This window comes from Sphingobium rhizovicinum, assembly GCF_042647625.1.
GTDB classification, from domain to species: Bacteria; Pseudomonadota; Alphaproteobacteria; order Sphingomonadales; family Sphingomonadaceae; genus Sphingobium; species Sphingobium rhizovicinum.
In genome coordinates this window covers 668,020-893,387 of sequence record NZ_JBHRVU010000004.1, presented here as the reverse complement: position 1 = coordinate 893,387, position 225,368 = coordinate 668,020, and the positions used below count along the sequence as shown (strand labels likewise).

The following is a 225,368-nucleotide window of genomic DNA, read 5'->3' as shown; positions in this document are numbered from 1 at the left end:
CACCTGCTTCTTTTCGGACAGGCGCTGGCGCACCCGGTCCAGCGCATCGGCCAGACGCCCCTCCTCCACCGGCTTCATCAGATAGTCGACCGCCTGCGCTTCGAACGCGCGGATCGCATAGTCGCTATAGGCGGTGCAGAAGATGACGAGCGGCGGCTCCACTTCCATCAGGCCCTGCACGACGGAAAAGCCGTCAAAGCCGGGCATCTGGATGTCAAGGAACACAAGGTCGGGTTTATGCGTCTTGATCGCACGGATGGCTTCGCGGCCATTGGTGCAGGTTTCGACGATTTCGACATCCTCATGCGCTTGGAGACGCAGCGCAAGGCCCTGAATAGCCAGGCTTTCGTCGTCGACGAGGATTGTTCTGATGGTCATGCGGCCACTTTCGATGTTTCATCCATGTTAAGCGGAATTTCGATGATGACCGAAAATCCGCCCGGCGTGGAACGCGTTTCGAAGCTCTGTCGTTCCCCGAAGGCCTGAATTAATCGGTCCCGGATGTTCGGCAGGCCCACGCCCGTTCCCTCGCTCATGGGAATGTGCGGCTTCATGGCGCCGTCGTTCAATCCCGGCCCGCTGTCCGATACGACGATCCGGACATTTTCACCGGCAGGCTGCGCGCTGACCGAAATCTCCGCCCCTTCCTCCTTGGGCGTGACCGCATATTTGATCGCATTTTCAACCAATGGCTGAAGCAGCAGCGACGGCAGGCGCGCTCTCGCCACCGCCGGATCGACGGTGAAGACCGGCCGCAGCCGATCCTCGAACCGCATCTTCTCAATCTCCAGATAGAGTTTCAGCGTCTCGATCTCCTGTTCGATCGTCACCTGCGCCGTGGGTTCGTTGACCAGCGTATAGCGCAGGAAGGAGGACAGGCGCGACAGCATCGCATTGGCCCGGTCCGTCTGCTTCAGCAGCACCAGAGTCGAGATGGAATTGAGCGTGTTGAACAGGAAATGGGGATTGAGCTGATAGCGCAGCATCGCCAGCTGGGCGTTGGCCGCCTGATTTTCCAGCCGCAGCAGTTGATCCGCCTGCTCCTCCACCGTCAGATAGAAATTGATGGCGTAATAGAGCGAACACCACGCCCCCAGCAGCGTCATCGACAGATAGAAAGCGCCCAGAAACAGTTGCAGCCCCGCCGTCTCGCTGGCCCGGTTCTGGGTGGAAAAGACCCAAGCGTCGATGAAGGCGACCAGCCCCGCGGCGGCGACCACCGTGACGATCGATACGCCCCATGTGACGATCGGCCGCTGTTTGAGAAGAAAGCGAAACATCACCGCGATCAGCAGCGTCACCGAATAGCCGGTGACGGTGGAGATCATCACCGGCACCAGGCTGGAAAGCGGCTGACCATTGGCGATGGTGGAAGAACCGCGCAGCAGGAAAGCGCCGGCCCATCCCAGCGATTGCAGGTTCCAGAAGGCGCGATTCTTGTCAGCGAAGAAAGGCTGAGGCTTGATGCGGGGCACGGATACGGACATTGGATGCAGGCTTAGGCGATTTACCCCGCCGTTCAAAGCAGGATCGGGCAAAGTCCGTTCGGGGCCGGCCAGCGCTGGTCCCGGCCGGATCAGGCCGCCGCAGCCGGCTCCTGCGCCATCGGCGTCACTTCATCGGTGCAGATCCACACCAGATCGGCCAGATCGAGCGTGCGCCCGTCATGCGCCTGTACGGCGATACGGCGGATCGGCTGGCGATCGCGGCTGTCGGCCAGAAGCTGGCAATTGGGCGGCGCGCAGCCCCATTTCTCGCCCCACTGGCGCAGCGCGATCATGGCCGGGGCCAGATCCTGCCCTTTTTCGGTCAGCCGATATTCGACCTTGCGCCGGTCGCACTGCATCGGCTGACGCAGCATGATGCCATTTTCCACCAGCCGGGCGAGCCGGTTCGCCAATATGTTGCGGGCGATGCCCAGCGACGACTGAAACTCCTCAAAATGGCGGATGCCCGACAGGGCGCCCCGCAGGATCAGGAAGGACCATCGTTCCCCCATGGCTTCCAGCGCGGTGGGAAGGGCGCATTGTTCCAGATCCTGGGCCAGATTATGTTTCATGGGTCTAACGCATAGCGTAAAGCAGCAGCCGTTGCAAAATCGCCGACTAATTGTCGTAACATGGGATTTTTTTGTTGCACGACAAGGGGGTTCCAACACAATCGGGCAACGATGCTACGCCAATATGAACTTGTCGAACGGGTAAAGCGCTACGATCCGGATGCGGACGAAGCGATGATCAACCGCGCCTATGTCTTTTCCGTCCAGAAACATGGCAGCCAGAAGCGCGCCAGCGGCGACCCCTATTTCAGTCATCCGATTGAAGTTGCCGGCATATTGACCGACTTCAATCTGGACGACCAGACGATCGTGACCGCGCTTCTGCACGACACGATCGAGGATACGCTCGTCACCTATGAGGAGATTGAGCAGGCGTTCGGCAAGGATGTCGCGCGCATGGTCGATGGCGTGACCAAGCTCAGTAAGATCGAAGCCATGTCCGAAAATGAGCGGGCGGCGGAAAATCTGCGCAAGTTCCTGCTCGCCATGTCGGACGATATTCGCGTGCTGCTGGTGAAGCTGGCCGACCGGCTGCACAATATGCGCACGCTGCATTTCATCAAGAATCCCGACAAGCGCCGGCGCATCGCGCGCGAGACGATGGACATCTATGCCCCGCTGGCCGAGCGGATCGGCATGTACGACTTCATGCGCGAGATGCAGCTGCTATCCTTCCGCGAGATCGAGCCGGAAGCCTATGACGGCATCATCAAGCGGCTGGAGCAGCTGAAGGAAGGCGGCCATGACAAGGTCGACCGGATCGGCGCGGAACTGCAATTGCTGCTGGCGGGCAAGGGCATGTCGGTCAGCGTGTCGGGCCGCGAAAAACACCCCTATTCCATCTTCAAGAAGATGCAGGAACGCCATATCAGCTTTGAACAGCTGACCGACGTCATGGCTTTCCGCGTCATCACCGACACGGTGGAGGATTGTTACCGCGCGCTGGGCGTCATCCACCAGACCTTCAAGATGGTGCCGGGCCGGTTCAAGGATTATATCTCCACGCCCAAGCGCAACGGTTATCAGTCGCTGCACACCACCGTCATCCATCAGGACAATGCCCGCATCGAGGTGCAGATTCGCAGCCGCGACATGCATAATGACGCGGAAATGGGGCTGGCGGCGCATTGGGCCTACAAACAGAAGGGCGACGCCACCGATCATCATGCCGCCTGGCTGCGCGATCTGGTCGAAATCCTGGAGCAGAGCCAGGATGCGGACGAACTGCTCGAACATACGCGCATGGCGATGTATCAGGACCGCATCTTCGCCTTCACCCCCAAGGGCGAACTGCACCAGCTCCCCAAGGGATCAACGCCGGTCGACTTCGCCTATGCGGTCCACACATCGCTGGGCAACCAGACCGTCGGCGCAAAGGTCAACGGCCGGGTCGTGCCGCTGCGCACGGGGCTGGAAAATGGCGATCAGGTCGAAATCCTCAAATCCGAGGGGCAGGAGCCGCAACCCGGCTGGCTGACTTTCGCCATCACCGGCAAGGCGCGCGCCGCCATCCGCCGCTTCATCCGCCAGAAGCAGCGCGGCGAGGAAATCAAGCTGGGCGAAAAACTCTATGAAGAGATTATCGGCCGCTTTTCCCCCGATCTGGCCAAGGAACTGGGCGACAAGGCGCTGACCGCCGCCTTGAAGCGGCTGAAGCTGGACGATCGCGCGTCGCTGATGGTCGCCATCGCCACCCATCGCGTGCTCGATTCCGAAGTGATGGAGGCGCTGATGCCCGGCTCCACCAGCCATGAAGGCATGGAGGAAGCCCATCCGCGCCAGCATGAGCCGGTGTCGATCCGCGGCCTGACGCCGGGCATCGCCTATAATCTGTCCGATTGTTGCCACCCCGTCCCCGGCGACCGGATCGTGGGGGTGCGGCGCACCGGCGAGCCGATCGAGGTGCACACGATCGATTGCCGGTCGCTGGAGGTGGATCAGGACGACGACTGGGTCGATCTGGCCTGGGACAGCAAGTCAAAGGGCGGCACAGCGCGCCTGTCCGTCATCGTCAAGAACCAGCCGGGTGCGCTGGCGGCCGTCGCCAACGTGTTCGGCGCGACCAAGGCGAACATCCTCAACCTGCAACTGGTGAACCGCGAAGGCCCGTTCCATACCGACATCATCGATCTGGAAGTGGCCGACGCCCAGCATTTGAACCGCATATTGTCCGCACTGCGCGCGATCGACGTGGTGGTGCAGGCGGACCGGGTTTGAAAATGAGGGATGACGAGACTTTACCCCGTCTCGCCTGACATTCTCACTGCTCCCCGCAACCTTGCAACCGCCAGTTGATGAAACGACTGGCGGTTGCAAGTATTCTGGATGATCAGGTGCTTAAGCACACCCCACGCAGACAACCACTCGAGCGGTTTTACGACGAAAATTTCAAGTAAAACCAATACAATCACAAATTATTATTCATGATGAAAAACATTCGATAATAATATTATCGATTCGCCTGAGCATATCAGGCAACTATCAACATATCGCGCGGGGGTATGCGAAATGTTTGAGGCTTGGTTGAACGAACGAGCAGATCCAGGCAATTTTCAGAAAAATGACAGCTGGAACTGGCCACCAATGCTCTGGCATCTGATAGCGATGGTAGTAACCATCTTTATCGCTATCATGCTCTCGCGGTATAGGGGAATGGCAGGACTAAGCGGTATCTGCCTAATGATTCTCACATCAGCCATGGCAATTGGCGGAAGCATTGGTTTTCTTTTCGCTATTCCGCGACTGGCATCGCAGGTCGAAGCAGCGACCATCGACGCATTGTCACCTACCTCCAGCGACACCGAGAAGGATCGGGACAAAGCTGAAAAACGTCGTCTGCTCAACAGCAACAATAATCTGGAAAAGGTTTCCGACTGGCTGACGACAATGCTGGTCGGAGTTGGACTGACCCAACTCGGCAACATCGACACCGCGCTCACATCGTTCCGGCTATTCCTGGCGACGAATGCAAATCTCTACCCCGACCAGTCGGGCTACCAGGCGGGCTTGTTGCCGGTGATCGGCCCCATGCTGCTGGTCGTCGGCCTCGCCATGGGTTTTGTCTATTTCTATGTCTTTACCCGGGTTATGATATCCCCGCAGTTTCTTGTGATCGAACAGAATTTTAACAGCCTTGATGATTCGCCCGTCGTCAAGCTGGCGCATGATATCGAGACTGTGAAACAGGTCGCCGAACAGCTTCCGATCGACAACCGGGCAACCCGAGCCGTTGCCGCGGCGGCCGCTCCTTCGGTCGAAGACGCCTTGGCAGTCATGAACGATGCCCTTTATCAGCCCATGGGTTATCTATCGGCGATAAAAATGGCTGATGGACTACGATCTACCGACGCGATCAATCGCGCGGAATACTGGTTTTACCTCGCAGCAGCACACGGACAGGCACTGAAGGTGGCGACCGGGGATGAGCGCGCAGCCGAGCGTGCCGCAGTTCTCTATGCCGCCCGTAAGGCCGTCGAGATATCGCCAAGTTTCCGCTCGAAACTCTGGCAGATCAGCGACCCGCAAGGATTTGACGATGATCTGGGTGCTCTACGCGAAGACGCGGAGTTCCAGAGTATCGTGCGACCCAACATGACATAAATTCGGCGCGCCTCCAGCCCCGGTCGAGGCACATGGGAAAACACGCCTCAACAGATGACAGGTTGAACCGGATCGAATGATCAAAAAGGAAAGGACGAAAAATGCCATTCCCAGGCCACATCATCAAGGTTGGAGAAACCAATAAGTTGCTGGTCACGGAGATCGTCGCCGCACTGGCCGGCAGAGGTTATGCTACTCAAACACCTCTCAAGCCGGGAATATTCGATAACAATCTCAAGTCGCTCGTAAAGCTCTACCAGACCCAGAATGTAGACATCTTCGGCAGACCGCTGGAGATCGATGGCGAAATCGGGCGCATGACATGGGGCTCGCTGTTCGGCGCAGAGGCCGTGAATGCGCCTCCCACAGGCATTGCCGGCCTGGCCCTTGGCATCGCCATTTCCCAACTAGGCGTTATGGAGCAACCATTGGGCTTCAATCGCGGCGATATGGTGGACAAATATCAGCGGGCAGCCGGCCTCCAATTGATTGACGGAAAACCCGGCTTCTTCTGGTGCATGGCGTTCGTCTACTGGTGCTTCCTTCAGGCGGGCAATGGCACCACTCCCTTTCCCAAAACGGCTGGCTGCCTGGATGCTTGGAACCGTACCAAAAAGAAGGAGCCGACGCGCCTCATTACGCGGGCAGCTGCAATCGCCGATCCTTCGCTGATCGCTCCGGGCATGGTATTCATCCTCGATCATGGCGGAGGTGCGGGCCATACGGGCTTTGTGCGGCAGTCATCCGGCGGAGCGCTCAAGACCGTTGAAGGCAATACTAATGTCAATGGTTCCAATAATGGCTTAGGAGTGTTCGAACTCAATTCCCGCAATGTCATGAACAAGGCCCTTAAAGGCTTCATCAATTTCACCTAATTGCGGCATACCCGGCGAAGCGAACTGCGCCCCATCGCATCCAAAACCAGAAGCGCCGCGCTCGCGTCGACGTGACCCATGGGACTTGCTACCATGGCCCAAGTGTCGCCCAATCAACGCCCCCTCTTCTATTTTCAACATTTTGCGCCCCCAATCCGCCGTCAACGGTGTGGACTTCACCACTGGCGCGCAATCGTGATCCTGCGAGCAACCCCACTTTCCGCGTGACATTTCCCTTCCTTTCCCCTAAAGGCGCGCCCAGCGGGTTCCTCGGAACCCTCCGTCCGAGACAGTTGGTGAAGGGAATTTGCCCTTCTTAATCTCCAGCCTAGACGGGGAAAAGTTCTTTACCGGACGGGTCATGCGCCCGATTCGGGTCTGCCTGTTTCCTTATGGACGGGCCAGTCGACCTCTCCCCTTCGGACTTAGTGCCCCATGCCGCAAGGCGTGGGTTTTAGCCGTTCGCTTGGCTCCTAAACCCGGCGAAGCGAACATGAAGTGGAGTAATGGCATGGATCGTAATCAGAAAGCTGAGGTCGTTTCCGCGCTGAACGCAGAGCTGGCAGAAGTTGGCGTGGTCGTCGTGACCCGCAACCTCGGCATGACCGTCGCCCAGTCGACCGTCCTGCGCCAGAAGATGCGCGAAGCAGGGGCTTCCTACAAGGTTACGAAGAACCGCCTCGCCAAGATCGCCCTCGAAGGCACCAGCTACACCGGCCTGAGCGACCTGCTCACCGGCCCGGTTGGCCTCGCCTCCTCGGTCGATCCGGTCGCCGCCGCCAAGGTTGCGATCGATTTCGCCAAGACCAACGACAAGATTGAGATCGTTGGCGGCGCGATGGGCGAAGTGCTGCTCGATGCGGAGGGCGTCAAGGCCCTGGCGTCGATGCCGTCGCTGGATGAACTGCGTGCGAAGCTGGTCGGCCTTCTGGTCGCCCCGGCTACCAAGCTCGCAACCGTCACCCAGGCGCCGGCTGCGCAGCTTGCGCGCGTCTTCAACGCCTATGCGGAGAAGGAAGCGGCCTGAGCCGTCGCTCCTTCGTTTTTTTGACCCAAATCTGACGGGGCATTTCGCCCCAAAAAAGGAAATATATCATGGCAGACATCAACGCTCTGGTCGACCAGCTCTCGGCCCTCACCGTCCTCGAAGCCGCTGAGCTGTCGAAGGCTCTGGAAGAAAAGTGGGGCGTTTCGGCCGCCGCTGCCGTCGCCGTCGCTGGCCCGGCTGCTGGCGCCCCCGCCGCCGCCGCTGCTGAAGAGCAGACCGAATTCGACGTGATCCTGACCGGCGACGGTGGCAAGAAGATCAACGTCATCAAGGAAGTCCGCGCCATCACCGGCCTGGGCCTGACCGAAGCCAAGGCTCTGGTCGAAGGCGCGCCCAAGGCGATCAAGGAAGGCGTGAGCAAGGACGAGGCCGAGAAGGTCAAGAAGCAGCTGGAAGAAGCCGGCGCGACCGTCGAGCTGAAGTAATCGGAAAAGCCCCGCGGCCACGCGCTGCGGGGCGAACCGATCCGGTCCAGCCGGACAAAGAGGCGGCGCCCGCGAGGGTTGCCGTCTTTTTTGTGTCTGGTGGATGTGGGGACTGACCGTGAGCGGCCACTGCCGTCACCCCAGCGAAGGGCTGGGGTCACAGGAGGTGCCGCGCTACGTGGCCTAAGATCCCAGCCTTCGCTGGGACGACGGTGAAAACAAGACAGTCCGCTACCCACCCATCCCGGCCACCCATCTGTCCTATGTCGCGCGACCTTGCTAGTCTTGCGGCATGTCCGCGCCGCGCCCCTCCTCCACCCGAAGCCCCTCGCAACAAAATTTCACCATCTTGGTCCAAAATGTCGAATCTTGCGGGAAATATGCGAAGTTAAGCGCGGACTGTCCCCTATGACCACCTCTCTCCCCGAACGCTGGCGTCAGCATCTCAGCCTCGACCGGCGGCGCTCGGTCCATACGGTGCGCGCCTATGTCGCCACCGCCGAACGGCTGATCGCCTTTCTCGAAGAACATCGCGGCGAACGGATCAGCGCGCCGACGCTCGCCAGTCTGGATCAGGCGGACCTGCGCGCCTTCCTCACCAGCCGGCGGATGGACGGCATCGGCAACCTGTCGGCGGCGCGGGAACTCTCCGCCGTGCGCGGCTTCCTGAAATTCATCGGGGGCGATGATGCCCATATTCCCCAGCTCAAAGGCCCGCGGGTCAAGCGCGGCCTGCCCCGCCCCGTCTCGCCAGACGAAGCGGTCGCGCTGGCGCAGGACATTGCCGAAACCGCGCGGGAGGACTGGATCGGCGCGCGCGACTGGGCGGTGCTGCTGCTGCTTTACGGCGCGGGGCTGCGCATTGGCGAGGCGATGGGCCTTAACGGCGACATCGTCCCGCTGGGCGACACGCTGCGCGTCACCGGCAAGCGCAACAAGACGCGGATCGTGCCGCTGCTGCCCCAGGTGCGGCAGGCGATCGACGCCTATATCGACCAATGCCCCTATCCCCCGGCGCGCGATGAGCCGCTGTTTCGCGGCGCACGGGGCGGCCCGCTGTCCGCCGCGCTGATCCGCCGGGCGGTGCAGGGCGCGCGCGGCCGGCTGGGCCTGTCGGACCGGACGACGCCGCATGCGCTGCGTCACAGTTTCGCGACCCATTTGCTCGGCCGGGGCGCGGACCTGCGCAGCCTTCAGGAATTGCTGGGCCATGCCAGCCTGTCCTCGACCCAAATCTACACCCAGGTCGACGCCGCCCATCTGCTCGACATTTATCGCAACGCCCATCCCAGAGCGTGAAAGGGCCTCATATCCGCCGCATTTGACGGCAAGCCTGCGGCCTACCCCATCGAAGGGAAAGGCATGATGCTGCGTCTGATACTGGCGTTACAGAGTGTGGGCGCGGCCGAGATTCCGCCCGACTTCGATCTGGCAAAGGTGAAGCCCTCGCCCGACGCCAACGCCATCGTCGTCACCGCGCGCAAGCAGAGCCAGCGCATCGAGCGCCTGCCCGAAGATGACGGCCCGCCGCTGGGCCGCGCCGAATTCGGTCTGTTCGGCAAGGCGAAGGGCGATGTGCATGTCGACAGTCAAAGTTTCGGCAACGGCACCACGTCGCAGCGGGTGATGGTGCGGATGAAGCTGCCCTTTTGACCCGTCAGCCGCGCGGCCGCCAGGTCGCCAGCCGCCATAGATAGATGACGACCGCCCCCACCACGCAGACGGTCGCGGCCGGCCCGACATAATGGTCGATATGGCGGAAATTCTGCCCCAGCACATAGCCGGCATAGGCTAGGATGACATTCCACACCAACGCGCCCGCCGTTGTCCACAACAGGAAGCGGACATGCCCCATGCGGAACAGCCCTGCGGGCAGCGAGATCATGGTCCGAAACGCGGGCATGAAGCGGAAGATGAAGACGACGATCTGGCCATATTTGCCGAACAGATGGTCCAGCGCCTCGACATCGCGCCATTCCAGCGTCGCCCAGCGGCCATAGCGGTCGATCAGCGGCTTGAGGCGATGAAAGCCCAATATATGGCCGACCAGATACCAGAAATAATTGCCGATGGTGGTGCCGATGGTGCCCGCCAGCAGCAGCCATTCCATATCCATCCGCCCCTGCCCGACGCGGATGCCGCCAATGCCCATGATCAGTTCGGACGGGATCGGCGGAAAGATATTTTCCAGGATCATCAGAAAGAAGATGCCCCAATATCCCCCCGCGTCGATCAGGCGGAGAACCCAGTCGGTCATCGCCTCTTCCCACACCCCGTCATCCCGGCGACCCGAAGGGCGGCGTCAGCCAACGCCGGGATCTCACTTTTCTGCTCCACCTCGAAACAAGAAGAGAGATGCCAGCCTTCACTGGCATGACGGACGGTGTGCATCAGGATCAGGCCGCTGCCCGCGCCGCGAGCCGCGCGTCGATCGCGTCCCAGATCATGCCGCCGGTGTCGGTGCCGTCGAATGCATCGATCGACACGATCCCGGTCGGCGAGGTCACATTGATTTCCGTCAGCCATTCGCCGCCGATCACATCGATCCCCACGAACAGCAGGCCGCGCGCCTTCAACTCCGGCCCCATGGCGGCGCAGATTTCCCGCTCCTTGTCGGTCAGTTGCGTCTTGGCCGCCGATCCGCCCACCGCCAGATTCGACCGGATTTCGCCCGCACCGGGGATACGGTTGACCGCACCGGCGACTTCGCCGTCGACCAGCACGATACGCTTGTCGCCCTCTGCGACGCCGGGGATGAAGGCCTGCACCATGAAAGGCTCGACCCATGACGCCTTGAACAGTTCCACGAGCGACGACAGGTTCGCGCCATTCTTGCCGACATGGAACACCGCCACGCCGCCATTGCCATAGAGCGGCTTCACCACGATCTCGCCATGCTGGGCCAAGAAGCTCTTCACCTCGGCCAGATCGCGGGTGATCATGGTCGGCGGCATGAAGCGGGCATAATCGAGCACGAACAGCTTTTCGGGCGCGTTGCGGACGCTGGCGGGATCATTCACCACCAGCGTTTCCGCCTGCACCCGCTCCAGCAAATGGGTGGCGGTGATGTAGCTGAGGTCAAAAGGCGGATCCTGCCGCATCCACACGACATCGACGTCGCGGCCCAGGTCCAGCATCTCTTCGGGACCAAAGGCGAAATGATCGCCCTGTACCTTCTGGACATTCACCGGACGGGCCTTGGCCAGCACGCGGCCATCGCGGAACGTCAGGTCGGGCGCCAGATAATGATAGAGCCGATGTCCCCGCGCCTGCGCCGCCAGCATGATGTGAAAGGTCGAATCGCCCCCGATCTTGATCCCTTCCATCGGGTCCATCTGCATGGCAACGGTCAGGGGGTTGAGTTGGGTCATGCGTATCTTTCCCTTAAACCGTTCGGTTCGAGCAGCTTCGAGCCTGTCGAGAAGCGTCTGTCGAGAACGCTTTCTCGACTTCGGTTCTCGGCTTCGCTCGAACCTCCGCTCGAAATGAACGGGATTGATAGATGGCAGGGATAGTCACCCCCCATGCCAGACATTGGCCAGATGGCGTGGCGGGCGGCCCGGCGCAAGGAGGATGACGTCGATTCGCATGTCATCCCCCGCTTTTGCCAGATCATGCCACAGGATTTCGGCCGCAGCCGCCACCCGCGCCAGCCGCCTTTCATCGATGGCGACGTCCAGTTCCGCCGCGCTCCCCCGCGCCTTCACCTCGACAAAGGCGATCATCGATCCGCGCCGCGCGACCAGATCGACTTCCCCCGCCGGGGTCCGCATTCGCCGGCCGACAATCTGCCAGCCTTTCAGGCGCAGCCACCAGGCGGCGATGCGTTCGGCCTGCCGCCCGCGCTTCTCCGCCTGCTGTTTCCTCACCCTTTCAATTCCATCGCCCGATCATAGAGCGTCCGCCGGTCGAGGCCGAGTTTCTTGGCCACTTCCCCCGCCGCCTTGGACACCGGCAGGCGCGTCATCGCCTCCAGCAGGGCAGCGTCTGCCTCCTCGGCGCTGGCGGGCGGCGCCTCGCCCGGCGGCCCAACGATGACGACGATCTCGCCCTTGGGCGGCGCATCGGCATAGCGGGCGGACAATTCGGACAGCGTGCCGGTCGCCGTCTCCTCATAGGCCTTGCTGATTTCCCGGCTGACCGCCGCGTCCCGATCGCCCAGATGCGCCGCCATGGCCGACAGGCTTTCCGACAGGCGCGGTCCGCTTTCATAGAAGACCAGAGTCGCCCGCAGCGCCGCCACCTCGTCCAGCGCATCGCCCCGCGCCTTCGCCTTGTTGGGCAAAAAGCCCATGAACAGGAAGCGATCAGTCGGCAGGCCCGACAAAGTCAGCGCCGCGATCGCCGCGCTGGGTCCGGGCAGGGTCGTGATCTTCCGCCCCGCCGCCCGCGCATCACGCACCAGCTTATACCCCGGATCGGAAATCAGCGGCGTCCCCGCATCCGACAGCAAAGCCACCGATTCGCTCGCCATCCGCTCGATCAGGCGGATGCGGACATGATCGGCGCTATGATCATGATAGGGCAGCATCGGCCGGTCGGACCCGGCATGGCGCAGCAGCCGCGCGCTCACCCGTGTATCTTCCACGGCGACCACATCGGCCAGTCGCAGGACTTCCGCCCCGCGCGGCGTAAGGTCTGCAAGGTTGCCGATCGGCCCAGCCACGATATAAAGCCCGGGTTCAAGCCCAGAAGGTTCAGTTTCCATAAGGACGCCAGATGACAGAGACGGATGCCCCCCGGCAAGCAAACATGTTCGCCGCCGCAAAAAGGGGGGCGCGGATCGCCTTCATGGGCGCGGCCTTGTTCCTGGCCGCCTGTCAGTCGATCGTGCCCAAGGGGCCAGCACCGACCACGCCGACCGGCCCCGCCCAGCCGACAGGCCCCGAAGTCGTCCAGGGCCTGCCGTCCGACGCCACGCGCCATCGGGTCGCGTTGCTGGTGCCGATGACCGGCACCAATGCCGGGGTTGGCCAGTCGATCGCCAACGCCACCACATTGGCGCTGCTGGATACTAAGACGGACCGGGTGCGCATCACCACCTATGACACCGCGCTGGGTGCGGCGGCTGCGGTGAACAAGGCGCTGGCCGACGGCAACCGCCTGATCCTTGGCCCCCTGCTGGCCGAAGACGCCCGCGTCATCGGCCCGATCGCCGCAAAGGCCAATGTGCCGGTCATCAGCTTCTCCAACGATGCCAGCATTGCGGGCAGCGGTGTCTATGTGCTGGGTTACAACACCGCCCAGTCGATCGACCGGGTCGTCGGCTTCGCTAAGGACAAGGGGCTGACCCGCTTCGGTGCGCTGGTGCCGCGCGGCGTCTATGGCGAACGGGCGGGCAATGCGCTGCTGCGCGCGGTGGAGCAGGCCGGCGCAACCGTAGTGTCGATGCAGAGCTTCGACCGCTCGCCCGCATCGATCACGGCGGCGGTCAGGAAATTGCAGGCGTCGTCCAGCTATGACGCGCTGCTGATCGCGGACAGCGGCCGTGTCGCGCTCCAGGTCGCGCCGATCGTACGCAAGAATGGCGGCGCCACCGCCCGCTTGCTGGGCACCGAATTGTGGAACACCGACACGTCGCTGGCCGCCAGCCCCGTGCTGCGCGGGGCGTGGTTCGCCAGCGTGTCCGACACCCTCTATCGCCAGCTCGCAACCAAATATCGCGCCCGTTATGGCGCAGCGCCCTTCCGCCTGTCCTCGCTCGGCTATGATTCGGTGCTGCTGACGGTGCGGATCGCGCAGGACTGGAAACCGGGCACGCCCTTCCCCGCCGCTCGGCTGCGCGATGCGGGCGGTTTTTCCGGCATTGACGGCGCGTTTCGCTTCAACCGGCAGGGCGTCGCCGAACGCGCGCTGGAAGTAAACGAAGTGGGCGCCGGCGCATCCACGGTTGTCGATCCCGCGCCGCGCGGCTTCGGGGATTGATATTTCCGCCATGGGGCGGGTTTATCGAACCCGTCCCGTTGGCAGGATCATCGGACCATCGCCCGCCTGCTCGATCCGCGCGGTCACGCCATAGACCTGCGCCAGCGCCTCCGGCGTCAGCACCTCCATCGGCGCGCCATCGGCGACCAGTGCACCGCCCTCCATCAGCAGCAGCCGGTCGCAATAGCGCGCCGCCATGCTGAGATCATGCAGCACCGTCACCACCAGCGCCTTGGCCCGCGCCTCCTCCCGCAACAGGTCCATCACATCGATCTGATGCCCCGGATCGAGCGCGGCGAGCGGTTCGTCGGCGATCAGCGCCCGCGCGCCCACCGCCAGCGCCCGCGCCAGCAACACCCGCGCCCGCTCGCCACCCGACAATTCGGTCGCGACCCGGCCCTTCAGATGCAGCACATCGGCCCGCGCCATCGCCGCCTCGATCGCCGCCTCATCCGCAGCCGTCAGGCGGGACAACGGCCCCAGATGCGGCAACCGACCCAGCGCCACCAGCCGCTCGACACTCAGCGGCCAGTGCAAAGTCTGGCCCTGCGGCAGATAAGCAACCGACCGCGCGATCGCCTGCCGATCGAGCTGCGCCACATCCTGCCCGTCGATCGTCACTTGCCCCGCCTGCGGCTTGGCAAGGCCCAGCAGCGCCCGGATCAGCGTCGACTTGCCCGCGCCATTGGGACCGATGATGCCGACCAGCGCGCCCGGCGTCAGCGTCACATCCACATCGCGCACCGCCGCATGGCGACCGAGGCGGACGGAGAGACTGTCTGCGCGCAACGTCACCACAGGCGCTTCTCCCGCATCAGGTGGATCAGGAAGACCGGCACGCCCAGCAGCGCCGTCACCACGCCCAGCTTGAGTTCGCTGCTGGTCGGGATCAGCCGCACGCCAATATCCGCCAGCGTCAACAGCGCCGCGCCGCCCAGCAGGGAGGGCAGCAACACGGCATAAGGCGACCGATCGGTCAGCGGCCGCACCAGATGCGGCACGATCAGCCCGACGAAGCCGATCGCCCCCGACACCGCCACCGCGCCGCCCACACCCACGCCCACGCCCAGCATCATCCGCAATCGCGCCGCCGACAGGTTGACGCCCAGCGCCTGCGCGCCTTCCTCGCCCAGCGTAAGCGCGTCCAGCGTCCGTCCATCCGCGATCAGCAGCGCCGCGCCGATCGCGACGCAGGGCAGCGCGATCCAGACATGGTCATAGCTGCGATTTTCCAGGCTCCCCATCAGCCAGCTCATGATTTCCATCGCCGCGAAGGGATTGGGGGACAGGTTCAGCGACAGGCTGATCCCCGCCCCCGCCAGCGTCGCCACCGCAATGCCGGCCAGGATCAGGGTCAGCGGGCTTTCCGCCGATCCCGACAACAGGAACAGCGCGCCGATCGCGATCAGCGCGGAGCCGATGGCCAGCACCGGCAACGCCAGCGGATGCAGTTGCGCCAGCCCGAAATAGAGCGCGCACACCGCCCCCAGCGCCGCCGCATTGGACGCGCCCAGCACCGATGGTTCGGCAAGCGGATTGCGCAAATAGCCCTGCAAGGCCGCACCCGAAACGCCCAGCATCGCGCCCACGATCAACCCCAGCAGCATGCGCGGCAAGCGCAGGTCGATGATGATGGCACGGGCAATCTCATCGCCCCCCCCGGTCAGCACGGCCGCGATCCGCCCCGGACTGAGCGCCACCGCGCCGAGCATAACCGATCCGAACGCCGCAAGGATGACCAGCAGCAACAGGCCCGGAATCAACAAGGGGTGATAGCGGCGCGCGGTCATTTGCCGCTTCGCTGGTTGAAGGTGCACCGTGTTCCTGCGAAAGCAGGAGCCCAGTTCTGACATCTCAACTGGGTTCCTGCTTTCGCAGGAACGCGCTGTGCCATTGGATTGGTAGCATTTCCGTGATCCGCCCATTGACCTTTACTGCGATCGCCCTTTGCCTGCTGACCGGCGCAACCGCGCCCCAGCCCCCGCGCAGGATCGTCTCGCTCAATGTCTGCGCCGATCAATATCTGCTGGCGCTGGCCGATCCGGGGCAGATTGCGGCGCTCAGCAGCAATGCCCGCGATCCCGAACTGTCGGCGGCGGCGGACAAGGCGCGCGGCCATCGCACGCTGCGCCGTCCGTCGGAGGAAGTGCTGGCGATCCGGCCCGACCTGCTGGTCGGTTTCCCGCTGGGTCCGGGTGCCGTCGCCGGTGCGCCGCCGGGCCAGTGGCGCACGCTGGGCGTCGCCAGCGCCGACAGCTATGCCGCGATCCTCGACCAGATCCGCCAAGTCGCCCACGCCGTCGGCCATGTCGACCGGGGCGAAGCGCTGATCGCGCGGATGAACCGCGACCTTGCCGCCCTGCCAAAGGCCCGGCGCGGCGGCGTGGCGGCTTATTATCAGCGGCGCGGCTATATGACCGGCACCGGCACCTTGATCGACGATCTGATGCATCGGGTCGGCCTCACCAACCTTGCCGCAAAACTCGGCAAGCCCGCGCTGGCGCAGGTTTCGCTGGAGGAGATGGTCGCTGCCCGGCCCGACTGGCTGATCGTGGAAAGCGCCACCGACCATGTGGTCGATCAGGGAACCGAAATGCTGCACCATCCCGCTCTCGCCCGCATCCCGCGCATCAGCCTGCCGCAAAGCTGGACCGTCTGCGGCGGCCCCGCCTATGTGCAGGCCGCACGCGCAATCACGACGCGCCTGAACGCGCCGCGCTGAAAGGGCGGGCATCACGCCCGCCCTTCCCTGCAATCGTCAGAAACGGACACGCACCCCGCCATAAGCGGCGCGGCCGAATGTGTTATAGCCATAGGCCGTGGCGTATCCTTCATCGAACAGATTGTCGATGCGGCCATAGACTTCCAGATGATCGCCAACCGGCAGGGACGCGCGCAGCCCGACCAGCGCATAGCCGTCCAGCCGCCGCGTATTGGCCGCATCGTCGAAACTGTCGCCGACCATGGTGACGGTCGCGCCGGTCGACAGGCCGAAGAACCAGTCATAATCGGCCGACAGGCTGACCGCATTGGCCGCGCGGCGGGCAAGGCGATTGCCATAGGTCGCCGCGCCAGCCGAACGATCGCGCGCGTCGACATAGCTGTAGCTGCCCGTCACCGTCAGCGCATCGACCGGCTTCAGCGCAACCGATGCTTCCACGCCCTTGGCCCGGGTGCGATCCAGATTGCCATAGGTATAGGTGACGTAATCATAATTGATCTGGTTGCGGGTATCGCGGCGGAAGGCCGTGACCGACAACTGCGCACGGCCGCCGGCCAGACTCTGATCCAGCCCAACGTCATAGCTTTTCGACCGTTCGGGCGTCAGCGCACGATTGCCGCTCCATGGATCATACAGCTGATAGAGCGACGGCGCCTTGAACCCTTCGCCATAGCTGACGCGGATATTGGTCGCGCCGCCATTGGGCGTGTAGTTGGCGTTCGCGCCAAAGGTGGTCGCGCCGCCGAACTGGCTATGATCGTCATGGCGCAGGCCGCCGGTGACGGCGAGGCCGGTGAAGGGCTTCACGATCGCCAGACCATAGACGCTGTCGATGTTGATCTTCGCGCTCGCGGTGTCGCCAAATCCGAAATAATCATAATCGGGCCGTTCATGCTCGTAACCGAAGACCAGCTTCGCCTGATCGACCGGGGCATAGACGCCCTCATATTCGAAGCGCAAATTGGTGCCCGAATAGCCATAATCCGGGTCGGTGCCGCGCACGAAATAATAGTCGCGGTCGTTGCGCATCCAGGTGACGGCCGCGCGGTTGGTCAGCTTGCCGTCCAGCAGCGCCAGATTGACGCCGGCATAGCCGACATATTGGTCGACCTTCGAAACGTCGCTGCTGTCGGCGGGCGCGCCGAAGAAGCTGTCATAATCGAGGTCGGCATAGATATAATAGCCGCGCAGGTCGAGGCTCAGAGTATCGGTGAAGGCCAGCTTCAGCCGGGCGTTGGTGGCGATATTCTCATAGCCATCCCGCTCGGTGCCGCCAGCGGCCGAGGAAATGCCGTCGGTGCGATAATAAGCCGCACCGATCCCGCCGGACGCAATACCGGCGGTGCCGGACACATCCGCCTTGGCATTGAGCGTATCGGCATAGCCATAATCGATCGAGGCATTGCCCGCGAAACCTTCGGCCGGCGTCCCGGTCATCAGGTTGACGACGCCGCCGATCGCCTGACTGCCATAGACGACCGAATTGGAGCCGCGCAGCACTTCGACCCGGCGGATATTGGCGGTCAGCAAATGGCCGAAATCATAGCCGTCGCCGATACCGCTGGGATCATTCACCTTCACCCCGTCGATCAGCACCAGAGTCTGCGTCGTTTCCGCTCCGCGCAGCGACACGCTGGTCACGCCGCCGGTCGATCCGTTGCGGTTGAAGCGCACGCCCGGCGTCGTCGCCAGCAGATCGACGATGTCGGTCGCCTGCCGCTGCTCGATCGTCTTCGCGTCGATGACGGTGATCGCCTGCCCTACTTCGTCGCGCGGCTGTTCGATGCCGGTGGCGGTGACGATGATCTCGTCCTCCTGCGCCAGTGCCGGTGTCGCAGCCAGCAAGGCCGCGAGCGATATTCCCATTTTCAACATATAAGCCCCTATGGCGTCGCATGGCGACTATCAGGGTCGGGGCGTCCGCGCAGGCGGTCGGATGTTGGAGGGATGACGCCATGTCCCGCCGCAACCCGATGCGGCCCCGGCCGCACGGCGTCGCTCGACGGAAAACCCACCGTGCCCCGGCCATCCCCTGGACCAAAGCAGAGCGACCAAGCGCCGGCAGGTCTCCTGGCTCGCGGGTCGTTGCACGATGCATCAGCCTTCCCGGATGGGCTCCAGTGGCCGGTCTTTCGACCCCATGCATCGCGCTATCCGCTTACAGTTGCAGGGACAGCCACGGAATTGGGCGCTCGCGCACCCGCACCGCATTCCCGTTTCAGCCCTCACGGGCACCGGCGCGATCTGTTTGCAGGAAAAGAACAACCCCTCCCCACGCGCGGCGCTGTACGGGAAAGCCGGGGCGAATCCAAGCAGGGCGCGATTAAAGCGCCACAGCGTTGCCCCGCAGCAACAGCGCGTCGGATCGGGCCAGCGCGACCAGCGGCAATCCCGCCGCCGCCGCGCGTTCCGTCGCCAGGCGGGTCGGCGCGGAAATGGTGACGAGCAGCGGGCAATCGGCCAGCGCCGCCTTCTCCACCAGTTCATAGGAGCAGCGTGAGGACAGCAGCGCAAAACCGCCATCCCAATCCATGCCCTGCCGCGCCATCGCGCCGATCAGCTTGTCGAACCCATTGTGCCGCCCGACATCCTCCCGCACCAGCCGGATCGCGCCATCCGCACCGACCAGCGCGGCGGCATGGGCGGCACCAGTGGCGGCGTTCAGGGGCTGATGATCGCGCAAAGCCTCCAGCGCATGGAAGATCGCGGCCCGGTCCGCCCGCGAAGTCGTCGTCACGCGCGGCAACGGCCGGATCGCCTGCTCCAGATTCTCGATCCCGCACAGGCCGCAACTACTATCCGACGCACGATGTCGCACCCGATCGAGCAACCCCTCGGTCCGGTGCGGCGGCAATGTCGCGCGGGCGATCACACCGCTGTCGGTACGATGCACATCGACGTCCAGCAGCGCATCCTCCCGCGTCATCAGTCGCTCGGCCAGACTGAACCCCTGCACCAGATCGCCAATATCGGTCGGCGTCGCCATCAGCACAGCATAGCCCGCGCCATTATATTCGATCACGACCGGCACTTCTTCCGCCAGTTGCCGATCGATCGGCGTGGCCGCGCCGTCCGGGGTGAGCCGGATGAAGGTCAGGTGGGTATTCGGCGGCAGAACATCATTCTCATCATGCATCCCCACAATCTATGGCCCGGCCCGACATGTAGCAATGCGCGTCCTGCACCACGGCTGATGCAGAATATCGGGCTGAAATATGCTATGCTCAGACCGCGCTGATGATGGAGGCGGATATGCGCAGTGGACCGATATTGGGCGCCGTGCTGGCTGGTGGAAGATCCAGCCGATTCGGCAGCGACAAGGCGCTGGCATTGCTCGACGGAAAAACCCTGCTCGATCATGCGATGGCCGGCCTTGCCCCCCATGTCGCTGACGTCGTGCTATGCGGACGCGAGGGCGGACTGGCGGATCGCCCGCATCCCGACATGGGGCCACTGGGCGGATTGAATGCAGCGCTGCATCATGCGCTGAGTCACGGATTTATCGGCGTGCTGACCACCGGCTGCGACATGCCATTCTACCCGGCGGAATTGCCCGCCGCGCTGATCGGCGACAAGCCTGCCGTGCTACAGGGCCAGCAACTGCTCGGCTGGTGGCCGGCAACATTGGCGTTCGAACTGGACGCGCATCTGGACGAAGAGAATAACCGATCCATCTATGGCTGGCTGGAGCGCATCGGCGCCCGGATCGTGGAGGTGCCGGGGCTGACGCTGCCCAACATCAACCGGCCGGAGGATCTGGCTGCGCTGACCTGATGGCATTCATCGCGTTGGTCAGACGGAAAGCGCCACCTCCGCCGTAATGTCCGCAGCACAATGCGTCGCCGCCACCGCTTCGCCGATCAGCAGCAAAGTCGGATCTTCGTCGCTGATCGTCTGCACCAGAAAGGCGAGCGCACTGAGCTTGCCCCGGATCAGCCTTTCATCGGGCAACGAGACATTGACCGCCACCATCACCGGCGTTTCTGGGTCGCGCCCGGCAGCGATCAGCGATCGGCTGATCTCGCCCGCCGCTGCACGGCCCATATAGATGCCCAGCGTGCCGCCTGGCCGCGCCAGCGCTTCCCAGTCCAGCTTGAGCGACTCGCCCGCCTTCAGATGCGCCGTCACCAGCGTCAGCCCCCGCGCCACGCCGCGCAGGGTGAGCGACGCTCCGCCGCTCGCCGCCGCTGCGCTGGCCGTTGTTATGCCGGGACAGATATGGAAGCGGACGCCATCAGCGGCCAGATGCGCCATCTCCTCCGCCGACCGGCCGAAGACCGACGGATCGCCGCCCTTCAGCCGCACGACCCGCTTGCCTGCCTTGGCCGCCGCCAGCAGCAGATCGTTGATGCTCTCCTGCGCCTTGCTGTGGCGGCCGGAACGCTTGCCGACGCTCACCCGCTCAACGCCGGGCGGGATCAGGTCCAGCACGCCCGGCCCGACCAGCGCGTCGTAGAAGACGATCTCGGCCGCTGCGATCAGCTTTTCGGCCTTGCGGGTCAGCAGGTCCGGGTCGCCCGGCCCTGCGCCCACCAGCCAGACCTCGCCCGGCGCGATCATGCCGCCGCCTGCAGCGCGGTCGGGCGCGCGATCAGGATACGGCCATCCTCCTGCTTGACCGCGATGGTCGGCGTGCAGCCTTCGTCCGCGCCCTGCGCTTCGCCGGTTTTCAGGGCGATATTCCAGTTGTGCAGCGGGCAGGCGACGCTGTGGCCGTGGACGATGCCCTGGCTGAGCGGCCCCTTCTTGTGCGGGCATTCATTGATCAGCGCGAACACATGATCGTCGCCGGTGCGGAACACCGCGATTTCCTTCTCCCCCGCCAGTTGCACCGTGCGGGCGCCGCGCTGGGGAATGTCGGCCAGCGTGCCAATGTCGATCCAGTCGGTCATGATCTTACTCCGCAGCGATGGCAATGGGTTCAAGATGCTGGTGCAGTTCGGCATGCTGGCCGGCCGCACGTTCGGCCCAGGGATCATCCTGGCTGAAGCTTTGCGAATAGAGGAAGCGGGCGCGCAGCGCTTCGCGGCCGGCTTCATCCTCCACGATCCGCTGCTTGATATAGTCGACGCCGACCCGCTCGATCCACGGCGCGGTCCGCTCCAGATAGCGGGCTTCCTCGCGATAGAGCTGGGTGAAGGCGGCGCAATAATCCATCGCCTCCTGTTCGGTTGCGACCTTGCACAGCAGGTCGGTGGCGCGAACATGAATGCCGCCATTGCCGCCGACATGGAGTTCATAACCGGAGTCCACGCACACCACGCCGAAATCCTTGATCGTCGCTTCGGCGCAATTGCGGGGGCAACCCGACACCGCGATCTTGAACTTATGGGGCATCCATGAGCCCCAGGTCATCCGTTCGATCTTGACGCCAAGGCCGGTCGAATCCTGCGTGCCGAAGCGGCACCATTCGGACCCGACGCAGGTCTTCACCGTGCGCAGCGACTTGCCATAAGCATGGCCCGACACCATTCCCGCAGCGTTCAGATCGGCCCAGACGGCGGGCAAATCCTCCTTCTTGATCCCGAAAATGTCGAGCCGCTGGCCGCCCGTCACCTTGACCATCGGCGCGTTGAATTTCTCGACCACATCAGCGATCGCGCGCAGTTCGCGCGGGTTGGTCAGGCCGCCCCACATCCGCGGCACGACCGAATAGGTGCCATCCTTCTGGATATTGGCGTGCATGCGTTCATTGACGAAGCGACTCTGCTGATCGTCCTGATATTCGCCGGGCAGCGCGCAGAGCAGATAGTAATTGAGCGCAGGGCGGCAGGAGGAGCAGCCATCGGGCGTCGACCAGTGCAGCAACTGCATCACTTCGGGGATGGAGCGCATATTCTGCGCCACGATCTCGCGACGAACATCGTCATGGGTAAAGCTGGTGCATTTGCACATCGTTTTGGGACCGGATTTTACCTCATCGCCCAGCACGACAGTCAGCAGATTTTCGACCAAACCCGTGCAGCTACCGCAACTGGCCGACGCCTTGCACCCGGCGCGCACCGTGTCGAGGCTGCAATTGCCCGCTTCGATGCAGGACACCACCTGCCCCTTGCTGACGCCATTGCAGCCGCAAATTTCGGCATCGTCGGACAGCGCGGCGACCGCCGCCAGCGGATCGAGCGCGCCGCCGCCCGAAGCAAAAGCCTGCCCCAGGATCAGCCGTTCCCGGATTTCGCTGACATCTTCCTCGCGCTTCAGCAGATCGAAATACCAGCCGCCATCGACCGTATCGCCATAAAGCACTGCGCCGACGATCCGGCCGTCCTTCACCACGACCCGCTTGTAGACCCCGCGTGAGGCGTCGCGCAGGACGATGTCCTCGCACCCCGCCCCGCCAGAAAAATCGCCGGCGGAAAAGACGTCCAGCCCGGCAACCTTCAGCTTGGTTGACGTGACCGATCCCTTGTAACCGCTATGCTGGTCGGTCAGGCCATCGGCCAGGCTGCGGCACATGTCCCACAGTGGCGCGACAAGGCCATAGACATTGCCGTCATGCTCCACGCATTCGCCGACCGCCAATATGTCAGGGTCGCTCGTCACCATATGGTCATCGACCTGAATGCCGCGATTGACCGCGATGCCGGCTTCGCGGGCCAGCGCGGTCGACGGACGGATGCCCACCGCCATGACGACCAGGCTGGCCGGGATTTCGCGGCCGTCCTTCAGCCGGACGCCCTCGACCTTGCCGTCGCCATAAATGGCTTCCGTATTGGCGCCAGTCAGAATGGTCTGGCCGCGCCCTTCCAGCGCGGACTTGAGCAGCCAGCCGGCCGCTTCATCGAGTTGCCGCTCCATCAGCGTGTCCATCAGGTGGATGACCGTCACCTTCATGCCGCGCAGGGTCAGCCCATGCGCCGCCTCCAGCCCCAGCAGACCGCCACCGATCACCACCGCATCGCCACCAGCTTCGGCAGCCGCCAGCATCGTGTCGACATCCTTCATGTCGCGGAAGCTGATGACACCGGGCAGGTCCTTCCCCGGAACCGGGATGATGAAGGGGTCCGACCCGGTGGCGATCAGCAGCTTGTCATAGCCCATGGCGCGACCCGACTGGCTCTTGACGATCTTTGCGCCGCGATCGATCGCCGTCACGGGATCCCCCGCGATCAGCTCTATGCCATTATCGGCATACCATTCGCGCGTGTTGATGACGATGTCGTCGAAGCTCTTTTCCCCCGCCAATACCGGCGAGAGCATGATGCGGTTGTAGTTCACATAGGGTTCTGCGCCGAAGATGGTGACGCGATAGCGCCCCGCGTCCCGCGCCAGCAATTCCTCGACCGCGCGGCAGCCGGCCATGCCATTACCCACGACGACCAGATGTTCGCGAACATCCTCGAACGGCACCAGACCATCGTCCTGCGCATCCGCCTGACCGTCACCCCTGAGTTGCAATTCCATCCCCGGTCCTTTCGGAAAAGAAAAAGGCCGCCATCCAGACCCCCGGGCTTCAAATCCCGAAAGTCTGGATGGCGGCCTTGCCATCATCTGCGTCTTGATGGCCCGTCCCTGAACCATCGCGACTATGTAGAGAAGGACAACCTTGTCCCTTGCACTGCACCATAAACGGAATCGCCGATCGGCTCAAGCGATTCCGTCACGGCTTTCGATCAATAGGCCCAGTCCGCCTGCACCCAGAATTTCTTCGTATCGGTCGCCATGCTCTTTGCATCATAATCGGCATAGCGGATCGACAGCATCGTCTTCTTCACCTTCGCGGACGCGATAAGGTTGAGTTCATTGCCATAATGCTGGTCCAGCCGGTCGCTGTCGAACCGATGCCAGACTGCCTGCAATGAAACGCCAGACAATGGTCCCAGCTGCTTCCAGCCATAGCCCCCGCCGACATAGAGATCGCGGATGCCATTGGCAGGCGTGGTCAGGAATTTGTCGGCCCAGCCCTGAAATTTGAAATTGGTGCCAAGCGGCGTCTGGAAACTGGTGAAGGGCGCGCCGCTGCTGGCGCCCAGCACTTCATAGCCGGCATTCAGCTTCCATCCCTTCACGTCCAGCGTGGCGTCCGCCAGCCAGTAATCGGCGCTATAGTCGTTGGGATTGCGGTGATAATCCGACTGGCGGGCATAGCTCAGCTGATAGCTGATCTTCGCCGCCTTCGACAGCGACTGCGCGCCGGCCAGCCGCAATCCATAGGTCTGGCTGGACAGGCGGAACGCCTGAACGGCCGCTTCGTCCTGATCGACCAGATAGGCAAAGCCGGTCAGCGTGCCGACAGGCGTGACATAGGACAGGTTGGCGAAGATATTATCGCCGCCAACCGCCTGTTGCCGCGCGCCACTGCCCTGAAAACCCCAGATGGTGCGCACCGACCAGACATAGGCGACATCCAGCTTCACCCCCTTGGCCGGAGTCAGTTCGGCACGCACCGCATCGAAGGTCTGGCCATTGTCGCGAAAGGCGACGTTGCCGACGAAACGCTCGTCATCCAGCACGATCCTCTGCCGCCCGCCGGTCAGGGTCAGCGCCTTCGTCTTATATTGCAACTGGGCGATATAGAGGGCGATATTTTCAGGATCGGCAATGATCGGCCGGGTCGCAGCGCCATTCACCCCGTCATAATAATCGTCGACCACAGCGAGCGTCCCCTGCCCGACGATCGTCGCCGACAATGCGCCGCTGCTGGCCGTCAGCCCGGCGCGGGCGCGCAAGGTGAGAGCGTCGGATTTTTCTTCGGCCAGCCCGTCCTGATCGGCATGTTCGTAGCGCAGCCGCGCTTCGGCGACGGGTTTCAGGCGGATTTGCTGGGCGTAAGCCGGCCCTGCGACGGCCAGCATGGCCGCCGGTGCGAGAAGATATTTCATGGAAAGCACGTCCCCCCTCGGACGAGAAAGAGCATCGTGCGCAAAAGTGGGAACCGATTTTGCGCCTGAAACGATGCGATAACAAAAAACTGGAGCGCGCGGATCGCGTCCGACTGAACGCAGCGCGCTCCAGATGCAACCCGAATGGGGCGGCGGTCATTGCCGCCGCCCTCCTCTCCAGATCAGATGCGGGCGCCCGTCTTCCAGGTCGCGCGCCATTTGCCCTTCACCAGCGTCACGCCCAGCAGGGCAACGATCGCCAGTCCGGCGAAGATCAGGAAGCCCGGTGCGAAGCTGCCCGTCAGCTGCTTGGCAAGGCCCAGCGAACTGGCGAGGTAGAAGCCGCCAATGCCGCCCGCCATGCCGACAAGGCCGGTCATGATGCCGATTTCCGCCTGAAAACGCTGCGGCACCAGCTGGAACACCGATCCGTTGCCGGTGCCCAGCGCGAGCATCGCCAGCACGAAGCAGCCAAGGGCCGCAGGAAGGGTCGTCGCCTGACTGACGCCCGCCAGAGCGATGGCGGCCACGACATAGACGATCATCAGCGCCTTAGACCCGCCGATCTTGTCGGCCAGCGCGCCACCCATCGGGCGCACCAGCGACCCGGCGAAGACGCAGGCGGCGGTGCAATAACCCGCCACGATCGGCGTCAGGCCGAACTGGTCGGTGAAGTAGATGGGAAGGCTGGCCGCCAGACCCACGAACCCGCCGAAAGTAACGGCGTAAAAGGCCATCAACCACCAGGCATCAGCCTGCTTGAGCGGCTGGAAATACTCGACGATCTTCTTGGGCGCGGGCGCATTGGGCGCATCCTTGGCCATGATCATGTAGAGGACGAAGACGATCGCCAGCGGGATGCAGGCCAGACCCAGCACCGCATTCCAGCCGAAAATCTTGGCCAGCACCGGCGCAAAGAGCGAGGCGAGCACCGTGCCCGAATTGCCCATGCCGGCAAGGCCCATCGCCTTGCCCTGATGCTCTGGCGGATACCAGCGGCTGGCAAGCGGCAGTGCGATCGCGAAGCTAGCGCCGGCAAAGCCCAGGATCACACCCAGCGCCAGCGTGCCGCCAAAACTGTCGATCCCCGCAACCCAGGCGGTGAACAGGCCGGCGATGACGATGATCTGGCTGATCGCGCCCGACAATTTCGGGCCGATCCGGTCGACCAGCAGGCCGTTGACGACGCGCAACAGCGCGCCGGCCAGCGTCGGCGTAGCGACCATCAGGCCCTTTTCGGCCGGGGTCAGCGCCAGCGTCTTGGAAATCATCGGCGCCAACGGGCCGAGCAGCACCCACACCATGAAGGCGAGGTCGAAATAGAGAAAGGCAGCGATCAGGGTCGGCGCGTGGCCGGCCTTCCAGAAGCTGGTCGCGGGCGCAGGCGCGGCGTCCTGTCCTTCGCGATCCCAATAAGCAGTTGCCATGATACGTCCCCCAATAAACGGAAATGGACACGAAAAAAGCCGCAGCCCGGACAGCATCCCTCGGGATGATCCGGTCAGCGGCTTTGCTGCAATATATGGTGAGGATGGCGGCCCCACCCTTGGGACGGCGCATCCAGATAAGCGCGCTTCGTCGCGCGACCCCTATGTTATCTCGCGAATCGCATCATGTTGCAAGGCACAAAATTCTGCGTCGATTCAACGCGGCACCGCAAAACCGGCAAGGAAATCATCGATCCGTTCAGGATCAAACACCCGACCGTCGAAGAAGCGATCCGGCCCCAGCGTCAACTCACCCCGGCGCGATCCCACCGCCAGCGGCAGGTCAACCGCGCCTTCCACCTTCATGCTCGCGCCGGGCATCGGCATGTCGCTGTCTGCCAACGCGCGGCGGAATATATCGGGACGAAACACCCCCGCCGCCTTTGCAGCCGTCACAGCATCATGCTCCACCATGTTCCAGCGCACCAGTTGCGAATAGATCCACAGCGCCTGGCTGCGCCATGGAAAAGGCGTGGCCTCCCGGCTGAACAGCATGAAATCTGGATTGGCGATCGCCGCCTCCCCCGCCCGCGCCACGATCTGGCCAGACAGGGCGCGCAGGATGAGGTCGGCGGGCTGGTCGACATAGCGCGGATCGGACAGCAGATCGGCCAATACGGGATGATTGGCCGGATCGTCGCACCATAGGGCCGCCTTCGCCAGCGCCCGCAGCAGCCGATCAACGGTATCGGGATTTTCCTCCATCCATGCTTCGCGGAAGGCCAGCACCTTCTCCACCCCGCGCTGCCATATGCGTTCGCCGATCGCCACGGTTTCGGCCAAGCCCGCCTCGACCGCCGCCGTGCCCCAAGGCTCGCCCGCAATGAAGCCGTCAATCTCGCCCGCGCGCATCGCTTCCACCGTCAGCGATGGCGGCAATACGCGCAGCACCACGTCCCGATCGGGATCTATCCCTGCGCTCGCCAGCCAGTAACGCAGCATCAGCGCATGGCTGGAGAAGCGATGAACCACGCCGATAACCGGCTTGCGCCGCCACAGGCCGATCGCGGCCGCAAAGTCATGCGCGGTGCCCAGCGGATCGGCCAGCCGCGCAGCGACGTTCTGCTCCAGCGCCTTGGCGAAATCCGTCGCCATCACCAGCATATTGCCGTTGACGTTCAGCTTGTAGGGGGCGGCCAGCGCGGCGGGCTGCTGGCTGAGGCCCAGCGTCACCGCAACGGCCAGTGGCGCCAGCATCTGCGCGGCATGCACCTGCCCATAGACCAGCCGGTCGCGCAACGTCGCCCAGCTGGTCGTCGGGACGAGATCGATCGCCAGGCCCTCTTCTTCCGCAAAGCCCCGTTCGCGCGCCGCGACCAGCACGGCGGCGTCGTTCAGCGGCAGGAAGGCGATTTTCAAGTTGGTTGTCATAGCCCTCCTCCCAACAGGTCGCTGGCGGTGATCAGTGCCTGCGCCACATCGACAATGCGCTTGCCCTGATTCATCGCGCTCGACCGCAACAGCGCATAGGCGTCCTGCTCGGTCAGGCTGCGCTGGTTCATCAAAATGGATTTTGCGCGGTCGATGATCTTGCGATCGGACAGCGCCGTGCGCGCCTCATCCAGTTCCGCCTGTATCCTGGCAAAAGCGTTGAAGCGCCGCACCGCCAGTTCCAGCACCGGCTTCACCCGTTCCTTGCGCAGCCCGTCCACCACATAGGCGGATACGCCGGCGTCGATCGCCGCACCGATCATCGTTTCATCCGACTGGTCGACGAACATGGCGATCGGTCGGGCCAGCGCGCGGCTGACAGTCAGCATTTCTTCCAGCGTATCGCGGCTGGGGCTGCCCAGATCCATCAGCACCACGTCGGGCGCCATCCGCTCCAGCCGCGCGACGAAGGCGCCGCGCGGGGGCACGATATGAATATCGTCATAGCCCGCCTCGCGTAGCCCTTCCTCCAGGACCGTCGCGCGCAAGCCGCTGTCGTCGATGATGACGATTCGCATCTACCCCGCCTTCTTTTGCTCCGTAACTGACGACGATGCTGCGTCGCGTCAATCGGCGCTGAAGGCGGGGTCAGTGCTGCATGATCAGAAATCGACCGTGGCCGACAGCCAGAGGCGGCGACCTTCCTGATTGATCGAATAGGCCGGGGTATAGACCGTCACGGTCGGGCTAGTCTGATAGGGAAGATAGACCGCATAGTCGGTGTCGAGAATATTGTAGAGCGTCGCCGACAGGCGGAAGGCCGGCGTGACCTGATAATTGCCGCCCAGATGGAAAACTTCATAGCTGCGGAAATCGCCGACCGCCGTCTGCTGCGCATTGGCGCCGCGATAGCGGCTGGAACGGATTTCGGCGCGCGCCCAGACGCTGGCCTTGTCATCCAGCTTCCAGCGCAGATTGCCGTTCAGCATATGTTTGGGCATGCCGATCAGCGGCAAACCCTTTTCCGAACCGCTCAACTGTTCGGTTTCAGTATAGGTGTAGTTGGCCGACAGAGACAGGCTGGGCGTGAAGGCGAAGCGGGTCGCGACCTCGACGCCGCGGGTGCGCGCCTTGTCGATGTTGATCGACTGGCTCAGCAGGTCGACGGTCGGGAAAGGACCGACATCCAGACAGCCGGGGCGATTGGGATTGCCGGCAAACTGGCAGTTGGGAATGCCGGGGCCTGACGCGATCTTGTCATTGAAATCATTGTTGAACAGGGTGACGTTGCCGCTGAAGAAGCCCTGACCGTCATAATAGAGGCCCGCTTCGTAGCTCGTGCTGGTTTCCGGCGTCAGATTGGGAGAACCGATCAGCGGAATACGCCCCTGTCCGCCAAAGCCGATGATGCCATCGGCAATCTGTTCGACACGCGGCGTCTTGAAGCCACGGCTGACGCCGCCCTTCAGCGTGATCGCATCGGTAATGTTCCACACCGCATAGGCGCGCGGCGACCATTTGTTGCCGAAGGTCGAATGATCGTCATAACGCGCGCCACCGGTGATGTTGAACCCGTCAGTCACGGTCAGCGTGGCTTCGGCAAAGCCCGCCCATTGGGTGAATTTGAACGGTTCCGGGGCCACGCCCTCGACCATGCGCGCCTTCCAATATTGACCGCCCACGGTGAAGGCCAGAGCGCCGAACTTGCCGGCAAAACGGGAATCGAGAATGTCGTTGCGCGCCTCCAGCGTGCGCGGACTGCCCGGCACCGCGCCCGGCGTGCCATTGGGGATCAGGCGGCCGATGGTTTCCGTCTCGTTGCGGGTCAGCGTGGTGTCGAGCTGGCCAAAGCCCATGCGCCAGCTGTGCGCGACAACATAATTGCTGCGATTGAAACGCTGCTCGGGCGCATAACCGCCCGACCCCAGCGTGCCGAGCTGGCCCCGGCTATTGTCGTAACGCTGTTCGTTGCGGTCATATTCGAACCACAGATCATGATCGGCATGGGGCGTGATGCTGATCCGTCCGCCATAGGTATAGATGTCCGACTCGACAGGATTGCGGCCCAGCGTCAGCGCCGGATCGCCGGGGATTTCGATGTTCGATCCCGCACGGTGGAATACGCTGCCCCGCAGGGTCAGCCCGACCAGATTTTTGATCAGCGGTCCCTGCGCAAAACCGTTGACCGACTGGATATTGCCGAAACGGTCATCGCCCTGAATGGTGCTTTCCGCCGTCGCGGTGCCGACCCAACGATTGCCGACCTTGCGCGTGATGATGTTGACGACGCCGCCCATCGCATCTGAACCATAAAGGGTGGACATGGGGCCGCGCACCACTTCAATCCGATCGATGGCGGAGAAAGGCGGCAGGAAGCTGGTCGATGTTTCGCCAAAGCCATTGGGCGTGACGCCCCCCGGCGCATTCTGGCGTCGCCCGTCGATCAGGACCAGCGTATAGTCGCTGGGCATGCCACGGATGGAGATGTTGAGGCCGCCAGTCTTGCCCGCTTCGCCGCCGACGTCGACACCCTGCACATCCTGCAACGCTTCGGCGAGGCTGCCGAACCGCTTTTCCTGCAATTCCTCGCGGCCCAGCACGGTGATGCTGGCGGGCGCTTCGGTGATATTCTGTTCGTAACCAGCGGCGGTGACGACGATGGCGCTGCTGGATGGATCATCTGTTTCGGGTGCGGGCGCCTCTGCGGCAAGGGCTGGCGCGACCGTGGCGGCGGCAAGGACGAACAGGCTGGCGCGCAGCAGGGACGCGCGCGTAACGGATGCAGCAGACATGACAGACCCCCATGCAGATAAGAACGCGACTAAGTCGCATTAGATGCGCTCGCCTGTGATGATGCTGTCAGGGGTGGTCAATCGAACGACGGCGCCCGGCATTGCGGGGCAATGATTTCTTACAGTTAAGGCATGACCAGGCAGGCCGATCAGCTAATCCGGTCATATTTGCGCTACTTCTGCAACATTCCGCTACAATGAAGCAGTCCTCTCTACGCCTTTACTTCGGCATAGAGAGTGAATTGCGCATGGAGGCCGCCCACGCTGGACTGACCAATCCACAAATCAAAGACGCCCGGTTCCGCGACGCGCTGATTGCGCGCGCCCACAAACTCCAGGTCGGTGCGGGACAATGAGAAGCGCACAGTCCTGCTCTCGCCCGGTGACAAGGTGATGCGCTCCATGCGTTTCAATTCGCGGATCGGTCGGGTCCGGCTGGCCACGCGATCGCGCGTATAGAGCTGGACAACTTCGCTGCCCTTGCGCTGGCCCTTGTTGGTGATGCGCGCCGTCACCTCGATCGCCGCATCCCACCGCAGCGCCGCGTCGGACAGCTTCAACTGGTCGATGGCAAATTCGGTGTAACTGAGGCCATGGCCAAAGGGAAAACGGGCGCTGTTGTCGGTGGTGGCGTATCGCGCCTTATATTCGCTGCTGCCATTGTCCACGACCGGGCGGCCGGTCGACTTGCGATCATAATAGAAGGGCTCCTGCCCACTTTCCCATGGGAAGCTGACGGGCAATTTCGCCGATGGATCGACCTTCCCCAATATGATGTCGGCGATGGCGTTCCCCGCCTCGCTCCCCAAAAACCAGGTGGCCAGGATGGCATTGGCGTTGGCGACGCCATCATGCAAAGCCAGCGCGCGGCCATGACGCAGCAGCACTGCGACCGGCTTGCCCGTAGCGACCACCGCATCGGCCAGCGCCTGCTGCGCGGCCGGAATTTCGATCATGGTGCGCGACTGCGCCTCTCCCGACATGGCCTGCGATTCGCCGATCGCAAGCAGGACAAAATCGGCCGCCTTCGCCGCATCGACTGCGGCGGCGATGCCGCCATCGATGGCGCCGCTGATGTCGCTGCCGCGCGTCACGCTCAGCTTTGATGGGTCAGGCAGTGCCGCGCGCAAACCGGCGGCAATATCGACGCCCTTGTCGGGGTCGCCATAAAAAGCCCAGGGACCATAGATATTGGCGCGATCTTCCGCGAACGGCCCGATCAGGGCAATGCGCTGACCCTTCGCCGGATCGATCGGCAGCACGCCGTCATTCTTGAGCAGCACGACCGATCGCGCCGCCGACTCCCGCGCCAGGGCGCGATGGGACGATGTATAGATGCGGGTCTTTTCCGCTTCCTCATTCAGAGACCGATAGGGATTGTCGAACAGGCCGATCGCCGATTTCACATAGAGAATGCGGCGCACGGCAACGTCGATCGTGCCCATGGGCACCGCGCCGCTTTTCACCAGGTCTGGCAGGTATCGGATATAAAGGCCGCTTTGCATCGACATGTCGACCCCCGCCAGCACGGCAAGGCGGGCGGCATCGCGATCATCCTCGGCAAAGCCGTGGGCGACCAGTTCCTCGTCGGCGGTATAATCGGAAAAGACGAAACCACGGAACCGCATCTCGCCGCGCAATATGTCGGTGAGCAATTCGCCGTCCGCCGTGGCGGGGACGCCGTTAATCTCATTGAACGCCGCCATGGTGGTCAAAGCGCCGGCCGCAAACGCCTTGCCAAACGGGGGCAGATGCGTTTCGCGCAGCGTCTCCTCGCTAATGTCGACATTGCCATATTCCAGACCGGCGGCGACGGCCCCATAGGCAGCGAAATGCTTCGGACAAGCCAGCAAGCTGTCGTCGCGACGCAAATCCCGCCCCTGAAAGCCGCGAATGCGGGCGGCCGACAACAGGCCGGTCAGGGTAACATCTTCCCCCGCCCCCTCGACCACCCGGCCCCAGCGCTGATCGCGGGCGACGTCGACCATGGGCGCAAAGGTCAGGTGCAGGCCGGCCGCCGTCGCCTCGATCGCCATGGCGCGCGCGGTACGCTCGACCATGGACGGATCGAAGCAGGAGGATTCGCCCAGCGGCACCGGGAATATGGTCTTGAGGCCATGGATTACATCACCAGCGAACAACAACGGAATGCCAAGCCGGCTATCCTTGACCGCAATATCCTGCGCACGGCGCGCGCCAGCAACGCCGATGCCGTTGAACAGGCAACCGACCCGCCCCCTTCGCACTTCGTCGGACAGGCGCTTTTCATCCTGAATGCCGACCTGCGGGTTGGGCGGATTGAAAGGCCTGAAACTATCCGCCAGGCAGGTCATCTGCCCCGCCTTTTCCTCGATCGTCATCTTCGCGATCAGGGCGTCGACACGCTGCACATCGCTCTGCGCCAGCGCGCGAGGGGAAACGCCAAGCGCAAAAGCACCGCCCAGCGTGCGGATCATGAGGTCGCGACGGTCTAATATCATGCGGGGAGGGAAATAGCCTGACAAGGATGAACGGAACTTGTCCAACCAACCTCCGCGCTCGTATTTCGTTGCACTGCAACAAGCACGCTGCGACATATCGCCCCACGCCTGCGATGGCCGGGTAAGCGCTTCGCATGGCGCCCTACCCCACGCGAAGACGGCTGTATCCATTCGTTCTTCTTGACACCGGCCAGTCGGCTTGGTCTGTCGGCGACTATGTTTAAAGAGATTCTTGAAGCAGAGCTTGCGAAACTCTCTAGCAGCTACGAGGTTTGTGGCATCGTTGACCGCTCAGGGTGCGTCTATCCTCTTGGTGCCGACACCAAAGTGCTAAGCACCATTTTCGAATTGGTTAGCAGACCGGCTGTATATGCTGCGGCAGAGAAGCTCGGACTCGAGGTTTTTGAAGCGGAAAAACAAAACCACTATCCTGATTTTACTCTTGGCTCCGGAGAAGGTTGCAAACAGAAAATCGCGGTTGACGTAAAAACGACGTATCGCAAAGCCAATGGAACATTTCGTTTCACACTTGGCAGCTATACCAGCTTCATCAGAGGGACGGGAAAGAAGAACATCCTTTTCCCGTTTTCGGATTACGCAGAGCATTGGGTAATTGGGTTTGCCTATGACCGCGTCGGCAAGAAAAAGGCTCAGGCTGAGCACATGTTTGACGTAGGCTCGATCCGGGATATTCCTATCCCGTTCGATAACGTCGAGCATTTCTTGCAGGAAAAGTGGAAGGTCGCCAGCAAGAGCCCTGGCAGTGGGAACACGGCGAACATCGGCAGCATCACGGGCACGATTGATGAATTTCGTGCGGGCGGCACCGTGTTCGGCTCGGAAGAGGATTTCCTCGCCTATTGGCGCTCCTACGGCTCCTAGCCGTTTGCTGCTAACGCAAATAGCGGCAAGTCCGCCGTTGCCGCTATTGGGGCATCATCGGCGAAGGCGTTTGGTGAAACGACCAACGCCTCGATCATCTCGTTGCGTAGATCCTCGCTCGACCCGACATGGTAGAAATGCGACGTGGTTTCCATGGGGTATTCCGCGAACCAGCGGTCGAGATAGTCGTTCCTACGATACTTGTTCTCTAGCCACATCGAGACGGCAAAACCCGCTTCGCTGCCTATCAAGGCTTGCGCCATCTGGTCGGCTTCCTCGTCGGTGAAGCCGTTATAGTAGTCCGTGTGACGGCCAACGTAGGGTGGATCGCAGTAAATCATGTCGTTCGCTTGCGCTGATGCAACGGTCTCGTGCCACGGCTGGACTGCAAACTCCCAATCCTTCCCGGACATAACCTCTGCTGCCCAATCGATTTGATTGGCGATCTTCGTGACGAGCGCTTGCCGGAAGCGGTTCGGCTTCCGGCAGAAGGGCACGTTGAAGCGTCCCTTTGAATTGAAGCGCATAACGCCGTTGAAGCAGGAGCGGCTGAGGAACAGAAAATCGAGGGGGGCACCTTCATCGTTGAAGCGGTCGCGAATGAAGTAGAAATGTTTCTCGCCCGTCTCCAAGAGGTGTTGTCCTTCAATCTCCAAAAACCGTCGCGCGGCCGCGCCCGTGATTTGCCCGGATTGGACATCTTTGTAGAAATTGATGATGTGCTTGTTGGTGTCGGCCAACAGCGCTTTCTGCGGGGCGAGGTTAAGAGCCACAGCACCCGAGCCGACAAAGGGTTCTATCCAGCGCCCTTGACCCGACCAGCGGACGCTGGCGGCGATCATGGGTGTAAGCTTCGTCTTGATGCCCTGCGTTTTGATGGGGGGCGCTTTTGGGCGCACCTTTTTTGGGAACATCATCTTCTCCAGTCACTGGGCACGATCGGGTAGAAAGGCACCCTTGCGGACGTAGAACAGAAAAGCAACGAGATTGCCTCGGCGGATGGATGTTTGTCGCCGACAAACTTTTGGCAATTTGTGCGGGCTGATAAATTTGCTGGGTATTCGGGGCCGACGCTCGCAAGATCCCTACATACCCCCATCGGCGCGATCTGAATCAGCGCATGCGAGAGCGGTTGAGCACACGGCGCACTCTTGCACGGCTCTCACCCGGTAATCGCGGCTGCAAATAACATTATCCCAGAAGAGGGTAAGCTACTGATTGCACTAGGAGAAATGGTGGACGCACTAGGGCTCGAACCTAGGACCCGCTGATTAAGAGTCAGCTGCTCTACCAACTGAGCTATGCGTCCACACTGGCCTTCATCACGATCCCAAGGGATCGCCTGCATCATGGCCTGATGCAGTGGTGGACAGGGCTGGATTCGAACCAGCGTACGGGAAACCCGGGCAGATTTACAGTCTGCTGCCTTTAACCACTCGGCCACCTGTCCAGTGCCCTACCCGGTGAGGAATTTGTGTTCCCCGCCGCGCTGGAGGCGGCCTAATGGCGAATGGAGACTTGCCTGTCAATGCCTTGATGTGAAAAGAGCGAAATCATGAAAAAGCCCAATCGCTCCACCAAGCCCAAGAGCGCCTTTCCGCGCTTCTACGGGCGTCACGCCGTCATCGCGGCGCTCGCCAATCCCGACCGCATCGTGCGCAAGATCTGGGGCACGCGCGAAGCGCTGGGCCAGCTCGACCTGCCGCCGGTGCTGCCGATCGTCTATTCCGATGTCGCCGACATGGGCCGCATGGTGCCGTCCGACGCGCCGCATCAGGGCATCGTCGCCGAGGTCGAGCCGCTGGACGATGTCTGGTTGGGCGAGATTCTGGAACAAGGACAGGATGACAAGCGGCCGATCCTGGTGCTGGATCAGGTGACGGACCCGCATAATGTGGGCGCAATTCTGCGTTCGGCCGCGGCGTTCGACGCGCTGTGCATCGTGACGCAGGATCGGCATGCGCCGCCCGAATCGGGTGTGCTGGCCCGTGCGGCATCGGGCGCGCTGGAAAGCGTGCCATGGGTGCGCGTGGTCAATCTGGCGCGCGCGTTGGAAGAAATTGCCGAGGCTGGCTACTGGCGCATCGGGCTGGACGGCGACGCGGACACCACATTGGGCGAAGCGATCGGCGAATCGCGCGTGGCTCTGGTGCTGGGCGCCGAAGGCGAAGGGCTGCGCCACAATACGATTGCCCATTGCGACATTATCGCCAAGTTGCCGATCAGCCCGCGCATGGAGAGCCTGAACGTCTCCAACGCCGCAGCCATCGCGCTCTACGCCGCCACAGTCGGCTGACAGACGCAAAAAGGGGGGAGAGACGCCATGGACCGCCTGTATCGCACTTTAGGGGCGCTGGCGGGCTTGCTGGCGCTCTCCGCCTGCCTGGTGACGCCGGGGCAATTTGAATCGACCCTCGACATTCGCGCCGACCGCAGCTTCGCCTTCACCTACAAGGGCGAGATACTGGCGTCGGACATGGGCAAGAATGCGCTGACAGGCGGCGCGAATGATGGCGATGCGGACGCGCAGGACGGCGAAGCGGAAAATAGCCCGACACTGATGCAGATTGCAGCGCAGGAGGAGGATTTCAGCGATCCGTCCGACAAGAGCGACGAAACCCAGATGCAGGCGATTGCCACCGCCCTGTCGAAGGAGAAGGGATTCCGTTCCGCCCGTTATCTTGGTAATCACAAGTTCGAGATCGACTATGCGATCAACGGCACACTAACGCACGCTTTCCTCTTTCCCTTCAACATCGACGCGCAGATCGTGCTGCCTTTCGTTGCAGTGGAGATGCGCGGCGTGGATCGGGTCCGGGTGAAGGCGCCCGGCTTCGCCAACAGCTTCGACAAGAGCCAGGGGCCAGGCGGCATGGGCGGCGCAGGGGACGACACGGCGAAGGCGCTGGACGGCACCTTCACCCTGACCACCGACGCGGAGATCATTAGCCAGAATCAGGAAGAAGGGGCGGACACGATCCCCGAAGGCAAGCGAATCGTCTGGACGATCACGCCGCTGACCAGCGACGCGCCCGCGGCCACGCTGCGCCTAAAGCCATAACCGGCGCGCCTGTTCTGATCAGTCTTCCGGCGCGATGGTGACACGCAGGCCGTCCAGCGCATCGTTCAGCACCACCTGACAGGACAGACGACTGCTGTCGTTGCGATGGTCGGAACTGTCGAGCAGATCATTTTCATCTTCGCTCATCACGGGCAGAATGTCGGCGAAGGCGGGATCGACATAGATATGGCAGGTCGCGCAGGAGCAGCAACCGCCGCACAGCGCCAGCAATTCGTCAAACCCGTTGTCGCGAATGACTTCCATCACCGACAGGCCATTGTCGCCATCGACAGCCTGCTCCTCACCCGCACGGTTGACCACAATCAGTTTCGGCATCTATCCAGTCCCCTCGAATTTCTCCGCCGCTGTGACGGACAGGCGGCGGGAAATCAAGGACCGGACCGACAGACTGATGGTGACGACAGCAGAGCAGTTGCAGACCGGCCTGGACGCTATAGCCGCGTTGGAGCCGGGTTTCGCGGCGGCAATCGGGCGAGTGGGTTATCCCGCGCCCCGCGTGCGCCCGCCCGGTTATGAAACCTTGCTGCGCACCATCGTGGGGCAACAGGTCAGCGTTGCCGCAGCCGCAGCCGTATGGAGCAAGCTGGAGGCGGAACTTGGCGAAGGCTGCACGCCAACCGCGCTGCTGGCGCGCGATTTTGACACATTGCGCGCCTGCGGCCTGTCCCGCCAGAAACAGGGCTATGCCCGCAGCCTCGCCGAACTGGTGATGTCGGGCGCGCTGGACCTGCGCGCCCTGCCCGCCGATGATGAAGAGGCGATTGCGCAACTGGTGCAAATCAAGGGAATTGGCCGCTGGTCGGCGGAAATCTATCTGCTCTTTGCTGAAGGGCGACCCGACATCTGGCCAGCGGGCGATCTGGCGGTGCAGATCGAGATCGGCCGCATATTGGGCATGCCCGAACGGCCAAGCGAAAAGCTGACTCGCGCAGTTGCCGACGCCTGGCGCCCGTATCGCGGCGCCGCCGCGATCATGGCCTGGCACCATTATAACACCGAGGTATTATAATCATGTCCGCCAAATTACCCCACGCCCGTTATATCGTCCTGGAACATGAAGGCGTGTGGAAGATCAATCTCGACAATAAATATTATGGTCCGTTTCCCACCCAGGATCAGGCCGTCCAAAGCGCGATGGCGACGGCGCAGAAAGCGGCCGATGCGGGCTACCCCGCATCGCTGCTGCTGATGCGGGGAACCCAGTTCGACATTTTATGGACCAATGTCCCGGCCTGAAACGGGAACGATGACATTATCTGTCATTTTTTTCGCACATGCGGGAACCCAAGGCCGCAAAAGGAATTTACCTTCTCCAGGTTCCGCAGGCTGAAGGCATGGGCAAGAAAGTTCTGATCGTCGAAGACGAGATTTTCGTCGCGCTGGAAATTGAGCAGATCGTCGAGGACGCCGGATTCACGGTGGGCGCGATCGCGGCGGATCGGGCCGCGGCGCTCGAATCGGCGGACAATTGCGACATCGCTCTTGTCGACCTCAACCTGCGCGATGGCCCCACCGGCCCGCAGATCGGCATGGAACTGGCCAGCCGCCACGGCATCCGCGTCATTTATGTCACCGCCAACCCGGCGCAGATCGGCGACGCGTCCGTCGCCGCGCTGGGCGTCATCACCAAGCCGTTTCGCGCGCAGAGCATTTCCGCTGCGCTCAAGCTGGCGGCCACCGAAAAGCCCGACCTGCTGGCTGCGGAAATTGCCGGCTTTACGCCTTTTCCGCCGCCCGGCTCATGGAACGCAATGGAATCCAGAGGTTGAGGCGAAGCCCACCCGCTTCCCAATAACGCTCGATACGCCCGCCCAGCTGCCGTTCGACGCTCAGCGTCATCAAGCGGCTGCCGAACCCTTCGACCCCCGCGGGCGCAACCGCAGGTCCGCCCTCTTCCCGCCAGTCGATGCGCACATCCGATCCTTCTGCCGTGACATGCAGATGAACGCAGCCGTTCGCAACGGACAGCGCGCCATATTTGGCGGCGTTGGTCGCCAGTTCGTGGAACAACAACGCCAGCGGCGTTGCGGATCGATCGTCGATCTGCGGATCTTCTCCCGACAGCAGGATGCGGCTGCCCCTACTGCTGCGATAGGGCGCGAAAATCTGGTCGAGTATGCCCCACAGTCGCCCGGCGCCCTGCCCGATCTGCGGCGCGGATTCGGCGCTGTGCGGACGAACGAAATCATGGGCGCGACCCAGCGCCAATATGCGATCGCGCAAATCTTCCGCCACATCGCCAATCTCCGGATGCTGGCGAGCCGACAGGCCGATCAATCCGGCGATGACCGAAAAGATATTCTTGATCCGGTGTGACAGTTCATGCGCGATCATCTCGCGCTCTTCCATCATCAGCCTTTGCTCATGAATATCGGTGCAGGTGCCGATCCAGCGCACGATATGGCCAGCGGCGTCCTTGATCGGCAGCGCGCGACCCAGCGTCCAGCGATAGTCGCCGCTATGATGCCGCAGCCGATATTCGATTTCATAAGGATCGCCGGTCTTCAGGCTATGGCGCCATTTATCCCAGGCGCGCGCCTGATCATCAGGGTGGAACATCCCGTTCCACCCCTCGCCATCGGTCGATCCGGCCGGAACGCCGGTATATTCATACCAGCGCGCATTATAATAATCATGATAGCCGTCCGGCAGCGTCGACCAGACCATCTGCGGCATGGTGTCGGCCAGCGTGCGGAACATGCGATCGCTGTCGGCGACAGCGGCGGCGTCCAGCCGTTGCTGAAGGATCGTGTCGCGATCGCGCCGCCGCCCCTCCAGTTCCATCATCACTTGCCGCGCCAGCAGGGTCAGCCCCTGCCGCTGCAACGGCGTGAGGTCGTCCCGGGCCTGCGTATCGATGACACACAGAGCGCCAAGCGGCTCGCCATCCGCGCCCGTCAGCGGCGCGCCGGCGTAGAAGCGGATATGCGGCGCTCCGGTGACCAGCGCATTGTCGATGAAGCGGGGATCGCGCGTCGCATCGGGCACGATGAAAATCTCTTCGCCCAGCATGGCGAGAGCGCAGAAGGATACGTCGCGCGGCGTTTCTTCCGCATCCAGCCCGGTGCGCGCCAGAAAGCGCTGGCGCACATCCTCCACGATGCTGACCAGCGCGATCGGCGCGTCGCACAATTGGGCCGCGAAGGCGGTAACTTCATCAAGCGTGCGAAAGCCGCCAGTATCAAGATCGTACAACGCCAGCAGCGCCGCCCGATCCGTGGCCAGCCCCCGCCCCTCAGCCATCGCTGACCCGCTCAATATCGGCGCCCACGGCGGACAGCTTTTCCTCCAGCCGCTCATAGCCGCGGTCGAGATGATAGACGCGGTTGACCTGCGTTTCGCCCTGCGCGGCAAGACCGGCCAGGATCAGGCTCATCGACGCGCGCAGGTCCGTCGCCATCACCGGCGCGCCGACAAGACCGCTGACGCCGCGCACGATCGCCGTGCGGCCGTTGACGGCAATATCCGCCCCCATACGCGCCAGTTCCGGCACATGCATGTAGCGGTTTTCGAAAATCGTCTCGGTCAGCACCGATGCGCCTTCGGCCAGCGTCAGCATCGCCATGAACTGCGCCTGCATGTCGGTCGGAAAGGCCGGGAAAGGCGCGGTCGACAGCGTCAGCGGCTTCAGCTTGCCGTCGGAAGCGACACGAATGCCGTCCTTATGCTCATCCACCTGAACGCCCGCATCGCGCAGGGCGGACAGGATCGCCCGCATATCCTCTGCATTGGCGCCGATCAGGTCGAGCGAACCGCCGGTGATCGCGGCGGCGCAGGCATAGCTGCCCGCCTCGATCCGATCGGGCATCACGCGATAGGTTGCGCCGTGCAGGCGATCCTTGCCATGGATCACCAGACGTGAACTGCCAATGCCTTCAATCTCCGCGCCCATGGCGACGAGAAGATTGCACAAATCCACGATTTCGGGCTCACGCGCGGCGTTTTCCAGTACGCACACGCCCTTCGCCAGCGAAGCCGCCATCAGCCCATTTTCCGTCGCGCCGACCGACACAACCGGGAAAGTATAGGTGCCGCCGGGCAAGCCGCCATCGGGCGCGCTCGCACGGACATAGCCCGCCGTAATTTCGATCACCGCGCCAAAGGCTTCCAGCGCCTTGAGGTGCAGGTCGATCGGGCGATTGCCGATCGCGCAGCCGCCAGGCAACGACACCCGCGCCTCGCCCGCGCGCGCCAGCAACGGGCCAAGCACCAGGATGGACGCGCGCATCTTGCGCACAATGTCATAGGGCGCCTCGGTCGAGGTGACGCGGCCCGCGCGCATCGTCATCACGCGGCCAAAATCCTCCGGCCGCGCGCCTTCGATCATCGTCGACACGCCCAACTGGTTCAGCAGATGGCCAAAGCTGTCGACGTCCGCCAGACGCGGCAGATTGCGCAGCGTCACCGGCTCGTCAGTCAGCAACGCGCAGGGCAGCAGCGTCAGGGCGGCGTTCTTGGCGCCGGAGATGGGAAGGCGGCCGGAAAGGGCTTTACCGCCGCGAATATGAATACGGTCCATTGGACAGCGTTCATAACGCCTCCCGCGCGCCGTGCAAGGCGGCTCGATGGCCATCTGGCATAGTTAACCGCAGCTGGCGCACGCCATGCAACATATTTGCAAAGCAACGGCATCCCTTGATCGAGTTTAGTGCAGATTCTGAAAATGCAGCCAAAAGGCAGGTCAGGCGTTTTGCCATCGTAACGACAATTTTGGAAAAAGGTGTTTTTGGTGGCAACAAGCTGTTTCGCAGCAAGGCTGGCCAAGCAAGTGCCGCTGTCGGAAGCGGAAAAGGAAGCGCTGGCCCGACTGGAGGAAAATCCCCGCAAGGTGAAGCGCGGCGCCATGATCCAGCGCGTCAACGAGACCGTGATGGAATTGTTCGTGCTGCGCGAAGGCCGGGTGATGAGTTTTGTCATCCTGCCCGATGGCAGTCGTCAGATATTGCGCGTCTACTTTCCCGGCGACTTCATCGGATCGGCCAGCACCATCTACAGCAAGGCGCCGGAATCGCTGGTCGCCCTGTCGGATGCGATCATCTGTCCGTTCGACAAACATGCGCTGCGTCGGCTGCTGGATGAATATCCGCGCGTCGCCGCCTTGCTGTTCCTACTGTCCAATGCAGAACGCGTGTCGATGACCGATCGGCTCGCCGCGCTGGGCCGCACCTCTGCCAAGGCGCGGGTCGCCTCTTTCCTGCTCGACATGTTCGACCGGCTGCGCGTCACCGACGACAGCATAACCGACAGTTTCGACTTGAAACTGACGCAGGAGGAAATCGGCGATTCCATCGGCCTGACATCCGTTCATGTGAACCGCATGATCCGGCAGATGGAGCAGGAAGGGCTGATCAGCCGTTCCAACGGGCGCATCACGCTGCTGGAAATGGCGCGCCTGGAAGAGATCGGCCATTACACCAACCGGCACAAAGATATGGATCTGGACTGGCTGCCGGTCGGCTAAGCCCCACCTTGGGCCGCGTGGACAAGTTCACCCATTATCTCTGCCCGACAATGGCTGCGCGGGAGCCTGTTAGTCTGTCCTACAGGACGGATTTTCCCTATCCTGCGATCGGCTCCTTCCATTGTCGGCAATCAGACCTGTTGCAAAACGGCTTCGCTCCGGCCAGTCAAAAGCGACATAAAGCGACAAATTCGCACGCATTTTGCGATTCTTTTGTCGCTTTATCGTCGATCCCGCGATCATAACCTGTCCACGCTGGCCAGGAACCGGCTGCCGGTCGGCTGGCCCTATTTCGCCGGTTTGCGATCAGGCGGGAAGCAGGTGGTGCAGCGCCGCCAGCAGCTGACACCCGGCATGGCCAGCGCCGGCGTCAGGCCGCGTTCGGGATACAGGCCCGTCAAAATGGCGGGCGACACGCCTTCGGGCGCAGCGCGATTATGGCACATCAGGCAGTTGCGCACATATTTGGCGCGGGTCAGGCCGCTATGATCCTCCTGCCCCCATGCGCCAGCGGGCGCCAGCAGCAACAGAAGCGCAAGGAGGCGCCTCACGCCAGCAGCTCGACATCCCAATAAAGCCAGTCGTGCCAGCTTTCGTGCAGATAGCCCGGCGGGAAGGCGCGGCCATGTTCCTGCAATTGCCAGCTCGTTGGCCGGATCGGCTGAACATAGAGCTGCATGCCTGCTTCGCGCGGCGTCCGCCCGCCCTTGCGCAGATTGCACGGCGAACAGGCGGTCGCGACATTTTCCCAGGTCGTCCGTCCGCCCGCACGGCGCGGCACGACATGATCGAACGTCAGGTCGTGGGGCGAACCACAATATTGGCAGGCGAACTTGTCGCGCAGGAACAGGTTGAAACGCGTGAAGGCGGGATGTTCGGATGGCTTCACATATTGTTTCAGCGCAATCACCGAGGGGATTTTCATCTCCAGACTGGGGCTGTGCACATGCCGTTCATAGCTGGAGACGATGTCCACCCGATCCAAAAATACCGCCTTGATGGCGGTTTGCCAGGGCCAGAGGCTCAAGGGATAATAGCTCAGCGGCGTATAGTCGGCGTTCAACACCAGCGCCGGACAATTTTCCGGGTGTCGTATGAGGTCGGGATGGTACATAAAAACCTTCTTCCCCCTGGTCGACGCTGCTGATCCACCAGCAACGTGACATCCGCATGACAGCATTAACGAATATCATCCGTCAAGAGCCTGTATGATTCAGTCTGCCGCACCACAGCATATGGTGACACGTTTTGCCCCCAGCCCCACCGGCAGGCTGCATGTTGGCCATGGCTGGTCGGCGTTGCTGGCGATGGACATGGCCCGCGCCGCCGGCGGCGCGTTCCGGCTGCGAATCGAGGATATAGATGGCACGCGCAGCCGGCCCGAACATGTGGCCGGGATTGTCGAGGATCTGCGCTGGCTGGGAATAGAATGGGATGGTGAGATCGTCTTCCAGTCGCAGCGTCTGGCCAGCTATGACGTCGCGCTCGATCGGTTGCGGGGGCAAGGCCTGCTCTATCCCTGTTTCTGCACCCGCGCCGATATTCAGGCGAGCCTGACCGCGCCCCATGGTCCCGAAGGGCCGGTCTATCCCGGCACTTGCCGCACATTGGCCCCGGCGGAAAGCGCGAAGCGAATCGCGGCCGGAGCGGCGCATGCCTGGCGGATCGACATGGGCAAGGCGGCGGCGCAGGCGGGGCCGCTGCACTGGAGCGCCCTGCCCTTTCCCGTTCGGGATGTGCGAACGCAGGTCGTCGCCCATCCCGTTCTCCACGGCGATGTCGTGCTGGCGCGCAAGGATGCGCCGGCCAGCTATCATCTGTCCTGCACGCTGGACGATGCTTCCATGGGCGTGACCCATGTGCTGCGCGGCGACGACCTGCGCGGCGCCACCGACATTCACCGGCTGTTGCAGGCGCTGCTCAACCTTCCCCTGCCCGCCTATGTCCATCATCCGCTGCTGGTCGGGCCGGTCGGCAAACGCCTCGCCAAGCGGGACGGGTCGATCGCCCTGGCCGATCTGCGCGCGCAGGGCATGGACCCGGCCTTGCTGGCGGCCGATCTGCGCGCTGGGCGCTTTCCCATTGGCATCGCTCTCGCAAGCGCCTAGCATCGGCCCATGACAAGCTTCCTCGTCATCCTGCTGATCCTTGCCATGATCGCCACACTAGTGGCGCTGATCCGGGGCATCATCGCCTTCCTCCAGACGACCAAGGAGGATCTGAACGCGCCCGAAGGCAGCGGCCCCAGCCCCGCGCGCCTCAAGCAGAACAGGATGATGATGAACCGCATCCTGTTTCAGGCCGGCGCGATCATCATCGTCGCCATATTGCTGATGGCCAAGGGGCACGGCTGAACGCAGGAATCCGTCCTTATGGTCAAGCTGAACAAAATCTACACCCGCACCGGCGACGCGGGCACGACCGGATTGGTCGACGGATCGCGCCTGTCCAAACACGCACCGCGCATGCAGGCGGTGGGCGATGTGGACGAAGCGAACAGCGCGATCGGTCTGGCCATCATCGCCATGGGCGCACGGCCCGAAACGCGCTGGCTCACCACCATCCAGAATGACCTGTTCGATCTGGGCGCCGATCTTGCCACGCCGATCCCCGACGGTGCAGACGAACCATGGGCGCTGCGCATCGTCGCCAAACAGGTGGAGCGGCTGGAGGGCGAGATCGACCTGATGAACGCCGACCTCGCCCCGCTGGACAGCTTCATCCTGCCCGGCGGATCGCCTGCCGCCGCCGCCGTCCATCTGGCCCGCGCCATCACCCGCCGCGCCGAACGCAGCGCCACGGCCGCCGCAGCCGACGTGGCGCTTAATCCGCACGCGCTCGCCTATCTCAATCGCCTGTCCGACCTGTTGTTCGTGCTGGCACGCCGGGTGAATGACAATGGCGCAGGTGACGTCAAATGGGTGCCGGGCGCATCACGTTGAAAAAATGACATAAATGGGAAACACGGTTCACCCATCCTCTGGCACGCTCCATCTGCCAGCACGGCGTTAACGCTATTCCTTCATCTTGCGTTTAGGCGCTCCCACGGAAATGCGGTTCGCAGTCGCATCACAGCAGGGGAAGGCCGTGCAATTCTATCTCGCTACATCCTTTATCTTTCCGCGCTCGCTGCGCTTACGCCTCTTCACCCTCTGTTTCATCGCCACCCATTTGCCGCTGCTGGGCTATCTGGCCTGGGGCCTTGCCACCGGGCGCATCGCCCTGCCCGAATTCGTGCTGTTGACGCTCGCGACGGTGGTCGGCACCGGCATCGCCCTGTTCGGCATCGGCGCGCTGCTCAATCCGATTCATGCGCTGGCCGAAGCGCTGCACGACGGCAAAGACGCAGGCCCGGCGCTGCCCGTCGTGGGCGACGTTATCCAGACGCTCTATGCTGGCGTGCAGCGCGCGCGCGATCGAATCGACGACCTGCATCAGGCCGCACATGAAGATCCGTTGACCGGCATCGCCAACCGACGCGGCTTTCTGGCGGAGCTGGATGCATTGCCCGCCGATCGCCGCAGGGGCTGCGTCGCCATCATCGACATCGACTATTTCAAGCGGGTCAATGATCTGATGGGCCATGAGGAAGGCGACCGCGTGCTGGCCGCCTTCGCCACGCGTCTGTCCGCATTGGTGCGCCGCGTCGATCTGGTCGCGCGCTGGGGCGGCGAGGAATTTGCCATCTTCTTCCAGGACTGCATCGAGGATGAGGCAAGCTGGTCGCTGGCGCGGATCGCCAGCCGGATGCGCACCCATCCGATCGGCGACATTCATGGCCGGCCGATCAGCTTTTCCGCCGGCATCTGTCGCTGGAACGGCGGCGAACTGGAAGACGCCTTCGCCCGCGCGGACGAGGCGCTGTACGACGCCAAGCAATCGGGTCGCGACCGGATTTGTCGCGCCCCGTCCCTGCTTCAGGAGGTATGACCGGAACCCCGTGCGCATTCATGCGCTTGTCCTCTTGAGAACGGCGCAACCGTATCGGAAAGGGCAGGCATGGCCAGAAGCTGGATGGACGCCCGGCAGGATGATCTGGAAGAGCGCTTCCGCGCGGTCCGGGCGCTGAGCGAAGCGCTGGCAGCCCCTCTTTCCGACGCGGACGCCACGGTTCAGTCGATGCCGGACGCCTCCCCCGCAAAATGGCATCTGGCCCATAGCAGCTGGTTTTTCGAAACCTTCGTCTTGCGCGACCATGTGCCGGGGTATCGGCCGTTCGACCCGCGATACGCCTATCTGTTCAACAGCTATTATGAGGCGGAGGGCGCACGCCATGCCCGGCCCTTGCGCGGCATGCTCACGCGGCCGACACTGGCCGATGTGCGCGCCTATCGCGCCCATGTCGACGCGGCGCTGATCGATGCGCTGGGCATGCTGCCGCAGGCGGGCCGCGCGCTGGTGACGCTGGGGCTGCACCATGAACAGCAGCATCAGGAATTGCTGCTGACCGATTTGCTCCACCTTTTTTCGCTCAACCCGCTGGAACCCGCGCTGTTCAACGCCCCCAGCGCCGCGCCGGTCGACCTGCCCGGTGCGCTCCACTGGATCGAGGGGCGCGAGGGGCTGGTGGAAATTGGCGAGGATGGCCGCACCGGCTTCGCCTTCGATTGCGAAGGGCCACGGCATAAGGCTGTCCTGCGCCCGCACGCGCTGGCGCACCGCGCCATAACCAATGACGAATGGATCGCCTTCATCGAAGATGGCGGCTATAGCCACGCCGCGCACTGGCTGTCGGACGGCTGGGCCTGGGTGCAAACCGAAGGGGTTGAAGCGCCACTCTATTGGAAGCAGGGCGAACAAGGCTGGACCCGCTTCGGGCTGGATGGCCGCCAACCGCTCAATCCCGCCGCGCCCGTCACCCATGTCAGCCTGTTTGAAGCGGACGCCTATGCCAGCTGGGCGGGCGCGCGGTTGCCAACAGAGGCGGAATGGGAAAGCGCAGCCCAGAATGTCGCGGCGATCAGCGGCAACCAGTTGGATGGCCCGGCCTGCCCCCGCCCGATCGCGGCAGCGGACGGCACGAACCTGACACAAATGTTCGGCGATGTATGGGAATGGACCGGCAGCGCCTATCGCCCCCACCCCGGTTTCCATGCGGCGGCGGGCGCGGTCGGCGAATATAATGGCAAGTTCATGTCCGGCCAATTCGTGTTGAAAGGCGGCAGTTGCGCCACGCCGCGCGGCCATGTGCGGGCGAGCTATCGCAACTTCTTCTACCCCCATCAACGCTGGCAGTTCACGGGGCTGCGGCTGGCCAAGGATCTTTGACATCATGTTGCTGACTGACGAAGCGCCGGCCGCCCGGCGCGCGATCGATCCCGCGTTTCGCCGCGACATCATCGACGGCTTGTCGCGCGCTCCCAAAGCCACCCCGCCCATCTGGTTTTACGACCGACGCGGATCGGAATTGTTCGAACGGATTACCGACCTGCCCGAATATTACCCCACCCGCACCGAAACCGCGCTGCTGCAAGCCCATGGACAGGATTTCGCCAAGGCGGTCGGCGAAGGGCGCGCGGTAGTGGAGTTTGGCGCAGGCAGCGCCCGTAAGACGCCCCATCTGTTGCGCGCAATCCAGCCGGCGGCCTATGTGCCGATCGACATCAGCGGCGATTTTCTGCACGCCAGCAGCGCGCAACTGGCCAGCGCCTTCCCCGACCTGCCGGTGCTGCCGCTGGTCGGCGACTTTAACGGGCCGCTGCACCTGCCGACGACGATCGACACATTGCCACGGCTCGGCTTCTTCCCCGGTTCGACCATCGGCAATATGGAGCCGGACGCCGCCGTCGACCTGCTCCGCGCGATGCGCCAATTGCTGGGCGACGCATCCATGCTGTTGATCGGCATGGACCGGATCAAGGATCGGCAGAGGCTGGTCGCCGCCTATGACGACGATGCTGGCGTGACCGCCGCGTTCAACCTGAACCTGATCGCGCGCATCAACCGCGAACTGGAAGGCGACCTGCCAATCGACGGCTTTGTCCATCGCGCCTTATGGAACGACGACAAGGCGCGGATCGAAATGCATCTGGAGGCGGTGCGGCCGCTCCATTTTCATGTCGCGGGCCAATGCTTCCGCATGGCGGCGGGCGAAACCATCCACACCGAAAGCAGCCACAAATATGGCGCGCGGGACGAACGGCTGCTGCTGCGCGCTGGCGGATGGGAGCCTGTGCGCGAATGGACCGACCCGGATGGGCTGTTCGCGCTGGTGTTGGCGAAAGCGGGTTAATCCGTCGCCAGCAACAGGTCGCGCAAATCGGTCAGGCTGGGCAACACCTGCGCGCAGGCCATTACCAGTTCCTCGGTCGGCGGCAGCAGGTCTGGAACCATCACCGTCGCAATTCCGGCGGCCGTGGCTGACCGCACTCCGGCATAGCTGTCCTCGACCGCAACGGCATGCGCCGCGTCAACCCCAAGTCGCTGCGCCGCAAGCAGATAGGGTTCGGGATGCGGCTTGGGACGCTCCACATCGCTGCGGGTGACAATCACGTCGAAATAGCGGAGCAGGCCCGTCTTCTCCAGCCGCTGCTGCGCATAGGGCGCGGCGGTGGAGGTAGCGAGCGCCATTGGAATGCCGGCCTGCGCCAGATGATCGAGCAGCAGCAACGCGCCCGGGCGCAGCGGAATGCCGGCGTCTACCGCCGCCTCGAACAATGCGTCGCTATCGGCATAGAAGCGCGCCAGCGGAAAGTCCGGCCCCATATGCTCGGCCAGCATCCGCTCATTTTCGTCGCGATGAATGCCCACCATCGACAGCAGCAGCGCCTCCGACATTGGCCAGCCCAGCGCCTGCGCGGTCTGTGCAAAGGCGTTGCGATGCACCGCTTCGGTCTCAAGCAGCGTGCCGTCCATGTCGAAAATCACGGCGCGGATCGGGTCCGGCAGGGTGGACGCGGACGGAGCGGACGGACGATATGCAGTTGCCATGCCGTCAATATGCGGACGAATGATGCAAATTCCATTGCAAAGCGTGGCAGGGCGATTGCGTGGACCAAATCAGCCCGCTCCTCGGCCGACGCGGATGGCTCTATTCCGTCACCTGCGCCGACCAGGTTCTGATCCAGCGCCATGCGCCGCGACATTCCCCCATCGCCGTCGCTTCGATCAGGCGAAAGCGGGTTCCATCCCACACATAGGTTTCGCTGCCGCCGCAGTCGCCGATCCCCCGCCCCTTGGCGAAACTCGACAGTTCGGACTTTTCGGCAACCCAGCCGGCATTGACCAGCATCGGCCGCGCCTCCTCCTCGCTCCAGCCGGGCTTACGATCGAAGCCTGCAAGATGGAACGTCCGGCGGCCCGGCGTGCCAGTGGCGATCACCGGAACGGCGGTGAAGTTGTAGGCTCCATTGCCGCACGGGACGAGGATGAGCGTTTCCGTTTTTGACAGGCGATGCAGGTCCGGCGTCTGCGAACTGTCGCGCATCTCGCCGTCGCAGCCGGTGAATTTGCCCAACGCCGTCAACTCTTCGCGCCACAGACCCGCGGGCGCAACGCCGGCCGGAACGAGGGCGCGGCGCACTTGCGGTGCAACGGGCGCGGCCCGCACCGCAATCGGCCCCATGGCCCCGGTCGCGACCAGCGCCGTGCTGGTGCCAGCCCGACCCTGCCGCGCGTCCATATAGCGCAGGGCAGCGCCCGATCCCGCGATCGAGGGCCGCCCCAGCAGGCGATTGCCAGATCGCACTTCCAGCACGCCGCCGCGCGCCATGGCGATCGCCAGCGCAGACGCCTGCGGTCCGCGCAGCGTCGCGTCGCCGTCACGGCTTTGCGCGCTGGCGACCTTGCGGCCATCGACATGGAAGCTGACATCGCCGCCGCCCTTGGCGTCGCGGCTGACCCACACTTCTGCGGCGGCATCCGGCCCGGCTTCGCGCACGACGCCGACCATTACAGGATTGTCCGGCCATGTGCCGCCATCGGGCAACAACGACACCGCCTCACATCGGTTGCGATTGTCGCAACCGATGGTCCAGTCCTTATAGGTTTCCAGCGCGCCGGGCTTGGGTGCCTGCGCGCTTATATGCGCTCCCGGCGCAGGCGCCTGCGCGGCGCCCGTAACCGGCCACACCAATGCCGTCCATGCGACGATGAAAAAAGCTTTTGTCCCCATGGGTTAACCATAACGTATCCACATCGACAGCGGTAGAGTCCTTGTCAAACCCACGTCCTGATTTGGATCAAAGGCTTAGCATTAGTCCCGCCAGCGCCGCGCTCATCAGGTTAGCCAGGCTGCCGGCAACCAGCGCCTTCAGCCCCAGCTTGGCGATCATCGGCCGCTGATTGGGGGCCAGATTGCCCGTCACCGCCATCTGGATCGCGATCGAGCTGAAATTGGCGAAGCCGCACAACGCAAAGGTGATGATGGCGATGGTCGCAGGCGACAGCGCGCCCTGCACCTGCCCCAGATTGATGTAAGCGACAAATTCGTTGAGTACGACCTTGGTGCCGAACAGGCCCCCGGCTATCTGCGCTTCGTTCCAGGGGATGTTGAGCAGATACATGACCGGCGAGAAGACATAGCCGAGCAGCATCTGGAAGCTGAGGTCGGGATAGCCGAAGAAGGCACCGATGCCGCCCAATATGCCGTTCGCCAGCGCGACCAGCGCGACGAAGGCCAGCACCATGGCGCCGACTGCGACAGCGAGTTTGACACCTGTTTGCGCGCCTTGGGCCGCGGCCATGATAATGTTGGCCGGCTTTTCTTCATCATGGGTGGCGACCGGCATCGGTTCGCCTGGCGTGGTTTCCGCGTTCAGCGCCTGCGACACCGCCGCGCTGCGCCGCGTTTCGGGCAGGTGGATGTCGTCTTCCAACGGCAATTCGGGTTCACGCACTGGTTCGTCCGGCATCATGATCTTGGCCATCAGCAGGCCGCCGGGCGCGGACATGAAGCTGGCGGCGAGCAGATAATCGATCTTGATGCCCATGGAGGCATAGGCAGCCAGGATGGTGCCGGCGACGCCCGCCATGCCGCTGGTCATCACCGCGAACAGCTGCGGCCCGTTCAGCCCCGCCAGATAGGGACGGATGACGAGTGGGCTTTCGCTCTGCCCCACGAAGATGTTCGCCGCGGCACACAGGCTTTCCACCTTGGACACGCCCGTCACCTTCTCGATCGCGCCACCGACCCAGCGGACGATGAACTGCATGATGCCCAGATAATAGAGAATGGACACCAGGCTGGCGAAGAAGATGATCACCGGCAGCGCGGCGATGGCGAAGCTCGCCCCGCCAATTTCCGGCTTGGCCAGCGGGCCGAAGATGAAATTGGTGCCCGCCTGCGCATAGCCCAGCAGATTGGCGACACCATGGGACATGCCGCCGATGATGGCGCGCCCCGCCGGCACGTAGAGGACCAGCATCGCAATCCCCGCCTGCAACAGGAAGGCCGCGCCCACCACGCGGGGCCGGATGGCGCGACGATCGGACGACAGGGCGAAGGCGATGGCAAGGATCAGGAGAATGCCGGCAAGGCCGATGAGAAGATGCATGAAGCGCTTTCGCGGGAAATGACAAACCGCGCAACTATATGAGCCTGTCACGCCCATGGCCAGCCGCTTCGCGCACCCGTGCGCCCAACAGCCTGAACCCGTGCTACAAAGCTGCTACATTGGGCAATCGCCGGGACATGTCCGCCGCCTAATCCGCATGATCGAGGGTCCGACGATATGCAGGAAGAGGCCAAACGGGATGACACAGGGTAGCGATACTGGCGATCATGCGCACGACCACGGGTTGATGCACGATCTGGAACGGATGCGCGCACTGGCGCGCGAGAATATCGGCCGCCGGCGGACGTTGCGGCTGCTGTTTTCAGCAAGCGGCGCAGCGTTGCTGGGTGCATGCGGCGGCGGCTCCGGCTCGTCCGACACCTCGACAGCGACACCCACGCCGACGCCGACCCCGACGCCTACCCCCACTCCAACCCCTACGCCAACTCCGACCGGCACATGCGTCGCCGATCCGGAGGAAACCAACGGCCCCTATCCGGCGGACGGGTCCAACAGCCGCAGCGGCAGCGTGGTCAATGTGCTGGATGACAGCGGCGTCGTGCGCAGCGACATCCGATCGAGCTTCGGATCGTCGACCACGACCGCCAGCGGCCTCTACACCACGTTGACGATCACATTGGTCAACACCAATGGCAGCTGCGCCGCGCTGGAAGGCTATGCCATCTATATCTGGCATTGCGACATCAACGGCAAGTATTCGCTCTATGACTATCCGGCGGAAAATTTCCTGCGCGGCGTGGGTGTTACCGACGCCAATGGGCAGGTGACGTTCACGACCATCTTCCCCGGCTGCTATGACGGACGCTATCCGCATATTCATTTCGAGGTTTATCCAAGCCTGGCGCGGGCCACGACTTACGCCAACCGGGTGCTCTGTTCGCAATTCGCCATGCCGGCGGCGGCCTGCAACACCGTCTACGCCACCAGCGCCTACAGCAGCAGCAAGACCAATTTCTCGGGCGAGAGCATCAGCAGCGACAATGTGTTCGGCGACAATACGACTGCGCAGCAGACAGCCATGACCATCAGTATGACGGGCGACACCACCAACGGCTATACCGGCACGGTGACGGTCGGCGTCGCGATCTGAAGCAGGGCGATCGGAATAGAGGGACGCGCGCGGATGACTTTGCAGGAAGCGTTTTCAGCCGATATGCTGCCGCCGATGGACGGTTCACGCATATTGGTGGTCGATGATGACGCGGACATCCGCGCGCTCCTTTCCGACTTTCTGGAACAGCATGGCTTTGCCGTGACGACGGCGGCGGACGGCGCGGCGATGGACCGCACGCTGACAACGCAGGATTTCGACATTGCCGTGCTGGACGTGATGATGCCGGGCGAGGATGGCCTGTCGATCCTGCGCCGGCTGGCCGCGCGCGGCGGATTGCCGGTGATCATGCTGTCGGCCATCGGCAGCGACATTGACCGCATCGTCGGGCTGGAAATGGGCGCGGAGGATTATCTGCCCAAGCCCTGCAATCCACGCGAATTGCTGGCGCGCATCCGCACCGTGTTGCGCCGTCATCGCCGGCAGGAGCGGGAGGCGCTTGAACCCAATGGCCGCAAACTGCGCTTTGCCGGCTGGCAGATCGACATGGGCGCGCGGCTGCTGACCGATCCCGACAATGTCGTGGTGACGCTGACCGACGGCGAGTTTCGCCTGCTGCGCGCCTTTATCGAACATCCGCGCCGGGTGCTCAACCGCGACCAGTTGCTCGATTATTCGGCCGGCAATGACAGCGAAAGCTATGACCGGGCGATCGACGTGCAGGTGAGCCGCCTGCGCCGCAAGCTGGAGCGCGGCGCAAAAGGGGAAGGCGGCGACGAACTGGTCCGCACCATCCGCAACGAAGGCTATATGTTCACCGCCGAGGTCCGCCCGGCGTGAACGCCCGCCTTGATCGGTTCAATCCGTCGATCCTGACGCGCATCGTCGCGCTGCTGGCGGCCACCTTGCTGCTGGCGTTGGGGGCGATGATGCTGGTCGCCTTTCGCGGCCCTCCTCCCCATGCCCGGCCGATGATGCTGGGCGAAGCCGCGGCCGTAATGCAGGGCGGCGCAACCCCGACGGGCAGCTGGACGATCACCCGCTATCGATCCGATCCGCCCCCCCTGATCGAACAGGGGCAAAGAGACGATCGCCGCGCCGCCGCGCAGATTGCCCGCCTGCTGGGCGCGCCGTCCGCCGACATTCGCCTGTTTAAAGAAGCGCCGCCGGCACGAATGCCCGACGCAGAAATGAAGCTGTTCCCACAGCCCGGCCCAGACCGGATGATGCTGCACGGCGCCTTCCTGCTGGCGCGGCGCACCGATGCGGGGTGGCAGGTGGTGCAGGCGCGGCAGGGCGCCAACAGCAGCTGGTATGCGATCACCCTGTCGCTGATGGCCGGCATCTTCATCCTGCTGCTGCTGCCAGCCTATTGGGTGGCGCGGCGCATCACCCAGCCCATTCGCCTGCTGGCCGAAGGGGCCGCCACGGAGCGCCCCGAACGTGCCGATCCGCTTCCTTTGAAGGGACCGCCCGAAGTGCGCGCCGTGGGCGCCGCCTATAACCAGATGCGCATGCGGATCGCCGATTATCTGAGCGAACGCACGGCGATGCTGGTGGCGATCGCGCATGATCTGCGCACGCCGATGACCCGCCTATCCTTCCGCCTGGAGCAATTGCCCGACGGCCCCGGGCCAAGGCGCAGGCCGATGTGGCGGAAATGCGGGCGATGGTGACGACCCTGCTCGATTTCATGCGCGAAGGGACCGACAATGCGCCGCGCGTGCGGATCGACCTGTCCGCCATCGTCGAGACGCTGGCCGACGATCTGGCCGATATGGGGCAGGATGTGGCGGTGATGCAGAGCGAACGCGCCGTCGTGCTGGGCGATGCCGTGGCGCTGCGGCGTTGCGCCGGCAATCTGGTGGAAAATGCGGTGCGCTATGCCGGATCGGCGCGGATCGGCATTGCCGTCGATGGCCGGCATGTCATGGTGACGGTGGAGGATGACGGACCGGGCGTGCCGGATGCGACGATCGACCGGCTGTGCGAACCCTTTTATCGCGGGGAAGCCTCACGCAATCGGGAAACAGGCGGTGTGGGGCTGGGCCTGTCGATCGCGCGAACCATCGCCGACGGCCATGGCGGCAGCCTCTCCTTCGGCAACCGGCCCAAGGGCGGATTGCGCGCGACCCTTACTCTGCCGCTCGATCGCTGATCCTAGAGCGTAATCCGTTCATACTGAATCGGATCACGCTCTATTTTTCTTTTGTTTTCCGCATTTTCCGAGCCAGCAGATGGTGCCATCTGCTCCGAAAATGCTCTAGTCATCGCCCGAAAAGGCGATGGACGACCAGGACGCCATCGCGTCCACCGCCAGAGGCGACAGACGCAGGGCGCTTCGGCGGCGGCTGTTGGGGGATGTGCGATGCTCCTGGATCAGTCCCCGTCGCTCCATCACCCCCACCTGCCCGACGACGATATTGAGCGACAAGCGCAGCTTCTCGCTCAACTGCTCCAGCGTCAGCGCCTTGCCTTCCAGTTCACCCTGATAGAGGGCCAGCAATATGTCCCAGGCGGGATCGGAAAAAAGATTCTGCCCGAACAGCATCGCCCGGACCCGACGCGCTTCGGCATAGCGATTGATCGCGGCCATCTGTTCCGCGCCTTCGCCGTCCAATATCGCCGGCTCTTCCTTGCGGGCGTGGAAATTGATGAGGCAGCGTTGCAGGGCGACCACCAGATCGACCGCCTCCTGATTGGGGGCGCTCCGATCAGGCGGGATATGCGCGGTCATGCGTCGCCTTCCGGTCGAGTTCGATGCCAATGATCGCGAACAGCATCAGCGGGATGACCCAGACCGTGCTCAGCCCCGCATAGATCATGTCCGAAAAATGGGGCAACATCAGCGTGACGACATGGGTCAGCACCGTCATCAGTTGGCAGGCGGCCGTCCAGATCGGCCAGTAGCGCCGGCTGTTCAGCATCAGCCAGACCAGACCGCAAAAGGCGCCAAGGTCGACGATCAACAGCCAGAATTGCGTCGCGTGCCACGACCCGGCCAGTTGCGCCGGGATGGTGAGCAGCGCCGCCGCCACAGAGATAAGAACCAGTAACCGTCCTTCACGTCCGCCAAAGCAGACGGCGAAGGCGCAGGTCATGATCATCAACAGCCAGAAGAAAGCCGCCAGCATCTGCATTTCCGATTGAGAGGGGGGCCAAAGGTCATGCGGATGCCGACGGCTTCCACCCGGTCAGGCGACCAGGGTCAGGTGACGCGCGGTTTCGCGTTGTTCCAGTTCCAGCCCGATGGGGCAACCAAAGGCCGTCACTTCATGCTGGCTGCGTTCGATGCAGCGGGTGAGCAGCGCGGTGGCGCGCACCATGTCGCTGCGGCCTTCGATGATCTTGGTCGCGCTGTCGTGAATCTGCTTGAGGATACGCTGGCTTTCGCTGGCGGTCAGGCCCGACCCCTGCGACGCGGTGAGGAAGGCGGTGGTCAGCTGCGCGGCGTCGACCAGCGCATTGTCGAGCGCGGCAAAAGCCTGGCGGGTCTGGTCGGCGACGGCCTGGGTCTTTACGGGATCGAGATTGAGCACAAGTCTTCTCCTTCGCACGCGCCCCACCGGGACGGTGCGTCTTTCAGCATGGCGATTTGGGCAGGATCAACCCAGGACCCTGAAGGCCCCACTGATGAGCAGCAGCAATGTGACGACACCAGCGCCGGTCAGAACGGCGGCGCGGATCATCGCCAATATGCGGCCATCAATGCTCAGTTCGTTGGTCGATCCCCCTAGCGGCGGGCCGAAGGCCAGGATGCGGCGCAGGAGCGTCTTTGGCTCCTTCTGCTCATTCGGCCTGTCCGGCTGAACAAGGGATGACGCAGGTTCGGGATCGGAGGCAAGCGGCTCCGGTTGATATATCAAAGGCTGATATGTGTCGATTTGGGGCGGGCGTTGCTCGACCGAAACGAACAGGCGCGCCGCTTCCTTGCGATTGGGCACGCCGAACTTGCGCAGGCTGGTGCGGACGCGCTGGTCGACCGTATGCTCCGACACATGGAGCTGGCGCGCGATTTCCTTGGAATTGAAGCCCTGCGCCACCAGGCGCAGGCACTGCTTTTCCCCCTCGCTCAAGGCCGGAAGGGTATCCGCCACGTCCGTCATTCCTCCTGAACAGATTCCTGCCGGTCAACGCACGACCAGCGACCCGGAACCCAGCCCACCCACTCACATATGTCGACACAAGGTTGCGATTCGGTTCGCCTATAGCCCTTAAGTGACATGATGGGATGCGGATGCGCAATGAAGATGGCGTTAAGCAAAAAAGGCCGGCGCCTCACGGCACCGGCCTTCGTTGCGGACGGACGCGGCAATCAGGCGGCGTTCTTCGCCTCCCTCGCGGCGGTGTAGCGATTGTCGGGCGCCGGCAGCCCCAGATGCTCGCGGAAGGTGGCGCCTTCATAGTCCGTGCGGAACAGGCCCCGCGCCTGAAGGATGGGGATCACCTTGTCGACAAATTGGTCCAACTGCCCCGGCAAAGGCTCGAATATCACGAAGCCGTCGGCCGCGCCGCTTTCGAACCATGCCTGCAACCGATCCGCCACGGTTTGCGGCGACCCGACAAAGGCGCCGCGCGGGGTGGCCAGCCTTTCGGCGATCTGGCGCAGGGTCAGATTTTCCGCCCGCACCTCGGCCAATATGCGCAGCGTGCCGCTCTGCTGACTGTTGAGGCCGATATGTTCGACATCCGGGAAGGGCGCGTCGAGGTCATATTGGCGGAAATCATGGTCATTGAAGGTCCGCGACAGATAGCCAAGACCGGTGTCGATCGATTCCAGCGCAGCCAGTTCGCGATAGCGCGCCTCCGCCTCTTCATCCGTATCGCCGATGATCGGGGCGATGCCGGGCAAGATGAACAGCCTGTCCGCATCCCGGCCAAAGCCCTTCGCCCGCGCCTTCACATCGGCATAATAGGCCTGCCCCTCCTCCTGCGTGGGCGCGTGGGTGAAGATCACCTCGGCCCGGCGCGCGGCGAAGCTGCGGCCGTCGTCCGAAGCGCCCGCCTGGAAGATGACAGGCTGGCCCTGCGGCGTGCGCTTGATGTTGAGCGGCCCGCGCACCTGAAAATGCTCGCCCTTATGGTCCAGGCGATGGAGCTTGTCGGGGTCGACGAACTGCCCCGTCTCCTTGTCGGCGACATGGGCGCCCTCTTCCCAGCTGTCCCACAGCCCCTGCACCACATCCAGATATTCGGCCGCAATACGATAGCGCACGGCATGGGCGGGATGTTCGGTCTTGCTGAAATTGGCGGCGGTATCGCCCAGCCAGCTGGTGACGACATTCCAGCCGGCGCGCCCACCACTCAAATGATCGAGCGAGGCGAACTGACGCGCGACGTTGAAGGGTTCGGAATAGCTGACGGTCAGCGTCGCAACCAGACCGATGCGCGACGTGGTCGCCGCCAGCGCCGAAAGGATGGTGATCGGCTCGAACCGGTTGAGATAATGGGGGCTGGATTTCTCGTTTATCGACAGGCTGTCGGCCACGAACAGGAAATCGAACTTGCCGCGCTCCGCCGTCGCGGCCTGCCGCTGATATTGCGCCAGGCTGGTGCTGGCGCTGCCATCGCGATCGGGATGGCGCCAGTCGTTCCAGGTCCGCCCGACGCCATGCAGGATGAAGCCGAGTTTGATATGCCGCTGCTCTGTCATGATCCTTGCCTTTCGATCCGATTATGGATCGAAAGCTAGGCGCATCGCCCCGCCCGCCTCCAATGCGTTATGCTCGACCCGTTATGAGTTGAGCAAAAGCGCCGGCATCAGGATTTGGCTTTCGCGCCTTCCTGCTTCGCCTTGTGCGCGGCCAGCAGCGCATCGATTTCCACGATCCGCAGCCGCTGCGGCGTATCCTTGGGCAGCCCCTTCAACCGGCATTCGGCCCAGAGCGAGCGGCGTTCGGCGGTCAGCGCCTTGAGATAAAGATCGGCCATGATGATCTCACTTCTTTCTAACGGAAAAGGGCCGGTGCCTCGCGACACCGGCCCTTTCGAAACTGGTCTACCCTAAAATCAGGCGGCCTATAAGAGGCCACCCTGAAACATCAGGCGGCCTTCGAACGGCTCATGCGCTTGCGCTCGTTCGGGTCCAGATAGCGCTTGCGCAGACGGATGGTCTTGGGCGTCACTTCGACCATTTCATCATCATCAATGTAAGCGATCGCCTGTTCCAGCGTCATCTTCTTCGGCGGGGTCAGGCGGACGGCGTCGTCCTTGCCGCTGGCGCGGAAGTTGGTCAGCGCCTTCGACTTCATCGGGTTGACTTCAAGGTCTTCGGGCTTGGCGTTCTCGCCGATCACCATGCCTTCATAGAGGGCCTCGCCCACGCCGACGAACAGGATGCCGCGATCTTCCAGCGGACCCAGCGCATAGGCATTGGCTTCACCAGCGCCGTTCGAGATCAGAACGCCGTTCTTGCGGCCTTCGATCTTGCCCTTGTGGGGGCCGTATTTCTCGAACAGGCGGTTCATGATGCCGGTGCCGCGCGTGTCGGACAGGAATTCGCCATGATAGCCGATCAGGCCGCGCGAGGGCGCGGAGAAGGTGATGCGGGTCTTGCCGCCGCCCGAGGGACGCATGTCGGTCATTTCGGCCTTGCGGATGTTCATCTTGTCGACGACCGTGCCCGAAAATTCATCGTCCACGTCGATGACAACGGTTTCATAAGGCTCGGTCTTGCCATTTTCGTCTTCGCCGAACAGCACGCGCGGACGCGAGATGCCGAGTTCGAAGCCTTCGCGGCGCATGGTTTCGATGAGGACGCCGAGCTGCAATTCGCCACGGCCGGCGACTTCGAAGCTGTCCTTGTCGTCCGATTCCGTCACCTTGATGGCGACGTTGGATTCGGCTTCGCGGGCCAGACGATCGCGGATCATGCGGCTCGTCACCTTGCTGCCTTCACGGCCCGCCATCGGCGAATCGTTCACGGCGAAGCGCATCGACAGGGTCGGCGGATCGATCGGCTGCGCCTTGATCGGCGCGCTGACCTGCGGGTCGGCGATGGTGTTGGCCACGGTCGCGACGGTCAGACCGGCGAGCGAGATGATGTCGCCAGCCTTGGCTTCGTCCACGGGCACGCGGTCCAGACCCTGGAACGACATGATCTTCGACGCGCGGCCGGTTTCGATCACATTGCCTTCAGCGTCCAGCGCGTGGATCGGCTGGTTCACCTTGACCGTGCCGGACTGGACGCGGCCGGTCAGGATGCGGCCCAGGAAGTTGTCGCGGTCGAGCAGCGTGACGAGGAAGCTGAACGGCGCATCCTGGTCCAGCGACGGCGGCGGGACATGGTCGACGATCTTCTGGAACAGCGGCTCCAGCGTGCCCGAACGCAGCGAAGCGTCGTCATTGGCATAGCCGTTGCGGCCCGAAGCGTAGAGAACGGGGAAGTCGAGCTGTTCGTCGGTGGCGTCCAGCGTCACGAACAGGTCGAACACTTCGTCCAGCACTTCCTGGATGCGCTCGTCGGGACGGTCGACCTTGTTGACGACGACGATAGGCTTCAAACCGAGAGCAAGAGCCTTGCCGGTCACGAACTTGGTCTGCGGCATCGCGCCTTCCGACGAATCGACCAGCAGGATCACGCCATCGACCATCGAGAGGATGCGCTCCACTTCACCGCCAAAGTCGGCGTGGCCGGGCGTGTCGACGATGTTGATGCGCGTGCCGTTCCATTCGACCGAGGTGGGCTTCGCCAGAATGGTGATGCCGCGTTCCTTTTCCAGGTCGTTCGAGTCCATGGCGCGTTCTTCGACGCGCTGGTTTTCACGGAACGTGCCGGACTGGCGGAAAAGCTGGTCGACGAGGGTAGTCTTGCCATGGTCGACGTGCGCGATGATGGCGATATTACGCAGGGACATGAATCTGCCTTTGGGATCGGGTTCTCCCGGCCGGCACCACGCCTGTCCAGGACTATCGGGCGCGCCCCTACAGGAAATGACGCGATGCGGCAAGGGCGGCGGTTGGCGCGGCAGGCATATGGTGGATCGCCCGGCCCGATCCGTCCATCCTCTTGCCCGAAAAGGAGACATGCATGACCGACAGTCCGCTGATCAGCCGCCGCACCCTGATGCAGGCCGCCGCCATCGCTGCCCCCATGGCGTTGACGCCCGGCATGCTGAGCGCGGCGGGCAAGCCTGCGCTGCGCGACGCGATGCTGCTCGACCCGGCGATCCGCTATTTCAACGCCGCCAATATCGCGCCGACCTTCCGCAGCGTGGCGGCAGTACATGAAAGCGAAACCCGCGCCTTCCAGATGGACCCGTCGGTCGAACGGCGCGCGCTTTATCCCAAGGCGGCCGACGCCCTGCGCGCCCGAATCGCCAAAAGGCTGAACGTCACGGCGCAGGAAATCGCTCTGGTCCGCAATTCGAGCGAAGCCAACACCGTCGCCGTGCGCGGACTGGCGCTGAAGGCCGGCGACCGCATCATCCTGACCGACCATAATCATCCGTCCACCTGGGATAGCTGGAAATTGCGGGCGGAGCGCGAGGGGCTGGACCTGCATGTCGTACCCGTGCCCGTCGACGCCAAATCGTCGCAGGACCTGTTCGACAGCATCGCCGCCGCCGTGACGCCGAATACGAAGGCGATCTTCCTCTCTCACATGAGCAATATCACCGGCATCATCTATCCGGTGGCCGAAATCGCGAAGCTGGCGAAGGCGAAGAATATCTGGCTGCATGTCGACGGCGCGCAGACCTTCGGCTGGATGCAACTGGACCTCGCCGCGCTGGGCGTGGACAGCTATTCGGGCAGCACGCATAAATGGCTGATGGGACCGCTGGAAGGCGGCATGCTCTATGTGAAGCAGGAACGGCAGGCCGAACTCCAGCCGATCATGATGAGCCATGGCTATTGGCTGACCGACCCGGCAAACCTGAACACCGCCCAGAAATATGAGATTTCGGGCCAGCGCGACGATCCCAAGCTGATGGCGGTCGCCGCGACGCTGGACGTGCTGGACGGCGTGGGCGACGCGGCGATGGATCAGGCCGTGCGCCAGCGCGCCGCCTCCATGCGGCAGGCAATCGCGGACGTTTCCGGCACCCGCCTCTTCGGCAGCGGCGCGGCGGCGATCACCGGCCCGGTCATCACCGTCGCCTTCCCCGGCAAGGACGTGACCGCCCTGCGCGCGAACCTATGGCAGGCGAAGATCGCCACCGCCGCATCGAAACTGGAAGGCGGCGCCATCCGCTTCTCCCCGCATATCTATAATAGCGACGATGATGTGGCTGCGGTGATCGAGGGGTTGCGGCGGGGCTGAAGGCCTATTGCGGTTTTTGCCCGTGCTGTGCTCCTGCGAAAGCAGGAGCCTAGGGCGGCGGAGCACTTCATTGCCCTGGGTTCCTGCCTGCGCAGGAACACGGCTTCGCTGCATCCGGGCCGTAAACACCCACCAGAATTGCCCCTGCTTTACAAAAGCACAATTGCCCCTTGCCCCACGGCTCACCCCTTCTATGGTGCGCGCCGTCGCCAATAATATACCATATCCCTGCAAGGAGCCTTCCCAAATGCGGTTGCCCGCCACCCTCGCTTTCGCCTCCCTTCTCGCCCTCGCCGCCCCGGCCCTCGCGCAGAAGGAGGCGCCCGATACCGCCAAGCAACATGCAGACAAGATCGCCGGAGAGGTCGCGGCCAACTGGGCCAGCGCGCCGGTCGAGGAAGTGACGCAAAGCAGCAAGGGCACCGCCCATGTCGATGGCAAGGCGATCCCCTACACCCAGACCGCCGGCACGCTCACCATCCGCGACGCGCAGGGCAAGCCGGTCGCCAGCATGTTCTACACCGCCTATACGGCGCAAGGTAAAAGCCGCCCCGTCACCTTCTTCTATAATGGCGGCCCCGGCTCCTCGTCATTGTGGCTGCGCATGGGCAGTTTCGCGCCCGAACATGTCCGCACCACCAATCCCGAAGCGGTCAGGCCCGCCCCCTTCGATGTCGGCCCCAATAATGACAGCCTGATTGGCAGCACCGACATGGTGTTCCTCGACACGATCGGGTCGGGCTATTCGCGCATCCTGGGCGACGCCAAGCCGTCCGACTTCTACAGCGTCGATGGCGATGTGGACGCCTTTGCCAAAGCTATCATCCGCTACACGACGAAGAATGGCCGTTGGGCGTCGCCCAAATATATTTTCGGCGAAAGCTATGGCACGACCCGGTCGGGCGCGCTCGCCTATCAGCTGGAGGATCGCGGGCTGGCGCTGAACGGCGTGGTGCTGCTGTCGTCGATCATGAATTACGGCATCCGCCAGTCGGGTTTCGATGCGATCCATGTCGGCTATCTGCCCAGCTACGCCGCGACCGCCTGGTATCATAACCGCGTGCCCGGCGGCCGTCCTGCCAGCCTGGAAGCCTTTGTCGAGGAAGCCCGCGTCTTCGCCAATGGTCCCTATGCCACGGCGCTGCTGAAGGGATCGGACCTCAGCGCGGAAGAGACGGATCAGATCGCCCAGCAATTGAGCCGCTTCACCGGCCTGTCGGTCGATTATCTCAAGCGCGCCAATCTGCGCGTCAGCCTGTCCCGCTTCCGCAAGGAATTGCTGCGCGACGGGCATGAGACGATTGGCCGCTTCGACAGCCGCTACAAGGGCATTGATGCCGACGCAGCGGGCGAGGAACCGGAATTTGACCCGTCCAGCACCGGCATCACCGGCCTCTATGTCGGCAGCTTCCTCGACCAGTTGACCAACAAGATCGGTTATAAGACCGACCTCGACTATCGCCTGAGCGCGCGCGAGGGCGGCGACTTCAAATGGGACTGGAGCCATTCGCCCCCCGAAGGCGGCAAGCAGAATGTCGCGGATGTGACCGCCGACCTTAGCGCCGCGATGCGCACCAATCCGCATATGCGCGTGCTGTCCCTGAACGGCTGGTATGACATGGCCACACCCTTCTTCTCGACCGAGCGGGATTTGAAGCACATGATGCTGGAGCCGCAGCTGCGCCAGAACCTCCAGTTCAAATATTATCCGGCGGGCCACATGGTCTATCTGAACCCGGAAGCGCTGCATCAGATGCGGCTGGATATGGAGCGCTATTACGCGGAAGGCGCACGCTGATATAAAAAGGGCGGTGGTGACACCGCCCTTTTTGCCTTTTGCTTTCCGCATTTTACGAGCCGTCATCTGTTCCAGATGACTTCAAAATGCTTCAGTGATCGCTGGCCGCAAAGGCCCCGATGCCGGTTTCCGCCCGCACCCGCTGCGCCGGATAGCCCGCTTTATCCACAGCCGCGCGCGGGGAGCGATCCAGCCGCGAGATCAGCCAGATGGCGATGAAACCGGCGGGAACAGAGAAGATCGCCGCCGAACTATAGGGGAAGGGCGCCGCGCCAAGCCCGAAAGTGGTGGTCCACACCGCCGGCGACAGCAATGTCAGCACGAAGGCCGTCAGCAGCCCGATCGTCCCGCCCCAGGCCGCGCCGCGCGTGGTGCAGCCACTCCACAGCAGCGACAGGATCAGCACTGGGAAATTGCCCGACGCGGCCAGCGCGAAGGCCAGACTGACCATGAAGGCGACATTCTGCTTTTCGAACACCAGCCCCAGCAGCACCGCCAGCGCACCCAGCGCCAGCGTCGTCAGCCGCGACACGCGCAGTTCGTCGGCGGAACTAGCCTGCCCCCGTTTGAACACGGTCGCATAAAGATCATGGCTGACCGCCGACGCGGCCGACAGCGTCAGCCCCGCCACGACCGCCAGGATGGTTGCGAATGCCACGGCCGAAATGAAGCCGAGAAACGCATTGCCGCCGATCGCATGGGCGAGGTGGATCGCCGCCATATTGCCGCCGCCGCGCAAGGCACCCTGCCCGTCCAGATAGCCCGCATCCGTCCCCACCAGCACGATCGCGCCGAAGCCGATGATGAAGGTCAGGATGTAGAAATAGCCGATCCAGCCGGTTGCCCAGAGGACGGACTTGCGCGCCTCCTTCGCGTCCGGGACGGTGAAGAAGCGCATCAATATATGCGGCAGGCCCGCAGTGCCGAGCATCAGCGCCAGGCCGAAGGAGATGGCCGATACCGGGTCTTTGATGAAATTGCCCGGCGCCATGATGGAATGGCCCCGTTCCGCCGCCTCGATCGCGTTCGCGCCATCTGCCAGCGCGGCCTGCGTCTTCACTTCGACCGCGCGGGCAAAGAGCGTCTCCAGCGAAAAGCCGAATTGCGCCAGCACCATCAGCGCCATGAAGCTGGCTCCGCCGAGCAGCAGCACCGCCTTGATGATCTGCACCCATGTCGTCGCGCGCATGCCGCCGAACAGCACGTAAAGCATCATCAGCCCGCCGACGATCACCACCGCCAGCGCATAGGGCAGGCCGAAGAGCAATTTGATAAGCTGCCCCGCCCCCACCATCTGCGCGATCAGGTAGAAGCTGACGACCAGCAGCGTACTGACCGCCGCGAAGCTGCGCACCGGCGGCTGGGCGAAACGGTAGGAGGCGACGTCGGCGAAGGTGAAACGGCCGAGATTGCGCAGCCGCTCTGCCATCAGGAACAGCAGGATCGGCCAGCCCACCAGAAAGCCGGTGGAGTAGATCAGGCCGTCATAGCCATCGTTGAAAATCTGCGCCGATATGCCGAGGAAAGAGGCGGCGGACATATAGTCGCCCGCCATGGCGAGGCCATTCTGGAACCCGCTGATCCCGCCGCCCGCCGTGTAGAAATCCGACGCGGTGCGGGTGCGCGCGGCCGCCGCCTTGGTGATCCACAGCGTCAGCCCGACGAACGCCACGAACATGGCGATCGCCACCCAGTTGGTCGGCTGTCGCTGCGCCTCCCCCTCCAGCGCGGCGGCGAAGGCAGGCGCGGGCAACAGAGCGATCAGCCCGATCAGCGCCCTCATGCGCCATGATCCTTCAGGATTTGCGCCATCTGCGCATCATGATGGCGGTTGGCATGGGCGACATAGAGGCCGGTCAGCGCAATCGCGAGCAGGATCAGACCAAGCCCGATCGGGATGCCGATCGACGTCACCCCCGCCCCGATCGGCGCGCCCAGCAAAGCCTTGTCGAACGCGATCAGCAGCAGATAGGCGACGAACGCGCCAAAGATGATCGCCGACAGCCACCAGCCCAGCCGCGCGCGCCGCGCCACCAGCGCCTGATAGCGCGGATCGGCCGCCACCGCCGCGACCAGCGCATCCTCATCCGTCCGGGCCATCCGCTCTCCTTTGCCTGTTGCGCCATGCTAACCGGGCGCGGAGCGATTGCAATGGCGCGGGCGGAGGCTTTATAGCGGCAGGACAGACTTGCAGCCCGACTGTTCTATATACATATGACAGTGAAGGGCCGACATTTGGCTTCTGGGAGATGACATGGCTTCGACCGCGCCGACCGCTACCGCTGACACGCTGAACCTCACGCCGCCCGATCCGGTGCCCGTAGTCGCGCCCGAAAAGGCGGCCGGCCTCGTCCCCATCGACACGGAAAAGCGCTCCAAGCTGGATGAGAAGGTCGACGCCTTCGTCGCCGATCTGGTCGCGCAGGACGCCAATTCGCCCGAATTCGGGCAGCGGGTCGACCAGTTGACCAATATGGGCCGCAAGGAAATTGCCGAGGCCGCCGGTCACTCCAACCGCTTCCTCGATCGCCCCGTCCGCGCAATGGACAGCGACACGAAGGTCGGCGCCGACCTCGCTGAGTTGCGCCGCACGGTAGAGGATCTCGATCCCGGCAAGCGCGGCAACCTGTTGGCGCCCAAGAAGCTGTTCGGCATCATCCCCTTCGGCAACAGGATGCGCGACTATTTCGACGGCTATAAAAGCGCGCAGGGCCATATCAATTCGATCCTGGGATCGCTGGCCAGCGGCAAGGATGTGCTGATCAAGGATAATGCCGCGATCGACGTGGAACGCCAGAATATGTGGCAGACCATGGGTCGTCTGGAACAGATGATCCATATCAGCAAGACGATGGACGCGCGCCTTGAGGACAAGGCGCTGGAACTGGATTCGACCGATCCGGCCAAGGCCAAGGCGATCCGTGAAAGCGCGCTCTTCTACATTCGTCAGCGCACGCAGGATTTGCTGACGCAGATGGCGGTGACGGTGCAGGGCTATCTGGCGCTGGATCTGGTGAAGAAGAATAATGTCGAACTGGTAAAGGGCGTGGACCGCGCCAGCACCACCACCGTCGCGGCGCTGCGAACGGCGGTGACGGTGGCGCAGGCGCTGGCCGGGCAACGGCTGGTGCTGGAACAGATCAGCGCGCTCAACACGACGACCGCGAACATGATCGACCGCACCGGCGAATTGCTGAAAAGCCAGACCGCGCAGATCCACGAACAGGCCGCGTCCAGCACCATCCCGGTCGAAACGCTCCAGCGCGCTTTCCAGAATATCTACGACACGATGGACAGCATCGACACGTTCAAGATGAAGGCGCTGGAAAATATGAAGACGACGGTGAACACGCTGTCGGGCGAAGTCGAAAAGTCGAAGGGCTATATCGCCCGCGCCGAAGGACAGGCGCAGGCCGCCAAGGAAGTGCGCGCGGACAATCCCCTGCTGAGCGCGATCGAGGGGTGATTATGGCCTTCGCATTCCCCTTCCCGTTCCGTTCGGACCTGTCGAGAACTGTTGCGCGAGGGTTCTCGACAGGCTCGAACCGAACGGATGTGGGAGTGTCCGCGCGATGAGCCGCTCCGACCGCGTATTGGCCGATGCCGAAGCGGTGCTGCGCCGCCACAGCGATCGCGGACGCAGCCTGTCCACGCGCGCGCGGCAGCGGCGCAATGCGGGCCTCATGCGCAAGGTCAAATATGCCTTCTGGGCGGTGCTGGCGATCCTGCTGGGCAGCGCGGTGGCGGGTTTCATCCTGCCGCTGGGCGTGACCGGGGTCATGATCGTGCTGGGCGTCATCATCGCCGCCCTGCTGCTGATTGCATTCATCCCCGGCGAAAGCCCGGTGCGCACCGAGGCACTGGCCCAGACCGATATTGCCGCCCTGCCGCTCAAGACCGAAATCTGGCTGGAAAATCAGCGCAAGGCGCTGCCCGCCCCGGCCATCACGCTGGTCGACAGCATCGGCGTGCGACTCGAAACGCTGGCGCCACAGCTGGAGCGCCTTGGCGAGCAGGAACCCGCCGCGCAGGAAATTCGTCGTCTGCTGTCAGATCATCTGCCCGAACTGGTGACGGGCTATCAATCCATCCCCGAACCGCTGCGGCGCGAGGAACGCAATGGCCGCGTGCCGGAAAAGCAGCTGGTAGAGGGGCTGAACGTGATCGATGCCGAAATCGCCCGCATGACCGAGACTCTGGCGAGCGGCGATCTCGACAAGCTGGCGACGCAGAACCGCTTTCTGGAACTGAAATATCAGGAAGCCAAGGAACTTGGCCAGTAACGGCGTCTTGTTCCAGATATGATCCACCTGACCCTGATCATCGTCGATTTTCTGACCGGCCTGCTGGCGGCCGGTGCCTGGGCGCTGGCGTCAGCGGGGGGAGCAATCGCGGCGGTCGTGGGCGGCGGCTTTCTGGGCGTGTCGCTCGTCCGGCGCTTACGCCGGAAATAAAGCACCAACGCCCTACCCCCGCAAGCGCCCTATCCCCGCAAACGTCGGTGATTCTGGCGCACCACTTTGCGATAATGCGCTACGGATGCGCCCAGGACGCTGGGGGCCGTCGTCCCCAACGTCCCGGTCATCAATTTCCATTGCAGGCTGGCGGCCGCCTCCACCTTTTCGCTGACCATGCGCTGGGCTTCGCGCATGGCGGCCGGATCGCCGGTCATCAGCCTGGGCAGGCGCATGCCGATGACGGAACAGGACTCCAGTCCGAGGCTCCAGCAATCAAAGGCGAGGCTCATTGGGTCGGTTTTGCGCATCTGGGTACAAGTCTGGCGCATCCCGGACGTTCCCGCAACCATCTTGTCGGCCAAGATGCTGGCGTCGCGATCACCGCCTGCCTATGACGGAAAGACCATGCCCGATCCCGCTGACACCATCACCCCACCGCTGCTGGCCGGCGTCGAACTGGGCGGCACCAAGGTCGTCGTTCTGCGCGCACAGGGGCGGAAGATCGTCGATCGGGTCATGATTGCGACCACCGGCCCCGATGAAACGCTGGGTCATGTCGCCACGCAATTGCGCCGCTGGCAGACAGATACCCCTTTCGCAGCGCTCGGCATCGCTTCCTTCGGGCCTTTGCGACTGGACCGGGCCGCCGCCGATTTCGGCCATATGCTGCCCACGCCAAAACCCGGATGGACCGGCGCGGACATTTATGACACGATCGCCGGCGCATTGCCCTGCCCCGCGATGATCGACACCGACGTCAATGGCGCGGCGCTGGCGGAATGGCGCTGGGGCGCGGGGCAGGAAGGCGACAGGCCATCCGACTGCCTATGCTATCTGACGATCGGCACGGGCCTTGGCGGCGGCTTTGCCCTGAATGGCGCAGCCATCCATGGGGCGATGCACCCCGAACTAGGCCACATCCTGATCCGCCGAGCGACAGGCGACGATTTTGCCGGGGCCTGCCCCTTCCATGGCGACTGTATCGAAGGTTTAGTGAGTGGCCCCGCGCTGGCCCGGCGGTTCGGCGTGTCGGGCGACCGGATCGACCCGCGCGATCCTCGCTGGGACCATGTCGCCCATGATATTGCCCAGCTTGTCGGCATAGTCCTGCTGACCACGGCCGCGCGGCAGGTGCTGATCGGCGGTGGGGTCGGCATGGGCCGCGCCGACCTGCTGGATCTGGTGCGGGCAAAGCTGGTGGCGCAACTGAGCGGCTATCTGCCATTCGTCACGCCTCAAAGCGTCGGGCAGATCGTCCGCACGCCCGCATTGGGTGAACAGGCCGGTCCGCTGGGCGCGGTAGCACTGGCGCTCGATGCGTTGGCAAGGGGATGATGTAGGGAAAAAATGTCCCGGACGACCATGACGCGTGCAGTTCGCCAGTGGGCCGTCCGGGATCGCAGCGTCGCCTTACTTGGAGAGATATGACAACGCTGTCCTGGCCGAATAAGAGATTCACGCCATCAGTGCAACTGCTTTGTTGTCGACGGCAAAAAGAAAGGGCGCAGCCTTGCGGCCGCGCCCTTTTCAGGTCGAATATCCGATGGATCAACCAGCGTAGAGATGGGTCGGCAGGCCCCGCACGCCGCAATCGACCTCGAAGAAGCCGCCATCATAAGGCGTCGGATCATCCAGCCCCACGGTAGCCGAGCTGACGAACATGCGGTCCAGCTCCGCCCCGGCGAAGCTGATGTTCGTCACCTGCCGCGCGGGCATGGCGATGGCGCGGTCCAGCTTCCCCTCGGGCGTGAAGCGGCTGATCCGGCTGCCGCCCCAATGGGCAACCCAGATATACCCTTCCGCGTCGACAGTCATGCCGTCGGGATAGCCATCCTCCTCGCCAAACTGGATGAATGGCTCCCGTTCGGTCGCGCCCGTTTCGGTGCGGCGGAAGCGGTACATCTGCTTCTTGGCGGTATCGCTATGGTAAAGCCACTGGCCGCAGGGCGAGAAACAGGGGCCGTTGGGCACGCGATAGTCGCTGTCCACAACGGTCCAGCTGCGATCCGGCGCCAGACGATAGAGCGCGCCGCGATCATGCGCCTCGCTCATGTCCATCGTGCCGCACCAGATATGCCCCTGCGCGTCCACTTTGCCGTCATTCATCCGGCTGTCGGGGAAATGCGGTTCCGGGTCGCCAAAGGGCGTGATTGTCAGCGGATCGAGGCTGATCTCGGCAAAGCCGCTCTGGAAGCCGCCGATGAACCCGCCGGCCATGCGTTCCGCCAGCCAGCCCAGCGGCTCCGGCATGGCGAAGCGCTCGATCGCGCCGCTATCCAGCGACAGCCGGTTGAGCGCCGGAGCCAGAATATCGACCCAATAGACTGCGTCGCCGCGCGCCGACCAGAGCGTCCCTTCGCCCAGCGTATCCGCGACATCCCGCTCGATCAGACGCCACTCCGCCATCAGCGCGCCACCGACAGGCGATAGATCATCTCATGGTGATAGGGTTTGCCGGGATCGACACGGGCCGACAGGAAGCTTGGCTGATTGGGCGAATCCGGGAATTTCTGCGGCTCCAGCGCAATGCCGTCGCCCATGCGATACACATGGCTGCCCTTGCCGATGAAGGTGCCGTCCAGGAAATTGCCGGTATAAAATTGCACGCCCGGTTCGGTCGTCAGCACTTCCAGCACGCGGCCCGACACCGGATCTTCCAGCCGCGCGGCCAGTTCCGGCGCCTTCGTCAGCCCCTTGTCGAGCGCGAAATTATGGTCGTAGCCACGCCCCGCGATGATCTGCGGATCGCGCCCGTCGCGCAGCCCGTCGGCGATGCGGCGGGGCGACCGGAAATCGAACACGCCGCCTTCGACCGGCTTCAGTTCACCGGTGGGGATCAGGTTGGCGTCGACCGGCGTATAGGCCTTGGCCGGGATCGTCAGCAAATGGCCCATCGCGCCATCGGGCGATCCTTCACCGCCCAGATCGAAGATCGCATGGTTGGTCATGTTGACGATGGTCGGCTTGTCGGTCTTCGCGTCGAAAGCGATGCCCAGGTTGCCGCTTTCATCCAGCGTATAGGTGACGGTGACGTCCAGCTTGCCGGGATAGCCCGACTCGCCGTCCGGGCTGGTCAGGCCCAGCACGACGCTGGCCTTGGGACCGCTCTTCAGGGACACGACCTTCCACACCTGCTTGTCAAAGCCTTTGCCGCCGCCATGCAGCGAATTGACCTTGTCGTTGAGGGGCAGCTGATAGCTTTTGCCATCCAGGCTGAACTTGCCGCCCGCAATGCGGTTGGCGTAGCGGCCCACGGTCACGCCGAAGAAGTTGGGATGGTCTACATAGTCCTTCAGGTCGTCATAGCCCAGCAGCACGTCGGCGCTCTTGCCGTCCTTGCCGGGGCCGACCAGCGACTGGAGCGTCGCGCCATAGGTCAGGATCTTTGCCGACACGCCTGCGCCGTTGCTGAGCGTGATGGTTTCGATCGCCGCGCCATTGGCGGTGCCGGCGGGCGCGCGCGTGGCTTCCGCCGCCAGCGCCGTTCCGCTTGCGAGGGTGAAGGCCAATGCGTATGACAACGCTGTTTTCATATATGCAACCTTTCGCATGGACATCCTCCCATGCCGCCCCCATTGACGGGCGGTGTAGGCGGATATACTCCGACAAATTCTGCGGACGCAACCCTTGTTCGGGACGTCCGCTGCTGGAACTGCACTTGGAGAAGGATGAATGGCAGGACCGATCTCGTCTGGCGCTGCGACGCACGCAACGCATAACCCCGGCACGCGCTACGGCCCTGCGCTCGCGTTGCTCGCCAGCCTCTTCTTCATGTGGGGCTTCATCACCGTCATCAACAATACGCTGCTGCCCCACCTGCGCAGCGTGTTCGACCTCAGCTACACCCAGACGACCCTGATCGAATCGGTCTGGTTCATCGCCTATTTCTTCGCGTCGATCCCGTCGGCCAAGTTGATCGAACGGGTCGGCTATCAGAAATCGATGGTGATCGGCCTGCTCATCATGGCGGCGGGTGCGCTGGGCATGACGGTCGCGGCGTCGATCCCCTCCTATGGCGTGACGCTGGTCATGCTGTTCGTGATCGCCAGCGGCATCACCCTGCTTCAGGTTGCCGCCAACCCCTATGTCGCCGTCGTCGGCAAGCCGGAAACCGCCTCCTCGCGCCTAAATCTGGTGCAGGCGATGAACTCGGCGGGCACCATGCTGGCCCCGATGTTCGGCGCCTATCTGATCCTCGGCCGGTCAAAGGGCGGCACAGCGCAGGGTGAAGTCGTCCTGAGCCAGGCCGAACGTCTGGCCGACGCCCAGTCGGTCGTCTTGCCCTATGTCATCGTCGCGGTCGTTCTGGCGGTGCTGGCCATCGTCATCGCCCGCTTCCCGCTGCCCGCCATGGGCAACGCGACCCAGCGCCACAACAAGGAAGAGCGCAAGAAGCATTCGCTCTGGAAGCACCGCAATCTGGTGTTCGGCATCCCGGCGATCTTCATCTATCTGATCGCGGAAATCGGCGTCGCCAACCTGTTCATCAACTTCGTCAGCCAGCCTACCATCGCCAATCTGACGCATGAACAGGCCGGCAATTACCTGACCCTGCTCTGGGGCGGCATGATGGTCGGTCGCTTCGCCGGCTCGGCGATCATGCAGAAGTTCGATGCAGGCCATGTCCTCGCCGCCTTCTCGATCGGTGCCTTCATCGTGATGATGGTCACGGTCTTCACCACCGGCCCGGTCGCCATGTGGTCGCTGATCCTGGTCGGCCTGTTCCACTCGATCATGTTCCCGACCATCTTCACCCTGGGCATCAAGGGCCTCGGCCCGCTGACCGAAGAAGGTTCGGGCCTGCTGATCATGGCGATCGCCGGTGGCGCGCTGGTGGTGGTGCAAGGCTGGCTGGCGGACCATTATGGCCTTCAGACCAGCTTCCTGCTGACCGCCGCCTGTGAACTCTATGTCCTCTTCTACGCCCTGTGGGGATCGAAGACGACCCACGCCCTGCCCGATCAGCAGATCGCGGCATAAGACCCAGAGGGCGTAGCCCAAGACAGAAGAGGGCCGGAGCGGACATGCCGCTCCGGCCCTTTTTGCTTTGCTGCGCTCCGGCCTGACCGCCTTCACCTACGGCGACAGGGATGCGCCATCTCGCATAGCGGCCCGATGGCGGATGTGGGTGAAAACACGACATGCCGGTTCTAGCCCAACCGTGTTTTTGCGAAGGCAGGAACCCAGGGCGATGAAGCGTCAGGCTCCCCTAGCCTCCTGCTTCCGCAGGAGCACATCATCGCCGCATATGTTCACTTTTGGCCGTTTTGCACCGAAGGCGCATAACATATTTACACCGAGACGCGGAGCAGATGCGTGCCCCTCCACACCTCCACCTGAACAATATGCGCCACGCCAGCCAGAAACCGTTTCGGTCCGTCATCCCCCCATCGCGCTGGCTGTATCCTCCAGCGCCAGATCGACCAGCACGCCCATCGCCTCGGCCGCCGCCGCCGGATCGCCGGCCGCGATCGCATCATAGACGCGGACATGGTCGGGAATCGGATTGCGCGGCAGGGCGCGGGCGCGCTGCTTATATTGCGTCGTCCAGTTGACCGCCGCGCCGATGCTGGCGGTCAGGGTCAACAAGGCGTCATTGCGGGTCGCGTTCAATATCGCATTATGGAAATCGCGGTCCGCCGCCCGCCCCGCCTCGGTCGCCAGCGTGTGACGGCGCATTGCGGCGAGCGCGTCCTTCATCAGTTTCAGATCATCCTTGTCGCGCCGCTGCGCCGCCAGCCGCGCGGCCGCTGGCTCCACGATGGCGCGCAGTTCGAACAGGTCGCGCACGAACTGCACGTCCGGCTCCCCGGCGAAGGCCCAGGCCAGCACTTCGGGGTCCAGCAGGTTCCAGCGATTGCGCGGCAGCACGCGCGTCCCCGCCTTGGGCCGGCTTTCCACCAGCCCCTTGGCCGTCAGCACCTGTATCGCCTCGCGATAGGCGCTGCGCGACACTTCCAGTTCCTCGGCAAAGGCCACTTCGCCCGACAACGTATCGCCCGGCTGATATTGCCCCGACAAGATCGCCATGCCCAACTTGTGTGCAATCGCGCCGTGCAACCGCCGGCCCGGTCCCCGGACTGCCTTGGCGCTGCCTTCCTTGTCCGCCTCACCATCTTGCAAAGACGGATTTTCCTTCACCATCACCGCTCCTATCGCCTCACCCCTGAAAGGCATGCCCTTCGCTACAATAGAAGCATTGCCATTACCACCATCCTGTAATATGTCGGAGTAATTAGAAGATTCACCGTCGCCGCGCCGCTCCACCCGGAATGGCTCTCTTGGCGCGCGGAGAAGCGGCTTTTGATGTGTACGACGCCCGGCCGGGCGTGCGGGAGGAGAGATTTTCATGACATTGCGCCTGTTGCAGCATCGTTCGGACTCTGGCGAACGGGCCGTCATCGCCGCGCAGGGCGATGCCGCCCATTTCGTGCCGGGCTACACCACCATCCGCGCTCTGGCGCTGCACGCGATCGCGCAGAAGATCAGCCTGTCCGCTGCCGTAGACGCCGCGGGCAAGGGCGATGCCGTCGACATCGCCGCCGAATTTGAGGCGAACCGGCTGCTCGCGCCGATCGACCATGAAGATGGTGCCCATGTGCAGCTCACCGGCACCGGCCTGACCCACCTGGGTTCCGCCGAGGGCCGCGACAAGATGCATCGCGAAGCCGCCGCCGCTGAAAAGCAGACCGATTCGATGCGCATGTTCCTGGAAGGTCTGGAAGGCGGCAAGCCCGCCGCTGGCGAAACCGGCCAGCAGCCCGAATGGTTCTACAAGGGCGACGGGTCGCAGCTGGTCGGCCCGACCGATCCGCTCACCATGCCCGCCTTCGCCAAAGATGGCGGCGAGGAACCGGAACTGGCCGGCATCTATCTGATCGGCGAAGACGGCACCCCCTATCGCCTCGGCCTCGCGCTCGCCAACGAGTTCAGCGACCATGTGACCGAGCGCCACAATTATCTCTGGCTCGCCCATTCGAAGCTGCGTCAGGCGTCGCTTGGCCCGGAACTGCTGGTCGGCACCCCGCCCGAGCATATCGAAGGCGCCAGCCGCATCCTGCGCGACGGCGAAGTGATCTGGGAAAAGCCCTTCCTGTCGGGCGAAGGCAATATGTCGCACAGCTTCGCCAATCTGGAACATCATCATTTCAAATATGATCTGTTCCGCCGCTCCGGCGACGTGCATGTCCACTTCTTCGGCACCGCCACCTTGTCGTTCAGCGACGGCATTCAAACGCAGGAAGGCGACGTGTTCGAAATCATCGCTGCGCCCTTCACTCTGCCGGTGCGCAATCCCCTGAAGCGCGCTGACGCCGTTCAGGTTGCCGTCAAGCAGCTCTGATCCAGATGGACCCGATCCGTATCGCGATCGTCGGCATAGGCAAGATCGCGCGCGATCAGCATGTGCCGGCGATCCGGGGCAACAGCGCCTTCAGCCTGGCGGCGACCGTCAGCCCGCATGATGCAGGTCTGGACGGCGTGCCGCACCATGCCAGTCTGGACGCGCTGCTCGCCGAAGGGCCGGCGGTGGATGCAATCGCGCTCTGCACCCCGCCGCAGGTCCGCTATGATCTGGCGACGCAGGCGCTGAAGAAGGGCGTTCACCTCTTCCTCGAAAAACCGCCCGGCGCCACGCTGGCGGAGGTGGAAGCGCTTAAAAGCCAGGCCGACAAGGTCGGCGTCAGCCTGTTCGCCGCCTGGCACAGCCGCTTCGCCGCCGGGGTCGCCCCGGCGCGCGCATGGCTGGCCGAACGCAAGATCGAGAAAGTCTCGATCATCTGGCGGGAAGATGTCCGCGTCTGGCATCCGGGTCAGGCATGGATCTGGCAGCCCGGCGGCCTTGGCGTGTTCGATCCGGGCATCAACGCCCTGTCGATCGTCACCCATATATTGCCGCGCCCCTTCTTCCTGAAGGACGCGACGTTGGTGCTGCCGGAAAATCGCGCCGCGCCGATCGCCGCCGACATCGCCTTCCGCGATACGGCGGGCGCGCCGATCCACATGGACCTCGACTGGCGCCAGACCGGCCCGCAAAGCTGGGACATCGTCGTTGAAACCGACGCGGGGACGCTCAAACTGTCGCATGGCGGCGCGGTGCTGACCCTGCCCAGCGGCACCGAACATGGCGAGGATGTCGAATATGCCGGCCTTTATGCCCGTTTCGCCACGCTGATCCGGGGCGGCCGGTCGGATGTCGACACCAGCCCGCTGCGGCTGGTCGCCGACGCCTTCCTGCGCGGCACGCGAGAGACGACGGACGCCTTTCACGACTGACTTATCCACAAATTCATTCACAATTTTATCCACAGGGAGAGGACGGACATGACAAAAACCTTGCGCCGCACCGCCGCTGCATTGCTGCTCTGCGCCAGTGCGCTGGCCGGACTGCCGGCCCATGCCGACACCAGCGGCAAGCCGACCAGCGCCACCATCCATGCCGACAAGCCCGGCGCGGTCTATGACAAGCGCGTCTTCACCCAGTTTGCCGAGCATCTGGGCAATGGCATCTATGGCGGCCTTTATGTGGGCAACGACAAGTCGATCCCCAACACCAACGGCTTCCGCAACGATGTGATCGCGGCGCTGAAGAATCTGTCCGTGCCGGTCATCCGCTGGCCCGGCGGCTGCTTCGCCGACGAATATCATTGGCGTGAAGGCATCGGCCCGCAAAAGAACCGCCCGGTCAAGGTCAACACCCACTGGGGCGGCGTGACCGAACCCAACAGCGTTGGCACCCACGAATTTTTCGAACTGCTGCGGCAGGTCGGCGCGGAAGCCTATATCGCCGGCAACGTGGGCAACGGCACGCCACAGGAAATGGCGGAGTGGGTCGAATATATGACCGCCCCCGCCGGCAGCCTGGCGGAGTTGCGCGCGAAGAACGGCCATAAGGAGCCTTGGGCCGTCCCCTATTTCGGCATCGGTAACGAATTGTGGGGCTGCGGCGGCAATATGCGCCCGGAATTCGCAGCGGACGAAACCCGTCGCTACGCCACCTTCGTCAAGGCGCCGCGCGGCACCAAGATCATGAAGGTCGCGGCGGGCGCTAATGTCGACGACTATAACTGGACCGAAACCATGATGCGCGTTGCGGGTCCGCAACTCGATGGCGTTTCGCTCCATTATTATACGCTGCTCAACAGCCAGTTCCCGCCGATCGGCGATCCGTCCAATTTCGACGAATCCGGCTGGGCCAACATCCTGTCCGGCGCCGTCCATATGGACGAGTTGATCACCAAGCATAGCGCGATCATGGACAAATATGATCCGGCCAAGCGCGTGTTCCTGGCGGTCGACGAATGGGGCACCTGGTATGCGCAGGATCCGGGCACCCATCCGGGCTTCCTGCGTCAGCAGAACACGCTGCGCGACGCGCTGGTCGCCTCGATCCATCTCGACATCTTCGCCAAGCATGCCGACCGCGTCCGCATGACCGCGATCGCGCAGATGGTGAATGTGCTTCAGGCGATGATCCTGACCGACGGCAAGAAGATGGTGCTCACGCCCACCTATCATGTCTTCGAAATGTACAAGCCCTGGCAGGATGCGACGGTGCTGCCGATCGACATCCAGTCGCCCTGGTATGCCAAGGATCAGTTCACCATGCCGGCCGTCAGCGGCTCGGCGGTGAAGGGCAAGGATGGCAAGGTCCATGTCGGCCTGTCGAACCTGGACCCGAACCAGTCCAACACGGTGACGGTGAAGCTGGACGGCCTGAACGCCGCGACCGTCAGCGGCCGCATCCTGACCGCGCCGGCGATCAATTCGCTCAACAGTTTCGACGCGCCTGAAACCGTCAAGCCTGTCGCCTTCACCGGCGCGCAGGTCAGCGGCGGCACGCTGACCGTCACGCTGCCGGCCAAGTCGGTGGTGGTGCTGGAACTGCAATAACCTGTTTGGAGCGGGCAGTGGGTGGAATTACCGCCCGCTCCATCCCTTAGGAAAAACGTGCTCCTGCGAAGGCAGGAGTCCAGTTCCGCACTATCAACTGGGCTCCTGCTTTCGCGGGAGCACGGCGTTTATATATGGAGAGGTCATAATGGCCCGACAGATCATCTCTGCCTTGACCGGCATGGCCCTGTTCGCAGCCGCCCTGCCCGCCATCGCGCAGCCAGCTTCTGCCCCTGCCACGCTCAACAGCCAGTTGACCGGCGATCTCGTCCCCACCCATGATCCGGTCATCGCCCGCGAAGGCGACATCTATCACGTCTTCAGCACCGGCCATGGCAAGCGGCTGATCGAGACGCGCAGCTCGCCCGACCTCATCCACTGGACGGCGGGCGATCCGATCTTCACCGCGCTACCCGACTGGGCCAAGGAAGCCATCCCCGGCAGCGATGGCATGTGGGCGCCCGACATCAGCTATGTGAACGGCCGCTATCGGCTTTACTATTCCGTCTCGACCTTCGGATCGAACCGCTCCGCCATCGGCCTCGCCACCAGCCCGACGCTGGACCCCAAGGCGAAAAATTATGGCTGGCGCGACGAAGGGCTGGTCGTCCTGTCCACGAAGGACGACGACTATAACGCCATCGACCCCAATTTCATCATCGACCGCGATGGCCGCCACTGGCTGACGCTGGGCAGTTTCTGGACCGGCATCAAGCTGTTCGAACTGGACCCCAGGACCGGCAAGCCCAGGGACCCGCAGGCCAAGCCCTTCTCCATCGCCCGCCGCCCCGCCCCCGCCGGCGGCCCGGCGCCGGTGGAGGCGCCCTTCATCATCGACCATGGCGGCTATTACTGGCTGATGGTCAGCTATGACTATTGCTGCAAGGGCGTGAACAGCACCTACTACACCGTCATGGGCCGGTCGAAGGCCATCACCGGCCCCTATCTGGGCAAGGATGGCAGCCCCCTGATGGAGGGCGGCGGCACCATCTTCCTGCGCGCCGATCTTCAGGAACAGCAGCGCTTTCGCGGCCCCGGCCATGCCGGCTGGCTGCATGATAAGGACGGCAAGGACTATGTCGTCTACCATGCCTATGACAAACAGGCGAACGGCGCCCCCACCTTGCGCATCGCGCCGGTGCGCTGGGGGGCTGACGGCTGGCCCCAAGCCGAATATTGATCCATTTGTCTGACTAGATTTTTTTCACGCCGCATTTCGGAGAGACTCTGATGCCCTTCACCCTGTCCCGCCGTGGCTTTATCGGCAGCGCCGCCGCGCTTTCGGCCGCGCCGGCGATCGCCCGCACCGCTTCGGCCGAGGCGGCCGCGCCGGTGCCCGTCAACCCGCTGGTCAAGCAGCGCGCCGATGCGCAGGTCTTCCGTCATGATGACGGCTATTATTACATGACCGGCTCCGTCCCCGAATATGATCGCCTCGTCCTGCGCCGGTCGAAGACGATCGCGGGCCTCGCCACCGCCAAGGAAGCCGTGCTCTGGCGTCATGAAGCGAGCGGCCCGCGCTCCGGCTTCATCTGGGCGCCCGAACTCCACCAGATCGACGGCAAATGGTATATGTATTTCGCCGCCGGCCCCAGCGGCGGCGGGGACGATGTGTTCCGCATCCGCACCTATGCCGTGGTCTGCGACGGCTCCGATCCGATGACCGGCAAATGGAGCGTGCTGGGCGAATTTCAGGCGCCCTGGGATAGCTTCAACCTCGATTCCACCAGCTTCGTGCACAAGGGCGTCCGCTATTTCGCCTGGGCGCAGCGCGAACCGGGCATCGACACCAACAGCAACCTCTATATCGCCAAGCTGGAATCGCCGCTGAAGCTGGCCGGCAAGGCGACCCGTTTGACCGTCCCCACCCTCGACTGGGAAATTCGCGGCTACAAGGTCGCCGAAGCCCCCGCGGTCCTGCATCGCAACGGCCGCCTGTTCATGACCTATTCGGCCAGCGCCACCGATGCGCGCTATTGCCTGGGCCTGCTGACGGCGGATGAGAATGCCGACCTGCTGGACGCCAAAAGCTGGACCAAGTCGCCCCAGCCAGTCTTCGTCACTAATACAGCCACCAGCGTCTATGGCCCCGGCCACAACAGCTTCACCGTGGACGAACAGGGCCGCGACATCCTCGTCTATCATGGCCGCGACTATGAAGCGATTGAGGGCGATCCGCTGTTCAATCCCGATCGCCACACCCGCGTCCAGCGCCTCTATTATACGGCCGATGGCACCCCCGATTTCGGCGTGCCGGTCGGCAATGGCCCGACGCCCGAACGCTTCATCTCCGCCGCCAGCCCCCTGTCGCTGCTGGCGCACGACGGCACCCGCCTGATCGGCGGCAATCCGACGCTGGCCCAGACCCAGTTCCGCCAGACGCCCGGCCGCGCCGGCAAGCAAAGCGTGATGCTGTCCCCCATTCTGCTGCCCGACCATTATCTGGTCGCCAGGAAGGACGGATCGGTAACGCTGGAAAAGGACAGCAAGAATGCGGACTTCGCGTTGCGCAGCCAGTTTGTGCGGTTTCAGGACAAGGGCAGCGACCTGCTACGCTTCGTCGCCATTGCCGCCCCTGGCAAGGCTTTGGGGCTGACCGACGGTCAGGTTCAACTGGTCGGTAGCCGGGATATGACGGCCTATTGGCGCGCGGACTGACCGCCCAAGTCTGACAATATAAAAGCAGAAAAGGGTCGACCGCCATCGTGCGGCCGGCCTTTTTTCAGAAAAACCCCGGATTTCAATCATGAAATCCCCGACATTTCCTAACATGCAGCATAAATATCACAAGCATCCCATTTCATGGGACCACACCCCAATTTTCCGCTTGCGATTCATTTGTCGGAGCAATAATTAGTCAGAGTAATTCACGCATGGCGTAACCGCGCCAGCCCAGGGGAGGATATTCAAATGGCTTTCAAGCCGGTCGCACTTGCTTCCGCTTCCATCGTCGCGCTCATGCTGTCGGGCGCCGCACACGCCCAGGATGCAGCCGTCACCGCGCCGCAGGGCGAAGACGAAGCCGCCGACATCGTCGTCACCGGCGTCCGCGCCTCGATCGTCGGCGCGCTCAACGTCCGCAAGCAATCCACCCAGATCGTCGATTCGATCGTGTCGGAAGACGTCGGCAAGCTGCCCGACAATAATGTCGTTGAAGCGCTCCAGCGCGTCACCGGCATTCAAGTCACCGACCGCGCCGGTGGCGAAACCGCCGCCATCACCATTCGCGGCCTGACCGATCCGCTGACCACCCTCAACGGCCGCAACATCTTCACCGCCGCCGGCACATCCTTCGCCTTGCAGGACATTTCGGCGAACCTCGTCAAGCAGATCGACGTCTACAAAACCCGTTCGGCCGATCAGCTGGAAACCGGCCTTGCCGGTCAGATCGACGTGCAGACCCGCCGTCCGCTCGACTTTGACGGCTTCACCATTTCGGGCCTGGCGCGCGGCGTCTATTCGGAACTGGCCGACAAGTTCAATCCGAACGTCGCCCTGCTCGTCAGCAATCGCTGGGAAACCGGCATCGGCGACATCGGATTCCTGATCAACGGCAGCTACACCAAGGCCCGTTATCGCAACCAGAATCTTCAGGCCGGCGCCATGGTGCCCTTCGCCACCGAAACCCCGCCGGAAGGATCGGGCCTGACCCCGTTGCAGCGCATCTTCCCCGGCGCCACCAACGAAAACTGGACCCCGGGCCTCGACGCCGGCCTGCCCACCGCGCCCGGCTCCACGCTGAATATCAATGGCGTTGAAACGCCCTATTATCTCTCGCGTGACGCCGTCATCGCGTCCGACCTCTATGGCAAGCGCGAACGTCCTTCGATCAATGCCGCGCTCCAGTGGGCCCCCAATGACAGTTCGGTCTACACCGCCGAAGTGTTCTACACTGGCTTCCGGGGCGAAACCTTCAACAGCCTGCACTTCAGCTTCGCCGACTGGTGGGGCAATCTGCCCACCGACGTCGCAAACAGCTTCGAACTTTATGACGGCACGAACATCATCAAGTCGCGCCAGATGGGCGCAGTCGCCGGCTTCAACAGCGGCGACATGGCGACCAACAAGACCGACAGCTATGTCTATGCCCTGAACGCCAAGTGGGACGTGGGCGAGCGCGGCAAGATCACCGCCGACATCGCCTATCAGGACAGCAAGAACGAAACCTCCTTCTTCGCCATCCGCACCGATCGCGGTCCGCTCGACCTGAATATCGATTTTAATGGCGGCGGCGGCCTGCCCTCCTACAGCTTCGGCAATCAGGGGGTGCTGACCGACGCGTCGGCCTGGACCGTTGGCAATCTGTTCGACAGCGGCACGAAGAACACCGGCAGCGCGCTGACGATGATGCTGGATGGCGAATATAAGTGGGACGAAGGCTTCCTGCGTCGCATCAAGGCGGGCTGGCGCTATGACGCCCGCAAGGCCGACAGCTATGTCCGCGATCAGGGCGCAGGCGGTCTGGGCATCACGCTCGACGCCCTGAGCGAAGGCACGCCCTTCACCAACAGCGGCTTCTTCGACGGTCGCGCCGACATTCCGACCAGCTGGGTGCTGGCCGATCCGCGCAGCATGGACAAGGACGCCGTGCGCGCCCTCTACCGCGCCGCCTATCCGACCGCCGGCCTGCTGCTGTCCGACCAGATGAGCTTTGGCCATGTGTTCGGCATCAACGAAACCAATCTGGCCGCCTACATCGTGGCCGATGGCGAACTGGAACTCTTCGGCCGCCCGCTCCAGCTTCAGGGCGGCGTGCGTTTCGTGGCGATCGACACCGACTATGATTATTTCGATCGCGGCGCCAATTTCGCCCGGACCAGCGTGGCCACCAACTCGCAGAAATTCCTGCCGTCCTTCACCGCACGCTATAATCTGACGGACAATCTGCGCATCCGCTTCAACTATGGCGAAACGCTGCGCCGTCCGGCCTTCGGCGACCTCAACCCCAATCTGGCGCTGGGCGGCGATCTGTCGCGCGTCGGCTTCGGCACGGGCTCTTCGGGCAACCCCAATTTGCGGGCGACCCATTCGAAAAATATGGACCTTGCGATCGAATGGTATTTCGAACGCAACAGCGCCATCTATGCGACGGCTTTCCAGCGCAAGATCGACGGCCTGGTCGTTCCTCTGACCGTGCGCGAGTTCATCCCGAACAACTATCTGCCGCGCAACGAAACCTATACCGAATATTTCAACATCACCCGGCCGGAAAACGCCTCCAACGGCACGCTCAAGGGTCTGGAACTGGGTCTGACTTACTTCCCGTCCTATCTGCCCACTTTCCTTGATGGTCTGGGCTTCACCGGCAGCGCGACGATCCTGGATTCCGAACAGACGATCCCGGTCGTCAACAATGAAGGCGAAATCACCGGCACGGCCAAGTCCGCCTTCTTCGGTGTGTCGAAGCTGTCCTACAACGCCACCCTGGCCTATGATAAAGGCCCGGTCGGCGCCCGCCTGTCCTATATCTGGCGCAAGGGCTTCCTGAACAACAATGAAGCCCGCGCCTTTGCCAACCCGATCGGCATGTGGCGCGCGCCGGAAAAGAGCCTGGACTTCCAGCTGACCCTGAACGTGAACGAAGACATCGGCATCACCTTCGACGCGGTGAACATCACCAAGGCGAAGCAGCAGAATTATTACAAGTTTGGCGATGTTGGCAATCCGACGCAGTTCAACTCCAGCACGCTGCTGATCGACCGGACCTTTGCTCTGGGCGTCCGCTTCAAGTTTGACTGAGTGCCCGATGGGCGTGGCGTCTCCTCGCCGCGCCCATCATCATGGCGGCCGTATCGGGATGCTCTCCAGTCCCGCTGCGGCCGCCATATTTATTTGTGGATTACAGGGAGAAGATGATGCGCGCGATCACCATGCTGCTGCTGGCTGGGGCAGCCTTTGCCGGGATCGGCGCCGCCTCTCCTGCCCCTGCTGCGGACCAGCCTTTGATGGACACGGCCGCCATCGCCACCCAGCGCTTCGGCAATGACGCGCCCTGGTATCGCGATCGCATCCCCTTCTTCGAATCCGCCGATCCGACCATCGACGCCGTCTATTATTATCGCTGGCAGGTCTATCGCGGGCATCAGCGCGATCTGGGCGCGGAAGGCTATATCACCACCGAATTTTTCGACGATGTCGACTGGCAACGCCATCCCTATGCCAGCCTGAACGACGCCAGCGGCTTCCATATCGGCGAAGGGCGCTGGCTCAACGATCGGCGCTTCGCCGACGATTATATCAACTTCATGTATGGCAGCGGCGGCAATGATCGGCACTTCACCGATCATATGGCCGACAGCGTCTGGGGCCGTTATCTGGTCGATGGCGATCGCGCGGACGCGGTGAAGCATCTGCCGGTCATGAACCACATCTACCGGCTGTGGGACGACAAGTACGACTTCGACAAGGGCCTCTATTTCGTGGAGCCGTTGCTCGACGCGACCGAATATACCGTCTCCTCGATCGACGCTTCGGGCGGCAAGGACGGGTTTCGGGGCGGCGACGCCTTCCGCCCCTCGGTCAACAGCTATATGTTCGCCAATGCCCGCGCCCTCTCCAAAATGGCGGAGATGGCCGGCAACAAGGCCATGGCGGCCGACTATGCCGCCCGCGCCGACGCCCTCAAGCAGCGCGTCCTGACCGACCTGTGGAGCGACAAGCTCACCCATTTCATCGACCGCCACCAGTCGCGGAAGAATGAGTTCGTCAATTACTGGGATCCGATCCGCAATCGCGAACTGGTCGGCTATCTGCCGTGGATGTTCAACCTCGTCCCCGACGATGCGAAATATACGGCGGCATGGGCGCATCTGCTCGACCCCGCCTCGCTCGCCGGGAAAGCGGGGATGCGCACGGTCGAGGCGAATTACGAATATTATATGCGCCAATATCGCTATCTGGGCGAAGCGCCCGAATGCCAGTGGAACGGCCCGATCTGGCCCTATCAGACGACGCAGGTGCTGCACGCCATGGCCAATCTGCTGGACCATTATAAAGCCGACGGCCCCGTCACCCGCAGCGCCTATATGCGCCTGCTGCGCCAATATGCCGCGCTTCATTATCAGGGCAGCGGCAAGGATCGGCGACTGGATATCGAAGAGGATTATCACCCTGAAACCGGCAGGCCGATCGTCGGCCTCGACCGCAGCCATCATTATTTCCATTCCGGCTTCAACGATCTGATCCTGACCGGCCTGGTCGGCATCCGCCCCCGCGCCGATGATGTGCTGGAAGTGAACCCGCTGCTGCCCAACACTGGCGACAGCCAGACCCTGCCCTGGTTCCGCGCGCAGGACATTCCCTATCATGGCCATAAGGTCGCGGTGACATGGGATGCGGACGGCCGCCACTACCGGCGCGGCAAGGGGCTTTCGATCGAGGTTGACGGCGGCGAAGTCGCCCGGCGCGACACGCTCGGCCGCATCGAAGTTCCCGTCGCGCGCGCAGCCACGCCCGCCATCGCCCGTCCGATCAATCTGGCGGTGCAGCTGGTGCGCGGCCAGTTCCCGATCGGCTCCGCCTCCAGCAACGACGCGCCGGAAAATGTGCATGATGCGATCGACGGCCGCGTCTGGTTCTTCCCCGAACTGCCCAATGGCTGGTCTTCGGCGCCCACCCCGGCGGCATCGCAGCAATATTATGCGATCGATCTGGGCAAGCCCACCGCGCTTGCCCGCGCCGAACTCGCCTTCTTCGCCGACAACAAGGGTTTCGCCGTGCCGCAAAGCTATCGCCTGCAAGCATGGATCGACGGCGACTGGCGCGACATCGCCGCGCCAATGGACAGTCCGGTCGCCAATGGCGTGACCGATGTGCGCTGGCCGCAGATTCAGGCCAGCAAGGTCCGGCTGCTCTTCACCCAGCCGGCGGGCAAGGCCACGCGCCTGGCCGAATTCAAACTCTTTGGGGACTGAACAACGAAGGACTGAGGGAAACCCGCCATCCCCGCCGCCATCTTTGCTGGCCACCGCCAGAAAGGAGTGATACACCGCCCAATAAGTCAAATGACGCAGATACTCGCCCCTTCCCGTCCCGGCATCTATGCCAGAGGCACCGAAACGGTTTCCGCCATTTTGAAGGCGGCGCTGGACGTGCTGATTGACGAGGGGGCGGATGCCTTTACTATCCGCCGCATCGCCGCGCGCTGCGACATGAAGGTGGGCAATGTCAGCTATCATTTTCCCCGCAAGGAAATGCTGATCCAGGTGCTTCTGGACGAGCTGGTCGACAGCTATGGCAAGATGCTCGACGATGTCGTGCGCAAGCCGGGCCTGACCGCCGAAGAACGGCTGAAGCTGGTCATCATCCTGTGCCTGGACGATATTGGTTCCAAACGCACCACCCACCTCTTCACCGAACTGTGGGCGCTGGCCAATCATAATGAGTTCGTCGCCGACCGCGTCCGCGCCTTTTACGAGCGGGTGCATGGCGTGATCGGCGATTATGTCGCCGCCATCAATCCGGCCCTGTCGGAAGAAGATGTGCGCACCGTCGCCCTGTTCATCAGCGCGACGATGGAGGGGGCCACCCCCTTCCTGGGCCATGGCAAGCCCTGGGCGGACAAGATGCCCGCCTTCACCGCGCTCGCCGTTCAGTCGCTGGTGACGCTGGCCCGCACCGCCACATCAAGCGACATCGCCGCGCTCGCCCCGGCAAAAGAGCCGGAACTGGCTTAAGAGCCTGTTTGGAAGTGCGCCTCCGGCGCATCCGCACCGGCCCACACCCCCACCCGACCTCCCATCAGGATACCATGTCTGGGTAGTCGGGTGGGGGTGTGGGCCGGTGCCGCAATGAAAACGCGCTCTTTCGCGCATTTTCAAAAAACCCTAAACCTATCGCGCCGCAACATTTATTTGTTGCCAGACCGTTTCACCCCCTTGACCGAATCTGGACAGGTGTCAAACCTTGTCATCGACGCAGCAGGCACCAAGGGGGATCAGCCAGCATGTCGAACGCCACACGCAGGATTTTCGCCGCCGCTTTCTCCGCCCTGTTGCTGGGCAGCGCCGCCATCGCGCACGCCGACTTGGCCGACACCAAAGCCGCGCTGGAGCCGGAGGAATCGGATGTTCTGACCATCGATCCGCCCAAGCCGACATGGTTCTATGTCGACGGCGGGTGGGATATGCCGGGCACCAGCATCTTCGACGGCGAAAGCGGCAAGATGAAGGGCATGGTCGAAACCCGCCGCCTCGCCGATATGGCGATCGATCCGGCCGGCCAATATTATTATGTCGCCGAAACCATCTGGTCGAAGGTTGATCGCGGCACCCGGCAGGACATGGTGACGGTGTATGACAGCAAGACACTGAACCTCGTCACCGAAATTCCCTTGCCCGGCCGCATCCTCATCGGATCGCGCAAGAATAATTTCATCGTGAGTGACGATGGCAAGACCGCCTATGTCTATGATTTCAGCCCGACGTCGGGCGTAAACATCGTCGATCTGGCGAAGAAGAAGTTCACCGCCGCAATCGAACTGCCCGGCTGCGCCAGCCTGATGCCCAATCCGGGCGTCGGCTTTTCGGCGCTCTGTTCGGACGGGTCGATCGCCACCGTCGCGGTAAAGGGTGCGAAGGGCGACATCACCCACACCGCCCCCTTCTTCGACGCGACCAATGATCCGATCTTCGATAATTTCGCCTATGACCGGAAGAAGAAGACCACCACCTTCCTCACCTATACCGGCCAGATTTACGTCGCCCAGATCAGCGCCAGCCCGACCGTCGCCGCGCCCTTCTCGATCCAGACGGCGGCCGGCATCCGCGTCGGCGAAACCAAGCCGCTGGAGGTCAACTGGTATCCCGGCGGCCGCCAGCCCATGGCGCTGCACCGCGCGACCGGCATGTTGTTCGTGCTGATGCACAAGGGCGAATATTGGTCCCACAAGGAATCGGGCAATGAAGTGTGGCAGGTCGACGTCGCCGCGCAAAAAGTGGTGAAGCGCTTCACGCTTAAAGACCCGATGAACAATATCGAAGTGTCGCAGACCGCCAAGCCGCTGCTCTATATGAACGGCGAAAAGGGTGAGGCGCTGGTGCTGGACGTCGCCACCGGCGAAGAAAAGCACAAGATCGAGAAGGCCGGCGGCGGCGTCATCACCGTACCGGAGGTCTATTGACCGTGGGAACACTGGTAGAGCAGGCGCTGGCCCTGTTCGGCCTGACCGTCTCGATCGCCGTCGGCCTGCTCTTTCTGGCCGCCGGCATCGCCCAATGGCGGCACCGCGCCCTGCTGTCCGGCGTGATCGCCAATTACCGGCTGCTGCCCGCCGCGCTGGTCGCCCCGGCCGCCACGGCGCTGCCACTGGCGGAGGTCGCGACCGGCGCAGCGCTGCTGATCGGCCTGCATCCGCTGGCGGTCGTCGCGGCGATGGCGCTGCTGCTGCTCTTTGCAGGCGCGATGGCGATCAACATCGTGCGCGGCCGCAGCCATATCGATTGCGGTTGCGGCCATGGCGCGCTGCGTCATCCGATCGGCTGGCCGCTGGTCGCCCGCAACATCGCGCTCGCCGCGCTGCTGGGCCTGCGCCTGCCGCCCGCCCCGACTTTCGGCGTGATGGACCTTGCCACCGCGATCGCCGGCGGCGCTGCCATCGCGCTTCTCTGCCTGCTGTTCCAGTCGCTGACGGCGCTCGCCGCGTCGCCCGCTCATCGGAGATAATATGCTGACTTCGCTCATCATTTCGCAGATCGTCTCCTGGATCGTCATCCTCGGCCTCGTCGTCGCGCTGCTGGCGCTGGCGCGGCAGGTGGGCGTGCTGCACATTCGCGTCGCCCCGGCCGGCGCGCTGGCCACCAGCGGCGGCCCGTCCGTGGGCAGCAGCACCGGCGCGATCGTGACGCAGGATCTCAATGGCAGGGCGGTGACGATCGGCGGCCACGCCCATGGCGTGTCGCTGCGCCTGCTGCTGTTCGTGTCGGCGCAATGCCCGCTCTGCAAGGCGGTGATCCCGATGGCGACCAGCTTCGCCCATGCGGAGCGCGTCGCCCTGACCTTCGTTGGCGATGATGATGTCGCCGCCCAGCGCGCCATGATCGCCCAGCATGGGCTGGAAAGCTACGCCTTCGTCAATGGTCCCGAGGTTGGGCAAGCCTATGAAGTCGCCAAGCTGCCCTTCGCCGTGCTGCTCGACGCCGAAGGCGCGATCTTGTCCAAGGGGCTGGTCAACAGCCGCGAGCATCTCGAAAGCCTGATCGTCGCCCACGAAATGGGCATCCGCACGGTGCAGGATTATATCGGCGGCCTGAAGGCGCAGGCGGCGTAAAATTCGATTTTGGGGGAACGACAGATGAAGAAGTTCAACGCTGACGCCCTGGGGGAAAAGCTGCTGCGCACCTTCGCCGGCGGCTCCTCGCGCCGGTCGATGCTGACGCGGCTGGGGGCCGCCCTGGTCGCCGCGCCCGCTTTCCCGCTGCTGCCCGTCAGCCGCGCCGAAGCCGCCAAGCCCGACCGATCGCCCGAAGCCAAGACTTTCTTCGCCCGCACCGCGCAGACGAAGGACGACACCAAATGCGACTATTGGCGCTATTGCGCGATCGACGGGGCCCTATGCACCTGTTGCGGCGGCGGCATTCATAGCTGCCCGCCGGGCGCGGAGCCTTCGCCGGTCAGCTGGGTCGGCACCTGCATCAACCCGGATGACGGCAAAGCCTATCTGATCGCCTATCGCGACTGTTGCGGCAAACCCGCCTGCGGCCAGTGCGGTTGCGACAATACCGACCGCGAAACCCAGCTCTACATGCCCCAGCTCAACAATGACGTGATCTGGTGTTTCGGCACCAGCAGCATGGATTATCACTGCTCCACCGCCGTCATGGTGGGCGCGGCAAGCTGACATTTCGTCATTGCACGCGTAGCGAAGCAATCATGCGCGCGACTATGGATTGGTTGGGCTTCGCCCGCCTTCGGCACGCTACGCTTGCAATGACGGATGGATAGGGAAACGGCGCAGATAAAGAATATGTCGACCGACATGCTGTCACGCTCAGTCCGTCCCATCCTTGGCTCCGCCCTGCTCCTGCTCGGCGCCACCGCCGGGTTGCGCGCCGCGCTACCGCCCATGGGCCTGCTGCCCGCTGCCATCACCGATCCCGAGATGGCCCGCGCCGACTATGTCGAACAATGCGCCGGCTGCCATGGCGTCAATGGCAGCACCGCGCCCGCCCAACTGCCCGAACTGCGCGGCCGGGTCGGCTGGTTTCTCTGCACGCCTGCGGCCCGCGCCTATCTGATCCGCCTGCCCAATGTCGCGCACAGCCGGATCAAGGATAATCAGCAACTGGCCGACATGATGAACTATGTCGTGTTCGGACTGGGCGGCGCCAGCGCGCCATCGGGATCAAAGCCCTTCACCGCCGATGAGATCGCCCGCGAACGTGCGCAGGCGCTGTCCACCACCATGCTCAAGGCCGAACGCGCCCGCCAGGTCGACAGCGCCATCCGCCAATGCGGTGCCCCCGCCTCCCTGCGCCTCCTCTATCCGGGGCAAAAGGGATAGGCTGCAGCATAGGTTTGGATGGTCAGGAAGCGACCAGAAGTGGACATCTGAACTCCTTGCGTTAACCACCGTGAGCAGACAAAAATGCGGTTCGCAGTCTAAGGGGGCGCCGATGGTTCACGTTTTTTGCAATTTGGAAGAGTTGGGCGGCGGCCTTCCGGCGATGTGTGACATGACCTTCGAGATTGTCGAAACAGCCTATGATGAGAAAGCGAATTTCTGGCAGCTAAAATTCCGTGCTGATGCGACTCCATATGAACCAGTTGGCTTTATTGCGATCATTCCGGTTTCGGGATGGCAAGAGCAGATCGATGGCGAAGAAAATGATGCTTTTCGTAGTTTTTGGGGACCGATAACACTTTGTTCCTGCGGAATTGAAAGTGATCGCCTCCTAACCCTGCTCGCAGCTTATTATGGCATTTCCACACCGCGACCAAAAAATGAAGGGTTCGTAAGAAAGTTGTTTGGGAACAAAGGCCATGGCGTTATCAATGAATTAAAATTCGCCAGCAGAGTCGAATGTTTTGCGGTCGGTATAAATTCAGATCCATCTTTAGTTGCCAAAAAACCAGTTCACATGAAACTATTCCTAGAAGATGGCGTTGAGAATGGCCGATATGCAGAGGTTTTTCTTGATATTGATATGCTTCAAGGGTTTGCTGCACTGAACGAAAAAGATGAAGGCTATCGGACGGATTTGGTTCATTGGCTGTCACTTCCGGGGAATGTGATGGCTAATCCATACGCAAGCCAAGCCTGAACCGACGACTGATATTGGCTAAACTCATCCCAGAGTCGACCGTCCCCTTCCCACCCTTCCAGGCCCAATAATGCGCCGCCACGTCGCAGACTTATTCCGGCGCAGCGGTCGCCATGTCGGTCGCCCTATCCTTCACCCGCTCTGCCGCCGCGTTCAGGAAAGGCTGAACCCGCAACCGGGGGAAAACCTCTTCGATCGGCTTGATGTCGGGCAGGATGTAGACGACCCCGCCCTTGCGCTTGAACAACGGGCTGACCCCCTGATTGTAAAAAACCTTCGGCACGTTGATGCAGCCAAAGGTGATGCGATTATCATCGATCGCAGGCGACAACATGCGTTCGCGCCGCTTCTCCTTGGGGTTGCCCGGCGGAATCATGTGCAGCGCGACCGACGTCGCATAATCGACCCACAAGACCCGCGTCTTGCCCGCCGCCACGCCGAATTTCGCGATGAAGCGTCCGGCCGGCGTGGTCTTTTCGGCAGGACCGATCTCAGCCAGCGACTTGCTGCCCACGCCCGGCGTCGCATCATCCCCCGGCGCAATGCCGATCAGCACCGGCGCATCAGCCAGCGGCTTGCCTTTGGCGTCGAACAGAAAGGCGTGCGCGCCCTTCTTGTCGATGATGACATAGGGAAGGCCGCGATTATCATGCGAAGTCTCAACCCACTGGGCGACCTGCTCGGCCTGCGCCGACCGAACCACTGGCGGCGCAGGCGGGGCTTTGGCCGCCGCAGCCGGCTTTTTCTTCGCCCCTGCTTTTTTCGCCGAAGCCTTCTTTGCCGGCGCCTTCTTCGTCTGCGCCTTGGCTGCGACCGGCGCGGCCTGCCCGGCATCGGCCACTCCAACCGTCAGCAGCGCGAACCCGGCCAGCGCCGGGAAAATTCTGATCATGCGTGGGGATACTCGGGGAAAGGCGTCGGCGCCTGAAAAGGGAAAAGGGCGCCGACGCAGGATGTCATGATCTTCTGGTTATGAAAGCAATCGTCAGTTGCGCGCGCGCTTGCGCTGCGCTTCGGCCATGCGCTGCTCGACGCTGTCGACGCGGCCGTTCAGCTGGTCGAGACGCTGGCTGTTCTGCTGCGCCTGGCCCGATGCCGACTGCGCTTCGGCCAGCGCCTGGCGCGCGGTGCCGTCAGTGGTCTGCAACTTCGAATCCAGCGCATCGACGCGCTGGTTCACGGTCGCGACCTGTTCGCGGACAAACCCTTTAGTGGCGCAGCCACCCAGTGCCATGGAACCCACCAGCACGACGGCCAGGGGGCCAATTTGGTCAGAGACGGCGACATCTTATTCTCCTTATCGGTAACATTGCCGCAACAGACGAAGCCGAGCGCGGAAATTCCGACAATGAGATTCTGACCGGCTGTGCATCTCGCCAGTTGAGTTGAAGCCGAAGGGAAAAGCACGCAAATCCGCCAAAAACCGACCTGAATTGCCGATTAACCCGACCAGAAAATACCCGCTCGACCGGCCGCCCGAAGGCCACGGCCCGTCGCTTTGGCAATTTCCGTCAAAAGGACGACCGCCGCCGAATCTCCCCGATCCGACGGCGGTTCTCCCTTTTCCACTATCGACCGATCAGAATTTCTGACCGAAGCGGATGCCGAAAAATTGCGGCTTGATCGTGAAGGTGCGCGAAGAATTGGCGCAGAAGTCGATCGAGCAGAAGGTATTCTTGGTCAGCTGCCCGCGCTTGTCGAAGGCGTTTTGCAGGAAGAAGCTGAGGTTCCAGCTGCCCTTCTTGATGCCGCCGGAAAAGTCGAAGCTGACAAAGCCCTTGGTGCTGCCCAGCAGTTCGTTGGCGTTGACGTTCAGATCCTGCGTCGCCCCGGTCTGGTACAACGCCGCCCCCTGAAGGAAGGCGTCATAACCGCCCAGCATCGTGTCATAGCGGATCGACGTCGTACCCTTGAAGCGGGGCTGGCGCGGCAGGCGCGTGCCATCGTCCGCCGCGACGGTCGGGATCGGGGGGTTGCCTTCGGTGAAAGTGCCCTGCGAGCAGGTCGACAGTTGGGAGATGGACTCCGTTTCGGCGTTGACCGCGAAGTTGCAGAAATCGCCCTTCAACTTCGCGTCGTTGAAGGCCCCGGACGAACTGATGGTGATCTTGCCCAGTTTCAGGCTGGCATCATATTCGATGCCCTTCACCTCGGCCTTGCCCGCATTGCCGGTCATGCCCGCGCCCTGCGCCCCGGCGACGACGACGCCATATTGGATGTTGTTCCATTTTTCGAAATAGACCGCCGCATTCAGGCGGAAGATATTGTTCCAGGTCGTCTTCACGCCCAACTCATAGTTGGTGAGCGTTTCGGACTCGAACGAAGGCACTTCGGCCAGGAAGGACGGCTTCGTCGCCGTCGCGCGAATGCGCAGCGGCCGGTTGAAGCCGCCGGGGCGGAAGCCTGTCGAATAATTGGCATAGACCATCTTGTCCGGCGTGATCTGCCAGTCGAGCGCGATCTTGTGCGTTTCGCCATCCTCCTTATACCGCCCGGTCCGGTCCGTGGCGAGCGGATTGGTGTTGAGGCAGGTCAGGCGCTGATCGGCCGGCAGGGGCGTTTCGCATCCCACCCCCTGCGCGGATGCCGCCACGCCGGCGAACCCGACGACCGAATAATCGGTCCAGAAGTAACGGATGCCGCCCGTGATCTTGACCGTCGGCGTGATGTTGTAATGACCTTCGGCGAAGATCGCCTTGTCATGATAAAGCTGGTTCTGCTCGACAATATAATAGCCGTCGCCCTTGGCCGCCGGATTGCCGACCACCATCGTACCGCCGGCCGATTCCGGAATGCCAAAGCCATCCAGCGTGGTTTCATTGCCGTCGCACACATCTTCGACCACCGAATAGGCGCAGGCCGCCGTGTAACCCACGACATTTTCCAGACCGCGGATCGCATAATAGGTGTTCAGCTTGTTCGACTGCCGCTGATAGAAGCCGCCAACCGTCACGTCGAACGGCCAACTCTTGGGCGTGCTGATCCGCAATTCCTGCGTGAACTTGTTCCGCTTGGTGTCGGCATGATAATATTGCGTCGGATCAAGCAAAGTCGTGCACTTCAGGCTATCGCCCGATCCGCTGCACCCGGCCGCATCGAAAAATTGCAAATAGCTTTCATAGCCACCGCCGAACCCGTCATAGGTGACGGTATAATAAGTATAGTCGTTCAGCGTCCGGGTGCGCCGCTTGAAATAGCCGGTCGCTGAAACCACCTCGAAATCGCCGATATGGCCGTGGATCGACATGGCCGCCTGATACCAGCGGTCGTCATTCTTGGTCTGGTCATAGTCATGGACTTCCAGATCGCCGACGCGTGGATCATAACCGAAATAGCCGCGCGCCACCTGCTTCTGCGCGGTGATGGACGGGTTGAACGACCAGCCATCGACCGGCTCCCACAGCAATTGCAGGCGCCCGCCAAATTCCTTGATCGTGTTGTAATCATCCTTGGCGATGTCGCTATTGTCGAGATTGTAGAAAGTCAGCGGATTGGTATCGCCCAGATTATAGACCGCCGGCGATCCATCGTTCAGTTTCCCATTGTTGGGCGTGTTGTCGATATAGCCGCCATCGCGCCTATAATAGCCCATGGCCCGCACCGCCAGCGTATCGCTGACCGGCACGTTGATGTAGGATTCCAGCTGCCCGCCAAAATCGCCCTTGCCATATTTATTGGCTTCGACGTTGTAACCGAACTCGAACTTGTCCAGACTGGGCTTGTTGGTGATCAGGCGGATCGTGCCGGACAGCGAGCCCGCGCCATAGAGCGTGCCCTGCGGCCCGGACAATGCCTCCACGCGCTCCAGATCATAGGCGTGAATGTCGGGCACTTCGGTCCCGGTGATCGGAATATCGTCCAGATAATAGCCGACCGAGGCATAGGCGCCGCCCGCGGGCACGATGCCGCGGAAGAAGGCGGTGTTGCGGCCCGGCCCGATGCCTTCGAACGACACCGACGGCAGCAAAGCGGCAAAGTCGGTCAGGCCCTTCACCTGCCGTTCGACCAGCATTTCCGCGCCCAGCGCCTGCATGGAAATCGGCACCTTCTGGATGCTCTGCGCGCTGCGCGTCGCCGTCACCACGATTTCGCTCAAGCCCTGTTCTTCGGGCGCTGCGGCGGCATCGGCCGGCGCTGTCTGCGCGAATGCGGGGGAGGCAAGCCCCGCCAGGATGGTTGTCACCCCCAGTATCTTCATCAATTGCGACCGGCGATGAGACTGGACTTTCATTCCGTTGGACTCCCCCTGAAGAAACCACGCCTCTCGCCTCGCTCTCCTGACTATCGCCCACGGTTTGCCCGCATGACATTGACGCACCGCACCATGCCCCGACGGACACAGGCGGACCGCAGCCAACACCAGCGCGCAAACGACCACGGCCGGAAGCACCAATGCCACCGGACATGCTGCGCGCCGGCGCAGCCCGATATTTCCAACTATAAACCCCTTGGACGCAATCCATTCAGGACGCTTGTCCAACTTTGATAATGCGGCAACACAATCAGGAGTCAACAGCTTAGTTGCGGCGGCGCACAACTAAGATTGCGCAACTGCAAAATCCCCGGCATGCTGCATCCGACACAGGAATTTAGGACAGCCCATGGCCGCCGCCGGCACGATGACCAGTCCCCTTCCCCGCGCCGCCGGCTCCGGCCAGGCCGCGCATCAGGCGCTCGCCGATGCCGCGCAACGGCTCGACAGCGACCCCGCCGCCGCGCTGGCGCAGGCCGAAGCGATCCTGCGCCAATCTCCCGGCCTGCCGCCCGCCCAGCTTATCGCCGCGCAGGCGCTGCGACGGCTCGGCCAACCGCTGGCGGCGCTTGACCGGCTGACCGCGCTCGCCCGCACCCAATCGCACATTCCCGCCGTCCTCTGGGAACTGGCGCAGACGGCCAGCGAAACGGGCGCAACCGATCAGGCGATCGCCGCGCTGGAGCGACTGACCGCGCAGCAACCAGCGGTGGCGGGCGGCTGGTTCCTGCTGGGCGCGCAATTGCGCCGGGCGGGGCGCGATCAGGATGGCTGGCGCGCCGACCTGTCGGGCGTCCACGCCGCCACGCGCGACCGCGCCCTGCTCGAAGCGGCCATCGCCATGCGGGAGGAGCGGTTCGACGCGGCGCAGGCGCTGCTCGCCGACCGCGACGATCCGCCCGCGCTGCGCCTGTCGGGCGAAATCCACTGGCGTCAGGGCGACATGACAGCGGCGCTGGCGCTGGTGCAGCGCGCGGTCGACACCGCCCCCGGTTTCGATCTCGCCCGCGATTTCCTCGTCCGCCTGCTGCTCCAGACCAATGATCTGGCGCAGGCGCTCATCCATGCCGAACATCTCCAGGGGTCGCCGCTGCGCAATCCCGGCTATGCCTTGCTCAAGGCGTCGGTGCTGGTGCGGCTGGGCGATCAGCAGGGCGCGCGCACGATCTACGAAGCGCTGCTCGCCGCCAAAGCGGAGCAGCCGCAAGTCTGGCAAAATCTGGGCCATGCGCTCAAGACGTTGGGGGAACAGGCGGAGGCGGTCGACGCCTATCGGCAGGCGGTTACGCATCAACCGACAATGGGCGAAGCCTGGTGGAGCCTCGCCAATCTCAAGACGGTGACGCTTGACCCCGCCGACATAGTGGCGATGGAGCGGGCGCTCGCTTCTCTGGAACCCGACGCCGAAGCCCGTCAGGAGGATATTTTTCACCTCCATTTCTCGCTGGGCAAGGCGCTGGAGGATGCGGGCGACTATCCCGCGGCCTTCGACCATTATGATGAAGGCAACCGCCTGCGCCGCGCCATGGTGCTGCACGATGCCGACGCCTTCGCCGCCGAAGTCGCCGCCGCCACCCGCAGCTTCACCGCGCCCTTCTTCGCCGCCCGCAAGGATGGCGGCTGCCCCGCGTCCGATCCGATCTTCATCGTCGGCCTGCCGCGCGCGGGATCGACGCTGGTCGAACAGATATTGTCCAGCCACAGCCAGGTCGAAGGCACCATGGAGCTGCCCGACATGATGGCGATCGCCGGCCGGCTGCAATCGCGCGTGGATGAAGGCGAATTTGCCGATTTCGACGCGATGCTCCGCGCGCTCGCCCCGGCGGACCGCACGCGGCTGGGCGAGGAATATCTCGACCGCACCCGCATCCACCGGCAAAGCGACAAACCCCACTTCATCGACAAGCTGCCCAATAACTGGCAGCATGCCGGCCTGATCCATCTGATCCTGCCCAATGCCCGGATCATCGACGCGCGCCGCCATCCGATGGGCTGCTGCTTTTCCGGCTGGAAACAGCATTTCGCGCGCGGCCAGTCCTTCACCTACGACCTTACCGACATTGGCCGCTATTATCGGACCTATGTGGAGCATATGGCGGCGATCGACACCGCCCTCCCCGGCCGGGTTCACCGCGTCCTTTATGAACGCATGGTCGCCGACACGCCGGGCGAAGTGGCGCGGCTGCTCGACCATATGGGCCTCCCGTTCGAGGAGGAATGCCTGTCCTTCTGGCGCAACAAGCGCGCCGTGCGCACCGCCAGTTCCGAACAGGTGCGCCGTCCCATCTTCACCGATGGCCTCGATCAATGGCGCCATTTCGCCGCCTGGCTCGGGCCGCTGGAAACCGCGCTGGGACCGACGCTGACGAGTTGGGATCGCTAGGACGCGTCGCCGCCACCCGGCCTGCATCATCATTTTCCCCTTGCCCCCGCGGCCATCCCATGCACAAAGCTTGCCAATTGCCGTGAGCGCTCCAATTTTAAGATGTGCTTAGTCTTACGGCTGCAAGGATAGATGCATGGATGATGTGATGACCCCGGACAGGACGGCCAACGCCCGTCCCCAAATCCCGCAGGAGGTGGGCGACGGCCTGTCGGTCATTTCGATCGCCAAAAGCTATGACAAGCGCGTCGTGCTGTCGGATGTGTCGCTGACCGTGGGCAAGGGGGAGGTTGTCGGCCTGCTCGGTCCCAATGGCGCGGGCAAGACGACCTGCTTCTATTCGGTGATGGGTCTCGTCCGTCCGGATCATGGCCGCATCGTGCTGGACGGGCAGGACATCACCAACCTGCCCATGTATCGCCGCGCGATCCTGGGCCTTGGTTATCTGCCGCAGGAAACCTCGATCTTCCGGGGCATGACCGTCGCGCAGAATATCGGCGCGGTGCTGGAACTGGCGGAGCCGGATCGTGATGCCCGCGAAGCACGCCTCGAACAGCTTCTGTCCGAATTTGGCCTGGCGCGACTGCGCGATTCCGCCGCGATGGCGCTGTCGGGCGGTGAACGCCGCCGCTGCGAAATCGCCCGCGCGCTGGCCGCCAACCCCTCCATCGTGCTGCTGGACGAACCCTTCGCCGGCATCGACCCGCTCTCCATCGCCGACATTCGCGATCTGGTGAAGGATTTGAAGACGCGCGGCATTGGCGTGCTCATCACCGACCATAATGTCCGCGAAACGCTGGAAATCGTCGACCGCGCCTGCATCATCTATGGTGGTCAGGTGCTTTTTGCCGGCAGCCCGACCGAACTGGTCGCCAATGCCGACGTCCGCCGCCTCTATCTGGGCGAGAATTTCCAGCTCTAGGATGGCAGTCGCGCGCGCCTTTCTTTCTGACGGGAGCGGGCGATAATGGCGCTCGGGCCGCGCCTCGACATACGCCAGAGCCAGTCTCTGGTCATGACGCCGCAGCTCCAGCAGGCGATCAAGCTGCTGGCGCTCTCCAATCTGGAGATTGAAGCGTTCGTCGCGGGCGAGCTGGAAAAGAACCCCCTGCTCGAATCGGGTGGCGCGCCCGATGCGCAGCCCGCCCCCGACGGCGTCGACCGCACGGAGGATCGCCCGGCGCTCTCCGCCGAAACCGGCGCCAGCGACGATCTGATCGCGCAAGGGCTGGGCGGCACGGACAGCCCGCTCGATGTCGATCACGGCGCCAGCACCTTCATTGATGACGGTCCGGGCGACCGCATGGCCACCGATGGGGTCAGCACCGGCGGCAGCGGTGGCGGCATGGACATGCTGTCGGGCGGCTATAGCGAAGACGCACCCGATTTCGACAGTTTCGCCGCGCCCGACATCGGCCTTCAGGAACATCTGATGGATCAGGCCCGCGCCACCCTGTCGGGCATGGACATCGTCATTGCGACGCAACTGATCGGCCAGATCGACGAAGCGGGCTATCTGGAGGCGAACCTGCTCCAGACCGCCCATGGCCTGGGCGTGCCGCTCTATGATGTGGAGCGGGTGCTGGGCGTCATCCACACATTCGATCCCACTGGCGTCGGCGCGCGCTCCCTCTCGGAATGCCTCGCGCTTCAGGCCAAGGAAGCCGATCGCCACGATCCCTGCATGGCCCGCCTGCTCGCCAATCTTGATCTTCTGGCCAAGGGCGCCCTGCCCCAGCTGCGCCGCATCTGCGGCGTGGATGAGGAGGATATGGCCGACATGATCGCCGAACTGCGCGGCTATGATCCCAAACCCGGCCTCAAATTCGCGCATGACCGCGCCGCGCCGGTGACGCCCGACCTGTTCGTGCGCGCCACCCGCGAAGGCTGGGCGATCGAAATCAACAGCGCCACTCTGCCCCGCGTCCTCATCAACCGCAGCTATTATGTCGAACTGTCCACCGGCCCGCAGGACAGGAACAGCAAGGCATGGCTGGCCGACTGCCTCGCCAGCGCCAACTGGCTGGTGAAGGCGCTCGACCAGCGGCAAAAGACGATCATCAAGGTGGCGAGCGAAATCCTGCGTCAGCAGGAAGAATTCTTCCGGCAGGGAGTCGCGCATTTGAAGCCCCTGACGCTCCGGGCCGTAGCCGACGCGATCGGCATGCATGAATCCACCGTCAGCCGCGTAACCTCCAACAAATATCTCTCCTGCCCGCGCGGCCTCTACGAACTCAAATATTTCTTCTCCAGCGGCGTCGCGGCGTCGGGCGGAGAAGGCGGCGCGGTGTCGGCCGAAGCGGTCAAAAGCCATATCAAGGCGCTGATCGGGGCCGAAGATCCGCAGGCAATCCTGTCCGACGACACTCTGGTCGACATGCTGCGCGCCAAGGGTATGGACATAGCCCGCCGCACCGTGGCGAAATATCGCGAAGCGATGGGCATCGGCTCATCCGTCCAGCGCCGCCGGCAAAAGGCGCTCAAGGGCAAGGCGGCCTGAACGACGGGACATGAACGGCTGATGCAAAGACGACACATGCAGCACCGCCCTGCCTTGTTTGTCTCACCGACATATTGAAGTGTAACGTCAATATGATAACTGTTAGCAGTAAGCAAATGAATGGCTGGGGACCAAATCTTGATCGATAAAATATTGTCCTGGGGCGGCGCAAAGGATCGGCCGAAGGAATCCGAGGCCGCGTCGGCGACAGCGCAAGCATCTGCCCAGGCCACCCAACCCACGATGCGTTACCATGTCGATGTCTGGAGCGACACGGAAGTGTCTGGCTGGGCGCATGATTCCGCCTATCCCGATGCCCATGTCCCTATCGAGGTTCGGTTCAGGGACCGCGTCCTCGGCCATGTCATTGCTGAAACGCCGCGCGGCGACCTGGCGGCATTGCGGCCCGATGGTGCCTGCGCCTTCCGCATCCCGCTGAACAGTTTTGCGATCGGCGTTCGCCAGCAACTGAACCTGCGCCTGCCCAACGGTCAGATTCTGACCCGGCCGGCCACCTCCCCGGACGTCAACAACCTGCAAAGCGGCCACAGCGCCTTTGGCAGCCTGTGGATCGACCGGCCGGACTGGATCGAAACGCTGCGGCAAAAACAGACGGAAGGCCTGTCGGAAGAAGTCGCGATCCGCATCTTCCAGTTCGTACGCGACGGCTTCGTCGTCATTCCGCAGGCGGTTGCCCCCGAAGTGGTGGCGAAGGTCAATGCGGCGGTGGAAGCAGCCTGGGCCAGCACCGACAGCGGGCTTTTCATGGAAACCTTCACCAAGGATGTGAAGGGCGTTCAGATCATTCCGGTGGACCAGAAGCATCGCTATGGCCCCACCAAGCTGCTCGACACCTATGCCCGGCTGGAAGCCGCGCGGGCGGCCTCCAGCGCGCCGGCCGTCGTGGAATTCCTGACCGCCATTTTCGAAGAACCGCCCCGCGCCTTCCAGCAGCTTCACTTCACGCGCGGGTCGCAACAGCCCGTCCACAAGGATACGGCCTATGTGAAGATCGACAGCAATCCGATGGCGATCGCCGCGACCTGGCTGGCGCTGGAGGATATTTCGGAAGGCACGGGCGAGCTGGAATATTATGTCGGCAGCCATCATGCCCCCGATTTCAAATTTGGCGGCATCAACAAATGGATCAGTCAGAAGCCCGATGACCATGATGAATTTCTGCAAAGCCTGCATCGCGACGCGGAAACCTATCGCCAGCGCAAGCACAGCTTCCTGGGCAAGGCGGGCGACGTGCTGATCTGGCATGCCGATCTGGCGCATGGCGGATCCAGGGTCGCCCATCCTGAAAAGACCCGCAAGAGCCTCGTCACCCATTATACCGGGGTCAATGAAGATCCCCATTATCTGCGCACGGTGAATTTCCAGAGCCTGTCGCATGATGGCGTGATGTTCAGCTCCAACTATTCCGACGTCATCTGACGCATGTCGCAGGGACGGGCTGCACGGCTCGCCCCTGCCCCCCCGGCGCGCGCCGCTCTTGACGCCGCCCGTGCCCTATTCCAAAATTTGCGTCCCCCATCACCCCGCGCCCGGCTTGACCCCGCCCGCGCGAGCGGCAAAGGCAGCGGGCAACGCCCACGCTCAAGGATTGCCCCTCGCCCATGTCCGTCGCCTATCTGAACGGCAGCTATCTGCCGCTGGACGAAGTCCGCATCTCCCCGCTCGATCGCGGCTTCCTGTTCGCCGACGGCATTTATGAAGTCGCCGCCGTGCTCGACGGCAAGCTGGTCGACAGCGCCAGCCACCTCGCCCGGCTCGAACGCTCCACCGCCGCCATCGGCATCGCCCTGCCGCTGACGCTGGACGAGATCGAGGCCGCGCAGAAGGAACTGGTCGCCCGCAACACTCTGACGGAAGGGCTGGTCTATCTCCAGATCACCCGCGGCGCCGACACCACCCGCGACTTCATCGCCCCGGCCGGCCTGCAACCCACGCTGTTCATGTTCGTGCAGGTGAAGAATTTCGTCGACATGCCCGCCGCAAAAACGGGCATCGCCGTCGCCACTATGCCCGACCTGCGCTGGGCGCGCCGCGACATCAAGAGCGTGGGCCTGCTCGCCCAGGCCATGGCCAAGCAGGCCGCCAAGGACGCCGGCGCACAGGAAGCCTGGATGACCGAGGAAGGGGGCATCGTGACCGAAGGCGCATCGTCCACGGCCTTCATCGTCACCGAAGAGGGCATCATCACCCGCCCCTACAGCCAGTCGGTGCTCGCCGGCTGCACCGGATCGGCGCTGACCGCGCTGGCGCAGGAAAGCGGCCTTGCGGTCATCCGCCGCGCATTCACCGTGCAGGAAGCGCTCGCCGCCAGCGAAGCCTTCATCACCAGCGCATCGACCTTCTGCCTGCCGGTGGTGAAGATTGACGGCCAGCCCGTCGGCGACGGCACGCCCGGCCCGGTCGCTACCCGCCTGCGCGATCTGTACATCGCCTTTGCCCGCGCAACCGGGGTGTAAAATGACTCCATAATGGATGGACCGGGCATTTCCTCCGGCATGGGCCGGTTTTGCCGCCATGACGGAGGAAGAAAGCGTCCGATCCGACCATAATCGACCTATCCTGCGCCTACCTGCTCCATCTTGTCTCCGATATGGCTGGAGATCGGGCTGATCCAATCCGTTCTTGCTTTATTCTCCGGAACGAAGATAGAACAGGATTCGGACCATGATGGAAGATTTTTCCTATTTCCTGCCCGCTTCGCTGGGAGCCGATCCGATTGCGCCGCAGGACGAGCGCGCCAGTCTGCTGATCATCGCGGACTGGATCGGCGGGGATGACATGGCGCCGGTCGCCGCTGCGGCGGGTTTCCGCCTGCTGGGCAAGGTCGGCCTGGAAGACGCGCCGGCCCGGCTCGACCAGCAGAGCCAGTGCGATGCGCTGCTGCTCTTCTGTCCGTCCTCCACGCCGCTGCTGGAACGGCTGCTGGTGCAGGTGGAGACGCAGGCGATCCAGACCGGCATGGCCGTCATTCTGGTGGCGGGATGGGAAACGGTCGAACTGGCCTTCGCCTGCCTGCGCAGCCCGCACAGCCAGTTGCTGTGCGATCCGGACCGGACCGAACTGGCCGCCGCACTGGTGGCCGCCGGGGAACATCGCCCGCTGCCCGGACAACTGCATGATCGTGACCGGGACAGCGCCCGGCTCCAGCAATTGAGCGAGGAGGTAGGCCGCCTTGCCCGCACGATCGACATGCTGACCCAGCAAGCACGGACCGGCGCCGCGCCCGGCTTCGATTCCGCACCGCGCATGGCGGATCGACCGGGCAACTATTTCGCCATGCCCGCCCTGTCGCCGCTGGGCGCGGCGGCCGCCCTCCCCCCTTCCGCCCCGGCCGTAACCGCAACGCAGGTGCGCGACCTGCTGCGCGCGCGCCGTATCCGGGCGGACTTCCTGCCCGGCGACCTGTTTGCCGATCCGGCCTGGGACATGCTGCTTGATCTGCTGGCCGCCCGGCTGGAGCAGGAGCGCGTCTCCGTCTCCAGCCTGTGCATCGCCGCCGCCGTGCCGCCGACGACCGCGCTGCGCTGGATCCGCACCCTCTGCGACAAGGGACTGCTGGAACGCCACGCCGATCCTCAGGATGGCCGCCGCATCTTCATCCATCTGGCGCAGGAGGCGACGGATGCGCTGCTCCGCTGGTTCGACGCCAGCCGCCGCTTCCTCACGATCTGACTTTGCCCGCTTGACCAGCGCGCCTTTTGCCCCCAATAGGCGGCCTCCTCAACGAGAGGGCGATTAGCTCAGTTGGTAGAGCGTCTCGTTTACACCGAGAATGTCGGCGGTTCGAGCCCGTCATCGCCCACCAGTTTTTTGGCTTTTAAAGCCCGTCCGGGGGACGGGCGGCCAAAAAACTCCGAGCAGCTATGCTGCGAGGGTGCCGAAAAGAAGCCATCCCGGGGGACATTTGCCCGCAAAACTCTCGAGCGACAGCGAGGGGCGCCATCGCGCCAAACCCATAGCTGCTCACACATCTCCATCCCGGACATCCACGCTTCATCGCGCCATCTAACGCGCCCGGTCAGGTAGCCCTCTCAACACAGGCCCGCCTCGACCAGCGCGCAGGACGATCATCGCCACGGCCAGAGAGCCGACAATATGGCCCATGATGAGCAACCATTTTGAAGCTCAACATTGATACGGGTTCTTGGCGCTTCATTGCGCGCTGGAAACCCTCATTGGTCAATGCCGACGAAAAAGACAGAAAATCTATAAACTTGTCATTCCCATATACTGTCTTTCAGCCTACCAACAGCCTGTGTGGCGTGGGGACGCCAAGGGGGATGATGATGGCATTTTCGATCAACAGGCGTGACGCAGGTCGCCGGAACACATCTCTTCTGCTGTCGTCGGCCATCGCCGCGATCCTGATCGCGCCGGGCGCGGCGCAGGCGAATTGCACGCCTAGCCCGGCTCAGGCCAATGCAACCACGACATGCACGGGTGCTGAAAACAGGCAACTCGTCATCGCCCAGTTCGGATCGGACATCGTCGTGGAGCAGGGGGCGACCCTCGCCGCGCCCGACGCCAGCAGCATCCTGATCACATCGCCTGTGTCGGCGAACAATGTCACCCGAAACTATTCGACATTGCTGATCGACGGAACCGTGAATGGCGGCACATCCAGCGCCATCGCGATGGCAGCCGCGCCCGACAGCTATTATGTCACGACATCCCACATCACCGTCTCGCAAACAGGCCGCATCGCCGGCCCCACCGGGATCGACATTTCCGGGATACGCTATAATTATTATACGCGCCCCACCGTCATTCTCGACAATAGCGGCGCGATCGCCAGCACCACCGGCCAATATGCGCTGCGCACGGACGACAGCGGCAGCGGCCGGTTCGAATCGATCACCAACCATGCCAGCGGGACGATCGGCGCGATTTACGGCTATGTCGGCACGCTGACCAATGAAGGCCTGATTGATGGCGGCACTCTGGCCGCCTATAGCGATTCTTCGGAGCGATACCCGACCTATTCCAACAATGTCGGCATCATCAACAGCGGCACGATGCGATCCGCCGCCTCCACCGGCACCATTGTCCTGCAAGGGCCCTACGGCAATGGAAATCATATAAAGAATAGTGGCGTCATCACCAATGACGGCAACGGGCCAGCGATCGCCCACAGCCTGTATTTCGCTATAGTGAATGGCCTGAACGGTTCCATCACCAGCAACGGCACGGCGATCACCGGCGACGGCTATCTCGTGCTCAACAATGACGGCACGATCACCGGCGGCGGCGACGCCATCGTCAACCGCAACCAGATGATCCTGACCAATCGCGGCACCATCAACGGCGATGTTCGCGGCGGCGACCGGGGATCCACGGTCGACAATATCGGCGGCACCATCAATGGCAGCCTGCTGCTGGGCGCGGGCGATGACCTGCTGATCGGCGACGCCGCCAATCTCGACAATCCCCTGGGCACCATCACCGGCATCGTCGATGCAGGCGGCGGCATCGACACGCTCCAGTTCCGCTTCCTCGAAGATCGCACGCTGGACACGGCGATCGCCCTGCCCGCCACGATCGAGCGCCTGTCGCTGCTCGCCGGCAATGGATCGACCCTGACTTTCTCGGAAAGCTTCGCCTCGACGACCGGCCTGACCCTTGGCGGGGGTGACATCGGTTTCATCGACTCGAACAATCGCTTCATCCTGAACGGCCGGATTGACGCAACAGGCCCCGCCCTGACCAGCGACAGAAACACCCCTGGCAGCTTTCAGTTCATCAACAACGGCACGATCACTGCGATCCTGGCGTCTCTGAACGATTTCGCGGTCACGCTGCCTTCCAGTGTCACGATGGAGAATAATGGCGTCATCACCGCCAGAGGCGGCGGCGCGGTGGGCGCCATCACCTTCGGCACCATCACCAACAATGGCCTGATCCAAGCGGACGGCACAGCCGTCGCCAGCAGCTGGCTTTTGACCAACGCCGGCACGATCCGCTCCATGCAGGGGATCGGCGTCGACATCAGCGGACGCGCTTTCGACATCCCGTCTACCAATAGCGGCACGATTGAAGGCGCTTTGGCCGGCGCGCGGCTGCTCAATGGCGCACTGGTCAACAGCGGCACCATAAGCGGCGGCAATTCCGGCATTCAAATCGGCGCGAACAGCCTTTTCGAAAATGCAGCCGGCGGCATCGTCAACGGCGGCACGAACGCCATCTCGTCATATGAAGGCTCCTATTCCTACACCGGCGGCACGCGCATCACCAATGCCGGCGTGATCAACGGCAATGTGGACCTGAGCGGCAATATAGCCGATGTCTTCATCGCGGCGGCGGGCGGCATCGTGAACGGAAACATTCATCTGGGCGGCAATGGCGATATTTTCGCGACCGCCCTGACGAATGACGGACCGGGCGAATTTGCCGGACTGACCGGCCGGGTGACGGGTTCGGGCCGCGTGGGACTGCGCTATCTCATCGATGAAGACAGCAGCGCCACGCCGCTGCGTTCGGGCATCTTCTCGACCATTGGCTATGATCTGGCCAATGATGCGTCCCTGACGCTGACATCGGCTTCCCCGCTGGACTTCCAGATCGGCTTTGCAGGTCAGGGCAAGGTCGATCTGACCGCCGACATGACCGGCGCCATCACCGAACCTGATTACCCCTTTCAGTTCCAGGACAGTTTCCTGATCAACCTGTATCAGGCTTCGATACGGCAGGATGACGATGGGCAGGTGTTGAGCAATGCGGTCGACCTGACCAGCAACGGCCATATCAGCGCAACCAATGCCGCCAGCATGTATAACAGCACCATTTCGGGGGCCGTGCTGGTCGGTTCGGGCAACAGCTTCACCAATGCCGGGCGCATCACCGCGACATCGGCTGTCCATAATGTCTATGACGGTTTTGCCGCCATTCAGGCCTTGGGCGGCACTGTCATCAACAACGGCATCATCGAACTCGACAATGCCGTGGGCATAGGCAGCGGCGGCGGCTACGACACGGCAGTCATCAATAATGGCAATATCGTGCAATTGGCCGGAAGCGACACGATCGGCATTTTGAACGCGAGAACGATCGACAATAGCGGCACCATCTGGACGGGCGGCGAAGCGATTCTCGTCCGCGCCGCCCCCGCATTCATCCGCAACAGCGGCACGATCCGCAGCAACGGCTCACCGGCAATCTCGTCCGACCAATATTATGAAGCGGCATATATCGCCAATGAACAGGGTGGCCTGATCGCCGGCGGAACGGGCCAGCGCGCCATCAGCCTGACCGGTGGCAGCATCATCGCGAATGCGGGCACCATCGATGGTGACGTCGCTCTGAGCACATTCATGTACAGCGGCGGCGCCAGCACTTACGTCAACCGCGGCGGAACATTGAACGGAAACCTGATTCTGGGGTCTGGCGACGATATTGTCGTGGCGCTGAACGACCAGTCGGGCATTTCAGGCCAGATCGACGCTGGCGGCGGAAACAACATCTTCGTTCGGGCCTATGATGAAGACATGAGCGTCGACCTCAGCGCCGCGACCTTCCTTCCCACCGGGTTCACCAAATCTGGCGTTGGCGCCTATGGCGTCAATGCGACCGTCACCCTGTCTCATCCCGCCACCTATGCAGACACGCTGCTGCTGCTGGGCGAAGGCACCATCGTGAACAGCGTGCCGCTCATCCAGCCCGACCGGCTGGACAGCGCCGATTTCGCCATCCAACTGGGCGATGCTTCGGATCCTGCAAATCGCTATGGCCTCGGCTCCACCCTGTCCTTCATAAACAAGGGGGCGATCAAAGGCGGCGTCAGGGGCACTGCGCGCAGCTTCGACAATCAGGGGGAGATCAGCGCCGCCCATGACGATTATTATGCCCATCCCACGGTCGCCCTGACCAGCGCAGGCACGCCGTCCTTCAGCTTCAGCAACAGCGGCGCGATTTCAGGTGTGCGGACGCCGTACCCGTCCGTGGTGGTTATCATCAATCAGACGAGCGGTGACAGCTTCTCCTTCGACAATTCCGGCCAGATCTTGGGCCAGGCCGAGGTCAGAAGCATGGCACGGCAGTTCGACTTCACGAACAGCGGCGCAATCTCAAGCAAGCATAGCAGCCTCAACCTGACCGTAGGCCAGTCCTGGTTCTATCCGGGCTATCCCGTCGTCAACGCGGAGGATGTGAACATCGACAATAGCGGGATGCTGAACAGCGGACTTAACGCCTTTCTCACGGCGCGCCGGGTTGCCTTCGTCAACAGCGGCACCATCGGCGGCCAGCAGGACGGCTCCGCTTTCAATCTTGCGCAATATGGCTTCCTTGCGGACGACCCGTTGCAGGATGACGGCATCGCCGCCGATCAGGAAAGCTTCAGCCTGACGAACAGCGGCACGATCAACGGCGAAACCATCCTCAGCAGCCGTGCACAGTCCATCGCTATCCGCAATAGCGGGACGGTGACCAGCACCAGAAGCGACGCCTATGCCGCCTTGCGCATGGAAACAGGCAGTATAGGCGCGCAATCGGTATCGATCGTCAATGACGGAACCCTGTCAGCCGACGCATCCGGCCTGTCCGCCCTGCTCCTCTCCAGGGACATTCTGACGCCAGAAGGCGCTACCGCAGACACCATGGTCAGCCTGAACAATCAGGGCACGATCCGCGCGGATCGCGGCGCAACCTTCACACCCCTAATGCCATCGCCCATGCCCGACTATGGCTATCCCGATCTGCCTGACACCGTGCATGGCGTCGTTGCGGTTGGCGTCAACGCCATCAGCAGCGGCACCGGGCGCGTCGCCATCACCAACGCGGCGGGAGCGACCATCTCGGCAACGGGCGCGACCGACAAGATGACCGATGGAGCCAGTCTCTATCCCTATTCCCTGCCTGTCGGCTTCAAAGTCCCCGATGCCTACAAGAACGTGGGTTCCCTCGCCATCGGCGTGATCGCCGACCATGTGTCCATCGACAATGCCGGCACCATTCGCGGCCTTGCAGGCGGCATGATAGCGCCAGACACCCTGATGGAACTGGATGGGATCGGCCTCGCCTTCACCAACGGCTACATGGCGGGCGCGATCCAGACTTTTGGTTCGGCCGACACGGTCGTCAACCGGGCCGGCGGCCTGATCGTCGGGTCGATCGACCTGGGCGACAAGGATGACAGCATCGTCAATTTCGGCACGATCGACGGCGACATCTTCCTTGGCGCGGGCAATGACAGCTTCACCCACGCGCTTGGCGCAACCCTGACCGGAACGGTGGACGGCGGCGAAGGCGATGACAGTCTGATCATCGACATCGGCGGCGGCGGCACGCTGAACAACGCCCTGTTCCAGCGCTTCGTCAATTTCGAGAGCCAGACGGTCAGCGGTTCGGGAACCGTCACCGTTGACGGGCCTCTCGCCATCGACACCCTGCACCTGCGCGACGCGGCGCTGACGATCGCGCCCGGACAGGTGCTGCAAACCGCAGGCCCCATCGCGGTGACGTCCACCGGCGGGACCAACAGCCTGGTCAACCGGGGGGCGATCGCGGGCGGACTGGATCTGCGCCAGGGAAGCAATCTGCTGATCAACGCCGGATCGATCGCAGGCCCGGTCACATTCGGCGATGGCGACGACTGGTTGCGGATCGAAAGCGGCGCAACCTTCGCCGCCGGGGTCGATGGCGGCGGCGGCTTCGACACGGTGCAGCTTGACCTTGCCGGCGCCGATACCGCACCAACCGAACTGGATCTGTCGGGCTTCGCCGCGTTCGAACAATTGCGGGTTCAGGCCGGCACGGGCGCGCTCAGCGGCGCGACATCCTTTGCGGCGATCGCGGTCGATGGCGGCCGGTTGATCGGCCGCGTCGGATCGACCATCAACGGCAATGTCATGGTGGCGTCCGGCGCAACCTTTGGCAGCGCGGGGACCGTCAATGGCGATATTGCGGTCAATGGCACATTGGCGCCGGGCGCTTCGCCGGGCACGATGACGGTCAATGGCAATGTCGCGCTGGGCGCAACGTCGAACACATTGTTCGAATTCACGCCGACCATCAGCGATGCGCTGGTCGTCAACGGCACGCTGGCCATCGCCGATGGCGCGCGCCTGACCATGACCGGCGAGCGTCCGTTGACGCCGGGCCACTACACGCTGATCAACGCCAGCGGCGGGATCAGCGGCAGCTTCGGCGCCAACATCACCCGCGACAACCGCATCATGGGCGTCCTGTCCTATAGCGGAAACAGCATCGACCTGATCGGCATGTTCCAGCTTCGCAATGGCGCGAGCCAGCAGGTGACGGCCACCAACGACTATCTCAACGCGCTGTTGCTGAATGGTCAGGCGACGTCCGGCATCCTGGCCGCCTTCCCCATATTGGTCGGGACAGACGGCTATGCCAGCCCGGCCATGCTATCGACCCTCAGCCCCGAACCCTATGCCTCAGCGATGCAGATGGGGATCGAAAATGGCCTCGCCATTGCCGCCACGCTGCGCACGACGCGCATGGCCGGCCTGACTGACGAAGCCGGACTCTACGCCTTTGGCCAATCCTATGGCAACTGGCGGACGTTCGGCGCAAATGGGCGCGGCCTTTCCAGCGCGAATGTCGATGGCCGCGGTTTCCTGGGCGGCATCGGCTATGGCAACAGCACGATCGGCGCGGCGCTGTTCGTCGGCCGCAGCGACAGCAACCAGCATATGCGCAGCATCGGCACCAGCAACAGCGCGGACGGAATGGTCTTTGGCGGCCGCCTCCATTATGCGGCCGGCGGCCTGAAGGCCGGCGCCAGCCTGATCTTCGACCGGGCAAGGGCGGACACGCAACGCGCCCCGTTGAACAGCGGGGCCGTCCGCAGCCGTTATGACCTGCACGGCACGACGATCGACGGCTGGCTGGGCTATGGCCTGGCGGTTGGCGACGACTGGCAGATCGGCCCGCAAATCGGCATCACCCATGTCTCGGTACAGCGCGGCGCGATCCGGGAAAGCGGCAGCAGCGCCTTTGCCCTCGACATCACGAAGCAGGATTATGACGCCACCTTCCTGACCGGGGACATCCGACTGGAAGCGCCGGGCAAGACCGGCCTGCGCCCCTGGGCGGCGGCTGGCGTGCGGTGGCGCGTCAGCGGCGACGCGCTGCGGGCAACCGGCGCTTTTACCGGCACCAACACCAGCTACAGCGTCGACGGCGTCAATCGAAAGAAGGCGATGCCGCATGTGGGCGCAGGGCTGAACATCGCCCTTTCCCACAGCCTGTCGCTGTTCGTGAACGGCGATGCCGAATTTGACGACGGCAACAGTGCGCGCAACGTCAATGGCGGCATCAGCTTCGCATTCTGATTGCCCCTGCATCCGGCAACGGCGGCGCATCGCCTTCACCCGATACGCCGCCGTAATGTTCATGCTCCAGCAAGCATGGATGCGGCACATGATGTTGCATGCCATTTGCAAGCCTCCTTGGCGGCACGCTGGTGCCGGTTCTGCTGATGCTCTCACCCTTTGCGGTGATGGCGGCGAAGGATTGCACACAGGCCCGACCCGCTGAACAACAGGCGTCGCAACCCTGCACGCGCCAGCGCCTGCCGCTGATGTGACGGCGCATATTGCAGCGCAACCGCGCCGCTGCTAACCGCTGGGGCATGATCCAGCCGCCCGAAACCATCCGAGTCTCCAAATCCCGCGTGTCCTGCGACGGGTCGGGGGATATTCCCGCCGCTCTTGGCCATCCGCGCGTCTTTCTGGAGATTGACGAACATGGCTATGTCGATTGCGGCTATTGCGATCGCCGCTTCGTGCTGATCGGCGGCGCGGCGGACAATGCGGACGTCGCGGCCAAGCCCGACATCGCATCGGGCGCCAGCCTCTAACCCTCCTTCCGAAAATTTCGATTGGGCTTGTGTCGCGCCGTCCCTATATCGGGCGGCATGACCGATCTCGCTTCGCAACTCACTGACGCCCGCGGCCTGCTCTATCGTCCTGGCCTGCTCGATCCCGATGGCGCGCGCCGCCTGACCGCGCAGGCGCTCTCCGCCTGCGACGATGGCGAACTTTATCTGCAATATCGCGCGAGCGAGAGCTTCGGCTTCGATGACGGCCGGCTCAAGACCGCCGATTATTCCACCGATGCAGGCTTCGGCCTGCGCGGCGTATCGGGCGAAATGACCGGCTTCGCCCATGCCAACGACATCAGCGAAGCGGCCATCGCTAAGGCGGCGCAGACGCTGACCCTGCTCGATCCGGCCAAGGGCCAGCCCGCCCCGCCGCCCCAGCGCACCAACCGCCATCTCTATACCGACGCCAACCCGCTGGAGATCGTCCCCTTCGCCGAGAAGGTGGCGCTCTGCGCGGAGATTGACGCCGCCGCCCGCGCCCGCGATCCGCGCGTCGCGCAGGTGTCGGTCAATATCGCCGGCAGTTGGTCGGTGGTGGAGATCGTCCGCGCCGACGGCTTTACCGCCACCGACATCCGCCCGCTCGTCCGCCTCAACGTCTCCGTCATCCTGGAGGAAAATGGCCGCCGCGAAACCGGCGTGTTCGGCATAGGCGGCCGCTATCTCTATGATCAGGTGATGGACAAGGCGGTCTGGAACCGCGCCATCGACGAAGCGCTGGCGCAGGCGCGCGTCAACATGCGCTCGGTCGCCGCCCCCGCCGGCGAGATGACCGTGCTGCTCGGCTCCGGCTGGCCCGGCGTGCTGGTGCATGAAGCGATCGGCCATGGGCTGGAAGGCGATTTCAACCGCAAGGGCACCAGCGCCTTTTCCGGCCGCATCGGCCAGCGCGTCGCCGCGCCCGGCGTCACCGTGGTCGATGACGGCAGCATGATGGACCGCCGCGGCTCCCTCTCGATCGATGATGAAGGTACGCCGACGCAGGAAAATATCCTGATCGAGGACGGCATTCTCAAAGGCTATATGCAGGATCGCCTGAACGCCCGGCTGATGGGCGTCGCCCCCACCGGCAACGGCCGCCGCGAATCCTACGCCCACGCCCCCATGCCGCGCATGACCAACACCTTCATCAAGGGCGGCAATGACGATCCGGAAGAACTGCTCAGCCGCATGAAGTCCGGCATCTTCGCCAAGAGCTTTGGCGGCGGTCAGGTCGACATCGTATCGGGCAAATTCGTCTTCTCCTGCACCGAAGCCTATAAGGTCGAAAACGGCAAGCTGACCGATCCGATCAAGGGCGCGACCCTGATCGGCGACGGCCCGACCGCGCTGACCAAGGTGGTCGGCATCGGCAATGACTGGGCGCTGGACGAAGGCATCGGCATGTGCGGCAAGGGCGGTCAGAGCGTGCCCGCCGGCGTGGGTCAGCCCACGCTGTTGCTGGAGGGGCTGACCGTCGGCGGCACCGCGACCTAATAGTCAGCGCCGATGTGCGACGATCCGGGCAAGAGACGGCATGGATGGCGGAACTGCCCGGCCTGTCCGTTCATTGGGCGTACATGAACATGCTGACCGACAGCCATGATGCCGTGACAGACGACTGGGCCGCCGCCCTGCTCGATTTCTGGTTCAACCAGGTCGGCGAAGCGGGGTGGTGGAGCCATGATCCTGCGCTGGACCGGCAATGCATCAGCCGGTTTGAAAGACTATGGGCGGAAAAACAGGCGTTCCCGCCGGAAACCTTCCTCGATCGCGCCGATGATGCGCTCGCCGCCATCCTGCTGTTCGATCAGATACCGCGCAACATGCATCGCGGGACGGCACTGGCCTTCGCCACCGATCCCCTTGCGCGGCAGATCGCGCGCGGCGCGATCGCGCAGGGCTATGACATTCAGATTGGCGGGGCCGGCCGCCTCTTCTTCTACATGCCCTTCCAGCATAGCGAGGCGCTGGAGGATCAGCATCTGTCCCTCACCCTGTTCGAAGGGGCCGGGGATGAACGATCGCTCGCCTTCGCCCGCGAACATCATGCAACCATATCGCGGTTCGGCCGTTTCCCGCACCGCAACGCCGCGCTTGGCCGCGCCACCCTGCCCGAAGAAGCGGCCGCCGCCGCAGAGGGCGCGCGCTGGTAGGCCTTTTCTGCCCATTTTTTGGCAATGTTATATTTCGCGTACCCACTTCCCGAAAGGGAGGGCCTGAGCTATGTCTGAAATGAGCTATAGCTTCGGGGAGGTTAGTAACATGGCCGCTAACGGCGTGAATCTGGACGCGCTAATTCCACGTGAGGACTTTGCCGCCCCGACGACCCCGTACAAGGGCACCCCAATTGGCACTATCGGTATGGGAATGCTCAGAGAGGAATTCTTCGCGCAGAGCTTGAGGAAGCCTGATTTTCAGCGCGAGACTAGTAATTGGACACCGCAGAAGATCGTAGATTTGATCGCTGCGTTTCTTGATGGCGACCTCATCCCAGCCATCATTCTTTGGCGCTCCGGTCAGTACGTATTTGTAATCGACGGCGCTCATCGCCTGAGCGCGTTGCTGGCGTGGATTTATGACGACTACGGCGACAAATCTCGGTCGATGAATTACTTTCAAAATCAGGTGCCAGAGGAACAGCAGAAGTTGGCCGAGCAAACTCGGAAGCTCGTTGAAGCCAACATCGGCACATATGCCTCATACGTAGATTCCAGCAAAACTCAGTATGCCAATGAGAAGATCAAAGAGCGGGTAGGGATGATGAACTCCAACTCGTTCGTCGCTCAATGGGTTCCTGCGGGCGATGCGCTTGGCGCGGAAAATTCCTTCTTCAAGATCAACCAAGCACCAACACCGGTTGATCCGATTGAGAAGCGGATTCTCAGGGGACGACGTTCAGCTACAGCGATTGCGACCCGTGCCATCAATCGCGCGGGTGCTGGTCACAAATACTGGGCCGAATTTTCTAGTGAAAATCAGGGAGAGATTGAGAAGGCTGGCAAGGCCATTTACGAAGCCCTTTATCTGCCTCCCATGGGCGGACTACCTATCAAAAGTTCCGATGTGCCAGTTGGTGGACGAGGGTATAGCTCCCTTCCGTTTATCTTCGATCTGGTGAACCTGGTAAACGGTATTGGCCCCAAAGACCCATTGCTGGTAGACCCCGACGGTGACAAAACCCTGCAATTCCTACAGGCGGCGCAGAGGCGATTGGAGCGGGTGACGACCACTTCCCCTGCGTCTCTCGGTTTACATCCTCTGGTGTACTTCTACACCCGTGGAGGAGCTTTCCAGCCGGTGGCGTTTCTTGCAGTTCTCCAGGTCGTAAAAAAGCTCGCTGATAAGGGGAAACTGGACGAGTTCACCCGTGTCCGCCGATCTTTCGAGGACTTTCTAGTGGCGCGCAAAGAGGCGTTCACCCTGATCGTCAAAAATCTAGGCGCGGGCCACCGCAGTCGGCCTGCGCTAGAAGATTTTATGACCCTCGCATTGGAAGGATTATGGGCAGGAAAGGTTGAGACTGAGATCATCGAGGGAATGACGGCCGATAACCGTTTCCGCTTTTTTGCGACTCCAGCGCCGATACGTGAAGGTAGTGGCGGAAAGCGGAATTTCAGTACCAGTACAAAGTCGGCGGCCTTTGTGAGTGAGCTTGTTCAGAATGGTGCGCGCTGTGGGATATGCGACGGTCTGCTCCATCGCAATTCAATGACTACCGACCATATCGAGCGGAAGGTGGACGGTGGTGGCGCGCATTCCGGCAACGCGCAGATTGCCCACCCTTACTGCAACACAACCTATAAGGAGAACGACGCTAAGCGCCTTCCTTCGCAGCCGGCGCTTTTGTAAGAATGCGCTCAATCTTTTCGTCTGCCTCGGTGGGGTCTAGTTCGCCAGCGTCGATGAGCTTTTGAGCCTCGCGCACGAACCGCTCGCTCTGCTCCGCTTGGTTCTCGGCATTTTGCTTCTTCGGCATCAGGCCCTCGCACTAGTCGTTTGATAGGTGAGGCGCTTGCCAACCACACCCAGCAGCGCGAGTTCGGCGCGGGTGGCATCATCCACGCCGTTCGCGATACGGTTGCTATAGCGGAAATCGAACTCTGCGAGATAGCGGTGCAAATGCTTCTCCCGGCAATGCTGGTAGATGCCACGCATCCCGCGCTTGAAGATCGAGAAATAGCCTTCGATGGTGTTGGTGTGGCGATCGACGCGGACATATTCGCCCCGTCCATGGTTCACCACGTCATGGGTGATGAACCGCTTGCCGATACCATGATAGTGCGAAGCCTCGTCGGTCATCAGGCGGCTTTCGGTCGAAACATTGCGTTCAATGATCGGCACAATCTCATTAACGGTCACATTCTTGACGACGAACGCCCGCGAAATGCCAGTGCGGCGCTCGACCAGCGCAAACACTTTCATCTTGTGACCGAAGCCACGGCGCGGCTCCGCGCCCTCCTTGTTGCCGATGTAGGTTTCATCAGCCTCAATGGTGCCCGCAAAGCCACCCATCAGGCGGTCATTGTCCGACTTCATGGCTTCGCGGATACGGTGCGACATGAACCAAGCGGTTTTCAGGGTAACGCCAAGGATGCGATGAAGCTGGTTGCTGCTAATGCCCTTCTTGCTGCCCGCAATCAGGTAGATCGCCTGGAGCCAGACATTCATTGGAACGTGACTACTTTCAAAGATGGTGCCGATCTTCACGGTAAAGGGCTTGCGGCAGTCATAGCATTTGTAAGTGCCAATCCGGGTGCTCTTGCCCTGCATCTTGCTGATGCGGTCGGTGCCGCCGCAATGCGGGCAGGCCTTGCCGTAACGCCAGATACGCGCCTCAACATAATCGTAGGCGGCCTGCTCGTCGTGGAAATGCTTGGCGGAAAGGGCGGATGCCATCGGTTTAACTCCTATGGTCAAACCCTAGCATTTCCGTTGGGTACGTCAAGTATAATATCGCCCATTTTTTAGGCAGCTTCGCCCGCCTGCCCATTTTTTTGGCGCTGCACCATAAGCCGGCAGGCTCAAACCCCGCATTAACCCGCGATTAGCAATTTGGCACGCCTCTTGCTGGTAGTCGTCCGCACACCAATCAAGGGGGCGACATGAAACTTGTCATGGCTATCATCAAGCCGTTCAAGCTTGACGATGTCCGCGAGGCACTCTCCTCGCTCGGCATCGCAGGTATGACGGTCAGCGAAGTGAAGGGCTTCGGCCGCCAGAAGGGGCAGACCGAAATCTACCGCGGCGCCGAATATTCGACGAACATGGTCCCGAAGATCAAGATCGAGGTGGTCTGCGACGACGACCTCGCGCCGCGCGTCGTGGAAGCGACCCAGGCGGCCGCGAACTCGGGTGCCATCGGCGATGGCAAGATCTTCGTCCTCGATGTCGGTCAGGCCGTGCGCATCCGCACCGGCGAGACCGGCGAAACCGCGCTGTAAGAAGGGGGGAATGATGACCTTTTCCAAGAAACTTGGCGGCGTGGCGGGGGCAACGGCCCTTTCGCTCTTCGCCGCCCTGCCCGCCTGGGCGCAGGACGCTGCGGCGCCCGCGGCCACGGTCGACAAGGGCGACGTCGCCTGGATGATGACCTCGACCGTGCTGGTCCTGGCGATGATCCTGCCGGGCCTGGCCCTCTTCTACGGCGGCCTCGTCCGCACCAAGAACATGCTGTCGGTCATGACGCAGATCGGCGCGGTGGCCTGCCTCGCGATGCTGATCTGGGTGATCTACGGCTATTCCATGGCCTTCGGCCCCGATTACACCAGCGGCCTCAGCAACTTCGTGTCGACCTTCGACAAGGCGTTCCTGAAGGGCGTCACCCCGGCATCGCAGGCTGCGACCTTCACTGCCGGCGTCGAAATCCCCGAATATGTGTTCATCAGCTTCCAGATGACCTTCGCCGCGATCACCGTCGCGCTGGTTCTGGGCTCGGTCGTGGAACGCATCAAATTCTCGGCCGTCATGGTGTTCGCCGCCATCTGGCTGACGATCGTCTACTTCCCGATCGCGCACATGGTCTGGGCTGCCAGCGGCCTGTTCTTCAAGGCGGGCGCGCTCGACTTTGCGGGCGGCACCGTGGTCCACATCAACGCCGGCGTTTCCGCGCTGGTCGCCGCGATCATTCTGGGCAAGCGCATCGGCTATCCCAAGGAACCCATGCCGCCGCACAGCCTGACGCTGACCGGCGTTGGCACCGGCCTGCTTTGGGTTGGCTGGTTCGGCTTCAACGCCGGCTCGGCGCTGGAAGCCAATGGTTCGGCTGCCCTTGCGATGATCAACACCTTCGTCGCCACCGCTTCGGCCGCCCTGTTCTGGATGCTGGCTGAGCGTATCAATGGCCACAAGGGTTCGGCTCTGGGCTTCTGCTCAGGCATCATCGCCGGCCTCGTCGCCGTCACGCCTGCCGCCGGCAACTCCGGCCCGTTCGGCGCGATCATCCTGGGCGCCGTCGCTTCGATCGTCTGCTTCTACGCCGTCACCGTCCTCAAGCCCAAGCTTGGCTATGACGACAGCCTCGACGCCTTCGGCATCCACGGCATCGGCGGCATGATCGGCGCCATCGGCACCGCCATCGTCTACTCGCCCGCCTTCGGTGGCCCCGGCGCGGAAGACTATGACATGGGCGCCAAGCTGATCGTTCAGATCGAAGCGGTTCTGACCACCATCGTCTGGGCCTCGATCGGCACCGCCATCGCCATCTTCATCGCCAAGGCCGTCACTGGTCTGCGGGTGAGCCAGGAAGTCGAATATGAGGGCCTGGACCTCGGCGAACATGGCGAGCGTGCTTACAATCTCTAACTTTTAACCGAATTGGCCGGGCGGCCCATCCGCCGCCCCGCCTTCCGATGTTCCTCCTGCGAACATGCCTTGGGGCCGGTACGAAAGTATCGGCCCTATTTTTGTGGGTGGGTAAACTTGCACGGTGAAAACGCACAAACTTCCGTCACCCCGGATCAAGCCCGGCAAAGCGGAAGGAGAAATGGCCGCTATCGGCTATTATCTGTCACCCCAGCGAAGGCTGGGGTCGTAGGAGAGGATGCGCTACACGGCCTGAGATCCCAGCCTTCGCTGGGATGACGGAGCAGGAATGATGAGTCCGCCAGCCCACCCAAAAACCTCACCCCGGCCGCGTCCATAGCCCCTCGGCCCGCGCCGCATCCGCCCGCCAGCGCCGCGCCCGACCCGGCACCTGCAACCCCGCGCGCGCCACCCAACCCAGCTTCTCTCGGCTGGGCGTCACCACGCGATGGTCCCACGCCTGCTCGCCCCGGCGCGCCACTTCGCGCGCAATGTCCCCATAAATGCCCGCCGCCGCCAGCACCGCCCAGGCAGCCCGCGGCGGCAGCGCGCCCGTGCCATGGCGCGCGCTCGCCTCATAGGCCGCCGCCATGTCGGCCAGCCGCCGCGCCAGCATCGCCAGGCGCGGCCGCACCCACGGCTTCATATGCTCGCCGGGTGGAATATCCATTTCCACCAGCCATTCGACCGGCAGGTAACAGCGGTCCGCCACCTCATCCTCGCTAATGTCGCGCGCAATATTGGCCAGCTGGAACGCCAGCCCCAGATCGCACGCCCGATCCAGCGTCGCCCGGTCATCCGGGTCGACCCCCATCAGCACCGCCATCATGCACCCCACCGCGCCCGCGACATGATAGCAGTAACGCAGCATGTCCGCCTCGCTGCGCGGCCGCCAGTCGCGCGCGTCCAGCGCAAAGCCCTCGATCAGATCATGAGCATAGCGCGCCGGAATCGTGCACTCGCGCATCACCACGCCGAACCCGTCAAACGCCGGATCGCCGGTCGGCTCACCACGCAGCGCCTTGTCGCTCAGCACCCGCATCATCGACAGCCGCGCCTGCGCGTCGGATACGCTGGTCATCGCGCCGCCATGGTCCTGCCCATCGGCAATGTCATCGCATTTGCGGCACCAGGCATAAAGCAGCCAGGCCCGCTCGCGCGTCACCCGATCGAACAGCTTGGACGCCATGGCAAAGCTTTTGGAGCCGCGCGCGATGCTGTCGCGGGCATGGGTGACGAGGGCGGCGCGGTCTGGGATAATCAAGGACATGGGTCAGACATGCCCTGCCCTGCCCGGAAAGTCACCCAGGCTCCGTTCGTTTCGAGCGTGTCGAGAAACGAGAAGCACAGCGCCAGCTGCTTCTCGACTTCGCTCGAAGCGAACGGATGCTATACCGTTACAGCCGCGCCGCCTTCATCGCGAAGATCGTCTCATGCGGCTGATAGGCCGCCATCGCATCGACCAGCCCTTCAATGCTGTCTTCATGAATCAATATGCCGGCATGCTGGGCGCGAATGAAGCCCGCCTCCACCATCTGCCGGTTGAAGCCGATCAGCTGGTCATAAAAGCCCGCCACGTTCAGCAACCCCACCGGCTTGCTATGATAGCCCAGCTGCGCCCAGCTGATCGCTTCCCACAACTCATCCATCGTGCCCACGCCGCCCGGCAGGGTCACGAACCCGTCCGACAGGTCGGTGAACAGTTGCTTGCGCTGGTGCATGGTCTGCACGACATGCAGCTCCGTACAGCCGCGATGCGCCACTTCCGCGCCGACCAGCGCTTCGGGGATCACCCCGATCACCTCGCCGCCCGCCTCCAGCGCCGCATCCGCCACCGCGCCCATCAGGCCCAGCCGCCCGCCGCCATAGACGACGCCGATGCCCCGCTCCGCCAATGTCCGCCCGACATGGCGCGCCGCGTCGATATAGGTCAGGTCCGCCGGCGTCGCCGAACCACAATACACAGCCAGTCTCTTCATATCTTCAACCCAAATCCTGCAACATCAGCGCCGCGGTCGCCTTGGCGCTGCCCACCACGCCGGGGATGCCCGCGCCGGGATGGGTGCCGGCCCCTACCAGATAGAGGTTGGGAATGACATCGTCGCGATTATGCGCGCGGAACCAGGCGCTCTGCGTCAGCAACGGCTCCAGGCTGAAGGCGCTGCCCAGATGCGCGTTCAGGTCGCGCCCGAAATCGCTCGGCGCATAATGGAACCGCGTCACGATGCGCGATCGTATGTCGGGGATCAGCCGATGCTGGATTTCGTCCAGGATGCGCTCGGCATAGGCTGGCGCAAACTGGTCCCAGTCGATCGGCAGCTTGCCCATATGCGGCACCGGCGCGAGCGCATAGAATGTCGAATGCCCGTCCGGCGCCAGCGACGGATCGGTGACGGTGGGATGATGCAGATAGAGCGAGAAATCCTGCGGCAGCACGCCATGATCATAAATGTCGGTCAGCAAGCCTTCATAGCGCGGCCCGAACAGGATCATATGGTGCGGAATGCCCGGCCAGCTGCCCTTGATGCCGAAATGCATGACGAACAGGCTGGGCGACCAGCGTTTCTGGCTCAGGCTCTCGGCCTGCTTCGCCCCGCGCGGATGATGGCCCAGCAGGTCGCGATAGCTGTGCATCAGGTCCGCGTTGGTGGCGATCGCATCCGCCTCCCCGCGCCATCCCGATGCGGTGTGCACCGCCGTCGCCTTATCCCCGTACGTCTCGATCCGCGTCACCGCATCGCCCAGCCGCAACGTGCCGCCCAGCCGTTCGAAATGCGTCGCCATCGCCTGCACCAGCCGGTTGGTGCCGCCCTTGGCGAACCACACCCCGCCATCCTTCTCCAGCTTGTGGATCAGGGCATAGATGGCGCTGGTCTTCATCGGATTGCCGCCGACCAGCAAAGTGTGAAATGACAGCGCCTCGCGCAGTTTCTCATTTTTCACATGGGACGCCACGACCGAATAGACCGATCGCCACGCCTGATGCTTCATCAGCGCCGGGGCCGATTTGATCATCGACGCGAAGTCGAGGAAGGCGACCGACCCGAGCTTGCGATAGCCTTCTTCATAGACGCCCGCCGCATAATCGCAGAAGCGATCATAGCCCGCGACGTCATTGGGATCGAGCTTGGCGATCTCCGCCCTCAAGGCCGCTTCATTGTTCGAATAATCGAAATTGGTGCCGTCGCGCCAGTTGAGCCGATAGAAGGGCGACACCGGCATCAGCGTCACATCCTGCGCCATGTCATGCCCCGACAGGCGCCATAATTCGCTCAGGCAATCGGGATCGGTGATGACGGTCGGCCCCGCGTCAAAGGTGAAGCCGTCCTTCTCCCACATATAGGCGCGCCCGCCCGGCCGGTCGCGCGCTTCGACCAGCGTGGTGTCGATCCCGGCCGATTGCAGGCGGATGGCGAGCGCCAGCCCGCCAAAGCCCGCACCAATGACGATCGCGCGTTGGGGATTTGGCCTGTTCATCAGGCGGGCGGGTTCCACAATGTTCGCATGGCGTCCCTTATGGGCACCGGGGGCCTTCCGCACAAGATGCGGATGCGATCGGCGATGGTCGACCGCCCGGCATAGAAGCGCTGGATCAGCCCCGGATTAAGGCCATAGAAGCGCGCAAATATGCGCCAGCGCTGCTCCGGCTTCGCCGCGCCGAACAGCATCTTGCCCAGCAGCCGATAATAGCCGCCCCTTTGCCAATGCGCCTTTGCATGGACGCGCGTGGCCCCGACCAGCCCGTCCAGCGGCCGCCCCGCCAGCCACAATGCGAATCGCACCGCATCGGGCAGGGAATAGCCGGTCATCGGCTGGAACAGCCCGGCCCGCACGCCCGCACGGGCGACCGGATCATCCTTGGGCCAATAGAGATCGAAATCCCCGCCATGCACCACCGGCAACACGCCCTGTTCGCGGTGGATCACTTCCGCGCGCCACCCCTTTGCCTGCGCATAGGCCGCGATCCGCGGTTCGATCGCCGGCGCGTCCAGATCGGGCGTATCGCTATAATAAGTGTCCTCGACAAAGACCGTCCGCGCGTCCCAGGGCAGCAGATAGACGAAGCGATAGCCGTCCAGCTGCTCGACCGTCGCGTCCATGATCACCGGCCGGTCGATCCCATGCGGCGCATCGCAGCGCAGCGCATGGCCGACAAATTTCTGCCACCCACATCGCAGCACCGACAGGTCGCCCGCTCCCCGCGCATCGATCACGGCACCGGCACGGATCATCCGGCCATCGGACAATGTCACCCGATCAGGAGCCAGCGCCTGCACCTGCGCGCCTGACAGCAGCCGATCGCCCAGTTGCCGCTCCAGCGTGACAGCAAGCTGGACACTTGTTGCGCTATTATAGGGCGTCTCCAGACGGCGCTCATAACCGGGAAAGCGCACGTCATGCCCCTGCGCCCAGCGATGCGCGATCAGCGGTTCGACCAGCCAGCGGTCGGCCGCCGCGACATCGCCATCGAAAAAGGACCAGATATGGTTGCCGCCGGGCCGATCCCCCTGCTCGATCAGCAGCAACCGCACCTCGGGCCGCAGCGCCGCAAAGGCCAGCGCGATCAGCCCCCCGGAAAGGCCGCCGCCGATAATCGCCAGATCGCAGTCCAAATCGCTCGTCATCCCTCCCTGTTAGGCCAGATCGCCCCAATCGATCCACCCCTTGGCTCCCCATCAAATATAGTATAGGGGGGTATCCTATGCACATTATCGCGGATCGGGACAAATTGCTGGCGCGGGTGCGCCGGATCGCCGGGCAGGTCGCCGCCGTCGAACGCCAGTTGGCGGGCGATGCCGGCTGTTCGGAAACGCTGCAACTGGTCGCGTCGGTGCGCGGCGCGGTCGGCAGCCTGATGGAGGAACTGATCGAGCAGCATATGCGCGAACATGTCGCCCGCCCCGGCCTGACCGATGAAGCGCGCGCCGCCGCGACCGAAGAAATGCTGACCCTGATCCGCCGTTACGGGAAATGACGATGCACGACGACCATAAGCATGATCATCAGGGCCACGGCCATCAGGGCCATGACCATCATCATGGCTGCGATCATGACCATGGCGACCACAGCCATGCCCCCACCCCCGCCTTTTCCGACGATGGCGAGGAAAGCCATTATTTCGATCATATCTACCTCAGCGCCGGGCATGATCAGAATGCGAAGCGCACGCTCTGGGTCGTATGGCTCACCGCCGCGACCATGGTGGTGGAAATCTTCTTCGGCTGGCTGACCGGATCAATGGCGCTGCTGGCCGATGGCTTTCACATGGCCACCCATGCCGGCGCGCTGGCGGTGGCGGCGGCCGCCTATAGCTACGCCCGGCGTCATGCCCGCAACCCGCGCTACACCTTCGGCACCGGCAAAGTCGGCGACCTGTCGGGCTTCGCCTCCGCCCTGCTGCTGGGCGTCACGGCGCTGTTCATCGCGGTCGAATCGACCATGCGCTTCTTCGAGCCGATCCATGTCGCCTTTGGCGAGGCGACGCTGGTCGCGGTGGCGGGCCTGATCATCAACATCATCAGCGCCCTGTTGCTGGGCCATGACCATAGCCATGATCATGGGCACGGACATGGACATGATCACGACCACCAGCATGGCCACAGCGACAACAACCTGCGCGCCGCCTATATCCATGTGCTGACCGACGCACTGACATCGGTGCTGGCGATCGGCGCGCTGCTGGCGGGCCGCTATCTGGGCTGGTGGTGGCTGGACCCGGCGGTCGGCCTGCTGGGCGCGGTGGTGATTGCGCGCTGGGCCTGGGGCCTGATGAAGGACACCGCCGCCATCCTGTTGGACACCGCCGAACCCGCGCTGATGGCCCGCGTCCGCACGCTGGTGGAGGCGGAAGGCGCCACCATTCGCGACCTGCATGTCTGGCGCATCGGCCCGCACGCCCATGCCGCCATCATCAGCCTGGCGCCGGGCGCAGACGGCCCCGCCGTCCGCCAGCGCGTCCGCGCCCTGCCCCGCATGGAGCATGTCACGGTGGAATGCGGCTAGGGCAACACGCCCTCAATCTTATCCGTTCGCTTCGAGCAGGTTCGAGCGAAGTCGAGAACCGTCCGTCGAGAAGTCAGCGCGCAAGGGTTCTCGACAGGCCTGTCCTGAGCGCCTGCCTTGGCAGGCAGTCGAAGGGCTCGAACCGAAAGGAGGGAGCGTAGGTTCGCTCCGTGCCGCCCGCACCTGTCCTATCCGGGCCAATCCCGCCATGGTGGAAACCGGCTCTTTCCCATCGCCCGCAGCCAGACCGGCCCGCAACAAGATTTCCAACTCTTGTTCGATCCTGTCAAAATCTGCGGGACATATGCGAAGTTAAGCCCGACCTGTCCTACTGACCCGCCTTACTGGCCAGCCAGCGCGTCCATGATCTGGCGCACCGGGCTGATGTCATAACCGGCCGCCGCCGCCTGCGCCGCCAGCACATCACCATTGTCACCGGCCCGCGCCCGGGTCAGCGCCCACAGCAATGTGCTGCGCGTGCCCGACCGGCAATAGGCCAGAACCTTGCCATCCCCAGCCTGCTCCAGCGCGCCGGCCATGCCGTCCAGCTGCCACGGGGCAAAGCCGCCATGGGCGACCGGCACCGCGACATAGGCGATGCCCGCTTCCTTCGCCGCCGCCTCGATCTCTGCGCCATTGACCTGCCCCGGCTCTTCATCGTCGGGCCGGTTGTTGATGATGACGGTCACGCCCTGCGCCTTGGCCTCAGCGACCTGATCGACGCTGATCTGCGGGGCAACAAGGATGCGGTCGGTAAGCTTGCGGAACATGGGCGTCTCCTTTGCCGCGAGCCATGCGCCACAGCGGATCAGGATTCAAGTCACAGCACCGTGCTCCTGCGAAAGCAGGAGCCCAGAGCGAAACGTCACGCCCTCGATCCTGGGCTCCTGCTTTCGCAGGAGCACGGACGAAAATCACAAAAACGGCCGGATCGCGCTCAGGAAAGCGTCGCCATAGGCGTCCAGCTTCTTCTGCCCGATCCCGCTGATATGGCTGAGTTCGCGAATACTGGACGGGCGCTGCTCGGCCATTTCCCGCAGCGTCGAATCATGGAAGATGACATAGGGCGGCACCCCCTGATCCTGCGCCAGTTCGCGGCGACAGGCCCTCAGCGCGTCGAACAGCGGATCGCCGACCGGATTGGCATCCGCGCCATTGCGGGCACTGCGCTTGCGCCGTTCCCGCTTGGGCGGCATCAGGATGCGTACCTCTTCCTCACCGCGCAGGATCGGCCGGGCGTTCGGCCCCAGCATCAGCCCGCCATGCTCCGTCGTCTCCAGCGCATCGCGCACCAGCAGCGCGCGGGATACCGGCCGCAGCAGCGCCGTCTCCTCCCCGTCGACAATGCCATAGACGGAGATTTTGTCATGCCCGCGCTCGCGGATCTTGTCGGTCGTCGCCCCGCTCAGCACCTGCTCGATATGGCCCGCGCCGAAACTCTGCCCGGTGCGATAGACCGCCGACAGATATTTGCGCGCCGTCTCGGTCGCGTCGACACTGGCCGGCGGGCTCAGGCAATTGTCGCAATTGCCGCAGGTCGGCGCAGGATCTTCGCCAAAATGCCGCAGCAATATCGCCCGCCTGCAGGTCGCCGTCTCCACCAGCGCGCCCAGCGCCGATATCCGCGCCCGCTCGCCCTGCTGGCGCGCCGGCTCCAGTTCGGCGATGCGCATCCGGGCGCGGGCGAAATCCTCCGCCCCCCAGAAGAGATGCGCCACCGCCGGTTCGCCATCGCGCCCCGCACGCCCCGATTCCTGATAATAGCCCTCGATCGACTTGGGCAGGCCGGCATGGGCCACAAAGCGCACGTCCGGCTTGTCGATCCCCATGCCGAAGGCGACGGTGGCCACCATCACCATATCTTCGCTGGCGATGAAGGCGGCCTGATTGCGCGCGCGCACTGCCGGGTCCATCCCGGCATGATAGGCCAGCACCGGGCGGCCACCCCGCCCCAGCGTCTCCGCCAGCTTCTCGGTCGCCGCGCGGGTCTGGGCATAGACGACGCCCGGCCCCTTTTCGCTCAGCATCAGATCGGCCAGCTGCCGCGACAGCCCGTCGCGCGGATGCACCGCATAGCGGATATTGGGCCGGTCGAAGCCCGAAATGATCAGCCCATCGTCGGGAATGCCAAGCTGGACGAGAATGTCCTTGCGCGTATGCGCATCCGCCGTCGCGGTCAGCGCCAGCCGCGGCACATCGGGAAATTCGTCCAGCAACGGCCGCAGCAGCCGATAGTCCGGGCGGAAATCATGCCCCCATTCGGACACGCAATGCGCTTCGTCGATCGCGAACAGCGCGACCTTCGTAGAGCGCAGCAGGTTGCGGAAATTCTCCTGGCTCGCCCGTTCCGGCGCGACATAGAGCAGGTCCAGTTCGCCGCTCCGCAACCGGTCCTGCGTCTCGCGCCAGTCCGCATCCACGCTGGTCAGGCTGGCGGCGCGCAGCCCCACCGCATTGGCCGCCCGCAACTGGTCATGCATCAGCGCGATCAGCGGCGACACGACCACGCAGCAGCCATCCAGCGCCGCGGCGGGCAATTGATAGCAGAGCGACTTGCCCGCGCCGGTCGGCATGATCGCCAGCGTCGGCTGCCCCGCCATGACGCGCCCCACCACCTGCTGCTGCACCCCGCGAAAGGCCGTGAAACCGAATATATCGTGCAGAAGCGTGGGAATGTCGCGCGCCATGGGGGTGGCCTTAGCGGCTAGTCGCCCAAGGGGCCAGCCTGTTGAGAAATGGATTGACGCTTCCTACTCCTCCCCGCCTGCGGGGAGGTGGCAGCCGCAGGCTGACGGAGGGGGCGGGCCATTATCCACAAGTTGCGTGGATGGCACACCCCCTCCACCACGCTACGCGCGGTCCCCCTCCCCGCAAGCGGGGAGGATTGAACCTTCTCAAACTCACCCCACCGGATCGAGCAGACACCCCCAGCCCGGCTTGAACCGCGCGGTGCGGCTGGCCAGCAGCGGCACGCTGGCGCGGACGGCGCGTTCCTCGGGCACATCGTTCAGGCGCACCATCGCCATGCCCGGCTCCTTGTCGTCGGCGCAGCTGCCCATGGCGCGCCCTTCGACATAGCGGCAGGAACAGCCCATCCGCGCGCCATAGGCCGCGCCCAGTTCCACGCGCGCACTCAGGCTCGCCCAGCGCCATGCCAGCACGCCCAGCAACGCCACGGCGACCAGCGCCACCAATATCCACCATTTCCGCCGAACCGCCATGGCTCTTTCCCACGCCTCCATGTAAGGGCGCCGGCTTATGCAGATTGACAGCCGAATCGTAAAGCGCCTTGGCCTTGGCGCAGGCATCGCCGCGCTTGTCGTGGCGGGCACGCTGGTCGGCCGCGCGCAGCAGCCCCCGATCCGGTCTACAGCGTCGCGTCGGACGCCGTCGTCGGCGCCAGCGCGCTGCGCGGTGCGATCGACCCGCTGTTCGATGACAAGGCGATGGGCCAGACCCGCGCGCTGCTGGTGATGCGCGATGGCAAGGTGATTGCCGAACGCTATGCTCCCGGCTTCGGCCCCGACACGAAATTGCTGTCCTGGTCCATGGCCAAGACGGTAACGTCGGTGCTGGTGGGCCTCATGGTGTCGGACGGGCGGCTGGCGCTCGACGCGCCGGTGCCGGTTGCAGCCTGGAGCCAGCCGGGCGACCCGCGCGGCCGGATCACCCTGCGCCAGTTGCTGACGATGAGTTCAGGCCTCGACCATGTCGAAGACGGCGAACCGATCATGAATGGCGATACGGTGCGCATGCTCTTTGCCGATGGCGCGCAGGACATGGCCGCCTATGCCGAATCCAAGCCGCTGGCCCATGCGCCGGGCGAGGAATTCGCCTATTCCACCGGCAGCAGCATGATCCTGTCCGACCTGATGACGCGGATGCTGACCAACAGCCCGCACCCCGATGTGCGCCGGCGGGCGATGCAGATGTTCATCGACGGGCGGCTGAAGGCGCCGGGCAACCTGCCCAGCCTGACGGCGGAATATGACGCCAACGGCACGATGATCGGCGGCAGCATCCTGCATATGACCGCGCGGGATTATGGCCGGTTCGGCGACCTGCTACGCCGCCGGGGCCGATCGCCCAGCGGGCATCAGATATTGCCGGAAAAATGGATCGACCTGATGACCACCCCGTCGGCGCGCAACGCCGCCTATGGGCTGCACATCTGGCTCAACCGCGACAGCAGCGAAAGCGCGCTAATGCCGGGGCAGGCCCCCGCCAGCCTGTTCGGCTGCGTCGGCCATAATGGCCAATATATCCTGATTTCCCCGTCCCAGCGGCTGACGGTAGTGCGGATCGGCATGTCCCCCGACAAGGACCAGCGCCGCGCGGTGCGCGGGGCGCTGGCCAGGCTGATCGGGCTGTTTCCGGGGTAGAGCGCGCCCTCTCCCAATAGACCCCGTTCGCCCTGAGCCTGTCGAAGGGCTGCACTTCTTAAAGAGCAGGGCAGGTTAAAGAGCAGGGCAGGGCTTCGACAGGCTCAGCCCGAACGGGTCATAGGTAAAGCAAAATACCCTATAAGGAAAACCGCCCCTCGATCACCGTGCGGCAAGCCCCCGTCAGGATGACGCGATCGCCCTCCAGCGTGCAGCCCAGCCAGCCGCCCCGCGCCGAGGCCTGATAAGCGCGCAGGCGCGCCTTCCCCAGCCGTTCCGCCCAGACCGGCGTCAGTAGGCAATGGGCCGATCCGGTCACGGGGTCTTCGTCAATCCCGCCGCCCGGCACGAAGGCCCGGCTGACGATATCGCTGCCCTCACCCGGCGCACTGGCCATCAACAACAGGTCGCCATGCGCCTTGAGAGCCGCGAAATCGGGCGCAAGCGCCCGGATCGCCGCTTCGTCACGATAGAGAAACAGCGCGTATCCGCCATCGCGCCAATAGGATTCGACCGGCTCCCCGCCCAGCCCTGCGGCCAGTTCCGGCATCGCCTTCTCCACCATGCTCCACGCGGGCAGAGACAGCATATAGCCTTCGCCATCGCGCGCCACGGTCAGCACGCCAGCATGGCGGGTGCGAAACCGCACCGCATCCCGGTCGCCGATCAGCACATGGCCGCTCGCCAGCGTGGCATGGCCGCACAGCTTCACCTCCACCGCCGGGGTAAACCAGCGCAGCGCATAATCCGCCTCCGGATCGTCGGGCGTCGCCACGGTGAAAGCGGTTTCGGACAGGTTGTTCTCGGCCGCGATCGCCTGAAGCGTGGCGTCGCCCAGCCAGGCGTCGAGCGGCATGACGGCGGCGGGATTGCCGGTGAAGGGCGCGTCGGCAAAGGCGTCGACCTGGGTGAAGGGCAGACTGGTCATGGGTATATCCTCATCATTTGCGCCCTGATGCCGGGCCTGCACCGCCGCGAACAGGGCCGCCCCCGCCGGATTGGCTTTCACCCCAGCAGCACCAGCGCGCTGCACACCGCCAGCCCCACGACGATATTGATCGGCACCCCGATCCGCACGAAATCGGCAAAGCGATAATCCCCCGCCGCATAGACCAGCGCATTGGTCTGATAGCCGATCGGCGTCGCGAAACAGGCCGACGCGCCGATCATCAGCGCAATCACCAGCGGGCGGGCATCGACGCCCAACTGATGCGCCAGCGCGATCGTGATCGGCGTCAGCAGCGCCGCCACCGCATTGTTGCTGAGCAGTTCGGACAGGATCAACGCGGCGAAATAGACGATGAAGACCAAAGACCATGCCGGCGCGATTTCCATCAGCGGCGTGATCCACCCGACCATCAGCGCCACGCTGCCCGCCTGCTCCAGCGCCAGCCCCACCGCCAGCATGGCGAAGATCAGGATCAGCGTGTCGCCATCGATCGCGCCCCATGCCTCCTCCGGGTCGATGCAGCGCGTGACGAGGATCAGGCCCACGGCGATGACGGCGGCCAGACCGATGCCGACCACATCGAAGGCCGACAGCAGCACCGCGCCGGCCATAGCCGCGATGGCGATCCATGCCTTGCGCGGGCGAAAGGCGCGGTGCGGCTGACATCGACACCGATCAGATGGGGATTGTCTTTCAGCGCGCGCATCGCATCACCCCCGCCCGCCACCAGCAGCCGGTCCGCGCCGCGAATCCGCGTATCGGCCAAATCGGGACCGGGCAAATGACGCGCCCGATGAATGCCGATGATCCGCACCCGCAGCGCGTGGAGAAAGGGAATGTCGAGCAGCCGCTCCCCGATCGAGGGATGGCTGGGTGCGATCATCGCCTCGACCACGCGCCCCTCCTGCGAACTGGTGCGGGAATCGGCCGCGACGCCCAGATCGAACCGGCCCGATTCGCGCAGCGTCATGATCGTCGCGCCATCGGCCCGCACGATCAGCCGGTCGCCCGAATGCAGCTCCTCATCTTCCAGCCCGGTCCGCCGCACCTCCCCCGCGCGCTTCAGGCCCAATAACTGCACCGACCGGCCAAACAGGCCCAGCGATCCGATCGGCTCGCCAATATCGTCACTCTCCTGCGGCACCACCAGTTCGGTCAGATAATCCTGCACCGCGCCGCCATCCTCGCCCGCGATCGAGGGCGGATCGCTGGGCAACAGGAAAGACAGACACAGCAGCGCGACAATGCCCGCCGCAGCGCCCGCAGCGCCATAGGGCGCAATGTCGAATATGCCGAAGCGGGCCATGCCCTGTTCGGCCGCGATGCCCGCGACCACCAGATTGGTCGATGTCCCACCAGCGTCAGGCACCCGCCCAGCACCGCCACCGTGTTCATGGGAATGAGCAGCTTCTTGACCGGATAGCCGGCCTGCGCCAGCTGAACATGATCGGGATCAGCAGCACACGACCACCGGCGTATTGTTGAGAAAGGCCGACAGCAGCAACGCGCCCAGCGCGACCTCCGCCAGCGCGATCCGGGGATGGCGCTGCGCCCGCGTCATGATCAGGTCCGCGACGCGGCTGATGACGCCCGTTCGGATCAGCGCGCCCGACAGCACGAACATCGCCCCCACCGTCAGCGGCGCGCTGTTGGAAAAGACCGAGAACATCGCCTTTTCATCCAGCAGGCCCAGCACGCCATAGGCGCACGCCCCGACCACCGCGACGACCGTGGGCGAATAGCGTTCGCGCACAAAGGCCACGAACATGCAGGCCAATATGATCAGCCCGATTTCCGCGCGATAGATGCCCAGCAGCGCGGTAATGAAATGCATCACCCCCCCCTGAAAGGTCGCGCAGTCGCGTCCCTGACGCCGGTGAAACGAAATGGGCCAGCCATGGTTGCATGGCTGGCCCGTGTCGCGGCTTTGAGGGGACGTTTTGACCGTCAGTCCGTGCTTTTTCATCGCAGGCTTTTGCAAGAAAAGCACTGCGCCGCACGGTGACGCTCCCCAGGCTTACGCTCTGCCGCTCGCCCTCCCGCGGGCGATGACCGTCATCTTATCGTAACAGGGGCGAGTCGTCTCGCCTATTCGGCGCCCCCCGCTTCGGTTCGGCGCGTCATTCGCCGCATTGGGCGCGGTGGAGCAGCTTCTGGTCGGCCAGCACCAGCGCCATCATCGCTTCGACCACCGGCACGCCGCGAATACCGACGCAGGGGTCATGCCGCCCCTTGGTGATGATCTCCGACGCCGCGCCTTCGCGGGTGACGGTTTCGACCGGGATCAGGATCGAACTGGTCGGCTTGAAGGCGACACGGATCTTGACCGGCTGGCCGGTGGAAATGCCCCCGGCGATGCCACCGGCATGGTTGGCCAGGAAGATCGGGCCTTCATTGCCCCCTTCCAGAGCCGGCCGCATGGGATCGGCATTCTGTTCGCCACGCAAGCGGGCGGCGGCGAAACCGTCGCCAATCTCGACGCCCTTGACCGCGTTGATGCTCATCATCGCGCTCGCCAGTTCGCTGTCCAGCTTGGCATAGAGCGGCGCGCCCCAGCCGGGGCACGCCCGATGCGACGCATTCCACCACCGCGCCCAGCGACGATCCGTCGAGGCGCGCGTCATCGACCAGCTTTTCCCAGCGATTGGCGGCATCCGCGTCCGGCAGAAAAAGGGATTCTGGCCGATCTGCGACGGATCGAAATTGGCATAGTCGATCGCATCGCCGCCGATTTCGCTGACATAGGCGAAGATGTCGACTTCCGGGATCACCAGTCGGGCGACCGCGCCGGCCGCCACGCGGCTGGCGGTTTCGCGCGCGGAAGAACGGCCGCCGCCGCGATAGTCGCGGAAACCATATTTGGCGTCATAGGCATAATCGGCATGGCCGGGCGATAGGCCTTGGCGACGTCCGAATAATCCTTCGATCGCTGGTCGGTATTTTCGATCATCAGGCTGATCGGCGTGCCGGTGGTGCGCCCTTCGAACACGCCCGACAAGATGCGCACTTCATCCGGCTCGCGCCGCTGGGTGGTGAATTTGGATGTGCCGGGCTTGCGCAGGTCCAGCCAGGGCTGAATGTCCGCTTCGGCCAGGTCCAGCCCGGAGGACAGCCATCCACCACCGCACCGATCGCGGGACCATGGCTTTCGCCCCATGTGCTGAAACGAAAGACGCGACCGAAACTGTTGAAACTCATTCTGCTGCTTCACTATCCCAATCGGATCCGAAACGCTGCGCCATATAGCGCAGACTGCCGAAGCGGCCGGCCAGCAGCCCTTCCACGGTCAGGTCGGCATCCAGTTCTTCCCAATGCAGGCCGAAACCGGCGCCTGCAATCTCGACCTGCTCCAGTTGTTCGGCGCGCGCCTGCTCCAATCCCTGCGCCAATGCGGCAGGAAAGGAAAAGGTGGCGCCGCTCACCAGATCGATCACGACATGACCGCTCGCCCGTCATATCGCGCCGCGCGCGCGCGCGGCTTGATCGCCAGATCATGCTCGCCACGCCGCACTGCTTCTTCGAACTGGGACTGGGTCAGTTCACCCATGAATCTCGCGCCACCTTTCGACCAGATAGTCCCGCTTTTCTCGCACAATATCGAGAGCGCGTCGACTCTCGCGCCGGTCGCCCCGACGATGCGAACCACCTGCGCCGCACCGTCATGCCCCAATAGCGCGATCTTCGTTTCTCCACCCCCAAACACATGAACATGCGGCGGCGGATGATCGTCCGTATAGATCACCACGCGAAGACCGCCTTCGCGCAGGACCGTCGGCACCGCCTTATTTGTCCAGCGCGATGTCGGGCGCGTCTTCGGCCTTCATGCCGATGACATTATAGCCCGCGTCGACATGGTGGATTTCGCCGGTCACGCCCGCCGCCAGATCGGACAGCAGATACAGGCCCGCGCCGCCGACATCGTCGATCGTCACGTTGCGGCGCAACGGCGAATTCAGTTCGTTCCACTTCAGGATATAGCGGAAGTCACCGATGCCGCTGGCCGCCAGCGTCTTGATCGGGCCAGCGGAAATGGCGTTGACGCGGATATTTTCCGGCCAAGGTCCATCGCCAGATATTTGACGCTGGTTTCCAGCGCCGCCTTGGCCACGCCCATGACATTATAGTGCGGGATGACCTTTTCCGCGCCATAATAGCTCAGCGTCAGCAGGCTGCCGCCTTCCTTCATCAGCTTGCGCGCGCGCGCCGCGACCGCGACGAAGCTGTAGACCGAAATATTCATGGTCATCAGGAAATTGTCGAGGCTGGTGTCGGCATAGAGGCCGCGCAGCTCATTCTTGTCGGAAAAACCGATCGCGTGGACGACAAAGTCCAGCTTGCCCCACGCGCTTCGATGTCGGCGAAGGCCGCGTCCAGCTTGTCCATGTCGGACACATCGCATTCGATCAGGAAGTCGGACCCCAGTTGCTCGGCCAGCGGCTTCACCCGCTTGGCCAGCGCATCGCCCTGATAGGCGAAGGCCAGTTCCGCGCCCTGCGCATGCAGTTGCTTGGCGATGCCCCAGGCCAGCGACTTGTCGTTGGCCAGGCCCATGATCAGCCCGCGCTTTCCTGTCATCAAGCCTGTCATATCGTCGTTCCGTTCCCTTTGTCCTGCATGTCGGCTGCCGCTTCCTCTTCGGGAATTCCGCCAGCGCCGCGTTCAATTCCGCGCCAATTACCACGCCAAGCCCAACGAAAAGAAAAAAATGAGGGTGATCATAACACCTGCCAAACTGCCATAGGTTCGGCCATAGCCGCCCAGCAGCGATAATGTCGGCGGCAACAGCATCGTCGTGCCATACCACCAGAGTGATGTCGCCACCGCGCCGGGCCATTTGGGGAAGCGGCGCGACTTGTAGGCGGTGGGTCAGCGCCACGAACAGCGACCAGAGCGCAATGCAGGTAATCCCCATCGGCACCAGCTTCGCCGAAGCGACCAGCCCGATCGCCTCATCCGCCCAGGGCAATATCTGGTGCAGGAACTGGTCGACGCCGGTAATCGCCACCTGCAACGAAAAGGCGAACATCACCGCAAAGACGCTGCCAGCGTGATGCCGATCGCGCCCAGCCGATAGCGCCAGAAAGGCTTGGTGCTCTTCGTGCCATAAGCGCGACGGAGAATGTCCCGGATCGTCTCAATGAGGCTGCCCACGGTCCACAGGCCGACAAGACCGCCGAGCCAGAGCAACGGCCCGGTGCGCGCGGTCAGCACTTCATTGATCGGCTGGCGCACCACATCGGCCACGCCGCGCGGGACGGTATAGAGAAAGGCGTTGACCGCCTGCACCCCATCTTCCGTGCGGCCAAAGATGCTCGCCACCGCCGCCGCGACGATGAAGAAGGGAACAACGTCATCAACGACAGATAGGCAAGGTTGCCTGCATGGATGAAGCCGTCGCTATAGGTGCCGACAGCCACGCGCTTCGCCACTTCAAAGACATGCGACCCCGGCCGCACCCGATCCATCTGGCGATGGAACTGCTCGCGCGCCTCCTGCGCCATATGGCGGCGCTGTTCGGGCGACAGGGGCGAAGGCATCGGCATGGCAGCCTAAACGCCTGCCGCCTGGTATAGGAGCAATAGTGCTCCTGCGGAAGCAGGAGCCCAGATGCAGGGGCACGCCGTTCGACCCTGGGCTCCTGCTTCCGCAGGAGCACAAGTTGTGGCTGCCGACGCACTAAACCCCTAGCGCCGCGCGTACTGCACGCCCATCGGCCCAGCCTTCGATAAAGGCCGTCAGGGCCGGATCGTCGGCCGGCACGTCGATCTGGAGCGTGACGAGCTGGTCGCCGCGCTGCCCGTCCTTGCCGGTAAAGCCCTTGCCGCGCAGGCGCAGCGTCTTGCCCGACGTCGCGCCCGGCGTCACGCCCAGCATCACCGGGCCGTCAACGGTCGGCACCTTGACCTTGCCGCCCTTGACCGCTTCGTCCAGCGTGATCGGCAGGTCCAGCAGCACATTGTCGCCATCCCGCCTGAAGAAGGGATGCGCCCTCACTTCTATGGTGACGATCGCGTCGCCCGCGCCGCCCGGCCCCGCCTGCCCCTTGCCCGTCAGGCGCATCTGCGTGCCGCTCTCCACCCCGGCGGGCAGTTTCAGGTCGATCGTCTTGCCATCCTGAAGCGTGATGCGCTGGGGCGCCAGCACCGCCGCGTCGACAAATTGCACCGCCAGCCGATAGGTGACGTTCGCGCCTTTTGCGGCGGCGCCTGCCGGCCGAAGCCGCCAAAACCGCCCCCGCCGCCCGCACGCCGCCCGGCCCCGCCGAACAAGCCTTCGAAAATATCGCCAAAATCCGCGCCGCCACTTTCAAAGCCGCCGCCGGGCTGGCCGCGAAAGCCGCCGCCACCCCCGCCGCCAAAGCCGAAGGGGGACGTCGGATTGCCGTCGCCGTCGATTTCGCCCCGGTCGAACCGGGCGCGCTTGTCCTTGTCGGACAGCAGGTCATAGGCGTTGGTCGCGGCGGAAAATTTCTCCGCCGCCTTGGGATTATCCTTGTTCCGGTCGGGATGCAGCTCTTTGGCCAGCTTGCGATAGGCGGACTTGATCTCCGCTTCGCTGGCGTTGCGGGCTACGCCCAGGGTGGAATAAGGATCGGCCATTCGTCTACCTGTTGCACAAAAGCATCACTTGCGGACTATGTGGACGATGCGGGGCGGACATTCAAGACGCAGATGCCATCGGGCTTCCCCGTATCGACACGCCTGCCCCCCGCGCTTAAAGAATGGGCATGACCGATCCCTTCGCGCTTTTCGACGAATGGTACGCGCAGGCGCGCGAAACCGAACCGAATGACAGCAACGCCATGGCGCTGGCCACGGCCGATGCACGGGGCCGGCCATCGGTGCGGATGGTGCTGCTCAAGGGCCATGGGCCAGGCGGTTTCATCTTCTACACCAATTTCGAAGGGCGCAAGGCGGGCGATCTGCTGGCCAATCCGCATGCCGCCCTGCTGTTCCACTGGAAATCGCTGCGGCGACAGATCCGCATCGAAGGATCGGTCGGCCGGGTCGATGACGCCACGGCCGACGCCTATTTCGCCACCCGTAGCCGCGACAGCCAGCTGGGCGCCTGGGCGTCGGACCAGTCGCGGCCCTTGCCCGACCGGCAGACATTCATGGACCGTTTCGACGCGGTCAGCGCCCGTTTTGCAGGCGGCCCGGTGCCGCGCCCGCCCCACTGGTCGGGTTTCCGCCTGACCCCTGACCGGATCGAATTCTGGCAGGATCGGGAGCATCGGCTGCATGAACGCCGCCTGTTCGAACCCACGCCCGATGGCTGGGCCGAAGGCCTGCTCTATCCCTGACAATTGCCGTTAGCGTCGGCGCGCTTCCAAAAAATGGCAGGCGGAAAGACAGGTCTGCTTCGTCTTTCCAACAGAGGCTTGGGTCGCGCGCCGATTGCGGGTGGCCGGCCGCCTGTTAGGTGTCGGCCTGACAGATGTACAATAGGTGGGGCTTGCCATGCGCGGCCCATGAGGAATTTGATGCGAAACAGACTGACGGCCTTCATCCTCATCGGCATGGTGCTGGGGGTGCTCACGGGCTTCGTGGCCAATCAGATGATCGGTGGCGACGCCACGCTGGCGAAGGATGTGGCGGGTTATTTCCACCTGCTGGCGGATATTTTCCTTCACCTTATCAAGATGATCATCGCCCCGCTGGTGTTTTCGACGCTGGTTGCGGGCATCGCCCATATGGGCGACAGCGCGGCGCTGGGGCGGATCGGCGGGCGCGCGCTCGCCTGGTTCATCATCGCCAGCCTCATTTCGCTGACGCTGGGCCTGATCTTCGTCAATTTCTTTGAACCCGGCGCCGGCCTCAACCTGGTCCGGTCGGGCGCGGATTCGGGCGTCAGCACCGAAGGGCTCAATTTCCGCGACTTCATCCTGCATGTCTTCCCCACATCGATGATCGGGGCGATGGCGGATAACCAGATCCTCCAGATCGTCGTCTTCTCGCTGTTCGTGGGCGTCGCGCTGACCGCCATCGGCGACAAGGGCAAGCCGATCATCACCGTCATCGAATCGATGGTCGAACTGATGTTGCAGGTGACGGGCTATGTCATGCGCGTCGCCCCCTTCGCGGTGTTCGGCGCGCTGGCCTCGTCGGTTACGGTGCAGGGGCTGGGCGTGCTCAAGACATATGGCGCGCTGGTCGGCGAATTTTACATCGCCCTTTTCTGCCTGTGGCTGCTGCTGTTCGGCGCAGGCGCCATCTTCCTGGGCAAGCGGATGGTGAAGCTGATCCGCTACGTGCGCGAACCGCTGCTGATCGCCTTCTCGACCGCCTCGTCGGAAGCCGCCTATCCCAAGATGCTGGAACAGCTCGACCGGTTCGGCATTCCGCGCCGCATCTACAGCTTCGTGCTGCCGCTCGGCTACAGCTTCAACCTCGACGGGTCGATGATGTACTCGACCTTCGCCACCATCTTCATCGCCCAGGCCTATGGCATCGACCTGCCGATCGCGACGCAGATCACGATCCTGCTGGTGCTGATGGTGACGAGCAAGGGCATCGCCGCCGTGCCGCGGGCATCGCTGGTGGTGGTTGCCGCCACGCTGGGCCAATTCGACCTGCCGGTCGAGGGCGTGGCCTTCATTCTGGCGGTCGATCATTTCATGGACATGGGCCGCACCGCCACCAACGTGCTGGGCAACGCCATCGCCACATCGGTCATCACCAAATGGGAAGGCATGCTGGAGGTCGAGGAGGATATCGACGTTCCCCATCCCAAGGCGCCGTCCCATACCGCCGCGCACGGCCGCGCCGGGCTGGAGCTGGCGTCCGACATGGTGGACGAAAATCGGAAGGGCTGACGGCCGCCCTTCCCCTGACATGAAAAGAGCCTCCGTTCCCATCGAACGAAGGCTCTTTTTCTTTCACCACAGCACGCCGCGGACCGGCTTGACCGGATCGGGCGCGGGATCGCCAATCGATTGCAGCAGGTCGATCTCGATCGTGCGGCACATGGCGGTCAGCGGCACGTCATGCACGCTGTCGGCAAAAGGATCGGTCAGGTCGTCGCCGATCCGCAGCACCGCCATGAACATCAGGCCCGCGACCGTCGATCCCAACGGAGTCGCAAAACCCAGCGATTCCACCAGGCCGATGGGCAGCAATATGCAGAACAAATGGGTGAAGGCGGTCGGGATGAAGCGATATTGGAACGGCAGCGGCGTATTCTTCAGCCGCTCCATGCCACCCTGCGCATTGGCGATGTCGACCAGCACCCGCTCCATCTGCGCCTGCTGGATGGTGTCGATCCAGCCTTCCTGCCGCGCCATGTCGATCCGCCGGCCCGTGCTGTCGAGCAGACCGTTGGCCGGATTGGACCGGGCCAACGCATGGGTCTTGTCCCGTTCCAGCAGGAATTTCGTAACCTGATCGTCGATCGGCTGACGGCGCAACTGATACCGCAGCGCGTTCACATAGGCGATCTGGCGCTTCACGATTTCGCGTTTCATGTCTCTTGCCTGCGGATCTGGCAGGAAATTGCGCGTGGCGCGCGACAGGCTGCGCGACGCATTGATCATCGCCCCCCACAAGGTCCGCGCCTCCCACCAGCGCTGATAGGCGCTGTTGGATCGAAACCCCAGAAACAGCGCCAGCGCCGAACCAAAGATGGTCAGCGGCAGCGAGGGCGCCTTGAAGGGCAGAAGATAATAGGCAATCGTGACCGCGCAGTCCCACACGAACAGGGCAGTGAGCGGCTTCCATATTTCGGACGCTATCCGACGCATACTGGGGACGGCATCGACGATCATGCAAAACTCCTGATGATGAACCGCAGCAACGCCTAATGGCCCGCAAATGCTCCCTTGATGCCATAGCGAAACGAAACATTGCTGCGACTGCAACCTGCGCAGTTGTGGGTCGTTAAACAACAATCCAGCGGGAGGCGGGCATGACGAACGAAGCGACTGACGCAGGCGAGAAGAAGGCGGCGCTCTCGCTTCAATGGCAGATGCTGGCCGGGTTCCTGACCGGACTGATCGTGGGTCTCATCGTCTATATGACCGCGCCCGACGCACGCTGGGTCGATAGCGTCACCACCTATGTCACCGGCCCAATCGGGCAGATATTCCTGCGGCTGCTATTCATGCTGGTCATTCCGCTGCTGGTGTCGGCGCTGATCGTGGGCATCGCGGAAATGGGCGAATTGCGCTCGCTGCGGCGCGTGGGCGTGCGGACATTGGTCTACACGCTGATCGTGTCAGGCATCGCCGTGGCGGTCAGCCTGTTGCTGGTCAATCTGCTGCGGCCCGGCGGCGGCGTCGATCCCGCCCAGGCGCAGGCGCTGCTGGCCGACGCCGGTCAGGGCGCGAAGGCGATCCTCGACCGCGGCGGCGAAACGCCGTCGGGCATGGAGGCGCTGCTGAACATCATTCCGCAGAACATCGTCCGCGCCATGGCGGACAATGACATATTGGCGGTGATGGTCTTCGCCCTCTTCTTCGGCATTGGCCTCGTGCTGGTGCAGACGAAGGAAACCCAATTGCTGCTGAGCGCGATGGAGGGCCTGTTCGAAGTCACGATGCGGCTGATGGGCATTGTCATCCGCATCGCGCCGGTCGCCATCGCCTGCTTCATGTTCAATCTGGCCGCGCAATTCGGCTGGGATCTGCTGATCCGCCTGTCCGCCTATGTCGGCGTGGTGCTGCTGGCGCTCGGCCTCCAGATGTTCGGCGTCTATTCTCTACTGATCGCCTTTCTGGCGCGCCGGTCGCCGCTGCGCTTCTTCGCGGCCGTGCAGGAGGCGAGCGTCATGGCCTTCGCCACCGCCTCCTCCAACGCCACCCTGCCCACCGCCATTCGCGTGGCGGAGGATAATCTGCGCCTGCCGCGCCGCATCGCCCGCTTCGTCCTGACGATCGGGGCCACCGCCAACCAGAATGGCACCGCGATGTTCGAAGGCATCACGGTCATCTTCCTCGCCCAGTTCTTCGGCGTCGACCTCTCGCTCAGCCAGCAATTGATGGTGATGCTGGTGTGCATCCTGGGCGGCGTGGGCACGGCGGGCGTGCCGGCCGGGTCGCTGCCGGTGGTGGCCATGATCCTGGGCATGGTCGGCGTGCCGCCCGAAGGGATCGGACTGGTGCTGGGCGTCGACCGTTTCCTCGACATGTGCCGCACCGCGCTCAACGTCACCGGCGATCTGGTGGCCGCCACGGTCATATCGGCGGGTGAGGATGACGGGCGGCAGGCGGCGCAAGCATGATCGCGCGCATCGCCGCCGCAATCGTCGCGCTCACGGCGCTGGCGGGCCTTATCCTCCAGTTTCGCGTGACCCACGGACAGACCGGATCGGTCGGGGCGACGCTGTGGATCTTGCTCCGCTTCTTCACCATCCTCACCAATATGGCGGTGGCGCTGATTTTCTCGGCGCTGGCGGCCGGGCGGCCAGTGACGCCGCGCTGGACTGGCGGGATCATATTAGCGATCCTGCTGGTCGGCATCGTGGCCGCCACCCTGTTGCGCGGGCTGCTGCATCTTAACGGCGCGGCCCTGCTGGCCGACACATTGCTGCACAAGGCGGCGCCGATATTGGCGCTGCTTTGGTGGCTGGCCTTCGCGTGCAAGGGCGGCCTGCGCCGGTCCGATCCCTGGATATGGGCGCTATATCCGGCGCTTTACCTGCCCTATGCCCTGCTGCGCGGCATGGCAGAGGGCATCTATGCCTATCCCTTCATCAACGTCGCAAAGCTGGGCATCGCGCAGGTCGCGATCAACGCCCTGCTCATCGCGATCGGTTTCGTGCTGGCGGGCCATGCGCTGGTCTGGATCGACCGGCGGCTTAGCGGGCAGCCTTCGCGGCTTCGCCCCACCAGATAAGGCTCTTTGCAAAGCCGGCGAAACCGCGCTCCAGCGCCGCGCCGCCCTCCCCCTGCGGCTGCGCCTGTTCGTCCAGCGTCTGGCCGATCTGGCCCACGCTCAACCGCTCCGGCACGATGGCCATGCCCATGGCCGACAGCGTCACCGTCCAGTCGGCATGGCTGTTCACCCCGGCAAAGCGGCCCGCCGAATAGCTGGCGATGGCGGCCGGGCGGCGGTCAAACTCCTTAAGATAATGATCGACCAGATTTTTAAGGCCCGGCTGCATGCCCCGATTATATTCGCCCGCGACAAAGACGAAGGCATCGGCGGTGGACAAGCGATCGGCCAGTTGCGCCATGGCGGCAGGCGCCTGACCAGCGGGATAATCGCTATAGCGCAGGTCCAGCATGGGCAGGTCAACCGCCTTGGCGTCAACCAGCCGCGCCTTGTGGCCCAGCCCTTCGAAGCCCCGGACCAGATAATCGGCCAGACGAATGCCCAGCCGGCCGCGCCGATAGGAGCCGTAGAGGACGAGAATATCGAGCGCCATGCCAAGCTTTCCCCATGATGTCGGAAAGCTTGTCGCATCGGCGCCCGCAAACGTCCACTCTTACCGCAATTTGGCGATGTTCAGCCCGTCCTGCTTGGCGCGGGCCTTGGTCGACTCCTCGCTGCGGGTCAGCGCCTTGGCGATCGCCTTCAGCGCCATGCCCTTCTTGGCGAGCATATGCAGCTTCTGGATCTCCTCCTGAGTCCAGGGCTGTTTGTGCCGTTCGAAACGATCGCCTGCCATGAGTTTTTCCTTTGTCGCCGCACCGGCCCTCTCCCCCACCCGACCACCCAACGGCAGTATCATATGGGTGGTCGGGTGGGGGAGAGGGCCGGCGCCGATCTGTTTCAGCTTAGCTGAAACCCAAAAAGCTTAATCCGCAAAAGGATCGCGGACGAGGATGGTGTCGTCGCGTTCCGGACTGGTGGAAACCAGCGTGACCGGGCAGCCGATCAGCTCTTCGATCCGGCGGATATATTTGATCGCCTGCGCCGGCAGTTCGGCCCAGCTGCGCGCGCCGGCCGTGGTTTCGCTCCAGCCGCCGATCGTTTCATAGATCGGCTCGGCCTTCGCCTGATCCTGCGCATGGGCGGGCAGATAGTCGAACGTCTGGTCGCCAATCTTGTAACCGACACAGATTTGCAGTTCCTCAAATCCGTCCAGCACGTCCAGCTTGGTCAGCGCAATGCCGGTGACGCCCGATACGGCGACCGACTGGCGCACCAGCACCGCGTCGAACCAGCCGCAGCGGCGCTTGCGGCCGGTGACGGTGCCAAATTCATGGCCCCGCTCGCCCAGGCGCTGGCCGACGTCATTTTCCTGCTCGGTCGGGAACGGGCCGGAGCCGACGCGCGTGGTGTAGGCCTTGACGATGCCCAGCACGAAGCCGGCGCCATTGGGGCCAAGGCCGGTGCCACTCGCCGCCGTGCCCGCCACCGTGTTGGAGGAGGTGACGAAAGGATAGGTGCCATGGTCGATGTCGAGCAAAGTGCCCTGCGCGCCTTCGAACAGGATGCGCTGGCCGGCCGCCTTCGCTTTGTTCAGCGTCAGCCAGACAGGCTTCACGAAGGGCAGGATGAACTCGGCGATTTCGGTCAGGTCCGCCATCAGCTGGGCGCGGTCGATCGGCGCTTCGCCAAAGCCGGCGCGCAGCGCATCGTGATGGGCGGTCAGACGGTCGATCTGAAGGTCCAGATCATCCAGATGGGCCAGATCGCACACGCGGATGGCGCGACGACCGACCTTGTCCTCATAGGCCGGGCCGATGCCGCGACGGGTGGTGCCGATCTTGCCGGCGCCCGACGCATCCTCGCGCAGACCGTCGAGGTCGCGGTGGAAGGGCAGGATCAGCGGGCAGGTTTCGGCGATCTGGAGATTGGCCGGCGTGATTTCCACGCCCTGCCCCTTCAGCTTGGCCACTTCATCGCGGAAATGCCAGGGGTCCAGCACCACGCCATTGCCGATGACGCTGAGCGTGCCCCGCACGATGCCCGAAGGCAGCAGCGACAGCTTGTAGACCTTCTCGCCAACGACGAGCGTATGGCCGGCATTATGCCCGCCCTGGAAACGGGCGACGACATCGGCGCGTTCCGACAGCCAGTCGACGATCTTGCCCTTGCCTTCGTCGCCCCACTGAGCGCCGATCACGGTTACATTTGCCATGGATACAGTCCTCCGCCCGCCGCGCGGACCGGCCATGCCCTTCGACGGGACTCGGCATGCCGGTGGGATAGAGCGGGCGCCGCAGCACCCTATGCGGGGCGCGCGTTACCCGCGTGGGCGCGGCGCGTCAAGGCGGGAGGGGCATTACACTTTGATACAGCGTCGCGGGTTTACAACGGCTTGCCGCCCGACGATCATAGGCGCGGGGCGGACATAAGGAAGAAGATGATGCGTGGACGACTTGCCCTGTTCCTGATCCCTGCCCTGCTGACGGCCGGTGCTGCCGACGCGCAGACGCTGCGCGAACGCTGGCGTGCGCGTCTGGCCGAAGGGCAGCAGACCGCACCGGGCGGGCAGGCCATGGCCTATGGCAAGGATGCGCTCCAGACGCTCGACTTTTGGCCGGGCAAGGGCACGAAGCCGCCGCTGATCCTCTTCGTCCATGGCGGCGGCTGGAAGCGAGGCGACAAGGACAATGCCACCGGCGCGACCAAGGTCGATCATTATACCGGCCTTGGCTATGCCTTCGCCTCGATCAACTACCGGCTGGTGCCCGACGCCACGGTCGAGCAGCAGGCGCAGGATGTGGCGGACGCGATCGCCTCTCTGCGTGGCAAGGCGGGGGCAATGGGCTTCGATCCTGACCGCATCATCCTGATGGGCCATAGCGCGGGCGCGCATCTCGTCGCGCTGGTCGGCACAGACATGCGCTACTTCACCAAGGCCGGATTGCAGCCCGATGCGGTCAAGGGCGTCATCCCGCTCGACGGCGCAGCCTATGACGTCCCACGCCAGATGCAGGAAGGCGGCCGCGCCATGGCCGGCACCTATGAACAGGCCTTCGGCGCCGATCCGGCCCGACAAAAATCGCTGTCGCCGACATTACAGGCGGCAAAGCCCAACGCCCCTGCCTTCCTGATCCTGCATGTCGACCGGACAGACGGAACCGCCCAGTCCAACGCCCTCGCCGCCGCCCTCAAACAAGCCGGCACCCCGGTCGAAGTCCATGCGCTGGAAGGGCGCGGCCTGCGCGGCCATATGCAGATCAACCGGTCGATGGGCGATCCCGCCTATCCGGGCACCGCAATCGTGGATGCATGGCTGAAGCAGCTGATCGGTTAGCCCCCTCGCTTTCCCGCCCCGCGCGGGCTACACACATCCATGGCGAAGGCAGACCAGATCGCAATCCGTTTGCGCATCCTCATCGAACAGCCGGTGATCGGCGTGCGCTACAGCCTGCAAGCCAAGGACGATCAGCCACTCGATCCGAAGACGTCGCAAACCGGCGAACCGCTGTCCTTCGACCTGCCAATCCGCATCGCCCCCGGCCCGAAATTTTTCGGCGACCAGGTCCGTCGCGAAGGGCCGGTCCGACGCTTTATCTATATCCGCATCGGCCAGCTTGCCGGCGATCCGGCCTCAGACTGGTCGCGCCGGATGAAGATCGACATTCACGATCTGGACGAAACGCTGCTGGCCCGCGCGATCGAGGCGCGCGGCATCGAGATAGTGGTGAACGGCACCGGCAAGGACGGCACCCCCGCCTGCGCCACGGTGCCGCCGATCCGCCGCCAGCCGGTCGAACGCTGAAGCCGGATCAGTAAGCGCGCGGCTCCGCCCCATCCAGCCAGTGCGAACAGCGCTGGGCCGCGCCGTCCTCGTCTTCGGACAAGGCGGCAACCGTGTGCCATCCTTCCCCCCGCAGTTCAGCCGCGCGTCCGGCATCGGCGCCCAGCGGCAGGAACAGGCGCTTGGGGCTGTCGCCGCCAAAGCCCGCATCGATCAGCGGATCGGGATAGAGCGAGAAGCCCATGGCCGGCTCGTCCGCGCCATCGGCCCGCGCAATGGCGTAGCTGCCGCCACGGCCGATCTCGCCAATGAACCCTTCGGCAAAGATGGAGAAGCCGAACCAGTTCTGGAATTCAAAGCCATGCCGCTCGGTCGGATCGAGCGTCAGGGTGATGTCCCAGCCGATCGGCTTAGCAATGGCGCGCAGGCCCGCAATGCGGCTGTCGATCGCGCCGCCGATGCTGGCGCTGAACGCCTCCAGCCGCGCCATCGCCGCATGGAAGGGACCAGTCGCCTCGATCAGCGGCAGATAGGCCGCCGCCGCCGGGCTGATCGCCACCAGCGCGCCGGCATCCTTGGCGTCCAGTTCGGTACGCACCGCCTCCACCTCATTGGGCGCGAGCGGCAGCGGCCCGGCGGCCAGCGCGTCGATCAGATCGGGTAAGGTGAAGTCGATGGTGATGCCGGTCACGCCAGCCGCCTGCAACGCCTCGATCGCGATATTGACGATCTCGACCGCCGCAGCCGCGCTGTCGCTGCCGATCAGTTCGGCGCCCAACTGCATCTTCTCGCGCTCGGGGCGAAGCTGGCTCGCCTTCTGGCGAATCACCGGCCCGGCATAGGACAGGCGCAGCGGGCGCGGCGCGGCCCGCAGGCGAGTGGCGGCGATACGGCCGACCTGCGCCGTCATGTCTGGACGAAAGGCCAGCGTGCGCTGCGACACCGGGTCAACCGCGCGCACCAGATCCTGCGCGCGCATGGATTTGAGCCGCTGGGTCAGCGTATCCTCAAACTCCGCGAGCGGCGGCATGACCCGTTCATAGCCATGGGTCGCCACCGTATCCAGCACGCGGCGCGCCAGACGCGCAGAGGCTTCGGCCTGCGGCGGCAGGCGGTCGGATAATCCTTCGGGAAGAAGGCCGGGCGGGATCATGGTCATGGGACAGGCCCTTTAGCGGAATTTTGGGGTTAGGCCATCCCCAACCCTCTCCCCGGCGGGGAGAGGGTTTTTCGGGCAGCTTACGCGAAGCGCAGCAGCTTCACCGTCTTGACGCCGGTCAGGTTGCAGATTTCCCAGCGCAGCGGTTCGGCCACGGTGCCGTCGACCGACAGCAGCAGCACGGCTTCGCCGCCCTGATCGCGACGGCCCAGGTGGAAGGTGCCGATATTGACCTGCGCCTCGCCCAGCGTGGAACCCAGACGGCCGATGAAGCCGGGCGCATCCTGATTGACGATGTAGAGCATCTGACCGTCCAGATCGGCTTCCACCTTGATGCCGAACAGTTCGACCAGACGCGGCTGGGCGTGGCCGAACAGCGTGCCGGCAACCGACTTGTCACCATTGGCGGTGCTGACGGTGACGCGCACCAGCGTCTGATAGTCGCCCTCACGATCATGGCGCACTTCGCGCACGTCAAGGCCGCGCTCCTTCGCCAGGAAGGGCGCGTTGACCATGTTCACCGTGTCCGAATAGACGCGCATCAGCCCGGCGAGAACGGCGGCAGTGATCGGCTTCTGGTTCAGTTCGGCGGCATGGCCCTCGACTTCCACGGCAACGCCGGTGATGGCATCGCCTTCCAGCTGGCCGACAAGGCTGCCCAGCTTTTCCGCCAGCGCCATATAGGGCTTCAGCTTCGGCGCTTCCTCGGCCGACAGCGACGGCACGTTCAGCGCATTGGTGATGCCGCCGTCCAGCAGATAGTCGGACAGCTGATCGGCGACCTGCAACGCCACATTGACCTGCGCTTCGTCGGTCGACGCGCCCAGATGCGGGGTGCAGATGAAGTTGGGGGTGCCGAACAGCGGCGATTCCTTGGCCGGCTCGGTCTGGAACACGTCCAGCGCGGCGCCCGCCACCTGCCCCGAATCCAGCGCGTCCTTCAGCGCCGCTTCGTCGATCAGGCCACCACGCGCACAGTTGATGATGCGCACGCCCTTCTTGGTCTTGGCCAGATTTTCCTTCGACAGGATGTTGCGCGTCTGGTCGGTCAGCGGCGTGTGCAGCGTGATGAAGTCGGCCTTGGCCAGCAGCGTGTCGAGATCGGCCTTTTCCACACCCATTTCGATGGCGCGTTCCGGCGTCAGGAACGGGTCGAAGGCAACGACCTTCATCTTCAGGCCCAGCGCGCGGGTGGCGACGATCGAACCGATATTGCCGGCCCCGATCAGGCCCAGCGTCTTGCCGGTGACTTCCACGCCCATGAAGCCGTTCTTGGGCCACAGGCCCTGCTGCGTCTGGGCATTGGCTTCGGGCAGTTGGCGGGCGAGCGCGAACATCAGGGCAATGGCATGTTCGGCGGTGGTGATGGAGTTGCCGAACGGCGTGTTCATCACGATCACGCCCTTGGACGAGGCATAAGGAATGTCGACATTGTCGACACCGATGCCGGCGCGGCCGATGACCTTCAGGTTGGTCGCGGCGTCCAGGATTTCCTTCGTCACCTTGGTGGACGAACGGATGGCCAGGCCATCATAGTCGCCGATGATGGCGATCAGTTCTTCGGGCGTCTTGCCGGTGATGACGTCGACTTCGACGCCGCGCTCCTTGAAGATCGCAGCGGCGCGGGGGTCCATCTTGTCGGAAATAAGGACTTTAGGCATGGGAATATCCTTGTCTCTTGGCGCTCCTGCGAAAGCAGGAGCCCAGGGTTCATGGGCGGAACTTGGCCGCCCTGGGCTCCTGCTTTCGCAGGAGCACGGCATAGAATTGGGTTAAGCGGCAGCCTTCGTCTGGGCATAGGCCCAGTCGAGCCACGGGCCGAGCGCCTCGATGTCCGCCGTCTCGACGGTCGCGCCGCACCAGATGCGCAGGCCCGCCGGGGCGTCGCGATAACCCGCGACGTCATAAGCGGCGCCTTCCTTTTCGAGGAGAGCGGCGAACGCCTTGATGAAGGCTTCGTCCGCCCCCTCGACCGTCAGGCAGACGCTGGTGGTCGACCGCGATGCTTCATCGGCGGCGAGATGGCCCAACCAATCCCGTTCTTCGACGATCTTGTTCAGCGCCGCCGCATTGGCGTTGCTGCGCGCGATCAGGCCCTGCAAACCGCCCAGCGACTTGCCCCATTCCAGCGCGAAGATCGCATCTTCCACCGCCAGCATGGACGGGGTGTTGATGGTTTCGCCCTTGAACACGCCTTCGGCCAGCTTGCCCTTCGCCATCAGGCGGAACACCTTGGGCAGCGGCCATGCGGGCGTGTGATTTTCCAGCCGCTCAACCGCGCGGGGGCCAAGGATCAGCACGCCATGGCCGCCTTCGCCGCCCAGCACCTTCTGCCAGGAGAAGGTGGCGACGTCGATCTTGGTCCAGTCAATGTCATAAGCGAACACGGCGCTGGTCGCGTCGGCGAAGGTCAGGCCTTCACGGTCGGCCGGAATCCAGTCGGCATTCGGCACGCGCACGCCCGACGTGGTGCCGTTCCAGGTGAACAGCACGTCGTTCGAGAAATCGACGGTCGACAGGTCGGGCAGCTGGCCATAGTCGGCGCGGATCACGGTGGGGTCCAGCTTCAGCTGCTTGGCGGCGTCCGTCACCCAGCCTTCGCCAAAGCTTTCCCAGGCCAGCGTCGTGACCGGACGGGCGCCCAGCATCGTCCACATCGCCATTTCAAAGGCGCCGGTGTCGCTACCCGGCACGATGCCGATGCGGTGCGTGTCGGGCAGGTTCAGCATCTCGCGCATCAGGTCGATGCTATAGGCAAGGCGGGTCTTGCCGATCTTGGCGCGGTGCGAACGGCCGAGCGACTCCGTCGCCAGCTTGGCGGCATCCCAGCCCGGAGGCTTGGCGCAGGGACCGGAAGAGAAAAAGGGGCGGGCCGGACGGCTTACGGGCTTTGCGGCAGGCGCAAGGGTGGCGTCAACGGCAGTCAAATCAGTCATGTAATGCGTCTCCTTACAGAGAGCACGCGCGGCGTTGGGACCGCGTGGCCCGTCGGCCGCACTAATGTCGCCGGCAAAAGAGTCAAGCCGAATGTGAAAATGCGACGAACGGTGGCATTCGTTAACTTTCGTAAAGATTTGCGATGGTAAACACCCGATTCATGGAAGAGCGGGTGACGGAAACGGGTTTTCTGCGCGGCGCGGCCCTGGCCGTGCTAAGCGCAATGATGCTGAGCGCGTGCGGTGGCGATCTGGTCCCGCGCGGGCGGGTCGCGCAGGCGTCGAAGCCGGTGCGCGCGCCGGCCCAACCGGCGCTGGACACACGGCAATGTTTCGCGAAACTCGAATCGCAATCCGTCTCCTTCACCCCCCTGCCCGACCGGCATTTCGGCGGAGGATGCAGCGCAGTCGGCAGCGTCAAGCTGACCGACATCGGCGTGCCAACCACCGGGGTCGGCGCGATGACCTGCAACCTCGCCGCCAATTTCGCCGCCTGGGCGCGCTATGGCGTGCAGCCGGCCGCACGCCTGATCCTGGGCGCGGAAATCGAGAAGATAGAGACGTTCGGCACCTATAATTGCCGGCCGATCGCGGGCAGCGGAAAGTTGAGCGAACATGCGCACAGCAATGCGATCGACGTATCCGCCTTCGTCCTGTCCGACGGGCGGCGCATCAGCATTCAGAAGGACTGGAACGGCGATCGGCAGACGCGCCAGTTTCTGGCCGCCATCCATGCCAGCGCCTGCAAGCGGTTCAACACCGTGCTCAGCCCCAATTACAACGCCGCCCATCACGACCATTTTCATTTCGACATGGGCGGGCGTGGAGGGTTTTGCCGCTAAAGCGTCAGGAGGGCGGCTTTGGCCACTGTAGCGCTACTCCTGTCCTACATGGCCCGTTTTTGCGATGATCAGATTGTCGCCAGTCCCGCAGTCCGACTTTCCGATAGGATCAGGGCATTGTAACTTTATGTCGAATTCGGCGGAAAATATGCGAAGTTAAGGGTGCCTGCCGCCGCCGTCTCGCCCCGGCATGACTGCGGTCTTGGATTTGTCGCTGTCGCGCACTAGGTTGATGCGAATGACGAAAAAAGAGATTGAAGAACGCAAATTCCGCCCGGCCCGCGAAGAGGCCGATGACGCCGCCAAGCAGACCGGCACCCCACAAACCCGCAGTGAAGCCTATAAGCTGGCTTTTCAGGACGCCGAATTTCTGCTGCGAGAGGATCTGCGCCCGGTCCGCTTCCAGCTGGAATTGCTGAAACCCCAATTGCTAATGGATGAGGCGAAGATCGAATCGACCTTCGTCTTCTACGGCTCCGCCCGCATCCCCCAGCCCGATCAGGTGCAGGCGCGGATCGACGCCGCCGCCACGCCCCAGCAAAAGCGCATCGCCGAAAATCTGGGCAAGAAGGCGGTCTATTATGACGAGGCGCGCAAACTCGCCCGCATCGCCGCCCAATATCCGGTGAACGAAGCGGGGTGCCGCCACTTCGTCGTCTGTTCGGGCGGCGGCCCTTCGATCATGGAGGCGGCCAATCGCGGCGCGCAGGATGTCGGCCAGAGCACGATCGGCATGAACATCGTCCTGCCGCACGAACAGGCGCCCAACCCCTATGTCACCCCGGAACTCAGCTTCCAGTTCCATTATTTCGCGCTGCGCAAGATGCATTTCCTGCTGCGCGCCCGCGCGCTGGCGGTCTTCCCCGGCGGCTTCGGCACGTTCGACGAAATGTTCGAACTGCTGACCCTCATTCAGACCGGCAAGATGAAGCCGATCCCGATCCTGCTGTTCGGCAAGGATTTCTGGAACCGGGTGGTCGATTTCGAGGCGCTGGCCGACGAAGGCGTGATTGCGCCCAGCGACCTCAACCTCCTCACCTGGGTCGAAACCGCCGAAGACGCCTGGGCTGCGGTCCAGCGTTTCTATCAGGACAGCGCAGCACCGACCTGCTGATCCCTCTACGGCTTCCGCGCGCTGTCCCCTTGCCCTCCCCGCCCGGTAAGACTAGGGCGCGGCCATGCGCGCGGATATGGCCCATATCGACAGCTGGATCTTCGATCTGGACAATACGCTCTATCCGGCGAAGGCGGACCTGTTCGCGCTGATCGACGTCAAGATGGGCGAATATATTCAGGGTCTGCTCGGCTGTGATCCGGTCATCGCCCGCCAGACCCAGAAACGCTATTTCATGGAGCATGGCACGACCCTGTCGGGGCTGATGCACCATCACGGGATCGAACCGCGCGAGTTTCTCGACTATGTCCATGACATTTCGATGGAGCGGCTGACGGTCGACGCCGATCTCAATGCACGCATCGCCGCGCTGCCGGGCCGCCGCCTGATCTTCACCAATGGCGACGCCGCCTATGCGGGCCGCGTGCTCGACAAGCTCGGCCTGACCGGCGCGTTCGAACTGATCCACGACATCCACGCCTGCCAATATGTGCCCAAGCCCGACCCGTCGGGCTATGACCAGCTTTGCCGCGTCCATGCCATCGATCCGACCCGCGCCGCCTTTTTCGAGGATATGGCCCGCAACCTGCGCCCGGCCAAGGCGATCGGCATGACCACCATCTGGGTCAATAACGGTTCCGAAGCGGGCGACCATGACCATCATCCCGATTTCATCGATTTCGAAACCGACCATCTGACGCCATTTCTGGCCGACATCATTGGGGACTGAACCATGAGCCAAGACCTGATCGCCACCATCGACGCCGCGTGGGAAGACCGCGCCAACGTCAACCTTCAGACGCAGGGCGACGTCCGCCAGGCGGTCGACAAGGCGCTCGCCCTGCTCGACAGCGGCGAACTGCGCGTCGCGCAGCCGACCGCCGATGGCTGGCAGGTCAATCAATGGGCCAAGAAGGCCGTGCTGCTCTCCTTCCGCCTGAACGACAACGCCATGATCGACAATGGCCCCGGCGCGGGCCATTGGTGGGACAAGGTGCCCAGCAAGTTCGCCGGCTGGGACGAGGCCGCCTTCCGCGCCGCCGGCTTCCGCGCCGTGCCGGGCAGCTTCGCCCGCGCCGGCGCGCATATCGCCAAGAATGTCATCCTGATGCCCAGCTTCGTCAACATCGGCGCGTTCGTCGATGAAGGCACGATGGTCGACACCTGGGTCACGGTCGGCAGCTGCGCCCAGATCGGCAAGAATGTCCATCTGTCGGGCGGCGTCGGCATCGGCGGCGTGCTGGAACCGCTTCAGGCCGACCCGGTCATCATCGAGGATGACTGCTTCATCGGCGCGCGCTCCGAAGTGGTGGAAGGCGTGCGCATCGGCAAGGGTTCGGTGCTCTCGATGGGCGTGTTCATCGGCATGTCGACCAAGATCGTCGACCGCGCCACCGGCGAAGTCTTCATCGGCGAAGTCCCGCCTTACTCGGTCGTCGTCCCCGGCAGCCTGCCCGGCAAGCCCCTGCCCGACGGCACGCCCGGCCCCAGCCTCTATTGCGCCGTGATCGTCAAACGCGTCGACGCCCAGACCCGGTCGAAGACGGGCATCAACGAACTGCTGCGCGACTGATCATAAGCCGGGCGGCGCAACCATGCGCCGCCCACGGTTTTGCGGCGACGGCGCCGTCTGCATGGGCATGACAGCTTCCCATAGTCGCCTCCTTATCGTCGACAAGGACACCGGCCTGCTGGCCAGCCTGGCGGATGAATTCGCCCCTTATGGCTTCGTGATCGACGCCGCGCAAAGCGCCGGGCAGATGCGCGACCGGCTGGCGGGGCAGGACTATGCGCTGGTGATCCTCGACATCATGAGCGTGCCGGGCGAAGCGCCGGCCGTGCTGCGCGATCTGGCGATCGAACGCCGCCTGCCGGTAATCGTCCATTCGGCCGCCTGCGTCGATGGGGAGCGGATCGCCGCGCTGGAAATGGGCGCGGAAGATTGCCTGTGCAAACCCGCCAATCCGCGCGAATTGCTGGCCCGCATCCGCACCACGCTGCGCAGCCGCGCCCGCATGGCGGCGCAACCGGACAGGGCGGCCGGCCGCGCCGTCGCGTCGTTCGAAGGGTGGCGCGTTGACCTGACCACGGGCCAGCTTTTCACCCCCATCGGCGCGCCCGTCGCCCTGTCCGACGGCGAGTTTCAGCTGCTCCGGGTCTTCATCCAGCATCCGCGCAAAGTGTTGGATCGCGGCCAGTTGCTCGATCAGGTCTATGGATCGACCAGCGACCATTTCGACAGGTCGATCGACGTGCAGCTATGCCGCCTGCGCCGCAAATTGTCCGCCAGCGGCCTGAAAGGTCCGGTGATCCGCACCATCCGCAACGAAGGCTATATGTTCGTTCATCCCGTGACGCACTGAAAAATTTTACAGCCCTGCCTCGATCGCAAGGCGAATCGCCTCCGCCGCCGTGCGCACGTCCAGCGCGCGCAGCATCGCGGCGCGGTGCATCTTCACCGTCCGCTCGGTCAGGCCCAGATCAAACGCGATCTGCTTGTTCAGCCGCCCTTCCGCCATCGCGATCAGCACCGTGCGCTGACGATCGGTCAGCGCCGCGATCCGGTCACGCGCGTCATCCGCCCGCCCATCCTGCACCGCAACCTGCGATCCCAGAAAATAATCGACGCTGCCGTCCGCCGCAAAGATCGGCGCGATCATCACGGCGTTGCGGAAAGCCGTGCCATCCTTGCGGAAATTGCGCAGTTCGACCAGCACCGGCCGCTCGTCGCGCAATCCTGCCCGGATCAGATGGGTCGCCGCGCATTCCGGATCCCCTCCGGCAAGAAAACGGCAATTGCGCCCGATAATCTCGTCACGGGCATAGCCGGTCAGCGCGATGAAAGCGTCGTTGCATTCGACGATTGGATTGTCGGGCAGGCGCGGATTGGTGATGACCGCCGCCATGGCGCTTCCGGCAATCATTTCGGACAGGGACATGGACAGGGCACCAGATAACGAAAAAGGGCGCTGCGGACGCAGCGCCCTCCTGTCATGTTGCCCAATCTGGACCCTAGTCGCAAGCCGCTCAAATCAGCCCGGGAAGTTGCCGGCGAAGGCAAAGTCCTCGATCGGCTTGCGATCGCTGGGGAATTCTCGCGCCTGAAGGGCTTCGGGCAGAACCGTCTTGTCGCCCTGCTTGCCGATCGCGACCGCCGCCTCGATCCGGAAGCGGTCGGGCACGCCCAACTCCGCGCGCGCCTTGTCGAAATCGACGCCGGTCATGCCATGGGTGTGATAGCCCAGCCGTGTTGCCTGCAACGCCAGCAGCGCCCAGGCCGCGCCCGCGTCGAAACTATGGCTGTGCGACGGCTTATAATCTTCCGATCCCGGCGCCGCCATCAGCGTGTCGGACAGGATGAAGACGATCGCGCCGGAATGCTGAACCCAACTCTGGTTGAAGGGCAGCAGCACGTTCAGAAAACGCTGCCAGTCGGCGCTGTCGCGATGGGCGTAGAGAAAGCGCCAGGGCTGGTAATTAAACGCCGACGGCGCCCAGCGGGCCGCGTCGAAAATCGTGTCCAGATCATCCTGCGAAATGGCCGACCCATCAAAGGCGCGGGGCGACCAGCGATCGAGGAACAATGTGTCGACGGCGCGCGTGACGGCGCGGATATTGGTGGCCATGCTTTCTCCTGAAAGACTGTTGCGACGGTGGAACCAGCCCGATGTAGGCGCTTTGCCGCAAATGCGAAGAGGTCAGCCGACGCTTTCGCACAAGGTGGCTTGCGAAACAGGCTCTTCGCGCGCCGCGATCAGGGCGTCGGCATCGCGCTCCAGCAGCACGATGGCAGGCTCGCGCAACAACGCCTGCGACAGGCGGGTGCGCCAGCGGGCAAAAAGCCCATCCTGTTCAAGATCGTCCTGCATATGTCCTCTCGACCGATTCGCACGGCTTATCTACCGATACTATAGAGTATCGGCGCGCAAGCAATGCTGGCGTTGCGGACAGAAAAGCTATCGGGGGATCAGGCGGGCACGCGCGCCTTACGATCCGCCTTCCGCCGGTCGCACGCCATCAGGTGGCAGGCCGCATCCGGCTCGCCCCGTCCCGGTTCCCTGCGCTTGCCCGGCGGCGTCCAGCCGGGCGGCGGCGGGCCGCAAAATCCCGCCTGCATGCCCCCCGGCGTCGCCATCGCGGCATGCGGCGCAATCGCCGTGGCGATCAGCGCCAGCAGCATCAGGCCGCTAAACCGCATGGCTGAACCGTTGTTCGGCCGGTTGCAGATAGGCGTCGAAACAGGCGGCGATGGCGCGGGCATAGGGCAAAGCCTGCGGCGTCAGCGCCACCCGGCCGGGGCTTATCCGCACCAGCGCCAGCGCCGCGAACCGCGACAGGTCGGGCATGGCCATGCCTTCACCCAGCTGCGCCTCGCCCCGGCATAGCAGCGCCTCTATCACCCGACCGCGCCGGCGATCGTCGGCCGTGCGCAGCGTGCCGCGCGCCGCGCTCAGTTGACCGCTGTCGATCCGGTCGCGCCATGGCCCGGCGCGCTTTTCATTCTGGACGATCAGATCGGGAAACTGGCTGATCGCGCTGGCGCCAAAGCCCAGCAGCACATCGGCCGGATCATCGGTGAAACCCTGAAAATTGCGCCGCAGCTGCCCCAGTCGGGCCGCCAGCGCCAGCCCGTCGCCCGGCAGCGCGAAATGATCGAAGCCGATCGCGTCATAGCCCGCCGCCCGCAATCTTTCATGCCCCGCCCCCGCCATGGCGAAGCGGGTCGCCAGATCGGGCAGGTCCGCCGCATCGATCCGGCGCTGGCGCGGCAACAGGCGCGGCATATGGGCATAGCCGAACAAGGCGATCCGCGCCGGCGCCATCCGCACGCTGGCGTCCAGAGTCGCCAGCAGATCGTCCATCGTCTGGCCCGGCAACCCGTACATCAGATCGAAGCCGGTCGCGATGCCGACGCGGGCGAAGCCCTCGACCGCGCGCTCCACCATGTCGATCGGCTGCACCCGCCCGATCCGCGCCTGCACATGGGGGGTGAAGGTCTGCACGCCCAGATTGACCCGGTCGACGCCCATCGCCGCCATCGCATCGATCCATGGCCCATCCAGCCGGCGCGGGTCCAGTTCGACCGAAATCTGCGCATCCCGCGTCTCGAAACAGAGCGTCAGTTGCTGGAGCAGGCGAATGAAATCGACCAACGGCAGCGAATTGGGGCTGCCCCCGCCAAAGGCGATGCGCGTCACCCTTCCCCGCCCGCCCAGTCGCGCGGCGATCATCGCGATTTCGCGCTCCAGCGCCTCGACATAGGCGGACAGGCGCTGCGCCTTGTTCGCCGCGCCGGTGTTGCAGCCGCAATACCAGCATATGTCGTGGCAATAGGGGATATGGATATAGAGGGAGAGCGGCGCATCGGCCGGCAGCGCGTCGAGCCGCACGGCCAGATCAGCCGCCCCGACAGTATCGCCAAATTGCGCGGCGGTGGGATAGCTGGTGTAGCGCGGCACCGGCCGGGCCAGCAGGTCGGGGTGATAGGTCCACATGACCGGACGATCGCATCGCCCGCCCCGCCCTGCATTGCGCCATGTCAAAAATCCCGTTGCGCTCGATCAATGCCGACGCGCGGCGCAGGGCGCAAAGGCGGTTCACCACCCAGAGGGAAGGAGAACCCCTATGCATATCGAGGCCCTGTCGATGGGCGCTGCGGCCATCATGGCGATGGGCGCGGGCGCGCTGGCCACCCCCGCCATGGCGAAAGAAGGCGACGTGCTGATCCGCCTGCGCGGCATCATGGTCGCCCCCAATGAAAAGAGCGGCAGCATCCTGCCCGCCTTCCCCGGCGAAAAGGCCAGCGTCGACAATGCGGTGACGCCCGAAGTCGACGTCACCTATATGGCGACCGACAATATCGGGTTCGAACTGATCGCCGCCACCACCAAACATTCGGCCAGCGGCCGCACCGGCACCACCGGATCGCTCGGCAAGCTGGCGTCGACGTGGGTGCTGCCGCCCACGCTGACGGCCCAATATCATTTCCTGCCCGAAGCCAGGGTCCGCCCCTATGTCGGTGCAGGCGTCAACTACACGCTTTTCTATAATGAAAAGCCCTCTGGCGCGCTGGAGGGCGCCGTCGGCGACACGAAGGTGCATATGTCCGACAGCTTCGGCTGGGCGGCGCAGGCGGGCGTGGACATCGACATCAACGACAAGATGTTCCTGAACCTGGACGTCAAATATATCGACATCGACACCACGGCGCGCCTGTCCACCACGGCGGCGGGCGTCCAGAAGGTGCGGATCAACCTCGACCCGCTGGTCTTCGGCGTCGGCATCGGCTTCCGGCTGTGACAGAAAAGGGGCGGCGATCCGGTCGGATCACCGCCCCCCCGCCCTTCTTGCCGTATCAGGCCGTATCAGGCCGTTTCAGGCCGCCAGCGCCTTGACTTCAAAGGGCAGATTTTCGCCATCCGCCTGCGTCAGGATCAGCCGGCTGCCCGATCGTATTTCCGCAGTCTCTAGCCGGAACGGCGCCTGATCGGGCGGATAGGAACAGGCCCAGCCTTCGGCCGTGCGCAACAGATGGCCGTGGCGATCCGGCTCATTGGGCCAGAAACGGCGCACGGTCGCATATTCAGGATGGTGGCGATATTCCTGTTCGTCGATCCGCCCGTCCGGCTCCAGCGGCAGCCGCAACACATAGCTGCGCGCGGCGGAGCCATTGGGAAAGGCCGGCGTGCGGGCAAGCTCCAGGCGTATCGTGGTCCACGTCATGCCGGTTTCAATCCCTTTTCAAGTCCGGAAATGCTATAAGGACTATCCCGGATAGTGGTCGCACGGGGGGAAGGTCTAATCCGGTCGAGAACGAACGGAGCCGTGCCATGAAGACCATAGTGCTGCATATCCACGACGATCTGGGCGCCGAAAGCCGGTTGCAGGCCGCCTGCGATCTGGCCCGTGCCGCCCGCGCCCATGTCCAGTGCGTTCAGGTGACGCCCCTGCCGGAGATGATCGCGGCGGGCGCGCAGGACGGGCTGGGCTTTTCGCCCGTCATCGCCGCCGAACTCCACGCCATAGACGAAGCCTTCCGCACCCGGATGGAAGCGCGTTTCGCGCAGGAAGATGTCGCCTGGGACTGGCGCCAGAAAAATGGCGACAGCCTGCCCGGCCTGCTGGATGCGGCGAAGCTGGCCGACCTGATCGTCGCCAGCCTGCCCGAAGCGGGGCACAGCAGCGCGCAGGATCCTCTGCCCATCGCCGCCGATCTCGCCATGGGCGGCCGCACCCCGGTGCTGGCGGTGCCCCCGTCCGCTAGGGGCTTTGCCGCCGCCGGCCGCGCGCTGGTCGCCTGGGATGGATCGCATGCCGCCGCCGCCGCGTTGCGCGCCGCCATTCCGCTGCTGCAACTGTCGCAGGCGGTGGAGATCGTGACGGTCGAGGATAGAGACACGCCCTTCCCCGCCACCGAAGCGCCCGAATATCTGGCCCGCCACGGCATAAAGGCGCAACTGCACAGCTGGCCCCGCGCCGACCGGCCGACCGAAATCGCCCTGCGGGACGCGATCGCCACGCTGCGCGCCGACTGGATGGTGATGGGCGCGTTCGGCCATAGCCGCTGGCGCGAACTGATCTTCGGCGGCGTCACCCGATCGCTGCTGCGCACTGCGCCCGTACCGCTCTTGCTGGCGCACTGAAAGGGCGGCATGGAAGACGCATGGGCGTAGCGGACGACGACACTGAAGCGCTGACCGATGCGCATAGTCTGGAACAGGCGCTGCTGGGATCAATCCTGGCGACGGTGCCCGATGCGCTGATCGTGATCGACATGCGCGGGCGGATCGTGTCGTTCAGCGCGGCGGCGCAGCGCATGTTCCAATATGCGCAAAGTGATGTGCTGGGCGAAAATATCTCGATGCTGATGCCCTCCCCGGATCGGGAACGGCATGATGGCTATATCGAACATTATCAGGCCACCGGCGAAAAACGGATCATCGGCGTGGGCCGTCTGACCAGCGCGCGGCGGCGCGACGGCTCCACCTTTCCGATCGAATTGTCCGTCGGCGAAGTGCAGGATCAGGGGCAGCGGTTGTTCACCGGCTTCATCCGCGACCTCACTGAACGGCAGCAGGCCGAACGGCGCGTCGCCGACCTGCAATCCGAACTCGCCCATGCCAGCCGGGTGACGGCGATGGGCACGCTGGCGTCGGCGCTGGCGCATGAACTCAATCAGCCGCTGACCGCGATCGCCAACTATATGGAGGCTGCGCGCGATCTGCTGGCCATGCCGGGCGATGTGGATCGCGCCATGCTGGGCGAGGCGATGGACGAAAGCGCGAAACAGGCGCTGCGCGCGGGCGAAATCATCCGGTCGCTGCGGGAATTCATCAAGCGCGGCGAAACCATCCGCCAGCCCGAACCGATGCGCGCGCTGCTGGCCGAAGGCGCGGCTCTGGCCTTCATCGGCACCGACAGCCGCGGCATCGACATGGATGTGCAGGTCGACCGCGCCGTCGACCATGTGCTGGTCAACCGGGTGCAGTTGCAACAGGTCATCATCAATCTGGTGAAGAATGCCGTGGAAGCGATGGAGGGCCGGCCAGTCCGCATCCTGCGCCTGACCGCCATGCCGGCCGACGATGGCAAGGTGGAGGTGATGGTGGCCGATTCGGGACCGGGGCTTGATCCTGCCATGTCGCGCACGCTCTTCACCCCCTTCACCACCAGCAAGGCAACCGGCATGGGCGTGGGCCTGTCGATCAGCCAGACGATTATCGAAGGCCATGGCGGCCGCATCTGGGCGACACCGTCCGCCTGGGGCGGAACCGCCTTTCATTTCACCCTGGACCGCGCGGACGAAGAATGAGCGAAGCTTACCCCATCTATGTCGTGGACGATGACGAGGCGATCCGCCGGTCATTGTCTTTCCTGCTGAAGACCAGCGGATTTACCGTCACCCTGTTCGACGGCGGCCTGCCCTTCCTGAAGGACGCCGCCGACCTGCCGCAGGGCTGCGTGCTGCTGGACGTGCGCATGCCCGACATGGATGGGCTGGAGGTGCAGCGCGAATTGCGCGCGCGCGGCGTGATGCTGCCCGTGGTCATCATGACCGGCCATGGCGATGTCGACATGGCGGTCGCAGCGATGAAGGCCGGGGCCAGCGATTTCATCGAAAAGCCGTTCGACAAGCAATCGCTGCTCGCCTGTATCGATGCGGCGCGCAAACAGTCGGTCGCCGCGCGCGGGGCCAGCGCACGCGCGCAGGAGGCGCAGGCGCGACTCAACATCCTGACCGATCGGGAGCGCGACGTGCTGGACGGGCTGGTCGAAGGCCTGCCCAACAAGAGCATCGCCTATGATCTGGGGATCAGCCCGCGCACGGTGGAAATCCACCGCGCCAACCTGATGCAGAAGCTGGAGGTCAAAAGCCTGGCCGAAGCGCTGCGAATCGCTTTCCATGCAGGCGACGGCGAAACCGCCCAATAAGGGGACGGGGCCGGCAACTTCCCCCTCCCCTCATCGCGCAAATGCATTTAGGCATGCGCCCATGATCCGCGCGCACTCCCTTTTCGCCATCGCCCTGCTCGCTGCCTGTTCCTCGTCCCCGCCCGCTGCGGACAATAGCGCGCAGGCGCAGGCCGCCGCCGCGACCCTGCCGGTCGTCATCCGCAGCGCGAAGGGCGCGCATCGCTTCGACGTAGACGTCGCGGCCAGCCAGCAGCAGCAGGAACAGGGGCTGATGTTCCGCAAGTCACTGGCCGACAATGGCGGCATGCTCTTCCCCATGGACCCGCCCCGCACGGCGAGTTTCTGGATGAAGGACACGCTGATCCCGCTCGACATGCTGTTCATTCACACCGACGGCACCATCGCCTTCCTCAAGTCGGATGCGCAGCCCTATTCCCGCATCCCGGTGTCCGCCGGCGTGCCGGTGGCGGCCGTGCTGGAACTGCGCGGCGGCCGCGCGGCGGAGCTTGGCATAGCGGAGGGGGACCGGGTCAGTTGGGGTGGCTGCGCCGTGCCGCAAGCCAAAATCGCGACCGACCTCAATTTCTGTCCCGACCCGGCGCGATAGCGCCATATCCTCCTTGCCCGCGCCCGTCGCAGCGGCTAAGCGCTTGGCCCATGGGAATCCTGGCAAACATCTTCACCTGGTGGAATGGGGCCACCTTCGGCACCTGGCTCTTCACGGCTCGCAAGGGCAAGAAAGTGGGCGAGGACCATCAGGGCAACGTCTATTATGAAGGCGGCACCGACCCCAATGGCCTGACTCGCCGCTGGGTGATGTATAATGGGTCCAACGACGCCAGCCGCGTGCCGGCCGAATGGCATGGCTGGCTGCATCACTCGATTGAGGGCGCGCCTGAAAGCTTCCTGCCGCCGCCCCGCATCTGGGAAAAGGAATCGAGCGTCAACCTGACCGGCACGCCCAACGCCTATCGCCCGTCGGGTTCGCTCGAAAAGGGCGGCCAGCGCCAGAAGGCGACCGGCGACTATGAAGCCTGGAGCCCCGACGCGGCATGACCCGGCGTCCGGCGGGGGCTTTCCCGCCGATCCTGCATAAAGCGATTCCCGCCCTGTCCTGCGCGCTGGCGCTGGCGCTGGCAGGATGTGGAAAGAGCGACCTGCCCGCCGCGAACCAGTCCGGCCCGGTAAAGGTGGAGGGCAGCCCGATCCAGACCGCCGACAATGGCGCGCTGCCCGGCACGCCCATGGCGCAGCGCACGGCCGTGATCGGCCTGTTGAACAAGCGCAACGGCCTGACCCGCGACCTGACCATGAAGCCGGGCGAAGCGCTGCGCGTGGGCGACGCGATCGTCCGCCTGCAAGCCTGCGAAACCACTGCCCCGTGGGAAAATGTGCAGGACACTGGCGCCTTCGTGCAATTGGACGTCCGCTCCAGCGCCGACGGCAAATGGCGGCGCGCCTTTTCCGGCTGGATCTTCCGCGAACGGCCCGACCGCAATGTCGTGCAGCACCCGGTCTATGACGTCTGGGTCAGAAGCTGTGCGATGGAATGGCCCGAAATCGGCCCCGATACGGTCAAGATCGGCGGCAAGGGCGAACCCGCCGCGGCCGGTTCCAGCGCCAGCGGATCGAACGCCAGCGACGCCGCCGCGCCCGAACCCGACAGCGCAGCTCCTGCGCCTAGCTCCACCCCCGCCACCGCACCGCCCAGCAACTGAAGATAGTCGCGCTGGCTGATCTCAACCGCGCCCATGCTGCGCAGATGATCGGTCATGAACTGGCAATCGAGCAGGGTGAAGCCGCCAAAGCGCATTCGCGCCACCAGCCAGGCCAGCGCCACCTTTGACGCATCGGTGCGGCGGGACACCATCGATTCGCCGAAAAAGGCCCGGCCCAGCGCCACGCCATAGAGGCCGCCGACCAGTTCCTCTCCCTCCCACACCTCCACCGAATGGGCGAAACCGGCTTCATGCAGGTGACGATAGGCCTGTTCGATCGCGTGATTGATCCAGGTCGACGGACGATCGTCGGCCGATTCGGCGCACAGCGCCAATATGCGGGCAAAGGCGCGGTTGGCGGTCACGCGGAAACGGTCGCGCCGGATCACCTTGGACAACGAATGCGACAGATGAAAAGCGTCGAGCGGCAGGATCGCGCGGCGCTTGGGTTCGACCCAATAGACCTCCTGCGCATCGCGATCGTCGGCCATGGGGAAAACCCCGATGGAATAAGCCTGCAACAGGACGAGCGGATCGATCATCATGGAATGGACAGAGGTAGAGCATGGCAGAGGAAAACGGGAACGGGTTTTTACAAAAAATGCGATCCAGACGGGCCAGCCCAGCCTTTTCTTGCGCATGGCATAACCTGGGGTAGCGCAAACGAGGTAATTGTCCGGGGAAAAGCCTGTCCATAGATTGACTTGCCCTGTCGCCCGCCTAGCTTCCCGCGCCATGAAGACTCTTTCTCTGGCGCTGCTGCCGCTCCTCCTCGCCGCCCCTTCTGCTCATGCCGCCGCTGATCCTTATGCCGCGCGGATCGCGAAGATCCTCAAGGCCACGCCGCTGATCGACGGCCACAATGACTGGCCCGAAGCGCTGACCGACAAGATGAAGGACGCGCGCTGGACCATGGATCTGCGCCATCTGGACCCCGGCCAGTTCCATACCGACATCGAACGGCTGCGTGCGGGGCAGGTCGGCGGGCAATTCTGGTCGGTCTGGGTATCGGCCGACCTGCCCGAACTGCAACAGGTGCAGGACACGCTGGAACAGATCGACCTCGCGCACAGTTTCGCGCGCCGCTATCCCAACGACTTCGCCTTCGTCACCACCGCCGCGCAGGCCCGCGCCGCGCACAAGGCGGGGCAGATCGCGTCGATGATCGGGGTTGAGGGCGGCGGCCAGATTGACGGCAGTCTGGCCGTGCTGCGCGCCTATCATGACCTTGGCGCATCCTATCTGACCCTGACCCACAGCCGCACCATCGCCTGGGCGGACAGCGCGACCGACAATCCCCAGCATGACGGGCTGACCCCATTTGGCGAGAGCGTCGTGACCGAACTCAATCGCCTGGGCATGCTGGTCGACCTCAGCCATGTCAGCGAAGCCACCATGCTGGACGCGCTGCGGGTCAGCAAGGCGCCGGTCATCTTCTCCCACTCCAGCGCGCGGGCGATCTGCAACACGCCGCGCAACGTGTCGGACGCGGTGCTGAAGCAGGTCGCGGCCAATGGCGGCGTCGTGATGGTCAACTATGCCCCGCAATATGTGTCCGAAGCGCGCCGCATCTGGAGCGCCAACCGCAGCGCGGAAATGGCCCGCTACAACGCCCCGCCCTTTGGCGGCCTCTATATCGGCGATCCCGAAGGCGCGAAGAAGGCGCTCGCCGAATGGGAGAAGGCCAATCCCGAACCCGTCGTGACCCTGAGCGAGGTAGCCGACCATATCGACCATATCGCAAAAGTGGCGGGCGTCGACCATGTCGGGCTAGGCAGCGATTTCGATGGCGTCGGCTCGCTGCCGCAGGGCCTGTCGGGCGTACAGACCTATCCTGCGCTGCTGGCCGAACTGATGCGCCGGGGCTGGAGCGACAAGGACATCGCCAAGCTGGCGGGCGACAATGTGCTGCGCGTGATGGCCGCCGCCGAAAAGGTCGCCGCCCAGATGCAGGCCACGCCCGCCACCTAAAACTGCACTACCTCCGTTCGGTTCGAGCTTGTCGAGAACTCTGGCGCTGGCTTCTCGACTTCGCTCGAAGCGAACGGATCAAGGGTCAGGCACGTTTCTCCGATCACCCATCGGCAAAGCCGAAGGGCGCGCGGGTGCGGCGATAATCGTCGGGCAGCATGTCGCGCCCGATCGGCGGGGCGGACCGGGCCATGCACTGGGCGCGGTGGCACAGGCGACAGGTGACGCCGATTGGCGTCGGCTCCACCGCTGGGGCATCCTGCGTGTAGATCAGCCGATGGGCATGCTCGGCGGCGCAGCATAGCGCAATCGCGCGCTCCACCCGGGGCGCGCCCCAGCCGCCGCCGCCCGCCGTCACCGTGCGCGCGACCGAGAAGTAACGCTGACCATCGGGCAGCTCCAGCCATTGCGTCACCACCTCGCGCGGCGTCTCGAACACCCGGTGCACCGACCAGAGCGGGCAGGAGCCGCCATGACGCGCAAAGGGAAAACCCGCCCCGTCCAGCCGCTTGCTGACATTGCCCGCCGGATCGACCCGCAGGAAGAAGAAGGGCACCCGCTCCTGCCCCGGCTTTTGCAGCGTGGTCAGCCGATGCGCGGTCTGTTCGAAACTCGCGCCAAACTGACGGGCCAGCGCCTCCACATCATAGCGCTTGGCCTCCACTGCCCTGGCGAAAGCGGTATAGGGCATCAATATCGCCGCCGCGCCATAGCTGGCCAGCGCCCGCCGGGCGAGGCGACGACCGCTCTCCCCGCTGAACTGCCCGTCCTTCAATAGCGCGTCGAACGGCTTGCGCATTTCCAGATAGGCGATCTGGAGCGCCTGCTGAAACTGCGAACTGGCGCTGTCGAGCGTGTCGTCCAGCAGCACCGCATCGCGATGCCGGTCCAGCCGCCGCATCGATCCCGCCATCACATCGCCTGGCAATCGCCGCACGCGCAGATTATGCCGCGCCTTCAGCCATCCGGTCAGGCCGCCCTCCGCCTCCGCTTCGATGGCCAGCTTCTCCGCCGCATCGTCCAGCAACGGGAAGCTGTTGCGCCGCGCAGCCAGGAAGCGGCGCGATTCGGCGACGGGATCGGCGACATCCTCTTGCGGCTCCGGTCCCGCGCCGCGATCCGCCAGCGCCAGATGCTCCTCGCGATAACTGGTGTAGAGCCGCAGCAAAGCTTCGGTGATACCGGGATAATTGACCGCCACGTCGCCGGTCGCAAGCGTCGGCAGATCGATGTCCGCGAACATCGGATCTTTCAGCACCGCATGCAGGCGCGCCGTCTGTTCCGCGCCGCCGTCTCCGGCCACTTCGGCCATGTCGAGTTTGTAGGTGCGCGCCAGCCGCAGCAGCATGTCGGCGGTCAGCGGCCGCTGGTTGCGCTCCAGCAGCGCGACATAGGAGGCGCTGATTTCCAGATCAGCCGCCATGTCGGCCTGCGTCAGCCCCAGTTCGCGCCGCAACCGTCGCAGGCGCGGCCCCATATAGACGGGACGATCCTTGGCCATCGACTCATACCCCTTGTACGCTCTTTACAACTTTACAGCAGATTTTTGTAAAGATCGACAACTGGACTTTGGCAAGGGTGCGCAACTGCAAAAGACCAGCCTAGGTCGGGCGCAACAGCTCATTCCCTCTCCAAAGGACAAGGCCCATGACGACCTATCAGGACAGCATCGCACAGGCGCAGAGCCTCATCGGCAGCCACCCCGGCACCTGGGATGGCATCAACGCCGAATCCGTCGCCCGCATGAAGTTGCAGAACCGCTTCAACACCGGCCTCGACATCGCGAAGTACACTGCGGGCATCATGCGCCGCGACATGGCCGCCTATGATCTGGACCCCGCCAACTACACCCAGTCGCTGGGCTGCTGGCACGGCTTCATCGGTCAGCAGAAGCTGATCGCGATCAAGAAGCATTTCGGCACGACCAAGCAGAAATATCTGTACCTGTCCGGCTGGATGGTCGCCGCGCTGCGCAGCGATTTCGGCCCGCTGCCCGACCAGTCGATGCATGAAAAGACCAGCGTCGCCGCGCTGATCGAGGAACTCTACACCTTCCTGAAGCAGGCCGACGCCCGCGAACTGGGCATGATGTTCCGCGATCTCGACAAGGCGCGCGAAACCGGCAACGCGGTCGAGGCCCAGCGCCTGACCCACGCGATCGACAATTATGAAACCCATGTCGTGCCGATCATCGCCGACATCGACGCCGGTTTCGGCAATGCGGAGGCCACCTATCTGTTGGCCAAGAAGATGATCGAGGCGGGCGCCTGCGCGCTCCAGATCGAAAATCAGGTCTCGGACGAAAAGCAGTGCGGCCATCAGGACGGCAAGGTCACCGTGCCGCATGAGGACTTCCTGGCGAAGGTCCGCGCCTGCCGCTACGCCTTCCTGGAACTGGGCGTCGACGATGGCGTCATCGTCACCCGCACCGACTCGCTGGGCGCGGGACTGACCAAGCAGATCGCCTATTCCAAGGAACCGGGCGACATTGGCGATCAATATAACAGCTTCCTCGACTGCGAGGAGATTAGCGACATTGCGCAGGCCAATGGCGACGTGATCATCAATCGCGGCGGCAAGCTGCTCAAGCCCAAGCGGCTGCCCAGCAACCTGTTCCAGTTCCGCGAAGGCACCGGGGCGGACCGCTGCGTGCTCGACTGCATCACCTCGCTTCAGAATGGCGCGGATCTGCTGTGGATCGAGACGGAAAAGCCGCATATCGAGCAGATCGCGTCGATGGTCGACCGCATCCGCGAAGTCATCCCCAACGCCAAGCTGGTCTATAATAATTCGCCCAGCTTCAACTGGACGCTGAACTTCCGCCAGCAGGTGTATGATGCGTGGGTTGAGGCCGGCAAGGATGTCAGCGCCTATGACCGGGCGAAGCTGATGAGCGCGGATTATGACGCGACCGACCTTGGCCTTGAGGCTGACGAGAAGATCCGCACCTTCCAGAAGGATGCGGCGGCGCGGGCCGGCATCTTCCATCACCTGATCACCCTGCCGACCTATCACACGGCGGCGCTCAGCACCGACAACCTCGCCAAGGAATATTTCGGCGCGGCGGGCATGCTGGGCTATGTCGAGGGCGTGCAGCGCAAGGAAATCCGCCAGGGCATCGCCTGCGTGAAGCATCAGAATATGAGCGGCAGCGACATTGGCGACGATCACAAGGATTATTTCGCCGGCGAAGCCGCGCTGAAGGCCGGCGGCGTCCACAACACGATGAACCAGTTCGCGGCCTAAGACGGCGGCCTAAAGACCAGTAGCCTCCCCCCCCCCCGCTGTTGCGGGGAGGAGGGAAACAACTTTGCGGCGTGCAGGCCGCAAGCACTCCATCTCCCCGGCAGTAACTCGATGCCTGCCGGGGAGATGGTTGTTTCAAAACCGTTTCGCGGTGGGAGCCGTGAGAACAGCCAGCCCGCGGGGACTTCGACGCTCCCTTCGCGTGTTTGGGTGGAAGGAACTGGACGACCCGGCGGGCGCACCGCCGGGTCGTTTTTTCCGCCTAGAGTATCGAGCCTTAAATAAGACCCGTTCGGGCTGAGCTTGTCGAAGCCCTGCCCTATTTTTAAGAGATACAGCCCCCTTCGACAGGCTCAGGGCGAACGGAGTTTGAGGGGATAACTCAGTGCTTTGTTCAGGCGATCCCCGCCCGCTGCCGCACCGCCTGCTTCAATATGTCGAGCGGCATCGCACCCAACGTCAGCACATCATGGAACTGCTTGATGTCGAAGCGATCGCCCTGCTTCGCCTTCACCTCGTCGCGCAACTGGGTCCAGACGGTATGGCCTATCTTGTAGCTGCACGCCTGACCCGGCCAGACGGTGTAGCGGTCGATCTCACCCTGGCTGCGGCCCCGCGCGATGCCGGTGGTGGCGATGAGGTAATCGGTCGCCTTCTCCCGGCTCCAGCGCTTGGCGTGCATGCCGCTGTCCACCACCAGACGGGTGGCGCGGAACAGCAGGGATTGCAGATAGCCGACCTGCCCCAGCGGATCGCCTTCATACATGCCCATTTCGTCGGCCAGCTGCTCCGAATAGAGCGCCCAGCCTTCGGAATAGCCGCTGTAGAAGCCGCGCCGGCGGATCATCGGAATGCTGTCCGATTCCAGCGCCACCGTCACCTGCAAATGATGGCCCGGCACCGCCTCATGATGGGTCAACGTCGCCAGACCGAATTTCGGCCGATCGAACGTGTCGCGCAGGTTGATGAAATAGATGGCCGGCCGCGACCCGTCGAGCGAGGCGTTCTGATAATAGCCGCCTGGCGCGCCCGCCTGAATCGTCACTGGCACGCGGCGCACTTCCACCGGCGCCTTGGGCACGGTGTTGAACGCTTCGGGGAGGCGCTTCTGCATGGCGATGATCTGGCTGTTGAGTTGCGCCAGCAGCGCCTCGCGGCCCGGATCGGTATTGGGATAAAGCTGGTCGGGGCGCTTGTTGAGTTCGACCAGACGGTCGCCCACGCTGCCCTGGCTCATCCCCTCGCCCTTCAGGATCGCGTCAATACGGGCAGAGATGCTGGCGACCTGATCCAGACCCATCTGGTGGATCTCATCGCCGGTCAGCCGGGTCGTGGTCGCGGCTTCGGCAGCCGCAGCATAAAAGGCCTCGCCATCGGGCAGGCGCCAGCAGCCGGCATCATGGCTGGCTTTGGCCCGCAGTTGCACCACCAGTTCACGCTGGCGATCGACGGCGGGGAAGATCTTCTCGGCGACGATCTTCTCGGCCTGCGCGGCGCGCTCGGGCGGCAGACCGGCGGCGGCCAGCTTCTTGACGAAGGAGGCGACCAGCACGGTCTGCGCAGCAGGCTGATCGCGCAGCGCCGCCTGCATCTTCATCGTGGTGTCGAGAATATAGTCGGGCGCGAACACGCCCTTGGCCGCGTCCGCCTTTTGCCGGGCCAGTTCGCCGTCCATCGCCGCGGGGAAGGCTTCCAGACGGGCGAGATAGGCGTCGGCATCCGCCGCATCCTTCACCCGATGCTGCGAATCGAGGAAATCGGGCACTTCGCGATAGCTGCCGGTCAGCTGGCTCAGAATATAGGGCGCATAGCGACCCGCCGTCTCGCCATAGCCGAACCGCTCGCCGCCCACGGCGCGATCCAGCTGATAGGCGACGACATCATAGTCGAGCTGACTGGCCGGGCTGAGCTTCGCGCGATCGACGCTGGCTAGCTGCTTCGCCTGCGCCTTGGTCCGGGCCAGATCCTTGGCCGCACCGGCCGCGCTCGTGTCGGACAGCTTGCCGCGCAACGCCGCGCGCGCGCCAGTATCGAGGCCAAGGCGCGTTGCGCTTTCCGGGGATTCGTCCAGACGCCCATAAAAGAAATCGTCCAGCATCGCGCGAAAACGCGCATCGGCCGCGTTCGATTGGGCGAAAGCGCCGGGCGTAGCGGCGGCGATGGCGGTGGCGCCGCTGGTGGCGAGAAATTGGCGTCGGTTCACGACAGGAAGCTCCATTATGGGATTGATGGGCGGCAAGGGGGCGCCGCCCACGACGCGCTCTTTTGACGGCTGTGCAACAGCTTGGCTAGCCCACCCGCGCCCTCCGTTCGGTTCGAGCCTGTCGAGAACTGGCGGGCAGGGTTCTCGACAGGCTCGAACCGAACGGGCGTTGCGTTTGATAAGCCCAGCTTGTGAGCATGACGGATCGTTGCGGCTGTAACGAAGTTTCCTCCTGCGATAAGGCGCGCATGCCTTACAGAAGGGAAACGTCGATGGCCTACACGCTGATCACCGCAAACCGCAATTATTCCAGCTGGTCGCTGCGCCCATGGTTGCTGATGAAGGCGCTGGACCTCCCCTTTGACGACCGGATCGAACCCTTCGCCGCCGCGACCAACTATGCCGCCTTTCGCAGCTTTTCCCCCACCGGACAGGTGCCCGCGCTGATCGACGGGGCCAATGGAGAGGATCGCACCGTCTGGGACTCCCTCGGCATCATCCTCTATCTGGCCGATCGCCATCCCGGCGTCTGGCCAGCGGAGGACGCCGCGCGCGCCTTTGCCCAATGCGCGGTTGCGGAAATGCACAGCGGCTTTTCCACGCTGCGCAACGATTGCACCATGAATGTCGGCGTCCGGGTGGAGCCGCATATCCACTCGCCGGCCCTCAACAAGGACATCGCCCGGCTGCGCGAAGTGTGGGAACAGGGGCTGGATCGCTTTGGCGGCCCCTTCCTCGCCGGCCGCACCTTCACCGCGATCGACGCCTTCTACGCGCCCGTCGCCTTCCGCGTGCGCACCTATGGCCTCGACGTCGGACCGACGGCGCAAATCTGGGTCGATCACATGCTGGCCCACCCCGCCATGCAGCAATGGGAAGCCGAAGCGCTGGCCGAGACATGGCGCGAAGACAGCCATGAAGCGGAAATCGGGGCCGCCGGCAAGATCATCGCCGACTATCGCGCCATGTGAGGATTGAACCGGCCGGCAGTGTAACATTCTTGCCCGGCTGAAAGGAAAAACAGCGCAAAACGGTCGCTCACCCCCTTTTCCCGTCCGCATTACGGGTCTAGGGGGTGAGGACTATGGTTAAACCTCGCACCCTGTATGAAAAGATCTGGGACGCGCACGTTGTCGAACGGCGTCCTGACGGCACCTGCCTCATCTATATCGACCGCCATCTCGTCCATGAAGTGACGAGCCCGCAGGCGTTTGAGGGGCTACGCCTTGCCGGCCGGAAGGTGCGCCGGCCCGATCTGACGCTGGCGGTGCCCGATCATAACCTGCCCACCACGCCGCGCCGCGACGCGGATGGCCATCGCATCCCCATCGCCGACCCGGAAAGCGCGCAGCAGCTCGCCGCGCTGGAGAAGAACGCGCCCGAATTTGGCGTGCGCCTGATCGGCGACGCCGACCGGGAACAGGGCATCGTCCATGTCGTCGGCCCGGAACAGGGCTTCACCCTGCCCGGCACGACTCTGGTCTGCGGCGACAGCCACACGTCGTCGCACGGGGCGCTGGGCGCGCTGGCCTTCGGCATCGGCACGTCGGAAGTGGAGCATGTGCTGGCCACCCAGACTTTGCTGCTCAAGCAATCGAAGACCATGGAAGTCGTGGTCGATGGCGAACTGGCCCCCGGCGTCACGCCCAAGGATGTCGCGCTGGCGATCTGCGGCCATATCGGCACGGCGGGCGGGACCGGCTATGTCATGGAATATCGCGGCTCCGTGTTCCGCGACATGTCGATCGAAGGTCGCCTGACCGTCGCTAACATGTCGATCGAAGCGGGTGCCCGCTCCGGCCTGTTCGCGCCCGACGAAAAGACCTTCGCCTATATCAAGGGGCGCCCGATGGCGCCCAAGGGCGCGGATTTCGACGCGGCCGTCGCCTGGTGGAAGACGCTCGTCACCGACGAAGGCGCCGCCTTCGACAAGACCGTGGTGATCGACGCCGCTGACATCGTCCCCACCGTCACCTGGGGCACCAGCCCGGAAGACGTGGTGGCCGTGACCGGCGTGGTTCCCGATCCCCAAAGCTTCGCCGACCCGTCCAAGCAGGCCGCTGCGCAAAAGTCGCTCGACTATATGGGCCTGACCGCCGGGCAGAGACTTGCCGACGTCGCAATCGAACATATCTTCATCGGCAGCTGCACCAACAGCCGGATCGAGGATCTGCGCGCCGCCGCCGCCCTGCTGAAGGGCCGGCATATCGCGGCCGGCATCAAACATGCGATGGTCGTGCCCGGCTCTGGCCTCGTCAAGGAACAGGCCGAATCCGAAGGGCTGGACCGCATCTTCCTCGACGCCGGCTTTGAATGGCGCGAACCGGGCTGTTCGGCGTGCCTCGGCATGAACCCGGACAAGGTGCCTGCGGGCGAGCGCTGCGCATCGACCAGCAACCGCAATTTCATGGGCCGTCAGGGGCCGGGATCGCGCACCCATCTGGTGTCGCCCGCCATGGCGGCGGCGGCGGCCATCACCGGCCGCCTCACCGATGTTCGGGAACTGCTATCCCATCCGGTTACGGCGTAAGACAAAAAAGGGGCTGGTCGCATGAAAAAGATTTTCTGGCTGCTGACGCTGGGCGCTCTGGCCAGCGCGGCGATGGCCGCAACGCTGGGCCGCGCCGAAGACACGCCGCCCGCGCAGGTGAAAAAGGCGAATTGATGGAAAAGCTGACGACCGTCGAAGGCGGCGCCTATCCGTTCGGGATGAAGAATGTCGACACCGACATCGTCATCCCCGCGCACTGGCTGAAGACCATTTCGCGCAACGGCCTTGGCAAGGGCGCATTCGAAGTGCTGCGCAAGGAACCGGGCAATGTCTTTGACGACCCCGCCTATGCCGGCAGCCCGATCCTGATCGCGGGCGACAATTTCGGCTGCGGGTCCAGCCGCGAACATGCCGCCTGGGCGCTGGGCGACCTCGGCATCAAGGTGGTGATCGCCCCCAGCTTTTCCGACATCTTCTCGGGCAACGCCTTCAAGAACGGCATTTTGACCGTGGTGCTGCCGCAGGAGGCGGTCGACCGGCTGCTGGAAGTGGCGAAGACCGATCCGATCCATGTCGATCTGGAAGCGCAGACCGTCACCACCCAATATCAGGATCGTTTCAGCTTCGAAATCGACCCCTTCCGCAAGCATTGTCTGCTGGGCGGGCTGGACGAGATCGGCCTGACGCTGGACGATGCGGATGTGATCGACGGCTATGAAGCGAAAGTCGCGCAGGACCGTCCGTGGATCGTCCCCGCCGCCGTTGCGTAATTCGCCGCTTCTGCCTATCAATTGATCCCGATACTGCTTGCAACAGGGCTGAAACCTATGACCACCTTCGATGATCGCGAAAAGGCGTTCGAAAATATGTTCGCCCATGATCAGGAGATGCAGTTCCGCATCCAGGCGCGCCGCAACCGCCTGTTGGGCGAATGGGCTGCCGCGAAGATGGGCCTGACCCCGGAAGAAACCGACGCCTATGCCAAGGCCGTCGTGCAGGCCGATTTCGAGGAAGCGGGCGACGAAGACGTCATCCGCAAGCTGCTGGGCGACATGACGTCGGCCGGGATCGACATTGACGAAGCCGGCGTGCGCGCCGCGCTGGACGAGCAGGCGGTGATCGCCCGCCGCATGTTCATCGAAGCGCAGTAAGGCATAGCATCATGCCAATGGCTGCCGACGATATTGCGGACATGATCCGCACCGCCATTCCCGATGCGCAGGTCGAAATTACCGACCTTGCCGGGGATGGCGATCATTATGCGGCAAAGGTGGTGGCGGAAAGCTTTCGGGGCATGAGCCGGGTCGCGCAGCAGCGTGCCGTCTATGCCGCGCTGGGCGGCCGGATGGGGGGCGTGCTCCACGCCTTGCAACTCACCACCGCCGTTCCCAATTAACGCATCATCATATTTTCGCGCCCCTGCGCCGGGCGCCAGACAGGACTGGAAGTTTTACCATGACCGACGCCGTGCAGCAGCGGATCGCAGACATCGTCAAGGGCAATGACGTCGTGCTCTTCATGAAGGGCACGCCGCTCTTCCCCCAGTGCGGCTTTTCCAGCCGCGCCATCGCCATCCTGGAACATCTGGGCGTGGGCTATGACACGGTCGACGTGTTGCAGGATCAGGCCATCCGTCAGGGCATCAAGACCTTCTCCGACTGGCCGACCATCCCGCAGCTTTATGTGAAGGGCGAATTTGTCGGCGGCAGCGACATCATGATGGAAATGTATGAAGCCGGCGAACTTCAGCAACTGATGACCGATCAGGGCGTCGCTGCGGCAAACTGATCCGGGCTCGGCTGGGAAAAAATAGAAAGGCGGTCCGGGTCCGGGCCGCCTTTTTTTTCATGGCCGCAATGGCTTCAGCGCCCTTTACGCACCCGCCGGCCGCATCGGAAAATGGCCAGATTGCCACCGCTCCCGCAATGTGTTACCAGGTTCCATAAAATGGACTTTGGAGATGATATGCGGGGCAACAGGCTGATGATCGGTTGGACATTGCCCCTGCTGGTCGCGGCGGCGCCAGCGCCTCCGCCAGCCAGCTGGATCGACGCCGCCACCGGCCATCGCATCGTCCGGGTGGACGACCGGCCCGGCAATTACGGCCTCTATTTCAACTATAATCCCTTCACGCCGGACGGGAAGCGGATGATCTATCTGACGCCCGAGGGCATCCGCGTCGCCGACACCAGCAACTGGACCACGAAGCTGGTGCTGAAGGAAAAGATCGACCGGCTGATGTTCGTCGGCAACCACACCCCGGTGGCCTATTACAGCACCAGTCCGACGGGCAATGAAGGCGCGTCCACCATCTGGTCGGTCAATCTCGACACCGGCCAGCGCCGCCGCATCGCCGACCTGCCGGGCGGCCGCATCGCATCAATCAATGCGGACGACACGCTGCTGGCCGGCCACCGCGAACTGGCGCCGCCGCCGGCTGCGATCGCGGCGCAGGGCAATCGCGATCCCAAGACCGGATCGCCCACCTATGCCGCCAATGGCCCGGACGGAAAGCCCCTGCCCTTCGCCGTCGCCAAGGAACAATGGATGGCGAAGCGCCTCGCCGCCGGCGTCCCGATGGAAATCTTCACCATCGACATCCGCACCGGCGAACGCAGGACGGTGACGCAATCGACCGACTGGCTGAACCATGTTCTTTTCTCGCCGTCCGACCCGACCCTGCTATCCTATTGCCATGAAGGCCCATGGCAGAAGGTCGACCGCATCTGGACCATCCGCACCGACGGCAGCCACAAGACGAAGGTCCATCAGCGGAGCTTTCAGGGCGAAATTGCCGGCCATGAATATTGGGCGCCCGATGGCCGCACCATCTGGTATGACCTGATCCAGCCCATGGGCGTGCGCTGGCTCGCCAGTCTGGACGTGGTGAGCGGCAAGCGGGTCTGGTATGCGCTGCGCCCCGGACAGGGCAGCTATCATTATAGTTCATCGCCCGACAGCCGCGTCTTTTCCGGCGACGGCAATGATGAGGGGAAATTTATCAGCCTGTTCCATCCCCGCGTGGACCCCAACCCGCGCGTGGCGGACACGCTGGACGGCGACCGGCTGATCGCTTCGGGCGATCTGGAAACAGAGCGGCTCGCCGACCTGTCCAAGCAGGATTATACGCTAGAACCCAACCAGCATTTCACCCCGGACGGCAAATGGCTGGTCTATCGCGCCAATATAGAGGGCAAGCCCGCAATCTATGCCGTGGAAGTGGCGAAGGCCAGATAGCGCCGTTGCGCGCCGCGCGCCGGCACCATAAACCGGCCTGGATGACCAGTCCGATCCGTCTTCTTGCCATGGCCGGCCTGCTTGCCCTGCCGGCCTGTTCTCCCCCGCCCATCCGGATCGACGTCGGGAAAGCGGCCGATGGCCGGATGCAGGCCCATCTGTCGCAAGACTGGGGCTTCATCATCCCGCGCCGGGAAGCCCCCTGCATCCGGGAGATCGCATTGCACAGCGTGGAAACGCCCTATGGCAATCCGATCTGGCAGGCGCGGCGCGCAGGCGACGACACCCAATGCACGCCTCTGTCCACGATCATCCTCGGCGCGCCGCCGCCCGGCTTTGCCCAGACCGGGCCGTTGCCAAAAACCCTGCGCGGACCCTATCTGCTCACCATACGCGGCATTGGCTTTGGCGACAGGGTCGTCTCCCTTGCGCCATAAAGGACTTACGCGCTCGCCGCCGACGTCTCGCATAGCGCCTTATACTGTTCCATCATCTGGTCCCAGCCGGGATGGAATCCCATCTCCTCATGACGCGCCTTCGCCTCCGCATCCCAATGACGCGCGGTCGCGGTGAAGCGCGCTCCCTCCCCTTCCTCCGCAAATTCCCAGATCGCAGTGATGAAGGGCGTCTGCGGTATCCAGCCGGCCGCATAGGCATCGGTCGTCACCACCCGTTCGTTCGGCACGACCTCCAGGAACACGCCCTCCATCGGCCCGGTTTCCTCGCCATTGGGACCGAACATCTGCACCGCGCTGCGCCCGCCGGGCCGCAAATCCTGCTCGATCACCTCGGCGCGCCAGGGCTTGGGGCAGAACCATTCCTCTTTCAGATCCACCCACACTTTCCAGCATATCTCCCGCGGCGCGGCGATATGGCAGGTGACGGACAATATATGCTCAGCGCTACTCATGCGGCTTCTCCGTCAAAGGCCGCCTGCATCGCGGCGGTGTCCAGTTTGCGCATCGTCATCATCACTCCCATCATCCGGGCAATGGCGGCGCGGTCGTCGGTCCGGTAATTGGCCATGATCTGGCGCGTCACCAGTTGCCAGCACAGGCCATATTTGTCCGTCACCCATCCGCACGGCCCATCCTTGCCGCCATCGGCGGTCAGCGCGTCGAAATAGCGGTCCAGTTCGGCCTGATCCTCGCACGCGACCGACAGCGACACCGCCTCGTCAAAGCTGAATTGCGGCCCGCCGTTCAGCGCCTGATAGCTTTGTCCGAACAGGGTGAATTCGACCAGCAGCACGCTGCCGCCCGGCAGCGGCGATGGCGACGGATTGTCCTGCGGATAATGACTGACATGATCGATCGACCCGCCAAAGACGGAAACGTAGAAAGTCGCCGCCTCCAGCCCATTGCCATCGAACCACAGGCAAGGGGTGATCCTGTCCATCACCCCTCTTCCTTGCCGCCCACCAGCGCGAACATCGCGCCCTGCGGGTCGGTCGCCTGGATGATCCACGCGCCGCCCGGCACCTCCATCGGCCCCTGCAACACGGTGCCGCCGCCCGCCGTCACCCGCGCCACCGCTGCATCAATATCGCCCACGGTGAAGTAGAACAGCCAGACCGGCACTGGCAGCATCGGCGGCCGGGGCATGATGCCGCCGGTCATATCCTGAAAATCCGCGCCGCCCGTCTGCGAAACAAGCTGGTAACTGCCCATCTCGCCCATATCCATGGCGTCGCCCGTCACCCAGCCGAACTGCCCGGTGTAGAAGGCCAGATCCTTGTCGAAATCCCCGGCGTAAAGTTCATGCCAGCCGACATGCCCCATCGGCATGCCCGCAGGCGCATCCATGCCATCGGGGCTGGAGCCTTTGAGCAACATGAAGATCGCCCCGCCCGGATCGCTCATCACCGCAAAACGCCCGACGCCCGGTATATCTTCCGCCGCGCGCTTCACGCTGCCGCCCGCCGCGCTCAGCCGCTCGACATCCGCATCCACATCGGCCGACCCGACATAGCCGCCCCACCAGGGCGTCATGCCGCACGCCTTCGCCTCGGCCGGGATCGCCATGATCCCGCCCAGCGGCCCGGCGCTGCCCGACACGATATGATAGGGTTCGGCCAGATCGCCGCCAAAGGGCGCGCTGCTCCATCCCACGACGTCGCCATAAAAAGCCAGCGCCGCCTGCGGATCGCTGGTCATCAGTTCATACCAGAAGAATTTGCCGGTAAAATCGGTCATCGTCCGTCTCCTTGCAGGGAGGTCAGGGCACCCAGTTCAGCGCATAGCGCTCAGGCCTTTGCGTCCACCAGCACCTCGAACCCGCCATAAATCAGCCGCGCGCCGATGAAGGGCATGTCCTCGCCTTCCTTGGGCTGCATGCGTTCATCCTTCATGACTTTCTCGGCCCCGGCGTCGCGGGTTTCCTTGTCGGGCCATTCGATCCAGGAAAAAACGACCTCTTCATCTTCCTCCGCAATCACGGCGGTCCGAAAATCGTTCACCTTGCCGATCTTGATGTCGTTCGCCCAGCATTCCACCACGCGCAGCGCACCATATTCGATGAAGATCGGCGCGGCATAGGCCGCCACCTCGCGATAGCGCTCCTTATTGCCCTTGGGCACCGGGATCACGAAACCGTCCATATAGGCCATTTTCTCTCTCCTTGCTGATCGTTCAACCTTTACCCGCCATCACGGCGTCCATGTCCATCCACATCACTTCCCAGATATGGCCGTCCAGATCGGCGAAGTTGCGGCCGTACATGAAGCCATGATCCTGTTTCGGGTTCGGCTCGCTGCCGCCCGCCGCCAGCGCGCTGTCCACGGTCGCATCCACCGCCTCGCGGTTCGTTTCACTCAAACACAGCAGCATCTGCGCGGTTTCATGCGCATTGGGGATGCCGCGCGGGGTGAAGCTGCGGAACCGGTCATGGGTCAGCAGCATCACATGGATCGTCTCGGACAGGGTCAGCATCTGCGCATCGTCGTCGGCGAAATCATCGTTCCGCACCGCGCCTACCGCTTCATAGAAAGCGATCGCAGCGGACAGGTCGCGGACCGGCAGATTGACGAAAATCATCTTGGGAGCGGACTGGTTCGACATCGCACTTCTCCTAGAAATTTTTCCGGCGTCCGCACGTCCCTGCGACTCACCGCTTGAACTTTGTGCGCCACATGATTATCTTATGCAACAGTTAAGTTAGAAAAGATAACCATGAGTCAGAAACGCGCCTATCAGGACGGATGCGCCGTCGCCCATGCGCTCGACATCATCGGCGATCGCTGGGCGATGCCGATCATGCGCGAACTGATGCTGGGGCCAAAGCGCTTCACCGACCTGCGCGCCGGCCTGCCCGGAATCAGCGCCAATGTGCTGACCCAGCGACTGGAGGAACTGGAAGCGTCCAGCATCCTCATACGCCGCCGCCTGCCCCCGCCCGCCGCCAGCCAGATTTATGAACTGACCGACTGGGGCCGCGAGTCGGAAATTCTCTTTCAGGTGCTGGGCCGCTGGGCCTGCCAATCGCCCACGATGCAGCCGGGCAAGCCGATGAGTCCGGTGTCAGTGGTTCTGTCGATGCGCACCATGATCGACCGCAGCCGCATCGGCCCGCTCGACGCCACGATCGGCTTCCAGTTCGGCGAAGAGGAATTTCGCGCGACGCTCAAAGATGGCGACTTTCTGATCGATCGGGGTGAGGCCGCCGGCGCGGACGCGATCCTGCGCGGCGACCAGAATGCGCTGGTCGCCATCCTCTATGGCGGCGCGCGCTATGTCGATATGGCGGGCGCGCTAACGGTGGAGGGCGACGCGGCGCTGGCCGACCATTTCGCCACCATCTTCCCCCTGCCCGCCAAAGCGCCCGACATGGTCAACCCTGCGCAGACAGCTTCATAAGCACCAGACCGCACAGGATCAGCCCGGCCGCCACCAGCCGCGCCGGGCTGATCGCTTCCCCCAGAAAGGCGACGCCGACCGCGAACGCCCCCAGCGCGCCGATCCCGGTCCAGATCATATAGGCGGTGCCCAGCGGCAGGCTGCGCATCGCCAGCGACAGCAGCCCGAAACTGGCGACCATCGCGCCCAATGTGATCAGGCTGGGCGCCAGTCGGGTAAACCCCTGCGACTGCTTCATCGCAAAGGCCCAGACGATTTCCAGCAAACCGGCGATAAATAAAGAAACCCAGGCCATAACGGCTCCCTTCCCAAAGAGAGCCGGGCCGTCCCGGACTTGAAACCCGCGTTGAGCGGAGGAGGACGTGGCCTCGCTTGCCGGAAAGATCAGTAGGCATGCCCTTTACAAGAGGCAAGCCCAGCAACCACCGTGCTCCTGCGAAAGCAGGAGCCCAGGGTCGAACGATGCGCCCCACATCCAGGGCTCCGCTTTCGCAAGAGCACCGATGCCTCAATGCGCGCCGTTCAGCATCCCGAACACCTGGGCAAATTCGCCGCGCTTCGTGGCTTCGCTCAGGAATTTCACCCGTTCGACATGAATTTCGTCCAGCGTCGGCTCCTGCCGCAGCAACGCCATCGTCTCGGCGATGAAGTCCGCCAGCGGCATCATCTGGTCATTTTCGGCATGGCCGGGCATCAGATCGGTCTGTACGCCGGGCGGCACGATCTCGACCACGTCGACGCTGGTCGCCTTCAACTGTTCGCGCAGCGCCATCGACCAGCCATGGATCGCCGCCTTGGTCGCGCTATAGGTCGGCGTCGCCGCCAGCGGGACAAAGGCCAGCCCCGACGACACGGTCAGGATGGTCGCGGCCGGCTGCGCCTCCAGATGCGGCAACAGTGCATGGGCCAGCCGGATCGGCCCCAGCAAATTGGTCGCCACCGTCGCCTCGGCTATGGCCAGATCGATCTTGGCCTCCGCCACCATGATGCCGGCATTCAGCAGCACGGCGTTCAGCGCCGGGAAATCCGCGACCAGTTGCGCCGCAAATGCCGTAATCGCGGCCGGATCCTCCATGTCCAACGTCATCGCCGCCATGCCGGGATGCGCCGCCACGACCGCGTCCAGCGCCGCCTGCCGCCGCCCGGCGATGATCACCTGATTGCCCGCTGCGTGAAATTCATGCGCCAGCGCCGCGCCGATGCCCGATCCGCCGCCGGTGATGAGGATGGTGTTGCCTGTAGTTTGCATGATCTGTTTCCTTTCAATTGGCTTGAAAGGCAATGTAGACTATCACTCTCCTTTGGAAAGTAGGCACCATAAAGTGCTGTAGTTACCCAAAGGTAAGAAATGGAAAATCCGCTCGAAAATCGCTTTACTGCCGCCGACATTGCCGACGCCGAACGCTATATGGCGCATGAGCCGCCCGCCGAAATCGATCCGCGCATCGAACGACTCGTCAACGACCTGATCGGCCGCATCGCCGACAAATGGACGCTCTTGGTGCTGGAATTGCTGGAGGAGAAAGGCACGCTGCGCTTCACGCAGATTGGCCGGCAGGTGGAAGGGATCAGCCAGAAGATGCTGACCCAGACTTTGCGTCAGATGGAGCGAGACGGCCTGCTGACCCGCACCGTCCATCCGGTGGTGCCGCCCCGCGTCGATTATGCGCTCACCCCGCTCGGCAACAGCCTGAGCGCCGCTTTCTGCGGCGTCTGGGTCTGGGCCGAACGTAATCTGGAAATGGTGGAGGCCGCGCGCGCCACATTCGACGCGCGCGACTAATCCTTATTGATCCGACGTCGTCGGCAGCGGCTGCACCACCAGCTTGGGCGCGCTATTGTCGGGCAGCGTGGGCGCAACGGCGGGCGGAGCCGCCACCGGCCCGGTCGCGGCTCCGCTGGCGGGGGCAGCGGTTACGGGCGCGGGCGTCATGCTCTGCATCGTGCTCGTCGAACTGGGCTGCCACCCTTCCGGCGGCACTTCGGCCGGCGGGCGCGGCGGCGGGGGCAGCGGGGTTGGCGACACCACCACCGTCACCGTGCCGCCAAAGCGCGACTGCCATTCGGCCAGCCGGCGCAGATAGTCAGCATAAGCGGCGTAAAATTCCTGATAGGGCTTTTCCAGCTCCTTCAGCGCTTCGGGCGCATAGGCCAGCAACGCGCTGGACGGCATCGTCAGCATTTTCGCGCCAACGCTGACCGCCACCGGGCAGAAATTCTTGATCACTGGCGGCAGCGCGAAGAAATTATAGACCACGGTGTTCAACTGCTCGCGCGACCCAATGCCCGACCGGCCGAAAGCGACGCGATAATTGCGGTCCACCGCGGCATTGGCGGCGGTCAGGATCGGCTTATGCACCGCCAATATCTGGTTATACTGGCTGCGCGCCGTATCGCCGAACTTGTCGCAATTGAGCGCCGCGACGTTCAGCGCCATGCGCACATGCCACAGCGCCGTGTTCGACGTGATGCCCTTATTGGGCGTCAGATAATCCCCGCTTTCATCCTTGGTCGGCAGCGCCATACCCTCGGCCGCCTGATTTGGCGGCACGGGGCGCACGGTGGGGACCACTGGCGGCGGCGGCGTGGGCGGCGGCGGTGGCGGCTTGGGCGTCGAACAGGCCGCCAGCACGGCCAGCGACACCAAAGAAATCCGGCCATAGAAACGGCGCGTTACGAACATCCAATTCTCCGATGGGGCTATCGTCCGGTCATGCCGGTCATTCGGTTCGGAGGAAATATGCCTTATGCTCCGTTCATCGCAACTATTCAGGCGGCTCGCCGCTCCAGCGCGGTCGCAGCCTGCGCCATCAGCTCGCCGATGATGTCGGCGACCGGCTCTTCCTTCGTCACCATGCCGACCGACTGGCCCGCCATCAGCGACCCGCCATCGACATCGCCATCGATCACCGCCTTGCGCAGCGCGCCGGCCCAATAATGTTCGATCTGCAATTGCGCCTCCATCATGTCGACCGCGCCGCTGTCCAGCAGATTGGCGACTTCGCGCTGCTTGGCGGTGAAGGCTTCGGTGCCGGCGTTTTTCAATGCGCGCACCGGGATCACCGGCAGGCGCGGGTCGATCTGCACGCTGGCGATCGCATCGCGCGCCGACGCGCGGAAGAAGGCCTTCTTGAACGCGGGATGGGCGATGCTCTCGCTCGCGCAGGCAAAGCGGGTGCCAAGCTGCACGCCGGCCGCGCCCATTTCCAGATAGGCGGCGATCGCCTCGCCCCGGCCGATGCCGCCGGCGACGAAGACCGGCACCTGATCCGCCATTTCGGGCAATATTTCCTGCGCCAGCACGCTGGTCGCCACCGGCCCGATATGGCCGCCCGCTTCCATGCCTTCCACCACCAGCGCGTCCACGCCCGACCGCACCAGCTTCTTGGCCAGCGCCAGCGCCGGGGCGAAGCAGATCAGCTTGGCGCCCTTTTGCTTGATCGCCTCGATGCTGCCCTTGGGCGGCAGGCCGCCGGCCAGCACGACATGGGGCACATCATGCTTCGCGCACACATCGATCAGGTCGAACAGCTGGGGATGCATGGTGATCAGGTTCACGCCGAACGGCTTGCCAGTCAGCGCCCTGGTCGCCGCAATCTCCGCGTCCAGCAATTCCGGCGTCATCGCGCCGCACGCAATCACGCCGAAACCACCCGCATTGGAAATGGCCGACACAAGGTTGCGCTCACTGACCCAGCTCATCGCCCCGCACAGGATCGCGCTTTCACAGCCCAGAAATTCGGAGCCGCGAGCCATCAGGGAAGCGAGTTTGGCGGTGGTCATAAATTTAACCTCAAGAATCGCAAAAAGCCCCTCCCCTTCAGGGGAGGGGTTGGGGTGGGGGCGTGCAGTAGCAATCCCCCCTCGCCCTTCATCGCCTCCCCCTGACCGGGGCGAGGCAAAAAATCAAGCCGCCGGGGCGTCCAGACCATAGGCGGTATGCAGCACGCGCACCGCCAGTTCCGTCTCATCCTCGTCGATCAGCACCGAAACCTTGATCTCGCTGGTGGAGATGGCTTCGATATTGATGCCGCGTTCGGCCAGCGTCTTGAACATGGTGGCGGCGACGCCCGGATGGCTGCGCATGCCCACGCCCACGACGCTGATCTTGGCGACCTGCGTGTCGGTGATGATGCGGCGGAAACCGATCTCTTCCTTCAGCCCTTCCAATATGTCGACGCTGCGGGCCAGGTCGGCGCGCGGCACGGTGAAGGTGACGTCCGTCTCTTCCTTCTCCTTGCTGTCATTCTGGATGATCATGTCGACATTGATCGCCGCATCGGCCAGCGGGCCAAAGATGCTGGCGACCGCGCCCGGCTTGTCGGGGACGCGGGTGACGATGATCTTCGCCTCATTCTTGTCATGGGCGATGCCGGTGATGAGCTGACGTTCCATCTTCGTTTCCTTGAGCTTGGCTTCCAGTTCCTCGTCGCTCACGATCAGCGTGCCGGGGAGGTCGTCCTGGGTGGGATCATCGAAGGAAGAAAGCACCTGTACGACAACGCCTTCCTTCATGGCGAGGCCGACCGATCGGGTCTGGAGCACCTTGGCGCCGACCGAGGCCAGCTCCAGCATTTCCTCATAGGTGACGAGGTCCAGCTTGCGGGCGCGGGCCACGATGCGCGGGTCGGTGGTGTAGACGCCGTCGACGTCGGTATAAATGTCGCAGCGATCGGCCTTCACCGCCGCCGCCACCGCCACCGCTGACGTATCGGACCCGCCACGGCCCAGCGTCGACACGCGGCCATCGGCCATCATGCCCTGGAAACCGGGGATCACCGCGACCTGACCCGCGCCCATCGCCGCCAGCAGCGCGCCGGTGTCGATCTTCTCGACGCGCGCCTTTGCGTGGGCTTCCACCGTGCGGATCGGCAATTGCCAGCCCAGCCAGCTGCGCGCGTCCACACCCATGGCCTTCAGCGTCATGGCCAGCAGGCCGCTGGTGATCTGTTCACCTGCCGCCACCACGACATCATATTCGGCCGGGTCGTAGAGGGCGGAGGCTTCCTTGCAGAAACCGACCAGACGGTCCGTCTCGCCTGCCATGGCCGACACGACGACGGCGACTTCATGCCCCTGCTCGACGACATGTTTGACGCGCGCCGCCACGTTGCGAATTCGCTCCATCCCCGCCATGGAGGTGCCGCCGAATTTCATCACGATGCGCGCCATTTGCTTGTCGAACCTATCCTTTAAGCGTTTTCAAAGCAGGTGGAACACCTGCTGACTTTAGAAAACGCAACCACCAAAAGAGCTGGAGCAGCCGAGCCGATGCAATCGGATCGGACACTGCTCCAATTGTGAAACAATATGTCCCAAAGGGGCAAAACGGCGCTCCTATTAGCAGCCGCAACGGATATGGCAAGCAATCCTGCTGTTCTTCGCGCCCGTGCCGCCGCCCCCTGCGGCAACGGCTTTTCGCTTCAAGGGGATAGGCCGGACATTGGCCTGCGCGCCTCGCCCTGCTAGAAGCCATATATGACAATCGAAACCGCCACCGCCACGATCGATCCCAAGGAAGCCGCCCATTTCGGCGCCATGGCCGCCGACTGGTGGGATCCCAACGGGTCCAGCGCGATGCTGCACAAGTTGAACCCGGTGCGGCTGCGCTATATCCGCGCCGCGATCGACCGGCACTGGCCGGGCGACGAACAGGCGTTCCGTCCGCTCGCCGGCAAGCGCGCGCTGGATGTCGGCTGCGGCGCGGGCCTGCTGGCCGAACCGCTGGCCCGCCTCGGCGCCACCGTCACCGGCCTTGACGCCGCACCGGAAAATATCGCCGCGGCGCAGGCGCATGCCCAGGGTCAGCATCTGACCATCGACTATCGCGCCACCCCGGTCGAGGATATGGCCGACACCGGCTATGACCTCGTCACCTCGATGGAAGTGATCGAACATGTGGCCGATCCCGCCGCCTTCGTCGCCGCGCTGGCGGCCAAGCTCGCCCCCGACGGCCTGATGATCCTCTCGACGCCCAACCGCACGCCCCTCTCCCGCCTCGCCATGATCACCATCGGCGAAAGCGTGGGCGGCATCCCAAAGGGCACGCATGACTGGCACAAGTTCATTACACCCGAAGAACTGACCGCGCTGCTGGAGCAGGCGGGACTCGAAGTCACCGTCAGCATCGGCCTCAGCTTCGATCCCGGCCGGGGCTTCACTCTGTCGGCCAACACCGCGATCAATTATCTGCTGACGGCCCGGCACAAAACATAACCTTCTCCCCCTGTGGGAGAAGGATACGCAGCCTTAGCCCGCAGGGCTTAGGCGAAGTTGGATGAGGGGGACGGGACATGACCGACGAGTCCGCACAGGTCGACGCCTATATCGCGCGCCAGGCCGATTTCGCCCGCCCGATCCTCACTCATTTCCGCGCCCTCGTCCACGCCGCCCAGCCACAGGCCAGCGAAGCGATCAAATGGGGCTTCCCCCACTTCGTCTACGCCACCAAAAATCTCGCCTCCATGGCCGCCTTCAAAAGCCATGCCGCGATCGGCTTCTGGTATAGCGAGGATCAGACGCAGGCCCGCGCGGAGCAGGGCGGCATGGGCCATCTGGGCAAGATCGCCAGCCTGTCCGACCTGCCTTCGGACGACGATCTGCGCGCCATGCTGGCAAAGGCCGCCGCCATGATCGACGCAGGCGCAAAGCCGCAATGGATGGAGCGCCGCCAGCCACGCGCACCGCTCCCCGTCCATCCGGCCCTGACCGCAGCGATCGCCGCCAGTCCCGCCGCTGCCGCCACATGGTCCGCCTTCCCGCCCGGCAAGATCCGCGACTATGCAGAGTGGATCGGTGAGGCGAAGACGGACGCGACCCGCGACAAACGCATCGCCCAGGCCGTCGAATGGATCGCGCAGGGCAAGGGCCGCAACTGGAAATATGAAAAGGGCTGAGAGGCTGTTTGGAAAATGCGCGAAAAGGCGCATTTTCCTGGCGGCACCGGCCCGACAAAAAGGGGCGGAATAACCCGCCCCTCCCTATTTTATTTCATGCCGTCCGGGCGATCACATCGTGATCTTGGCGCCCGCATACATGTAGCGGCCGACATAGCTGACCGGATAGTTGCTCGACGCGATCGACGGCTGCTGGTCGAACAGGTTGTTCGCCCCGACATAGAAGCGGAACCGTTCATCCACGTCATAGGCGACGTACAGGTCGTGCTGCCACTTTTCCTTGTACCGCAGATATTCGGGCGCCGCGATGTCGGGATTGGCGTTGGTCTGTTCGATCTCGTAGCGGCGGGTCTTGCTGAACCAGCTGATGCCGTAATTGACGGTCAGCTTGTCGAGCGTCCAGGTGATGTCCCCGGTCGCGTTCCACTTGGGATAATAGGCTTCCTCGCGATCGACGTCGACGGTCGCGCCCGGCGTGGGAACGAACTCCAGCTTGTTGAGATAACCGCCGACCAGGCTGAACGCAAAGCGCCCCGTCTTGGCCGTATCGAAACTGTAGTTCATCTTGAAGTCCGCGCCCGACGTGCGGAAATTGGCGACATTCTGCGGCTGGACGAACCAGCCATTGATATAGCCGGTGGTCGGATCGCGGCTGATATTGCCGCAGAACACATTGTCCAGGCTCGGCTGGTCGACGCACAGTTCCGCTACTTCCTCGGCCGTGGCGGTGTTGATCGCATTCTTCAGCTTGATGTCATACCAGTCGAACGACGCGATCAGGCCCGGAATGAAGCTGGGGCGCAGCACCACGCCCGCCGTCCAGGTCCGCGCCGTTTCTTCGCGCAGATTGCGGTTGCCGCCAGTGTTGCCGGGCAGGCTGACCGTCGCGGTCGGATCATTTTCCGGGTTGAAGGCGGCGATCTGCGCCGGCGTCAGGCCCAGCGCGCTCAGCGTCGCCTGACAATTGGCGGCGCGATATTGCGTCCCTTCGGTGATATAGACCGGATCGCACGGATCGCCGATAAAGTCATAGCTGCCGTTCATCGGCGCGAACAATTCGGTGATGTTGGGCGCGCGCACCGCTTCGGACCATGTGCCGCGGAAGGTGATGTCGGCGATCGGCGCATAGGTGCCGTCCACCTTCCAGGTCGTGATCTTGCCGATGGTCGAATAGTCCGACAGGCGCAACGCCGCGCCGAAGCTGAGCGTATGGGCGAAGGGCATGTCCTTCAGCACCGGCACCGACAATTCGGCAAAGGCTTCCTTCACGTCGAAGCTGCCCCGTTCGGGCAACTGGAGCGAAAAGTCGGCCAATGCCCCCTGCTGCAACAGGTCGTCGGGCACGAAGCTGCTCTTTTCCTTGCGATATTCGCCGCCGATCGCAAAGCCGACCGGGCCGCCGGGCAGTTCGAAAAACTGGCCGAAATCGCCGGAGATCGATCCCGATACGACATGCTGCTGGATCTTGGCGCGGTTCATGATGTCCGCATTGACCCAGTCGAGCGCCTCCCGACTCGGCGCACCATTGCCCAGCAGGTTCATCGGACGGCACCCGCTGCCCGCGCCCGGCGTGAAGGTGGTGGCCGGCGCATCATAATTGTCGGGATTGATGTTGCCGGTCGGGTCCAGATCCGACCGGCAGACGATCTGGCCCGTCGCCGGATCGCGCACCGCGTCGATCGACGCCCAGTAACGGTCGCCGATGCGATAGTCGGTCAGCAGCACCTTCGACTTGGTCTGGCCGAATGTGTAGGACAGTTCATAGCGCGCATGCTCGGAAATCGCGCCTTCGAAGCCGCCGACAAAGCGCATCGTTTCGCGTTCATTCTTCTCCCCGCGCACGCCCATGTCGAAATTGTCGCGCGACACCAAAGCGCCGTCGGGCGCCAGATCGCCGAACTGGTCCTGCAAATAGGCGTTGTCGGGGGTCAGATAGGTGAAGAAGTCGAACGAGGGCTGCGACACCGTGCGGGTCCGGTTCTTCACATATTTGGCTTCGAAGAAGAATTTCACCGCGTCGCTGAAATCATAATGCGACAGCAGGTTGAAATTATGCACCCGGTTATAGGCCTGCAGATCGCCCTGATAGCCGGCCAGCGGCGTGCTGTCGCCGCCCTGCGTCAGGCCGCCGGACGACGGCAGCAACGTGCCGCGATCATAGACTTTGCCTTCCCCGGTAAAGTCCGGGATGCCATCGAAATCGACGTCGATCGCCCCGCCCATCGAACTGTCTGCATAGCGCAGATTGTTGGTCGGCACGCGATCGGGCACATTGGGATCGTCCGGGAAGTCGAGCGGATTGCGCACGATGCCATAGGTTTTCAGCGGATTGCCGGTCCGCGCCCGGTCAAAGCTGCTCAGCCGGTCCTGCTCGCGAAATTCATAGGACAGGGCGATATTGCCGCGCCCGTCCGCGAAATTCTTGCCATAGGTCAGCGATCCATAGCGCTGCCCCGCATCGCCCCGGCTGGAAATGCCCACCTGCCCGCTGGCCTTCAAACCGTCGAAATCACGCTTCAGGCGGAAATTGACCACGCCCGACACGCCATCCGCGCCGTAAATGGCCGATGCGCCGCCGGTCAATATGTCCACGCCCTCGATCAGGTCGTCGGGAATGGTGTTGATGTCGACAGCGGCCGAACCGGACAGGCTCGCCACATGGCGGCGGCCATTGACCAGCACCAGCGTCCGGTTCTCGCCCAGACCGCGCAGGTTCAGCAACTGCACGCCGACCGCGCCGAAGCTGGCCTGCGACCCGGATGTCTGCGCCCCGCCAAAGGACGCGATCAGGGCCGGATTCTGGCGCAGCGTGTCGATGATCTGGACGTTGCCCGCCTGCTCCAGCGTTTCGGCCGTCACCGTCACCAACGGATTGGCGATATTATAGTCGCTGCGCTGGATGCGGCTGCCGGTGACGACGATCGTTTCGCCATCGTCGCCAGACGCCGATTCCTGCGCCATGGCGGGTGCAGCGCAAATGGCCGAAATCGCGCTGGCTGCCATGAGCGTGCGCGCAAAAGCGGTGCGGTTGAACATGCGGGTCCCCTATATTTTTCGCTGCTCTCCAGGAGCGGAATGACCCGAAAAAACCTCCTCTTGCCGACCTAAGTCAATGAATCTGCGATGAATGGCTGGAGAATGTAGCGCTTTTGTTGCCGCCTGTAGCCCGCATGCAACATGCCTGACCGCCCCGGCCACGCCGTTCGCCGCCGATCAGTCGCCGGGGCCTGCCCGCTACTGCCCCACCGCCTGCGCTCGCGCGATCAGCGCCCTGGCTTCCTCGACATGCATCGTTTCGATCATCCGCCCTTCGAACCGCTCCGCCCCGCCGGTCGCCGCCTCGATCAGCCGCCGGGCGTCCGCCACCGCCTGCGCGTCTGGACCAAAAGCCTGATTGGCCACCGTCACCTGCGCCGGATGGATCAGCGTCTTGCCGTCGAAACCCAGAGCATGGCCCTGCGCGCATTCCAGCTCCAGCCCGGCTTCATCGTCCAGCCGGTTGAACACGCCGTCGAACACGGCGATGCCCGCGGCCCGCGCCGCCAGCACCACCGCCTGCATCGCGAACGACAATCCCGCCCGATCCGCCGATGGCGGAATGCCCAGATCCTTGCGCAGGTCATTATTGCCCATGAACAGCCCGGCGCACCCTTCGCCCGCCGCGATCGCCGGCGCCGCCAGCACGCCGCGCGCGCTTTCGATCATTGCGATCACCGGCTTCTGGCAGACGCTGAACACATCCTTGACCTGCTTGGGATGCTCGACCTTGGGCAACACCACATAGTCCGCGCCCGTCGTCTTGACCGTGATCATCTCCACCCCATGCCAGGGCGTGCCCTCCACATTGATCCGCACCGCGCTCAGCCGCCCGCCAAAGCCTTCGCCCAGCGCCTCGACCGCGCTGGCCAGCGCCATGTCCTTGGCGTCGTCCGCCACCGCATCCTCCAGGTCGAGTATCACCATGTCGCACGGCAAGGTCCGCGCCTTGGCGATGGCGCGCGCATTGGATGCGGGCAGGAACAGTAACGAACGGGCGTGGCGCAATTGCATGGTGGCTCTCCTCAGCGGCTCCTTCTCTCCGTTAAAGGCTGGCGCGCATAATCCAACCCCATGATTGCCATGGCGACCCGCGATAGCGGCCCGCCGATGCGCGGGTGGTCCTGCATCTGTCCTACACCCCGCCGCGCATGCCACCATCGTCCCCATGACCAGCGAAACGTCTCTCCTCCATTTCCCCCCCGTCCCCCTTGCGCGCCATCGCACGCGGGGCTGGACGCCCGACCGGCAACTCGCCTTCATCGACGCGCTGTCCCGCTGCGGCGTGGTGACGCAGGCGGCGCGCAGCGTGGGCTGCACGCCCCGGTCCGCCTATCATCTGCAGGAAAAGGACGGGGCGGAAAGCTTTGCCGCCGCATGGGACTGGGCCCTGGAAATGGGTCTGGATGAAAGTCTCGCCCGCGCCTACGCGCAAATTCAGGGGCGGCGCAAAACGCCGCTCGTGCGCCGTGGCCAGATTGTCGGCGTCCGTATCGATCAGGATTTCCGCGTGATGTTCGCCGCGCTGCGGGCACTGGGCGCAGAGCGAGATGGAAAGCGCAACGCCCTGCCCCACCGTCAGCGTACGGCCCAGCGCGACCTTCTGGCTACATTGCTGGAGAATGGGCCCTTCACCCCGGAAGAATGGGCGATTTTGCGCCCGGTGATCGCCGCCGGCGCAGGCCAGCGCCTTGATGATGCATCGCCCGACCTGCCCTGACCATTCATTATTACAATCTGTCGCGACCGGGAAATTTCATGTCGAATTTGGCGGGAAATATGCGAAGTTAGGGGAAAGACCGCCATCGGAGACGCTTTCCCCATGACCACTTCCCGCCGCGATTTCCTCGTCGCCGGCTCCTCCGCCTTCGCCCTTGCCGCCCTCCCCGCCCGCGCCGCCGAAACGGCTGACGCCCGCGCCGAAGCGATCCTGTCCGACATGGCCGAAGCGATGCTGGCCGACGCGCCCGAAACCGCCAGCGGCCTTGGCATCGACACCGGCGCGCGAGCCGCGCTCAAAAGCCGGCTGGGCGACAAGAGCCCGGCCGGTCAGGCGCAGATCGCCGCCCATGTGAAGGACCGCCTCGCCAACCTGCGCGCCATCGACTTGCAGCCCCTCTCCCCCGCCACCCGCACCGATGTGGAGGTCGTGCTGGCATCCCATGAACTGGCGGCGGACGGTTTCGCCTTCCCCTTCGGCGACATGGCGATGATGAACAGCAACTGGTCCTATCGCAACGCGCCCTATGCCGTCGCCCAGAATACCGGCAGCTTCGTCGAAACCCCCGATTTCCTCGACAGCAATCACCCGATCAACAGTGCGGCCGACGCCGACGCCTATCTCACACGCCTGTCCGCCTATGCCGCCAACCTGAATGGCGAAACGCAACGGCTGAAACATGATGCCGGCATCGGCGTCGTCGCCCCCGCCTTCCTGCTCGACAAGACGTTGAAGCAGATGACGAGCGTGCAGGCCCAGCCGGTCGACCAGTGGGTGCCCGTCGCCTCCATCGCCCGCCGCACGAAGAACATGCCCGGCGACTATGCCGCAAAGGCCGCCGCCATCGTGACGGATCAGGTCGCGCCCGCCCTCACCGCCCAAATCGCCGAACTCCGGCGCCAGCGCGCCACCGCGACCATGGATGCGGGCGTGTGGAAACTGCCGCAGGGCGAGGATTATTACGCCTGGGCGCTGCGCGCGGGCACCACCACCACCCGCTCGCCCGAGGAAGTCCACCGGCTCGGCCTTGATCAGCTTGCCGCGCTGCAATCGGAAATGGACCGGCTCCTCAAAAGCCTTGGCATGACCAAGGGCACGGTCGGCGAACGCATGACCGCCATGGGCAAGAACCCCCAATATCTCTTCCCCAATGACGATGCCGGTCGTCAGCAGATCCTCAGCTTCATCGACGGCCGGCTGGCCGACATCCGCACACGCCTGCCCCGCGCCTTCGCCACTCTGGTCCCCGCCAAGCTGATCGTGAAGCGCGTGCCGGTGGAGATCGAAGCCGGCGCGCCCGGCGCCTATGCCGGCGCGGGATCAATGGATGGCTCCGTCCCCGGCAACTATTATATCAACCTGCGCGATACCAGCATCTGGCCGCGCTATTCGCTGCCGACACTCTGCTATCATGAGGGCATCCCCGGCCATATCTGGCAGGGCGAATATACTTATAAGCTGCCGCTGATCCGCTCGCTCCTCGCCTTCAACGCCTATAGCGAAGGCTGGGCGCTCTATGCCGAGCAACTGGGCGACGAACTGGGCGCCTATGACGGCGATGTCGCCGGGCGGCTGGGCTATCTTCAGTCGATCGCCTATCGCTGCTGCCGGCTGGTGGTGGACACCGGCCTCCACGCCAAGCGCTGGACCCGCGATCATGCGATCCAATGGTTCGCCACCACCAACGGCTCCACGGTGGAGGATGTGCAGGGAGAGGTCGATCGCTACTGCGCCTGGCCGGGTCAGGCCTGCGGCTACAAGGTCGGCCATGGCGAAATCGTCCGCCTGCGCGAAACCGCGAAAAAGGCGCTGGGCGACCGCTTCGACTTCCGCCTGTTCAACGACGCCGTGGTCAAGGGCGGCGGCGTGCCGATGACCGTGCTGGCCAAAAATGTCGACGCCTGGATCGCGGAGCGCAAGCACGCCTGATCCGCCCGGCGGGGTTGCGCACCCCCGCAACCCCGCCGGCCCGTCTCACTCGACGGTCACGCTCTTCGCCAGATTACGGGGCTGGTCGACATCGGTGCCCTTCAGCACCGCGACATGATAGGCCAAAAGCTGCACCGGCACGGCATAGACCATCGGCGCGATCAGCGGATGGACCTTGGGCATGGTGATGGTCGCCAGACAGCCCTCACCCGCCGCCTGCACCCCGTCATAGTCGGAAATCAGCACCACCTTGCCGCCGCGCGCCTGCACTTCCTGCATGTTGCTGACGGTCTTTTCGAACAAAGGCCCGCTGGGCGCGATGCAGATCACCGGCACCAGTTCGTCGATCAGCGCGATCGGGCCATGCTTCATCTCGCCCGCGGCATAGCCTTCGGCATGGATATAGCTGATTTCCTTGAGTTTCAGCGCGCCTTCCAGCGCCAGCGGATAATCGGTCCCACGCCCCAGATACAGCACGTCGCGCGCCGGCACGATATGATGCGCCATTGCCTCAATCGCCTCGTCATAGGCCAGCGCGCCGTTGATCGCGGCGGGCGCTTCAGCCAGGTGGCGGACGATTTCCTTCTCGTCCTTCGCGCTCAGCTTGCCCTTGGCGCGGGCCAGGTTCGCGGCAAAGGCCGCCAGCACGGCCAGTTGACAGGTGAACGCCTTGGTCGACGCCACGCCGATTTCCGGCCCGGCATGGGTCGGCAGCAGCAGATCGGCTTCGCGCGCCATCGAACTGGTGGGGACGTTGACGACCACGGCGATCTTCTGCCCCTGCGCCCGCGCATAGCGCAGCGCCGCCAGCGTATCGGCCGTCTCGCCCGACTGGCTGATGAACAGGGCCAGGCCGCCCTCCTCCATCACCGGCTCGCGATAGCGGAACTCGGACGCGAAATCCAAATCGACCGGCACGCGCGCGAACTGCTCGAACCAGTAGCGCGCGACCATCCCGGCATAGAAGCTGGTGCCGCAGGCGACGATGGTGACGCGGCGAATGGCCGACAGGTCGAAATCGGGGATCGGCAGCGACACCCGGTCGTCCATCCGTTGCAGATAGGCTTTGAGCGTCTGGGCCACGACGACCGGCTGCTCGTAAATTTCCTTCTGCATGAAATGGCGATGATTGCCCTTGTCGATCATCGCGCCGGACACGCCGCTGATCGTCACGGGGCGATCGACGGGGTTGTTGTCCTTGTCGAAAATCTCCGCGCCATTGGCGGTGATGACGACCCAGTCGCCCTCGTCCAGATAGGCGATGCGCTGGGTCAACGGCGCCAGCGCCAGCGCATCGGACCCCAGATAGGTTTCGCCATCGCCATAGCCCACCACCAGCGGCGATCCCAGCCGCGCGCCGATCAGCATGTCGGGATGGTTGCGGAACGCGATCGCCAGCGCAAAGGCGCCATGCAGGCGCGGCAGAACCTGCGCGACGGCATCCTTGGGGCTGGAGCCCTGCTCCACCAGTTCGCTCACCAGATGGGCGACGACTTCGGTGTCGGTCTGGCTGTCGAACACCCGGCCCCGCCCGATCAGTTCCTCGCGCAGCGCCTTGAAATTCTCGATGATGCCATTGTGGACCAGCGCCACTTCGCCCGTGGCATGGGGGTGGGCGTTGCTGGTCGTCGGCGCGCCATGCGTCGCCCAGCGGGTATGGGCGATGCCGGTCGTGCCGGGCAGCGGCGCGGCGACCAATTCCTTCACCAGATTGTTGAGCTTGCCCTCGGCCCGGCGACGCTCGATCGCACCATCATGGATAGTGGCGACCCCTGCGCTGTCATAGCCGCGATATTCCAGTCGCTTGAGGCCATCGACCAGCCGCTCCGCAACGTCGTCCTTGCCGATGATACCAATGATGCCGCACATGAAGGAAAGCCCCGTCGAACAGATGAGATCGCGCCCATATAGGGCGGCTTTATCGCCATGCCATTAACGCGGCCGGCACGACAGCGCCATGGCCTGACCATGAAAAGAAATTCATCGGGGACGAATGGTGATCATCCATATGTCGGGCGGCGCGAACAGCCGGATCGGCAGGCCGCTGGTGCCCACGCCCCCCGCCACGATCATCGTCTTGCTCCCATCGCGATACAGGCCGCAGGCATAGCGGACGCCAAATTTGGACGGCACATAGACCGCACCGACAAAGGGCAGCGCCACCTGCCCGCAATGGGTATGCCCCACCAATGTCAGCGACGGCCCATTGGGCAGGCGCGGGAACACATCCGGCCCATGCGACAGGATGACCGGCGCGCCGCCGACCCGCCGCATCGCCGCCAGCGTGCCGGGCAGGTCGATATGCCGGGTATAAATGTCGCGCAGCCCGCCGATCGCCAGCGGCCCGCGCCGCACCGCGCCATCCTGCAACAAGGTGATGCCGATATGGGTGAAGGCGTCGCGCCACGCCTCCTTGCGCAGGGCGCGGCGGTTGAGCGAACTGAAACTGTCATGATTGCCCAGCACCGCCACCACGCCCATCGGCGCGCGCAACCCGGCAAAGGGCGCGATGCTGGCCCGCGCATCATAGATCGCCCCGCCCTTGCGATCGCCCAGATAATCGCCGCCCAGCAATATGAGGTCGGGCTTCAGCCCGTTGATCTGCGCCACGATGCGCGCCATCCGCTCCGGGCTGTTATCCGGCCCGGACAGATGCGTGTCGGTCAGCAGCGCGACAGTCATCGCCTTGCGCGGCGCGTCCGCGGGAAAGGGCAGCGCAATCTCCGCGCGCCGCACCACCGGCATGGCGCGCGCGTTCAGGAACATCCACAGGCCCATGCCTCCCGCCAGCAACAGCAGGACCAGCGCCGTCCGCAGCAATGTATGCCACAGCCTCATGCCGTGCAGGGCGTCCGCGCTGCCGTCACCTTGCGGCCTTCACTTGGCCGCCTTCTTCGCTTTCATCCGGTCGCGGAACGCCGCCGCCCAGCCGACCTTGCCCATCTGTTCGGCCCGCACCAGACACAGCGAATCCGCCTCCACCGGCCGCGTCACCACGCTGCCCGCCGCCACGATCGCGCCGTCGCCGATCACCGCCGGGGCCACCAGCGCGCTGTTGGAGCCGATAAACGCCCCCGCGCCGATTTCCGTCTTATATTTGAAGAAGCCGTCATAATTGCAGGTGATGGTGCCAGCCCCGATATTGGCCCCCGCCCCCACGCTGGCGTCGCCGATATAGGACAGGTGATTGGCCTTCGCGCCTTCGCCCAAGGTCGCCTTCTTGATCTCGACGAAATTGCCGACCTTCGCTTTGGGACCAATATCCGCCCCCGGCCGCAACCGGGCATAGGGACCAATGCCTGCGCCGCTGGCGACGGTCGCGCCCTCCAGATGGGAAAAGGCGTGGATCGTCACATCATCCGCCACGGTGACGCCCGGCCCAAAAACGACGTTCGGCTCCACCACCACATCGCGGCCCAACACCGTATCATGCGAGAAGAACACCGTTTCGGGCGCCACCAGAGTCACGCCCTCGCGCATCGCGTCGATCCGGCGGCGCGCCTGCCACATCGCCTCCACGCCCGCCAGTTCGATCCGGCTGTTGACCCCCGCCACTTCCCAGGCGTCCGTTTCGATGACGGCGCTGGTCGCGCCGGGCAGCATGACGATGTCGGGCAGATAATATTCGCCGGCCGCATTGTCGTTGCCGATCTGGTCCAGCAGCACGAACAGGTCCGTCGCCCGCACCGCCATCAGCCCGCTGTTGCACAGGGTCACGGCGCGCTCCGCCTCGCTCGCGTCCTTGAACTCGACCATTTTCTCGATGATGCCCTGCCCGTCGGCGATGATCCGGCCATAGGCGGCGGCGTCATCGGGGCGGAAACCCAGCACCACCGCGCGCGGCTCGTCACCCCGGCTCAGGCGATCCAGCATCGCGCGCATCGTCGCACTGCTCACCAGCGGCACATCGCCATAGAGGATCAGCACATCGCCCGCGAACCCCGCCAGCGCATCATGCGCCTGGGCGACCGCATGGCCGGTGCCCAACTGCTGCTCCTGCACCGCGACGATCGCGCCGGTGCCGGCCACCGCCTTTTCCACCTGATCGCGCCCCGCGCCGACCACGACCACCTGCCGTTCGGGCGCCAGTTCGCCAACGCTGGCCAGCAGGTGCAGCAGCATCGGCCGCCCGGCAATGGGATGCAATACCTTGTGCAGCGCGGATTTCATGCGCGTTCCCTGCCCGGCGGCAAGAATGATGACGGCGAGGGGGCGGTTGGCGGTCACTTTCGACAAATCCCGGATTATGAGCGGTGAACAGACTTGTCCTCTGCCATGTTTGACTTGCCATTGCCACCATCGGCGCGGCATGGCGCAGCATGGCCGCGACAAATCCGAACCCTGCAACGCCCCTCCCGATTCCCTTCGACATTGTGGGATTCGATCTGGACGGCACCCTGATCGACACCAGCGGCGATTTGGCGGCGGCGGTCAATTACGCCATCGGCACCATCGGCCGCCCACCCTTCCCCGTGGCGGCGATCCACCCCTTTGTCGGCAAGGGGGCGAAGGTGATGCTCCAGCGCGCGCTCGACGCTTCGGGCGGCTATGACGAAGCGACGCTGCTGGCGCTGCTCCCGGTCCTGCTCGATTATTATGAGCAGAATCTCGCTATCCACTCCATTCCCTATCCCGGCCTGATCGACGCGATGGAACAACTCGCCGCGCGCGGCGTGAAGCTGGCCATCTGCACCAACAAGGCGGAACGCTTCACCATTCCGCTGATGCATCAGCTGGGCCTGTCGGATCGCTTCGCCAGCATCGTGGCCGGCGACACGGTCGGCGTCGCCAAGCCCGACCCCGCCCCGATCCGCGAGATGATCGCACGCGCGGGCGGCGGCCGCACCATCTTCATCGGCGACACGATCAACGACATTGCCGGCGCGCGCAACGCCGGCGTCGCCAATATCGCCGTCAGCTTCGGCTTCCTCGACGGCCCGGTCGAAAATCTGGAGGCGGACGCGGTGATCCACCATTTCGATGAACTGCTGCCCCTGCTGGAGCGCTGGCCGGCATGACCTTGCGACTGGAGCGGGACGGCCCGGTCGCCCGGCTGCTGATCGACCGGCCCGACCGGCGCAACGCCATGAACCAGATGATGTGGGAAACATTGCCCGCGCTCGTCAGCGAAGCGATGACCGACGATGCCGTCCGCGTTCTGATCCTGTCCTCCGCCACGCCCGGCCTGTTCTGCGCGGGAGCAGACATCAACGAATTTGCCGCCTGCTCGGGCGATGAAGGCTGGCGCGTCGCCAATCAGGCGGCGATCCGCGCCAGCCAATATGCGCTGGCTCACGCAGAAAAGCCGGCGATCGCGGCGATCGACGGCGATTGCGTGGGCGGCGGTTGCGGCCTCGCCATCGCCTGCGACCTGCGGATCGCGTCGCCCACCGCCCGGCTCGGCATCACGCCCGCCAAGCTCGGCATCGTCTATTCGCTGTTCGACACCAAATTGCTGGTCGATCTGGTCGGCCCGGCGCGGGCGAAACGCATCCTCTTCACCGCCGCGCTGCACGGCGCGCAGGACGCGCTGGCGATCGGCCTGATCGAGGAAATCGCCGCCGATCCACTGGCCGCCGCCGATGCGCTCGCCCGCACCATCGCCGCCAATGCCCAGCATAGCGTGCGATCGTCCAAGGCGATCGTCCGCCGCATCCTCGACGGACAGGCGGACGACGACGCAACCACATTGGCGCTGTTCCGCGACGCCTTCACCCTGCCCGACTTCGCCGAGGGCGTAACCGCCTTCCGCGAAAAGCGCCGCCCGGATTTCTAAATTGCGCGGATAAACGCGCGGGTGTGCGGGGGCGTGAAAGGGTGGTTAGGCGATTGTCGGGTTATCGTGCGTGCCGGCATGAAATTGAGCGTCATGCCAGCGAAGGCTGGCATCTTTGGGAATGGTGCGCGACAGTAGGATATGGCGCGAGGCGGCTATACCTACATCATGACCAACAAGGCGCGAGGCGTGCTCTATATTGGCGTAACGGCTGATCTCGCGGCGCGGATCGAGCAGCATCGCAGAGGGACAGGTTCTGCCTTCTGCAAAAAATATGGCCTGACACGCCTCGTTCTCGCTGAAGTGCATGATGACATCACATTGGCCATTGCTCGCGAAAAGGCGCTCAAGGCATGGAAGCGGGACTGGAAAATCCGGTTGATCGAGGAAAGCAATCCCGATTGGTTGGATATTACGCATCTTATCTCATAGCCGCCTGAGACCCCAGCTTTCGCTGGGGTGACGAATATGGAATGGCCGCTTCTGAGGGATATTGGAATGTGGCTAACTGGCCATTTCTGATCGTCACCCGCCCCCCTGTCCTACACGCCCACCCACAGCTATGGCCCAATCTTCCATATGCGATATGCGAGAAGTTAGGGAATTTTCGCCGATGCTCGGTTCCTGCCCGCCCGAATTTGCTCAGCCGGCCAATCTCCCTCACACCGCTCGGCTCGTCGCATCGCCGAAGACTTTGTTAAGCATCCCTCCTTTAGGCTGCTGCGCCAAGGAACGATGCGCCGTCATCGCCCCCATCCATCATGCTTCAAGGACGACAACCCAGCGTGGGTGAGAATTTCGCTTTCTTCCTGCCGATCATGATGGCCAGTTTCGGCGTCGCCTTCCTCATCGTCTGGGGCTGGGGCGCGCGCGGCGCGGGCTGGTGGAGCGGCGCTTTCTTCTCGGTCGCGGGCGGCTTTGCCGTGCCGGTCGCCTTCCAGGCGCTGCCGACCCATATCTGGGGCATCGTCGCCGACCTGCTGTTCGCCACCGGTTTCCTGCTGTTCAGCCAGGCGCTGCTCGATCGCTGGCGGCCGGGCTGGCTGCTGCGGCTGCGCTGCGCCATCTGGGGCGGATCGGTCGCGCTCTGCGCCTTCGCCGTCCTGATCGACCATGTGCCGTTGGAACTGGTGTCGTCCGATTTCGGCTGCTTCCTGCTCATTTCCCTGCCGCTGGTGGCCGCGCGCGGACAATTGCGCCGCTGGTCCGACCGCGCCTTGTATGCCGCCGCCGTCCTAGTGTCGCTCGACAATCTGGTGCGGGGCAGCAGCGTATCCTTCACCCTGCCCAGCGGCGTGCCCTTTCGCGACAGCGATTACGCCTTTTTGATGCAGGCGCTGGCCTGCATGTTCGGCCTGTTCCTCGCTTTGTCGGCGCTTGCCGCCTGCGTGCTGGACCTCATCGCCCGCTATCGCCACGACGCTCATGTCGATCCGCTGTCGGGCCTGCTCAACCGGCGCGGCTTTGACGAAGCCGTCGCGCGCCGCCATCGCCGGGGCGGCAGCCTGATCGCCTGCGACATCGATCATTTCAAGCGGGTCAATGACGAACATGGCCATGGGCTGGGCGACCGGGTGATCGTGGCGCTGGGCGACATGTTGCGCACCCTTGCCCCGGCCGACGCCGTGGCCGCGCGCTTTGGCGGAGAGGAATTCATCCTCTTCCTGCCCGGCACCGATGCCGCCGGCGCCGCCGGCATTGCCGAAGCGGTGCGCACCCATTTCGCTGAACAGGCCGCCGCCCGGCTTGGCCTGTCCCGGCCGCTCACCGCCAGTTTCGGCCTCACCACCCTGCACCGCGCCGACCCGTCGATCCATGACGCGATCGCGCGGGCCGATAGCGCCCTTTACGAAGCGAAGGAAAAGGGCCGCAACCGGGTCTGCGTCCGCCGCGCGCTGGCCATGCCCCATGCCGTGCCGGCCACCGACGATCGCCTGCGCCGCGCCTGATCAGGCCGCCGCGTCGTCCGCGCCGCGCATCCGGGTGAAGATGTTCCAAGTCGCAATGAACAGCGCCGCGATCACCGGGCCGATGATGATCCCGTTGAACCCGAACAATTCAATCCCTCCCAGCGTGGAGATCAGCACGACATAATCGGGAATTCGCGTATCGCGGCCGACCAGTATCGGGCGCAGCACATTGTCGACCATGCCGATCACCAGCACGCCGCAACCCACCAGTATGACCGCCTTCCAGATCGCGCCGGTGGCGAACAGATAGATGGCGACCGGCACCCAGATCAGCCCGGTCCCCACCGCCGGCAATAGCGAGAATGCGCCCATCAGCACGCCCCACAGCAACGCGCCCTGAATCCCCAGCCCCCAGAAGACCAGACCGCCGATCAAGCCCTGTACGATAGCGACCACGATGCTGCCCTTGATCGTGGCGCGGATCACGATGACGAACTGCTCGATCAGCGCCTGCCGCTGGCTCGGCCGCAGGGGCGCGGCGGCGGCGATGCGCTGCGACAGCATTTCCCCGTCGCGCAGCAGGAAATAGGTCAGGTACAGCATCACGCCCAGCGCCACGAGGAAGCTGAAGGCGCTCTGCCCGATCTGGAACGCCTGCGCCGCCAGCGTGCGGAAGCTGCTGGTGACGCCCTTCGTCACCATTTCCTGCGCGGCGTAGAAATTGCCGAGGCCCAGCCGCCGCAAATAAGGACGCAGCCAGTCCGGCATGCTTGCCATGGCTTCCGAAAACAGCCGGACGAAGTTGATCTCCCCCGACTGGATCTTGCCATAGAAGTACGCCGCCTCCTGCAACAGCGCGCCGCCCAGCACAAAGGCCGGGACAATCACCACCGCCAGAATCAGGAACAGGGTGATGAGCGCCGCGCCGTTGCGATGCCGGGGCATCGCCGCCAATATCCGCCGGTTGAGCGGCGCAAAGACGATGGCGGCAATCACGCCCCACAGCACTGCGGCAAAGAATGGCTCGATGACCAGCGCAAAAGCGATCGACACGACCAGCACGACGCCAAGGAAGAAACCATCCTCGATCCTGGCCGTGACGTTCAGCGGCGGCGGGGGCGGTTGGGTGTCCATGCCCGTTTCTTGGCAAAATTCGCGACCCAAATCCATCGGCTAACGATCCTCATCGGCTTTCCCCTGTCCTTTTGCCAATTCGCCCGGTAGAGAGGCCGCTTCCTTGGCGCATTTGGGACCAGCAGACATAGTGGCACGCGAAATCACCGGATTTTCCAACCCGCTGGTGAAGCGCGTCCGATCGCTGCGGGAAAAGAAATATCGCAAGGCCGAGGGGCTGTTCCTGGCCGAAGGGCTGCGCATCCTGACCGAAGCGCGCGAAGAAGGCGTGCTGCCCGAAATGCTGTTCCACGCCGGGTCCACCCATCCGCTGGCGCTGGACCTGATCGACGCGATCGAGGCGGATGGCGGCGACGTGATCGAAACCACGCCCGACATCCTGTCCAAGATCAGCGGCAAGGATAATGCGCAGGCCGTGGTCGGCGTCTATCGCGACCGACTGACCCCGCTGGCGAAGCTGGATCGCAGCAAGGCCGATATCTGGATCGTCGCGCAATCGCTGCGCGATCCGGGCAATCTTGGCACGATCCTGCGCACCGGCGACGCCGTGGGCGCAGGCGGCCTTATCCTGATCGACGATTGCGTCGATCCCTTCTCGGTCGAATCGGTGCGCGCCTCCATGGGCGCGCTCTTCACCCAGTCGATCACGCAGGCGCGCTGGGGCGAATTCATGCACTGGCTGCGCGCAGGGCCGGGCGAACTGATCGGCACCAGCCTGAAGGCGACACAGGATTATCAGGAACCCGCCTATCAAAGCCCCAGCTTCCTGCTGGTCGGCAATGAAGCGCAGGGCCTGCCCGAATCCTATGAAGCCGAATGCGACCAGCTGGTGAAGATGCCGATGCTGGGCAAGGCGGACAGCCTGAACGCCGCCGTGGCGACCGCCGTTATGGCCTATGAACTGCTGAATCAGAAACGACGAGCATAAACACCGTCATCCCAGCGACCCGAAGGGCGACCAAAGGTCAACGCTGGGATCTCCCTTTTCTTCTGGGGCGATCGGAAGAAGAGAGAGGCCAGCCTGCGCTGGCATGACGAATTTCGGGGGTGAGACTGAGGTGACACAGACGAACGGCATGGGCGAAATGTGGCGGCACAAGCGCGTGCTGGCGGCCAGCCTGATCGGCACGGCGGTCGAATTTTACGACTTCTATATCTACGCCACCGCCGCCAGCCTGATCTTCCCCTTCCTCTTTTTCCCCGCCTCCTCGCCCACGGCGCAACTGATGGCCTCCTATGGCAGTCTCGCCCTCGCCTTTTTCGCGCGGCCGGTCGGCGCAGCGGTATTCGGCCATTATGGCGACCGCATCGGGCGCAAGGCCACTCTGGTCGCTTCGCTGATGCTGATGGGCGGCTGCACGCTGCTGATCGGCTTCCTGCCCACCTATCAGATGATCGGTTACTGGGCGCCCGCCATATTGTGCCTGCTGCGTTTCGGTCAGGGCTTTGGCCTGGGCGGCGAATGGGGCGGCGCGGCGCTGCTGGCGGTGGAGAACGCCCCGCCCGGCTGGCGCGCGCGCTTCGGCATGTTCCCGCAGCTTGGCGCACCTGTCGGCTTCATCGCCGCCAACGGCCTGTTCCTGTTGCTCGGCGCCTTCCTGACCGACGACGCCTTTTTCGAATGGGGCTGGCGCCTGCCCTTCATCGGCAGCGCGGTGCTGGTGATACTGGGTCTGTGGGTGCGCCTGAAGCTCACCGAAACGCCCGAGTTCGCCGCCGCGCAAAAAGAAACCTCGCCGCCCGCCGTGCCGCTGGCAACACTCCTGTCCTCGCATCTGGGCGCGGCGATCGCCGGCACCTTCGCCTGCGCCGCCTGTTTCGCCGTCTATTATATCGCGACCGCCTTTGCCCTGGGCTATGGCACCACCGCGCTCAAGATCGACCGGGGAATCTTCCTCGCGATCCAGCTTGGCGCGATCCTCTTCATGGCTTTGAGCATCATATTGGCCGGCTGGTGGTCGGATCGCACCAGTCCCACAAACGCGCTCGCCTGGGGCTGCGCCGGAACGGCGCTGATGGGCCTCGTCTTCGGCCCGCTGATCGGCACGGCGGCGCTGCTGCCGATCTTCGTCGCGCTCAGCCTGGCGCTTTTCGTGATGGGCTTCATCTACGGGCCGCTTGGCGCCTATCTGCCCGCCCTCTTCCCGGTCCAGCTACGCTATACGGGCGCATCCTTCGCCTTCAATCTGGGTGGCATCTTGGGCGGCGCGCTGGCCCCCATCGTCGCAACCTGGCTGATCGGCGTGCAGGGCGTGGGCCTTGTCGGCCTCTATATGTCCGCCGCCGCCTTCATCAGCTTGGCCGGCCTGTGGTGGACCAGCCGGAAGGTCTGACTCAGATCGGCTTGCGCATCAACAGCATCGGCACGCCGCTGTCTTCGAACGGGCGCACCCCCTCAAAGCCAAAGCTGCGATAGAGCGGCACCCCCGCCATCGTACCCGACAGTTCGAGCGCGGCGAAACCTTCCGCCTTCGCCGCCTCTTGGCACAAGGACAGGATCAGCGTGCCCACGCCTTTGCGGACATGATCGGGGTGGGTGTACATCGCCCGCACCCGCGCCGACTCGCGCGCCGGATCGAGCAGCCGGTCGTCCCGCCCCGCGCTATGATTGCCGCCATAGGCCGTCGCCCGCCGGCTCCACCCGCCGCACCCGGCGATCGCATCGCCATCCTGGATCACGAAATAGGTGCCGTCCGCGATCAGCCGACTGTCCAGCCCCATGAAGGCATGGCTGGCCTGCACCTGACCGGGCGTCAGATAGGTGGATTGCAGCCGGTCGATGGCGAGCGTCATGATGGCGGACAGGGCCGGTTCGTCGGCCGGCGTGGCAAGGCGGTGGGTCAAGGTCATGACAATAGTCCTGCAACGGAAACGACCGGCCCCGCAAGGGACCGGCCGCCTCCGTGACATCGAAAAACAGGATCAGAACTTGAAAGCGACCTTCCCGTACCAGAAGCCGCCGTTAAAGCCGAAAGGCGACACGTCGGGATAAATGTCGCCGGTAAAGCGACCGCCCGTCGATCCATAGACCGGGCCAAGACCACCTGCGCGATTGTCATATTTATCGGGATAGTTGCTGAACAGATTCTGCACGCCCGCGCTCAGCGTGAAATTGTCGTTCACCTGATAGCTGCCTTCGAAGTCGAACACGAATTCGCTGCCAAAGCTCTGCTGGACATAGGATTCGCCGTTGACGCCCGTGCCATCGTCAAACACCTTATACTTGCCGTACCAGTTCATGCGGCCCAGCACGGAGAGTGGCCCGCTCGACCAGTTTTCAGTCAGGATCACGCGGGTCTTGGGCAGGGTATTTTGCAACTGCTGGATGCGCGTATCGCTGATGATCGGCGATCCGGTTTCGGGATCGATGCCGACGCTGATCACCTTCGTCTTGTTATAGTTGAAGGCCAGCGTGGTGTTGAACGTCCCCATGCTCGCCGTGCTGAAGCGATAGCTGCCGACCACATCGATACCCTGGGTGCGGGTGTCGAAGGCGTTGGTCAGGAACTGCACTTCGTTGACGGTCGCATAGTTGGCCAGGCCCAGCGCCTGCAATTCGGGGCGCTGATCGTCGGTGATGACGCGCGAGCCGGTGGTGCCGATGCGATCCTTCACCTTGATGTTATAATAGTCGATCGTCAGCGACGCGCCCGGCGCGGGCGTGAATACCGTACCCACCGAGAAGCTGACCGATTCTTCCGGCTTGAGCGGCACAGCGCCCAGATATTGGGCGACCGGGCTGGCGACCGGCAGCGTCATGAATTCGATCGCGTTCGGATTGCCGGGGTTGAAGGTGGTCGCGATGCTGCTGGTGTTGGTCTGGCCCGGCGTCGGCGCACGGAAGCCGGTGGCCAGCGTACCGCGAATGGCGACCACATCGGGCACGACCGCATAGCGGGCCGAAACCTTGCCGGTGGTCGAATTGCCAAAGTCGGACAGATGCTCGTAACGCCCCGCCACACCCAGCGAGAACTGCTCGGTAATGTCGCCTTCGATGTCGATGTACAGCCCCTTCGAATTGCGGCTGCTTTCGCCCGCGATCGCCGGGCCATAGCCGGGGAAGCCGTTGGCGCCGACTGGCAGGGCAACCGACAATTGGCTGCCGTCCGCATTCAGGACCGGCGTGCCGTCCTGATGGAAGACCAGATTGCCGGTGTACGGCCCGATCGCATAGGAGGCCGCGTCGCCCAGGCCCAGTTCATAGGATTCCCGGAAATATTGCCCGCCGAACGCGATGGTGACCGGGCTGGCCAGGCCGACCTCCCACGGATAGCTGAAGTCCGCGTTGAACAGGGTTTCGCGCTGCTCCAGCTTGCCGAGATAGAATTCGGTTGGCGAGGTGATGCCCAGCGACGGGTTCATCGTGCCGTCCATCGTATATTTCAGCGTCGACTGGCCATAGCTGCCCGACAGGTCGTAATTCAGGCCGAAACCGAATGTGCCCTTATAGCCGACAGTGCCCGATATATCGTCGATCTTGCCGAAGAAGATCGGCGTGAAGCCGCCCGAATAGACGCAACTCCAGTTCTGGACCAGCGGGTCGGAACAGGTCGCCACCTGCGTATAATCGCGCGTGGTGGGATCATAGCCATTGGGCGCGTAAACATTGCCGCCGGCCGATCCGGTCTGGATGCCGGGCGTGCTGTTGTCGAAGTCGGTGAAATAGTCGTTGAAAATGCCATTCTTGCCGAAATTGGCCGAGTTGACCGACTGGCGATAGTTGAAGCTTTCTTCCTGGAAGCTGTGGCCATAATTGCCGAAGAAATAGACGCTGCTGTCGTCGCCCAGATCAAAGCCGCCATTCACGAAGAAGCGATAGGATTCCATCTTGGGATTGCCATAACGCTGCGCCAGTGCGGGCACGCCGATGTCAGGCTGTTCCTGCGACAGTTCCAGCGCGCCAGGACGGGTGACGCCACGGCTGGTCTTGCCGGCATTCACATATTCGCCGCTGATGTTGATGAAACCGCTGTCGCCCAGCTTGAAGCCGCCGTTCAGCGCGACCTGATAATCCTCGCCGTCGCCGCGATAATATTGACCATAGCGGGCATAGCCCGAAATGCCGCCGGTATCGTCGCGCAGGCCCATGTTGATGACGCCCGCGATCGCGTCCGATCCATATTGCGCCGACGCGCCGTCGCGCAGCACTTCCACGCTCTTGATCGCGATTGCAGGAATCTGCGCAAGGTCAGCGGAATGCGCGCCGGCCGATTGCGCATTGGCGCCAATCTGGACGAGGGCGGAACGATGCATGCGCTTGCCATTGACCAGCACCAGCGTCTGGTCGGGCGCCAGGCCGCGCAGGTTGGGCGGGCGTACGAAGGAGGAGCCGTCGCCAATGGCGTAACGCGCGACCGAGAAGGAGGGAACCAGATTCTGGATGACCTGGTTCATGTCGGCAACGCCCTGCTTTTGCAGTTCCTCACCGGAATAGACATCGATTGGGGTCGGCGACTCTGCGACGGTGCGGTCGGTGCGTCGGGTGCCGGTAACGATGATGGTTTGGTCCGGTGCATCCGCTGCTGCCTGCGGCGCAACATCCTGCGCAAGAACAGGCATGGAATAAAGAAGCGCGACGGCAATGGCGCCGCGCGAAATCAGACCCTCATACTTCATCAAAAAAGCCCCCTATTATTCCTTATATAGAGACCTTTTCGACATCCCCTTCCGACCCGTTTACCCTGATTTGCCAAGATTGCAGGAACACTTGACCGAAATCATGGATTTCAGCCTGAAAGCATGTTGCAACATTTGGAAACACAAGGCTGACACAAATCCACTTGGGGAGAAATGGCCCTTTTTTGCAGTGCCGCAAAATCTCTTGCGCATGCGAAGCCCGGACGGTCGTCCGATTTTGTCAAATCCTTGTAACACAAAGAAAAAGGCGGCACCCCCTGGGGGCGCCGCCTGTCTCTTTTTTACAACTGTCAAGCCCGATTGGGCTATCAACCCTCGCGATTGTCGCGACGCTCGGCAATACGCGCGCGCTTGCCGGTGCGGCCGCGCAGATAGTAGAGCTTCGCACGACGCACGACGCCGCGGCGGACCACGGTGATCGAATCGATGTTGGGCGAATAGAGCGGGAACACGCGCTCCACGCCTTCGCCGAACGAAATCTTGCGCACGGTGAAGTTGGAACCCATGCCCTTGTTCGAACGGGCGATGCACACGCCTTCATAGTTCTGAACGCGGCTGCGCTCGCCTTCGATGACCTTCACGCCGACGCGCAGGGTGTCGCCGGGGCGGAAGTCGGGAATATCCTTGGCGAGGGCGGCGATGCTTTCCGCCTCGATCTGCTGGATGATGTTCATAACGTCAGTCCTTGGTCTTTTGCTGCGCACCAGAGGGCGACTGGTCCCGAACGCCGATATGACGTTCCCAAAGGTCCGGCCGCCTTAGCCGTGTATCTGCCTCCGCCTGTTGTTTCCGCCAGGCGGCGATCTTCGCATGATCCCCCGATCGCAACACTTGCGGGATCGCGCGACCCTCCCATTCCACCGGGCGGGTATAATGCGGATATTCGAGCAGCCCCGTTTCAAAGGACTCCTCGACTCCGCTGGAAGCCGCGCCCATTACACCGGGAAGCAGCCGAACACAAGCATCCAGCAGCAGCAAAGCCGCCATTTCCCCGCCCGACAATATGATGTCGCCCATGCTGACCTGTTCGATCGGGCGGGCATCAAAAATCCGCTCGTCAAACCCTTCGAACCGGCCACACAATATCGTCGCGCCCGGCCCCGCCGCCAGTTCCCGCACGCGGCCTTGCGTGATCGGCTTGCCGCGCGGCGTCATCGCCAGCACGGGCAGGTCGGGCCGCTTGTCCAGCGCATGGTCGACCGCCTGCGCCACTATGTCCGCGCGCAGCACCATGCCTGCCCCGCCGCCCGCAGGCGTATCGTCCACGGTGCGATGCCGGTCGGCGGCAAAATCGCGGATATGAATGGGGTCGCAGGACCATTTCCCGTCCGCCAGCGCCCGCCCGGCCAGCGAAACGCCCAATGGCCCGGGAAACATCTCAGGATAGAGGGTCAGTATTTGCGCGGTGAAGCTCATTTGCGTCGCCGCGCCCGCAGTCGCGCCGCCGAAAAACCACCTGCCAGGCAGATGACGCCGCACACCAGCAGGGTCAGCCCCAGCTGGATCAGCACGTCGGACCAGACATCGCGCCGCATCGCGCCGGGCAGGATGAACAGCAGCGGCATGGGCAGGACCAGCGCCACCGCCGTCACCGCCCTGATGCGCGGCGTCCATGGCACGGTGAACAACCGCCATCCCGCCGCGACAAGGAACAGCAGATAGGCGCCAAGGACGATTTGCGGAATGATGGGCATGACCGGCGCTTAGAGCGATTTCCAGTCAGATGGAACATCTGACGATCAGAAATCGCGGAAATCAAAGACCATCCATGGAAGACGCAGCGTCCAGATCAGGGCGCCTTGATCGCGATCTTGAATTCCTGAATCTGCGCCGTGGCCGTCGGCGCCAGCAGGATGGTGCCGGCCACCCGCCCCTTCTCGCACGACCAGGTGAAGCTGCCCGACAGATTGCCGGTCGCCGTGACGGGCGCGTCGGTGCGGCAGGCGCCAACCTCCCCTTTGAGCGCCGCCAGCCTCTTGCGCCAACTGTCCGCATCGCCGTCCATCAGGAAATTCATCGCCAGATGATCGCGCGCCACGCCGACCGTGCCCGCATCATAGATACGCCCGGCCGCCGCATAGCCATCGGCCAGCAGCGGCGTGACCGGCACCGTCCGGGCGATCAGCGCCCCCGCCTGCTTCAACGCCACCGCCGCGTCCCAGGCCGCCCCTGCGCCGCCATTATAGGTGCGATTGGTGAAGACGAAGATGCCCACGCCATAATCCGGCATCAACATCACATGGCTGCCATAGCCCGGATAGCCCCCGCCATGCGCCAGCGTCAGCCCCAGGTCGCAATCCTGCGCAATCCGCATCGCAAAGCCATAGGCCGCCGCCTGCTTGCACGCCGTTGCCCCGCTCTTGCCATTGCGCGCCGCCACGGTCAGGAAATTGCTGCCTTCAGCCAGCATCCGCACCGCCGACCGCGACACCGGCCCGCCATCGGCATCATCCCGCGCCGGCCAGGCCGACAGCAGGAAAGCGACCCAGCGCGCATAGTCATTGGCGCTGGTCTGTAATCCCCCCATCGCCCCGAACGCGCCATCGGCCATGTCCGGTTCGGGCGTCCACCGCCCCTCCTCCCAACGATAGCCCAGCGCCCGGCGCTCGATCGGCCACTCACCGACCGCATAGCCGCTCGACGCCATGCCCAGCGGCGTCAGCAGAGTGCGCTCCACATAGTTGCGATAGGGCATGCCACTGACATTGGCGATGATCCGCCCCAGCAGCGCATAACCGAAATTGCTATATTCATAGCGACTGCCCGGCGCGGTGCTGAACGGCACGCCCGCGGCCAGCATCTTCGTGAAATCCGCCTGCGGCAAAGGCGTCTGCCGGTCGCCCCAGGGATTGTCGTCGACAAAGCCCGCACTGTGGGTCAACAGATCGCGGATCCGAATATGCGGACTATCCTTGGTCGAATAGGTCCAGCCGCGCATTTCGGGGACGTAGGTTTCCGCCAGATCGTCCAGCGACAGCTTGCCTTCGTCGCGCAGCTTCATAATCGACACCGCCGTGAACGCCTTCGTCATGGAGGCGATGCGGAACAGGCTGTCAGCCGTCGCCGGCCGTTTCTTCACCAGATCCTGCACGCCAAAGCCCTTCGCGTGGACCAGACGCCCATTGGCGACGATGCCATAGACCAGCCCCGGCGCATGACTGTCATGCTGAAAATCGGCAAACAGCTTGTCGATGTCGGGCAGAGCGGCGGCGATCTTCTTTTCATCCGCCTGCGCGATCGCCTGACCCGGCAGGCAGAACAGGACCAATGCAGCGAGCCAGCCTTTCATGCGACCGTCCAATTCTCAATGCGCAACCCGGCCACATCGGCAAAGTCCGCTTCATTGTTGGTGACGAGTGTCAGGCCGGCGGACAGGGCATGAGCGGCGATCAGCCGGTCCAGCCGCCCCCGCCGGAATGGCAAACGGGCGTATGTCGCCGCCGCTGCCGCATCATAGGGCAGCACCGGGATCAGTTCGAACAATTGCTCGGCCTGATGCGCCCGCTGCGGCTCGCGCGACACAATGCCGCGCATGACTTCGCTATAGACGATAGCGGACGTCACCACCGTACCAACGGCGCAGCTCTGCACATGGCGCGACGGCACGCAATCAACATCCTGAAGAATATAGATCAGGATATTCGAATCGAGCAGGAAAAGCGGCTCAGTCACCCCGGAGCAGCTTCCCTTCCCAATCGAGTTCCCGCTCCTCGAACTCTCGCTCCTCCCGCGTGCGCGGCTTGAGCCAGGGCATAGACCCGGCAATGCCGGTCAGGTCGATTAGGCGCGGCGGCGCATCGACGGGCTCGAAGGTGAATTTGCCATGCTCTTCGCGCACAACCATTTCGGCGCCTTCCTCAAGGCCCAGAGCCTTGGGCAGGCGCAAAGCCAGGCTGTTGCCCGACTTGAAGACCTTGGCCCTATATTCTTCGCCCATGGCGCAGACTCCGTATATACGGAGCGTATATACTATTCCGCGAACGCCGCGTCAATCACGGCCCCATCCTCGCTCAGCGTCACCACATGCATCGGCGCCATGAAGCGTTTGCCGGGCTTGTCGTCGACGGAGGGCCGCTGCACCTCGACAATGTCGCCCGCGCCGAAATTCTCGACCGCGACGATTTCACCCAGCGCTTCGCCGGTGCTGGAGGTGCAGGGCAGGCCGATCAGGTCGGCATGATAATATTCGCCCTCGCCCAGTTCGGGCAGGGCGGAACGGGGCACGGTCAGCTCCGTGCCGCGCATGGCCTCGGCTGCGCTCCGGTCGCCAATCTCGGCGAAACGGGCGACCGCGCCATTGGGGCCGGGACGCACCGACTTCAACGTCAGCGTGCGCCCGGCCACATCGAAGCCCTTGTAGCTTTTGAGGCTTTCCACCCCGTCGCCAAAGAGCTTCAGACGGACTTCGCCCGCCACGCCATGCGCGCCGATGATGACGGCCAGAGTGACGGGCTTGTCGGTCAAGATGCTCAGCCTTCAGCCGATTCTTCGGCCGGGGCTTCAGCCGGTGCAGCGGCTTCGGCAGCAGCAGCGGCGGCCGCTTCAGCAGCTTCGGCAGCCTTGGCAGCGCGGTCTTCAGCGCGGTCCTTGGCCTTCTGGCCCGGCTCGGCCTTGTTCGGGTTGTTGCGCGCCTTGCGCTCCTTCACGCCAGCGGCGTCCAGGAAACGGGCGACGCGGTCGGTCGGCTGCGCACCAGCGGCAACCCAGTGCTTTGCGCGCTCAACGTCCAGAACGACGCGCTTTTCGTCGCCCTTGGGCAGGACGGGGTTGTAGCTGCCGATGCGCTCGATGAACTTGCCGTCACGCGGCGCGCGGCTGTCGGCCACGACGATGCGGTAATAGGGGCGCTTCTTGGAGCCGCCGCGCGACAGACGGATGGAGGTTGCCATGGAAATAGACCTTTCTAACTAACTGCTATGTTTGGGGTCGTCATCCCAGCGATAGCTGGCGCCTCTCTTCCCTTTTGGGGAAATGAAGCCCCAGCTTTCGCTGGGATGACGGGTTGCTTCACTTCTTCATGAAATTCTGAAAGCCGGGAGGCAGCTTGGGCATATTGCCGCCCAATCCACCGAGGCCGCCCAGCCCCGACAGGTCGGGCGGACCGCCCGCGCCACCGTCAGGACCGCCGAGGCCACCCAGACCGCCCATGCCACCGCCACCGGTGAACATCTTGGCCAACCCTTTCAGGCCGCCCATCTTGCGAATCTTCTTCATCGCCGTTTCCATTTCCTGATGCATTTTCAGGAGACGGTTGACGTCCTGCACGGTGCGGCCTGCGCCCTTGGCGATACGGATCTTGCGCTTGGCGTTGATCAGCGCGGGCTTTTCCCGCTCCTTGGGCGTCATCGATCCGATCATGGCGTCCAGATGGATCAGCGTCTTGTCGTTCGCACCGCTATTGGCCATCGCCGCCTGCGCCTTTTTCAGGCCCGGCAGCATGCCCGCCAGCGCGCCAAGGCCGCCCATGCGGCGCATCTGATTGAGCTGCGCACGCAGGTCGTTCATGTCGAACTGACCTTTGGCCATCTTCTTGGCCAGCTTGTCGGCTTCCTCGGCGTCGATCGTTTCGGCGGCCTTTTCGACCAGCGAAACCACATCGCCCATGCCCAGGATGCGCTGCGCAACGCGAGCCGGATGGAAAGGCTCGATCGCGTCCAGCTTTTCGCCGGTGCCCGCAAATTTGATCGGACGGCCCGTGACGGCGCGCATCGACAGCGCCGCGCCACCGCGCGCGTCGCCGTCCATACGGGTCAGCACCACGCCGGTCAGCGGCACCTGCGCCGAGAAGCTGGTTGCGACATTCACTGCGTCCTGCCCGGTCAGCGAGTCGACCACCAGCAGGATTTCGGCCGGGGTCGCCACATCGGCAACCGCCTTCATCTCGTCCATCAGCGCCTGATCGACATGCAGACGACCGGCGGTGTCGAGCATGACGACGTCGAAGCCCTGAAGCTTCGCCGCCTGCAACGCGCGCTTCGCGATGTCGACCGGCTGCTGCCCGGCGATGATCGGCAGGGTCGCGACATCCGTCTGCGTACCCAGCACCGCCAGCTGCTCCTGCGCGGCCGGGCGCTGCACGTCGAGCGACGCCATCAGCACCTTCTTGCGCTCGCGCTCCTTCAGGCGCTTGGCGATCTTGGCGGTGGAGGTGGTCTTACCCGAACCCTGCAAACCCACCATCATGATGACGGCGGGCGGGGTCACGTCGATCATCAGGTCGGACGTGTCCGAACCCAGCGTCTCGGTCAGCGTGTCGGAAACGATCTTGACGACCATCTGGCCGGGCGTGACCGACCGCAGCACATCGCTGCCCACGGCCCGCTCGGTCGCCTGATCGACGAACTGGCGCACGACCGGCAGCGCGACGTCGGCTTCCAGCAGCGCGATTCGCACCTCGCGCATCGCGGCGCGGACATCGTCCTCCGTAAGCGCACCGCGCCCACGCAGCTTGTCGAATACCCCACCGAGACGATCGCTTAGCGAATCGAACATCACCACCTCATTTGGGCCAAAAGGCCCGGAAAATCACGCACACCCATCAAACGACAAAATCGCCGGCGGGCGAAAACTCGCCGGCCAGCGTCCATCCGATGCCCCTCTTGGGCATCCTGGAGTCGTCAGGGCATCGGACGGAGACCGACCGATTGCAAGCGCGCCTTTACGGGAAAGCGACAACAAGTGCAAGCAGGCGCATCAAACGGCCTGTTGGCCGGGCGGCAGGCACCTCTCTCCTACACCCCTTCTTCCTGCTAAACCCGAAAGACACCCACAGGCAGCGGATGCAGACTGCCGGTACACACTTTCCGATAGGATCAACGCATTGTAACTTTATGTCGCTTTCTGCGAGAAATATGCGAAGTTAACAGAAGATAGAAGGGGAGCCTGAACGAGATGAGTTGGACACGCCGCAAGCCGATGGAGGCGATGACGCCGAAGGACGCGGGCCATCAAATGGCGCGCACCCTGTCCTGGCCGCATCTGCTGGCGCTGGGCGTCGGCGCGATCGTGGGCACCGGCATCCTCACCCTGATCGGCGTCGGCGCCGACCGGGCCGGCCCCGCCGTCCTGCTCTCCTTCGCCATTGCCGGCGCGATCTGCGCCTGCGCCGCGCTCGCCTATGCCGAACTCTCCACCATGATGCCGGCGGCGGGCAGCGCCTACAGCTACTCCTATGTGGTGCTGGGCGAAGGCATCGCCTGGATCGTCGGCTGGTCGCTGATCCTGGAATATAGTCTGGTCGTGTCGACCGTGGCGGTCGGCTGGTCGGGCTATGCCGCGCCGCTGCTGACGCCGCTGGGCTTTCCCGAACTGCTCACCAAGGGACCGGAACTGGGCGGCGCGATCAACCTGCCCGCCATCTTCATCATCGCCGTGGTCGCGGGCCTGCTGATGTTCGGCACGCGCGAAAGCGCGCGCCTCAACACCATCCTCGTCCTCATCAAGATCGTGACGCTCAGCCTGTTCGTCGCCTATGCCCTGCCCGCCTTCGACGCGCAGAATCTCGAACCCTTCATGCCCTTCGGCTTCGCCAAGCATATGGGACCGGATGGGGTCGAGCGCGGCGTCATGGCGGCGGCGGCCATCATCTTCTTCGCCTTTTACGGCTTCGACGCCATCTCGACCGCCGCAGAAGAGGCCAAGAACCCGGATCGCGACCTTGCCATCGGCATCGTTGGATCGCTGATCGTCTGCACGCTCATCTATGTGCTGGTGGCCGCCGCCGCGATCGGCGCCCTGCCCTTCACCCGCTTTGCCGACAGCCCGGAACCGCTGGCGCTGATCCTGCGCGAAATGGGCCAGGGCGGCATCGCCCGCATCGTCGCCATCGCCGCCGTGATCGCCCTGCCCACCGTGTTGCTGGGCTTCCTCTACGGCCAGAGCCGCATCTTTCTGGTGATGGCCCGCGACGGCTTCCTGCCGCAATCGCTGGCCCGCATTTCAAAGCGCGGCACACCCGCCCGCATCACGCTGGTCACAGCGATACTGGTGTCGATCATCGCCGGCGTCCTGCCAATCGACGAAATCGCCGCGCTGGCGAACGCCGGCACACTGATCGCCTTCACCGCCGTCGGCCTCTGCCTCCTCGTCCTGCGCAAGCGCGCGCCGGACCTCAAGCGCCCCTTCCGCACGCCTGCGGCATGGGTCGTGGGCATCGGCGCGGTCGCCGGCTGCGCCTATCTCTTCCTCAGCCTGCCGATGAAGACGATCATCGCCTGCGCCATCTGGAATGTGATTGGGTTGGGCGTGTATTTTCTTTATGGGCAGAGACGGGCGGCTGTCGCCTGAGGGGGGATCGATCATATGGCATCAGCATTTTTGTTGGCGAGCGCGCTTGCATTCGCCTCACCGACTGGAAACCCCGGCAGCTGGATGTCGGACAATGACTATCCAGCCGGCGCACTAAAACGGCGGGAAGAAGGGACAGTCGGGTTCCAGTTATTGATCGCCCCAAAAGGGCGAGTTGCTAGATGCACCGTTACGGATACCAGTGGCTCACCTGACCTTGATGCGGCAACCTGCGCCGTGATCATGGACCATTCCAAATTCAAGCCAGCGACCGACGCAACAGGTCAACCGAGCTACACCCTCTATAAAGGGCGCCTTACATGGCATCTGCCAGGTCGCTCCGGCCCATTCAGAAGCAAACAGCCCGCGCCGCCCCTGCCTACAATGGTGCTGACCGTCCAGAAATTGCCTGATGGTTCGCGTGAGAAAATGGTCTGGCTCATCGCCAGCTTTGACGCTGCCGGACAGATGACTGCGTGTGAGCCAAGCCCCAACAACCCCAAAGAGGTGAGGCTCGCAACCGTCGCCTGCACAGAGGCGAAAGCGGTGTCGACCGAGATCACGAAGGATAATGACGGCAACCCTATACCGTTAGTCCGTGGCCTCAGTGTCCTGTTCAAGGCAACGGAATAAACGCAGAATGCCTTTTCCTTCCATTCCCGACCCCGCGCTGGACGAAAATGGACAGCCAATCACGGCGTTGAGAAACTGGACTGTCGTTTTCCGAGCAGCGACAAAATAGGTCAGGCCGCCAGTGGTTTGACCGCCAGATCATCCGCATGCAGGCGCGCCATGGCCAGATCATGGCGCGTCTGCATCCGCATCAGTGTTTCAGCGTCGATGCCGAACAGCTTTTCGAAACGGATCGCCATCTCCGCCGTCAGATCCTGCCGCTGATTGAACAGACGGCTTACCGTTTGCCGGGTAACGCCCAGATGATCGGCCAGATCGCCCAGCTTCAAACCATGCGCCTCGACAATCTCCGTCCTCAGCCAGTCGCCCGGATGAACCGCCAGCGATGCATGCATCTTAAGCGCCATGATAATCCTCCAAATCCATATCGATCAGCGCGCCCTGTTCGTTCATCCGAAAGGTCAACCGCCAGTTGCGCGTCACCGTCATCGCCCATGAACCGGCCCGATCGCCGGTCAGCGGATGCAGCCCGTAATTGGGTGGCTGGGACAATATCTCAAGCGAGGTCGCCGCATCAATAAAGGCCAGCATCTTCGCCAGCCTCGCCACATCGCCGACCAGCCCCTTGGCATTGCCCGTCTCGAAAAAGCGACGCAGCCCCTTATGCGCTATGCTTTCGATCTCCATATGTAATGCGGTACGTTACACGTCGCAAAATGTCAATCGATACGTTACATTGCGCACGCAGACTCGCCTTTTCCCTCCACCCCCACTACATGGCCGCCCATGGGACGTTTTTCGAAGATGCATGGCCTGGGCAACGACTTCGTCGTGATCGACGCGCGCGAAAGCGCGATCGACATGACGGAGGCGCGCGCCCGCGCCATTGCCGATCGCCATGCCGGGATTGGCTGCGACCAGTTGATCCTGATCGGACAGAGCGACGACGCCGATGTGTCGATGCAGATTTTCAACGCCGACGGCAGCGAAGTGGAAGCCTGCGGCAACGCGACCCGCTGCGTTCCCCTGTTCGTCGGCCGCGACGTGCTGATCCGCACCAGGGCCGGCCTGCTCGACGCCAAGAGTGTCGATGGCGGCGCCAGCGTCGACATGGGCGCGCCGCGCTTCGACTGGGACGCGATCCCGCTCGCCTACCCCATGGACACGCTGACCATGAACGCCAGCTGGGAAGACCTGCCCGCCCCCGCCGCCGTCAATGTCGGCAACCCGCATGTCATCTTCTTCGTGGATGATCTCGACACTGTGAACTTCGATCGGCTGGGGCCTCTGATCGAGCATGATCCGCTGTTCCCGCAACGCGTGAACGTCAATTTCGCGCAGGTGATCGGCGACAACCACATCCGCCTCGTCGTGTGGGAACGCGGCGCCGGCCTGACCCGCGCCTGCGGCACCGGCGCCTGCGCCACCGCCGTCGCCGCCGTCCGGCGCAAGCTGATGACCGGCCCCGTCACCGTCAGCCTGCCCGGCGGCGACCTCGTCATCGCGTGGGCGCCCGGCGGCTCGATCCGGATGACCGGCCCCGCCACCCATGTCTTTGACGGCGAGGCCGACTGGTCGCGTTTCTGACCGCCATGGCCGGTCCCGACATCATCACCATGGGCTGTCGCCTCAACATCGCGGAGAGCGAGGCGATCCGTAACATGGCGAGCGGGCAGGACGACCTGATCGTCGTCAACAGCTGCGCCGTAACCGCCGAAGCGGTCCGCCAGACCCGGCAGGCAATCCGCCGCGCCAGGCGCGAACGCCCCGACGCCCGCATCCTCGTCACCGGCTGCGCCGCCCAGACCGAACCCCAAACCTTCGCCGCCATGGCCGAAGTCGATGGCGTGATCGGCAATCGGGAAAAGATGGAGGCGAGCGCTTTCGCACCCGTGGCGGAGAAGGTGCGCGTCTCCGACATCATGGCCGTGCGCGACACCGCGCCGCACATGGCGTCCGCCTTTGCCGACCACGCCCGCGCCTTTCTGGAGGTCCAGAATGGATGCGACCATCGCTGCACCTTCTGCATCATCCCCTATGGCCGGGGCAACAGCCGCTCCGTCCCGGCGGGTGCCGTGATCGACAAGGCGAAAGAACTGGTCGACGCAGGCTATCAGGAAATCGTCCTGACCGGCGTGGACGTCACCAGCTATGGCCCGGACCTCCCCGGCAGCCCCTCGCTCGGCCTGCTGATCGAACGCATCCTGAAGGGCGTGCCCGATCTTCCCCGCCTGCGCCTGTCCTCCATCGACAGCGTGGAGATTGACGAGCGGCTGTTCGACCTCATCGCCCATGCACCGCGCATGATGCCGCATCTGCATCTGTCGCTACAGGCGGGCGACGACATGATCCTCAAACGCATGAAGCGCCGCCACGGTCGCGCCGACGCCATTGCCATCGTGCAGCGCGTGAAGGCAGCCCGCCCCGACATCAGCATCGGCGCCGACATCATCGCCGGCTTCCCGACAGAGGATGACGCGATGTTCGAAAACAGCTTGCGGCTGATCGAGGAATGCGACATCGTTCACGGCCACATCTTCCCTTACTCGCCCCGCACCGGCACCCCCGCAGCCCGCATGCCGCAAGTCGATCGCGCCACGATCAAGGCCCGCGCCGCCCGCCTGCGCGAAGCCTGCGCCACCCGCCGCGACGGCTGGCTGCGCAGCCTGATCGGCGCCACACAATCGGTCCTGGTCGAACGCAGCGGCCTGACCGGCCATGCCGAAAATTTCGCCCCGGTGCGCTTCGCATCGGCGCAAGCCCCATCCTCCATCGTCCGCGCAACCATCACGGGCCTTGAGAATGGCTCTCTGATCGCGCAAGAGGCAGCATAATGACTGATACCGGCACCAGCTGGCGCGACCGCCTCTTCGGCGGGCTGAAGCGCACGTCCGACAGGCTCGGCGACAATCTCACCGGCCTTTTCACCAAGGCCGCACTCGACGCGCAGACCCTCGACGAGATCGAGGAAGCCCTGATCGTCAGCGACCTTGGCCCCGCCATGGCCGCGCGCGTGCGCGATCGCCTGGCCGAAGGGCGCTATAACAAGGAACTGACCGAGGAATATCTGCGCGAAATCATCGCAGAGGAGATCGAGAAGACCCTCGCCCCGGTCGCCCGCCCGCTGGAGATCGAAGCCTTCCCGCGCCCGCAGGTCATATTGGTGATCGGCGTCAACGGATCGGGCAAGACCACCACCATCGCCAAGCTTGCCAATAATTTCCTGGAACAGGATTATGGCGTGATGCTGGCGGCGGGCGACACTTTCCGCGCGGCGGCCATCGGCCAGCTCAAGGTCTGGGCCGAGCGCCTTGGCATCCCTATCGTCGCGGGCAAGGAAGGCGGCGACGCGGCGGGCATCGTGTTCGACGCGGTCAAGCAGGCCACCGAAACCGGCATCGACGTGCTGATCGTCGACACCGCCGGCCGCCTTCAGAACAAGACCGAACTGATGGACGAACTGGCCAAGGTGCGCCGCGTGCTGGGCCGGTTGAACCCAGCCGCCCCGCACGACGTTGTGCTGGTGCTGGACGCCACCACGGGACAGAATGCGTTGAACCAGATCGAAGTCTTCAAGGAAACCGCGCAGGTGACGGGCCTGGTCATGACCAAGCTGGACGGCACGGCGCGCGGCGGCGTGCTGGTCGCAGCGGCGGAAAAATATCGCCTGCCTATCCACGCGATCGGCGTGGGGGAAAAGATTGAGGATCTGCGCCCCTTTGATGCCGGCGACATGGCGCGCGCCATTGCGGGGACGGCCTATGCCCGCTGATAGCACGCCTGCCACCAAGCCCGCCCATAACGGCACCCTGTCGCTTGCGCTCGATTTCGGGCCGCTGCTGGTCTTCTTCCTGACCTACAAGGGCGCAGGCTGGATCTGGGGGGCAGGCAACCCGATCACCGCCATGACCTTCGGCACCGCCGCCTTCATGGCCGCGATCGTCATTGCCGTCATCATCTCCAAGGTGAAGCTGGGCCGCGTTTCCCCGATGCTCTGGCTGTCCGCGTTGCTGATCCTCTTTTTCGGCGGCCTCACCATCTATTTCCACGACCAGAGCTTCATTCAGATCAAACCGACCATCATCTACGCCTTCTTTGCGCTGATGCTGTTCGCCGGGCTGCTGCGCGGCAAGCCGCTGCTCAAATATCTGCTTCAGGCGGCCTATGACGGGCTGACCCATGAAGGCTGGCTGAAATTGTCGCGCAACTGGGCCTTCTTCTTCGTCGCAATGGCCGTCGCGAATGAGGCCATGCGCCGCACCATGACGTTCGACACCTGGCTGGCGGTCAAGGTGTGGGGCGTGACCATCGTGTCGGTCGTCTTTGCCGCAGCCAACATTCCCATGCTGCTGCGCCATGGCCTGACGCTGAACGACGGGCTGGACAGCGACGAAGTAGGCGAAACGACACCGCCGCAGGGTTGAACGAGCCTCCCCGGACCTTTTGAAATACGCCCAAAAACATCCTATTTGTGCGATCGTTTCGCAATAGGCACATATCTGTTTTCTTGGGCGTTGGGTGCGCATATGGGAAGCGACGGAGGCGTCCACGCCCCGCATGGACCATATGATCAACCGGCCGCGCCACCCGTGCACGGCCGCCCCATAACGAACCCGAGGAGTTCCGCCATGGCCTTTGTTCTGCCCGACCTGCCCTATGCCAAGGATGCCTTTGGCGACATCCTGTCGGTCGAAACCTTCGATTTCCACCACGGCAAGCATCACAATGCCTATGTCGTGAAGGCCAATGAACTGGTCGCCGCCGACGAAAGCCTTCAGGGCAAGTCGCTGGTGGAACTGATCAAGTCGTCCAAGGGCGGCCTGTTCAACCAGGTCGGTCAGATCTGGAACCACACTTTCTACTGGAACTCGCTGTCGCCGGTGAAGACCGCCCCGACCGGCGAACTGCTCGCCAAGATCGAGGAAGCCTTCGGTTCGGTCGACGCCCTCATTGAAAAGCTCAAGGCAGAGGCCGTCGGCCACTTCGCCAGCGGCTGGGCCGCGCTGATCCTGAAGGACGGCAAGCTGGAAGTGACCAGCTATCATGACGCCGACACCCCCGTCGCGCATGAAGGCCACGCCCCGCTGCTGATCCTCGATGTATGGGAACATGCCTATTATATCGACTATCGCAACCTGCGCCCGGCCTATGCCGAAAAGCTGCTGAAGGAAGCGATCAACTGGGACTTCGCTGCCCTGAACCTGGACGGTGAAGGCGCCAGCCGCGCCGATCAGCCGGCCTGATCGTTCAGACGGGCCGGCGCTGCGCCGGCCCGTCTGCCGCGATACCGAACAGATACTCGCCGCCCTTGGCAAGGGGATCGCGCAGGAAGAAGGCTTACTTCATCCTCTCACCGATCAGATCGCCCCCACCCGGCCGCGCCGCCTGCGCTTGTCAGGCTGCTTCCAGTTGAGCCACGAACAGGTCGGCTGCCCGCTGCAATGCCTGCGCGGTTTGCGACAGGCCAGATGCAGCGCCCGACACACGGCTGGACAAAGCCTCGCTGTCGCGCGCCACATCCGCCACATCCCCCATCTGCCGGGTCATGACGGCGGCGTCGCGGGCTGTGTCGCGCGCCGACTGGCCGATTGCGGCGGTCGCATCCCGCTGGCTGGCGACCGCATGCTGGATTTCGTCGGCGGCATCAGCCAGTTGCCGGACAGCGCCCGCCACTTCCGACAGCGCATCCTGCGCCACCCCGGCACCTTGCCGAGCAGACCAGGCCAGCGTCTGGATTTCGCCCGTTGCATTGGCCGCCTGGCCGGCCAGTTGCTTGACCTCGCCCGCGACCACGGCAAAGCCGCGCCCGACTTCGCCCGCACGCGCGGCCTCGATCGTAGCGTTGAGCGCCAGCAAATTGGTGCGGGCTGCGATTTCAGTGATGGAGTCGGCAAAACTGGTGATTGACGTGGTGCGCCCTTCCAACTCGCGCATCACCTGATGTCCGGCACTGGACATGCGTTGCGCTTCCCCGCCAAGGCTGGCCTGCTGATGCGCGGCGGCGGCAATGGCGGATATGGATTCCGAAAGGCTTTCGATCCGGCTGGCCAGCATGGCCGCATTGGTCGATGATTGTTCAGCGACCTGCACCGTTTCCGCCGTCCCGGCGCTGGCGCGCTGCGCCAGTTGATTGAGTTGCCGCGCCGAATCGTCCAGATCGCGCGTAGCGGCGCCCACCGCCCCCACAATCTCGGCCACCGACTGGCGAAAATCGCGCGCCAGTGACAGCGTCGCCTGCTGCCGCTCAGCCGCCATTCGCGCCTTTTCCATTTCCTGCTGATCGCGCAGTCGCGTCGCCCGTGCGTCTGCCTCGCGGCTGGAAGCCATCGCCGTTTCCGCCGCGATGCGCCCGCCCTCCGCCTGCTCCGCCAATTGCCCGGCCTGGGCGATATGATCGTCCAGCGCCAGCAACAAAGTCCGCAAACGCACGGTCAAATAACAGAGCACCATGGCCTGCGCGATCACCGCGACGCCATGGATCGCAACCCGGCCGACATTGCTGCTATCGGGAAAGGCCCAGGCCGGCGCGACAAAATTCAGCGCAAGATGGTGCAGGGCAGTCAACGCCGAACCCAGCAGGATCGGTCGCCAGTCATAGAGCAACGCCAGCCCGGCCAACGCGACAAAGAAGAACATGTGCCCATCCATCTGCCAGCGATGGCCGGCAAGAAGGTAGAGGCCGATCGCCGGTTGCGCCGCCGCCAGCGTGCCCATCAGCAACCGCACATCCAGATCGCGGCGATGACGCAATATCTGCACCGTCGGCAGGATGTTGATCAGGACCGATAGCAAGAAGGCCCGGCCTCCATGCTCAACGGACAATATCATGCCGCCAATGCCCAGCATGATGGTCCAAAGCCAGTTGGCGAAAAGAAGTATCTGCAACCCGTGCAGACGCAGACGATCAAGGCTGTTCGCGCCGGTCAAAGGAACCGCTCCGTACAACCGCCTGCCTGCGACGACAGGAGCAGGACGCCGTGCCGCAACAATGGGCCGGACAAGGCGGCGCGGTCGCCATCGACCAGCAACGACCCTGTCCATGGTCCGGCCGACACCAGCCGGGCGCCATGGCGCACTGCTTCCGCGGCGAGTCCGGTCCGCGCCTGCCCCGTTATCGGCACCAGCAATATCCGTCCCTGCGCAGGCGGGATCGTATAGAGCAAGCCAAGCCCGAACAGGATGAGAATGCATTGCCCGATCAGAAGCGGGCTGGGCCGGAAAGAGGCGCGAGAAGACATTGCGCCTCTTTA

General features: G+C 63.7%; 214 protein-coding genes, 3 tRNA genes, 7 pseudogenes and 1 riboswitch (1 of these 225 running past the window's edge). Of the genes and pseudogenes, 113 read left to right on the top strand and 111 right to left on the bottom strand.

What is annotated here, in order from left to right; genetic code table 11:
* From ACFOKF_RS05735 to ACFOKF_RS05725, 3 genes are all read right to left on the bottom strand, one after another.
* Nucleotides 1–378: the start of a LytR/AlgR family response regulator transcription factor gene (locus tag ACFOKF_RS05735; protein ID WP_380793913.1), read on the bottom strand. 423 nt of this gene lie to the left of the window's left edge; only the first 378 of its 801 coding nucleotides appear in the window; the start codon lies at nt 376–378; its stop codon lies beyond the left edge, outside the window.
* The gene (locus ACFOKF_RS05730; RefSeq protein ID WP_380793911.1) at nt 375–1,487 is read right to left on the bottom strand and encodes a sensor histidine kinase; all 1,113 of its coding nucleotides are present in this window, start codon (nt 1,485–1,487) and stop codon (nt 375–377) included. The genes ACFOKF_RS05735 and ACFOKF_RS05730 overlap by 4 nt, the downstream gene beginning before the upstream one ends.
* A gap of 89 nt (nt 1,488–1,576) precedes the next feature.
* Nucleotides 1,577–2,059, bottom strand: coding sequence for a winged helix-turn-helix transcriptional regulator (locus ACFOKF_RS05725; protein ID WP_380793909.1), 483 nt, complete (start codon nt 2,057–2,059; stop codon nt 1,577–1,579).
* Between the two features lie 111 nt (nt 2,060–2,170).
* Here ACFOKF_RS05725 and ACFOKF_RS05720 point away from each other — a divergent pair, with 111 nt between their 5' ends.
* From ACFOKF_RS05720 to ACFOKF_RS05690, 7 genes are all read left to right on the top strand, one after another.
* Complete coding sequence (locus ACFOKF_RS05720) at nt 2,171–4,276, top strand: RelA/SpoT family protein (protein ID WP_380793907.1); 2,106 nt, start codon at nt 2,171–2,173, stop codon at nt 4,274–4,276.
* A gap of 291 nt (nt 4,277–4,567) precedes the next feature.
* A complete protein-coding gene (locus ACFOKF_RS05715) occupies nt 4,568–5,659 on the top strand; it encodes a hypothetical protein (protein WP_380793905.1) in 1,092 nt (363 codons plus the stop codon).
* 101 nt (nt 5,660–5,760) lie between these two features.
* Complete coding sequence (locus tag ACFOKF_RS05710; RefSeq protein ID WP_380793903.1) at nt 5,761–6,534, top strand: CHAP domain-containing protein; 774 nt, start codon at nt 5,761–5,763, stop codon at nt 6,532–6,534.
* Between the two features lie 511 nt (nt 6,535–7,045).
* Complete coding sequence (rplJ, locus tag ACFOKF_RS05705; RefSeq protein WP_298396340.1) at nt 7,046–7,561, top strand: 50S ribosomal protein L10; 516 nt, start codon at nt 7,046–7,048, stop codon at nt 7,559–7,561.
* Between the two features lie 68 nt (nt 7,562–7,629).
* Complete coding sequence (gene rplL / locus ACFOKF_RS05700; RefSeq protein ID WP_046761890.1) at nt 7,630–8,007, top strand: 50S ribosomal protein L7/L12; 378 nt, start codon at nt 7,630–7,632, stop codon at nt 8,005–8,007.
* A 408-nt stretch (nt 8,008–8,415) separates the two neighbouring features.
* Nucleotides 8,416–9,306 (top strand): tyrosine recombinase XerC, encoded by an 891-nt coding sequence (locus ACFOKF_RS05695; RefSeq protein WP_380793901.1) that lies wholly within the window; start codon nt 8,416–8,418, stop codon nt 9,304–9,306.
* A 63-nt stretch (nt 9,307–9,369) separates the two neighbouring features.
* Nucleotides 9,370–9,660 (top strand): hypothetical protein, encoded by a 291-nt coding sequence (locus ACFOKF_RS05690; protein ID WP_380793899.1) that lies wholly within the window; start codon nt 9,370–9,372, stop codon nt 9,658–9,660.
* Between the two features lie 4 nt (nt 9,661–9,664).
* Here the strand turns inward: ACFOKF_RS05690 and ACFOKF_RS05685 are convergent, their stop codons facing one another.
* From ACFOKF_RS05685 to rsmI, 4 genes are all read right to left on the bottom strand, one after another.
* Nucleotides 9,665–10,264: a DedA family protein gene (locus ACFOKF_RS05685; RefSeq protein ID WP_380793897.1), complete on the bottom strand. Its 600-nt coding sequence runs from the start codon at nt 10,262–10,264 to the stop codon at nt 9,665–9,667.
* A 139-nt stretch (nt 10,265–10,403) separates the two neighbouring features.
* On the bottom strand, nt 10,404–11,378 hold the full coding sequence (gshB, locus tag ACFOKF_RS05680) for a glutathione synthase (protein ID WP_380793895.1): 975 nt from the start codon (nt 11,376–11,378) through the stop codon (nt 10,404–10,406).
* A gap of 144 nt (nt 11,379–11,522) precedes the next feature.
* Nucleotides 11,523–11,876, bottom strand: coding sequence for a YraN family protein (locus ACFOKF_RS05675; RefSeq protein ID WP_380793893.1), 354 nt, complete (start codon nt 11,874–11,876; stop codon nt 11,523–11,525).
* Entirely contained in the window at nt 11,873–12,715 is an 843-nt protein-coding gene (gene rsmI, locus ACFOKF_RS05670; protein ID WP_380793891.1) for a 16S rRNA (cytidine(1402)-2'-O)-methyltransferase, read from the bottom strand. Before rsmI ends, ACFOKF_RS05675 begins: the two co-directional genes overlap by 4 nt.
* Before the next feature lie 11 nt (nt 12,716–12,726).
* On the opposite strand from rsmI, the gene ACFOKF_RS05665 reads away from it, so the two are divergent.
* Nucleotides 12,727–13,932, top strand: a complete 1,206-nt coding sequence (locus ACFOKF_RS05665) for a penicillin-binding protein activator (RefSeq protein WP_380793889.1) — start codon at nt 12,727–12,729, stop codon at nt 13,930–13,932.
* 21 nt (nt 13,933–13,953) lie between these two features.
* Here the strand turns inward: ACFOKF_RS05665 and ACFOKF_RS05660 are convergent, their stop codons facing one another.
* Nucleotides 13,954–14,730, bottom strand: coding sequence for an ABC transporter ATP-binding protein (locus ACFOKF_RS05660; protein ID WP_380793887.1), 777 nt, complete (start codon nt 14,728–14,730; stop codon nt 13,954–13,956).
* Nucleotides 14,724–15,722, bottom strand: coding sequence for a FecCD family ABC transporter permease (locus ACFOKF_RS05655; RefSeq protein ID WP_380793885.1), 999 nt, complete (start codon nt 15,720–15,722; stop codon nt 14,724–14,726). The genes ACFOKF_RS05660 and ACFOKF_RS05655 overlap by 7 nt, the downstream gene beginning before the upstream one ends.
* 122 nt (nt 15,723–15,844) lie before the next feature.
* On the opposite strand from ACFOKF_RS05655, the gene ACFOKF_RS05650 reads away from it, so the two are divergent.
* Nucleotides 15,845–16,654 (top strand): ABC transporter substrate-binding protein, encoded by an 810-nt coding sequence (locus tag ACFOKF_RS05650; RefSeq protein WP_380793883.1) that lies wholly within the window; start codon nt 15,845–15,847, stop codon nt 16,652–16,654.
* Between the two features lie 36 nt (nt 16,655–16,690).
* Here the strand turns inward: ACFOKF_RS05650 and ACFOKF_RS05645 are convergent, their stop codons facing one another.
* Both ACFOKF_RS05645 and fdhD read right to left on the bottom strand, forming a co-directional pair.
* Nucleotides 16,691–18,529, bottom strand: a complete 1,839-nt coding sequence (locus ACFOKF_RS05645; RefSeq protein WP_380793881.1) for a TonB-dependent receptor plug domain-containing protein — start codon at nt 18,527–18,529, stop codon at nt 16,691–16,693.
* A 168-nt stretch (nt 18,530–18,697) separates the two neighbouring features.
* Nucleotides 18,698–18,908, bottom strand: a riboswitch (cobalamin riboswitch).
* Between the two features lie 69 nt (nt 18,909–18,977).
* Nucleotides 18,978–19,790, bottom strand: coding sequence for a formate dehydrogenase accessory sulfurtransferase FdhD (gene fdhD, locus ACFOKF_RS05640; RefSeq protein WP_380793879.1), 813 nt, complete (start codon nt 19,788–19,790; stop codon nt 18,978–18,980).
* A 116-nt stretch (nt 19,791–19,906) separates the two neighbouring features.
* Here fdhD and mobA point away from each other — a divergent pair, with 116 nt between their 5' ends.
* Complete coding sequence (mobA, locus tag ACFOKF_RS05635; protein ID WP_380793877.1) at nt 19,907–20,428, top strand: molybdenum cofactor guanylyltransferase; 522 nt, start codon at nt 19,907–19,909, stop codon at nt 20,426–20,428.
* A gap of 18 nt (nt 20,429–20,446) precedes the next feature.
* Here the strand turns inward: mobA and cobA are convergent, their stop codons facing one another.
* The 9 genes from cobA to ACFOKF_RS05590 form a co-directional block, all read right to left on the bottom strand.
* Entirely contained in the window at nt 20,447–21,214 is a 768-nt protein-coding gene (gene cobA, locus ACFOKF_RS05630) for a uroporphyrinogen-III C-methyltransferase (RefSeq protein WP_380793875.1), read from the bottom strand.
* Entirely contained in the window at nt 21,211–21,546 is a 336-nt protein-coding gene (nirD, locus tag ACFOKF_RS05625) for a nitrite reductase small subunit NirD (RefSeq protein ID WP_380793873.1), read from the bottom strand. Before nirD ends, cobA begins: the two co-directional genes overlap by 4 nt.
* A 4-nt stretch (nt 21,547–21,550) precedes the next feature.
* Entirely contained in the window at nt 21,551–24,058 is a 2,508-nt protein-coding gene (nirB, locus tag ACFOKF_RS05620) for a nitrite reductase large subunit NirB (protein WP_380793871.1), read from the bottom strand.
* A 209-nt stretch (nt 24,059–24,267) separates the two neighbouring features.
* The gene (locus ACFOKF_RS05615; protein ID WP_380793869.1) at nt 24,268–25,476 is read right to left on the bottom strand and encodes a hypothetical protein; all 1,209 of its coding nucleotides are present in this window, start codon (nt 25,474–25,476) and stop codon (nt 24,268–24,270) included.
* Nucleotides 25,477–25,658: 182 nt separating this feature from the next.
* Complete coding sequence (locus ACFOKF_RS05610; RefSeq protein ID WP_380793867.1) at nt 25,659–26,903, bottom strand: nitrate/nitrite transporter; 1,245 nt, start codon at nt 26,901–26,903, stop codon at nt 25,659–25,661.
* Between the two features lie 216 nt (nt 26,904–27,119).
* Nucleotides 27,120–28,334, bottom strand: coding sequence for a CmpA/NrtA family ABC transporter substrate-binding protein (locus ACFOKF_RS05605; protein ID WP_380793865.1), 1,215 nt, complete (start codon nt 28,332–28,334; stop codon nt 27,120–27,122).
* A complete protein-coding gene (locus ACFOKF_RS05600; RefSeq protein ID WP_380793863.1) occupies nt 28,331–28,912 on the bottom strand; it encodes an ANTAR domain-containing response regulator in 582 nt (193 codons plus the stop codon). Before ACFOKF_RS05600 ends, ACFOKF_RS05605 begins: the two co-directional genes overlap by 4 nt.
* 84 nt (nt 28,913–28,996) lie before the next feature.
* The gene (locus ACFOKF_RS05595; protein WP_380793861.1) at nt 28,997–31,126 is read right to left on the bottom strand and encodes a TonB-dependent receptor domain-containing protein; all 2,130 of its coding nucleotides are present in this window, start codon (nt 31,124–31,126) and stop codon (nt 28,997–28,999) included.
* Nucleotides 31,127–31,338: 212 nt separating this feature from the next.
* Nucleotides 31,339–33,606 (bottom strand): glycoside hydrolase family 3 N-terminal domain-containing protein, encoded by a 2,268-nt coding sequence (locus ACFOKF_RS05590; RefSeq protein WP_380793859.1) that lies wholly within the window; start codon nt 33,604–33,606, stop codon nt 31,339–31,341.
* A gap of 216 nt (nt 33,607–33,822) precedes the next feature.
* Between ACFOKF_RS05590 and ACFOKF_RS05585 the strand changes: the two genes are divergently transcribed.
* On the top strand, nt 33,823–34,488 hold the full coding sequence (locus ACFOKF_RS05585; protein WP_380793857.1) for a type II restriction endonuclease: 666 nt from the start codon (nt 33,823–33,825) through the stop codon (nt 34,486–34,488).
* On the opposite strand, the gene ACFOKF_RS05580 is transcribed toward ACFOKF_RS05585, so the two are convergent.
* From ACFOKF_RS05580 to ACFOKF_RS05570, 3 genes are all read right to left on the bottom strand, one after another.
* Nucleotides 34,485–35,405, bottom strand: coding sequence for a DNA adenine methylase (locus ACFOKF_RS05580; protein ID WP_380793855.1), 921 nt, complete (start codon nt 35,403–35,405; stop codon nt 34,485–34,487). The two genes, ACFOKF_RS05585 and ACFOKF_RS05580, sit on opposite strands and share 4 nt — an antisense overlap.
* 316 nt (nt 35,406–35,721) lie before the next feature.
* A tRNA-Lys gene (locus tag ACFOKF_RS05575) sits at nt 35,722–35,797 on the bottom strand.
* 54 nt (nt 35,798–35,851) lie between these two features.
* Nucleotides 35,852–35,938: transfer RNA gene (locus ACFOKF_RS05570), tRNA-Tyr, on the bottom strand.
* 105 nt (nt 35,939–36,043) lie between these two features.
* Between ACFOKF_RS05570 and rlmB the strand changes: the two genes are divergently transcribed.
* Both rlmB and ACFOKF_RS05560 read left to right on the top strand, forming a co-directional pair.
* Nucleotides 36,044–36,784 carry a 23S rRNA (guanosine(2251)-2'-O)-methyltransferase RlmB gene (rlmB, locus tag ACFOKF_RS05565; protein WP_380793853.1) on the top strand — a complete coding sequence of 247 codons (741 nt, stop codon included), beginning with the start codon at nt 36,044–36,046 and terminating at the stop codon, nt 36,782–36,784.
* 27 nt (nt 36,785–36,811) lie between these two features.
* On the top strand, nt 36,812–37,549 hold the full coding sequence (locus ACFOKF_RS05560) for a hypothetical protein (RefSeq protein ID WP_380793851.1): 738 nt from the start codon (nt 36,812–36,814) through the stop codon (nt 37,547–37,549).
* 18 nt (nt 37,550–37,567) lie between these two features.
* Here the strand turns inward: ACFOKF_RS05560 and ACFOKF_RS05555 are convergent, their stop codons facing one another.
* Nucleotides 37,568–37,885 (bottom strand): ferredoxin, encoded by a 318-nt coding sequence (locus ACFOKF_RS05555; RefSeq protein WP_380793849.1) that lies wholly within the window; start codon nt 37,883–37,885, stop codon nt 37,568–37,570.
* A 76-nt stretch (nt 37,886–37,961) separates the two neighbouring features.
* Here ACFOKF_RS05555 and ACFOKF_RS05550 point away from each other — a divergent pair, with 76 nt between their 5' ends.
* The 3 genes from ACFOKF_RS05550 to ACFOKF_RS05540 all read left to right on the top strand — a co-directional run bounded on the left by ACFOKF_RS05550 (nt 37,962) and on the right by ACFOKF_RS05540 (nt 39,339).
* Nucleotides 37,962–38,579, top strand: coding sequence for a DNA-3-methyladenine glycosylase family protein (locus ACFOKF_RS05550; RefSeq protein ID WP_380793847.1), 618 nt, complete (start codon nt 37,962–37,964; stop codon nt 38,577–38,579).
* A gap of 2 nt (nt 38,580–38,581) precedes the next feature.
* Nucleotides 38,582–38,806 (top strand): DUF2188 domain-containing protein, encoded by a 225-nt coding sequence (locus ACFOKF_RS05545; RefSeq protein ID WP_380793845.1) that lies wholly within the window; start codon nt 38,582–38,584, stop codon nt 38,804–38,806.
* A gap of 98 nt (nt 38,807–38,904) precedes the next feature.
* Nucleotides 38,905–39,339 carry a response regulator gene (locus ACFOKF_RS05540; RefSeq protein WP_380793843.1) on the top strand — a complete coding sequence of 145 codons (435 nt, stop codon included), beginning with the start codon at nt 38,905–38,907 and terminating at the stop codon, nt 39,337–39,339.
* Here ACFOKF_RS05540 and ACFOKF_RS05535 read toward each other — a convergent pair.
* A complete protein-coding gene (locus ACFOKF_RS05535; protein ID WP_380793841.1) occupies nt 39,287–40,813 on the bottom strand; it encodes a PAS domain-containing protein in 1,527 nt (508 codons plus the stop codon). The genes ACFOKF_RS05540 and ACFOKF_RS05535 overlap by 53 nt on opposite strands.
* Nucleotides 40,806–42,089, bottom strand: a complete 1,284-nt coding sequence (murA, locus tag ACFOKF_RS05530) for a UDP-N-acetylglucosamine 1-carboxyvinyltransferase (protein ID WP_380793839.1) — start codon at nt 42,087–42,089, stop codon at nt 40,806–40,808. Before murA ends, ACFOKF_RS05535 begins: the two co-directional genes overlap by 8 nt.
* A 207-nt stretch (nt 42,090–42,296) precedes the next feature.
* On the opposite strand from murA, the gene ACFOKF_RS05525 reads away from it, so the two are divergent.
* A complete protein-coding gene (locus tag ACFOKF_RS05525; protein ID WP_380793837.1) occupies nt 42,297–43,031 on the top strand; it encodes a Crp/Fnr family transcriptional regulator in 735 nt (244 codons plus the stop codon).
* Nucleotides 43,032–43,318: 287 nt separating this feature from the next.
* Here ACFOKF_RS05525 and ACFOKF_RS05520 read toward each other — a convergent pair whose 3' ends face one another.
* Nucleotides 43,319–43,582: a hypothetical protein gene (locus tag ACFOKF_RS05520; RefSeq protein WP_380793835.1), complete on the bottom strand. Its 264-nt coding sequence runs from the start codon at nt 43,580–43,582 to the stop codon at nt 43,319–43,321.
* A complete protein-coding gene (locus ACFOKF_RS05515; protein WP_298394957.1) occupies nt 43,579–44,145 on the bottom strand; it encodes an HNH endonuclease in 567 nt (188 codons plus the stop codon). Before ACFOKF_RS05515 ends, ACFOKF_RS05520 begins: the two co-directional genes overlap by 4 nt.
* Nucleotides 44,146–44,239: 94 nt before the next feature.
* Between ACFOKF_RS05515 and gluQRS the strand changes: the two genes are divergently transcribed.
* The 6 genes from gluQRS (at nt 44,240) to egtD (ending at nt 49,263) form a co-directional block, all read left to right on the top strand.
* Nucleotides 44,240–45,139 carry a tRNA glutamyl-Q(34) synthetase GluQRS gene (gene gluQRS, locus ACFOKF_RS05510; RefSeq protein ID WP_380793833.1) on the top strand — a complete coding sequence of 300 codons (900 nt, stop codon included), beginning with the start codon at nt 44,240–44,242 and terminating at the stop codon, nt 45,137–45,139.
* A 9-nt stretch (nt 45,140–45,148) separates the two neighbouring features.
* Nucleotides 45,149–45,385, top strand: coding sequence for a twin transmembrane helix small protein (locus ACFOKF_RS05505; protein ID WP_380793832.1), 237 nt, complete (start codon nt 45,149–45,151; stop codon nt 45,383–45,385).
* Nucleotides 45,386–45,403: 18 nt separating this feature from the next.
* A complete protein-coding gene (locus ACFOKF_RS05500; RefSeq protein WP_380793830.1) occupies nt 45,404–45,973 on the top strand; it encodes a cob(I)yrinic acid a,c-diamide adenosyltransferase in 570 nt (189 codons plus the stop codon).
* Nucleotides 45,974–46,118: 145 nt separating this feature from the next.
* A complete protein-coding gene (locus ACFOKF_RS05495) occupies nt 46,119–46,961 on the top strand; it encodes a GGDEF domain-containing protein (RefSeq protein WP_380793828.1) in 843 nt (280 codons plus the stop codon).
* Nucleotides 46,962–47,030: 69 nt separating this feature from the next.
* A complete protein-coding gene (gene egtB, locus ACFOKF_RS05490; RefSeq protein ID WP_380793826.1) occupies nt 47,031–48,299 on the top strand; it encodes an ergothioneine biosynthesis protein EgtB in 1,269 nt (422 codons plus the stop codon).
* Between the two features lie 4 nt (nt 48,300–48,303).
* Entirely contained in the window at nt 48,304–49,263 is a 960-nt protein-coding gene (egtD, locus tag ACFOKF_RS05485; protein WP_380793824.1) for an L-histidine N(alpha)-methyltransferase, read from the top strand.
* On the opposite strand, the gene ACFOKF_RS05480 is transcribed toward egtD, so the two are convergent.
* The 3 genes from ACFOKF_RS05480 to ACFOKF_RS05470 form a co-directional block, all read right to left on the bottom strand.
* Complete coding sequence (locus tag ACFOKF_RS05480; protein WP_380793822.1) at nt 49,260–49,961, bottom strand: HAD family hydrolase; 702 nt, start codon at nt 49,959–49,961, stop codon at nt 49,260–49,262. The two genes, egtD and ACFOKF_RS05480, sit on opposite strands and share 4 nt — an antisense overlap.
* Nucleotides 49,962–50,061: 100 nt before the next feature.
* A complete protein-coding gene (locus tag ACFOKF_RS05475; protein ID WP_380793820.1) occupies nt 50,062–51,144 on the bottom strand; it encodes a DUF1176 domain-containing protein in 1,083 nt (360 codons plus the stop codon).
* Between the two features lie 67 nt (nt 51,145–51,211).
* Nucleotides 51,212–52,525 (bottom strand): NupC/NupG family nucleoside CNT transporter, encoded by a 1,314-nt coding sequence (locus tag ACFOKF_RS05470; protein ID WP_380793819.1) that lies wholly within the window; start codon nt 52,523–52,525, stop codon nt 51,212–51,214.
* Between the two features lie 199 nt (nt 52,526–52,724).
* Between ACFOKF_RS05470 and ACFOKF_RS05465 the strand changes: the two genes are divergently transcribed.
* From ACFOKF_RS05465 to ACFOKF_RS05450, 4 genes are read left to right on the top strand one after another with little or no spacing between them, the layout of a single operon-like run.
* The gene (locus ACFOKF_RS05465; protein ID WP_380793817.1) at nt 52,725–53,636 is read left to right on the top strand and encodes a dioxygenase family protein; all 912 of its coding nucleotides are present in this window, start codon (nt 52,725–52,727) and stop codon (nt 53,634–53,636) included.
* Nucleotides 53,637–53,669: 33 nt separating this feature from the next.
* Nucleotides 53,670–54,437: a response regulator gene (locus ACFOKF_RS05460; RefSeq protein ID WP_380793815.1), complete on the top strand. Its 768-nt coding sequence runs from the start codon at nt 53,670–53,672 to the stop codon at nt 54,435–54,437.
* On the top strand, nt 54,434–55,273 hold the full coding sequence (locus tag ACFOKF_RS05455; protein ID WP_380793813.1) for a HAMP domain-containing protein: 840 nt from the start codon (nt 54,434–54,436) through the stop codon (nt 55,271–55,273). Before ACFOKF_RS05460 ends, ACFOKF_RS05455 begins: the two co-directional genes overlap by 4 nt.
* On the top strand, nt 55,258–55,755 hold the full coding sequence (locus ACFOKF_RS05450) for a sensor histidine kinase (RefSeq protein WP_380797673.1): 498 nt from the start codon (nt 55,258–55,260) through the stop codon (nt 55,753–55,755). The genes ACFOKF_RS05455 and ACFOKF_RS05450 overlap by 16 nt, the downstream gene beginning before the upstream one ends.
* A 105-nt stretch (nt 55,756–55,860) precedes the next feature.
* Here the strand turns inward: ACFOKF_RS05450 and ACFOKF_RS05445 are convergent, their stop codons facing one another.
* From ACFOKF_RS05445 to typA, 7 genes are all read right to left on the bottom strand, one after another.
* Complete coding sequence (locus ACFOKF_RS05445) at nt 55,861–56,334, bottom strand: ArsR family transcriptional regulator (protein WP_380793811.1); 474 nt, start codon at nt 56,332–56,334, stop codon at nt 55,861–55,863.
* The gene (locus tag ACFOKF_RS05440; RefSeq protein ID WP_380793809.1) at nt 56,312–56,731 is read right to left on the bottom strand and encodes a hypothetical protein; all 420 of its coding nucleotides are present in this window, start codon (nt 56,729–56,731) and stop codon (nt 56,312–56,314) included. The genes ACFOKF_RS05445 and ACFOKF_RS05440 overlap by 23 nt, the downstream gene beginning before the upstream one ends.
* A gap of 60 nt (nt 56,732–56,791) precedes the next feature.
* Entirely contained in the window at nt 56,792–57,136 is a 345-nt protein-coding gene (locus ACFOKF_RS05435) for a hypothetical protein (RefSeq protein ID WP_380793807.1), read from the bottom strand.
* A gap of 66 nt (nt 57,137–57,202) precedes the next feature.
* Entirely contained in the window at nt 57,203–57,694 is a 492-nt protein-coding gene (locus ACFOKF_RS05430) for a LuxR C-terminal-related transcriptional regulator (protein ID WP_380793806.1), read from the bottom strand.
* A 218-nt stretch (nt 57,695–57,912) separates the two neighbouring features.
* Nucleotides 57,913–59,250 (bottom strand): LLM class flavin-dependent oxidoreductase, encoded by a 1,338-nt coding sequence (locus ACFOKF_RS05425; protein WP_380793804.1) that lies wholly within the window; start codon nt 59,248–59,250, stop codon nt 57,913–57,915.
* Between the two features lie 107 nt (nt 59,251–59,357).
* Nucleotides 59,358–59,528, bottom strand: a complete 171-nt coding sequence (locus ACFOKF_RS05420; protein ID WP_380793802.1) for a hypothetical protein — start codon at nt 59,526–59,528, stop codon at nt 59,358–59,360.
* A 110-nt stretch (nt 59,529–59,638) separates the two neighbouring features.
* On the bottom strand, nt 59,639–61,453 hold the full coding sequence (typA, locus tag ACFOKF_RS05415) for a translational GTPase TypA (RefSeq protein ID WP_380793800.1): 1,815 nt from the start codon (nt 61,451–61,453) through the stop codon (nt 59,639–59,641).
* A gap of 173 nt (nt 61,454–61,626) precedes the next feature.
* Here typA and ACFOKF_RS05410 point away from each other — a divergent pair, with 173 nt between their 5' ends.
* Complete coding sequence (locus tag ACFOKF_RS05410) at nt 61,627–62,859, top strand: aminotransferase class V-fold PLP-dependent enzyme (RefSeq protein WP_380793799.1); 1,233 nt, start codon at nt 61,627–61,629, stop codon at nt 62,857–62,859.
* Nucleotides 62,860–63,106: 247 nt separating this feature from the next.
* Nucleotides 63,107–64,657, top strand: a complete 1,551-nt coding sequence (locus tag ACFOKF_RS05405) for a S10 family peptidase (RefSeq protein WP_380793797.1) — start codon at nt 63,107–63,109, stop codon at nt 64,655–64,657.
* Between the two features lie 91 nt (nt 64,658–64,748).
* Here the strand turns inward: ACFOKF_RS05405 and ACFOKF_RS05400 are convergent, their stop codons facing one another.
* Together ACFOKF_RS05400 and ACFOKF_RS05395 are read right to left on the bottom strand one after the other, a co-directional pair.
* Nucleotides 64,749–66,440, bottom strand: a complete 1,692-nt coding sequence (locus ACFOKF_RS05400; RefSeq protein ID WP_380793796.1) for a cation acetate symporter — start codon at nt 66,438–66,440, stop codon at nt 64,749–64,751.
* A complete protein-coding gene (locus tag ACFOKF_RS05395; protein ID WP_380793794.1) occupies nt 66,437–66,757 on the bottom strand; it encodes a DUF485 domain-containing protein in 321 nt (106 codons plus the stop codon). Before ACFOKF_RS05395 ends, ACFOKF_RS05400 begins: the two co-directional genes overlap by 4 nt.
* Nucleotides 66,758–66,911: 154 nt before the next feature.
* Between ACFOKF_RS05395 and ACFOKF_RS05390 the strand changes: the two genes are divergently transcribed.
* From ACFOKF_RS05390 to ACFOKF_RS05380, 3 genes are all read left to right on the top strand, one after another.
* Entirely contained in the window at nt 66,912–68,123 is a 1,212-nt protein-coding gene (locus ACFOKF_RS05390; RefSeq protein ID WP_380793792.1) for a toxic anion resistance protein, read from the top strand.
* Nucleotides 68,124–68,229: 106 nt separating this feature from the next.
* Nucleotides 68,230–68,940 (top strand): hypothetical protein, encoded by a 711-nt coding sequence (locus tag ACFOKF_RS05385; RefSeq protein ID WP_380793790.1) that lies wholly within the window; start codon nt 68,230–68,232, stop codon nt 68,938–68,940.
* An 18-nt stretch (nt 68,941–68,958) separates the two neighbouring features.
* Nucleotides 68,959–69,111: a hypothetical protein gene (locus tag ACFOKF_RS05380; protein WP_380793788.1), complete on the top strand. Its 153-nt coding sequence runs from the start codon at nt 68,959–68,961 to the stop codon at nt 69,109–69,111.
* Nucleotides 69,112–69,140: 29 nt separating this feature from the next.
* Here ACFOKF_RS05380 and ACFOKF_RS05375 read toward each other — a convergent pair whose 3' ends face one another.
* Nucleotides 69,141–69,404: a hypothetical protein gene (locus ACFOKF_RS05375; RefSeq protein ID WP_380793787.1), complete on the bottom strand. Its 264-nt coding sequence runs from the start codon at nt 69,402–69,404 to the stop codon at nt 69,141–69,143.
* 115 nt (nt 69,405–69,519) lie between these two features.
* Here ACFOKF_RS05375 and ACFOKF_RS05370 point away from each other — a divergent pair, with 115 nt between their 5' ends.
* Nucleotides 69,520–70,449, top strand: a complete 930-nt coding sequence (locus ACFOKF_RS05370; RefSeq protein ID WP_380797671.1) for an ROK family protein — start codon at nt 69,520–69,522, stop codon at nt 70,447–70,449.
* Between the two features lie 213 nt (nt 70,450–70,662).
* On the opposite strand, the gene ACFOKF_RS05365 is transcribed toward ACFOKF_RS05370, so the two are convergent.
* Entirely contained in the window at nt 70,663–71,520 is an 858-nt protein-coding gene (locus ACFOKF_RS05365; RefSeq protein ID WP_380793785.1) for an SMP-30/gluconolactonase/LRE family protein, read from the bottom strand.
* Nucleotides 71,520–72,665, bottom strand: a complete 1,146-nt coding sequence (locus tag ACFOKF_RS05360; protein WP_380793783.1) for an aldose epimerase family protein — start codon at nt 72,663–72,665, stop codon at nt 71,520–71,522. Before ACFOKF_RS05360 ends, ACFOKF_RS05365 begins: the two co-directional genes overlap by 1 nt.
* A gap of 121 nt (nt 72,666–72,786) precedes the next feature.
* Here ACFOKF_RS05360 and ACFOKF_RS05355 point away from each other — a divergent pair, with 121 nt between their 5' ends.
* Nucleotides 72,787–74,094 (top strand): sugar MFS transporter, encoded by a 1,308-nt coding sequence (locus ACFOKF_RS05355; RefSeq protein ID WP_380793781.1) that lies wholly within the window; start codon nt 72,787–72,789, stop codon nt 74,092–74,094.
* A gap of 399 nt (nt 74,095–74,493) precedes the next feature.
* Here ACFOKF_RS05355 and ACFOKF_RS05350 read toward each other — a convergent pair whose 3' ends face one another.
* Nucleotides 74,494–75,258 carry a FadR/GntR family transcriptional regulator gene (locus ACFOKF_RS05350; protein ID WP_380793779.1) on the bottom strand — a complete coding sequence of 255 codons (765 nt, stop codon included), beginning with the start codon at nt 75,256–75,258 and terminating at the stop codon, nt 74,494–74,496.
* A 205-nt stretch (nt 75,259–75,463) separates the two neighbouring features.
* On the opposite strand from ACFOKF_RS05350, the gene araD1 reads away from it, so the two are divergent.
* The 14 genes from araD1 to ACFOKF_RS05280 all read left to right on the top strand — a co-directional run bounded on the left by araD1 (nt 75,464) and on the right by ACFOKF_RS05280 (nt 92,264).
* Nucleotides 75,464–76,456 (top strand): AraD1 family protein, encoded by a 993-nt coding sequence (gene araD1 / locus ACFOKF_RS05345; protein WP_380793777.1) that lies wholly within the window; start codon nt 75,464–75,466, stop codon nt 76,454–76,456.
* Between the two features lie 5 nt (nt 76,457–76,461).
* Nucleotides 76,462–77,388 carry a Gfo/Idh/MocA family protein gene (locus ACFOKF_RS05340; protein ID WP_380793775.1) on the top strand — a complete coding sequence of 309 codons (927 nt, stop codon included), beginning with the start codon at nt 76,462–76,464 and terminating at the stop codon, nt 77,386–77,388.
* Nucleotides 77,389–77,436: 48 nt separating this feature from the next.
* Nucleotides 77,437–79,005 carry an alpha-N-arabinofuranosidase gene (locus ACFOKF_RS05335; RefSeq protein ID WP_380793774.1) on the top strand — a complete coding sequence of 523 codons (1,569 nt, stop codon included), beginning with the start codon at nt 77,437–77,439 and terminating at the stop codon, nt 79,003–79,005.
* Between the two features lie 148 nt (nt 79,006–79,153).
* Nucleotides 79,154–80,185 carry an arabinan endo-1,5-alpha-L-arabinosidase gene (locus ACFOKF_RS05330; RefSeq protein ID WP_380793772.1) on the top strand — a complete coding sequence of 344 codons (1,032 nt, stop codon included), beginning with the start codon at nt 79,154–79,156 and terminating at the stop codon, nt 80,183–80,185.
* 50 nt (nt 80,186–80,235) lie between these two features.
* A complete protein-coding gene (locus tag ACFOKF_RS05325; protein ID WP_380793770.1) occupies nt 80,236–81,663 on the top strand; it encodes a family 43 glycosylhydrolase in 1,428 nt (475 codons plus the stop codon).
* 252 nt (nt 81,664–81,915) lie between these two features.
* The gene (locus ACFOKF_RS05320) at nt 81,916–84,744 is read left to right on the top strand and encodes a TonB-dependent receptor (protein ID WP_380793768.1); all 2,829 of its coding nucleotides are present in this window, start codon (nt 81,916–81,918) and stop codon (nt 84,742–84,744) included.
* A gap of 113 nt (nt 84,745–84,857) precedes the next feature.
* The gene (locus ACFOKF_RS05315) at nt 84,858–86,918 is read left to right on the top strand and encodes an MGH1-like glycoside hydrolase domain-containing protein (RefSeq protein WP_380793766.1); all 2,061 of its coding nucleotides are present in this window, start codon (nt 84,858–84,860) and stop codon (nt 86,916–86,918) included.
* A gap of 90 nt (nt 86,919–87,008) precedes the next feature.
* Complete coding sequence (locus ACFOKF_RS05310; RefSeq protein WP_298395067.1) at nt 87,009–87,680, top strand: TetR/AcrR family transcriptional regulator; 672 nt, start codon at nt 87,009–87,011, stop codon at nt 87,678–87,680.
* A 269-nt stretch (nt 87,681–87,949) separates the two neighbouring features.
* Nucleotides 87,950–89,125, top strand: coding sequence for an amine dehydrogenase large subunit (locus ACFOKF_RS05305; RefSeq protein WP_380793764.1), 1,176 nt, complete (start codon nt 87,950–87,952; stop codon nt 89,123–89,125).
* Between the two features lie 2 nt (nt 89,126–89,127).
* Nucleotides 89,128–89,667, top strand: coding sequence for a MauE/DoxX family redox-associated membrane protein (locus ACFOKF_RS05300; RefSeq protein ID WP_380793762.1), 540 nt, complete (start codon nt 89,128–89,130; stop codon nt 89,665–89,667).
* Between the two features lies 1 nt (nt 89,668).
* The gene (locus ACFOKF_RS05295; RefSeq protein ID WP_380793760.1) at nt 89,669–90,271 is read left to right on the top strand and encodes a methylamine utilization protein MauD; all 603 of its coding nucleotides are present in this window, start codon (nt 89,669–89,671) and stop codon (nt 90,269–90,271) included.
* 24 nt (nt 90,272–90,295) lie between these two features.
* Nucleotides 90,296–90,841, top strand: coding sequence for a methylamine dehydrogenase light chain (locus ACFOKF_RS05290; protein WP_298394077.1), 546 nt, complete (start codon nt 90,296–90,298; stop codon nt 90,839–90,841).
* 126 nt (nt 90,842–90,967) lie between these two features.
* On the top strand, nt 90,968–91,504 hold the full coding sequence (locus ACFOKF_RS05285) for a cytochrome C (RefSeq protein ID WP_380793758.1): 537 nt from the start codon (nt 90,968–90,970) through the stop codon (nt 91,502–91,504).
* 112 nt (nt 91,505–91,616) lie between these two features.
* On the top strand, nt 91,617–92,264 hold the full coding sequence (locus tag ACFOKF_RS05280; RefSeq protein WP_380793756.1) for a hypothetical protein: 648 nt from the start codon (nt 91,617–91,619) through the stop codon (nt 92,262–92,264).
* A gap of 91 nt (nt 92,265–92,355) precedes the next feature.
* Here the strand turns inward: ACFOKF_RS05280 and ACFOKF_RS05275 are convergent, their stop codons facing one another.
* From ACFOKF_RS05275 to ACFOKF_RS05265, 3 genes are all read right to left on the bottom strand, one after another.
* Nucleotides 92,356–93,156: a hypothetical protein gene (locus ACFOKF_RS05275; protein ID WP_380793754.1), complete on the bottom strand. Its 801-nt coding sequence runs from the start codon at nt 93,154–93,156 to the stop codon at nt 92,356–92,358.
* A 93-nt stretch (nt 93,157–93,249) separates the two neighbouring features.
* Entirely contained in the window at nt 93,250–93,498 is a 249-nt protein-coding gene (locus tag ACFOKF_RS05270) for a hypothetical protein (protein ID WP_380797670.1), read from the bottom strand.
* A gap of 345 nt (nt 93,499–93,843) precedes the next feature.
* Nucleotides 93,844–96,462, bottom strand: a complete 2,619-nt coding sequence (locus ACFOKF_RS05265; protein ID WP_380797669.1) for a TonB-dependent receptor — start codon at nt 96,460–96,462, stop codon at nt 93,844–93,846.
* A gap of 421 nt (nt 96,463–96,883) precedes the next feature.
* On the opposite strand from ACFOKF_RS05265, the gene ACFOKF_RS05260 reads away from it, so the two are divergent.
* From ACFOKF_RS05260 to ACFOKF_RS05200, 13 genes are all read left to right on the top strand, one after another.
* A complete protein-coding gene (locus ACFOKF_RS05260) occupies nt 96,884–98,899 on the top strand; it encodes a tetratricopeptide repeat-containing sulfotransferase family protein (RefSeq protein WP_380797667.1) in 2,016 nt (671 codons plus the stop codon).
* 136 nt (nt 98,900–99,035) lie between these two features.
* Nucleotides 99,036–99,821 (top strand): LPS export ABC transporter ATP-binding protein, encoded by a 786-nt coding sequence (gene lptB / locus ACFOKF_RS05255; RefSeq protein ID WP_298394095.1) that lies wholly within the window; start codon nt 99,036–99,038, stop codon nt 99,819–99,821.
* Between the two features lie 45 nt (nt 99,822–99,866).
* On the top strand, nt 99,867–101,399 hold the full coding sequence (gene rpoN / locus ACFOKF_RS05250) for an RNA polymerase factor sigma-54 (protein ID WP_380793752.1): 1,533 nt from the start codon (nt 99,867–99,869) through the stop codon (nt 101,397–101,399).
* 243 nt (nt 101,400–101,642) lie between these two features.
* A complete protein-coding gene (locus ACFOKF_RS05245) occupies nt 101,643–102,839 on the top strand; it encodes a phytanoyl-CoA dioxygenase family protein (RefSeq protein WP_380793750.1) in 1,197 nt (398 codons plus the stop codon).
* Between the two features lie 182 nt (nt 102,840–103,021).
* The gene (locus ACFOKF_RS05240) at nt 103,022–103,876 is read left to right on the top strand and encodes a D-amino-acid transaminase (protein WP_380793748.1); all 855 of its coding nucleotides are present in this window, start codon (nt 103,022–103,024) and stop codon (nt 103,874–103,876) included.
* A gap of 208 nt (nt 103,877–104,084) precedes the next feature.
* Nucleotides 104,085–105,092 carry a MarR family transcriptional regulator gene (locus ACFOKF_RS05235; protein WP_380793746.1) on the top strand — a complete coding sequence of 336 codons (1,008 nt, stop codon included), beginning with the start codon at nt 104,085–104,087 and terminating at the stop codon, nt 105,090–105,092.
* A gap of 57 nt (nt 105,093–105,149) precedes the next feature.
* Nucleotides 105,150–105,225: transfer RNA gene (locus ACFOKF_RS05230), tRNA-Val, on the top strand.
* A 475-nt stretch (nt 105,226–105,700) separates the two neighbouring features.
* A complete protein-coding gene (locus ACFOKF_RS05225; protein ID WP_380793744.1) occupies nt 105,701–112,714 on the top strand; it encodes a hypothetical protein in 7,014 nt (2,337 codons plus the stop codon).
* A 98-nt stretch (nt 112,715–112,812) separates the two neighbouring features.
* Nucleotides 112,813–112,968, top strand: coding sequence for a hypothetical protein (locus tag ACFOKF_RS05220; protein WP_380793743.1), 156 nt, complete (start codon nt 112,813–112,815; stop codon nt 112,966–112,968).
* Between the two features lie 45 nt (nt 112,969–113,013).
* Nucleotides 113,014–113,241 carry a zinc-finger domain-containing protein gene (locus ACFOKF_RS05215; protein ID WP_380797665.1) on the top strand — a complete coding sequence of 76 codons (228 nt, stop codon included), beginning with the start codon at nt 113,014–113,016 and terminating at the stop codon, nt 113,239–113,241.
* Nucleotides 113,242–113,298: 57 nt separating this feature from the next.
* Complete coding sequence (gene tldD / locus ACFOKF_RS05210) at nt 113,299–114,741, top strand: metalloprotease TldD (RefSeq protein ID WP_380793741.1); 1,443 nt, start codon at nt 113,299–113,301, stop codon at nt 114,739–114,741.
* 83 nt (nt 114,742–114,824) lie between these two features.
* Nucleotides 114,825–115,400 carry a DUF924 family protein gene (locus tag ACFOKF_RS05205; protein ID WP_380797664.1) on the top strand — a complete coding sequence of 192 codons (576 nt, stop codon included), beginning with the start codon at nt 114,825–114,827 and terminating at the stop codon, nt 115,398–115,400.
* A 70-nt stretch (nt 115,401–115,470) separates the two neighbouring features.
* Nucleotides 115,471–117,096, top strand: coding sequence for a GmrSD restriction endonuclease domain-containing protein (locus ACFOKF_RS05200; protein WP_380793739.1), 1,626 nt, complete (start codon nt 115,471–115,473; stop codon nt 117,094–117,096).
* On the opposite strand, the gene ACFOKF_RS05195 is transcribed toward ACFOKF_RS05200, so the two are convergent.
* Nucleotides 117,062–117,223, bottom strand: a complete 162-nt coding sequence (locus ACFOKF_RS05195; protein ID WP_380793737.1) for a hypothetical protein — start codon at nt 117,221–117,223, stop codon at nt 117,062–117,064. The genes ACFOKF_RS05200 and ACFOKF_RS05195 overlap by 35 nt on opposite strands.
* Nucleotides 117,223–118,143, bottom strand: a complete 921-nt coding sequence (locus ACFOKF_RS05190) for an IS1595 family transposase (RefSeq protein ID WP_380793735.1) — start codon at nt 118,141–118,143, stop codon at nt 117,223–117,225. Before ACFOKF_RS05190 ends, ACFOKF_RS05195 begins: the two co-directional genes overlap by 1 nt.
* A gap of 206 nt (nt 118,144–118,349) precedes the next feature.
* Between ACFOKF_RS05190 and ACFOKF_RS05185 the strand changes: the two genes are divergently transcribed.
* Both ACFOKF_RS05185 and ACFOKF_RS05180 read left to right on the top strand, forming a co-directional pair.
* Nucleotides 118,350–118,688, top strand: coding sequence for a P-II family nitrogen regulator (locus ACFOKF_RS05185; protein WP_004209785.1), 339 nt, complete (start codon nt 118,350–118,352; stop codon nt 118,686–118,688).
* A gap of 13 nt (nt 118,689–118,701) precedes the next feature.
* On the top strand, nt 118,702–120,048 hold the full coding sequence (locus tag ACFOKF_RS05180; protein WP_380797662.1) for an ammonium transporter: 1,347 nt from the start codon (nt 118,702–118,704) through the stop codon (nt 120,046–120,048).
* Nucleotides 120,049–120,367: 319 nt separating this feature from the next.
* Here the strand turns inward: ACFOKF_RS05180 and ACFOKF_RS05175 are convergent, their stop codons facing one another.
* From ACFOKF_RS05175 to crtY, 4 genes are all read right to left on the bottom strand, one after another.
* Entirely contained in the window at nt 120,368–121,318 is a 951-nt protein-coding gene (locus tag ACFOKF_RS05175; RefSeq protein ID WP_380793733.1) for a phytoene/squalene synthase family protein, read from the bottom strand.
* A gap of 127 nt (nt 121,319–121,445) precedes the next feature.
* Nucleotides 121,446–122,027 (bottom strand): LOG family protein, encoded by a 582-nt coding sequence (locus ACFOKF_RS05170; protein WP_380793731.1) that lies wholly within the window; start codon nt 122,025–122,027, stop codon nt 121,446–121,448.
* Between the two features lie 4 nt (nt 122,028–122,031).
* Nucleotides 122,032–123,525, bottom strand: a complete 1,494-nt coding sequence (locus tag ACFOKF_RS05165; protein WP_298402059.1) for a phytoene desaturase — start codon at nt 123,523–123,525, stop codon at nt 122,032–122,034.
* On the bottom strand, nt 123,525–124,673 hold the full coding sequence (gene crtY, locus ACFOKF_RS05160; protein ID WP_380793729.1) for a lycopene beta-cyclase CrtY: 1,149 nt from the start codon (nt 124,671–124,673) through the stop codon (nt 123,525–123,527). Before crtY ends, ACFOKF_RS05165 begins: the two co-directional genes overlap by 1 nt.
* A gap of 77 nt (nt 124,674–124,750) precedes the next feature.
* Between crtY and ACFOKF_RS05155 the strand changes: the two genes are divergently transcribed.
* Together ACFOKF_RS05155 and dmeF are read left to right on the top strand one after the other, a co-directional pair.
* Nucleotides 124,751–125,023, top strand: coding sequence for a metal/formaldehyde-sensitive transcriptional repressor (locus tag ACFOKF_RS05155; protein WP_380793728.1), 273 nt, complete (start codon nt 124,751–124,753; stop codon nt 125,021–125,023).
* Nucleotides 125,020–126,051, top strand: a complete 1,032-nt coding sequence (dmeF, locus tag ACFOKF_RS05150) for a CDF family Co(II)/Ni(II) efflux transporter DmeF (protein ID WP_380793727.1) — start codon at nt 125,020–125,022, stop codon at nt 126,049–126,051. The genes ACFOKF_RS05155 and dmeF overlap by 4 nt, the downstream gene beginning before the upstream one ends.
* A 341-nt stretch (nt 126,052–126,392) precedes the next feature.
* Here the strand turns inward: dmeF and ACFOKF_RS05145 are convergent, their stop codons facing one another.
* The 3 genes from ACFOKF_RS05145 to ACFOKF_RS05135 form a co-directional block, all read right to left on the bottom strand.
* Nucleotides 126,393–126,821, bottom strand: coding sequence for a TIGR01244 family sulfur transferase (locus tag ACFOKF_RS05145; RefSeq protein WP_380793725.1), 429 nt, complete (start codon nt 126,819–126,821; stop codon nt 126,393–126,395).
* A gap of 144 nt (nt 126,822–126,965) precedes the next feature.
* Nucleotides 126,966–128,738, bottom strand: coding sequence for a DNA helicase RecQ (recQ, locus tag ACFOKF_RS05140; protein ID WP_380793723.1), 1,773 nt, complete (start codon nt 128,736–128,738; stop codon nt 126,966–126,968).
* A gap of 213 nt (nt 128,739–128,951) precedes the next feature.
* Complete coding sequence (locus ACFOKF_RS05135) at nt 128,952–129,272, bottom strand: hypothetical protein (RefSeq protein ID WP_380793721.1); 321 nt, start codon at nt 129,270–129,272, stop codon at nt 128,952–128,954.
* Between the two features lie 37 nt (nt 129,273–129,309).
* Here ACFOKF_RS05135 and ACFOKF_RS05130 point away from each other — a divergent pair.
* Nucleotides 129,310–130,433 (top strand): annotated as a pseudogene (locus tag ACFOKF_RS05130) (serine hydrolase domain-containing protein).
* Nucleotides 130,434–130,572: 139 nt separating this feature from the next.
* On the opposite strand, the gene ACFOKF_RS05125 reads toward ACFOKF_RS05130, so the two are convergent.
* The 8 genes and pseudogenes from ACFOKF_RS05125 to ACFOKF_RS05090 form a co-directional block, all read right to left on the bottom strand.
* Nucleotides 130,573–131,361 carry a PhzF family phenazine biosynthesis protein gene (locus ACFOKF_RS05125; protein WP_380793719.1) on the bottom strand — a complete coding sequence of 263 codons (789 nt, stop codon included), beginning with the start codon at nt 131,359–131,361 and terminating at the stop codon, nt 130,573–130,575.
* Between the two features lie 77 nt (nt 131,362–131,438).
* Nucleotides 131,439–133,216 (bottom strand): annotated as a pseudogene (locus ACFOKF_RS05120) (SLC13 family permease).
* 286 nt (nt 133,217–133,502) lie between these two features.
* Nucleotides 133,503–134,580: pseudogene (aroC, locus tag ACFOKF_RS05115) on the bottom strand (chorismate synthase).
* Nucleotides 134,577–134,816: a DUF2442 domain-containing protein gene (locus ACFOKF_RS05110; protein WP_380793717.1), complete on the bottom strand. Its 240-nt coding sequence runs from the start codon at nt 134,814–134,816 to the stop codon at nt 134,577–134,579. Before ACFOKF_RS05110 ends, aroC begins: the two are co-directional and overlap by 4 nt.
* Entirely contained in the window at nt 134,813–135,127 is a 315-nt protein-coding gene (locus tag ACFOKF_RS05105; RefSeq protein ID WP_380793715.1) for a DUF4160 domain-containing protein, read from the bottom strand. Before ACFOKF_RS05105 ends, ACFOKF_RS05110 begins: the two co-directional genes overlap by 4 nt.
* A gap of 37 nt (nt 135,128–135,164) precedes the next feature.
* A pseudogene (fabI, locus tag ACFOKF_RS05100) lies at nt 135,165–135,933 on the bottom strand (enoyl-ACP reductase FabI).
* Nucleotides 135,934–135,965: 32 nt separating this feature from the next.
* Nucleotides 135,966–136,925 (bottom strand): annotated as a pseudogene (locus ACFOKF_RS05095) (YihY/virulence factor BrkB family protein).
* A gap of 133 nt (nt 136,926–137,058) precedes the next feature.
* Nucleotides 137,059–137,981, bottom strand: a pseudogene (locus tag ACFOKF_RS05090) (DnaJ C-terminal domain-containing protein).
* A gap of 128 nt (nt 137,982–138,109) precedes the next feature.
* Here ACFOKF_RS05090 and pdxH point away from each other — a divergent pair.
* Both pdxH and ACFOKF_RS05080 read left to right on the top strand, forming a co-directional pair.
* The gene (gene pdxH, locus ACFOKF_RS05085; RefSeq protein WP_380793713.1) at nt 138,110–138,685 is read left to right on the top strand and encodes a pyridoxamine 5'-phosphate oxidase; all 576 of its coding nucleotides are present in this window, start codon (nt 138,110–138,112) and stop codon (nt 138,683–138,685) included.
* A 180-nt stretch (nt 138,686–138,865) separates the two neighbouring features.
* A complete protein-coding gene (locus tag ACFOKF_RS05080) occupies nt 138,866–140,197 on the top strand; it encodes a dicarboxylate/amino acid:cation symporter (RefSeq protein ID WP_380793711.1) in 1,332 nt (443 codons plus the stop codon).
* Between the two features lie 63 nt (nt 140,198–140,260).
* Here the strand turns inward: ACFOKF_RS05080 and ACFOKF_RS05075 are convergent, their stop codons facing one another.
* Entirely contained in the window at nt 140,261–141,145 is an 885-nt protein-coding gene (locus tag ACFOKF_RS05075) for a bestrophin family protein (protein WP_380793709.1), read from the bottom strand.
* Between the two features lie 140 nt (nt 141,146–141,285).
* Between ACFOKF_RS05075 and ACFOKF_RS05070 the strand changes: the two genes are divergently transcribed.
* Both ACFOKF_RS05070 and ACFOKF_RS05065 read left to right on the top strand, forming a co-directional pair.
* Nucleotides 141,286–142,599 (top strand): dicarboxylate/amino acid:cation symporter, encoded by a 1,314-nt coding sequence (locus ACFOKF_RS05070; protein ID WP_380793707.1) that lies wholly within the window; start codon nt 141,286–141,288, stop codon nt 142,597–142,599.
* Entirely contained in the window at nt 142,596–143,213 is a 618-nt protein-coding gene (locus ACFOKF_RS05065) for a Pr6Pr family membrane protein (protein ID WP_380793705.1), read from the top strand. The genes ACFOKF_RS05070 and ACFOKF_RS05065 overlap by 4 nt, the downstream gene beginning before the upstream one ends.
* On the opposite strand, the gene ACFOKF_RS05060 is transcribed toward ACFOKF_RS05065, so the two are convergent.
* From ACFOKF_RS05060 to ACFOKF_RS05050, 3 genes are all read right to left on the bottom strand, one after another.
* Nucleotides 143,176–143,745 (bottom strand): NADPH-dependent FMN reductase, encoded by a 570-nt coding sequence (locus tag ACFOKF_RS05060; RefSeq protein ID WP_380793703.1) that lies wholly within the window; start codon nt 143,743–143,745, stop codon nt 143,176–143,178. The two genes, ACFOKF_RS05065 and ACFOKF_RS05060, sit on opposite strands and share 38 nt — an antisense overlap.
* 60 nt (nt 143,746–143,805) lie before the next feature.
* Entirely contained in the window at nt 143,806–143,988 is a 183-nt protein-coding gene (locus tag ACFOKF_RS05055; RefSeq protein ID WP_380793701.1) for a hypothetical protein, read from the bottom strand.
* A 129-nt stretch (nt 143,989–144,117) separates the two neighbouring features.
* Nucleotides 144,118–145,407, bottom strand: a complete 1,290-nt coding sequence (locus tag ACFOKF_RS05050; protein ID WP_380793699.1) for an adenylosuccinate synthase — start codon at nt 145,405–145,407, stop codon at nt 144,118–144,120.
* A 228-nt stretch (nt 145,408–145,635) separates the two neighbouring features.
* Between ACFOKF_RS05050 and ACFOKF_RS05045 the strand changes: the two genes are divergently transcribed.
* The gene (locus tag ACFOKF_RS05045; RefSeq protein WP_380797661.1) at nt 145,636–146,529 is read left to right on the top strand and encodes an alpha/beta hydrolase; all 894 of its coding nucleotides are present in this window, start codon (nt 145,636–145,638) and stop codon (nt 146,527–146,529) included.
* Between the two features lie 39 nt (nt 146,530–146,568).
* Nucleotides 146,569–146,997 carry a DUF5990 family protein gene (locus ACFOKF_RS05040; protein WP_380793697.1) on the top strand — a complete coding sequence of 143 codons (429 nt, stop codon included), beginning with the start codon at nt 146,569–146,571 and terminating at the stop codon, nt 146,995–146,997.
* Nucleotides 146,998–147,004: 7 nt separating this feature from the next.
* Here ACFOKF_RS05040 and ACFOKF_RS05035 read toward each other — a convergent pair whose 3' ends face one another.
* The 3 genes from ACFOKF_RS05035 to ACFOKF_RS05025 form a co-directional block, all read right to left on the bottom strand.
* On the bottom strand, nt 147,005–148,135 hold the full coding sequence (locus ACFOKF_RS05035; protein ID WP_380793695.1) for an ATP phosphoribosyltransferase regulatory subunit: 1,131 nt from the start codon (nt 148,133–148,135) through the stop codon (nt 147,005–147,007).
* A gap of 80 nt (nt 148,136–148,215) precedes the next feature.
* On the bottom strand, nt 148,216–149,796 hold the full coding sequence (gene serA / locus ACFOKF_RS05030; protein ID WP_380793693.1) for a phosphoglycerate dehydrogenase: 1,581 nt from the start codon (nt 149,794–149,796) through the stop codon (nt 148,216–148,218).
* A 111-nt stretch (nt 149,797–149,907) separates the two neighbouring features.
* Nucleotides 149,908–151,071, bottom strand: coding sequence for a phosphoserine transaminase (locus ACFOKF_RS05025; RefSeq protein ID WP_380793691.1), 1,164 nt, complete (start codon nt 151,069–151,071; stop codon nt 149,908–149,910).
* Between the two features lie 161 nt (nt 151,072–151,232).
* Between ACFOKF_RS05025 and ACFOKF_RS05020 the strand changes: the two genes are divergently transcribed.
* The 5 genes from ACFOKF_RS05020 to ACFOKF_RS05000 all read left to right on the top strand — a co-directional run bounded on the left by ACFOKF_RS05020 (nt 151,233) and on the right by ACFOKF_RS05000 (nt 155,390).
* Entirely contained in the window at nt 151,233–151,913 is a 681-nt protein-coding gene (locus ACFOKF_RS05020) for an extensin-like domain-containing protein (protein WP_380797659.1), read from the top strand.
* 238 nt (nt 151,914–152,151) lie between these two features.
* Complete coding sequence (locus tag ACFOKF_RS05015; RefSeq protein ID WP_380793689.1) at nt 152,152–153,027, top strand: LOG family protein; 876 nt, start codon at nt 152,152–152,154, stop codon at nt 153,025–153,027.
* A gap of 64 nt (nt 153,028–153,091) precedes the next feature.
* Nucleotides 153,092–153,757: a pyrimidine 5'-nucleotidase gene (locus ACFOKF_RS05010; protein WP_380793687.1), complete on the top strand. Its 666-nt coding sequence runs from the start codon at nt 153,092–153,094 to the stop codon at nt 153,755–153,757.
* Between the two features lie 3 nt (nt 153,758–153,760).
* Nucleotides 153,761–154,600 carry a 2,3,4,5-tetrahydropyridine-2,6-dicarboxylate N-succinyltransferase gene (gene dapD, locus ACFOKF_RS05005; RefSeq protein ID WP_380793685.1) on the top strand — a complete coding sequence of 280 codons (840 nt, stop codon included), beginning with the start codon at nt 153,761–153,763 and terminating at the stop codon, nt 154,598–154,600.
* A gap of 61 nt (nt 154,601–154,661) precedes the next feature.
* Entirely contained in the window at nt 154,662–155,390 is a 729-nt protein-coding gene (locus ACFOKF_RS05000; RefSeq protein ID WP_380793684.1) for a winged helix-turn-helix domain-containing protein, read from the top strand.
* Between the two features lie 6 nt (nt 155,391–155,396).
* On the opposite strand, the gene ACFOKF_RS04995 is transcribed toward ACFOKF_RS05000, so the two are convergent.
* The 5 genes from ACFOKF_RS04995 to ACFOKF_RS04975 form a co-directional block, all read right to left on the bottom strand.
* The gene (locus ACFOKF_RS04995; protein WP_380793682.1) at nt 155,397–155,966 is read right to left on the bottom strand and encodes a PAS domain-containing protein; all 570 of its coding nucleotides are present in this window, start codon (nt 155,964–155,966) and stop codon (nt 155,397–155,399) included.
* Nucleotides 155,967–156,059: 93 nt separating this feature from the next.
* Entirely contained in the window at nt 156,060–156,653 is a 594-nt protein-coding gene (locus tag ACFOKF_RS04990) for a nitroreductase family protein (RefSeq protein WP_380793680.1), read from the bottom strand.
* 72 nt (nt 156,654–156,725) lie between these two features.
* A complete protein-coding gene (locus tag ACFOKF_RS04985; protein WP_380793678.1) occupies nt 156,726–156,896 on the bottom strand; it encodes a hypothetical protein in 171 nt (56 codons plus the stop codon).
* Between the two features lie 98 nt (nt 156,897–156,994).
* Nucleotides 156,995–157,225, bottom strand: coding sequence for a hypothetical protein (locus ACFOKF_RS04980; protein ID WP_380793676.1), 231 nt, complete (start codon nt 157,223–157,225; stop codon nt 156,995–156,997).
* On the bottom strand, nt 157,215–158,522 hold the full coding sequence (locus ACFOKF_RS04975) for a radical SAM protein (protein ID WP_380793674.1): 1,308 nt from the start codon (nt 158,520–158,522) through the stop codon (nt 157,215–157,217). The genes ACFOKF_RS04980 and ACFOKF_RS04975 overlap by 11 nt, the downstream gene beginning before the upstream one ends.
* 151 nt (nt 158,523–158,673) lie before the next feature.
* On the opposite strand from ACFOKF_RS04975, the gene ACFOKF_RS04970 reads away from it, so the two are divergent.
* The gene (locus ACFOKF_RS04970) at nt 158,674–159,327 is read left to right on the top strand and encodes an OmpW/AlkL family protein (RefSeq protein ID WP_380797657.1); all 654 of its coding nucleotides are present in this window, start codon (nt 158,674–158,676) and stop codon (nt 159,325–159,327) included.
* Between the two features lie 75 nt (nt 159,328–159,402).
* Here ACFOKF_RS04970 and ACFOKF_RS04965 read toward each other — a convergent pair whose 3' ends face one another.
* Nucleotides 159,403–159,750, bottom strand: a complete 348-nt coding sequence (locus tag ACFOKF_RS04965; RefSeq protein ID WP_380793672.1) for a hypothetical protein — start codon at nt 159,748–159,750, stop codon at nt 159,403–159,405.
* Between the two features lie 107 nt (nt 159,751–159,857).
* Here ACFOKF_RS04965 and ACFOKF_RS04960 point away from each other — a divergent pair, with 107 nt between their 5' ends.
* The 6 genes and pseudogenes from ACFOKF_RS04960 to ACFOKF_RS04935 form a co-directional block, all read left to right on the top strand.
* Nucleotides 159,858–160,670 carry a universal stress protein gene (locus ACFOKF_RS04960; protein WP_380793670.1) on the top strand — a complete coding sequence of 271 codons (813 nt, stop codon included), beginning with the start codon at nt 159,858–159,860 and terminating at the stop codon, nt 160,668–160,670.
* Between the two features lie 20 nt (nt 160,671–160,690).
* On the top strand, nt 160,691–161,839 hold the full coding sequence (locus ACFOKF_RS04955) for a sensor histidine kinase (protein ID WP_380793668.1): 1,149 nt from the start codon (nt 160,691–160,693) through the stop codon (nt 161,837–161,839).
* A complete protein-coding gene (gene fixJ / locus ACFOKF_RS04950) occupies nt 161,836–162,459 on the top strand; it encodes a response regulator FixJ (protein ID WP_380793666.1) in 624 nt (207 codons plus the stop codon). The genes ACFOKF_RS04955 and fixJ overlap by 4 nt, the downstream gene beginning before the upstream one ends.
* Nucleotides 162,460–162,520: 61 nt before the next feature.
* Nucleotides 162,521–163,048, top strand: coding sequence for a DUF192 domain-containing protein (locus tag ACFOKF_RS04945; protein WP_380793664.1), 528 nt, complete (start codon nt 162,521–162,523; stop codon nt 163,046–163,048).
* Nucleotides 163,049–163,098: 50 nt separating this feature from the next.
* Nucleotides 163,099–163,497 (top strand): NADH:ubiquinone oxidoreductase subunit NDUFA12, encoded by a 399-nt coding sequence (locus tag ACFOKF_RS04940; RefSeq protein ID WP_380793662.1) that lies wholly within the window; start codon nt 163,099–163,101, stop codon nt 163,495–163,497.
* Nucleotides 163,494–163,922 (top strand): annotated as a pseudogene (locus ACFOKF_RS04935) (DUF2155 domain-containing protein); the annotation flags it as partial. The gene ACFOKF_RS04940 and the pseudogene ACFOKF_RS04935, both read left to right, overlap by 4 nt.
* Nucleotides 163,923–163,957: 35 nt before the next feature.
* On the opposite strand, the gene aat reads toward ACFOKF_RS04935, so the two are convergent.
* Nucleotides 163,958–164,704, bottom strand: coding sequence for a leucyl/phenylalanyl-tRNA--protein transferase (gene aat, locus ACFOKF_RS04930; protein ID WP_380793660.1), 747 nt, complete (start codon nt 164,702–164,704; stop codon nt 163,958–163,960).
* 190 nt (nt 164,705–164,894) lie between these two features.
* On the opposite strand from aat, the gene ACFOKF_RS04925 reads away from it, so the two are divergent.
* Nucleotides 164,895–166,130 (top strand): dipeptidase, encoded by a 1,236-nt coding sequence (locus ACFOKF_RS04925; RefSeq protein WP_380793658.1) that lies wholly within the window; start codon nt 164,895–164,897, stop codon nt 166,128–166,130.
* 103 nt (nt 166,131–166,233) lie between these two features.
* On the opposite strand, the gene ACFOKF_RS04920 is transcribed toward ACFOKF_RS04925, so the two are convergent.
* Nucleotides 166,234–167,631 (bottom strand): helix-turn-helix domain-containing protein, encoded by a 1,398-nt coding sequence (locus ACFOKF_RS04920; protein WP_380793656.1) that lies wholly within the window; start codon nt 167,629–167,631, stop codon nt 166,234–166,236.
* A gap of 146 nt (nt 167,632–167,777) precedes the next feature.
* On the opposite strand from ACFOKF_RS04920, the gene ACFOKF_RS04915 reads away from it, so the two are divergent.
* Nucleotides 167,778–169,376, top strand: coding sequence for an isocitrate lyase (locus tag ACFOKF_RS04915; RefSeq protein ID WP_380793654.1), 1,599 nt, complete (start codon nt 167,778–167,780; stop codon nt 169,374–169,376).
* Nucleotides 169,377–169,770: 394 nt separating this feature from the next.
* Here ACFOKF_RS04915 and ACFOKF_RS04910 read toward each other — a convergent pair whose 3' ends face one another.
* Nucleotides 169,771–171,579 (bottom strand): DUF885 domain-containing protein, encoded by a 1,809-nt coding sequence (locus tag ACFOKF_RS04910; RefSeq protein ID WP_380793652.1) that lies wholly within the window; start codon nt 171,577–171,579, stop codon nt 169,771–169,773.
* A 272-nt stretch (nt 171,580–171,851) separates the two neighbouring features.
* Between ACFOKF_RS04910 and ACFOKF_RS04905 the strand changes: the two genes are divergently transcribed.
* The 8 genes from ACFOKF_RS04905 (at nt 171,852) to ACFOKF_RS04870 (ending at nt 177,744) form a co-directional block, all read left to right on the top strand.
* Nucleotides 171,852–172,550: a glutathione S-transferase family protein gene (locus ACFOKF_RS04905; protein ID WP_380793650.1), complete on the top strand. Its 699-nt coding sequence runs from the start codon at nt 171,852–171,854 to the stop codon at nt 172,548–172,550.
* A gap of 113 nt (nt 172,551–172,663) precedes the next feature.
* On the top strand, nt 172,664–174,109 hold the full coding sequence (gene leuC / locus ACFOKF_RS04900; RefSeq protein ID WP_380793648.1) for a 3-isopropylmalate dehydratase large subunit: 1,446 nt from the start codon (nt 172,664–172,666) through the stop codon (nt 174,107–174,109).
* A gap of 134 nt (nt 174,110–174,243) precedes the next feature.
* Entirely contained in the window at nt 174,244–174,840 is a 597-nt protein-coding gene (gene leuD / locus ACFOKF_RS04895; protein WP_380793646.1) for a 3-isopropylmalate dehydratase small subunit, read from the top strand.
* A 57-nt stretch (nt 174,841–174,897) separates the two neighbouring features.
* Complete coding sequence (locus tag ACFOKF_RS04890) at nt 174,898–175,221, top strand: DUF1476 domain-containing protein (RefSeq protein WP_380793644.1); 324 nt, start codon at nt 174,898–174,900, stop codon at nt 175,219–175,221.
* Nucleotides 175,222–175,232: 11 nt separating this feature from the next.
* Nucleotides 175,233–175,466 (top strand): BolA family transcriptional regulator, encoded by a 234-nt coding sequence (locus ACFOKF_RS04885; RefSeq protein ID WP_298398509.1) that lies wholly within the window; start codon nt 175,233–175,235, stop codon nt 175,464–175,466.
* 59 nt (nt 175,467–175,525) lie between these two features.
* Complete coding sequence (gene grxD, locus ACFOKF_RS04880; protein WP_298398512.1) at nt 175,526–175,858, top strand: Grx4 family monothiol glutaredoxin; 333 nt, start codon at nt 175,526–175,528, stop codon at nt 175,856–175,858.
* Nucleotides 175,859–176,035: 177 nt separating this feature from the next.
* Nucleotides 176,036–177,307 carry an oligogalacturonate lyase family protein gene (locus tag ACFOKF_RS04875; protein WP_380793641.1) on the top strand — a complete coding sequence of 424 codons (1,272 nt, stop codon included), beginning with the start codon at nt 176,036–176,038 and terminating at the stop codon, nt 177,305–177,307.
* 41 nt (nt 177,308–177,348) lie between these two features.
* Nucleotides 177,349–177,744 carry a hypothetical protein gene (locus ACFOKF_RS04870; RefSeq protein ID WP_380793640.1) on the top strand — a complete coding sequence of 132 codons (396 nt, stop codon included), beginning with the start codon at nt 177,349–177,351 and terminating at the stop codon, nt 177,742–177,744.
* Between the two features lie 5 nt (nt 177,745–177,749).
* Here the strand turns inward: ACFOKF_RS04870 and ACFOKF_RS04865 are convergent, their stop codons facing one another.
* Genes ACFOKF_RS04865 through ACFOKF_RS04845 form a run of 5 tightly spaced genes read right to left on the bottom strand, consistent with a single transcriptional unit; the run spans nt 177,750 to nt 180,366 of the window.
* A complete protein-coding gene (locus tag ACFOKF_RS04865) occupies nt 177,750–178,217 on the bottom strand; it encodes an SRPBCC domain-containing protein (protein WP_380793638.1) in 468 nt (155 codons plus the stop codon).
* Nucleotides 178,214–178,705, bottom strand: coding sequence for a VOC family protein (locus ACFOKF_RS04860; RefSeq protein WP_380793636.1), 492 nt, complete (start codon nt 178,703–178,705; stop codon nt 178,214–178,216). Before ACFOKF_RS04860 ends, ACFOKF_RS04865 begins: the two co-directional genes overlap by 4 nt.
* Entirely contained in the window at nt 178,705–179,502 is a 798-nt protein-coding gene (locus ACFOKF_RS04855; protein WP_380793634.1) for a VOC family protein, read from the bottom strand. Before ACFOKF_RS04855 ends, ACFOKF_RS04860 begins: the two co-directional genes overlap by 1 nt.
* Nucleotides 179,503–179,552: 50 nt before the next feature.
* On the bottom strand, nt 179,553–179,915 hold the full coding sequence (locus tag ACFOKF_RS04850; RefSeq protein ID WP_380793632.1) for a DUF1428 domain-containing protein: 363 nt from the start codon (nt 179,913–179,915) through the stop codon (nt 179,553–179,555).
* Nucleotides 179,916–179,937: 22 nt separating this feature from the next.
* Nucleotides 179,938–180,366, bottom strand: a complete 429-nt coding sequence (locus ACFOKF_RS04845) for a VOC family protein (RefSeq protein ID WP_380793630.1) — start codon at nt 180,364–180,366, stop codon at nt 179,938–179,940.
* Between the two features lie 111 nt (nt 180,367–180,477).
* Between ACFOKF_RS04845 and ACFOKF_RS04840 the strand changes: the two genes are divergently transcribed.
* Entirely contained in the window at nt 180,478–181,161 is a 684-nt protein-coding gene (locus ACFOKF_RS04840) for a winged helix-turn-helix transcriptional regulator (protein WP_380793628.1), read from the top strand.
* Here ACFOKF_RS04840 and ACFOKF_RS04835 read toward each other — a convergent pair.
* On the bottom strand, nt 181,136–181,456 hold the full coding sequence (locus ACFOKF_RS04835; protein WP_380793626.1) for a DMT family transporter: 321 nt from the start codon (nt 181,454–181,456) through the stop codon (nt 181,136–181,138). The genes ACFOKF_RS04840 and ACFOKF_RS04835 overlap by 26 nt on opposite strands.
* A gap of 213 nt (nt 181,457–181,669) precedes the next feature.
* Entirely contained in the window at nt 181,670–182,410 is a 741-nt protein-coding gene (locus ACFOKF_RS04830) for an SDR family oxidoreductase (protein ID WP_380793624.1), read from the bottom strand.
* A gap of 99 nt (nt 182,411–182,509) precedes the next feature.
* Between ACFOKF_RS04830 and ACFOKF_RS04825 the strand changes: the two genes are divergently transcribed.
* Nucleotides 182,510–182,944, top strand: a complete 435-nt coding sequence (locus ACFOKF_RS04825) for a winged helix-turn-helix transcriptional regulator (protein WP_380793622.1) — start codon at nt 182,510–182,512, stop codon at nt 182,942–182,944.
* Nucleotides 182,945–182,947: 3 nt separating this feature from the next.
* On the opposite strand, the gene ACFOKF_RS04820 is transcribed toward ACFOKF_RS04825, so the two are convergent.
* The 3 genes from ACFOKF_RS04820 to ACFOKF_RS04810 form a co-directional block, all read right to left on the bottom strand.
* Nucleotides 182,948–183,844 (bottom strand): hypothetical protein, encoded by an 897-nt coding sequence (locus ACFOKF_RS04820; RefSeq protein WP_380793620.1) that lies wholly within the window; start codon nt 183,842–183,844, stop codon nt 182,948–182,950.
* 86 nt (nt 183,845–183,930) lie between these two features.
* Nucleotides 183,931–184,944, bottom strand: a complete 1,014-nt coding sequence (locus tag ACFOKF_RS04815; RefSeq protein WP_380793618.1) for an NAD(P)H-dependent flavin oxidoreductase — start codon at nt 184,942–184,944, stop codon at nt 183,931–183,933.
* A gap of 123 nt (nt 184,945–185,067) precedes the next feature.
* Nucleotides 185,068–186,333: an aspartate kinase gene (locus ACFOKF_RS04810; RefSeq protein ID WP_380793616.1), complete on the bottom strand. Its 1,266-nt coding sequence runs from the start codon at nt 186,331–186,333 to the stop codon at nt 185,068–185,070.
* 306 nt (nt 186,334–186,639) lie between these two features.
* On the opposite strand from ACFOKF_RS04810, the gene ubiG reads away from it, so the two are divergent.
* A complete protein-coding gene (ubiG, locus tag ACFOKF_RS04805) occupies nt 186,640–187,377 on the top strand; it encodes a bifunctional 2-polyprenyl-6-hydroxyphenol methylase/3-demethylubiquinol 3-O-methyltransferase UbiG (protein WP_380793614.1) in 738 nt (245 codons plus the stop codon).
* Nucleotides 187,378–187,454: 77 nt separating this feature from the next.
* Nucleotides 187,455–188,057: a YdeI/OmpD-associated family protein gene (locus ACFOKF_RS04800; RefSeq protein ID WP_380793612.1), complete on the top strand. Its 603-nt coding sequence runs from the start codon at nt 187,455–187,457 to the stop codon at nt 188,055–188,057.
* A gap of 111 nt (nt 188,058–188,168) precedes the next feature.
* On the opposite strand, the gene ACFOKF_RS04795 is transcribed toward ACFOKF_RS04800, so the two are convergent.
* Nucleotides 188,169–191,093: a TonB-dependent receptor plug domain-containing protein gene (locus tag ACFOKF_RS04795; protein WP_380793610.1), complete on the bottom strand. Its 2,925-nt coding sequence runs from the start codon at nt 191,091–191,093 to the stop codon at nt 188,169–188,171.
* Between the two features lie 198 nt (nt 191,094–191,291).
* Nucleotides 191,292–192,107 (bottom strand): HpcH/HpaI aldolase/citrate lyase family protein, encoded by an 816-nt coding sequence (locus ACFOKF_RS04790; protein ID WP_380793608.1) that lies wholly within the window; start codon nt 192,105–192,107, stop codon nt 191,292–191,294.
* Between the two features lie 154 nt (nt 192,108–192,261).
* On the opposite strand from ACFOKF_RS04790, the gene ACFOKF_RS04785 reads away from it, so the two are divergent.
* Together ACFOKF_RS04785 and ACFOKF_RS04780 are read left to right on the top strand one after the other, a co-directional pair.
* Nucleotides 192,262–192,813 (top strand): hypothetical protein, encoded by a 552-nt coding sequence (locus tag ACFOKF_RS04785; RefSeq protein ID WP_380793606.1) that lies wholly within the window; start codon nt 192,262–192,264, stop codon nt 192,811–192,813.
* 102 nt (nt 192,814–192,915) lie between these two features.
* The gene (locus ACFOKF_RS04780; protein ID WP_380793604.1) at nt 192,916–194,742 is read left to right on the top strand and encodes a DUF885 domain-containing protein; all 1,827 of its coding nucleotides are present in this window, start codon (nt 192,916–192,918) and stop codon (nt 194,740–194,742) included.
* Nucleotides 194,743–194,787: 45 nt separating this feature from the next.
* On the opposite strand, the gene glmS is transcribed toward ACFOKF_RS04780, so the two are convergent.
* From glmS to glmU, 3 genes are all read right to left on the bottom strand, one after another.
* Nucleotides 194,788–196,611: a glutamine--fructose-6-phosphate transaminase (isomerizing) gene (gene glmS, locus ACFOKF_RS04775; protein WP_380793602.1), complete on the bottom strand. Its 1,824-nt coding sequence runs from the start codon at nt 196,609–196,611 to the stop codon at nt 194,788–194,790.
* Between the two features lie 111 nt (nt 196,612–196,722).
* Nucleotides 196,723–197,580, bottom strand: a complete 858-nt coding sequence (locus ACFOKF_RS04770) for a metallophosphoesterase (RefSeq protein WP_380793600.1) — start codon at nt 197,578–197,580, stop codon at nt 196,723–196,725.
* Nucleotides 197,581–197,619: 39 nt separating this feature from the next.
* Nucleotides 197,620–198,912, bottom strand: a complete 1,293-nt coding sequence (gene glmU, locus ACFOKF_RS04765) for a bifunctional UDP-N-acetylglucosamine diphosphorylase/glucosamine-1-phosphate N-acetyltransferase GlmU (RefSeq protein WP_380797656.1) — start codon at nt 198,910–198,912, stop codon at nt 197,620–197,622.
* 149 nt (nt 198,913–199,061) lie between these two features.
* Between glmU and ACFOKF_RS04760 the strand changes: the two genes are divergently transcribed.
* From ACFOKF_RS04760 to ACFOKF_RS04745, 4 genes are all read left to right on the top strand, one after another.
* Nucleotides 199,062–199,760, top strand: a complete 699-nt coding sequence (locus ACFOKF_RS04760; protein WP_380793598.1) for an HAD family hydrolase — start codon at nt 199,062–199,064, stop codon at nt 199,758–199,760.
* Complete coding sequence (locus tag ACFOKF_RS04755) at nt 199,757–200,518, top strand: enoyl-CoA hydratase-related protein (protein ID WP_380793596.1); 762 nt, start codon at nt 199,757–199,759, stop codon at nt 200,516–200,518. The genes ACFOKF_RS04760 and ACFOKF_RS04755 overlap by 4 nt, the downstream gene beginning before the upstream one ends.
* A gap of 141 nt (nt 200,519–200,659) precedes the next feature.
* A complete protein-coding gene (locus ACFOKF_RS04750; RefSeq protein ID WP_380793594.1) occupies nt 200,660–200,950 on the top strand; it encodes a GIY-YIG nuclease family protein in 291 nt (96 codons plus the stop codon).
* A gap of 353 nt (nt 200,951–201,303) precedes the next feature.
* Complete coding sequence (locus tag ACFOKF_RS04745) at nt 201,304–202,467, top strand: GGDEF domain-containing protein (RefSeq protein WP_380793592.1); 1,164 nt, start codon at nt 201,304–201,306, stop codon at nt 202,465–202,467.
* Here ACFOKF_RS04745 and ACFOKF_RS04740 read toward each other — a convergent pair whose 3' ends face one another.
* Nucleotides 202,468–203,562: an AI-2E family transporter gene (locus ACFOKF_RS04740; protein ID WP_380793590.1), complete on the bottom strand. Its 1,095-nt coding sequence runs from the start codon at nt 203,560–203,562 to the stop codon at nt 202,468–202,470. It lies immediately after the preceding gene.
* A gap of 130 nt (nt 203,563–203,692) precedes the next feature.
* Here ACFOKF_RS04740 and ACFOKF_RS04735 point away from each other — a divergent pair, with 130 nt between their 5' ends.
* Both ACFOKF_RS04735 and ACFOKF_RS04730 read left to right on the top strand, forming a co-directional pair.
* On the top strand, nt 203,693–204,490 hold the full coding sequence (locus ACFOKF_RS04735) for a TrmH family RNA methyltransferase (RefSeq protein ID WP_380793588.1): 798 nt from the start codon (nt 203,693–203,695) through the stop codon (nt 204,488–204,490).
* A 103-nt stretch (nt 204,491–204,593) separates the two neighbouring features.
* Entirely contained in the window at nt 204,594–205,895 is a 1,302-nt protein-coding gene (locus ACFOKF_RS04730; RefSeq protein ID WP_380793586.1) for an MFS transporter, read from the top strand.
* A gap of 1 nt (nt 205,896) precedes the next feature.
* Here ACFOKF_RS04730 and ACFOKF_RS04725 read toward each other — a convergent pair whose 3' ends face one another.
* From ACFOKF_RS04725 to ffh, 11 genes are all read right to left on the bottom strand, one after another.
* Entirely contained in the window at nt 205,897–206,412 is a 516-nt protein-coding gene (locus tag ACFOKF_RS04725) for a GNAT family N-acetyltransferase (RefSeq protein ID WP_380793585.1), read from the bottom strand.
* A gap of 72 nt (nt 206,413–206,484) precedes the next feature.
* Nucleotides 206,485–209,178, bottom strand: coding sequence for a TonB-dependent receptor plug domain-containing protein (locus ACFOKF_RS04720; RefSeq protein ID WP_380793583.1), 2,694 nt, complete (start codon nt 209,176–209,178; stop codon nt 206,485–206,487).
* Nucleotides 209,179–209,507: 329 nt separating this feature from the next.
* The gene (gene rplS, locus ACFOKF_RS04715; RefSeq protein WP_155178223.1) at nt 209,508–209,873 is read right to left on the bottom strand and encodes a 50S ribosomal protein L19; all 366 of its coding nucleotides are present in this window, start codon (nt 209,871–209,873) and stop codon (nt 209,508–209,510) included.
* A 4-nt stretch (nt 209,874–209,877) separates the two neighbouring features.
* Nucleotides 209,878–210,615, bottom strand: a complete 738-nt coding sequence (gene trmD / locus ACFOKF_RS04710) for a tRNA (guanosine(37)-N1)-methyltransferase TrmD (RefSeq protein ID WP_380793582.1) — start codon at nt 210,613–210,615, stop codon at nt 209,878–209,880.
* Nucleotides 210,612–210,893 (bottom strand): hypothetical protein, encoded by a 282-nt coding sequence (locus ACFOKF_RS04705; RefSeq protein WP_380793581.1) that lies wholly within the window; start codon nt 210,891–210,893, stop codon nt 210,612–210,614. Before ACFOKF_RS04705 ends, trmD begins: the two co-directional genes overlap by 4 nt.
* 95 nt (nt 210,894–210,988) lie before the next feature.
* Nucleotides 210,989–212,488 carry a serine hydrolase domain-containing protein gene (locus ACFOKF_RS04700; protein WP_380793579.1) on the bottom strand — a complete coding sequence of 500 codons (1,500 nt, stop codon included), beginning with the start codon at nt 212,486–212,488 and terminating at the stop codon, nt 210,989–210,991.
* On the bottom strand, nt 212,485–212,871 hold the full coding sequence (locus ACFOKF_RS04695) for a type II toxin-antitoxin system VapC family toxin (protein ID WP_380793578.1): 387 nt from the start codon (nt 212,869–212,871) through the stop codon (nt 212,485–212,487). The genes ACFOKF_RS04700 and ACFOKF_RS04695 overlap by 4 nt, the downstream gene beginning before the upstream one ends.
* Complete coding sequence (locus ACFOKF_RS04690) at nt 212,864–213,136, bottom strand: AbrB/MazE/SpoVT family DNA-binding domain-containing protein (protein WP_380793577.1); 273 nt, start codon at nt 213,134–213,136, stop codon at nt 212,864–212,866. Before ACFOKF_RS04690 ends, ACFOKF_RS04695 begins: the two co-directional genes overlap by 8 nt.
* 32 nt (nt 213,137–213,168) lie before the next feature.
* Complete coding sequence (rimM, locus tag ACFOKF_RS04685; protein ID WP_380793575.1) at nt 213,169–213,663, bottom strand: ribosome maturation factor RimM; 495 nt, start codon at nt 213,661–213,663, stop codon at nt 213,169–213,171.
* 5 nt (nt 213,664–213,668) lie between these two features.
* The gene (gene rpsP, locus ACFOKF_RS04680; protein WP_380793574.1) at nt 213,669–214,088 is read right to left on the bottom strand and encodes a 30S ribosomal protein S16; all 420 of its coding nucleotides are present in this window, start codon (nt 214,086–214,088) and stop codon (nt 213,669–213,671) included.
* Nucleotides 214,089–214,206: 118 nt separating this feature from the next.
* Nucleotides 214,207–215,691 (bottom strand): signal recognition particle protein, encoded by a 1,485-nt coding sequence (gene ffh / locus ACFOKF_RS04675; RefSeq protein WP_380793572.1) that lies wholly within the window; start codon nt 215,689–215,691, stop codon nt 214,207–214,209.
* A 399-nt stretch (nt 215,692–216,090) separates the two neighbouring features.
* On the opposite strand from ffh, the gene ACFOKF_RS04670 reads away from it, so the two are divergent.
* Both ACFOKF_RS04670 and ACFOKF_RS04665 read left to right on the top strand, forming a co-directional pair.
* Nucleotides 216,091–217,485 carry an amino acid permease gene (locus ACFOKF_RS04670; protein WP_380793571.1) on the top strand — a complete coding sequence of 465 codons (1,395 nt, stop codon included), beginning with the start codon at nt 216,091–216,093 and terminating at the stop codon, nt 217,483–217,485.
* A 15-nt stretch (nt 217,486–217,500) separates the two neighbouring features.
* The gene (locus ACFOKF_RS04665) at nt 217,501–218,118 is read left to right on the top strand and encodes an energy transducer TonB (RefSeq protein WP_380793569.1); all 618 of its coding nucleotides are present in this window, start codon (nt 217,501–217,503) and stop codon (nt 218,116–218,118) included.
* A gap of 110 nt (nt 218,119–218,228) precedes the next feature.
* On the opposite strand, the gene ACFOKF_RS04660 is transcribed toward ACFOKF_RS04665, so the two are convergent.
* Entirely contained in the window at nt 218,229–218,525 is a 297-nt protein-coding gene (locus ACFOKF_RS04660; RefSeq protein ID WP_380793567.1) for a HigA family addiction module antitoxin, read from the bottom strand.
* Entirely contained in the window at nt 218,515–218,805 is a 291-nt protein-coding gene (locus ACFOKF_RS04655) for a type II toxin-antitoxin system RelE/ParE family toxin (protein WP_380793565.1), read from the bottom strand. The genes ACFOKF_RS04660 and ACFOKF_RS04655 overlap by 11 nt, the downstream gene beginning before the upstream one ends.
* A 99-nt stretch (nt 218,806–218,904) precedes the next feature.
* Here ACFOKF_RS04655 and dapF point away from each other — a divergent pair, with 99 nt between their 5' ends.
* The 5 genes from dapF to ACFOKF_RS04630 all read left to right on the top strand — a co-directional run bounded on the left by dapF (nt 218,905) and on the right by ACFOKF_RS04630 (nt 223,361).
* The gene (gene dapF, locus ACFOKF_RS04650) at nt 218,905–219,705 is read left to right on the top strand and encodes a diaminopimelate epimerase (RefSeq protein WP_380793563.1); all 801 of its coding nucleotides are present in this window, start codon (nt 218,905–218,907) and stop codon (nt 219,703–219,705) included.
* A gap of 5 nt (nt 219,706–219,710) precedes the next feature.
* Nucleotides 219,711–220,952, top strand: a complete 1,242-nt coding sequence (gene mtaB / locus ACFOKF_RS04645) for a tRNA (N(6)-L-threonylcarbamoyladenosine(37)-C(2))-methylthiotransferase MtaB (protein WP_380793561.1) — start codon at nt 219,711–219,713, stop codon at nt 220,950–220,952.
* Nucleotides 220,952–221,890 carry a signal recognition particle-docking protein FtsY gene (ftsY, locus tag ACFOKF_RS04640; RefSeq protein WP_380793559.1) on the top strand — a complete coding sequence of 313 codons (939 nt, stop codon included), beginning with the start codon at nt 220,952–220,954 and terminating at the stop codon, nt 221,888–221,890. The genes mtaB and ftsY overlap by 1 nt, the downstream gene beginning before the upstream one ends.
* The gene (ispZ, locus tag ACFOKF_RS04635; RefSeq protein WP_380793557.1) at nt 221,880–222,542 is read left to right on the top strand and encodes a septation protein IspZ; all 663 of its coding nucleotides are present in this window, start codon (nt 221,880–221,882) and stop codon (nt 222,540–222,542) included. Before ftsY ends, ispZ begins: the two co-directional genes overlap by 11 nt.
* Before the next feature lie 204 nt (nt 222,543–222,746).
* A complete protein-coding gene (locus tag ACFOKF_RS04630; protein ID WP_007713877.1) occupies nt 222,747–223,361 on the top strand; it encodes a superoxide dismutase in 615 nt (204 codons plus the stop codon).
* Nucleotides 223,362–223,512: 151 nt separating this feature from the next.
* Here ACFOKF_RS04630 and ACFOKF_RS04625 read toward each other — a convergent pair whose 3' ends face one another.
* Together ACFOKF_RS04625 and ACFOKF_RS04620 are read right to left on the bottom strand one after the other, a co-directional pair.
* Nucleotides 223,513–225,045 (bottom strand): methyl-accepting chemotaxis protein, encoded by a 1,533-nt coding sequence (locus tag ACFOKF_RS04625; protein ID WP_380793555.1) that lies wholly within the window; start codon nt 225,043–225,045, stop codon nt 223,513–223,515.
* Nucleotides 225,042–225,356 carry a hypothetical protein gene (locus ACFOKF_RS04620; RefSeq protein ID WP_380793553.1) on the bottom strand — a complete coding sequence of 105 codons (315 nt, stop codon included), beginning with the start codon at nt 225,354–225,356 and terminating at the stop codon, nt 225,042–225,044. The genes ACFOKF_RS04625 and ACFOKF_RS04620 overlap by 4 nt, the downstream gene beginning before the upstream one ends.
* Nucleotides 225,357–225,368: the final 12 nt, after the last annotated feature.

Excerpts from the sequence above, each read along its gene's own strand:
- ubiG (WP_380793614.1), top strand. The coding sequence starts at position 186,640 with ATGACAATCGAAACCGCCACCGCCACGATCGATCCCAAGGAAGCCGCC.
- ACFOKF_RS05260 (WP_380797667.1), top strand. The coding sequence starts at position 96,884 with ATGACCAGTCCCCTTCCCCGCGCCGCCGGCTCCGGCCAGGCCGCGCAT.
- ACFOKF_RS05205 (WP_380797664.1), top strand. The coding sequence starts at position 114,825 with ATGAACATGCTGACCGACAGCCATGATGCCGTGACAGACGACTGGGCC.
- ACFOKF_RS04770 (WP_380793600.1), bottom strand. The coding sequence starts at position 197,580 with ATGAGGCTGTGGCATACATTGCTGCGGACGGCGCTGGTCCTGCTGTTG.
- ACFOKF_RS04690 (WP_380793577.1), bottom strand. The coding sequence starts at position 213,136 with ATGGGCGAAGAATATAGGGCCAAGGTCTTCAAGTCGGGCAACAGCCTG.
- ACFOKF_RS05665 (WP_380793889.1), top strand. The coding sequence starts at position 12,727 with ATGACAGAGACGGATGCCCCCCGGCAAGCAAACATGTTCGCCGCCGCA.
- ACFOKF_RS04965 (WP_380793672.1), bottom strand. The coding sequence starts at position 159,750 with ATGACGTGGACCACGATACGCCTGGAGCTTGCCCGCACGCCGGCCTTT.
- ACFOKF_RS04905 (WP_380793650.1), top strand. The coding sequence starts at position 171,852 with ATGGCCTACACGCTGATCACCGCAAACCGCAATTATTCCAGCTGGTCG.
- gluQRS (WP_380793833.1), top strand. The coding sequence starts at position 44,240 with ATGATTCAGTCTGCCGCACCACAGCATATGGTGACACGTTTTGCCCCC.
- grxD (WP_298398512.1), top strand. The coding sequence starts at position 175,526 with ATGACCGACGCCGTGCAGCAGCGGATCGCAGACATCGTCAAGGGCAAT.
- ACFOKF_RS05600 (WP_380793863.1), bottom strand. The coding sequence starts at position 28,912 with ATGCGAATCGTCATCATCGACGACAGCGGCTTGCGCGCGACGGTCCTG.
- egtD (WP_380793824.1), top strand. The coding sequence starts at position 48,304 with ATGTTGCTGACTGACGAAGCGCCGGCCGCCCGGCGCGCGATCGATCCC.
- ACFOKF_RS04820 (WP_380793620.1), bottom strand. The coding sequence starts at position 183,844 with ATGTTCGTAACGCGCCGTTTCTATGGCCGGATTTCTTTGGTGTCGCTG.
- ACFOKF_RS05155 (WP_380793728.1), top strand. The coding sequence starts at position 124,751 with ATGCACATTATCGCGGATCGGGACAAATTGCTGGCGCGGGTGCGCCGG.
- ACFOKF_RS05535 (WP_380793841.1), bottom strand. The coding sequence starts at position 40,813 with ATGGCTGAGGGGCGGGGGCTGGCCACGGATCGGGCGGCGCTGCTGGCG.
- ACFOKF_RS05235 (WP_380793746.1), top strand. The coding sequence starts at position 104,085 with ATGATGGAAGATTTTTCCTATTTCCTGCCCGCTTCGCTGGGAGCCGAT.
- ACFOKF_RS04915 (WP_380793654.1), top strand. The coding sequence starts at position 167,778 with ATGACGACCTATCAGGACAGCATCGCACAGGCGCAGAGCCTCATCGGC.
- ACFOKF_RS04705 (WP_380793581.1), bottom strand. The coding sequence starts at position 210,893 with ATGCCCATCATTCCGCAAATCGTCCTTGGCGCCTATCTGCTGTTCCTT.
- ACFOKF_RS04760 (WP_380793598.1), top strand. The coding sequence starts at position 199,062 with ATGGCCGCGACAAATCCGAACCCTGCAACGCCCCTCCCGATTCCCTTC.
- ACFOKF_RS05505 (WP_380793832.1), top strand. The coding sequence starts at position 45,149 with ATGACAAGCTTCCTCGTCATCCTGCTGATCCTTGCCATGATCGCCACA.
- ACFOKF_RS05410 (WP_380793799.1), top strand. The coding sequence starts at position 61,627 with ATGACCGACAGTCCGCTGATCAGCCGCCGCACCCTGATGCAGGCCGCC.
- ACFOKF_RS05645 (WP_380793881.1), bottom strand. The coding sequence starts at position 18,529 with ATGTTGAAAATGGGAATATCGCTCGCGGCCTTGCTGGCTGCGACACCG.
- ACFOKF_RS05010 (WP_380793687.1), top strand. The coding sequence starts at position 153,092 with ATGCGCGCGGATATGGCCCATATCGACAGCTGGATCTTCGATCTGGAC.
- ACFOKF_RS05615 (WP_380793869.1), bottom strand. The coding sequence starts at position 25,476 with ATGAAATATCTTCTCGCACCGGCGGCCATGCTGGCCGTCGCAGGGCCG.
- rpoN (WP_380793752.1), top strand. The coding sequence starts at position 99,867 with ATGGCGCTCGGGCCGCGCCTCGACATACGCCAGAGCCAGTCTCTGGTC.
- ACFOKF_RS04980 (WP_380793676.1), bottom strand. The coding sequence starts at position 157,225 with ATGCGGTTTAGCGGCCTGATGCTGCTGGCGCTGATCGCCACGGCGATT.
- trmD (WP_380793582.1), bottom strand. The coding sequence starts at position 210,615 with ATGAGCTTCACCGCGCAAATACTGACCCTCTATCCTGAGATGTTTCCC.
- ACFOKF_RS04925 (WP_380793658.1), top strand. The coding sequence starts at position 164,895 with ATGAAGACTCTTTCTCTGGCGCTGCTGCCGCTCCTCCTCGCCGCCCCT.
- ACFOKF_RS04840 (WP_380793628.1), top strand. The coding sequence starts at position 180,478 with ATGAGTCAGAAACGCGCCTATCAGGACGGATGCGCCGTCGCCCATGCG.
- ACFOKF_RS05315 (WP_380793766.1), top strand. The coding sequence starts at position 84,858 with ATGATGCGCGCGATCACCATGCTGCTGCTGGCTGGGGCAGCCTTTGCC.
- ACFOKF_RS04955 (WP_380793668.1), top strand. The coding sequence starts at position 160,691 with ATGGGCGTAGCGGACGACGACACTGAAGCGCTGACCGATGCGCATAGT.
- dmeF (WP_380793727.1), top strand. The coding sequence starts at position 125,020 with ATGACGATGCACGACGACCATAAGCATGATCATCAGGGCCACGGCCAT.
- ACFOKF_RS05515 (WP_298394957.1), bottom strand. The coding sequence starts at position 44,145 with ATGTACCATCCCGACCTCATACGACACCCGGAAAATTGTCCGGCGCTG.
- ACFOKF_RS05470 (WP_380793819.1), bottom strand. The coding sequence starts at position 52,525 with ATGCATCTTCTCATCGGCCTTGCCGGCATTCTCCTGATCCTTGCCATC.
- ACFOKF_RS05655 (WP_380793885.1), bottom strand. The coding sequence starts at position 15,722 with ATGACCGCGCGCCGCTATCACCCCTTGTTGATTCCGGGCCTGTTGCTG.
- araD1 (WP_380793777.1), top strand. The coding sequence starts at position 75,464 with ATGACATTGCGCCTGTTGCAGCATCGTTCGGACTCTGGCGAACGGGCC.
- ACFOKF_RS05175 (WP_380793733.1), bottom strand. The coding sequence starts at position 121,318 with ATGTCCTTGATTATCCCAGACCGCGCCGCCCTCGTCACCCATGCCCGC.
- rplL (WP_046761890.1), top strand. The coding sequence starts at position 7,630 with ATGGCAGACATCAACGCTCTGGTCGACCAGCTCTCGGCCCTCACCGTC.
- murA (WP_380793839.1), bottom strand. The coding sequence starts at position 42,089 with ATGGACCGTATTCATATTCGCGGCGGTAAAGCCCTTTCCGGCCGCCTT.
- ACFOKF_RS04835 (WP_380793626.1), bottom strand. The coding sequence starts at position 181,456 with ATGGCCTGGGTTTCTTTATTTATCGCCGGTTTGCTGGAAATCGTCTGG.
- ACFOKF_RS04885 (WP_298398509.1), top strand. The coding sequence starts at position 175,233 with ATGCCAATGGCTGCCGACGATATTGCGGACATGATCCGCACCGCCATT.
- ffh (WP_380793572.1), bottom strand. The coding sequence starts at position 215,691 with ATGTTCGATTCGCTAAGCGATCGTCTCGGTGGGGTATTCGACAAGCTG.
- crtY (WP_380793729.1), bottom strand. The coding sequence starts at position 124,673 with ATGACGAGCGATTTGGACTGCGATCTGGCGATTATCGGCGGCGGCCTT.
- ACFOKF_RS04750 (WP_380793594.1), top strand. The coding sequence starts at position 200,660 with ATGGCGCGAGGCGGCTATACCTACATCATGACCAACAAGGCGCGAGGC.
- ACFOKF_RS04720 (WP_380793583.1), bottom strand. The coding sequence starts at position 209,178 with ATGAAGTATGAGGGTCTGATTTCGCGCGGCGCCATTGCCGTCGCGCTT.
- ACFOKF_RS05445 (WP_380793811.1), bottom strand. The coding sequence starts at position 56,334 with ATGACCGCGCATATCCCGCCTGATCGGAGCGCCCCCAATCAGGAGGCG.
- ACFOKF_RS05710 (WP_380793903.1), top strand. The coding sequence starts at position 5,761 with ATGCCATTCCCAGGCCACATCATCAAGGTTGGAGAAACCAATAAGTTG.
- ACFOKF_RS04655 (WP_380793565.1), bottom strand. The coding sequence starts at position 218,805 with ATGGAGATCGAAAGCATAGCGCATAAGGGGCTGCGTCGCTTTTTCGAG.
- ACFOKF_RS05585 (WP_380793857.1), top strand. The coding sequence starts at position 33,823 with ATGTTTAAAGAGATTCTTGAAGCAGAGCTTGCGAAACTCTCTAGCAGC.
- ACFOKF_RS05715 (WP_380793905.1), top strand. The coding sequence starts at position 4,568 with ATGTTTGAGGCTTGGTTGAACGAACGAGCAGATCCAGGCAATTTTCAG.
- ACFOKF_RS05450 (WP_380797673.1), top strand. The coding sequence starts at position 55,258 with ATGCGGGCGATGGTGACGACCCTGCTCGATTTCATGCGCGAAGGGACC.
- ACFOKF_RS05165 (WP_298402059.1), bottom strand. The coding sequence starts at position 123,525 with ATGAACAGGCCAAATCCCCAACGCGCGATCGTCATTGGTGCGGGCTTT.
- ACFOKF_RS05285 (WP_380793758.1), top strand. The coding sequence starts at position 90,968 with ATGTCGACCGACATGCTGTCACGCTCAGTCCGTCCCATCCTTGGCTCC.
- ACFOKF_RS05395 (WP_380793794.1), bottom strand. The coding sequence starts at position 66,757 with ATGGCCCGGACGGATGAGGATGCGCTGGTCGCGGCGGTGGCGGCCGAT.
- ACFOKF_RS05390 (WP_380793792.1), top strand. The coding sequence starts at position 66,912 with ATGGCTTCGACCGCGCCGACCGCTACCGCTGACACGCTGAACCTCACG.
- ACFOKF_RS05605 (WP_380793865.1), bottom strand. The coding sequence starts at position 28,334 with ATGACAACCAACTTGAAAATCGCCTTCCTGCCGCTGAACGACGCCGCC.
- typA (WP_380793800.1), bottom strand. The coding sequence starts at position 61,453 with ATGTCCCTGCGTAATATCGCCATCATCGCGCACGTCGACCATGGCAAG.
- rsmI (WP_380793891.1), bottom strand. The coding sequence starts at position 12,715 with ATGGAAACTGAACCTTCTGGGCTTGAACCCGGGCTTTATATCGTGGCT.
- aat (WP_380793660.1), bottom strand. The coding sequence starts at position 164,704 with ATGATGATCGATCCGCTCGTCCTGTTGCAGGCTTATTCCATCGGGGTT.
- ACFOKF_RS05075 (WP_380793709.1), bottom strand. The coding sequence starts at position 141,145 with ATGATCGTCGATGCCGTCCCCAGTATGCGTCGGATAGCGTCCGAAATA.
- nirD (WP_380793873.1), bottom strand. The coding sequence starts at position 21,546 with ATGACCGACTGGATCGACATTGGCACGCTGGCCGACATTCCCCAGCGC.
- ACFOKF_RS04730 (WP_380793586.1), top strand. The coding sequence starts at position 204,594 with ATGACGAATTTCGGGGGTGAGACTGAGGTGACACAGACGAACGGCATG.
- ACFOKF_RS05580 (WP_380793855.1), bottom strand. The coding sequence starts at position 35,405 with ATGATGTTCCCAAAAAAGGTGCGCCCAAAAGCGCCCCCCATCAAAACG.
- ACFOKF_RS05380 (WP_380793788.1), top strand. The coding sequence starts at position 68,959 with ATGATCCACCTGACCCTGATCATCGTCGATTTTCTGACCGGCCTGCTG.
- ACFOKF_RS05590 (WP_380793859.1), bottom strand. The coding sequence starts at position 33,606 with ATGATATTAGACCGTCGCGACCTCATGATCCGCACGCTGGGCGGTGCT.
- ACFOKF_RS04850 (WP_380793632.1), bottom strand. The coding sequence starts at position 179,915 with ATGGCCTATATGGACGGTTTCGTGATCCCGGTGCCCAAGGGCAATAAG.
- ACFOKF_RS04845 (WP_380793630.1), bottom strand. The coding sequence starts at position 180,366 with ATGTCGAACCAGTCCGCTCCCAAGATGATTTTCGTCAATCTGCCGGTC.
- ACFOKF_RS05035 (WP_380793695.1), bottom strand. The coding sequence starts at position 148,135 with ATGACCATGATCCCGCCCGGCCTTCTTCCCGAAGGATTATCCGACCGC.
- ACFOKF_RS05340 (WP_380793775.1), top strand. The coding sequence starts at position 76,462 with ATGGACCCGATCCGTATCGCGATCGTCGGCATAGGCAAGATCGCGCGC.
- ACFOKF_RS05270 (WP_380797670.1), bottom strand. The coding sequence starts at position 93,498 with ATGGCACTGGGTGGCTGCGCCACTAAAGGGTTTGTCCGCGAACAGGTC.
- fixJ (WP_380793666.1), top strand. The coding sequence starts at position 161,836 with ATGAGCGAAGCTTACCCCATCTATGTCGTGGACGATGACGAGGCGATC.
- ACFOKF_RS05730 (WP_380793911.1), bottom strand. The coding sequence starts at position 1,487 with ATGTCCGTATCCGTGCCCCGCATCAAGCCTCAGCCTTTCTTCGCTGAC.
- ACFOKF_RS04620 (WP_380793553.1), bottom strand. The coding sequence starts at position 225,356 with ATGTCTTCTCGCGCCTCTTTCCGGCCCAGCCCGCTTCTGATCGGGCAA.
- ACFOKF_RS04870 (WP_380793640.1), top strand. The coding sequence starts at position 177,349 with ATGACCAGTCCGATCCGTCTTCTTGCCATGGCCGGCCTGCTTGCCCTG.
- ACFOKF_RS05025 (WP_380793691.1), bottom strand. The coding sequence starts at position 151,071 with ATGACTGATTTGACTGCCGTTGACGCCACCCTTGCGCCTGCCGCAAAG.
- ACFOKF_RS05170 (WP_380793731.1), bottom strand. The coding sequence starts at position 122,027 with ATGAAGAGACTGGCTGTGTATTGTGGTTCGGCGACGCCGGCGGACCTG.
- ACFOKF_RS04865 (WP_380793638.1), bottom strand. The coding sequence starts at position 178,217 with ATGAGTAGCGCTGAGCATATATTGTCCGTCACCTGCCATATCGCCGCG.
- ACFOKF_RS04960 (WP_380793670.1), top strand. The coding sequence starts at position 159,858 with ATGAAGACCATAGTGCTGCATATCCACGACGATCTGGGCGCCGAAAGC.
- fdhD (WP_380793879.1), bottom strand. The coding sequence starts at position 19,790 with ATGCATGATGAGAATGATGTTCTGCCGCCGAATACCCACCTGACCTTC.
- ACFOKF_RS04860 (WP_380793636.1), bottom strand. The coding sequence starts at position 178,705 with ATGGACAGGATCACCCCTTGCCTGTGGTTCGATGGCAATGGGCTGGAG.
- gshB (WP_380793895.1), bottom strand. The coding sequence starts at position 11,378 with ATGACCCAACTCAACCCCCTGACCGTTGCCATGCAGATGGACCCGATG.
- ACFOKF_RS04785 (WP_380793606.1), top strand. The coding sequence starts at position 192,262 with ATGACCAGCGAAACGTCTCTCCTCCATTTCCCCCCCGTCCCCCTTGCG.
- ACFOKF_RS05475 (WP_380793820.1), bottom strand. The coding sequence starts at position 51,144 with ATGGGGACAAAAGCTTTTTTCATCGTCGCATGGACGGCATTGGTGTGG.
- ACFOKF_RS05560 (WP_380793851.1), top strand. The coding sequence starts at position 36,812 with ATGGACCGCCTGTATCGCACTTTAGGGGCGCTGGCGGGCTTGCTGGCG.
- ACFOKF_RS05405 (WP_380793797.1), top strand. The coding sequence starts at position 63,107 with ATGCGGTTGCCCGCCACCCTCGCTTTCGCCTCCCTTCTCGCCCTCGCC.
- ACFOKF_RS05310 (WP_298395067.1), top strand. The coding sequence starts at position 87,009 with ATGACGCAGATACTCGCCCCTTCCCGTCCCGGCATCTATGCCAGAGGC.
- ACFOKF_RS04660 (WP_380793567.1), bottom strand. The coding sequence starts at position 218,525 with ATGGCGCTTAAGATGCATGCATCGCTGGCGGTTCATCCGGGCGACTGG.
- ACFOKF_RS05220 (WP_380793743.1), top strand. The coding sequence starts at position 112,813 with ATGCCATTTGCAAGCCTCCTTGGCGGCACGCTGGTGCCGGTTCTGCTG.
- pdxH (WP_380793713.1), top strand. The coding sequence starts at position 138,110 with ATGACCGATCCCTTCGCGCTTTTCGACGAATGGTACGCGCAGGCGCGC.
- ACFOKF_RS05125 (WP_380793719.1), bottom strand. The coding sequence starts at position 131,361 with ATGACCAGTCTGCCCTTCACCCAGGTCGACGCCTTTGCCGACGCGCCC.
- ACFOKF_RS04810 (WP_380793616.1), bottom strand. The coding sequence starts at position 186,333 with ATGGCGCGCATCGTGATGAAATTCGGCGGCACCTCCATGGCGGGGATG.
- glmS (WP_380793602.1), bottom strand. The coding sequence starts at position 196,611 with ATGTGCGGCATCATTGGTATCATCGGCAAGGACGACGTTGCGGAGCGG.
- ACFOKF_RS05595 (WP_380793861.1), bottom strand. The coding sequence starts at position 31,126 with ATGTCTGCTGCATCCGTTACGCGCGCGTCCCTGCTGCGCGCCAGCCTG.
- ACFOKF_RS04940 (WP_380793662.1), top strand. The coding sequence starts at position 163,099 with ATGGGAATCCTGGCAAACATCTTCACCTGGTGGAATGGGGCCACCTTC.
- ACFOKF_RS04920 (WP_380793656.1), bottom strand. The coding sequence starts at position 167,631 with ATGGCCAAGGATCGTCCCGTCTATATGGGGCCGCGCCTGCGACGGTTG.
- ACFOKF_RS05145 (WP_380793725.1), bottom strand. The coding sequence starts at position 126,821 with ATGTTCCGCAAGCTTACCGACCGCATCCTTGTTGCCCCGCAGATCAGC.
- ACFOKF_RS05425 (WP_380793804.1), bottom strand. The coding sequence starts at position 59,250 with ATGACAGAGCAGCGGCATATCAAACTCGGCTTCATCCTGCATGGCGTC.
- ACFOKF_RS05060 (WP_380793703.1), bottom strand. The coding sequence starts at position 143,745 with ATGGCGCTCGATATTCTCGTCCTCTACGGCTCCTATCGGCGCGGCCGG.
- glmU (WP_380797656.1), bottom strand. The coding sequence starts at position 198,912 with ATGAAATCCGCGCTGCACAAGGTATTGCATCCCATTGCCGGGCGGCCG.
- ftsY (WP_380793559.1), top strand. The coding sequence starts at position 220,952 with ATGACTGATACCGGCACCAGCTGGCGCGACCGCCTCTTCGGCGGGCTG.
- ACFOKF_RS05215 (WP_380797665.1), top strand. The coding sequence starts at position 113,014 with ATGATCCAGCCGCCCGAAACCATCCGAGTCTCCAAATCCCGCGTGTCC.
- ACFOKF_RS04970 (WP_380797657.1), top strand. The coding sequence starts at position 158,674 with ATGGGCGCTGCGGCCATCATGGCGATGGGCGCGGGCGCGCTGGCCACC.
- ACFOKF_RS05720 (WP_380793907.1), top strand. The coding sequence starts at position 2,171 with ATGCTACGCCAATATGAACTTGTCGAACGGGTAAAGCGCTACGATCCG.
- ACFOKF_RS05305 (WP_380793764.1), top strand. The coding sequence starts at position 87,950 with ATGTCGAACGCCACACGCAGGATTTTCGCCGCCGCTTTCTCCGCCCTG.
- ACFOKF_RS05400 (WP_380793796.1), bottom strand. The coding sequence starts at position 66,440 with ATGAGGGCGCTGATCGGGCTGATCGCTCTGTTGCCCGCGCCTGCCTTC.
- ACFOKF_RS04875 (WP_380793641.1), top strand. The coding sequence starts at position 176,036 with ATGCGGGGCAACAGGCTGATGATCGGTTGGACATTGCCCCTGCTGGTC.
- ACFOKF_RS05265 (WP_380797669.1), bottom strand. The coding sequence starts at position 96,462 with ATGAAGATACTGGGGGTGACAACCATCCTGGCGGGGCTTGCCTCCCCC.
- ACFOKF_RS05465 (WP_380793817.1), top strand. The coding sequence starts at position 52,725 with ATGACACAGGGTAGCGATACTGGCGATCATGCGCACGACCACGGGTTG.
- ACFOKF_RS05295 (WP_380793760.1), top strand. The coding sequence starts at position 89,669 with ATGCTGACTTCGCTCATCATTTCGCAGATCGTCTCCTGGATCGTCATC.
- rpsP (WP_380793574.1), bottom strand. The coding sequence starts at position 214,088 with ATGGCAACCTCCATCCGTCTGTCGCGCGGCGGCTCCAAGAAGCGCCCC.
- ACFOKF_RS05055 (WP_380793701.1), bottom strand. The coding sequence starts at position 143,988 with ATGGCAGGCGATCGTTTCGAACGGCACAAACAGCCCTGGACTCAGGAG.
- ACFOKF_RS05370 (WP_380797671.1), top strand. The coding sequence starts at position 69,520 with ATGCCCGATCCCGCTGACACCATCACCCCACCGCTGCTGGCCGGCGTC.
- ispZ (WP_380793557.1), top strand. The coding sequence starts at position 221,880 with ATGCCCGCTGATAGCACGCCTGCCACCAAGCCCGCCCATAACGGCACC.
- ACFOKF_RS04755 (WP_380793596.1), top strand. The coding sequence starts at position 199,757 with ATGACCTTGCGACTGGAGCGGGACGGCCCGGTCGCCCGGCTGCTGATC.
- mtaB (WP_380793561.1), top strand. The coding sequence starts at position 219,711 with ATGGCCGGTCCCGACATCATCACCATGGGCTGTCGCCTCAACATCGCG.
- ACFOKF_RS04830 (WP_380793624.1), bottom strand. The coding sequence starts at position 182,410 with ATGCAAACTACAGGCAACACCATCCTCATCACCGGCGGCGGATCGGGC.
- ACFOKF_RS05000 (WP_380793684.1), top strand. The coding sequence starts at position 154,662 with ATGGGCATGACAGCTTCCCATAGTCGCCTCCTTATCGTCGACAAGGAC.
- ACFOKF_RS05545 (WP_380793845.1), top strand. The coding sequence starts at position 38,582 with ATGTCCGCCAAATTACCCCACGCCCGTTATATCGTCCTGGAACATGAA.
- ACFOKF_RS05190 (WP_380793735.1), bottom strand. The coding sequence starts at position 118,143 with ATGGCATCCGCCCTTTCCGCCAAGCATTTCCACGACGAGCAGGCCGCC.
- ACFOKF_RS05200 (WP_380793739.1), top strand. The coding sequence starts at position 115,471 with ATGTCTGAAATGAGCTATAGCTTCGGGGAGGTTAGTAACATGGCCGCT.
- ACFOKF_RS04975 (WP_380793674.1), bottom strand. The coding sequence starts at position 158,522 with ATGTGGACCTATCACCCCGACCTGCTGGCCCGGCCGGTGCCGCGCTAC.
- ACFOKF_RS04665 (WP_380793569.1), top strand. The coding sequence starts at position 217,501 with ATGGCATCAGCATTTTTGTTGGCGAGCGCGCTTGCATTCGCCTCACCG.
- dapF (WP_380793563.1), top strand. The coding sequence starts at position 218,905 with ATGGGACGTTTTTCGAAGATGCATGGCCTGGGCAACGACTTCGTCGTG.
- ACFOKF_RS05240 (WP_380793748.1), top strand. The coding sequence starts at position 103,022 with ATGTCCGTCGCCTATCTGAACGGCAGCTATCTGCCGCTGGACGAAGTC.
- rlmB (WP_380793853.1), top strand. The coding sequence starts at position 36,044 with ATGAAAAAGCCCAATCGCTCCACCAAGCCCAAGAGCGCCTTTCCGCGC.
- ACFOKF_RS05015 (WP_380793689.1), top strand. The coding sequence starts at position 152,152 with ATGACGAAAAAAGAGATTGAAGAACGCAAATTCCGCCCGGCCCGCGAA.
- rplJ (WP_298396340.1), top strand. The coding sequence starts at position 7,046 with ATGGATCGTAATCAGAAAGCTGAGGTCGTTTCCGCGCTGAACGCAGAG.
- ACFOKF_RS05065 (WP_380793705.1), top strand. The coding sequence starts at position 142,596 with ATGATCGCGCGCATCGCCGCCGCAATCGTCGCGCTCACGGCGCTGGCG.
- ACFOKF_RS04815 (WP_380793618.1), bottom strand. The coding sequence starts at position 184,944 with ATGACCACCGCCAAACTCGCTTCCCTGATGGCTCGCGGCTCCGAATTT.
- ACFOKF_RS05350 (WP_380793779.1), bottom strand. The coding sequence starts at position 75,258 with ATGGTGAAGGAAAATCCGTCTTTGCAAGATGGTGAGGCGGACAAGGAA.
- ACFOKF_RS05280 (WP_380793756.1), top strand. The coding sequence starts at position 91,617 with ATGGTTCACGTTTTTTGCAATTTGGAAGAGTTGGGCGGCGGCCTTCCG.
- ACFOKF_RS04795 (WP_380793610.1), bottom strand. The coding sequence starts at position 191,093 with ATGTTCAACCGCACCGCTTTTGCGCGCACGCTCATGGCAGCCAGCGCG.
- tldD (WP_380793741.1), top strand. The coding sequence starts at position 113,299 with ATGACCGATCTCGCTTCGCAACTCACTGACGCCCGCGGCCTGCTCTAT.
- ACFOKF_RS05050 (WP_380793699.1), bottom strand. The coding sequence starts at position 145,407 with ATGGCAAATGTAACCGTGATCGGCGCTCAGTGGGGCGACGAAGGCAAG.
- ACFOKF_RS05070 (WP_380793707.1), top strand. The coding sequence starts at position 141,286 with ATGACGAACGAAGCGACTGACGCAGGCGAGAAGAAGGCGGCGCTCTCG.
- ACFOKF_RS05555 (WP_380793849.1), bottom strand. The coding sequence starts at position 37,885 with ATGCCGAAACTGATTGTGGTCAACCGTGCGGGTGAGGAGCAGGCTGTC.
- ACFOKF_RS05610 (WP_380793867.1), bottom strand. The coding sequence starts at position 26,903 with ATGGCAACTGCTTATTGGGATCGCGAAGGACAGGACGCCGCGCCTGCG.
- lptB (WP_298394095.1), top strand. The coding sequence starts at position 99,036 with ATGGATGATGTGATGACCCCGGACAGGACGGCCAACGCCCGTCCCCAA.
- ACFOKF_RS05080 (WP_380793711.1), top strand. The coding sequence starts at position 138,866 with ATGCGAAACAGACTGACGGCCTTCATCCTCATCGGCATGGTGCTGGGG.
- dapD (WP_380793685.1), top strand. The coding sequence starts at position 153,761 with ATGAGCCAAGACCTGATCGCCACCATCGACGCCGCGTGGGAAGACCGC.
- ACFOKF_RS04780 (WP_380793604.1), top strand. The coding sequence starts at position 192,916 with ATGACCACTTCCCGCCGCGATTTCCTCGTCGCCGGCTCCTCCGCCTTC.
- ACFOKF_RS04790 (WP_380793608.1), bottom strand. The coding sequence starts at position 192,107 with ATGCAATTGCGCCACGCCCGTTCGTTACTGTTCCTGCCCGCATCCAAT.
- ACFOKF_RS05685 (WP_380793897.1), bottom strand. The coding sequence starts at position 10,264 with ATGACCGACTGGGTTCTCCGCCTGATCGACGCGGGGGGATATTGGGGC.
- ACFOKF_RS04985 (WP_380793678.1), bottom strand. The coding sequence starts at position 156,896 with ATGCAGGACGATCTTGAACAGGATGGGCTTTTTGCCCGCTGGCGCACC.
- ACFOKF_RS05335 (WP_380793774.1), top strand. The coding sequence starts at position 77,437 with ATGACAAAAACCTTGCGCCGCACCGCCGCTGCATTGCTGCTCTGCGCC.
- ACFOKF_RS05480 (WP_380793822.1), bottom strand. The coding sequence starts at position 49,961 with ATGGCAACTGCATATCGTCCGTCCGCTCCGTCCGCGTCCACCCTGCCG.
- ACFOKF_RS04630 (WP_007713877.1), top strand. The coding sequence starts at position 222,747 with ATGGCCTTTGTTCTGCCCGACCTGCCCTATGCCAAGGATGCCTTTGGC.
- leuC (WP_380793648.1), top strand. The coding sequence starts at position 172,664 with ATGGTTAAACCTCGCACCCTGTATGAAAAGATCTGGGACGCGCACGTT.
- ACFOKF_RS04825 (WP_380793622.1), top strand. The coding sequence starts at position 182,510 with ATGGAAAATCCGCTCGAAAATCGCTTTACTGCCGCCGACATTGCCGAC.
- ACFOKF_RS05725 (WP_380793909.1), bottom strand. The coding sequence starts at position 2,059 with ATGAAACATAATCTGGCCCAGGATCTGGAACAATGCGCCCTTCCCACC.
- ACFOKF_RS05180 (WP_380797662.1), top strand. The coding sequence starts at position 118,702 with ATGACCTTTTCCAAGAAACTTGGCGGCGTGGCGGGGGCAACGGCCCTT.
- ACFOKF_RS05225 (WP_380793744.1), top strand. The coding sequence starts at position 105,701 with ATGATGATGGCATTTTCGATCAACAGGCGTGACGCAGGTCGCCGGAAC.
- ACFOKF_RS05355 (WP_380793781.1), top strand. The coding sequence starts at position 72,787 with ATGGCAGGACCGATCTCGTCTGGCGCTGCGACGCACGCAACGCATAAC.
- mobA (WP_380793877.1), top strand. The coding sequence starts at position 19,907 with ATGCGCAGTGGACCGATATTGGGCGCCGTGCTGGCTGGTGGAAGATCC.
- ACFOKF_RS05275 (WP_380793754.1), bottom strand. The coding sequence starts at position 93,156 with ATGATCAGAATTTTCCCGGCGCTGGCCGGGTTCGCGCTGCTGACGGTT.
- ACFOKF_RS05195 (WP_380793737.1), bottom strand. The coding sequence starts at position 117,223 with ATGCCGAAGAAGCAAAATGCCGAGAACCAAGCGGAGCAGAGCGAGCGG.
- ACFOKF_RS05690 (WP_380793899.1), top strand. The coding sequence starts at position 9,370 with ATGATGCTGCGTCTGATACTGGCGTTACAGAGTGTGGGCGCGGCCGAG.
- ACFOKF_RS05695 (WP_380793901.1), top strand. The coding sequence starts at position 8,416 with ATGACCACCTCTCTCCCCGAACGCTGGCGTCAGCATCTCAGCCTCGAC.
- ACFOKF_RS04740 (WP_380793590.1), bottom strand. The coding sequence starts at position 203,562 with ATGGACACCCAACCGCCCCCGCCGCCGCTGAACGTCACGGCCAGGATC.
- recQ (WP_380793723.1), bottom strand. The coding sequence starts at position 128,738 with ATGGCGCGCGACATTCCCACGCTTCTGCACGATATATTCGGTTTCACG.
- ACFOKF_RS05365 (WP_380793785.1), bottom strand. The coding sequence starts at position 71,520 with ATGGCGGAGTGGCGTCTGATCGAGCGGGATGTCGCGGATACGCTGGGC.
- ACFOKF_RS05360 (WP_380793783.1), bottom strand. The coding sequence starts at position 72,665 with ATGCGAAAGGTTGCATATATGAAAACAGCGTTGTCATACGCATTGGCC.
- ACFOKF_RS05440 (WP_380793809.1), bottom strand. The coding sequence starts at position 56,731 with ATGCTGGCGGCTTTCTTCTGGCTGTTGATGATCATGACCTGCGCCTTC.
- ACFOKF_RS04800 (WP_380793612.1), top strand. The coding sequence starts at position 187,455 with ATGACCGACGAGTCCGCACAGGTCGACGCCTATATCGCGCGCCAGGCC.
- ACFOKF_RS05245 (WP_380793750.1), top strand. The coding sequence starts at position 101,643 with ATGCGTTACCATGTCGATGTCTGGAGCGACACGGAAGTGTCTGGCTGG.
- ACFOKF_RS05185 (WP_004209785.1), top strand. The coding sequence starts at position 118,350 with ATGAAACTTGTCATGGCTATCATCAAGCCGTTCAAGCTTGACGATGTC.
- ACFOKF_RS05290 (WP_298394077.1), top strand. The coding sequence starts at position 90,296 with ATGAAGAAGTTCAACGCTGACGCCCTGGGGGAAAAGCTGCTGCGCACC.
- egtB (WP_380793826.1), top strand. The coding sequence starts at position 47,031 with ATGGCCAGAAGCTGGATGGACGCCCGGCAGGATGATCTGGAAGAGCGC.
- ACFOKF_RS05135 (WP_380793721.1), bottom strand. The coding sequence starts at position 129,272 with ATGGCGGTTCGGCGGAAATGGTGGATATTGGTGGCGCTGGTCGCCGTG.
- ACFOKF_RS05540 (WP_380793843.1), top strand. The coding sequence starts at position 38,905 with ATGGGCAAGAAAGTTCTGATCGTCGAAGACGAGATTTTCGTCGCGCTG.
- ACFOKF_RS05550 (WP_380793847.1), top strand. The coding sequence starts at position 37,962 with ATGGTGACGACAGCAGAGCAGTTGCAGACCGGCCTGGACGCTATAGCC.
- ACFOKF_RS05460 (WP_380793815.1), top strand. The coding sequence starts at position 53,670 with ATGACTTTGCAGGAAGCGTTTTCAGCCGATATGCTGCCGCCGATGGAC.
- ACFOKF_RS05325 (WP_380793770.1), top strand. The coding sequence starts at position 80,236 with ATGCCCTTCACCCTGTCCCGCCGTGGCTTTATCGGCAGCGCCGCCGCG.
- ACFOKF_RS05040 (WP_380793697.1), top strand. The coding sequence starts at position 146,569 with ATGGCGAAGGCAGACCAGATCGCAATCCGTTTGCGCATCCTCATCGAA.
- leuD (WP_380793646.1), top strand. The coding sequence starts at position 174,244 with ATGGAAAAGCTGACGACCGTCGAAGGCGGCGCCTATCCGTTCGGGATG.
- ACFOKF_RS05375 (WP_380793787.1), bottom strand. The coding sequence starts at position 69,404 with ATGAGCCTCGCCTTTGATTGCTGGAGCCTCGGACTGGAGTCCTGTTCC.
- ACFOKF_RS05320 (WP_380793768.1), top strand. The coding sequence starts at position 81,916 with ATGGCTTTCAAGCCGGTCGCACTTGCTTCCGCTTCCATCGTCGCGCTC.
- ACFOKF_RS05330 (WP_380793772.1), top strand. The coding sequence starts at position 79,154 with ATGGCCCGACAGATCATCTCTGCCTTGACCGGCATGGCCCTGTTCGCA.
- ACFOKF_RS05045 (WP_380797661.1), top strand. The coding sequence starts at position 145,636 with ATGCGTGGACGACTTGCCCTGTTCCTGATCCCTGCCCTGCTGACGGCC.
- ACFOKF_RS04700 (WP_380793579.1), bottom strand. The coding sequence starts at position 212,488 with ATGAAAGGCTGGCTCGCTGCATTGGTCCTGTTCTGCCTGCCGGGTCAG.
- ACFOKF_RS04855 (WP_380793634.1), bottom strand. The coding sequence starts at position 179,502 with ATGACCGATTTTACCGGCAAATTCTTCTGGTATGAACTGATGACCAGC.
- ACFOKF_RS05420 (WP_380793802.1), bottom strand. The coding sequence starts at position 59,528 with ATGGCCGATCTTTATCTCAAGGCGCTGACCGCCGAACGCCGCTCGCTC.
- ACFOKF_RS05500 (WP_380793830.1), top strand. The coding sequence starts at position 45,404 with ATGGTCAAGCTGAACAAAATCTACACCCGCACCGGCGACGCGGGCACG.
- ACFOKF_RS04890 (WP_380793644.1), top strand. The coding sequence starts at position 174,898 with ATGACCACCTTCGATGATCGCGAAAAGGCGTTCGAAAATATGTTCGCC.
- ACFOKF_RS04995 (WP_380793682.1), bottom strand. The coding sequence starts at position 155,966 with ATGTCCCTGTCCGAAATGATTGCCGGAAGCGCCATGGCGGCGGTCATC.
- ACFOKF_RS04990 (WP_380793680.1), bottom strand. The coding sequence starts at position 156,653 with ATGGCCACCAATATCCGCGCCGTCACGCGCGCCGTCGACACATTGTTC.
- cobA (WP_380793875.1), bottom strand. The coding sequence starts at position 21,214 with ATGATCGCGCCGGGCGAGGTCTGGCTGGTGGGCGCAGGGCCGGGCGAC.
- ACFOKF_RS05385 (WP_380793790.1), top strand. The coding sequence starts at position 68,230 with ATGAGCCGCTCCGACCGCGTATTGGCCGATGCCGAAGCGGTGCTGCGC.
- serA (WP_380793693.1), bottom strand. The coding sequence starts at position 149,796 with ATGCCTAAAGTCCTTATTTCCGACAAGATGGACCCCCGCGCCGCTGCG.
- ACFOKF_RS04725 (WP_380793585.1), bottom strand. The coding sequence starts at position 206,412 with ATGACCTTGACCCACCGCCTTGCCACGCCGGCCGACGAACCGGCCCTG.
- ACFOKF_RS04670 (WP_380793571.1), top strand. The coding sequence starts at position 216,091 with ATGAGTTGGACACGCCGCAAGCCGATGGAGGCGATGACGCCGAAGGAC.
- ACFOKF_RS05020 (WP_380797659.1), top strand. The coding sequence starts at position 151,233 with ATGGAAGAGCGGGTGACGGAAACGGGTTTTCTGCGCGGCGCGGCCCTG.
- rplS (WP_155178223.1), bottom strand. The coding sequence starts at position 209,873 with ATGAACATCATCCAGCAGATCGAGGCGGAAAGCATCGCCGCCCTCGCC.
- nirB (WP_380793871.1), bottom strand. The coding sequence starts at position 24,058 with ATGGAATTGCAACTCAGGGGTGACGGTCAGGCGGATGCGCAGGACGAT.
- ACFOKF_RS04945 (WP_380793664.1), top strand. The coding sequence starts at position 162,521 with ATGATCCGCGCGCACTCCCTTTTCGCCATCGCCCTGCTCGCTGCCTGT.